Origin of the sequence: Tateyamaria armeniaca (assembly GCF_045797845.1) — a bacterium.
Taxonomy (GTDB): domain Bacteria; phylum Pseudomonadota; class Alphaproteobacteria; order Rhodobacterales; family Rhodobacteraceae; genus Tateyamaria; species Tateyamaria armeniaca.
The window spans coordinates 1,642,006-1,861,908 of sequence record NZ_JBHDIY010000002.1; the positions used below are offsets into that span (position 1 = coordinate 1,642,006).

Sequence of the window (219,903 nt, forward strand, 5' to 3'; positions counted from 1 at the left end):
TTGTTTGCCCTGCCTCTGATTTTCTCGATGATCCTATTCGGCAAGACCCTTACGGCTCAAACCGGCACGTGCGGGGATGCCGATACGCCGTGCAGCGTCGAAAGTGGCGACTATTACATGGCCATGCCGGACAGCGCGCCCAAGGGTCTGGTCATCCATCTGCATGGCGCAGGGGCCAGGGCCAGCGGATTGCTCAACTCCGGAATGGCGCGCGAGGCGTTGGCGCGCGGCTATGCCTTTGTCGCGCCCGAAGGCTACCACCCCAATTCGCGCTTTGTGCGCAACTGGTCGGTGCGCGCGAATGAGTCGTTCTTCGAGCGTGACGATGCGCTGTTCCTGCGCGAGGTACTGGCTGATGTACGGGCAAAGACCGGCGTGACTGACGAACCCGTTTTGCTGGCCGGGTTCTCGCGCGGGGGATCGATGGTATGGGACATTGCCTGCCATGATCCGGAATTTGCGACCGCCTATGCGCCGCTGGCCGGCGCGTTCTGGGACGATCTGCCCGAAGTTTGCGCCGCCCCGGTGATGCTGTTTCACACCCACGGCTGGAACGACCGGACGGTGCCTCTTGAGGGGCGGTCATTTCGTGATGGGCAGGTGGTGCAGGGCGATGTGTGGGCGTCACTCAAGGTTCTGCGCGAAACCAATGGCTGCGATGCGCGCCAGCCCGAACGCAACAGCTTTGAGGGTGATCTGTGGTTCCGGCACTGGACAGATTGCACCGCGGGCAAGATTGAGTTGATGCTGCACAAAGGCGGTCACGGTGCGCCGAAAGGCTGGGCAACCCGTATGCTGGACTGGTTCGAGGCGCAGACCGGCTAGGGGCTAAATCGTGACGTCGACCCCGGGCAACTCAAGCGTCTTGAGCAGTTCGCGCAATTCCTGACGGGCCGCCACGTTCGAGATGTTCAACTGCTTGACCCCGATTTCCTTGAGGTCGAGCAGAGTCAGCCCGCGCGGGAACAACTCGCGGAAGATCACCCGCTCGGAAAAGCCGGGTGCGATGCGAAATCCGACGCGTTTGGACAGCATCTTGATCGCGCGCTCCATCTTTTCCTTGTTGACCATGCGCTGCGCACCCATGCGGTTGCGCACAACGATCCAGTCGATGGGGCTGAGCCCCGCCTGCGCGCGCAACTGACGCGCATTCCAGACCATCTCGGAATAGACCGACGGGCCGAGGATCTTTTCGCCGGATGCATCGATCCGAGCCAGCAGGTCGAAGTCGACAAAACTGTCGTTGAGCGGTGTGATCAGCGTGTCGGCGAGGGAATGCGCGACCTGCGACAAGCGTGTGTGCGAGCCGGGGCAGTCGATCAGGATGAAATCACTGTCCGATTCAAGCGTCGCCACAGCAGCACTGAGCCGGTGATCATAGATGTTTTCGCCTGGTTTCAGAGCGGCGGCGTCGATTTCGGGCAGATCGTGGGCGTCCGGCGACGGCAGGTTCAATCCGGCCGAGGCAAGGAAGGCTTTGCGGTTTTCCACATAGCGACCAAAGGTGCGTTGGCGCAGGTCGAGGTCCAGCGCGCTGACCTTGTGCCCCATGCGGGACAGGGCCGTTGCGACATGCATGGACACGGTGGATTTGCCCGCTCCGCCCTTTTCGTTGCCGACGACGATGATATGCGCCATTTCTGCCCTCTTGCCCCAATCCGCTTGCCGGATTTTCGGACACTATATGTTGTGCTTTGGCCCTTGAAAAGCGGCGACCGACCTTTTCCTGCGTCAGCGTGGCGCGGCAGACTCAGTCGTCTCCTTGTTAGCGCTATCAGAAAAGATATGCTATGATCTGACACATCGTTTTTCGAGTCAGGAGAGCACAATGCCCCTCAACCCCGTCATGACCCGCGTCACTGAACGCGTGATCGAACGCAGCGCCCCCACACGCCGTCGCTATCTGGACCGCATGGCCAAGGCGAAATCGGATGGCCCGGCACGCGCGCATTTGTCCTGCAGCGGGCAGGCTCACGCCTTTGCCGCGGCCGGTGACGATCAAAGCCGCCTGGCCGAAGCGATCAGCGGCAATCTGGGCATCGTGACCGCCTACAACGACATGCTGTCCGCCCACCAGCCGTTCGAACGCTATCCCACCCTGATCCGCGATGCGGTGCGCGCGGCAGGCGGCACGGCGCAGGTCGCAGGCGGTGTGCCCGCAATGTGTGATGGTGTCACCCAAGGCGAAGCGGGGATGGAGTTGAGCCTGTTTTCCCGCGACGTGATCGCACTGGCCGCTGGTGTCGCGCTGAGCCACAACACCTTTGATGCCGCCGTATTCCTTGGGGTCTGTGACAAGATCGTTCCCGGTCTGATCATCGCGGCACAGTCCTTTGGCCATCTTCCGGCCGTTTTCCTGCCAGCGGGTCCGATGACCAGTGGCCTGCCAAATGATGAAAAGGCGAAGGTCCGCCAACGCTTTGCCGCAGGTGAGGCCACGCGCGAAGAGTTGCTGAAGGCGGAAATGGCCGCCTATCACGGCCCCGGCACCTGCACATTCTACGGCACAGCCAACACCAATCAGATGTTGATGGAGTTCATGGGCCTGCACCTGCCCGGGTCGTCTTTTGTCAATCCCAACACCGATCTGCGCGACGCGTTGACGGTCGAAGGGGCCAAACGTGCCTTGTCCCTGTCTGCCCTTGGCAATCACTATACGCCCGTTTGCGACGTGCTGGATGAAAAGGCATTTGTGAACGGGATCGTGGGTCTGAACGCGACGGGCGGGTCGACCAACCTGCTGATCCACCTGATCGCCATGGCGCGGGCCGGTGGGATCATTCTGGATTGGGAAGACTTTTGCGATCTGTCCGAAATCACTCCACTGATTGCGCGGGTCTATCCCAACGGCTTGGCGGACGTGAACCAGTTCCACGCAGCAGGCGGCCTCGGTTTCATGATCGGGCAGTTGCTGAACGCGGGCCTACTACACGATGACACTAAGACGGTCGCAGGCGACGGCCTTGAAAACTATACCCACGAGCCAAGGCTGGAGAGCGGCACGTTGACGTGGACGCCCGGGTCGGGTGAGAGCCTGAACACCGGCATTCTGCGCCCCGCAAGCGATCCGTTTCAGGAAACCGGCGGCCTCAGCCGTCTGGTCGGCACCTTGGGCACAGGGGTGATGAAGATTTCCGCTGTCGCGCCCGAACACCGCGTGGTCGAGGCACCGTGTCGCGTGTTCCACGATCAGGATGAGGTCAAGGCAGCCTTCAAAGCGGGTGAGTTCGAAGGTGATATGATCATCGTGGTGCGCTTTCAGGGGCCCAAGGCGAACGGGATGCCGGAACTGCACAGCCTGACGCCGCTGCTCGGGATCATGCAAGGGCGCGGTCAGAAGGTGGCGCTGGTCACCGACGGGCGCATGTCGGGCGCATCCGGCAAAGTCCCGTCGGCGATCCATGTCTGCCCCGAGGCGCTGGACGGCGGCCCCATCGGCCAGTTGCAGGATGGTGACATCGTGCGTGTGGATGCGGTGGCGGGCGTTTTGGAAGTTCTGACGGAGGGTGTCCTTGAGCGGCCCCACGCCACAGCGGACCTGTCTGACAATCAGTGGGGCGTCGGCCGGGACATGTTCACGGCCTTTCGCTCGAACGTCGGGTCTGCCAATACTGGCGCGACTGTATTCGGAGACTTTTGATCATGATGACTGCCAAAGCCGCTGCTGCCCGGGCGTGGGAAATCTGCAACCTGGCCCCGATTGTACCGGTCCTCGTGGTCGAGGATGTGGCGCATGCCCGTCCGCTGGCAGAGGCCCTGGTGGCGGGTGGTTTGCCCGCGCTCGAAGTGACGCTGCGCACGCCTGCCGCTTTGGACGTGATCGCGGCCATGGCCGAGGTCGAGGGCGGGGTTGTCGGGGCTGGCACATTGGTCACGCCGGACGACGTCTACGCGGCCAAGGCGGCGGGGGCGCAGTTTGGCGTGTCACCCGGCGCGACGGATGCGCTGATCGCGGCCTGCGAGGCGGAAAGCCTGCCGTTGCTGCCCGGTGCAGCGACGGCGTCCGAGGCGATGGCGCTCTTGGAGCGGGGCTATGACATGCTGAAATTTTTCCCGGCCGAGGCGTCGGGCGGGGCACCGGCCTTGAAGGCGATCGGAGCACCTTTGCCGCAGATTTCGTTCTGCCCGACAGGGGGGTGAGCATGGCGAATGCGGAGAGTTATCTGAGCCTGCCAAACGTGGTCTGTGCGGGGGGATCATGGGTGGCACCCAAGGACAAGGTTCTGGCCGGGGACTGGGCGGGAATCGAGGCCCTGGCGCGGGAGGCGGCGGGTCTGTCCCGCTGAAGTGTCCCACGCTGGGACGCGGGTACGGTTTATAGATATCAAGGGGTTACAGAGGCGGATTCAGGGTTTGTTAGGGATTGAGAGCCGGTTGGTTGGGTGAATACGCCGCAGGTCGAGCGCGTGCGCCTCGTGTTTGAATAGCAGATGTTCGAAAATAGAAATTCTTGCCACGCGCCCAATGACTGTGCGCAGAATGACCTAAAACAAGCAAAGAAGTGAGCGGGTTGTGCCCAAATGCGGCTCTGCTTGGGGGTGAAATCCAATCGGACCGCTTGATTAGTTCTGAGCTGACCCCAACCAATTCACGATGTCTTCGCGCGGCGCGCCGCAAAACTCGTCGGATGCGCGTGGATCAAATACATGTTTTTTCGGATCGAAGACAGTCGTGCTACGCGCCATTTTTCGTTTTATCCAAACCGCTGCAACACGGCTGTTTTCGTCCAGCTCAGCGACGTATGTGTCCACGACTTCCCCATCCCCATTTGTAACACCCACGTGACACTAGAATGCACAGAACGATTCTGAAAAGACGTATTTGGTTTGGCGGGCCGAAGAAGCTCCAACCCATTTGAATGTGATTGGGCATCGGCCAGGCTCGTTTTGTGCGCGACAGAGCCGAAAGTCTTTCGCTTCGTATCAAACACCAAATCAGGTCGCGATGGTCTTGCGGCGCAGTCGGGAGCCCGCTCAGCCTGGTAGTGACCGAGCGAGCCTCCTTTTTTTATGCGCTATTCGGCGCGGACCGGGAAAAACATCGTCTCTCCGGAATGGTCGTCAACACCGTCATTGTCAGTCGACACCCACATCGTGCCGTCTGCTGCGATGGCGAGCCCTTCGACCTTGTCCAAAACATAACCGCCGGTGGAGGTCAGGTAGGGCAGAAGGTCAACTACGACCTCCGGCTTAAGCACCGCCGGTGTCTCGTCCAGGGCGACCATACTGTCCATCGCAGACATCGGCACGCGGGTGATCATCTTGGTGACTGCACGGGCGTCGTGCTGATTGTCACGTTCGACAAAGTACATGAAGTCGCCGTGGGCCACGATCTCGGATAGGCCGACCCATCCCGTTGTCGGTTCGGTCTTTTTGTAGTGGATCACGGACCATTCCTTGGTTTCGAGATTGTAGCCAAGAACCTTGGAGTGGTTCGCCGGATCGTCGCGCCACTCGCGCTGTACGGCCATGTATAGCATGTCACCGACGCGCGTGATCCCTTCGAACCCGAAACGGCGTTCGACGGCCAGCAGCTCAGGCGGCAGTGCGATGTAGTCTTCCAGCGCGCCGTCCGCGCCAACGTGGTAGATGGCATGAGGGATCAGCCGATCCGAGCGGCCTTCGGACGCGATCCAGAAGCCGCCGTCACCGTCCAGCGCAATGCCTTCCATGTCGATCAGTTGGGCGGGTTGGCCTGTGCGGGTGATGCGGATGGCATCGACGATGCGCGCTGGGGTGTCCGACACGTCGATGTGGAAGATGGTTGGCTGCATGCCGTAGAAGCTGTCGGACACGGCGTAGATCGTCCCGTCGTCGGCCATGACCTGACCCGAGATTGCACCCCAACCCGTGAGTTCGTCCATGCCGGCGGATGTGAGATGCGGATAGCTTGCGGGCGCATCTTGGTATTCGAACAGCATTACATGCGCGCGGGCCCCTGCATCATCAACCTCGTTGGCTGAGACGAGCAAGTTGCGTTGGGGGATGGTTACATAGCCCTCTGGCCCGATCCCGGACGGCAAGAGCTGTTCCAGCACCGGATTGGCGAGGTCCGATACGTTGTAGACGCCCACGATTGAAGACCGCTCGGCCCCGACAAAGACATATGGCGTGCCGCCAAAGACATCGAAAGTCACGCTTTCCGGCTCGACCCCTTTGTTGCCAGAGCGTTCTTCGGGGTAGTGGCCGACCTGAATGATGGCGTGTTCGAGGTCGACGCCGCTTTCGTAGACGATGGTCCCGTCCTGGCTGAAAATGGTCCAGCCGCGCGAACCGCCGTCCATGTCGCCTTCGTTTGCGGTCGCAAAGTGCGTGTTGTCGATCCAAGTTACCGAGTCCGGTTCGCGCACGACGGTGATGGTCTGGTCAAAGATCAGCGCGCCTTCTTCTTTGGTATCGACCCCTTCGAGGGTCACCTCACCGGCGGAGAAATGGTTCAGAACGCTGCCATCCGCCGAAAGAACAATCATGTGGTTGTTTTCCTGCAGCGTCACGACGATCTCGTTTTCGTCGTTGATTGCGACGAATTCCGGTTCGGGATCTTCGGGCGCGACATCCGCCAGACCGGTAATGTCGGCGGAGATCATTGCGTCGCAGTCGAGGCTACCTTCGGCGGTGGGCACAATGGCCACGAAACCCGCGGGCATCTGGCCCACGCGGCCATCACCCAGATCTTCGTCGCGTTCGTTTTCGATGGCTACCGCAACAAAGCTGCCGTCAGGCGATACCGCAACGCTGTCGGGTTGGCCGCCAAGGTCGCAGGACGCAAGCACTGTTTGCGACGACACGTCGATGGCGTGCAAAACGCCCGAGACATTGATGTAGTCCTCTGACGTGTTCTCGCCGAGATAGGCAATGTTGCCCGACACCGAGACGCTGGTCGGCTCGCCTTCCAGCTCAATTGCACCCGCGGCGACGGGGTTGGCCGGGTCAGTAATGTCGATGAAGCCCACGACTTCGGCAGGACCGTCTGTGTAGACGAGCGTCATGCCATCCGCAGTGGCGGAAATAATCTCGGCCGAGCTTTCCTCGGCGTCTGACGCGTTCTGGGCGACCATGAACGAGGCGATGCGGTTGAAATTCATCTCTTGCGACATCGCAGGCGCAGCGATCAGGGCTGCGACGGATGTCAGAGTGGCGGCTCGAAAGATCATGTATGTCCCCCTTCAGGTCTTGAGCGATAGGCGGTCTGGAACCGCCCCGCATGTAGAAAACTGAAAGAGGTAACAGGGACATGACGGTCACTGCATTTCTTTGGAAATGCAGCACGCTTTGGACGCTACGAGACCTTGTGTCCCTGGCTCCAAACCCCGCGCAGCAAGGGCACTTCGGGAAGGAGTTTGACCCGCAGAACATCGCCGCGTTGGCCCACTTCAAGTGTGCCGCGGTCCGTGAGGCGCGCGGCTTGTGCCGGGTTGTGGGTCACGGTGGCGATGGCCCGTGGCAGATCGTCCCAAATGCGCGCAAGGCGGAACGCGGCCAACAGGAGGGCAGACGGCACGTAATCAGAGGACGCAATGTCCAGCAGATCGCGCTGTGCCAGCACTTCGGCTGCGACATTACCGGAATGTGAACCACCGCGGATCAGGTTTGGTGCACCCATCATCACCGCAATGCCCTGATCGCTACAGGCCTGTGCTGCCTCTGTCGTTGTGGGGAATTCGGCAAAGTTCACGCCGTGCGCGGCCGACGTTGTGACATGTTCTGCCGTCGTATCGTCGTGGCTGGCCAGAACAGCGCCGAGGCGTTTGGCCTCTTTCACCGCGCCCTGTTCGTGTTTCGCGCCAAACTGCTTTTGCAGACGCAGCAGGTTTTCAACGTGTTCTTCAAACTCTGCGTCATTCATCCCGCGTTTCTTCGCAACATAGTTCTTGAGGGAGGTCATATTGCGGAATTGGCGCTGGCCGGGAGTGTGATCCATCAGGCTGACGATACCCACGCGGTCCTGAGCACTGAATGCCGCCAGTTCTTCGAGCAGAGTTTCAGAGCAGATTTCGGCCCGCAGATGCAGAAAGTGGCTGATTTTGAAGTAGCCTTGAGCGCGTGCGGCAAGCAACTCATCTGCCAGTTTTCTTGCATATTCGGTGTACCTGCCCTTATCGCCGGCATGGATCGATCCCACGCGCATCGCGTCGAATACGGTTGTGATGCCCGCGCCGGCAAGCTCTGCGTCATGCGCGATCAAGGCGGGCAGATGCGGCCAGTCAACTTTAGGGCGCGGCTCAATGTGGCGCTCGACATTGTCGGTGTGCAACTCGACCAGACCAGGGATGACCAGATCCCCGTTGCAATCTTCGGCACCCGTCGGAATGCGATCACCTTCGATGATGTCAGTGATCACACCATTTTCGATGGTCACGGCGCCTGTCATTTCCGCGTCTGCTAAGACCAGGCGCGCATTTGCAAGGCAAAGATCGCTGCCGCGCATTTCTCCGGCAGTTTCCACGCTCGGTGCCAAAGGAGAGAAATTCATGACACGGTCTCGCTTTTTGTTGGGGATTGGCCTGTTGCAGCGACATCTGCCCGGCGCGGCACCCTGTCCGGGCGAAGAAGAGCAATCCCGCGCGCGACCGTTTCTGCAAGCGGTCCATCGTTTGGCAGGTGCCGAACGTCCAGCCCCGTAGGCAAGGCCTTGTCGGCCTGTGCCAGACGCTTTGCGATTTCGGCTTCGGTCTCTCTGTTGCGGGCCACAAGTCGTTTGGCGATTGTCTCGGGCGCAGCCGTGACGTTCAACACAATGAGGTTGGGAAAGATGGATTCCGCCGGACGCAGCATATTGCGGGAAAAGTTGATGAGACAGTCCTTGCCCTGGCCCAACTGATATTTGACCATTGTTGGGATGCCGTAGGACAGGCCGTGCGCGTGCCAGTGAATGGCAAAGGCGCCGTTTCGGACCAATTCTTCGAATTCGGCTTCTGAGACGGCATCGAAGTCCTCGCCGCCCGCATCTTTGTCACGGGTTATGACGCGGCGCACGAGGTGCGCATTGGGCAATGCTGCATGCAGCCCTTCCATCACACTGTCCTTGCCGACGCCCGAAGGGCCGACCACGGCGATGACCCGCCCGGTCATGCCGCCAACCCCGGTGTGAATTGGGTGACGTCCACTTCGCGATCACAGACGCGGGCACGGGCCGCTTCGTCGTGAAAGATGCCAATGATTGCGGCGCCACGCGCTTTTGCTTGTTCAATAAGTGACAGAACCACCTCTCTGTTCGCTGCATCAAGGCTGGCGGTGGGCTCATCCAGCAGCAACGCCGGATAGGGGTGGGCAAAGCCGCGTGCGATGTTCACACGCTGCTGTTCGCCGCCCGAGAAGGTGGTGGGCGAGAGGGACCAGAGCCGCTCAGGAATGTTGAGCAGGGTGAGCAATTCACGTGCCCGCGTTTGTGCGGCCTCTTCGCTGGCCCCGATATTGCGCAGCGGCTCCGCCACCACATCCAGCGTTGGCACCCGTGGCACGACGCGCAGAAACTGACTGACGTAGCCGAGCACATTGCGCCTGAGTGCGATGATGTCGCGTGGTTCGGCCTGCACAAGGTTCAGATCGCCCACGATGATGCGGCCGGTTTCGGCAAGGTAGTTGCCGTAGATCATGCGCATCAGTGTTGATTTTCCGGCACCGGAAACGCCGGTGAGGGCCACGCATTCGCCCGGCGCAACGGACAGTGTGACGCCTGACAGAACCTCGATCGCTGTGCCGCCCTGATTGTGCAGCGTGAAGGTCTTGGACACGTTCTGAATTTCAATCATCGGTCACACCTGCAAAACGGAACTGACAAGAAGCTGGCTATAGGCGTGCTGCGGATCGTCGAGGACCTGATCGGTCAGCCCAGCCTCAACCACGCGACCCGATTTCATGACCATCAACCGGTCCGCCAGCAGGCGCACAACTGCGAGGTCATGGGTCACGATGATCGCCGAAAGGCCCATGTCGCGTACAAGCCCCCGCAAAAGGTCAAGCAAGCGGGCCTGCACCGAGACATCAAGCCCCCCGGTGGGTTCGTCCATGAAGACAAGACGCGGCCCGGTCACCAGGTTGCGCGCGATTTGCAGTCGTTGCTGCATGCCGCCCGAAAAGGTCGTGGGCCGGTCATCGACGCGGGCTGCGTCGATCTCGACGCGCTCCAGCCAATCGGTCGCCTTGCCGCGGATGTCGCCGTAATGCCGCGCGCCCACGGCCATCAACCGCTCGCCCACATTGCCACCCGCGCTTACGCCCATGCGCAATCCGTCGCGCGCATGCTGGTGGACAAAGGCCCAGTCGGTGCGGCCCAACATGCGGCGCTCGGGCTCGGACATCTTCAGCGTGTCGCGCGGCCCGTCGGTGCGCGTGTCAAATACAACCGCACCGCTGTCTGGTGGCAGATGCCCCGCCATACAATTGAGCAAAGTCGACTTGCCCGATCCACTTTCACCAACGATCCCCATCACCTCGCCGGGATAGAGGTCAAAGGACACGTCGGCGCAACCGATATGCGGCCCGTAATGCTTGGTCACGCCCTGCACGGACAGAAGCGGTGTCATACAGTCTCCTCCGTTGCCGCGGTGAAGGGGTGCGCCGCGGTCATCGCGCCGGTAAAACCCGCTGCTTGCCTGCGTTCGCAAAAATCCGTGTCAGAGCAGACAAACATGCGGCCCCCGGCATCGTCGGTGATCACCTCATCAAGGTAAGAGTTTTCGGAACCGCACAGCGCGCAAGGATGATCCGCCTTGGAAGCCTCAAACGGGTGGTCGTCGAAGTCGAGGCTGACCACTTCCGTGTAGGGTGGCAGCGCATAGATCCGTTGTTCGCGGCCCGCGCCGAACAGCTGGATCGCGTCGCAGTCGCTGAGCTTGGGGTTGTCAAATTTCGGGATCGGGGACGGATCCATGACATAGCGCCCTTCGACCTTTACCGGATAAGCATAGGAGGTCGCGATATGGCCATGGCGGCTGATGTCTTCATAGAGCTTCACATGCATGAGCCCGTATTCTTCAAGCTCGTGCATCTTGCGCGTCTCGCTTTCGCGCGGCTCAAGAAAGCGGAGCGGTTCGGGGATCGGGACCTGATAGACGAGGATCTGGCCGTCGGCCAGCGGTTCCTCGGGAATGCGGTGGCGGGTCTGGATGACTGTCGCCTGCGCCGTGGCGGTGGTCGTCTCAACCCCGGCGGTGCGTTCAAAGAACGTGCGGATCGACACGGCGTTGGTGGTGTCATCAGCACCTTGGTCGATGACCTTGAAGCGGTCTTCGGGTGTCAGCACAGCGGCAGAAACCTGCACGCCGCCGGTGCCCCAACCGTAGGGCATCGGCATCTCGCGGCTGGCAAAGGGCACCTGGTAACCGGGGATGGCCAACCCCTTGAGGATGGCGCGGCGGATCATGCGCTTGGTCTGTTCGTCGAGATAAGCGAAGTTGTAGGCTTGATCGGTCACAGCAGCCCCCGTGCTTGGAGCGCGGGGCGCAATTCCTGCGCGCCAGTGAAATGAATGGCGTCCATGCCAGCGGCCTTGGCGCCGAGGCAGTTGTGCAGGCTGTCGTCGATAAACACGCAGCGTTCCGGCGCAATCTCGGCGCGGTCGCAGAGCAGGCGGTAGATTTCGATGCTGGGTTTGATCATCCCGACCTCGCCGGACACCACCGTTTCACCAAAGACCTCACCCAATTCGGGATGCGCTTTGACGCCTTCGGGCCAGGTTTCGGCAGACCAGTTGGTGATGGTGTGCAGCGGCACCTGCGCCGCGCGCAGTTCATACAGGATGTCCCATGTCCCTGCGATCTTGTTTGGGACCGTTTTGGTGTACTGCGCCACGTAGCGGTTCAGGTGGGCCGCGTCGCCTACATCGTCGAGCAAGGCGGCGGCATCTCCAAAGCGCGCGCCCGCGTCACAGGCGACGTTGATCTTATCGAAATTGATCCGGGACATGAATGCTTTGGCGCCGTCTTCGCCCAGATCATCGACCCATGCGAGGTGCGGCTGCCAGTCCACCAGGACGGCACCGATGTCGAAGACAACTGTGTCGACGGTCATTCCGCAGCCTCCTGCACGTCCGGCACGCCCGCCGCGCGGCGCAGTTTTCGGACCAGTTCCAGTTCGGACTGGAAATCGACGTAGTGGGGCAGTTTGATATGTTCGAGGAACCCAGTCGCCTGAATATTGTCGGCATGGTAGAGGACGAACTCGGCATCCTGCGCGGGGGCACCCACGTTGTCCTCACCCAATTCTTCCCACCGCAGCGCCCGGTCCACAAGCGCCATGGAGATCGCCTTGCGCTCGGTCTGGCCGAAGACGAGGCCATAGCCGCGGGTGAATTGGGGCGGTTCAGTTTTGGAGCCTTTGAACTGGTTGACCGTTTCGCATTCGGTCAGGGTGATTTCCCCGATCTCGACCGAAAAACCCAGTTCCGGGATGTCCATTTCAACGCTTACCGCGCCGATACGCAACTCACCCACAAAGGCGTGGTTGCGCGCGTAACCGCGTTGCGTGGAGTATGCGAGACCAAGCGTGAACCCTTCGTCGCTGCGCGTCAGCGCTTGCAAGCGAAGCGCACGGTCAGCGGGCATCTCCAGCGGTTCGCGGGTGAGATCGGGTGGGTCGTTATCGTCGCTCAACGCCTCTTCGATCAGCCCTTCGCGGTTTAGAAAGTCGGTGACATGGGGCACATCGCCAGATTCCGGCGCGCGCGACGGGGCGACCGGCACCTCACCGTCGGCGGCCAGTTTGAAGTCCAGCAGACGGTGCGTGTAGTCGAAGGTAGGGCCAAGGACCTGCCCAACGGGCAAGTCCTTGAACGTGGCCGAGATACGGCGGTCGCAGTGCATCGCACCGGTATCAACGGGCAAAGACGATCCGAAGCGCGGCAGCGTCGTGCGGTACGCGCGGATGAGGAAGATCGCCTCGATCAGATCGCCGCGCGCTTGTTTGATTGCCAAGGCAGCGAGATCAGGATCATAAAGCGACCCCTCGGCCATCACACGGTTCACGGCGAGGCTGAGCTGTTCGCGGATCTGTGCAACGCTGAGTTCCGCGATGTTGGTATCGCCCCGGCGCTCTTCGGCAAGCCAGGCATGAGCGTTTTCAATGGCGCGCTCACCGCCTTTCACAGCCACATACATCAGCGCACCTCGGTTGTTCGGGGCAAGGCTGCCATTTGGCGCTCGCACGTGAAAATGAAGTCGAGGCCGCGTGGGAACAGCTTTTGGTTGGCTTGGAAGGCTTTCGTTTCGGGCAACAGCAAAGTGGTCTGGTCTTTGATCCCAGGACCGGTGAGCGGTGCACCCGCATTTGCCAGTTCCGCGACCTCTACAATGAGCGTGGCCGAGCGGTCCGGGTATTGCGATGTGCCTGGAGGAAAGGAGGAGAGTGGCTGCAAAGCCTTCCAGGCGCCAACCGCGAACATGCAGTGGCTCGGATCGGTAAGCGGCGCGCCGGTGTGGAAGGCAAGCCACTGCCGCAAAGGTGCACAATTTGCGTCGCCCGCGAGGTGCACCGGCGTGTCCGTATCACAGAGGGTCAACAGCACTGCGGCTGCCGCCGGGGATAGCGGCGCTGGCGGCGTGGCACCGGAAATGTTGTGGATCGTACCCGGACGCGCCATCGCCTCCATCACAGCGCGGAAGGTATGTGCGGCGTCAATCGCAGGGTCGGCAAATCCACCGGAAAGGGTCTTTGCCTGCATCAGTCTTCTCCCCTCACCATGGTGAAGAAGTCCACCTTGGTGGCTGCAGCCTTTGCAGCGCGTACTTGCTTGGCGCTGGCGAGTTCGTCAGCGATGGGGGCCAGGATTGCGTCCCGAATGGACGCGGCCTGATCCGTTTGCATCAGCGCATCGACCAGTGCGGCGGCCTCTGCATCTGCTTTCCGACGCCCTTGGATATAGGCGTGGCCCACCTCTCCGCTGTCCAGCGTGAGCGCACAGCGCGTGATCGTCATCTCGCCGAGATTGAACGGCGCGCCCGTCCCACCAGCGCGACCACGGACCATCGTGCTGCCGATCTCGGGCTTACGCAGCCAACTGAAGGCAGGACGCGGGCCCAGAGCGTCAAGAAGCTCCGCCACCCGGCCTGCTGGCGCCTTGGCCAGCACGCCCATCCGCGCCTGTCGCGCGTCGTTTTCGTCCGTAACGTCTTTCATCTCGACAACTTTGGTAAATCCTATACAACTATACATATCTTATCAGATTGGTCGCATCACAACAGGGGAGATTTGTGAATTTTGCGTAACAGTTCAGGCAAAACACCGATTTGGAAGGCGATTGCCGACAGCCTGCGGAGCGATCTGGCCGAGGGGCGATATAGCCCGGGTGACAAGCTGCCGACGGAAAGCGCGCTGGCCGAACGGTTTGGCGTCAATCGCCATACGGTACGGCATGGACTGTCGGCGCTTGTCGACGAAGGTTTGATCCGGACGCGCCGTGGCGCAGGCGCGTTTGTGGCGGCGCTGCCCACTGACTATCCGATCGGTCGGCGCGTGCGGTTCCACGAAAACCTGATTGCCGCCGGGCGCAGACCAGAAAAAAGGATGCTGCATCTTGAAGAGCGCGCGGCGACGTTGGGTGAAGCGCAGGCGCTTGAGATAGAGGCTGGCGAGTTGGTCTGCGCATATCACGGGTTATCATTGGCCGATGGACAGCCTATCGCGGTTTTTGAGAGCATTTTTCCGGCAAACCGCCTGAAAGGCATTTCGGTGGCGCTCTTGGAAACGAGCAGTGTCACTGAAGCATTCAAAGCCGTCGGTATCTCTGACTACACGCGCGCATCAACACGTCTGACTGCGGTGCGTGCGACGGCGACGCAAGCCCTGCATCTTAACGTCAGCGAGGGCGATCCGCTGCTGCGTTCATCTGGTGTGAATGTTGCAGAACAGCCTGTCGAGTACGGGCGCACGTGGTTCGCCGGGGATCGTGTGACGCTGACCTTGGACACTTAGGCTTCGTATTTGTCGAGGAACGCTGCCGCCGTCAGGCTTCGGAAATCGTCCAAGGTTGCCCGGATATCCTCATGCGACCAATCCCACCATGCGAGCGCGATCAAGCGGTCCGCAATCTCTTTGGGCTGTCGCACGCGCAGCACCTTGGCCGGTGTGCCCGCCACGATTGTGTAAGGGGCGACGTCTTTGGTCACCACCGCGCCTGCGGCGACAACCGCGCCGTCACCTACAGTGACCTCTGGCTTGATCATCGCGCCAGCGCCGATCCACGTGTCATGGCCGATATGTGCGATACGCGCGCGGCGGTGGTCGAAGAAGGCCGCATCACGCTCGGCGTCGTACCAGTAGTCATAGGATCGATAGAGGAAGTGGTGGCATGACGCTGTATGCAGTGGATGATCCGTTGCCCCAATCCGACTAAAGGCGGCGATGTTTGCGAATTTGCCAATCTGCGCGTTGGCAATGTCCGCGTAGCGGTCGCAATAGGAATAGTCGCCCATAGATGAATGCGCGACACGGCTGCCTTTGCCAATTTCGACAAAGGCCCCGAACGTGCTGTCGGTGATCTCGCAGTTCGGATGGATGAAAGGCGCATCCGCTTTAAGCCGTGCCATTATTCTTTGTGCCCGATCAGCTTGCCGCGCAACCAGCCCGAGAACCAGTCCATGAACATCACCATCACGATGATCAGGGTGATGTAATAGGCAACTTCTTCCCAGTCTTTTTGCGTCTGGATCGCCTGCGTCAGCATCAGGCCAATGCCACCCCCGGTGATCGCCCCGATGATTGTGGCGGAGCGGGTGTTGGATTCGAGGAAATAGAGGATTTGCGCCAGCAAAACCGGCACGACCTGCGGGATGACGCCGAAGCGGTAGCGTTGGAGCGGCTTGGCGCCCGTGCTCTCGACACCTTCGATCTGCTTGCCATCCACGTTTTCGAGTGCCTCGGAGAAGATTTTGCCGAAGGTGCCGGTATCCGTGATCAGGATCGCAAGCGTGCCGGTGAGCGGACCGGGACCAAAGGCACGGGCCAGAACAACCGTCCAGATCAACGCATCGACCCCGCGGACAAAGTCAAAAACACGCCGTGTGCCCGCCCGGATCAGCATCAGCGGAGAAAAGCGTTTGGCGGCCAGAAAGGCCAGAGGCAAGGCGAGGATCGCAGCCCCCATGGTCCCGAGGAAGGCCATGAGGATCGTCTCGCCAATGGCCCGGGCCACGTCCTTGTGCCGCCACATGGCGTTGTTCCACCAGTCAGACACCGCGCCCGCGAGGTTGGACCGGTCTTGGTCGACACGGTCGCCAAACAGAAGTTCGCCAAAGCCAACGCCATGATAGGGGCTGTCGAGCGTGAACCAGAACAGTTCCCAGCCGGGGAAATAGTTGAAGACCTCTGTGCGCGCGCCGGTGAGTGTGATCCGCCCCTCAGGCGTTGTGATCGTCACCCGGCGGGAAGAGGCAGAGATCCAGTCTGGCAGGTCGTCTGGCAGGTTCGTTGTGACGGCGCGGCCTTCGGCCTGCGCCTCGATCAGCGGGACGTCCGGGATCTCGATTTCGGTCCGGTTCTCGGGCAGGTACCGCACGACATAACCGGGGCCGAGGTCGATGGTAATGATCTCGTCTCCGCTTACCCAATCGGGGCGTTGGCCGTCGGGGTATGCGCCTTTGCGCTCGCCCTCGACGGCATAGTCAATCTCGCCCGTTCGGTTGTCGCGCGTCACGTGGACCTTGTGCGACCAGATGTCCGACGCGAGGGTCACCGCATTGTCCCAATTGGCGCGCTGGCTCAGGCCGAGGATGTCGAACGCGAAAAAGATATAGACGAAGTAGACGGCGATGATCGCAGGGACGGAAAAGGCGAAGATGCGTTTCTTCTGAAACAGGCGGTCGGCTTCGGCCTTGGCGTCTGTCAGGTTCACGTCGGCAACTGTCATTGGGCCTGCCCTTCTGTAAGGCGGTTGCGGTAGCGGCTCGACACCTGATCGAAGAACACGATGGTCGAGAAGAGCAGGATGAAGATCGCCGCGGCCTCGTCAAAACGGCCTGGCCCCCAGGCCATGGCATTGCGCAACTCGTAGCCAATGCCCCCCGCGCCGACAAAGCCAAGGATGGCAGAGGCGCGAATGTTGATCTCGAACCGTAGCAGGGCGTAGCTGACATAGTTCGGCGCAACCTGCGGGATCACACCCAAAAGCATGCGTTGCAGCCAGGATGCGCCTGTGGAGGCGAGGCCTTCAACCGGTTTCAAATCGGCGTTTTCTGAGACTTCAGAGAACAGCTTGCCCAACGCGCCAGCAGTGTGGATTGCGATGGCGATCATGGCAGGTACGGGCCCGCCGCCGAGGACGAAGATCAGGACCAATGCGATGACGATCTCGGGCACAGCGCGCATGATGTCGGAGATGCGGCGGAAGAGCGGAATGAGGCGGGGCCATTTGGCAAGGCCGCGTGTGCTCAGCAATGACAATACAACGCCGCCGCAAGCCCCGATTATGGTCGAGACGGCGGCAATGTTGATGGTCTCGATCAGGGCCGGAAAGTACTTGGCAATCAGCGCAGGCAGATCAGCACGTTTTTCCCATGCTTCGGACAGCACGTCGCCGGGATAGGCGCCGATATTGGCGATACCGTCCCAGAAGCCACCCGCATTGCGACTGTCGGCGATGTCGAACCCAGCCACCATGAGGACAACGAAAATCAGGAGTGTGAGGCCGCTGTAGAGCCTGCGGCGCTGCACTTGCGCCATATATTCCGACTGTATCGTGTTCACGCTCTGCGGCGCAGAGCCAATGCTCACGTCTGCCATGTCCCACCCCCGAAAAAATACCGACAGCCCCGAGGGGCTGCCGGGCGCGTCATGAAAATGACTTAGCCGCCGATCTTGGCCTTACGGGCCTCGATGACAGAGATGTAAGTTTCGTGGGTGACTGGGCGCGCGCCCAGGTTTTCACCGGCAAAGACGTTGTAGGTGCACTCCTGGTCGGTCTCGTAGAGGTTGTCGACCAGTTCGGTCATCTTGGCTTTCACGTCAGCGGGGAGTGCCTTGCGCAGCACCACCGGACCTTCCGGGATAACTTCGGATTTCCAAATCTGGACCAGTTCGTTCATGTCCACGAGGCCTGCGTCCACGGCCTTGCGCAATGCGCCCGAATTGTAGCCGTCTTCCCAGTTGCCCTGACCGTCGGCCCAGGTCACGCCGCCGTCGATATCACCGTTGTTGACCGCGACGATGGTCTGCTCGTGGCCGCCGGTGAATTTGACTTCGCCGAAATATTCACCGGATTCCATGGTGATACCCTCTTTGTACTGGGGGATCTCGATCGATGGGATCAGGTAGCCGGACGTGGAGTTGGGATCACCAAAGCCAAACACCTTGCCTTCCATTTCGTCCAGCGAGGTGATGCCGCTGTCTTTGCGGGCAAAGCCGATGGAGTGGTAGCCGATGGAGCCATCGAGGTTAACTTTGACCAGAACAGGCTCAACCGCTTCGGGGTCTTGCAAGTAAGTCGCCGCATACGAAGACGCGCCCAGCCACGACATATCCAGTGAGCCGCCCAGAAGACCCTGAATTACGCCATTGTAGTCAGCGGGCGTGAAAATCTTTACCGGAACGCCAAGGGCTTCCTCAGCGTACTCCGCCAGACACTGGTAGGCGTTGACGCGGTCTTGTGCATTTTCGCCACCCAGCAAGCCAATGCGGAATTCAGTGATCTCTTCGGCGAAAGCGCCCGTGCTGAGCGCTGTTGTGGCGGCAAGCGCCAGTGCAATCGTTGTTTTCATGTGTCTCTCTCCATGACGTGTTTCCCCCGCGAACCTGCAGGAAAGGCAACTGGCTCAGACGTATTCCTTGGACCTGTCCAGCGTTTCGATTTCGGTGGATGTGGCGGCTTCGGAAAAGTCCGCGCCGGCCCCGTAGATGTCGCGTGCCGCCCCTGTGGTCAGTTGCTGCGGCGTGCCATCAAAAACGATGCGCCCATCGCGCATCCCGATCACGCGGTCGCAATACCGACGCGCGGTATCGAGGGTGTGCAGGTTGGCGATGACCATGCGCCCATCCTGTTCATGGATGTCGCGCAGCGATTGCATCACCACTTGGGCGTTCATCGGGTCGAGGCTGGCAATCGGCTCGTCCGCCAGAATGATTTTCGGGTCCTGCATCAGGGCACGCGCGATAGCGACACGTTGCTGTTGCCCACCCGACAGCGCCTCGGCGCGTTTGGGCGCTTGTTCCGCAATCCCCAGGCGATCCAGGATTTCGATGGCCTTGTGAATGTCGGCCTGTGGGTACAGGTTGAACATCGTGGCCAGTGTTGAGCGCCTGTTGAGCGTGCCGTGCAGAACGTTCGACACGACATCCATGCGCGGGACAAGATTGAACTGCTGAAAGATCATTGCGCAGCGGGATTGCCAGTTCCGCCGGGCCGCGCCTTTGAGCGCGGTGACATCTTCTCCATCGAAAGTCACGGTGCCTTCGGTGGCGTCACTCAGACGGTTGAGCATGCGCAAAAGCGTCGACTTGCCCGCACCTGACCGCCCGATGATGCCGATCATTGTCGGCTGTTCGACGAAAAAGGTCGCCGCGTCCACAGCCACGTTTTCCCCGAACCGTTTCGTCAGCTTGCTGATTTCGAGCATAGCACCCCCACGTGTTGAGGGCAGCGGTACGCGCCGAATTCAAAAGATTCATGATGGATTTGAATCGTTTTCTTGACGATCTCGTAAACGGAGTGTGACACCGCGGCAGTTTTGATCCGGTGTCCAGCTGGCATCAGAATTTTTGTGTCTGGCGCGTTGAATTTCATAAAACTGTTACATTTGGTGTGCGTGTCGCGTACCGTACAAACATGATTTTGCGTTCGGTTCTTCTCGCCTCTTTGCTTTCCAGCGTCGCCACTGTGTCTGGCGCAAGGATGTCGGATGTAAGCTGCGATGATCGCGGGCGTCTGACCGAAACCCTTACGCAGACGCTCAGAGCCGAGTTGAAAGGTACGGGTCTGCGCGATCCGGAAACGATGCTCGAAGTTTGGGTGACCCCTGCCAACGGTGATTGGGTGATCGTGCAGCATTACGCCAATGGCACGTCTTGCATTGTCGCCATGGGAGCGCACTGGGAAGGCGCGGTCCCCAATCCCGCCTAACCAACAAGCACTGTCCCGAATGGAAATGACCACCCCGAAGGATGGCCACAGCAGTTTCACTGGCTGGAAAGGTTACTCAAGCCCGAAGCAATTTGCGTAGTACGTGACCGTCGCAGGCCAATCCGAGAATATACCGGCGACCCCGACGTCCTGCGCCAGAACATGGATCAGGTCAAAGACCACACCGTCATTGTCGGTGACATCCGCGATGGATTGATAATACCAACCGCCACCACTGGCCAAGGGACCAGAGCGTTCGACCGTCCAGGTGATGATGTTCAGACCTGCTGCCTTGGCTTCTACAGCCAGCGTAGACGGAACAATCTGTTCGCCGTCCAGCGTCACCAGCATCCAGGTGGGCGGCGCAATGTAGTTGATGCCCATGCCAGCCAACTCTTCCATCGTGTTGGGCCATGTGGGCGGGTCCATGGGCGAATACCCATCGAGGTTGTACTCATCCATTAGGTAGACGGCTTGGTCGACAAACTCCGGCTCTGCCTCGATCCAATAAAGGACATCTTCGAGGTTGAACGATTGCAACCAAACGCGGCTTGGGTCGATCCCTGCGGCCTTGTACTCGTCCACCAGTTTTTGGGCATAGTCTTCCTGGCTGAAGCCGTTGAACGGCATGTCCACCGAAGGTGTCTTGAGTTCTGGCGTGAAATCGGCGCCGAGGCTGTCAAACAGGGCGATGGACTCGGCGTGCGTCATCAATTGCGTGCCATCGACGAACAGGTCCGTGCGCCACGGCGCCGTTCCACCCAGGTAGGCCTTAGCGGTCGTTGCGGACGCGTCCGAAGCATCCATTTTGGGGTCCAGCGTTTCAAACTCGGCCAGGGTCAAATCAGATGTGCGGCACTCTGCCGAGGCCTCGGCATCACCGGATGCAGGGCTGAAAGGCGTGGTGCATTTCTGGGCAAGGTCTGTCACGATGATATTGGTCGTGGTGTGCAGGTCGTTTTGGGCATGCCGACAGACCAGCTCAAGATCAGAGGTAAAGGTCACGTCGCATTCCAGAATGCCTGCACCCTGCTGAGCCGCGGCAATGTTGGATTCGACTGTGTGCTCGGGGTAGAGCAGCGGGCCCCCCCGGTGCCCGATGGAAAAATTTGATGGAATGGCCGTCTGTGCGGAGCATGCCAATAGCTGCTGTTTGAGCGGGCTGTCGTCCATCTTTGAGATGAGAAAATCCGGGCGAGCACCATATTCGATCCGTAAATCGCGGCTATGGCCGTCTGCAAAAGCAGGAGTAGCGACCAACATGCAAAGTGAAGCAATGGAATGTGGTTTCATGAGGAGGCATCCTTTCGAGTCGTCAAAGACACCCATCCTCCTGTGCTGTGACTGTTGCGCTACACAGCGGTGAAGTTCTTGTGACACGGATTATCAATCTCGTCCGTCTGGCTGGCGAGTACCGGGTCTGTGAGCGGCGTGATTCAGCATGCGGCAGGGCAAAGTTATTGCAAGCCAATACATAATTCTTTAATTCATGAATTATGGAAGTTAAGATTCCCACCCGCCTCTCCACACTGGGCCATCCACAACGGCTTGCCGTGTTTCGACTGCTCATGCGCCGCTATCCGGATCGTGTCCCTGCGACCGAATTGGCGCACGCGCTCGAACTAAAGCCCAACACACTCTCAATGTACGTGGGGGCCCTGATGCAGGCGGGCCTGGTCACGCAAAAGCGGGTGGGAACCTCGTTGCGTTATGCAATCCACATGGATGCCGTGCGCGAAACCTTCGACTATCTGCTGCGCGACTGCTGCCGCGGTCGCCCGGAAGTCTGTTCCCCCTTTTCTCTTTTGGCTTCGATGGAGACAGTCCAATGACTGATCGTAAGTACAACGTCCTTTTTATCTGCACCGGCAATTCCGCGCGGTCGATCTTTGCCGAGTCCATCCTGCGCAAAGAAGCGGGCGACAGGTTCGTCGCGCACTCCGCCGGAACCAAACCCCAATCCGAGTTGAACCCGTTCGCGCTCGACGTGCTGGAGCAGAACGGGCACGACACCTCCGTTCTGAACGCGAAAAACGTGTCGGCCTTTCAGGGCGAAGATGCGCCTGACTTCGATTTCGTATTCACGGTTTGCAACCAGGCAGCGAACGAGGAGTGCCCAGCATGGACGGGCCAACCGGTGAGCGCTCATTGGGGGATGCCGGACCCGGTAAAGGCCGAGGGCTCGACAGCGGAGAAGAATCTGGCTTTTCACCAGTCTTACGGCGCGCTGCTGAACCGGATCAAAGCCTTTACGGCCTTGCCAATCGAGTCTCTCGACCGGATCGCATTGCAAAAAGCCGTCGATGACATCGCGCAAACAAACGAAGGCGCTTCTGCGTGACGACCTATACCCCAAATGGCCTGAGCAGACAGGTAGACTTGTACTGAAGCTACTCTTGGAACACCGGTGTCGATCCGGCAAATTTTGTGGGCGTCATCACGACCAGAGGGCAAATTGGTGCGTGCCGCAACCGGTTGCGCATGAGCCTTTGCAGTCGTCCCCGCCACTTTGACTGTCGCTGCCCTGGCATCAGATTGCCCGCAGAATTGGCTGATCATCGTCTTGGTTCGCGACGAAAACGCGGCCCCCGAAAGGGGGACCGCGCCAAAACGGAAGACAGGACCTTTGTCAGTTTGTCTGGTCTTCCCACAGGGTATTGTCCCAATAGGGGAAGGGCCGTTCGGCACGCACCTCGAAGGTCATACGGTCTGTGAATTCGCGACCATCTGCCATCACGGCGGTCACCTCGACGATATGGGCGCCCACTGGCAGGTCGGCGGGCATCTCAAGCCGCCACAAGTGCGTTGAACTGTCAGCGATCATCCAGGTTTCGGCAGGTTGCGGGGTCGCGGGACCATAGCTGGACCCCTGCCAGACCTCGAAGCCTTGTGCACGATCCTCACCTTGTGTCGACTGCCAGCCAAACCGGCCGATCGTCATCTGACGTACGGCTGCAAACGGATCGGCCCATTCGGCCCCGGATCGGACATCTTCGCCATTGCCGGCCTGGGTGCGCGTCATTGGCAAATCTGGCCCGCCGTTGATGGAGGCGGAGACTTGCGTGTTACGGTCTCCGATCCACACATTCGCGGTCAGCCACACGGTGCTTTCCAGATCCTGTGGCGTAAAGAGCCGCAGATCCGCCAGATCGTTGACAGTCAGGGGCGGCGTTTCGGCTGCAGGGTCCTCCCGCTCATCGGCCCAGGCGAAGAGTTCGTCAAACCACGTGCGGAATTGCGGCGTGTTGAAACTCAGCGCGATCTGACGCTCCGGCGCGAGGTTCGCAGCGAAGAAGTTCACCTCGAAATCCGAGCCGTCAAAGTCGACGATCATGTAGCCCGGAGGTGTGCCGCCCCGCGCAAAGGCAAGCGGTGTGCCATCGAAATTCAGATCGCCCCAATACCAATTGCCCGACGGTGCACCGCCCACCACATGGTCGAAGGGCAAACGCGTGACACCGACCTGTTCTTCCCAGCCCTGAAACCACTCTCCGGCGGCCAGGTATTCCATCGTGTGGGTGTGGCCGGAAAAGCTGACCGCCGGGCGACCTGCCAGCAGCGCATGGATCTCGGCCAGGTTATCGGTCTGGTGACGACCCGTGTTGCTGTCGATGAACGAGACAAAGGGAATGTGATGCAACATCACGATCAGGCGGTCTTCGGGTATCTCGGCCAATGTGGCCTCAAGCCACTGCATCTGCCGTTCGACCACGCGGCCGTTATAGACCACGCGCTCCGGATCCGCACACGCGTCGCGACCGCCGGGGCCATTATCCTCTGGTCCGCACGGGTAGACCACGTTGTCCAGCGCGATGAAGGTCGCGCCGCCGATGTCGAAACTGTAGTAGGCGGGCCCGTACATCTCGCGCCAGCTGTCTGCAGAATGCTCGTCTGTTGTCGCATCGAAGTCAAAGTCGTGATTTCCGTGAACATAGTATTGCGGCAGGTCGATCACCGACCACAAGTCCATGAACCGAGGCAACAGCGACAGGTCGTCCCCCATCACGTCCCCCAACATGATCACACATTCGGCCGCGCTCAGGTCCTGATCCAGGATGCTGTCCAGCACACCGTCGCGCACATAGCCGATTTCGGTGTTCGAATAGGGTTGGGTGTCACCCATCATGACGCACGAAAACTCGTCGTCCACGCCGGTGCGAATCATCGGAAAGTTGATCGCGGCAGGCAGCGGGCCAGTGGGTGCCAGCCCGCCATACCGCAACGTCTCGGGGGTGCCTTCCGGGAGGTGGTGGTAGAAGAACTGCGGCACGCCGTCCTTATTGACCGGGACATCGTAGGCGGCCGGTTCGTGTACCATAACCGTCATGTTCTCATAGACGGGCAGTGTATAGGCACCGTCGGCATCGGTTGTGGTGACATCGCGCCCGTTCGACACGATCACGCCGGCCACACCCTGTTCGTCCGCTTGGCGCGCCCCGTCTAGGCTGAGGTCATGAAACACATGACCAGTTAAGGTTTCGGCTGCCGGATCGGCACCTGTGCGCACAATATCAATATTGGCGACGTAATCGGTCCGGGCCAGACCGGGCGCGGCCATCACCATCGAGACGGCCGCAAGCAATGCTCCGCGGCCCGTGAACTTCGCAGTCATGGGAATCTCCCTGGATTTACTTTGAGGTTGGCGCAGCCACTTGATCCGCGCCTACACATAGGGTGCCTGAGTCGGATGACGCATGTGTAACAGTCTCGGCAATCCTATGTGACAGCCCGAAGATACGCGAATGGCCGCCGAAATGCGGCAGGCTCGTTACTTGGGTGAACCGGTGTTGCTCACGCGCAGTTCTGAGCCTTTCGGCGATATCAAAAGCTGCAGAAGCGGGAGACAGTCAGCGTTTAATACGGCAGCTTTTCTTTACCCGCAAAGGTCTTAAGCATTGCGATGTGCCCGAGATAGCCTCGACACTTTCCCATTCAACGCGATCCAATTCGAAAGAGTGCCTCTCGTCTGGATCAATTTGCACAGGCTTGTTCGCAGACCGCGTGTTCGCTTTGGCGCGGATTTAGCGTTTGTGGTGAATGACTGCAAAGCGGACTGCGACTGCAGAATTTGGAACCGTGATCGAGTGACGGTTTTGGGCCGCCCTTAATATTGCGGATGGCGGCTTTCGACGCATATCGCCGCCTTGAGTGCGATGCAGCATCCGGTACTTTCGGCTCAATGCGGCCCATCACTGCAACATAACCCCTCAGTTCCCCAGATCGGAATCAAGCGAAGCGCCGATCCATCCACTGCCCGGCAGGCGATATTGCTGCTCTTGGTGCGACAGGCGGGCGGTGCGATTTCTTTGATCCATAAACCGCCCGGGAAGGGGCGTTGTGTCGCCATCCCGAGGACTGGCGAGGGAACGGCGCAGCGGTTTCGCCTCCCCCAAACAAAGTAGGCCGCCCCATAACGGAGCGGCCTTTTCCAGTTTCGCAGCGCAGGTGCTTACAGCGTTAGGCCTGCGTACTTGTTCTTGAACTTGGACACGCGCCCGCCGGTGTCCATCAGGCGCGAGGAGCCGCCCGTCCAGGCGGGGTGCACCGAGGGGTCAATGTCGAGCGACAGCTGGTCGCCTTCCTTGCCCCATGTCGATTTCATTTCCACGACCGTGCCGTCCGTCATCTTGACGTTGATCATGTGGTAGTCGGGATGCGTATCGGCCTTCATGCCTTGGCTCCTTCGGCTTTCGGTTTGTAGTTGGACACTTCTGCGATCCGGGCGGACTTGCCGCGACGCGAGCGCAGGTAGTAGAGCTTGGCCCGGCGCACGCGGCCCCGGCGCACCACTGTGATGCTGTCGATGTTGGTCGAATAGAGAGGGAACACACGCTCGACCCCTTCGCCGAAGGAAATCTTGCGCACGGTGAACGAGCCGGCGATGCCGTGGCCGTTGTTGCGCGCGATGCAGACGCCTTCGTAGTTCTGGACCCGGGTGCGGGTCCCTTCGGTCACTTTAAAGCCGACACGGATGGTGTCCCCGGCTTTGAAATCGGGGATGTCTTTCCCCAGGGCGGCAATTTGCTCCGCCTCGATCTGTGCGATCACGTCCATTGACGTATCTCCTAATTATACTCGTGGTTATTCCACGAAGGTTATGTGCGCCTCAGAGCTCTGCGTCTTCACCGGGTCCGCCGTGGCGCCCGCCAGAGGTCAGGTCATCGTTCCTTGTCTCATCTTCCCTTTGTGCTGTCTGAAACGCGCCGAAGAAGGCACCACAGCACAAAAGATCCGGTCGGGTAGACCCCCGAGTCGGAATGAGCGGTGTATAGGGGTGGTATGGGCAACGATCAAGTGGGTAAAGCAGTGCCCCGGCATCCCGGCGACGCGCTGTGTGATCAGGTCGGAATTGCCGACCGGCCCTGTGCGCGCATTTCCTCAAATCGTTGTGGCAGGGCGCGGCGCAGGATCGAAAGCGGGATTTGCGCTTCGGAGTTCAGGTGGTCTGTCAGATTGGGCGCAACGGGGGTTTCGCGTCGCAGGGCCGCCTGGACAGCAGGCCGTGGTGTCAGATGGGAAGGCGAGGCCTCTGCACTCTCTTGTGGGGCAAAGCGGGTAAACTTCTTGTCGGCATCAGGTGTGCTTGGCGTGCCTGCGCCGGTGTCCACAAAACGGGTGAACCGCTTTGGCTTTGACTTTGATATGTCCCGTGCCGGTGTCTGTCCGAACACTCCGAATAGCTTGCTCACGTGCTTGTCCCGATGTCTGTTTGCGACAACGGTGTTCAGGAAATCTGGCAAAACTTAGCCGATCAACCAAAAATGCTGTGAATTTGTGGGAAATGCGGGATTTATGGCTGATCTTTGCGTTTTTGCCACAAGTCTGGGCGCCGTTCCTGAGTAAGTTTCTCGGACATCTCTTGTCGCCAGGCCGCGATTTTTCCGTGATTGCCGGACATCAGCACTTCGGGAATGTCGCGGTCTTTCCACGTGGCGGGCTTGGTGTATTGGGGGTGTTCCAGCAGACCCGTGGCATGGCTTTCGTCGACAGCGCTTTGTGCGTTCCCTAGCACGCCGGGCAGAAGGCGCACGGTGGCGTCGAGCATCGCCTGCGCGGCAATCTCCCCCCGGTCATGACGAAATCCCCGAGGGACACTTCGCTTACGCCCCAGTGTTCCAGCACGCGCTCGTCCACGCCCTCGAACCGGCCACACAGCATCGTCACCCCGTCACAGCGCGCCAGATCGCGCGCCATCGCCTGATCAAAGGGCCGACCGCGCGGCGACATGTAAAGGATCGGCCAGCGCCCGCGTGCATGGGCCTGCGCCTCGGCCAGTGCAGCACTCACCACGTCTGCGCGCAGCACCATGCCCGCTCCGCCCCCGGCAGGTGTGTCATCGACATTGCGGTGCTTGCCGACGCCGTGTTGGCGCAGGTCGTGCGTGTGCAATTGCCACTTGCCGTCCTGCAGGGCCTTGCCAGTCAGCGACGCGCCAAGCACGCCGGGAAAGGTTTCGGGGAACAGCGTCACAATGCGGGCCTGCCAGACGCCGACCAGATCCGGGGCCTCGTCCATGAGGGAGGTCGGTGTCAGGGTGGGTCGGATCGCCTTGCGTCCGTGCGATTTCGTGGGTTTGCTCATCTGGCTTCCGCTTTGGCGAGGATCGCCGGTTTGGCGGCCTTGCGCGCCGTACGGTCCGGGTATGCGCGGTTTGCGGTCAGAAGTTCAAGCAGGAGATGTTGACGGCAAATTGTGCGCCCAGCCTAGAATAACCCTTCGGGCGGATCAGCGACGATACTACCGGCGGCAAGGTCAACTGTGGGCACAACTTCGAGTGTGAAGGGCACCAGCACTGTGGCGCTGCCGCCGGGCAATTGCACTTCGAGCAGGTCGCCCGCGCCGTGGTTCTGCACCGATTTGACCTGACCCAAGGTGGCGCCGCCAGTGTCGAACACCTGCAGGCCGGTCAGGTCGGAATAGTAGTATTCGTCATCCGGCAGGCTGGGCAGTTGATCGCGCCGCGCAAACAACTGCGTGCCCTTGAGCGCGTCCGCCTGTTCCTTGGTTGCCACCTCGGCGATGCGGGCCACAAAGCCGTTCTTCATCGGGCGGATCAGGGCGAGGGCAAAGCTGCGCGATCCGTCTTCGGTGCTGAGCGGGCTGTAGGTTTCGATGTCTTCTGGGTCGGCGCAAAAGGACTTCACACGCACTTCGCCATGCACCCCGTAAGAGCCGCTGATGGCCCCGACGCAGATCAGATCGTCACTCATTCCAGCACACTCCGTCGTGCATCTTGCCACCTGCACCCGCACAGGCATCCGCTGTCTGGCTGCGCTCGAACATCAGGCCTGCCACGAAGGCGATCATAAGCAGGACGGGCGTGCGGGTCAGGCTGAACATGGGCACCTTTCAGGGCGTAGCGGGGCCTAAGCATTTGCGCCACATGGGCCACCTTTGTCCAGAGCAGGCTTGCGCGAAGATCGGGGGTGGATAGAGTGGTGTGATCTGCATCACGGGATGCGGGATGGAGATTTTATGTCGGTTTGATCCGGGCACATGCCCTGTTGACCCATCCGTGGGTTTGCAATCCAAAAGCCAAGCAAGTCGTCCCCGGACGGCCCCTTTGGCCTGTGCCCGACATGCACCCCGAAATTCCTGAATTCAAACTGACATAAACGAGGATGGCCAATGCCAGACCAATACGAAACGCGCGCACCGCGCGACACTGATATCCCTTTTCTTGCTGCAATCGCAGATGCCACGCTGTTTCCGGGTGAGATGCTGGGCGACATGATCGCCCCGGCCCTTGCCGGAACGAGTGAGGATCTGTGGCGCGTGGTGGAGTGCGATGGAACTCCCGTCGGCTTTGCCATGGCCCAGCCCGAGGCGATGACCGAGCGTACGTGGAACCTGCGTGCGATTGCGGTTGATCCAGACTTGCATGGTGCCGGTGCGGGCACCGCATTGCTGCGCGCGATGGAGCAGGCCATGGAAGAGGCACGTCTGATCGTGATCGACACGACGCAACTGCCGGAGCAGGACAGGGCGCGTCGGTTCTATGTGGCGCGGGGGTATCGCCATGTTGCCACGATCCCTGCCTTTTTCGGCGCGGACGAGGACAAGGTGACCTTTGTCAAATCCATGACCTGAGTTGAAAAGCGCCAGCCCCGACATCTGTTGGGGCGGGCGCATTTGCCAAAGGTGACAAAGCGTCGTTGGTTTGGGCTGATTGATCGGTCGGCTGGACGGCGAAACGCCTCAATGCAAAAAGCCCGCCTCTGTGTTGCACAGGGCGGGCTTTTCACATGTGCTGTCGCGCGGATTACTCGGCGGCTGCTTCTTCTTCGGCGGGTGCCTCTGCGGGTGCTTCTTCTGCGGGTGCAGCTTCGGCTTCGGCAGCGGCGGCCACTTTGGCGGCTTTTTCTTCTGCGCGCTCTTTGGCTTTCTTGCCGGGCTCGCCTTTTTTCAGGTTGGCGCGCTCTTTCTTGGGCATCACGCCTGCAGCTTCGAGCATGCGGGCGATCCGGTCGGTGGGCTGTGCGCCCTCACCGAGCCAGTATTGCACGCGCTCGACGTCCATTTTCACGCGGTCTTCGCTGTCTTTGGCGAGCAGCGGGTTATATGTGCCCAGCTTTTCGATGTAGCGCCCGTCGCGGGGCATACGGCTGTCGGCGGCAACGATGCGATAGAAGGGGCGTTTCTTGGAGCCGCCGCGGGCGAGGCGAATTTTCATGGCCATGGTGTATTTCCTTTTGTTTTCAGTTTGGTGGTGGGCATATTGCCCACCCTACGATTGGTGTTGACGATGGTGCTGAATGACTTCAGCGATGATGAAGTTCAGGAACTTCTTGGCGAATTCGGGGTCGAGATCGGCCTCGTTTGCCAAAGCTTCGAGCCGTGCGATCTGGTCTGCCTCACGGGCAGGATCACTTGGCGGAAGGTCGTGTTCGGCCTTGAGTTTCCCCACGGCTTTGGTGTGTTTGAACCGCTCGCCCAGCGTATAGACGAGGATCGCATCGAGGCGGTCGATGCTGTTGCGGTGCTCGGCGAGCACCTGAGCGGCTTTGGATACAACGTCAGTCAAGCGCCCATCCTTTCGGTGTGAATTTCGGATCGGCGTAGTGCCCGATCTCCATCTCGATCCCGTGGCTGAGCTGGGTGTCGTTCAGTTGGGCCGCGGACGGGTGACGGTAGACGGCGTCCGAGCCGTCGATGCCGGGTGCGTCGGCGTCTTTTTTCGCGCCAAGCCGTTCAGCGAGGCGGATGCTGTCGAGGTTCTTGGGGTCGATGTAGCTGACTGCCCCGTCCCAGCCGTTTTTGTAATAGTGTTTGCGCACCGCGTGGGTCGCTTCGAGTGCGTAGCCCTTGCCGGATTTGTCGGGCCAGATGATCCACGCGATTTCGCGTTCCGGCCAGCCTGCGGGTTGCCATCCGCCGGCCATGCCCAGCGTTTCGTCGGTGTTCTTGTCGTGGATCATCCACATGCCAAAGCCGCGAATGTGCCAGTGTCCGATTTCGGCGGAGTAGAGCATCCACGCCTCGTAAGGGTTGAGCGGCCCGCCCATGAAGCGTGACCGATAGGAGGCGAAGGTCGCCTTGAAGTTCGGATAATCCTCGGCCCGTGGTCCGCGCAAGGACAGGCGTTTGGTTTCCAGTGTGGGGATGCGGGGTGTCGTCATGTCCACCCCTCCGCATGTGGCTGTTCGGCCCTGTGATGACGAAACACTGCGGTTTCATCTGCCGTTTCGCCGTCAGGGCGCTGCGCGTCTGGATCAAGCGTTGCGCCAAGCCGCGTCGCCAGCGTTTCGGAGCGCGCGTTGCCGGGCGTAATGTAGCTGACCAATGTGCTTGATTGAGTGCGGCGCCAATACCAGCGCAGGGCGGCGGTGGCTGCCTCAAGGGCATACCCTTTGCCTTCGGCTTCGCCCTTCAGCGACCAGCCCAATTCGGGTTCGGGGAAGTGATCGGGCTGCTGAATGGCGATTTCGCCAACCCATGCTCCATCCGAGTCGATCATCCAGCCGCCAAAGCCGCTGAGTTGCCACTGCGCCGTGGCGTTGCAGAAAAAGTCCCAGGCCACGCGTCGCGAAAACGGGCCGCCCATATGCGCGCTGCGTGGGTCGGCCAGCATGGCGGCATAGTCGTCAAAGTCATCGCGCAGAGGCGCGCGAAGGGTCAGACGCAATGTCCTCAGCGTGGGGATATCGAACGTCGTGGAGGTCATTTTTTCTTGCCGAACCCTGACAGACCGGGGGGCAGGGCCATGCCGCCGCCGCCCAGGCCGGGCATCTTGCCGCCAAGCTGTTTGGCTGCCGCTTCAAGCTGTTTTGGGTCCATGTCGGCAGGCATTCCGCCGGGCATTCCGCCCTTGCCACCCATCATGGCCTTCATCGCCTGTTTCATCATGCCGCCTTTGCCTTTGCCGAGCTTCTTCATCATGTCCGACATCTGGCGGTGCATCTTGAGCAGCTTGTTGAGGTCGGAGACTTCCATGCCCGACCCGCGCGCGATCCGTTTCTTGCGGCTGGCTTGCAGGATCTGGGGGGCGGCGCGTTCCTTTTTCGTCATCGACTGGATCATGGCGATCTGCTGTTTGAGGAGCTTGTCGTCGAAACCGGCATTCGCCACCTGTTTGGACAGTTTGCCCATGCCCGGCATCATGCCCATCATCCCTTCCATGCCGCCCATCTTGAGCATCTGTTCCAGCTGCATGCGCAGGTCGTTCATGTTGAACTGACCTTTGGCCATGCGCTTCATCATGCGCTCTGCCTGTTCGGCCTCGATGGTTTCCTGCGCCTTTTCGACGAGCGCCACGATGTCGCCCATGCCAAGGATGCGGCCTGCGATCCGCTCGGGTTCGAAGGTTTCGAGCGCGTCCATCTTTTCGCCAAGACCGACGAACTTGATCGGTTTGCCGGTGACGGCACGCATGGACAGGGCCGCACCGCCGCGCCCGTCGCCGTCCATCCGTGTCAGCACGACGCCCGAGATGCCGATGCGTTCGTCAAAGTTCTGGGCGGTGTGCACGGCGTCCTGACCGGTCAGACCATCGACCACCAGCAGGGTCTCGCGTGGATTGGCAACGTCGCGGACCTGTTCGACCTGCGTCATCAACTCTTCGTCGATGGACAGGCGCCCGGCAGTGTCGAGCATATAGACGTCATAGCCGCCCATGCTGGCCTGCGTCTTGGCCCGCTTGGCGATCTGGACGGGGTTTTCGCCCTTGACGATGGGCAGAGTGTCAACGCCGATCTGCGTGCCGAGGATGGCGAGTTGTTCCATCGCCGCCGGGCGGTTCACGTCGAGTGACGCCATCAGCACGCGCTTGCCGTCGCGGTCCTTGAGCCGTTTGGCGAGTTTGGCGGTGGTCGTGGTTTTACCACCCCCTGCAGGCCGACCATCAGGATCGGGGCGGGCGGGCTGTCGATGCGCAGGGCACCCGGTTCGCCCTCGCCCTTGAGCGTGTCGATCAGGGCGTCGTGCACGATCTTGACGACCTGCTGCCCCGGCGTGACGGATTTGGTGACGGCCTGACCGGTGGCCTTGTCCTGCACCGCCTTGACGAAATCGCGCGCCACGGGCAGCGAGACATCCGCTTCCAGAAGGGCCACACGGACTTCGCGCAGGGCGGTTTTGACGTCATCCTCGCTCAGCGCGCCCTGTTTCGTCAGCCGGTCAAAGACACCGGAGAGGCGTTCGGATAGATTTTCAAACATGGGCCATGCTCCTTGTGCGACCATTGACGTTAACCTGACAGGTAAGGTCAGGCGGCGATGTTCCCAAGGCGGCAAACGAAAATCACCCCCGTGGGCGCAACGCGCTGACGGAGGGCGATCCCGGGTTTATCCCAAGGGACCGGAAACTGTGATGCTTCCGGGTGTTGTGCGCGGATTAGGGAGCGCGCGGTGTGAGTCAAGGGCAGGGGCTGGCAGGGCCCGCTTGCGGGCTACGGCGCGTGGCGGCGGGCGCAGGCTGTGTGTTGCCCGCGCCCATCGGCGATGTCATTTGATCTTGAACGCTTTCTTGATCTTTTTGATCACTTCATTCGCTTTCATCTGAATTTTGTTCTTTTTGACATAGGCTTTGGCGCTTCTGGGCCCGTCCTTTTTCTTGTCGGCTTTGAGCATTGCGGCGACGTTGGCGAGGGCCTTTTTGTCCGAAACGCCCAGTTCATCCATCAGTTCGGGCTGTTTCTGTTTATGATACTGCTTGAAAAGCGCACCGACGTGGTGTGCCTTGAAGGCTGCGTCTTTTTCATAGAACAAATCCACGAACTCACCGTTCGTAAAATTTACAGTGTCTGCAATGGCGAACTTGTAGACGTTGTCCCATTCCTTGTTCTTCCAGTCCTTTGCCTTGCCCAGACGTTTGGCCGCGACCAGCGCTTCGGATCGGGCATTGACGTGCCATTTTGCGCTGTCACTGAAGAAGTCTTTGAATTGGGATTTCGGATCCTGCCTTTTGTTTGCAGCGTCCAAGAATTCATACGCGTTTTCACAGCCTTTTTTCTTCAGAAATGCACGAAACATGGGCCCCAGAGTTGCGTCTCCCAGAATCTCTTGGCAGTCGTCGGAATAGCTAATTCCATCTAATTTGAACATGTCGTCCTCGTGTGTCTGGTGTTTCAAATTGCGTTCTGAAGAGGAAACACGGGACTTCGGGATCTTATTCGAACGGGAACGAATTTTTATTCAGGCGCGGCGTCGAACCTGGCCTTGGTGGGGCGATCTGGTGATGCTGTATCGGCGTGCTACCGACAGGCACTGACGCGCTTATGCCGATAGGCGTCGGTAGCTGCGCAGCCAGTCGTTGATGGCATCTGCGGCGTGGCGGGGGCCGTTACCGGACACGTAAGCCTCGACCATTGGATAGGGCGGGGTGGTGTCGTGAAAGGTCAGTGTCGCGCGGGCGGTGTCGGAAAACTCTTCGACTTCGGCCCGGCGCACCACAGCAAGCGGATAGGTCGCCGCGCGATAGGACAGAAGGGTGCGCCGCTGCACCGTCAGCGTGCCTGCGGAGGCATCGAAAATCACCTGATCGCGCTTGATCGCCAGCGCGAAAATGCCGAGTGGTACGCCCGCACCTGCGGCCACAGTGATAAGCCCTGCAACCTCACCCTGCGCCATCAGGGCCAGACCTGCCGCCGCGCAAGCCACGATGCATACGATCAGCCCGCCCCCCAGCACCCAGGGCGCGTGGGCAAGGATCAGTTGCGAGGGCAGGTTGCGCAGCACGGTCATGTGCCAAGTCTAGGCGTCGATTGCGATGATCGTCCAGCCGGTGTGCTGTGTCTGCCTGGCCTTGGGGCTGCGAAAACCCCTCTGACTGGGATCAGAGGGGTGTTGAGTGGTGGTCTTTGAAAAGGATTTGGATCAAGCGGCCAGCTTGCCGATGGCATCCTGCGCGTTTGCGATCGCCTCGGCCCCGTTCGCCATCACGCGATCCGCGGCGATGATTTCGACGTCATTGATGCCGATGAAGCCCAGCACGTGTTTCATGTAGCCCGTTGCAAAATCGATGTCGCTGCCGACCGGTGTGCCGCCGGTCGCGACGGCCAGAATGGCGCGTTTGCCTTCCAGTAACCCTACGGGACCTGTTTCGCTGTACTTGAACGTCACCCCGGCCCGCGCGACGAGGTCGATCCACGCCTTCAGCGCTGTGGGGATGCCAAAGTTGTAGACAGGTACGCCGATGACGAGCGTGTCGGCGGCCTTGATCTCTTCGATCAGTTGGTCTGACAGGGCCAGCGTATCCGTCTGGGTCGTGTCGCGCTGATCGACCGGGGTGAAGTTGGCGTTCACCCAATCCTCGGTAATCTGCGGCAGGGCATGGGTCAGGTCGCGGCGGATCACGGGGCCGCCGAACCTGGAAACGATCCGGGCGGACAGGTCACGGGTGACCGAGCCTTGCAGGCGGGCGGAACTGTCGATGTGCAGAATGGTCATGGTCGGGTCCTTTCAAAGGAGTTGTGTGTCTGCCCTGATATTTGAGCCTTGCAAATTCGAACGCAATTGCTGAAACTCAACAGCATCTGTTTGCATTTGCACATGAGGGTGCGGCATGGACAACTGGGATGAAATCAAGACAGCCTATCAGGTGGCCCGTATGGGCACGGTCAGCGGAGCCGCCGAAGTGCTGGGCGTGCACCACGCCACGGTGATCCGCCATATCGACGCGCTTGAGGGCCGTTTGGGCGTCAAACTGTTTCAGCGCCACGCGCGCGGCTACACTCCGACCGAGGCTGGGGATGATCTGTTTCGCGTCGCGCAAGCCACAGACGATCAGTTCAGTCAGCTTGTGGGTCGCATCAAGGGGCGCGGCACCGAGGTGTCGGGCGAGTTGGTGGTGACGTCACTGATCGCGATGGCCCCGCGCCTTGCCCCGGTGCTGACCGCGTTCCAGCAGGAACATCCCGATGTCGTCGTGCGCTATCTGACCGGCGACCGCCTGTTCCGCCTTGAATATGGTGAGGCGCACGTGGCCATTCGCGCAGGCAATGCCCCTGATCAGCCGGACAATGTGGTGCAGCCCTTTGTGCGCCAGTCTGTGGGGCTATACGCGACCAAGGGGTATATCGAGGCGCACGGGCATCCCGGCCCGTTGAAGGATTGCAGCGGCCACCGCTTTGTCTGCCACGATGCGACCGACAATCGCGCACCGTTCAACAAATGGCTGCGCAGCCAGATCGACGAAAAGTGGATCACCTTCCGCTCGACCGATGTGCGGGCGCTGGAACAGGCGGTGCTGGCCGGGGCGGGGATCGGGTTTCTGCCTGTGATGGAAGCGCGCGAAAACCCGGACCTTGTCGAGATCATGGAGCCGAGCGAGGATTGGTCGGCCCCGCTATGGCTGGTCACCCATGTGGATCTGCACCGCACCAACAAGGTGCAGGCGTTCCTGACCTTCCTCAAGGATCGCTCCAAAGACTGGAAAGTGCTGTGAGATTGGTCGCCAGATGAGCCCTGCCTTGCGCGGCCATGCCGCGATGCTGTGTTTTTCGGCCCTTGTGGCGGGCTCGTTTTCGCTGGGGTCGATGTCGGCAAACCAGATCGAACCGACCGCACTGAACGCCGTGCGCTTTGTGATTGCGGCCTGTATCATCGGGGCGGCGGTGCTGGCGACCGGTGGCATGACCCGGGCGGCTTTGACCGCGCCCTGGCGCTATCTGGTGCTTGGCGGCCTGTTTGCGACCTATTTCGTGCTGATGTTCGAAGGGCTCAAGACCGCGCCGCCCGTCAGCGCGGCGGCTGTCTTTACCCTCACCCCCGTGTTGGCGGGCATCTTTGGGTGGCTGCTGCTGCGGCAGCGGACGACGCCGCGCATGGCGCTGGCCCTTGCCATTGGCGCTGTAGGCGCGTTGTGGGTGATCTTTCGCGCCGACGTCTCGGCCCTGCTGGCATTCGAGGTCGGGCGGGGCGAAGTCATCTATTTCATTGGCTGCGTCAGTCACGCCATCTACACGCCCATGGTGCGCAAGCTGAACCGGGGCGAGCCTGCGATCGTGTTCACGTTCGGCGTGCTGGTGGCGGGCGCGCTGTTGCTGGGCGTCTATGGCTGGTCTGACATGCGCGCGACGGATTGGACAGCCCTGCCTGCGATTGTCTGGATCACGATCATCTACGTTTCGGTCTTTGCCTCAGCCGCAACCTTTGTGCTGTTGCAGTTCGCCACGATGCGCCTGCCAAGCGCCAAGGTGATGGCCTATACCTATCTGACCCCCAGTTGGGTGATCGGGTGGGAAGTTGCGCTGGGCAACGACGTGCCCCGTGCCCTTGTTCTGGGCGGCATCGTTCTGACATTCATCGCGCTTGCCATGCTGTTGCGTGACGACGAAGTGGCGCGCACTGCCTAAAGAAATCCGGCCGCACCAAGCCTGTCGCGCAGGACCCCAAGGTCGAGCGGTGCGGGCGTGTTCATCGGCAAGGGTCGCAGCCGCGCGTCAATCAGGGTCGGTGTGACCCCGGCAAAGCCCTGCATTTGCCGTGACAGATGGTCGAGCATTTCGGGCCGGTTGCGTCGCAGAAAGATCGCGGCCTGTGCATCCCGGCGCATCGCGAACGGCACGAGGTGAAAGGCCGACCCGTCCGCCCCGACGATCTGGCGCGCGGCCCGCATCACCCCAAGCTGCACATCGAGGTGGTACTTTTCGGGGGTGAACACGAAATAGCCTGCCGCTTCCATCATCTCTTCGATTGCGTTTTCCTGATCGACCAGTTGGTCGGCGTGTTTGAGGCGGCGGCGCGACAGATAAAGCCGGTCAGCCCCGTCAACGGGCAAGTCTGCCAGACCATCACGGATATGGCTGTGGAATGCGGGTGTGCCTTGCAGCCACGGGCCGTGGCCAAAGCCTGCACTTGGCAGGATTAGCCGTTCGATGCGTGTGGGTTTGGTGACGATGTGCACGGGAAGATCGCCAGCGAACCGGTCCAGCGCGCGGCGCAAACGGGTGGGCAGGGGCGGCCCCATTTCCATCCCCCTGCGCGCGGGCAGGACAAGGCCGTCGGGTGACGCGTCCAACTGGCCAAGCGCCCACGTGCGCACAAGGCTATCGAGGATGAAGTGACCAAAGTGATCGTGGCTGAGGCCCGCATAAAGGTACGTCCCCGCCAGGTGTTCGCGCGGCGCGGCGTAGTCGGGCACACCGCTGAACCTGTCGCGCGACAGGCGGGCGCGCGAGGACGGCAGGAAGGTGGCATTGGCGTCAAACACCCCGTGAGCGACATCCGGGCTGGCGATATCGGTGATCACGGTGGCGTCTTGAACAACCTTGATGTCAGGGTCTGGCAGGGCGTCCGTGGCGGGGGGCACAATCAGGGCAGATCTCCGCCCGGCAATTCGGCAGCCAGAAACCGTTCGAACGCATCGAGGTTCACCGGTTCGAACTGGCCAAAGCCCTGCATCCACACGGATGCGGCCCGCATTGCATCAGGTTGCAGCTTGCACCACTTCACCCGCCCGCGTTTTTCCTGCGCGATCAGCCCTGCGCGGGTGAGGATGACGAGATGCTTGGAAATCGCCGCCAGCGACATCTCGAACGGTTCGGCCACGTCCGTCACCGCCATGTCATCCTCAAGCAGCATCGTCAGGATCGCCCGCCGCGTCGGATCGGCCAGCGCCGAGAAGGTGGTGTCGAGAGGATCGGACATGATCCCCTCTTAAGCGGTGAAGGGGGCGGTGAAAAGCGCTCAGAGATAGGGGTGGCGCGTGGATTGCGACGGCCAGCGGTGGCGCAGCCGTTCCTCTTCGCCGGGTGTCAGGCCGATATCGCGTGAAATATGCGGATCAAGCGGGGGCAGAGCCGTCCCTTTGATTGAGGGTTTGGGTTTCATCTGCTGCCAGATTTTGGCACAGATCGATTGTGCGCGCAAAAGCGCGTTGTGGCGTATAGATTGCATGATGACCTCAGTATGTATGAGTTATGGGATCAGTTTGCCCGAAGTCATACATTGCCACAAACAGAGTTCTTTGACATGAATTGTGCAGAAATTGCACAAGTGGAGCCGTTCAGATGTCGCGCAACCTGCCACCGCTTAATGCCCTGCGCGCGTTCGAGGCCGCCGGGCGACACGAAAGTTTCAGCCGTGCGGCGGATGAGTTGGGCGTGAGCCATTCCGCCGTCAGCCGCCATGTGCGCGGGTTGGAACAGCGCCTTGGTGTGCAACTATTCCGCGATGCGGCGCGCGGCGTGGCCCTGACGGCTGAGGGTGGACACTATTTGCAGCGCATCACGCCCGCGCTGGACGTGATTGGCGAGGCGACCGAGGGCTTGGCCGACACGCCCGCAGGTCGCGTGGTGCTGAACAGCGAACCCGTCTTTGCTGCCAAGATTTTCGTGCCGCTCATGGCCAAGTTTCAGCGCGATTTACCGGACATCGAATTGCGTCTCGTGGGCTCGAACGAGCTGGCGGATCTGGACCGCTATGAGGCCGACCTTGCGATCCGCTATGCCAAGACCGGCGAGCTGGAATACCCTTCGGACCTGATCAGCGATGCGCCGATCTATCCCTTTGCAGCCCCGGGGTATTTACCGGATGACGTCCTGCGCCCCGAACATCTGACACAGTTGCCGTTGCTGCGGGACAGGGGGCCGAACATCTGGATCGACTGGATCGCCTTGGCGGGATTTGACGTTGAACTGCCTGACAGTCCGTGGCGGATGCGCGCGGCCCTCGCGTTGGAGGCGGCGGTGCATGGTGCCGGTATCTATCTGGGTGCGTCGGACGGGACACATTTGGATGAAAGCGCCGGGCGCCTTGTGCGTGTGTCGTCGGTCGGGTTTCGGCAGGGGTCTTTTCACCTGCTGACCAGCGGACAGGCGGGGCGGCGCAAGGCGGTGCGGTCTGTGCGGACATGGCTGCTGGATCACACGCGCGCCCTGCGCGGTGCGGAAAATCAACCGAATGGTTGAATGACGCGTATAGGCGGAAATCGCTGTTTCGGTGCCTTGCGGCACGATGTCGCCGTCTTGGGCGCGCGGAAATAAATGCACTAAAACATATGCTTAGAATGAGCCGAGGGCGTTGCCTCCTTGCGTTGACTCACGCCCCCGCCCGACATATCCAACAGGCATCCAAAGGACGGGACAAAGGCACGTGACCGACCCCGATGACAAAGCCAAGATGGATGCGCTGAATGCGCGCCTCGCCGCTGTCAAAGAGGTTCACGCGCCTAAACCCCGCACGCCGGATCATCATTCGCAGGCGCAACTGGCCTGGCGCATGGTGATCGAGTTGGTGGCCGGTCTTGGGATCGGCTTTGGCATGGGTTACGGGCTGGATGCGCTGTTTGGCACCTCTCCGTGGTTCATGATCGTATTTATATTTCTGGGCTTTGCCGCCGGTGTCAAAACGATGATGCGCAGCGCGGAAGAAGTCCAAAGTAAGCAGGCCGCCGAATTGGCCGAAGAACAAGATGACCGCCCGCAAGGGTGAGATGAGACGGAGAGAGCCTGATGGCAGATGAAGCGAAAAGCGGCGGCGGGTTGGAATTCCACCCCATGGATCAGTTCATCGTCAAGCCGTGGTTTGGCGAAGTCGGTGATCCGGTGCACTGGTACACGATCACCAACGTGACCGTGTGGCTGGCGCTGGCTGTTCTGGCCATTCTGGGCCTGATGGTGCTCACCACGTCCAAACGCGCAGTTGTGCCGGGCAAGGGCCAGTCGATTGCAGAATTGATGTACGGCTTTGTCTACAAGATGGTCGAAGACGTCACGGGCAAGGACGGGATCAAGTATTTCCCCTACATCATGACGCTGTTCATGTTCATCCTCTGCGCCAACTTCCTTGGCCTCATCCCGATGTCCTTCACCACCACATCGCACATCGCGGTCACGGCGATCCTTGGTTTTGGCGTGTTTTTCGCCGTCACGATCCTTGGCTTTGTCAAGAATGGTGCGTCCTTCCTGGGCCTGTTCTGGGTGTCGAGCGCGCCGCTGCCGCTGCGCCCGGTGCTGGCAATCATCGAAATCATTTCCTACTTCGTGCGCCCCGTCAGCCACTCCATTCGTCTGGCAGGCAATATGATGGCCGGTCACGCCGTTCTGAAAGTGTTCGCAGGCTTTGCCCAGGTGGCGGCGATCGCCCCTGTCGCGATCATCGGCGTGATGGCGATCTACGGGCTCGAAGTCCTCGTGTCGGCCATTCAGGCCTACGTCTTTACCATCCTCACATGCGTCTATCTCAAGGACGCATTGCACCCGCATCACTAATGTATGGCGGGGCTGATCCCGCCGGACACATCTACTAACTTCCAATCGTAAGGAGAATTCTCATGGAAGGTGAACTCGCACACATCGGCGCAGGCCTCGCAGCAATCGGTTCCGGCGCAGCCGCTATCGGTGTTGGTCACGTGGCTGGCAACTTCCTCGCTGGCGCATTGCGCAACCCATCGGCAGCTGCCGGTCAGACAGCGACCCTGTTCATCGGCATCGCCTTTGCAGAAGCTCTGGGGATCTTCTCGTTCCTCGTCGCTCTGCTGTTGATGTTCGCCGTCTAAGTCACTCTGGCTGCATTCCTTACGGTCGGGCGGCGTGATACGCATATCACGCTGCCCAGACGTGAGGGTTCGCAACTCGGCCCTGCTGGCAGGGTCAACTCAGGGGAACGACCGATATGGCAACTGATACAAATGCAGCTGCAGAAGTTGCAGCAGGGGCGGCGCCCGGTATGCCGCAACTGGACGTAGGGACGTTCGGCAACCAGATTTTCTGGCTGCTGCTGACCCTCGTCGCGATCTATTTCGTGCTGTCGCGCGTGGCCCTGCCACGGATCGCGGCCATTCTGGCCGAGCGTCAGGGAACAATCACCAACGACATCGCCGCCGCCGAAGACCTCAAGTCCAAGGCCGAAGCTGCCGAAGCCGCCTATGAAAAGGCATTGGCGGATGCCCGTGCCGAAGCACAGCGGATCGCAGGCGAGACCAAGGCCAAGATCCAGGCCGATCTGGACGTGGCCATTTCGGAAGCGGACGCGAAGATCGCGGCCAAGTCTGCCGAAAGCGAAAAGGCCATTGCCGAAATTCGCGCAGGTGCGCTGGACGCTGTTGCCGAAGTTGCCAAGGACACGGCGGCCGAGATCGTCGCAACCATGGGCAGCAAGGCAGATGCCAAAACCATCGACGCGGCCGTGTCCGCGCGGATGAAGGGGTAAGGGTCATGGTCATGAAAACCATCACATCCGCACTGGCCCTTGGTCTGATCGCAAGCCCTGCACTGGCGGCGAAAGGCCCGTTTTTCAGCCTCGCCAACACGGACTTTATCGTTCTGATCGCCTTTATCCTGTTCATCGGGGTTCTGGTGTATTTCAAAGTGCCGGGCATGCTGTCCAAGATGCTGGATGACCGGTCGAGCGGGATTCAGTCCGAACTGGACGAGGCCCGCGCCCTGCGAGACGAAGCACAGACGCTGCTGGCCTCTTACGAGCGCAAGCACAAGGAAGTGCAGGATCAGGCGGACCGCATCGTCGCGCAAGCCAAGGCTGATGCCGAAGCCGCCGCTGATCAGGCCCGTTCCGATCTTGAACGCTCAATCGAACGTCGCATTGCCTCTGCTGAAGACCAGATTGCCTCGGCCCAGGCGGGCGCCATCAAGGAAGTGCGGGATCAGGCGATTGTCGTGGCTGTCGCTGCGGCCCGAGAGGTGATTGCCGAACAGATGACCGCAGCGGATGCCAACAAGCTGGTGGACGACGCCATCAGTCAGGTCGACGCCAAGCTGCACTAAGCATTCTTCGCCGAACACAGATCAGAAAGCCCCGGTCCATCAGCCGGGGCTTTTTGCTGTGATCGGACGGGGTGCCCATCCGAACCCTACCCACTGGTTTCGTGGTCCAGCCTTTGGCGCGCGATGTTCTCATTGCTTTCGGCTTTGCGCTGGTCCTGCAACGCCCGTTCCACATAGTCGAGATGCGCATGCACCGCGGCCCGCGCCGCCTTGGGGTCACGGCCCTGAAGCGCGTCGTTGATCGCGCGGTGCTGGTCCAGCAGGGCCTGCCGCGTCGTGCGCTGCTTGAACATCACCTGCCGGTTGTAAAACACCCCATCCCGCAAAAGCTGATACATGGAGCGCATCATGTGCAGCATGATCACGTTATGGCTCGCTTCGATGATGGCCATGTGGAATTGCGCATCAAGGCGCGCTTCTTCTTCGCTGTTGCGCTTGGGGTGGGCGGCTTCCATCTTTTCAAAGACGCGCTGGACGACCGCCAGATCGGTGTCAGAGGCGAGACGGGCGGCGCGCTCGGCGGCCAACCCCTCAAGGTCGCGGCGAAAGCTGAGATAGTCGAACACCGCCTCGTCGTGGCGGGCAAACAGCTCCGTCAGCGCGGGCGCAAAGGCAGAGCCAAGCACGTCGGCGACGTAAATCCCCGCACCGGGGCGCGCTGACAACAACCCGCTGTCTTGCAGCGCGCTGACCGCATCGCGCAAGGATGGACGCGACACATTCATGCGTTCGGCCAGTTCACGCTCGGGCGGCAGGCGCTCTCCCGGGCGCAGGATGCCCCGCAGGATCAGCTGTTCGATCTGCCGGATCACGGCAGAGGACAGTTTTTCAGGTTGCACGGGTCGAAACGGCATTTGGGTCCCTCGTCGAATTGGTAAAGTCATATGACCAATTCGTTTCGGGTGCAAATGCAACGGTGCGTGCGCAATCCATGCAGCCGTGGTTAAGCCTGCGTTAACCAAGTTGCGCCAAGGCTGGGGGATGCGATTGTTTTTTCTCTTGTGCCCGCTGGTTCTGCTGGCCGCCTGCAACACCGCAGGTCCGCATTTTCGCGGCCTGCCTGCAACCACGGTCACCCTGGACGGATCGACATTTGATGTGCGCGTGAACGGCAAACTGGCCGAGGCGATCCGCACCAATCCGGAATACGCCCCCCGGTTCGGCCCGATCCGCGCCCGCGCGGGCAAGGCGATGGAGATGGTCAGCGGCTGCCGGGTCAAAGAGGTGCGCGGCGATCAGGCACAGGCCACCGGCATCCTCGATTGCGGCAAGGGTGGCCCCGCGCCGGACCGTCTCAAGCGGCAGGGCGAGTATGATTGCCTGACCCTTGATTCCTATATCAGCCCTGCCACCAACGAACTGGTGCTTGATCTCGATTGCACCCTCATTTGAGCGGCAAAGCGCAATATCTTGTGGATAAGCCGCGCAATGGCGCTGATTGTGGGGAGATCGCGTTGACATACGGGGGCACGAACGGCCAATCTGTCCGCTCAAAGTGATGTAATCGAACAGGCCACGCGTGCGCTTTTCCAAACTCAGACTGACGGGGTTCAAATCCTTTGTCGATCCGACTGATCTGATCATTGCGGACGGTCTGACGGGCGTGGTTGGCCCCAATGGCTGCGGTAAATCCAACCTGCTCGAAGCGCTGCGCTGGGTGATGGGTGAAAACCGCCCCACCGCGATGCGTGGCGGCGGGATGGAAGACGTTATCTTTGCCGGGGCTGCGACGCGACCCGCGCGCAACTTTGCTGAAGTGTCCCTGCATATCGACAACTCTGACCGGCTGGCCCCGGCGGGGTTCAATGACGCGGATGCGCTGGACATTGTGCGCCGGATCACGCGGGATGTGGGCAGTGCCTACAAGGCGGCGGGCAAAGATGTGCGTGCGCGCGATGTTCAGATGCTGTTTGCCGATGCCTCGACGGGCGCGCATTCGCCGGCGCTTGTCCGGCAGGGCCAGATTGCCGAACTGATCAACGCTAAGCCCAAGAACCGCCGCCGCATTCTGGAAGAGGCGGCAGGGATTTCGGGCCTTTATCAGCGCCGTCACGAGGCGGAGTTGAAGCTGAAAGGTGCCGAACAGAACCTTGCCCGCGTCGATGATGTGATCGAGCAATTGGCCGCGCAGCTTGCCCAATTGGCCCGGCAGGCCCGGCAGGCCGCACGCTATCGCGAGATTGGGAACGAATTGCGCAAGGCCGAGGGTCAATTGCTGTACCGTCGCTGGCGCGAAGCTGACATTGCCCGCAGTGCGGCAGATGACGAATTGCGCGCCCGCACAACGGCGGCAGCGCAGGCCGAAGGGGCGGTGCGCGAGGCCGCCAAGGCGCGCCAGTTGGCCGAGGATGCCTTGCCGCCCTTGCGCGAGGAAGACGCGATTGCCGCCGCTGTTCTGCAGCGCCTTGCCGTGCAGCGCGACACCCTGAGCGATCAGGAGGCGCAGGCCGAACAGACCATCGAAACCCTGTCCCAGCGCATCGCCCAACTGACCCGCGATATCGAGCGGGAAGGCGGATTGAACCGCGATGCGGGCGACACGATCGCGCGCCTTGAGTGGGAGGCGAGCGAGATCGCCAAGGCAGGTGAGGGCCACGAGGAGTTGCTGGAAGCGGCGGCCAATGCGGCGCGTGAGGCGGGCCAGGTCCTGCAGGCCCGCGAATCCGATCAGGGCGAAAAGACCGAAGATGTCGCCCGACTGGCCGCACGTCACGGATCGGCACAACGCCTGCTGGAAGACAGCCGCAAGGTCGAGCAAAAATCCGAAACCGAAGCCGCCAGAGCCCGCGAGGCCGTGGCGACCAGTCAAGCAGCACTGGACAAAGCGGGCACGGATTTCGCCGCCGCGCAGGAGGCCGTCGCGCAAGCCGAAGCAACGGCAGCGCGCGCGGATGAAACCCTGATCGCCGCCGAAGAGGCGCGTGCCGAAACCCAGGCCCGTGAGGCGGATGCACGTGCCGAACGTTCCGAAGCCGAGGGCGAGATGAATGCACTGCGCGCCGAAGCGGGAGCCCTTGCCAAACTGGTGGAACGTGATACGGCGGAGGGTGGTCAAATACTGGACCGTCTTCAGGTGCAGCAGGGTTTTGAAAAGGCTCTGGGCGCTGCGATGGCCGATGATCTGCGCGCCCCCGAGGTCGATGCGGACGGCCCGTCCGGCTGGGCCGTTTTGCCAGCATATGACACTGTGCAGCCCTTGCCTGATGGTGTCACGCCCCTGACCCAGCACGTGTCCGTCCCGGACGTTCTGGGCCGTCGGATGAGCCAGATCGGCCTATGCGACGCAGATGATGCGGCCCGGTTGCAACCCTTGCTGAAGCCCGGACAGCGGCTGGTGTCACCCGAAGGCGATTTGTGGCGCTGGGACGGGTTCCGCGCCTGGGCCGAGGATGCGCCGAGCGCTGCGGCCTTGCGGTTGCAACAACTCAACCGGCTGGAAGAGCTCAAGCAATCGCTGGAACGTGCCACGGCCCTTGCCGAAGGCGCCCGGCAGGCGCACGAGGCGCTGACGCAGCGCCTTGCCGATCTGACCGAGGCTGACAAACAGGCCCGCCATGCGCGCCGCGAGGCGGACCGGATGGTGGCCGAAGCCGCCCGTGCCCTGAGCCGCGCTGAGGCGGATCGCAATCTGGCGCAGGGGCGTCTGGAATCCCTCGGCCTTGCCGTAACGCGCCACGAAGAAGACGCGATGGCGGCCCGTGCGCGGGTGAACGAGGCCGAGGCGGCGCTGGCCGATCTGCCCGATCTCGACTCCGCGCGCGCAGATGTCGAAGATCTGCGCATGACTGTCGAGGCGGCCCGCATCACCATGATGTCGCGCCGTTCGGCCCATGATGATCTGCGCCGCACCGGCGAGGCCCGGATCAAACGGTCGCAGGAAATCACCAAAGAGGTCAGCGGTTGGCGCCATCGGCTTGAAACGGCTGAAAAACGTACCGCCGAACTGGTAGAGCGCAAGACCGCATCCGAGGCCGAGTTGTCGACGGCGCAGGCGGCACCGGCAGAGCTGGCGGCGAAACGTGAGGCCCTCGGGCAAGAGATTGCACAGGCCGAAGCGCGCCGGGCTGAAGCGGCCAATGCGCTGTCCGAAGCCGAAGGCAAGTTGCGTGAAACCACCCATACCGAGCGGGACGCGGAGCGTCTGGCCTCGGAAGCCCGCGAGGCGCGTGCCCGGTCCGAAGCGCGCGCTGAGGCGGCGCGCGAAACCGTTGCATTGGCCGCAGAGCGCATTGCCGATGATCAGCAGATGACGCCGAACCAGTTGCTGACTGCGCTTGACGTGAACCCGGATCAGATGCCCGCCGCTGGTGCGCTTGAGGCGGATGTGAACCGGCTCAAACGTCAGCGCGATGCGCTGGGGGCCGTGAACCTGCGCGCCGAGGAGGACGCCAAGGAGGTGCAGGTCGAGCACGATACTCTGGTGTCGGAAAAGGCCGATCTGGAAGAGGCGATCAAGACCCTGCGCAGCGGCATTGCCAGCCTGAACCGCGAAGGGCGCGAACGGTTGCTGACCGCCTTTGAGCAGGTCAATTCCAACTTTTCGTTGTTGTTCACCCACCTGTTTGGCGGTGGAGAGGCGAATTTGGTCATGGTCGAAAGTGACGACCCGCTTGAGGCGGGTCTTGAGATCATGTGCCAGCCGCCGGGCAAGAAACTGAGCACGCTGAGCCTGCTGAGCGGGGGGGAACAGACGCTGACGGCCATGGCGCTGATCTTTGCCGTGTTCCTTGCCAACCCGGCGCCCATCTGCGTGCTCGACGAAGTCGACGCACCGCTGGACGACGCCAACGTGACCCGCTTTTGCGACCTGCTGGACGAAATGTGCCGCCGCACCGACACGCGGTTCCTGATCATCACCCACCACGCGGTAACGATGGCGCGCATGGATCGGTTGTTCGGGGTCACGATGGCCGAACAGGGGGTCAGCCAGCTTGTGTCCGTCGATCTGAAAAAGGCAGAGACACTGGTCGCCTGATCCGGTCACCATGACGTGACTGCGTGTGGGCCCTGCGACATGCTAGCGTCACGCGCATGCGTTTGATCCCTTTGCTTCTTTTCCTTGCCACACCTGTCGCCGCGCAGGATTGGGCGTTTCGAAGTTCTGATACGGTATTGGACCGCAGCGCTGTTCTGACACTGGTCGAAGGGCACACGCTGATCTTTTTCGATGACGGGCAGTCGAAGTTTTCAGCCGGTGGGGCCCATTCCTACACTTATGCGAACGGAGGCGGAACAGCCTTTGGCCGCTTTGACGTGGCCGAGGATGGACTTGTGTGCATCGCCTATCGCAACGGTTTTTCCCGCTGTGACCGTTATGTCGAAAATGCGGGGCGGTATGTCTTGCTGACCGAAAAGGGCGAGCGGTTCCCGATCCGGCCCTAAAGCCGGTTCAGCAACGCCCGTGTCGGCCACGCATCCGCTGTCAGCCCAAGCCGTTTCTGTTCTGCCTGAACTGCCGCGCGCGTGCCTGCGCCAAGGATACCGTCGATCTTGCCCACGTCATATCCGCGCGCCTGCAGCTTGCTTTGCAGCCGTTTCATGTCGTCAGGTCCCAACCCCGCATCCGGGTTGCCAGCGTCATAGACCGGTGCACCGGCCAGCCGAGTCGCGAAATAGGCCGCCGTCAACACGTAGGTGAAGGATTGGTTCCACTCGAAATAGACGTTGAAGTTGGGATAGGCGAGGAAGGCCGGCCCCTTGTGCCCCTGCGGCAGGATCAGCGAGGCAGGCAGGTTGGTGAGTGTGCCATCGCGCGCGCGTACCCCCAATGCCTGCCAGTCACCCACCGGCATCGTGGTGCCGATGCCGCTTAGCGACCAGTCCATCTGTGCGGGAACAGTCACCTCTTGCAACCACGGCTCGCCCGCACGCCAGCCCAGATGCTGCAACATCTTGCCGCCCGACATCAGCGCATCGGGGGCGGATGTTTTCAATTTGACGACTCCGTCACCGTCGCCATCCACACCGTTGATCAGGATGTCTTGCGGCAGCATCTGCACCATGCCGATCTCGCCTGCCCATGCGCCTGTCGTGCGGCGTGGATCGAATGCGCCGCGCGCGAACAGCTCCATCGCGGCAAAGACCTGTGGGCGGAACAGATCCGGTCTGCGGCAATCATGCGCCAATGTTGCCAGCGCGTTGGCTGTGTTGAAATCGCCCTGAAACGCGCCGTAATCCGTCTCGAACGCCCAGAAGGCCAGAATGACGTGGCGGTCCACTCCATAGCGCTGTTCGATCTGATCAAAGATGCTGTCATAGGTGCGCGCATTGGCACGGCCCGCATTGATCCGGTTTTGCGAGATCAGTCGCTGGGAAAAGTCGATGAAGGGGCGTTGGAATACGCCTTGGGCGCGGTCGGCTCGCAATACCTTTTGGTCTTGGCGGACGCTGGCCAGAAATGCGTTCGCCGTTTCGGCCGCGATGCCTTTGGCGACTGCCTCGCTTGCCAGCCCCGCTTTGAAGCTGGCAAAGGATCCGCCGCATTGCGACTGTGCCAAAGCGGGCAGGGCGATGATGATGGCGCACGCCCCCAGTGCTTGTTTCAAAATACCCAAACCAATCCTCCGATACCCACACACACGGCCACTGCCAGCCCCCATGCTTTCCACACGATTGCGATTGCCGCGTCAATGTCGTGCGGCGCAAGCAAATGTCGGCCCGCGTCGTTGACCCATGCAAGGTCGCGCAATTCACCGTGATAACTGCGCGGCCCGGCAAGTGCGATGTCGAGCGTGTAGGCCATGGCCGCCTCTGGCCACCCGGCATTGGGCGAGCGGTGCAGGCTGGCATCCAGTTGTATCTCTTTCCGGCGCTGTGTGCTGTGTCCGACACATGCGATCAGCAGGGCGGTAAGGCGTGCAGGTATCCAGTTCAGGACGTCATCCAGCCGCGCCGCTGCCCAGCCAAACTGGGCGTGTTTCGGGGTCAGGTAGCCGATCATGCTGTCTGCGGTGTTCACGGCCTTGTAGATCGCGATGCCGGGCAGACCAGCGATCAGAAACCAGAAGGCGGGTGCGATGACGCCGTCGCTGAAATTCTCTGACAGGCTTTCGATGGCAGAGCGTGACGTGGCCGAGGGGTCGGAGGCTGACACATCACGGCTGACGATCAGGGCAACGGCGCGGCGCCCTGCGTCGTCGGATTGGCGCAGGCCGGCAGCGACGGCGGCGACGTGATCAACCAGGGATCGTTGAGCGAGCAGGATCGCGGTGACGAGGATGCTCACCACCCAGCCAAGCTGTTGCACGATCCAGCCGAGCGCGCCTGCGGTGATGATCAGGACCAGAACCGCAAGCATGCCTTTGAGGCGCTGCGCGGCCCCGTTGTTTAGCGCCTTGTCGAGCGCTGCGACGGCCCGTCCCATCAGCACCGCAGGATGGGGCAGTCGCCCCCACAGCCAGCGCGGTTCGCCGAACTGCGCATCCAGCAGCAAGGCCAGCGCTAACAGGAACGCGTTGTTCACAGCGCCGCCTCAAGACGTGCCCAGTCATCGGGTGCGGGCAGCCCCAACCTGATCCAGTCAGAGGCGTAGGGGAAAATGCGGCTCCAGATATGATGCTGCGCGAGGTGGTCTTGCCAGCCTTTGGCGTTGTCGACGCGGTACAATCGAAACAGGGTTGTCCCACCAAGCAGGGAGGCCCCGTTCTGACACACGAGTGCATCAAGGCGGGCGGTGTCCGTTGCAAGCCGCGCGCGCGTGGTGTCCGCCCATGCAGGATCGCACAGCGCCCGCGTGCCAATCTCAAGCGCCACACCCGAGACGGGCCAAGGGCCAAGCATGTCCTTCAGCCGCCCGATCAGATCCGGGTCGCCAATGGCAAAGCCGAGACGCACACCCGCAAGCCCCCAGAACTTGCCAAAGCTCTTGAGGACAATCGTCCCGGGCTCGGATGCGTGAGGCATCAGGCTGCGCTCGGGCGAGACGTCGCAAAAACTCTCGTCGATGATCTTGAGCCGGGCGGTCAGGTCGTCGGATGTCCACATCCGCCCATCGGGGTTGTTCGGATGCACCAGAACCTGCGCATCTGCCGGCCCATCGGGCTGCACCTGCCAGTGGTTGTCCGAAAAGCTGGCGGCGTGTTCGTTATAGGTCGGGGTCGGAATGCAGACTGATCCGGCCTGCGCCAGGCGCGGAATTTGCGCGATCAGAGCGGATGCGCCAGGTGAGGCCAGAATATCGACCCCATCCGGCACATTCCAGAATTCGCGCGCTGCCTGGATCAAATCGTCGCTCATTCCGGTATCCGGCAGGGCCGTCCATGCATCATCGGAAAGGGACGGCACGGGGTAGGCCACGGGATTGATCCCGGTCGACAAATCCAGCCATTGGGCACGGCGCCCGCCATGTCTTTTGATGGCCGCGTCGAGGCCGCCGCCATGATCCCGTTTGTTGGCCAAATGCAAGGCTCCTGATCGAATACTGCCGAAATCGGCGGAATTGCGCCCGCAAAAAGCGGATTGCCGCACGAATGGCAAGCCAATGCGCTGGCGTTAAGCTATTAAGCCCGTCATTAACGAATTGTTAATAGAATACGCCACACTTACGCAGCATGGAGCCTTAAGTCTGCAGGCTCTGGAGAGGCCATGAAAGTTTTGATCGTAGAGAGTCGGCCTGAGCTGGGTATGCTTTGGACGCGACACCTGGAAAGGCAGGGTTATGCTGTGAAGCAGGCCCAGAGCCAGGATGATGCCGTGGCGTATCTGTCCACCGATCAGGCTGACATCATCGTTCTGGACCTTGTTCTGAAACAGGGCAGCGCACTGGCTGTTGCCGACTTTGCCAGCTACCGCCACCCGGATGCGCGCGTTATTTTCGTAACGGATACGACGTTCTTCTCAGATGGGTCGATCTTTAACCATGCCAGCAATGCCTGTGCTTTCCTGCCTGCTGGCACACCGCCCGAAGACCTCGCGGCGATGGTCGCGCATTACGGCGGTCACTGATCGCGCTCGTGCGGCTCCATGAAATCGATGTCTGGATTGATCGGCACGATCCGATGCGGATTGATGCTTTCGTGGCTGTAGTGATAGTGGCGCACGATGTGATCAAAGTTCACAGTTTCCGCCACGCCCGGCCACTGGAACAGTTCGCGCGTATAGGCCCAAAGGTTAGCGTAATCGACGATCCGTTTACGATTGCATTTGAAATGCAGGTGATAGACGGGATCGAACCGAACGAGGGTTGTGAACAGCCGCCAATCCGCCTCGGTCACACGCTCGCCCATCAGATACCTGCGATCTGACAGCCGCGCATCCAGCCAGTCCAATGTGTCAAACAGCGGGTGCACGGCAGCATCGTAAGCCGCTTGCGTCGTGGCAAAACCGCTTTTGTAGACGCCGTTGTTGAGAGTGTCGTAGATGCGGTCATTGACCGGCGCGATGGCATCCCGCAGGTCTTGCGGCCAGTAGTCATCGGTGTTGCCCGTGATGTCATTGAACGCCGAATTGAACATGCGGATGATTTCAGAGCTTTCGTTGCTGACAATCGTGTCCTGTTCTTTGTCCCACAGGATCGGCACCGTGACACGGCCGGTGAACTTCGGATCAGCGCGGGTGTAGATGTCGCGCGCAAATGGGGCGCCGAACAGATGATCGCCGGTTGCGCCATGATCATCCGTTTGAAACGTCCAGCCATCGGACAGCATGTCGGGATGCACCACAGACACCGCGATGTGATCCTTGAGCCCTTTCAGCGTGCGAAAGATCAGCGTGCGGTGCGCCCATGGGCACGCATAAGAGACATATAGATGATAGCGCCCGCTTTCTGCGGCAAACCCTGAAGCGCCAGAGGGTCCGGCACTGCCATCTGCTGTGATCCAGTTGCGGAACACGGCGTCTTTTCGTTTGAACGATCCGCCGGTGGATTTGGTGTCGTACCACTGGTCTTTCCAGACGCCATCAACCAACAATCCCATCGTCTCTCTCCGCTCTGCTTGTCCGTCTGGACATAGATCACGCGGTGCCCCCAAGCCACTCATTTACGCGCGCACATCACCTGCGCGCCTGCACAAACCGTGAGTCACGGGAATGTCACAGCCCGGATGCTTCCCGATTTCGCGTCTGAATTTACTGGACCGAAATCTTTTTTACCGCATCTTGCGATACGGAAATGCGAAGGAGCGATTGCGATGACAACCTTTGTCCCCAAAGAGGTGCAAGCCGGGCTGGACAGCGCGCGGATGCAATCGTTGAAATCGGGATCGCGTTTGCGCCTGTCTGCCGATGGAAAACTGCACCCGGTCCTGCGCATGTGGGACACCGGGTTTTCCGTGGACGGCACGGCTCCGCCAGTGCTGCGCGGGTTCGTCGACCTTTATGACGGTGCGATCCACCTGTTTCAGTGTCTGATCGTCGCCTCCGAAGAGGACGCAGGCGAGATGAAATTTGAATTCAAACGCATGACCGCGGTGTCCGACACTGCCCCGCTCGATTTTGAGCAGTTGGCGGATGCGCCTGTTGCGCTGATCGAAGCACAGACCTGATCGGGCGCTATTGCAGGTCGCCGAATGCAGCGGCCAGCCGTTCTACCGCCTCCTGAACTCGGGCGCGCGGTGTTGCGATGTTGAAGCGCAGCCAGTTGTCGCCGCCCTTGCCGAATGTCGGCCCGTGGTTGACGGCAATGCAGGCATCCTGCTCGACCCGCCTTGTGAACTCGCTCCGCTCCATGCCCGTATCTTCAAAGCTGACCCATGACAGATAGGTTGCCTCAAGCTCCATCGATTTGAGGCCGGGGATCGCATTCACCCCTTCATCAAACAGACGGCGGTTGCCATCCAGATAGGTGACCAGTTCATCTACCCATGCCGCCCCTTGCGGGGAATAGGCCGCTGTGGCCATGAACAGGCCAAACGAATTGGGTGACAGGCCAAGGGCCATCATCCGCGTGGCAAATTTTTCGCGCAGGTCAGGATCGGCGATGATCACATTGCCGGAGTGCGATCCGGCGATATTGAAGGTCTTGGTGGTGGCGGTCATCATCGCCAGCCGGTCCTCGATCCCGTCGATCGCCGTCATGGGGATATGGGTGTGGCCGGGCATCACCAGATCGTGGTGAATTTCGTCCGACACAAGGATCAACTCGTGCCGTTTGGCAAAGGCCGCGACCGCTTGCAGTTCGGCCCTGCTCCAGACACGGCCACCCGGATTGTGCGGTGAGCACAGGATCACCATCCGCTCAGACCCGTCCATCTGCGCGTCATAGGCGTTGAAATCCATCTCGTAACGCCCGTCGCTTTGCGTCATTTCGCATTCCACGACCCGCCGCCCGTTGGCTTTGATGACCTTGGCAAAGGCGTGATAGACGGGCGTGAACAGGACAACGCCGTCGCCGGGGTTGGTAAACGTATCCACACACAGCGCCGTGCCGTTCACCAGCCCATGGGTGGTAAAGATATGATCGGCCTCGACATGCCAGCCATGCCGGTTCTGCATCCACCACTGGACGGCGGCGGTGTATTTGCTGTCATCCCCGAAGTACCCGATGACACCGTGATCGACCTGCGCCTGGACCGCGTCGAGCACACATTGCGGCGGGCGGAAATCCATGTCCGCCACCCACATGGCCAGCCCCTTGTCCTGCGGCACGCCATAGATCTTCTCCATCATGTCCCATTTGACGCAATGGCTTCCGCGGCGGTCGATGATCTCGTCGAAACTCATGAGGCGGCTCCTGCAACTGGTAGCGCGCACGCTACCAAGGCCGCGCCCAAGCGCAAGGGGACATTGCGGGTCGGGATCAGTTGTCCTACATCGGGGACATGAAACGCCCGATCATCCTGCACCCTGACCCTCGCCTGAAAAAGACGTCCGAACCCGTGACGGATCTGTCGGACGATTTGCGCCGTCTTGCCGACGATATGCTTGAGACGATGTATGATGCGCCGGGCATCGGGCTAGCCGCGCCGCAGGTCGGTCTGCTGACCCGCCTGATCGTGCTGGATTGCGTCAAGGCCGAGGGTGAAAAACCCCGCCCACTGATCATGTTCAATCCCGAAATTGTGTCGTCTTCGGACGAAACCAATGTCTACGAGGAAGGGTGCCTGTCGATCCCCGAACAGTTCGCCGATGTCACCCGCCCCGCCGAGGTGCAGGTCCGCTGGATTGACGAAAACGGCAAGGAACATAGCGAAGGCATGGACGGGTTGTGGGCCACCTGCGTCCAGCACGAGATCGATCACCTCGATGGCAAGCTGTTCATTGATTATCTCAAGCCCCTCAAGCGGCAGATGATCACCCGCAAGATGGTCAAGTTCAAACGCGAAAAGGCCCGCGAAAAGGCATGACGCTGCGCCCGATCCTGACATGGCCCGACGACCGTCTGAGCGTCATGTGCACGCCGGTCGAGGCGATCACGGACGATATCCGCGTTCTGGCGGCTGATATGCTCGAAACCATGTATGCCGCCCCGGGGCGCGGGCTTGCCGCACCGCAAATCGGCGAAATGCTGCGTCTGTTCGTGATGGACGCGACATGGAAAGAGGGCAATGCCGACCCGATGATCTGCATCAATCCGGATATCATTTCCCGCAGCGACACCCTCAGCACCGCGGGCGAAGGATGTCTGTCCATCCCCGGTGTCGAAGCCGAAGTGAGCCGCCCGTCACAGGTGCGCATGGTCTGGACGGACCTTTCCGGGCGCGTGCACGAGGAAGACCTGACAGGTTTCGTCGCCTTGTGCGCCCAACACGAACTGGACCATCTGGATGGTATCGTGACGCTCGACCGGGTTGATGAAGCGCAGCGCGCCGATATCCTTTCCCGCTACGAGGCCGCCTGATGGCTGTGCGTCCCATCCTGCGCTGGCCGGACAAGCGGCTGCGCATGCCAGCGGGCACGGTCGAAAGCATCACGGACGACATCCGCGCCATCTGGGCCGATATGGTCGACACGATGGACGCCATGCCCGGTCAGGGCATTGGTCTGGGTGCGCCGCAGATTGGCGTCATGCTGCGGCTTGCCGTTGTCGATGTTACCCCGGACCGCTCGCGTCGCATCCTGTTGGCCAATCCCGAAGTCCTTTCGGCCAGCGAAGCGCGTGAGGCCGGAGTGGAGGCGAGCCCGTGCCTGCCCGGTGTGCATGCGGAAATCCAGCGCGCCAAGACGGTGGCCGTGCGGTTTCTGAATGATCAGGGCATCTGGGATCGTCGTGATTTCACCGGGCTTGAGGCGCGATCTGTCCAGCACCAGATCGATCATCTTGCGGGGCGGATGTATTTTGACAATCTGGGCCGGGTCAAACGCGATATGCTGCTGCGCCGCGCGCGCAAGGTAGGCTGAGATGCGCGTGATCTTCATGGGCACGCCAGACTTTTCGGTGCCCGCGCTTGAGGCGCTGCACGGCGCGGGCCACGACATTGCCTGCGTCTACACCCAACCGCCCCGGCCTGCCGGACGGGGCAAGAAGGATCGCCCAAGCCCGGTGCAGACGCGTGCCGAAGCGCTGGGATTGCCCGTGCGCCATCCGTCCTCCCTGCGCGATGCTGAGGCGCAGGCGCAGTTTGCCGCGCTGAACGCCGACATCGCCGTGGTCGTTGCCTATGGTCTGATCCTGCCGCAGCCGATCCTTGATGCGCCGAGCGATGGCTGTCTGAACATCCACGCCAGCCTGCTGCCCCGTTGGCGTGGTGCTGCGCCGATCCACCGGGCGATCATGGCCGGGGATACCGAGACTGGCGTGTGCATCATGCAGATGGAGGCGGGGCTGGACACCGGACCCGTCCTGCTGCGCGGTGCGACCCCGATTGGCCCAAGTGACACCACGGCCCTCCTGCATGACCGATTGGCAGATATGGGCGCAGACCTGATCGTAGAGGCGCTTGGGCAGTTGGAGACGCTGACCCCCGAGGTTCAGCCGGAAGAGGGCGTGACCTATGCCCAGAAGATCGACAAGTCGGAGGCGGCGATCGACTGGAGTCGTCCTGCCATCGAGGTGGATCGTCAGATACGCGGGTTGTCGCCTTTTCCGGGCGCATGGTTCGAGCAGGACGGCGCGCGGATCAAAGTGCTTGGATCGGTTCTGGCGGATGGCAGCGGCATGCCGGGTCATGTGTTGGATGACGTGCTGAGCGTGGCCTGCGGCACCGGTGCTGTGCGTCTCAGCCGCTTGCAACGGGCGGGCAAAGGCGCGCAGGATGCCGATGTCTTCCTGCGCGGTCATCCGATACCGCGCGGCACGCAACTGTAACAAAGGATCGCCCATGTTCCCCACCCTTATCGGCACAGTCGTCATTGCGGGCATCGTCGGCTATCTGGCGGAAAAGTCGGGGTTCACCCGCAATGGGATCCTGCAGTCGATCATCATCTGCGTGGGTGGCGCGTTCCTGTTTTACTTCGTCCGCCTGATGTTTGGCTTTGGGTTCAACAGCCCCGGCCTCAATGCCGTCGTATCGTCGGTGGGCGCCTTGATCATCGTGCCGACCCATTGGCGCAAACGCTAGCCCGGTCCGAGGGGAGGACCCTCGAACCGTTTCGCGTGTTGACCCCTAGAAAATCTTCTTCAGGATCAGCTTTTTCTTCAGATCGTGTTTAGAGATGTGCTTTTTCTTGATGCCGTGTGAGTGGTGGCGGTGCCCGTATTTTGGTGTGACATGGTGCGGTTTGTGATGCTTGAAGCTTTTGTGCTTCTTGATCTTCACCTTGAAATTGGCGTCGATCACCTGCGCGCTTTGTTCATCCGCACTCGCCCAATAGACCTTGGCGTTAACGGGCACAAAAGTTGACAGGGTGATGGCCGTGGCCATGGCTGCGATCAAAAGCGGGGTTTTCGTGGCTTTCAGGTGCATCTCTTCTCTCCTCTGCGGGTGGGTCGGTTCGTTCCGTGTTGAGACAGAGATAGCAGAAGCGGGCTGTAACAATAAGGGACTGTTCGGTCACAAATAGTCATGGAAATGGCAGGGCTGAGTGAGGATTTGAGATCTGTCCTGGAAATAGATGTTTAAAATCAGCGTTTTCAATTCACAAAACCTGTAACATTCCCGAAGTGAGGTAGGCCAGAAAACCCGCTATTTGGGTTTAAAAGGGGCCATACCTGCCCGCGCCAGCTCGTCCGCGCGCTCGTTCTCGGCGTGCCCTGCATGCCCTTTGACCCATTTCCAGGTCACATCATGGCGCGCCTGAGCCTCATCCAACCTTTGCCACAGATCGGCATTGGCCACCGGCTTTTTCGCAGCGTTCTTCCATCCGTTGCGCTTCCAGCCGTGAATCCAGCTGGTGATCCCGTTTTTGACGTAGTTGCTGTCGGTCACGACGGTGATGGTGCTGGCGCGTTCCAGTGCCTCAAGGGCGGCGATGGCGGCCATCAGTTCCATCTTGTTGTTGGTGGTCTGGGCCTCGCCGCCTTTCAATTCGCGCTCTTTGACGATCTTGCCGCCATCCATCGCGCGCAGTAGGACACCCCAGCCACCGGGACCGGGATTGCCCGAGCATGCGCCGTCGGTATAGGCAAAGAGCTCAGCCACTGGTGCGGGCCTGCAAAACGATGAACGGGGCGATTTCGCCCGAAAGCCCGGCCTCTTCCCCGGTGCGGGAATATTCGATGTCGAAACCGGTTTGCCCTAGCAATGCCGTCAGAGCCTCTTCCGTCATATAGGCATAGAGCCGTCCGATGCTGTCGCGTTTTTCACCGACGCCCAGCTTGGTTCCGAAATGCATCAGACCCCCGGGCTTGAGGGCGCGTGCAATGGCAGCGAACTGGTCCGGCCAGTCAGTCAGCGGCGTGTGCAGCATTGAAAAGTTGCACCAGATGCCGTCGTATGCGGCGACCTCTGTCAAATCGGCGTACACAGCCTTGCGTGCCGTCACACCGTCGCGGGCTGCGGCCATTGCCACCATTTCCGGCACCGGATCCCACGCGTGCGCCTCCATGCCCGCCGCAGCCATGGCCCCTGCGGCAAATCCCGGGCCACAGCCCAGATCAAGCGTGCGCGCGCCTTTAGGCATTCCCGCGATAAAGCGCAGCAGGCTTGGGCTTGCCTCTTCTCCAAGGGTCATCTTGGCGTATTCGTCAGCCTTGGCGGCATAGACGGACAGGGTTTCGCGGTCGCTCATGAGATCACCGTTATGGCCAGGCAGGCCACAACAATGGCCGTCAAAAGGGTCCGCAGGGCCATCCACCATGGCGGCGTCAAACCCCAGCGGGAAAAGGCGAAATCCAGCATCAGCACGCCCAGAAAGCCAAAGATCAGGTTCATGGCTGCTCCGGATGGCCCGCCGCCGGTCATGAAGAATGCCCAGAGGGCGGGCAGCACGGACAGGGTATAGCCCGTGGCCGCCTGCATACCGCTTGCCTTGGTGGCAAAGCCCCACAAGACGCCCGACATGAACGACAGGATGACCGAGCCGTAGAAAAGCTGCACATATGGCCCGATGAAACGCGGCCCCAGATAGGTGGCCCCAAGTGCGGCCAGATCGTCAACCATCACAGTGGCCGCCCCCCAGACAAAGGGGATGAGCCCGAGAAGGCCGAGGATCAGGGGCGCGCGTGGAATCTGTCTCATAGCTCTGCGATCAGGGTGGCAATGCGTCGGGCCCTCGTGTCCGCTCTTTTGGCCGAGGTGACAAGGTGCAAACGTCCCCGCTGGTTGCCGGGGCTCAGAGCGGCCCAATCCGAACTGCGCCCGGCCGCCCGCAAGGCAGCAGCGACATCGTCCGGCAGCTCGACCAGATCAGGATCGGCTGCACGGATGCGCGCGTCGAACGTCTCACCCGGTGCAAGACCGCTTTCCTTCAGAAACGCCTTGCCGGTGTACACGAAAACGCCTTCGATGACGGGGGCTTTGGTCAGGGCGAGGTTGACGGGGTGATCGCCAAACTCACCTTCGATCCGGCGGGTGTCGTCCGGCAGGGCGGCCATTATGTCATCGGGGATGCGCAGCACGGTATAGGTGTTCTTGCCCCATTCCATGGGTTCGATGCGGCCCTCGAATGTTAACCAATCCTCGCTCATGCACGCTCCAGCGCGAGGCGACCTGCGAGGGCGGCAAAGATGGCAGCAAAGCTGCGCGAAAGCCAACGCATGACCGTTTCTGACCCGAGAATCCATTGGCGCGCGGCGGCGGCAAAGCTTCCGTAAAGCACAAAGACCACGAATGTCATGACCATGAACACAAGGCCCAACAGCGCCATTTCCGCCGTGGCCGTCGCCGGCGTGCCAGAAAGGAAGGGCGGTAGCAGGGCGAGGAAGAAGATCGACAGCTTGGGGTTCAGGATGTTGATCAGGGCGCCCCGGCGCGCGATGCGCCATCCGGATTCTGCCTTGGTCTCGGACGAAATGGCCAATGCCCCGCCCTGACGCAGACTGCCCCACGCGAGGTAGAGCAGATAAGCGACGCCCGCGAACTTCACGATGTTGAACAGCAAGGCCGAGGTGTGCAGGATCGCCGCCAGTCCCAGCGTTGCAGCGGCGAGATGCGGGACAATCCCGAACGTGCATCCCAGTGCCGCCCACCATGCCGCGCGCCGTCCCTGCCCAAGACCCAAAGCGAGGGTATAGATGACGCCCGTTCCGGGCGCGATGACAACGACAAACGCTGTCAGCAGAAATTGCAACGAAATCATGGGCTCGCCCTCTGAATGATAATGGCGCGACACTACGCCCCTTGCGCGGTGTGTAAAGGATCGAGTGGTCAGGCAGGTTCGCGCAGCACGCGGGGCACCTTGAATTCCACGTTTTCGACGGCTGTTTCGACCACTTCAACGGTCATGTCATAGCGCGCGCCAAAGGCGTCGATGACCTCGTTGATCAGCACTTCGGGGCCGAAGCCCCGGCGGTTATGCCGACCGACGTGATCCCGTCGAGGCTGCGCCAGTCGATATCGGTGGCGCGCTGAACAAGTTGTGAATACTTGCATCCCGCCCGCGCGCCCACCTCGACCAGTCGTTTGGAATTCGACGAATTGGGCGCTCCGACCACCAGCATCGCGTCGCATTTCGGGGCCATGGCCTTGACCGCCTCTTGCCGGTTGGTGGTGGCGTAACAGATGTCTTCCTTGTGCGGCCCGACGATGTTGGGAAAGCGCGCCTGCAAGGCGGCGACGATGTCGGCGGTGTCGTCCACGGACAACGTGGTCTGCGTGACAAAGGCAAGGCGGGCCGGATCGCGCACAGTGACTGTTGCCACGTCTTCGACCGTTTCAACCAGCAACACATCGCCTTCGGGCAGTTGGCCCATGGTGCCGACGGTTTCGGGGTGGCCTGCATGGCCAATCATGATCATCTGCAGGCCTGCATCTGCGTGGCGCTGCGCCTCGATGTGAACTTTGGACACAAGCGGGCAGGTCGCATCGACAAAGACCATCTCGCGCGCCTGTGCGGCTTGGGGGACGGATTTGGGCACGCCGTGGGCGGAAAAGATGACGGGTCGGTCGTCGGGGCAGTCCGAGAGTTCCTCGACGAATACCGCCCCCTTGTCACGCAGACCGTCGACCACGAATTTGTTGTGCACGATCTCGTGGCGGACATAGACAGGTGCGCCCCATTTCTCGATGGCCATCTCGACGATCTTGATTGCACGATCCACGCCCGCGCAAAATCCGCGTGGGGCCGCGAGGTACAGGGTCAGGGGGGATTTGGCATATGCGTCTCTCCGGGCGTTCGTACCCCCAGAGGTAAGGTGTTCGGCGGGCCGGGTCCAGCCCGCCGAAATGGCGTAAACAGCCTTGGCTCAGCCTTGCGCTTGCAGCCGTTCGCTTTGCTCGGGTGCGATTTCGCGCGGTGGGCGACCGATCACTTCCTTCAACTCGTCGAGTTCGATGAAGTTGTCGGCCTGACGGCGCAGATCATCGGAAATCATCGGTGGCTGGCTGCGGATGGTCGACACCACAGACACACGAACGCCCTGACGTTGCAGGCTTTCGATCAGTGGACGGAAATCCCCGTCTCCCGAGAACAGGACAATGTGATCAACACGAGGCGCCAATTCCATCGCGTCCACCGCCAGTTCGATGTCCATATTTCCTTTGACCTTACGACGGCCCATGGAGTCGGTGTATTCCTTGGCCGGTTTCGTCACCATGGTGAAGCCGTTGTAATTCAGCCAGTCCACCAGCGGGCGGATCGGTGAGTACTCGTCATTCTCCAGCAAAGCGGTATAGTAAAAGGCTCTGAGCAACTTGCCGCGGCGCATGAATTCCTGGCGCAACAACTTGTAGTCTATGTCGAACCCAAGCGCTTTGGCTGCGGCGTAAAGATCTCGAACCATCGATGAACAGCGCAAGCCGTTCGTCTTTGTAAAACATAAAACATCCTTCCGAAAATTCGGGTCACCGCCTGCTATTTCCGTGAGTGTTGTGGGTGAGAATGTAAAATCTCGTACAGGCGATTAACCGAAAATAGGTGATTTTGAACATGTCGCAAGGCACTACTCAGCGTAAAACGGGCGAAAACCTGCCGCAAAACCGGTCACTTTCGCTTGTTGCCCTAGGGTCAAACGTTCAATCTGACGTGAGGTCACCCGCCGAAACCCTCAAATTGGCCGTGTCCGAGATGGAAACAATGGGTGCGGTGATCTGCGCACAAAGCCGTCTTTTTGCCACGCCCGCGATCCCGATCGGCAACGGTCCGGACTTTGTGAACGGCGTCGTTGCGATTGAATCCGGCTGGTCGGCGCGCGAAGTCATCGCGAACCTGCACGACATCGAAGCCCGGCTGGGCCGCCGCCGCGCCGAGCGGTGGGGCGCGCGGATCATCGATCTGGATTTGCTGGCGATGGACGATCTGATCCTGCCCGATGTCGCCACTTTGCGCCGCTGGATGGACCTGCCGTTTGATCAGCAACAGCAAAAGGCGCCCGGCCAGCTGATCCTGCCGCATCCGCGGATGCACCAGCGCGGGTTCGTGCTGATCCCGCTGGCCGACGTGGCGCCGGACTGGAAACACCCCATCATCCGACAGACCGTCATCCAGATGCGCGATGCCCTTCCAGAGACGGAACGTAACAGCATCAAGCCACTGGAATAGCGGCTTGTCATTTTGCTGAATCGCGCCTACATACGCAGCTTGTCGTTCATTATTGCTGATCTGGAGCAACCCCATGGCCCGCGTGACCGTTGAAGACTGCGTTGACAAGGTACCAAACCGTTTCGAGCTGGTGATGCTTGCCGCCCATCGCGCGCGCGAGATATCCGCCGGTGCGCCGATCACTGTGGACCGTGACAATGACAAGAACCCGGTTGTGTCGCTGCGCGAGATCGCCGACGAGACGCAAAGCGCGGACGAGCTGCGTGAGCGCCTGATCGAGTCCAACCAGACCCAGATCGAAGTGGACGAGGCCGAAGAAGACGCCATGGCGCTTCTCATGGGCACCGAAGCGGACAAGCCTGACGAAGACAGCATGTCCGAAGAGATGCTTCTGCGTCAGCTGATGGCAGCGCAAGGCCAGGGTTAACCCTTAGAATTCAGGTTTTGGGCCGCATGATCTCCGACGACGATCTGATCGCACTGGTCCGAAACTACAATCCAAAAACGAACGAAGCGCTGATCCGCGCAGCCTACAAGTTTGGCGGCGAGATGCACGAGGGCCAAAAGCGCCACTCGGGTGAACCCTATTTCACCCATCCCGTCGCCGTGGCCGCGATCCTGACGGAACAGCAACTGGATGATGCGACCATCATCACGGCCCTGTTGCACGACACGATCGAAGACACCAAGGCCAGCTACAAAATGGTGTCCGACACCTTTGGTGAAGAGATTGCCAAACTGGTGGACGGTGTCACCAAGCTGACCAATCTGCAACTGAGCAGTGTCGAGACCAAGCAGGCCGAAAACTTTCGCAAGCTGTTCATGGCCATGTCCAAAGACATGCGCGTCATCCTCGTCAAACTCAGCGACCGTCTGCACAACATGCGCACCATCCGATCGATGCGCCCTGAAAAGCAGTTGCAAAAGGCGCGCGAGACGATGGACATCTTTGCCCTGCTTGCGGGCCGCATGGGGATGCAGTGGATGCGCGAAGAGCTTGAGGATCTGGCCTTCAAGGTGCTCAACCCCGAAGCCCGGTCGTCGATCATCCGCCGCTTTATCACCATGCAGCGCGAAACCGGCGATGTGATCCAGCGCATCACGGGCGATATGCGCCGCGAGATGGAAAAGGCGGGCATCGAAGCCGAAGTGTTTGGCCGAGCCAAGAAACCCTATTCGATCTGGCGCAAGATGCAGGAAAAGGACCAGTCGTTTTCCCGCCTGTCCGACATTTACGGTTTCCGCGTCATCACCGAGGCCGAAGAAGACTGCTATCGCACCCTTGGTGCCATCCATCAGCGCTGGCGTGCGGTGCCGGGTCGCTTCAAGGACTATATCAGCCAGCCCAAGACCAACGGATATCGCTCTATCCACACCACGGTGTCGGGGCGCGACGGCAAGCGGGTCGAGGTGCAGATCCGCACTGGCCAGATGCACGACGTGGCCGAAACAGGTGTGGCCGCACACTGGTCCTATCGCGACGGGGTACGGGGCAAGAACCCCTTTGCCGTTGATCCGGCCAAGTGGATCGCGCAACTGACCGAACAGTTTGACGGCGAGGACGATCACGAGGATTTCCTCGAAGCCGTGAAACTTGAGATGTATTCCGACCAGGTGTTCTGCTTTACCCCCAAGGGTGAGGTGGTGAAATTGCCGCGCGGCGCGACGCCCATCGATTTCGCCTATGCGATCCACACCCGCATCGGCAACGCCTGTGTCGGGGCCAAGGTTGACAACATGCGCGTGCCGCTCTGGACCCGGATCAAGAACGGGCAGTCGGTGGACATCATCACGGCCGAGGGGCAGACGCCGCAGACGACATGGCTGGAAATCGCAACCACCGGCAAGGCCAAGACGGCAATCCGGCGCAGCTTGCGCGAAGCGGATCGCGAACGGTTCATCACGCTGGGTCGTGAACTGGCCCGCTCCGCCTTTGCACATGTGCGCAAAAAGGCGACGGACAAGGCGCTTGAAGCGGCGGCCAAACAATTGCGCCTTGGCAGTGCGGACGAAGTGCTGGCCCGTCTTGGATCGGCTGAACTGACGGGCCGCGAAGTTGTGCAGGCGATCTATCCCGATCTTCAAGCCAAACCGGGCAAGGTTGTCGATGCGCGCCGCGCGGTCATCGGCCTGTTGCCGGGCCAGAAATTCGAGCGCGCCAAATGTTGCGAACCGTTGCCGGGAGAGCGCATCGTCGGCATCACCTTTCGTGGTCAGGGCGTGGTTGTGCACGCCATCGATTGTGCCCGGCTGGTCGATTACGAGAACCAACCGGACCGCTGGCTGGATCTGCACTGGCACGATGGCAGCCACGCGGCAGTCTACGGCGCGACCCTGGATGTGACCATCGGCAATGACGCAGGCGTGTTGGGACGAATTTGCACATTGATTGGCGAGACGCAGGCCAATATCTCGGACTTGGAATTTATGGATCGCAAACCTGACTTTTACCGTTTGCTGATCTATGTCGAGTTGCGAGACGCACAGCATCTTCACACATTGGTGGGGGCGCTTGCGGCGGAAAGTGATGTAGCGGCGATTGAGCGTCATCGTCAGCCTGTGCCTGTCGAGGCGCATGCGGCGTCTTCGGCTCAGACCGCTTAGGGAAGGCGAGACATTGGTGTTCAAGCGCCGCGACCCCAAGCCGATCCTTCGGTCGATGCTGGAGCTTGTCTGGCCGCGTGGCGGTTGGGCGCGTGCGTTTCAGTACGTCAATCACCGGGTGCGCCGCCTGCCGGACACGCCGGAAAAGATCGCGCGGGGCATCTGGGCTGGCGTGTTCACTGCTTTTACTCCGTTTTATGGCGTGCACTTCGTGATCGCCGCAGCAATTGCAACGGCAATGCGTGGCAATATCCTTGCCAGTCTCATGGCCACATTCTTTGGCAATCCGCTGACCTATGTGCCCATCGGTCTGGTCGCCCTGCAAACCGGGCACTGGTTGCTGGGCACTGAAATGTCGGAAGGCACTGAACGATCCTTCAGCGGCAAGTTCGTGGATGCCGGTGGCGATCTTTGGCAGAACCTCAAGCATGTGATCATGGGCGAGCCGCGCGACTGGGCCGGGTTGGCGACGTTTTATGACGAGATTTTCTTTCCCTATCTGGTCGGTGGCATCATTCCTGGCGTCATCGCAGCCACGGTTTGTTACTATCTGTCGGTCCCGGTGATCCGCGCCTATCAGCACCGCCGCAAGGGCGCGATCAAGGCCAAGTTCGAGAGTCTGAAGGCCAAGGCGGCGGCCAAAGCCATCGAGCGCAAGAAAAAGGCGGATTAGGCACCCGCCCGATTGGTACAATAAATCGGGTCTGTCAGCATTTTCAGCGCGCCCCTGCCGCATTAGAATGGCAGCACGCGATATGAGAGGAATCTGCCATGACCCGTCCTGTTGGCCCTTTGCGCCTTGGTGTGAACATCGACCACGTGGCCACTGTCCGCAATGCGCGGGGCGGTGACACGCCAGACCCTTTGCGTGCGGCGCGCATCGCTGAAATCGCTGGTGCGGACGGGATCACCGCGCATTTGCGCGAAGACCGCCGCCATATTTCAGATGCAGACATCGAGGGGCTGATGAAGGTTCTGAACGTGCCCCTGAACTTTGAAATGGCCGCCACGGACGAGATGCAGGCCATTGCCCTGCGCCACAAACCCCATGCTGTCTGCATCGTACCCGAAAAACGCGAGGAACGCACAACCGAGGGCGGCCTTGAGGTCGCACGCGAGGAAAACCGCCTTGCCCATTTTATCGCACCCTTGCGGGACGCCGGGTGTCGCGTGTCGATCTTTATCGCGGCGGATGAGCGCCAGATCGAGGCGGCGCACCGGATCGGGGCGCAAGTGATCGAGTTGCATTCCGGCGCCTATTGCGACGCCCATCACGAAGGCCGGTTTGAGGATCGAGACCGCGAACTGGAAGCAATGCGCCAGATGAGCACCTTTGCCCACGACCTTGGCCTTGAGGTCCATGTGGGCCACGGCCTGACCTATGAAACCGTAAAACCTGTCGCCACCTTTCCCGAGGTGATGGAGTTGAACATCGGGCACTTCCTGATTGGCGAGGCGATCTTTCGCGGGTTGGACCCGGCCATTCGCGAGATGCGCCGCCTGATGGATGAAGCACGAGAGGCAACCGCAGCATGAGGACACTTGCCGCTCTTCTACTCATTCTGATCTGGACCACACCGCTGCGCGCGCAGGACGGTTGGCCCAACCTCGATCTGCTCTTGGGTTCGACGCTGGCCCCCGGACAACAGCTGGCCCGCTCATTCTGGTTGCCGGATTCAAGCGATCCCGCACAGGCGCAGCAGGCCATCGGTGTCGTCTATCCCATCATTCAGGGCGCTGCGGGCAACACGGGCATCGTTGTCGGCCATTTTGTCCGGGTGGACGGCGGGGCGTGGGGCTTTGCCGGGCAGGTGCCGGAGCTGTTTGGTCACGATCCGCGGGATGCGGCCTTTGTGCCCGGGGCGGTGCAACTGACCACCACAATGCTTGGCCCGAATGAACCGCGCTGTTGTCCGACGATGCCGGTGCGCTGGCAGATCGATCTGACGACCAAACAGGCCCAGCGTCTGAATTGAAGGAGGCTCTGCCGATGATCCAACCCGCGAAAGCAGCCCGATGATACGGCATTGCGTGATGCTGCGCCTTGCCCGCAAGGCCGACCGGACCAAGCTGGATCGCGTCATGCTGGCGCTTGGTAAACTTGTCGACCGGCTGGACGGGTGCAGCAACTTTTGTGCAGGCCCAAATCGCGATTTCGAGGACAAGTCGCCCGATATCGCCTACGGCTTCACGCTTGATGCCCACGACGCCAAGGCGCTTGCAGCCTATGCCGTCCATCCCGAGCATCAGGCACTGGGCGCAAAACTGGTCGATTTATGCGAGGGCGGGTCGGCTGGCATCATCGTCTATGATATCGAGGTCGGTCCGTGATCCTTGGCATCGGCACGGATCTTGCCAACATCGAGCGGATCGAACGCACCCTTGAGCGGTTTGGCGACAGGTTTCGCAATCGGGTCTTTACCGACATCGAACAGGCCAAGGCGGAACGGCGGGCCGACACCCCCGGCACCTATGCCAAACGCTGGGCCGCGAAAGAGGCGTGTTCCAAGGCGCTGGGCACGGGATTGCGCATGGGGATCGCGTGGAAGGACATGGCCGTCACCAATCTGAGGACCGGGCAGCCTGTGATGCATGTCACTGGCTGGGCTGCGGAACGTCTGGCCGACATGACACCCGAAGGCTACGAGGCGATTATTCACGTCACCCTCACCGATGATCACCCCTGGGCGCAGGCATTTGTTCTGATCGAAGCACGCCCGACAGGGTCTGACGCGGCGTAGCTGCACCTTCGCACCAACGCCCATTGCCTTGACAGCGATAGCGCGCACCCGCATGTACCCTTGAAAACATGATCGAGCAGGAGCGCCAAATGGCCGCCAAGGAAAAAAGAAGGTGGTGTGGTCGATACGATCAAGACCATCGTTTACGCGCTGCTGATTGCCGGGGTGTTTCGCACCCTGTTTTTCCAACCGTTCTGGATTCCGTCCGGGTCGATGAAGGAAACGCTGCTGATCGGCGATTTCCTGTTCGTGAACAAGATGGCCTATGGCTATTCCTATGCATCCTGCCCGTCGATCCCGTTTCTGGGCATTGATGCGAAATCCATCTGCGGGTTTCTGGATGGTGACAATACGCGCGTTCTGGCAGGTGAGCCTGAGCGGGGCGATGTCGTTGTCTTTCGCCATCCCATTTCCGGGTCTGACTTCATCAAACGTCTGGTCGGGCTGCCCGGCGACACCGTGCAGGTCAAGGACGGTGTCGTGATCCTGAACGGCGAACCGCTGCCGCAGGAACCCGCCGGCACTTTCACCGAAGTCTTTGAGCGGCAAGGCCCGCAGGGTCTGACGCCGCGCTGTGAAAGCGGCGCTGTCGGGCAGGGGGCCAATTGCACCAAATCCCGCTTTGTCGAAACCTTTCCCGATGGGTCCTCACACGTGGTGCTGAACGTGACCGTACAGGGGTCTGACAACACGTCCGTCTTCCGGGTGCCGGAGGGCGAGTATTTCTTTATGGGCGACAATCGCGACAATTCATCCGACAGCCGCCTTGCGCAACTGGCGGGTGGAGTCGGGTTTGTGCCGTATGAAAATCTCATCGGGCGCGCGGATCGCATCATGTTCTCGTCCGCGGGCCGGTCGATGCTGTTCTTCTGGACGTGGCGCGGGGATCGGTTCTTTAAGGGGATCGAGTGAAGCTGGGCGCGGATCTGCAGGCCTTTGAGGCGCGCATCGGGCATCATTTTGCCAAGCCCGATCTGCTGATCGAGGCGGTGACCCACGCCTCAATGTCCTCGCCCACGCGCAGCGACAATCAACGGATGGAATTTCTGGGCGACAGGGTGTTGGGGCTGGTGATGGCCGAGGCGCTGCTGGCCGCTGATACAGGGGCCGCCGAAGGCACGCTTGCCCCACGCTTCAATGCTTTGGTGCGCAAGGAAACCTGCGCGGATGTCGCGCGCGAAATCGGCCTGGGGGATGTGTTGCGGCTGGGCCGGTCCGAGATGATGTCGGGCGGGCGGCGCAAGCAGGCCCTGCTTGGGGATGCCGCCGAAGCGGTCATTGCCGCCGTCTATCTTGATGCCGGTTTCGAAGTGGCCCGCGCGTTGATCGTGCGCCTATGGGGGGATCGGATCACCCGGGTCGAGGACGATGCGCGTGACGCCAAGACCGCCTTGCAGGAATGGGCCCAGGCGCGTGGTCTGACACCGCCAAAATACGTCGAAACGGCACGGTCCGGTCCGGATCATGCCCCCGTCTTTACGATTTCTGCACAGCTTGATGGTGGTGAAACCGCGCATGCCACCGCCGGATCAAAACGCGAGGCCCAGCAAGCGGCCGCCAAGGCCCTTCTGGCCCAATTGGAGCAAGATACATGAGCACCCGCGCCGGTTTCGTCGCCCTGATCGGAGAGCCCAATGCGGGCAAGTCTACCCTGCTCAATCGCATGGTCGGGGCCAAGGTCAGCATTGTAACCCATAAGGTACAGACCACGCGCGCCCGCATTCGTGGTGTGGCGATGGAGGGTGACAGCCAGATCGTTTTTGTCGACACGCCCGGCCTGTTCCAACCGCGCCGCCGTCTGGACCGCGCCATGGTTGCCGCCGCCTGGGGTGGTGCCGCAGATGCGGATGTTGTTGTGTTGATGATCGAGGCGCATCGCGGCCTCAGCGAAGGGGTCGGTCGCATCCTTGAGGGTCTTGCCGATATCGGCAAGGGGCGCACGGTCGCGCTGGCGATCAACAAGATCGACCGTGTGGAGGCTCCGGTTCTGCTGGGCCTCGCCGACAAGCTGAATGCCGAGTACGACTTTGCCGAGACGTTCATGATTTCCGCCGAAAAGGGACATGGCGTGGATACGTTGCGCCAATGGCTTGCGGGGCAAGTGCCGGAGGGACCGTGGCTGTACCCCGAGGATCAGATTGCCGATCTGCCGATGCGCATGATCGCTGCTGAGATGACCCGCGAAAAGCTGACTCTGCGCCTGCATCAGGAACTGCCTTACCAACTGACGGTCGAGACGGAGAGTTGGGAAGAGCGCAAGGATGGTTCGGCCCGTGTAGATCAGATCATCTACGTCAGCCGCGATGGCCACAAGGGCATCGTGCTGGGCAACAAGGGCGAGACGATCAAGTCTGTGAGCCAGTCTGCGCGTGCCGAGTTGACCGAGTTTCTGGGCCGCAAGGTGCATCTGTTCCTGCAGGTCAAAGTGCGCGAGAAATGGCAGGAAGAGGCCGAGCGCTATTCCGAAATGGGGCTGAACTTCAAAGATGGAAATGCCTGAAACATCTGCCATCCGGCCGTCCGGGCGGGATTTTTTTAAATCAGAGAAGCCATGGCGCGTCTGACGTCGAGGTTTTGGGTGGATGCGTATCTGGCGCGGTTGCGGTTTGCCGATATCCCCGCCTTTGTCGTGGCCCATGGTGATGACACCGGCGGGGCCGTTCTGGTGAAGTTGAACACGCTTGATGGGCAGGCGACCCTGTTCCAGCGGTCATTCGATCTGATGACGGATACGCGCGTCTGGGCTGAACTGGCGAGCGGGCCAGAGCGGGACGTTGATGATGCAGTGACCCGCCAACGCGGGTTTGACCCGGATGTTTGGGTGATCGAAGTCGAGGATCGGCAGGGGCGTCATCTGCTGGATCAGGACGGGTTGGCCTGACATGGAGTGGCGCGGCACAGCAATTCTGCTGAGTGTGCGCCGACACGGCGAAAGCAGCGCAATCATCGACGTGTTCAGCGAGGAAAGAGGGCGTCACGCCGGTGTTGTCCGTGGCGGCACCAGCCGCAAGATCGCCCCCATTCTGCAACCGGGTGCCCAGTTGGACGTGGCGTGGCGCGCACGGCTCGAAGACCATATCGGTGCTTTCACGGTTGAGCCTATGCGCAGCCGTGCTGCCCTTGTCATGGGGGATCGCCTTGCGCTGGCGGGCTTGAATGCTGTCACCGGATTGCTGAGCTTCTGTCTGCCCGAACGCGAAGCACATGGGCCCCTTTATCGCCGTACAGAGCAGCTGCTTGACCTGTTGGGGCAGAACGAGGTCTGGCCGCTTGCCTACCTGCGTTGGGAGGTCGCGTTGCTGGAGGAGATGGGTTTTGGCCTTGATCTGAGCACATGTGCGGTGACGGGCGGGACCGAAGATCTGATCTATGTCTCGCCCAAGAGCGGGCGGGCCGTGTCGCGTGCGGGGGCAGGGGTGTGGGCAGACCGGCTGTTGCCGCTTCCGGATGTGCTGCGCGGGCGGGGGGATGCGCCGGACGTGGAGGTGGCGCAGGCGCTTGAGACAACCGGTTACTTTCTGGCCAACCACCTTGCGCCGGATCTGGGCAACCGCCCAGTCCCGGATGCGCGGGCGCGGTTCGTGGATGCCTTTACTCGGACGCTGTGAACACCATCTCGCCACCCGCGTCATTGGCCATGACCATACCATCGTCGCCCAGGACAACGCGCGTCATGGCGCCGACGGTTTGAAAGAACGCATCTTCGGCTTCAAGATCGGGGCAGGCGACTTTTGTCGCGGCAATCGGGCCGGTTTCGAACCATGGGTAGGGCAGGGTGTTGGTGAAGGTGAATCTGTTGCACGGGGCTTGTCCCGAGACCTGTCCGTCTTCACCGAAAACAAGGGTCGCTCGTGCTGCAAAAGGGGCGCCGTTTTGTGAAACAAGTGTCCATGTGACACCGGACGCGCCGTAGGCTGCCACCGTTTCGTCCGACTGGCAGGCTGGGATCAGCCCAAGCAGGGCAAGCCCAAGCAACCGCATCACTTGAGCGCCATCACCAGATCAACCAGCGCGGCAAACGCAACCAGCGCATCACCGTCATCGTTTTTCATCTGCTTGAGGCCCACAAGCGCGCCATAGGCCGCCTTGGCAAAGTCCTCATTGTCGACCCCGATGCCCTTCATCAATCCAACCAGCCGCTTCAGACGGGCCGCATCCACCGATGCAATTGTCTTGGCCACGGATTTTTCGGACTGCGCCCACGCGCGCAATGCCGGACCGGCCTTGTCGCCCTGAACGGTCTGACCAAATCGAATCATCTTGTCTGTGTCTGACCCTTCCATGGCCGCATCCTCGGCCAGTTGGGTCATGGCGCGATCCTTCCATTCCGCCAGCAACGCGGCTTGAAATGCGGGCACATCCTTGAAGTGCCAATAGAACGATCCTTTGGAGGTTTTCAGGTGTCGTGACAGCGGTTCTGCGCGCAATGCCAGCGGCCCAGTGGCCGTCAGTTGAGCGAGACCGGCTTCGATCCATGCAGCGGGGGAGAGAGGTGCTTTTGCCATAACCCCGCGATACGTCCAAGTATGCTGCGGTGCAACACAAAGCAGCACAACCAGAAGTTTTGAGCGCTTTGCCGCACATTGGCGACGCTTGATCGCCTATCAGGTGGGCGGGTTATGTCACGGCCCGCAGGTCGCTTGGCACGCGCGTCCGGAGGGAGGCGTATGTTCGAAAGCTAGTGCTGATCCTCTTTGGTGATGCCGTGCCGCTACAGCGCAAGTTCCGACCAGACGGCCAGCCCCACAACGAGCAACATCGAACCGGCCATCGCGAAATTGATCAGCTTTTGCCGCTCGGGCGCGAGGTCAAGCGCCTTGAGGCGCACCCCGAACCAGACCCAGATCACGTGGATGGGCACCCAGATGGCATTTACGATCAGCAGCTTCCAGATCGCCTCGGCCACCAGTGCGTCGGGCATGATGGCAAAGCCCGAAAACAGGGCTGTGTTTACCGCGTAGGCCTTGGGGTTGATGGGTTGCAGCAGGATTCCTGCAAGAACGCCCGGTTCGTTTTTTGCAGGTGAAAAGGCCAGTTTCGACCCGGCCAGCGCGATGCGCATCGCGAGATAAAACAGATACGCGGTCGAGAGCACAAACAGGATCGTGCGCACCACCGGATTGGCCAGCACAAGTGCGGCAAGCCCCGAGACCACGGCCAGAATGACGAGATTGTTGCCGATGAACAGGCCCAGCACATAGCGCAGGCCCGACCGCAGACCATAGGCCGCACCAACCCCGGCCGCAGACAGAACTCCGGGCCCGGGTGTGATGATTAGGAAAAAGACAGCGGCAGCAAAGGTCAGCATCCGCGCACTTTGGACGTTTTGGCGCGCGCGTCAATCAGGGGGAGTGCGAAGGAGCTACCGCAGTTCTTTGGATCGAAGTGGCGAGGCCCTTAGCCCAACAACCGCCGAGCAATCACCTGCGCCTGAATCTCGGCCGCGCCTTCAAAGATGTTGAGGATGCGCGCATCGCACAGCACTCGGCTGATCTTGTATTCCAGAGCAAACCCGTTGCCGCCATGGATTTGCAGCCCGTTGTCCGCCGCCGCCCACGCCACGCGTGCGCCAAGCAACTTGGCCATGCCCGCTTCGACATCACAGCGTCGGCCCTCATCCTTTTCGAAGGCCGAGAAGTAGGTCAACTGGCGTGCGACCATAATTTCCACGGCCATCATCGCCAGCTTGTTAGCCACACGCGGGAACGCAATCAGGGATTTGCCAAATTGCTTGCGATCAATCGCGTATTGCATCGAGATATCGAGGGCGGATTGTGCCACACCGATAGCGCGGGCAGCCGTCTGAATACGGGCGGATTCAAACGTCTCCATCAGCTGTTTGAAACCCTTGCCCTCTTCCCCGCCCAGCAGGTTCTCGCCCTTGATCGCAAAACCGTCAAAGGCCAGTTCGTATTCCTTCATGCCGCGATAGCCGAGCACCTCGATCTCTCCGCCGGACATGCCATCGGTTGGAAACGGATTTGCGTCATCGCCCGGCGTCTTTTCAGCCAGGAACATCGAAAGGCCCTTGTAGTCGGTCGTGTCGGGATCGGTGCGCGCCAGCAACGTCATCACATGGGTGCGGGCCGCATGGGTGATCCATGTCTTGTTGCCGGTGACGGTGTAATCGCCATTTTCCGTTTTCTGGGCGCGAGTGCGCAGCGCGCCAAGGTCAGAGCCGGTATTGGGCTCCGTGAACACAGCCGTCGGCAGCGTTTCGGCGCTGGCAAGGCGTGGCAGCCACTTGGCTTTCTGTTCGTCGGTGCCGCCCGCAATGATCAACTCTGCCGCGATTTCGCTGCGCGTGCCAAGAGAGCCGACGCCGATGTAGCCGCGCGACAACTCTTCGCTCACCACGCACATCGACGCTTTGGACAGGCCAAAGCCGCCGAACTCTTCGGGAATTGTCAGGCCGAACACGCCCATTTCGGCAAGTTCCTCGATCACCTCCATGGGGATCAGTTCGTCGTTGAGGTGCCAGTCATGGGCAAAGGGTTCGACTTTCTCGACCGCGTAGCGGCGGAACTGTTCGCGGATCATTTCCAGTTCTTCATCCAGTCCGCTGGCCCCGACTGTGATTTCGGCGCTGCGTTCCTGCATCAACTCGACAAGGCGGATCTGTGCGGCTTGGGTGTTCCCGTGCTGGGTCAATGTCATGACAGCCGGGTCCATCATCCCGCGCATGTCATCCTGGCTGAGCCCCATGTCCTGAAGGCGCAGAACTTCGCCCTGATTCATCGGGATGCCGCCATAGACCTGCCAGAGGTATTCGCCGAACGCGATCTGGAGGATCAGGGCCTCGACCTCAGTAAATCTGGACTGTTCGTTGAGGTCGCTGGCCCATTTGTGCATCTGGCGCAGCGATTGGGCATATGTGGCCAGCCAGGCAAGGCCGTGCGCTGCAGTCTGATTCTGCTCGACAAGGGCGGCGGACACGCGGCCATCCACGCTCAGCTCCGCGCGCAGGCGGGTCCGGGCAAGTTCGGTGATTGCCTCGACGGGTGCAATTGCAGCGCCGGTCAACGCCAGCAGATCATCCAGCAAAACGGGGGCTGCGGTGCCCATATCCTGTCCATCATGTGCCATGGCTTTGCTCCTCATTTCGGCTTGGCGCTCTGGTATCTACTTTGCAGGTGCAGCGCAACAAACATTCATCTGGGTGCGTCTATTTGTTCTATTCTTTCGCGCAGTTCTTTTGCAGAGCCGCGCAGACAGGCGTAAGAGGGCGTAATGGATATGTTTTTCAGCCTTCTTTCACCGCAGCTGTGGTTGATTGCCCTCAGTATCGCGGTGCTGGGGGGAATGGTCAAAGGTGTGGTGGGATTTGCCATGCCGATGGTGGTCATTTCCGGGCTGTCGACGTTCATGGAACCCGAACTTGCGCTGGCCGGATTGATCCTGCCGACGCTGGTGGCCAACGGAACGCAGGCGTTGCGGCAGGGAATCGGGCCTGCATGGGCATCTGCGCAGCGTTTCTGGGTCTACCTGGTCGTCGGGGGCGTGGTGCTGGTTGCAAGTGCGCAACTGGTGCGTGTTTTACCGATCAGTGTCATGCTGGGAATGATCGGCATCCCGGTCACCCTGTTCGCTGTGATGCAACTGATCGGATGGCGATTGTCGCTGGCGCGTCAACGCAAGGATGTTGAGGCCGGGATCGGTGCGTTTGCCGGGTTCCTGGGCGGCATCTCGGGCATTTGGGGGCCGCCCACCGTGCTGTATCTGACGGCGCTGGACACAGAAAAGACCGAACAAATGCGCGCGCAGGGGGTCATCTACGGCCTGGGGGCTGTCGCGCTTGTGGGCGCGCATATCGGGTCGGGGGTGCTGCGGGCAGAAACACTTCCGCTCAGCCTTGCGCTGATCGCGCCGGCCCTTCTGGGCCAATGGCTGGGCGGGAAAGTGTTGGACCGGATCGATCAGGCGGTTTTCAAGAAAGCCACACTGCTTGTGCTGCTGATCGTGGGGATGAACCTTATCCGGCGGTCATTGGTCGGTTAGGACGCGCGGCGCGCCACGGTCAGGCCAGACACATCTTCGATGAATGTCACGATGCGTGTCTTGATTTTTTCGTCTTCGATGGCGGCAAGCGCGTTCACGATATCAAGGCTGTTGTCGCGTTCGGCGGCTGCGTCCGGATCGGCAATGCCTTCAAAGAAGTAAGAGGTCGGCACGTCCAGAATACGCGACAGCTCAAACAGACGGCTTGCTGCAATACGGTTTGAACCGATTTCGTATTTCTGAATTTGCTGGAAAGACAGGTCGAGACGCTTGGCAACATCTGTCTGCGACATACGGCGCAGAGTTCTGATTTGTTTCAGGCGTTTTCCAACGTGGACATCGACAGGATGGGACATGAACTGGTTACCTCTGGTTGTTTCAACCAAAGTGATCGGCGATCTGTTAATTCCATTCAATTGACTAGATTTGTACATATACTACACGTCAATGTTGCATTATTGTATGATTTGTTTAACCGTAACGTATTATCAATCACCCATAGATCGCGTTTTATGACTGAATCGAAAGACAATTTCTCGACGCTGAACCAGCCGCTGCTGTTCGAGATGATTCGTTCATTCACCACGTTGGCGGAAACATTGAACCTGTCTCACGCGGTTGCTGAATTGAACAGTACGCGCCAGACCGTTCGGCGGCATATTGCCCAGCTTGAGGCGGCAAAGGGCGAAGCGCTGTTCAGACTGGAAAGCCGACAATACCACCTTACTGAGGCTGGACGCCTTGCCTTGCCCGAAGCGTTGGACCTGTTGGCCCGTGGACGATCCTGGCTTTTGGGTCAGATCAGTCACCGCAATGGCCTTGAACATGTCTATGCAGAACTGCCCGAAGGTCGGTCATTCTGGATGCAGCAGCGCCCGATGAGCGACTTGTGGTCGTTGGAGCGCCCCTTGCTGAAAGAGGCGTTTCGCGCCTGGGCGCTCTCGGATGGGCAGCTTGAGGGGAAAATTCTGCGCGATGTCAGGCCGTTTTTCATGGTTTATCGTGATTCGCCAAACGGTTGGATTTGTATCGAGATCGGCGATCAGTCGTCGTATGTGACATGGTCAGGCTGGGTCGCTGCCCGCTCCAGCATTGGCCGAAACATGAATGTTCTGCCGGGCGGAGACGACTTTGCGCATCTGATGATCTCTCCGTTCGAAGACGCTGCAACCCACCAGAACACCAGACTGGACCACATTTACACCCAGCTCAAACGCGAACCGGATGGGCCGTATCTGCCTATTTACTACCAGCGTTTACTGCTTCCGGGGCGCTTTCCTGATGGCACATTCGCCCTGATATCGGTTGTCGATCGCCACCATGATGTTGAAATCATTGGAATGGATCCCGACACCGCGCCACGGATGCCGCAGGACGTTATCATGAAAGAAGTCTCAATTATCCCAAAATTCGACTACAAATAGAAATTCTGATTTATAGTTATCTCTGTAGGTTGCCACGGAGATTAACCATGACGTTCCAATACAATTCTAAGGCCCACTTTCTGTATGCGGCCAGTCACAACGAGCTGCAGAGCATGGGCGTGACCATAACCAGTGGTTCCGATTTTGAAGAATACCGCGATTTGCTGGCGTCGGCGCGGCCGGATCATGCCCTTGGCGCACCGTTTGAACCAACGAAGTTCGAGCTGACCGAGCAGAATGCGTTGTGGATGATCGGACGCAACGAAACGGGCGACATCGTACACACTCAGGCGATGAAGACACTGCCCACACTGCACCTCAGCCTCGCGGATTATCTAAGCCGCAACCTGCGCGAATTTGAACCATCGGGCATGGACATCGATTATGGCCGGACCGTCTATCGTGCCGGGCCGGGTGCCACGCGGATGAAGGGCACAATCGTGTATCATGGTGAATTCTGGGTTGGCGGATCGCCGCGCCGGGGTGCGCTGCTGTCTCCGGTTTTGGGCAAACACGCGTTTTTGACGGCGCTGGATCACTGGCGTCCGGACTATACCTTTGGTTTTATCGCCAAGAGCCTTGCGTACAAAGGGTTCTCTGCGCGGTTCGGGTTCATGCACAACGAACCCAATGCCATCAAGTACGTCCTTGAGGGAACGGGCGATACGTTCGAAGGCACCATGGGATACATGTCAAGCGAGGACCTGCACTACGCGCTCGACCTGCCCTGTCCAGAACACATCGCCACTGCCGCGTAACGACACGATCGGTGGCTATCCGATAGCCGCCGCTTTCACGTCATCGTCGATGTGGGGCAGGTACTGTTCAAAGTTGCTCGAGAACATGTCGACCAGCTTTGTGGCCTGCCGATCGTAGGCCGCACCATTGTCCCAGGTCCGTCTGGGATCGAGCAGAATATCTGCAACGCCCGGCACGGACACCGGCACATCGAACCCAAAGTTGGGATCCTTGCGGAATTCTCCGGCCGCAAGGGTGCCGTCAAGAGCCGCGGTGAGAAGGGCGCGCGTGGCTCGGATCGGCATCCGGCTGCCCGTGCCATAGGCGCCGCCCGTCCATCCGGTGTTTACCAACCAGCAGGACGCGCCGTGTTTGGCAATCTTGTCCTGCAGCAGTTTGCCATACTCTTCGGGACGGCGCGGCATGAAAGGCGCGCCAAAGCAGGTCGAGAATGTCGGCTGAGGTTCCGTCACACCCCGTTCCGTGCCCGCCACCTTGGCCGTAAAGCCTGACAAAAAGTGATACATCGCCTGCGCTGGGGACAGACGCGCAATCGGCGGCAGCACCCCAAAGGCGTCGCAGGTCAGCATGATGATGTTCTTGGGATGACCCCCAAGCGCAGATGCAGACGCGTTCGAGATATAGTGCAGCGGGTAGGCGCAGCGCATGTTCGCCGTCAGGCTGTCGTCGTCGAAATCAAGCTCTTTGGTGTCCGGATCAAAGACCATGTTTTCGATCACCGTGCCGAATTTCTCGGTCGTTGCGTAAATCTCGGGCTCGGCCTCGCGGCTCAGGTTGATGGTCTTGGCATAGCACCCGCCTTCGAAGTTGAAGGTGCCGCGATCAGACCAGCCATGTTCGTCATCCCCGATCAATGTGCGGCCCGGATCCGCGGACAGGGTCGTCTTGCCCGTGCCTGACAGCCCAAAGAATACGGCGGTGTCGACCGGGTTGCCGTGGGCATGGTTGGCCGAGCAGTGCATCGGCATCACGCCGCGCTCGGGCAGCAGATAATTCAGTAGTGTGAACACGGACTTCTTGTTTTCACCCGCATATTCAGTGCCACCGATAAGGATCAGCTTGCGGTCAAAGTTCATCGCGATCACGGTTTCCGAACGACAGTCGTGCCGCGCGGGGTCGGCCTGAAACGAAGGGCAGTTGATGACTGTGAAATCCGCGACGAAGTCCGCGATGTCTTCGGCGTCCGGGCGGCGCAGCAGGTGCCGGATGAACAGGCCGTGCCACGCCATCTCCGTGACCATCCGCACATTGATCGCGTAAGACGGGTCCGCCCCGCCAACAAGGTCCTGTACGAAATAGTCGCGCCCGGCCATGTGGGCCTGCATGTCCTCATACAGCGCATCAAACCCCTCGGGCGACATGGAGGCGTTGTTCTCCCACCATATGTTGTCCGCGACGCTGGGTGTGTTGACCACATGTTTGTCTTTGGGAGAGCGGCCCGTAAACTTGCCGGTGGTCACCAGAAATGTGCCGCCTTTGCCCAATGTGCCTTCGCCCCGTGCAAGCGCACATTCGATCAGCGCGGGTTCGATCAGATTGTAATAGACATTGCCCAGCCCGGTCAGTCCTTGATCGTCGAGGCGGAAGTTCGGGTTAACCCGTCCAAATGTCATGTGATTGCTCCTGATGCCGCACTGTGGCGTTTCTGGTCAGAGGGTGGCCAAGGGCCCTGCACAACGACGTTGCACGCTTTGTTGGGTCATAACATGCGGATTCCAAAGGTGAACAGCCAAGCTGAACGCGTTAGCGCCATCATGCGGCAAGGTTGCGCAAACAATCCTCCGTTCACCGCGGCCATCAGCGGGAATGTGCGGCAATTTAGCCATTCCTAACCATTTTCTGGCGACAGTGAGGGGGCATTCGGCATGTGATCTCGCACTTATTGATTGATTCGAAGGCCAAAACCGGAACAATGGCGGAAAACATATAAAAAACGAGCAGCACAAGGAAACGGGCAATGTCAAAGATTGCATTGGTGGACGACGACAGGAACATCCTGACGTCTGTGTCCATGACGCTTGAAGCCGAAGGGTTTGAAGTAGAGACTTATAATGACGGGCAGGCCGCACTGGATGCCTTCAACAAGCGCCTGCCGGATATGGCGGTGCTGGACATCAAGATGCCGCGCATGGATGGCATGGATCTGTTGCAGCGTCTGCGCCAGAAAACCACCATGCCCGTGATCTTTCTGACCTCCAAGGATGATGAGATCGACGAGGTTCTGGGCCTTCGCATGGGTGCGGATGACTATGTGAAAAAGCCGTTTTCACAGCGTCTTTTGGTGGAACGCATCCGCGCGCTTCTGCGCCGTCAGGATGCGGTGGCAGGTGATATCGTCGGCGACACCGAAGAAACCAAAGTCATGGAGCGGGGTGATTTACGGATGGATCCGCTGCGTCACGCAGTGGCCTGGAAAGGCAAGGACGTCTCGTTGACAGTGACGGAATTCCTTCTGTTGCAGGCGCTCGCGCAGCGCCCTGGTTTCGTCAAGTCACGCGATCAGTTGATGGATGTGGCCTATGACGATCAGGTCTATGTGGATGACCGCACGATCGACAGCCACATCAAGCGTTTGCGCAAGAAGATGCGCAGTGCGGACGATGATTTTTCCGCGATTGAGACGCTCTATGGCATTGGCTATCGTTACAACGAAGAATAAAAGCCGCCAAAACTGGCACTGGCCGAGGGGACATTCGTGCGAGACATGAGAACCCCACCATCGCATGACGGGGACGTCGTGCTTGGGGAAGACTGGGTTGCGCCTGATACCGCAACCTCGTCCGAACTCCGCGACGATCGCGCGCGGCGCAGCATCATATCGCTGCGCGGCTCGCCTTTGGCGCGCAAGATCATCACGTTCAACCTGATTGCTCTGAACGTCCTTGTTGCTGGCATTCTGTATCTGAACTCGACCCGTGACAGCCTTGCTGTGCAGCGCATTTCGGCCCTGGTGGCGCAGGCGGAACTGGTCGCTGACGTGGTCGAAGCGCAATTACCTGCAGGCGCGCCAGTGAATCTGGCGACCGGCGATGGCGTAGATGTGGATGCCACGCTGGCGGCGCTCGATCTGCGCCGTGGCCACGAGGTGTTCGTTTTCGACACGGCAAATATGTTGATTGCCAAGAACCAGGGTACGCTGGCCCCGCTTCAGCCAGAGAGCGCTTCGGGCGAAGACCTCGCGCTGCTGACAGACGGTCTGAGCTGGCTGTGGAACGCAATATCCGGGCCTTTCGCATCCGAACCAACCGCCCCTCCGGCGATAGAAGAACAATTGCGACCGCTTGTTGCGCGTTCCATCAGCGGCGAAACCCAGGTGAGCGAAGCACTGGACGGCGCAGGTGGCGCATTGTTCAGCGTGGTCACCCCGATTGAGCAGGGTGGATCGGCGGTCGGTGTGGTTGCGTTGACCAGCGCGTCAGGCGAAATTGACGCGATGGTGCGCAGCGAGCGTGAACGCGTGCTGCAGATGTTCGTCATTGCAACACTTGTGTCCATCGGTCTCAGCCTCGTTCTGGCCTCGACCATCGCCAATCCGCTGTCGGACCTTGCCACGGCAGCCGAACTTGGCCGCGACAAGAACGCCCGCAAGGTCAATCCGGGGCGCATTCGCATTCCTGACCTCACGGCGCGTCCGGATGAAATCGGGCGCCTGTCCGGCGCACTGCGCGGCATGATCGCCGCCCTTTACAACCGGATTGATGGCAACGAACAATTCGCCGCTGATGTTGCCCACGAAATCAAGAACCCGCTCGCCTCTCTGCGCTCGGCCGTCGGGACGTTGCGGATGGTCAAGCGCGATGATCAGCGCGAAAAACTGCTGGACGTGATCGACCATGATGTGCGCAGGCTGGACCGCCTCGTCAGTGATATTTCCAACGCCTCGCGTCTGGACAGCGAACTGGTCAAGGAAGAGGAAGAGCCGTTCAACCTCTTGCATATGCTCGGCAATCTTTCCGACTATCTGGGCGAGGATGCGCGCAGCAAGGGCATCGAATTCATCTCTGACCTGCCCGCGAACCCGATAGAAGTGCAGGGTCTGGAGGCCCGGCTGGCACAGGTGTTTGTCAATCTGATCACCAACGCCATTTCGTTCTGCGAAGACGGCGATGCGATCCGCATCTGGGCACGCAAGCGCGAAAACCGGGTGCTGGTGGTCGTCGAAGACACAGGCCCCGGTATCCCGGACCAGGCGCTTACAAAGATCTTCAAACGGTTCTACTCGCAGCGCCCGGACGAGCACTTTGGCAACAACTCCGGCCTTGGCCTTGCGATCTCAAAGCAGATTGTCGAAGCGCATGGCGGTGTCATCTGGGCTGAAAACATCCGGCCCACGGATGCCGATATCACGTCCGAACCACTCGGCGCGCGCTTTGTCGTGGGTTTGCCGGTCTGATCGGCGATGGCCGAGCAAACGCGCCTTCATGCCACGTCCGTCGCCTTTGAAGGCAAGGGTGTACTGATCACCGGAGCCTCTGGACGTGGGAAATCCTCATTGGCGCTGCAATTAATGGCGCTGGGATGCACCTTGGTTTCGGATGACCAAACCGAACTCATCCGCAAAGACAACGCAATATGGGCCGCGGCACCTGCACCGATCAGGGGTTGATCGAAGCGCGCGGCGTAGGTCTGTTGCACGCCGACACAATCGAAGCCGCGATTGAAGTCGTTATTGACCTGGATCAGACCGAGCGCGACCGTCTGCCGCAGCCACATGTGGTGACGCTCCTTGGTTTAACCCTACCTTGCCTGCACAACGCTGGTACGGAGGCTTGGCCCGCCGCGATATTGCAATACCTCAAGCGGGGGCGATCAGAGCCACAATGACAACAGCCACCCCAGATGTGCGACGATTGGTGCTGGTCACCGGACCAGCGGGTGCCGGGCGGGCAAGTGCGATCCGCGCCTTGGAAGATCTGGGATACGAGGCAATCGACAACATGCCGCTGCGGCTGATCCCCGCGCTTCTTGAAAACCCGATCCCGGACAAACCTGTCGCCCTCGGAATTGATCCACGAAACCGGGATTTTTCGGTGGCATCGGTGATGGATACGCTTGGTCGCATCTCGGCCGTGCAAGGATTGGTGCCGGAACTTTTGTACCTTGATTGTCGCACCGATGTGCTGCTGAACCGGTTTTCCGAAACCCGCCGTCGCCATCCACTGGCCGAAGCGGACCGTGTCGAGGCGGGCATTCAGCGCGAGCTTGAACTGCTTGCCCCGCTGAAATCCTGCGCTGATATTCTGATCGACACCTCCGATCTGAATGTTCACCAGCTGCGTGCGGAGGTTGAGCATTGGTTTTCAAAGGGCGATCACAGTCAATTGGCCGTGTCAGTCCAAAGCTTCAGCTACAAACGCGGTTTGCCGCGCGCGGTCGATATGGTGTTTGACTGCCGGTTCCTGAGAAACCCGTTTTGGGAGCCGTCCTTGCGCGCCAGCACCGGGCAGGACACTGCGGTGCGTGACTATATCCGCACTGACCCACGCGCGAAGGAATTCGAAACAAAGCTTGCCGATATGATGTTCTGGCTGTTGCCCGCCTATCTGGCCGAAGGGAAATCGCACCTTTCTGTCGCGCTGGGATGCACGGGGGGACAACATCGTTCCGTCGCAATGGCCGAAACCTTGGGCGCGGCCCTTGCAGACGCGGGCTGGCAGGTGTCTATTCGCCACCGCGAACTGGATCGCCACAAACGAAAAGAGGCTTAAAGCTTGATCGGTATCGTGATCGTGGCCCACGGAGGGCTTGCAGGCGAATATCTACGTGCGATCGAACATGTCGTTGGCCGTCAGCCCGGCATGCGCGCTATTGCGATTGAGCCTGATCACAACCGTGCAGACAAGGAACTGGAAATCTGCGAGGCCGCAGATGCAGTCGACTCTGGCGGCGGTGTTGTGGTGGTGACCGACCTGTTCGGCGGATCCCCTTCCAACCTGAGCCTGCTGGCCTGTCGCCCCCAGAACCGTCGCATCCTTTACGGCGCGAACTTGCCCATGCTCATCAAACTCGCCAAAAGCCGCCAACTGGACGTGACGGATGCCGTGCGTTTGGCGTTGGATGCTGGCAAAAAGTACATAGACAGTCAGAATATAAGTGCAGACACATAATCCATGACGCAAACGAAGCTGGAAATCATTAATATCAAGGGCCTGCACGCGCGCGCCTCTGCCAAACTGGTCGAGGTTGTCGAGGCATTTGACGCACGCGCCACCGTCAGCAAAGATGGCATGTCTGCATCAGGCGACAGCATTATGGGGCTTTTGATGTTGGCAGCGCCGATCGGAAGTTTTATTGACATTGAGACCTCCGGTCCCGATGCGGACGCATTGGCGGAGGCCCTTACCGCCCTGGTGGCGGATAAGTTCGGGGAGGAGGCCTGAGCCGGTCCGTCGAGATTGGCAGGTCATGAGAGGTGGCAAACCTTGGTCGATAGCACGCAAAGTATGGGAAAAGCGGTAGAACCGGAGACGGTCAGCTTTGCCAAATATGACAGGCGCAGTCTGTCATACGCGTCCACCTTCGAAGACCCGTGGAAGGCTGCCTTTATCCGCGTGATGGAGGCGTTCACCGGAAAGCTGACCATTCTGCGCCTGATCCGCAAATTCGAGCGTCAGGGCGCGCCGTCAGGTCAGGCGTTTTGGCGCGCTGCACTGGACGTAATGGGGATCGAACTGACCACGCCCCGCGAACAGCTTGATCGCATTCCGAAAGATGGGCCGGTGATCGTCGTGGCCAACCACCCGCATGGGATGGTCGATGGTATGATGTTCGCCGATCTGATCGGGCGCGTGCGCCCCGATTATCGCATCCTCACCCGCTCTTTGCTGACAGCCATTGATGAGGTGGCCGGCAGCTACATGATCCCGGTGCCGTTTCCCCATGACAAGGATGCCCAGCGCAAAGGCGTCGAAATGCGCGCCAAGGCCATGGCGCACTTGAAAGAAGGTGGTGTTGTGGCCCTGTTCCCCTCGGGCGGTGTTGCCGCATCTGAAACGTGGTGGGGGGATGCGGTCGAGGGCGAGTGGGCGGTCTTTACCGCACAGCTTATCCGTCGTTCCGGTGCCACGGTCGTGCCGATGAAGTTTTTGGGCCAGAACAGCCGCGCTTACCAGATTGCCAATCAGGTGTCGCCGATGCTGCGTCAGGGCCTTTTGCTGCACGAAATCGTACACTCTTGCAATAAACCCCAAGGTCCAATTGTCGGACACCCGCTTCCACAGGAAGACGTCGAAAAGTGGAAAGACGATCCGCGCGGTTTCATGGCCTGGTTGCGTGAACATACATTGGCGCTTGAAAACTAATCCCTTGGGTATGTTGCGACGATCGGCACATGGGGTTGTCACCGCACAAGGTGCCTAACGCGTAGGTACGGGCGTGTCCCCACGATAGTCATAGAAACCGCGCTGGGTTTTGCGCCCCAGCCATCCAGCCTCGACATATTTGGTCAGCAAGGGGCAGGGGCGGTACTTGGTATCCGCCAACCCGTCGTGCAACACGTTCATGATCGCAAGACAGGTGTCCAGCCCGATGAAATCGGCCAGTTCAAGCGGGCCCATGGGATGGTTCGCGCCCAGCTTCAGGGATGAATCGATGGACGAGACTGATCCGACCCCTTCATAGAGCGTGTAGACCGCCTCGTTGATCATCGGCATCAGAATCCGGTTCACGATGAAGGCGGGAAAATCCTCGGCCGTGGCGGCAGTTTTGCCCAGTTTGTCGACCACGGCCTTGCAGGCATCAAAGGTTTCGCCGTCCGTTGCAATGCCCCGGATGAGTTCCACCAACTGCATGACCGGCACCGGGTTCATGAAATGAAAGCCCATGAATTTTTCGGGCCGGTCCGTCCGGCTGGCCAGCCGCGTGATGGAAATGGAGGACGTGTTCGACGTCAGGATCGTGTTGGATTTCAGATGTGGCAGCAGGTCTTCGAAAATGGCTTGCTTGACTGTCTCGCGCTCTGTCGCCGCCTCGATCACCAGATCGCTCTGGCCAAGTTCGGGCAGCGCACCGGTTGTCTTGATTCGCGCCATCGCGGCGGCCTTTTCGTCCGCCGTAATCTTTTCGCGGCTGACCTGGCGTTCAAGATTGCGGTCAATCGTGTCTATGGCCGACTTAAGGGTTTCTTCAGAAACATCATTCAGCAGCACGTTATAGCCTGCCAGCGACATCACATGCGCAATACCGTTGCCCATTTGACCTGCGCCCACGATTCCAACGGTTTTGATGTCCATGATCGCCCCTCTGCTCGACGCCGCACCATAGGGGCAGCCAGCGGGCGGGGGCAAGGGCAGGCGTCAGCGAAGACCAAAGGTTACCATTGCCCCAAAATCGTCATGTTCCGTTAGGGAATTGGCAAGCCCGACATGCGAATGTGCTGATGGGAACATATTGAGAGTGGGTTTCATGAGTTACGAAGCGTTGAGTCCGGGGGGACTCGATTACTTGCCGTGCAGGTACGGCAATTCCAGAGTGTTATTCAGGGGCCCCCGCAGGTCGCTGAACAACCCGTTCATCGCATTCTTTGGCGGTACAACAACCTATGGCAAGTTCATCCAGACGCCGTTTCCGGATGTACTGGAGGAAGAGCTGGGGGTCACCTGCGTCAACTTTGGCAGCGTGAATGGCGGCGTCGATGTCTTTGCCACGGATCCGTTCCTGCGTGAGGTGACGAGCAAAGCGGCGGCGACGGTGATCCAGATCACCAGCCCGCGCAACATGTCGAACCGGTTCTACCGCGTGCATCCGCGCCGAAACGACCGTTTCGTCGACGCATCTGCCTTGTTGCGCGCGATCTATCGCGACGTGGACTTTGCCGAATTCAATTTCACCAACCACATGCTGCAAAGGTTGATGACTGTATCGCCCGAACGGTTTGAACCGGTTGCCGACGAATTGCGCACAGCATGGGTTGCACGCATGCGTCTTGTCCTCAGCCAGATACCGGGCAAATCGGTGCTGCTTTGGGCAAGTGACAAGGCGCCTGAAGAGGCCGAGAATGACGTGGACGCCGAACTGGCCTTTGTCAGCCGCGCGATGCTGGAGGAAGTCATTCCGATGGCCACCCAATATGTCGAGGTTGTCGCCTCGGATGAGGCGAAGGCGGCGGGCACCGATGGTATGGTTTTGTCCGAGATGGACGTGCCTGCGGCCTCCAAGATGCTTGGCCCGATCATGCACAATGAAATTGCCGCCGGGCTTGCGCCGGTTCTGAAACAAATGGCCTGAGAAACGAAAAGGTCCGCCGATGGAAAGCGACGGACCTTTCACATCTCGTATGGCGCCGCTTACAGCTTTTCGATCATTTCGGGCACAGCCGTGAACAGGTCAGCCACCAGACCGTAATCCGCAACCTGGAAAATCGGCGCTTCCTCGTCCTTGTTGATCGCGACAATGACCTTGCTGTCTTTCATGCCGGCAAGGTGTTGGATCGCGCCGGAAATCCCGACCGCGACGTACAGATCGGGGGCAACCACCTTGCCAGTTTGACCGACTTGCCAGTCGTTTGGTGCATAGCCGGAATCGACGGCAGCGCGCGATGCGCCGACGGCGGCACCGAGCTTGTCCGCCAGTTTCTCGATCAGGGCAAAGTCGTCTTCGGAACCGACACCGCGCCCGCCAGACACAACCACACCGGCCGATGTCAGTTCGGGGCGGTCGCTGGCCGCGACCTTGTCTTCGACCCAGGACGACAGCCCGGGATCGCCCGCAGCGCCGATATTTTCCACTGACGCTGACCCACCGGTTTCGGCGGCATCAAACGTCGATGTGCGGAACGTGATGACTTTCTTGCCGTCACCCGATTGCACAGTCTGGATTGCGTTGCCCGCATAGATGGGCCGCTCGAACGTGTTGGCGTCGATCACAGCCGTTGCGTCCGAAATCACCATCGCGTCCAGCAGTGCAGCCACGCGGGGCATCACGTTCTTGGCGTCTGTCGTCGCCGGGGCCACGATGTGTTCGTAATCACCGGCAAGCGACACGATCAGGTCGGCCACGGGTTCTGCGAGGCGTTTGCCGTAAAGTGCATCTTCGGCGCACAGCACTTTGGACACGCCGGTGATGGTCGCGGCTTCGGCGGCGGCGGATGCACAGGTTGCCCCGGCCGCCAGAACCACAACGTCACCCAAAGCGGATGCGGCGGTCACAGCCTTGGCTGTTGCGTCCATCGCCAGTTCGCCGTCGTTGATTTCTGCAAGTAGAAGGACTGCCATTACACTGCTCCCGCTTCTTTGAGTTTCGCCACGAGTTCGTCCACAGACCCCACCTTGATCCCTGCGGCACGCGCCTCGGGCTCGGTCGTTTTCACGATTGTGAGGCGCGGGGCGGCATCAACGCCGTAATCCGCGGCTGTCTTTTCATCCAGCGGCTTTTTCTTGGCCTTCATGATGTTGGGCAGCGACGCATAGCGCGGCTCGTTCAGGCGCAGATCGACGGTGATCACGGTTGGCATCGTGACTTCGATGGTCTGCAAACCGCCGTCCACTTCGCGTGTGACCTTGGCCTTGTCGCCTGCGATCTCGACGTCCGAGGCAAAGGTTGCCTGGCTCCAACCCATCAACGCGGCCAGCATCTGGCCGGTGGCATTCATGTCGTTGTCGATCGCCTGCTTGCCGCACAGCACGAGGCCGGGCTGCTCTTCGTCGATCACCCCTTTGAGGATCTTGGCCACTGTCAGCGGTTCGATATCCGTGTGCACATCGTCCGCTGCGATCACGAGGATCGCGCGGTCCGCACCCATCGCCAGCGCCGTGCGCAGGGTTTCCTGCGCCTGTTTGACGCCGACAGAGACTGCGATGATCTCTTCGGCCTGACCCGCTTCTTTCAGTCGGATCGCCTGTTCGACCGCAATCTCGTCGAACGGGTTCATCGACATTTTCACATTGGCGAGATCCACACCCGATCCGTCCGCTTTCACGCGCACTTTCACGTTGTAGTCGATCACGCGTTTGACGGGCACAAGCACCTTCATGAGCGTTCCTCTCTTCAAATTACGACTCGTCTTTCACAGAACGAGTTGGTTCGTCCCGGTCGGTTTACCTAAACCGCAGTCACGGAAACAGGTCAAAATCGTCGCGTCACGGCAAATAGACGCCGCGTTCTGTCCCCACTGCGCGCGAATAGGAAACATGTTACGATGATCCGGAGGAGAAGAGAGATGGAACAGGTTACAGGTTTTGGTGGCTTTTTCTTTCGGTCTGAACAACCGGAGGTCCTTGCGCAGTGGTATCGCGACGCTTTGGGCATTGATCTGGTGCCCAAGACGGCGGATCAAAATCCCTGGATGGCAGAAGGTGGCGCGACGGTGTTTGCCCCATTTTCGGCGGACACCACCTATTTCAGCGCGGACAAGGTGTTCATGCTGAATTTCAGGGTGCGTGATCTGGCAGCGATGGTTGCGCAGCTTGAGGCGGCGGGTATCGAGGTCAATCTGCTCGACGAAATGCCTGGGATTGGCAAGTTCGCGCATTTGTCCGATCCCGAAGGGACGCCAATTGAGTTGTGGGAACCGGCGACGGGTGAGTGAGGTCAGAAGAGGGTTTTGAGTGTAGGTTATACGCGCTTTGACGCGCCGCGTTAGATTGCAGACCCCGGGGCTTTGCCCTTCCGGGTGCCAAACCCTTCCCCGGAGGGTTTGCCGCTAATCGCGGTTCGCACCCGGAACCCACAAAACATCATCCTTGCCGCCGTTGTTCGCGATGCGCGCGGCAACAAAGAACCAGTCGCTCAACCGGTTTAGGTACTTCACCGCAGCCGGGTTCACCGCCTCCATCGTTGCCAGCTCCACACTCAGCCGTTCGGCGCGGCGTGCGACCGTGCGGCAGACATGCAGATGAGCCGACAGCGCCGATCCACCGGGCAGAATAAAGCTGCGCAAAGGTTCAAGAACATCGTTCATGGCGTCGATTTCTGCCTCAAGCCGCGTCACCTGCGCATCCGCCATGCGCAAGGGCGGATATTCTGCCTCTGCGTCTTTCTCCATATCCGGGCGGCACAGATCAGCGCCAAGATCGAACAGATCATTCTGAATCCGGCTCAGGGCAGTGTCGACATCGCCCGTTGCCTCAAGCCGGGCCACGCCGACAAAACAGTTCAATTCGTCCGACGTGCCATAGGCGGTGACCCGCATCGCGTGCTTTGCCACGCGCGCGCCGTTGCCAAGTGCCGTTTCCCCGGCGTCCCCGGTCTTGGTGTAGATTTTGTTCAGAACGACCATGTCTCACTCTCCCCCGCTCTGGCGAAAAAACACGTATGCCACGATCAGCAGCACTGCTACGAACTGTGCCGCGATGCGGTACTGCATCAGCTTGTTCGAGTTTTTCTGCGCCCAGCCGGACCCTTTGGCAAATCCGCCAAGCCCCAGCATCAGGACGACGACCACCGCAAGGCAGGCGAGTATGATCAGAATGAGAAAGGGGTCCTGCGACATGTCCCGTCCGTCCTTTTTATTTCCTTCAAGCGTCCACTTAGCGGGCTGGTCTGAAAAAGCGAAGATGTTGCACGCTCAAATGCGTGACAAGACCCAATCGAGCAGCCGTGTCGGCAGTGTCCGGCGCAGCATTGCCATGGCGTATGTCGGTGTGGTGACGAAATACCGTGGGCGGGGACGCGGGGATTCCACTGCATGGCGCAGCTTTTTCACCACTGCGTCGGCAGGCAGTTCAAACATGTCCGGCCCGCGATCTTCATAGAGACGCTTGCGCAGACCGGTGCGGTATTGTTCGGCGCGCGGCGAGGCCTCCCAATCGATCCAGCGTTCAAAATGCGGGATCGAGTTGGCGCGGATTTTGCTGGTAACTGGACCCGGCTCGATCAGGATGACGTGAATCGGCGTGTCGCGCATTTCGATCCGCAACGTGTCTGTCAGCCCCTCAAGCGCGAATTTAGTGCTGTTATAAGCCCCCCGCCACCGTAGAGTCACAAAGCCAAGCACCGACGAACACTGTACAATCCGCCCGTGCCCTTGCGCACGCATCACCGGAATGACGGCGCGCGTTAGCTCGTGCCAACCAAAGAAATTGGCCTCGAATATGGCGCGCAGCGCATCTGTGGGAACATCTTCGACGGCGCCGGGTGTGCCAAAAGCGCCGTTGTTGAAAAGGGCGTCGAGCGTGCCGCCTGTCGCGTTAAGCACTTCGGCAAGCCCCGATGCGATGCTTGCGGTATCAGAATAGTCGATGCGCGGGCTCTCGAACCCCTCGCTGCGCAACCGTTCGCAATCCGCAGTCTTTCTGCACGCCGCAAACACGCGCCAGCCTGCGTTGCGCAGACCAATCGCTGACGCATACCCGATGCCCGAGGAACAGCCCGTGATGAGAATGGATTTTTGTGTCATGCGGGCCTTTGCAAATATCAGCTCGCAGTCTTTGGCCCGAAGTGCCGCGCGTTACAATGGCGCGCAGACACTTAGCCGTCGCTGAGCAGGAATTCTGCCATCCACCCCACAGGGCCACCGCCGACCGGGCGCAATTGAACCCAGCCATCGCCCGGGTTTTGCAGGATTTCGACCTTGTCACCGCGCACCATGCGATTGACCACGCCGTAGTTGGTTCCGGGGCCACCGCGCACGTTGACACTGCTGCCTGACACGGACCGAACGTCAAAATCACCCGACGCCGCCGCAACAGCAACCTGCTGAACATCATCGTCATTCTTGCCAAAATCGACAGGCGTGATGACCGACCGGTCCACGATCAGGCTTGGTAGAATGATAACTGGCTCTTCTTCGCTCACCGCGGTTTCGGCGGTCTCCACCTCGGGCGTCACCTTGGCACGTTGCGTGCGCAGGTTGGTCGGGCGCAGCACGTCGTTGACCGAAGTGAGGCTGAGCGACACGCGAGTGACATCTTCGGGGACGGGCCGAGGCGTTTGGGCGATTTGGGTCGGTTGAGCTTCATTGGCTTCTGCCGCAGGTACAACTTCGATGCGCGATTGACGCAACTGCTCCGCGTCGAAATCAGACCCTCCGCTCATCTCGTAAAAGACGAAGGCAAGAAAGGCAAAACTGATCAATATGAAACGCATCATCGTCTGCGATCCCCCAAAACATACTTTTATGCCGTCCCAGCAGCTCACCGACGACATGGTGGTTGCATAACAGGCACGCCGATTCTCAGCACTGGTAAAAAGCCGAAGAGTTTCCCCATTGGCGGCTGTTGTTGTGTCAGCGCAACTCCGCAGCCCCGGATCTGTTCCCGATTTTTTCTAAAAGGCGGGGTGACTGCTTGTCGGATTATCCAGCGCCCGCTACACAGCATTTATGTCAGATCAGGCCGACGCCCCCAACATGGACCTATCCGAACCGCTGCGCCGTGCACTGGGCGAACGGTATCTGACCTATGCGCTGTCCACGATTATGCACCGCGCGTTGCCGGATGCGCGTGATGGGCTGAAACCTGTTCACCGGCGTATCATTTACGCCATGCACCGTCTCAGGTTGAATGCGACAGGCAAATTCCTGAAATCTGCAAAGATCAGCGGCGACACGATGGGGGATTTCCACCCCCACGGTGATGCGGCCATCTATGACGCGATGGCGCGCCTCGCGCAGGATTTCAACGTCCGCTACCCGCTGGTCGACGGGCAGGGGAACTTTGGCAACATTGACGGCGATAACCCCGCCGCCTCGCGGTATACCGAGGCGCGCATGACCATCGTGGCCGAGGCGATGCTGGACGGACTGGACGAAAACGCCGTCGATTTTCGCGACAACTACGATGGCCGACTCGAAGAACCCTCTGTCCTGCCCGCGCAGTTTCCGAACCTGTTGGCGAACGGTTCAAGCGGCATTGCTGTGGGAATGGCCACGAACATTCCACCGCACAATATTGCGGAACTGTGTGATGCCTGCCTGCATCTGATCAAGACACCGGATGCGCGCGACGACACCCTTTTGAACTATGTGCCCGGGCCCGATTTTCCGACTGGCGGGATCATCGTTGAGCCCGCTGATCAGATCGCGCTGGCCTACCGCACCGGCAAGGGTGGGTTCCGCCTGCGCTGCCGCTACGAGGTCGAGGATCTCGGGCGCGGTCAGTGGCAGATCGTGGTCACCGAAATCCCCTATCAGGTCCAGAAATCCAAGCTGATCGAAAAGCTGGCGGAACTGATCCAGACCAAGAAAATCCCAATTCTGGGCGATGTGCGCGACGAGTCCGCTGATGACATCCGCCTGATCCTAGAGCCCCGCTCCAAGAACGTGGACCCGGATGTCCTGATGGGGATGCTCTATCGCAATTCGGACCTCGAAGTGCGCTTTTCGCTGAACCTGAACGTGCTGATCGACGGGGTCACCCCCAAGGTCTGCTCGATGAAGGAAGTGCTGCGCGCCTTCCTCGATTTCCGCCGCGAGGTTCTGATCCGGCGCAGCCAGCATCGGATGGAAAAGATCGACCACCGCCTTGAGGTGCTCGAAGGGCTGATCGTCGCCTTTCTGAACCTTGATCGCGTGATCGACATCATCCGTTATGACGACGACCCCAAGGCCGCACTGATGCGTGAGGATTGGAGCAAGGATCACCCGCGCGCGATGAACGAGGCTGACTATGTTGGCCCCGGACCGGGTGAGGGCGAGTTGAGCGATGTGCAGGCCGAGGCGATCCTGAACATGCGCCTGCGGTCCCTGCGCCGTCTTGAAGAGGTCGAGTTGCTGCGCGAACAATCCGCGCTCATGGAAGAACGCGCCGGTCTTGAGGACTTGCTGGAAAGCGAAGATGTGCAATGGGACGCCATTTCCGCGCAGCTCAAGGCCACCAAGAAACAGTTCGGCAAGGATTGGGACGGGGGCGCACGCCGCACCACCTTTGCCGAAGCAGGGACAGTCGAGGATGTGCCCCTTGAGGCGATGATCGACCGCGAACCAATCACCGTGGTGTGCAGCCAGATGGGCTGGATCCGCGCGATGACTGGCCATATCGATCTGACCCGCGAATTGAAGTTCAAGGATGGCGACGGGCCGCGTTTCATCTTCCATGCTGAAACGACGGATCGGTTGGTCGTCGTGGGGTCAAACGGGCGGTTTTACACGCTGTCAGCCTCAAACCTGCCCGGCGGGCGCGGTATGGGTGAACCGCTGCGCCTGATGGTGGACTTACCGAACGAGGCGCAAATCCACGCCATCATGATCCACGTTCCAGGGCGCAAGTTGCTGGTCGCATCATCTGCCGGGGATGGGTTCATCGTGCCTGAAGACGAGGTGATCGCGCAGACCCGTAGCGGCAAACAAGTGCTGAATGTGCGCGGCGACAACGGCGTTGCCGTCTGCAAACCGGTCAGTGGTGACAGCGTGGCCGTGGTCGGCGAGAACCGCAAAGTGCTGGTGTTCGGTCTTGATGAACTGCCCGAAATGGCACGTGGCAAAGGGGTCCGCTTGCAAAAGTACAAGGATGGCGGGCTGAGCGATGCGACGACCTTTACCCGCGCTGAAGGCCTGAGTTGGAATGATCCCGCTGGCCGGACACGCACTGAAACAGAACTGACGGAATGGCATGGCAAACGCGCCAGCACGGGCCGCATGGCGCCGCGCGGCTTCCCACGCGACAACAAATTTAATTGATACCCCGCATCAGGCCCATGGGCCTTGATCGGCAGAACCTGAAACAGGACACGAGGCAGAGTTTTATGAGTACCCAAATTCAAGGCCACTATTTCGGCACACGCGGACCGTTGTTCCGGCTATATTTTCTGACCGCTTTTCTGACACTCATAACGCTGGGTATCTACCGGTTCTGGGCCAAGACGCGGATCCGCAAATATATCTGGTCAGCGACGACCGGGGACAATGACAGCTTTGAATATACCGGAACCGGGCTGGAAAAATTCCTTGGGTTTCTTGTCGCCATCGTGATTTTAGCAATCTATCTGGGCATCGTGCAGATGGTCCTGTTTTTCTTTGGCCTCAACCTGTTTGTGGATCCGGAAACCGAAATGCAGGCATTGGCACAGATCGGTGCCATCTACATCACTTTGCTGGCGGTCCTGCCATTGATGCTGTTCGCGCAGTACCGCGCGCGGCGTTACAAGATGGCGCGCTCGCGCTGGCGCGGCATCCGTTTCGGGATGGAGAACGGAGCATGGGGTTATGCTGCGCGCGCGCTGGGCTACTACCTGCTGAACGCGATAACGCTTGGTCTGTTGAACCCACTGGCAACATTCAAGCTTGAGAAGTACATGGCCGACCGCAGTTGGTACGGTGACGCGCAGTTTGAACAGACCGGGCGCTGGCAAGACCTGTATGCCGGGATGAAACACGTGTTCATCGGCCTTGCCATTATGATCGTCGGTGGGCTTCTGGGGTTTGCGTCGGGGTCTCCGGCCCTTGGCGGGATCGGGATTTTTGTGGGCTATATCTGGCTGTTGATCGGGCTGATCTACTACCGCGTTTACGCCTTCAACTATCTGACGCGCCACAAGGTTCTTGACGGTCAGGTCACCTTTGAGGCCAAGCTTGAGACGGGGACAATTTTGACGATCATCGTCGTGGGCACGATCATCCTTACTGTTCTGCTGGCCATTATTTTCGGCGTTATCGGGGCGATTTTCGCCTCCAGCATGGACGTGTTCGTCGGCGGTGGGCTGTCACAACCCGGATCGGCACCAACCGGAATTGCCCTGGCGATCAATGCGATCCTTTACGTGGGGGCCATCCTTGTGGCGGGTGGGCTGAGCATGGTGCTGATCACGCAGCCGATCATCGAACACGCCGTCAACAACGTGATTGTGCACAACGCCGATCACCTGAACGCCATTCAGCAACGCGCCGCTGACGCCGGTGCAGATGCCGAAGGCTTTGCCGACGCGCTCGATGTGGGCGGGGCGATCTGATGCAGGCAACGGGTCGTTTCTTTGACGGCGAAAGCGGGCAACGTCTGGACGTTGATCTGGCCGTCGATACGGCCGCCGATACACTGAAGCTGACCCATCCTGACCTGCCGATGGGGTCGCAATACTGGCCGCTGGAGGCGATCCGGGCGCTTGCCGATCATGCACGCACTGATCAGTTGGTGTTGACGCTGCGCGCCGATGCCTCGCTTGACAGTGCGCTGATCCGAACGGCCCGGTTGACGTTGGATGATCCGGACATGATCAGCATCCTGACCCGGTTGTGCCCCGACTTGCGCCGCCGGGACGTCGCGCGCGGCACGGGGCGCAAGGTGGCGATCTATGCCGGTTCAGCGGTCGCGGCGGTGGTCCTGATGGTCTTTGTCATCCTGCCCGCCATGGCCAACACCCTCGCGACCCTCATCCCCATCGAACGCGAAGTCGCCTATGGCAAGACGGTGGTGAGACAGATGGAGCGGTTTCTGGGCGGCAAAGTCGCAGGCGGTCTGGCCTGCACCGACCCTGCCGGGCGCGCAGCGCTGGACAAGATGACCGACCGTCTGACCGAGGCGGGTGATCTGCAATATGACCTCAACATCGCCGTGTTCGATCACAAGATGGTCAATGCCTTTGCAGCTCCCGGCGGACAGATCGTGATCATGCGTGGCCTGATCGACCGCGCGGATAGCCCCGATCAGGTGGCCGCCGTTCTTGCCCATGAAATCGGCCATGTGGAGGCACGCGATACGACCCGCAATGCCCTGCGCGCTGCTGGTTCTGCCGGTTTGCTGGCCCTTGTCCTGGGCGATTTTGCAGGTGGTTCAGCCGTGGTCGTGGTCGCCGAATACACCCTCAATGCCTCATACACGCGTGAGGCCGAGGCGGCGGCGGATATCTTTGCGCTCAACATGCTCGAAGCGTCCGGCACTGATGCCGAGGCGCTTGCCACATTCTTTGACAGCCTTGAAGGCATTCAGCGGACCATGCCCGATTTGCCAGTTTACCTGTCCAGCCACCCTGAGACCACAGACCGCGCAGATGCGGCACGCGCCTTTGCCGAAACGCAAGGACGCACAAGCCCGATCCTGAACGATGCCGACTGGGCCGCACTCAGGAATATCTGCAAGGACGACGACACCGAAAGTGACAGCTAGGCGGGTTCCGCCGTCAGCCATACACCGCCATTTGGGCGGAGTGTCAGGATCATCACCGGCTCTGGATCACGTCCCGGAACCGGGCGTACTTTGAACCGGCTGAGCATCGTGGCGAGAATGATCACCGCCTCTTGCAGCGCAAACGATGCTCCGATGCAGATGCGCGGCCCATCCCCGAAAGGCAGATAGACATAGCGGTCAATCGATTTGCGATCCGCAAAGCGGCTGGGGCGGAACGCGTCAGGCTCATCCCAGAAGAGTTTTGAGCGGTGCAGCGCGTAGATCGGCAACATGACGGTGTCGCCTTTGCGAATGTCGCGACCGCACAACACATCGTCGGCCATCGCGGTGCGCGACACGAGCCCGGCAGGCGGGTAAAGGCGCAGCGCCTCGTCAATGATCTGGCGGATCAGGGGCAGGCGTTCAACATCTTCGCCAGTTGCCGCCCGGTTGCCAAGAACAGCCTGCGCCTCGGCGCGGGCCGCGTCCTGCACATCCTGATCAAAAGCCACAAGGTACATCGACCACGCCAGTGTCAGCGCCGTCGTTTCATGCCCTGCAACGATAAAGGTCAGCAGGTTGTCACGCATCTCGGAGGTGTTCATCTTGCGTCCCGACTTGGGGTCCTCACCGTCCATAAGCAGGTCAAGCAGATCGGGCACACCGTCGGGTCCACGGGCAGCGCGCGCCTCGATGGCGCGGTCGGCGACGGATTTCATGTCGCGCATCGCCTGACCGGACAGGATGCGCCCGGGGCGGGGCACCCAGTCGGGCGCGCCCAGCACGTCAAACAGCGAAATCTTGCCAGCTTCCGAGATGTAGTCGTCAATAGCGTGATGCACCGCGTCACGGTCAAACGCGTCGCCGCCTGAAAAGGTGACGTCCGCAATCACGTCAAAGGTCGTTGTCACCATCTCATCCAGAAAATTGACGGCGCGCGGACCGGCGTCGGCCACCCGTTTTGTTGCTCGTTCAGCGGCGGCAGTCATGATCGGGGCAAGGTTCATCATGTTGCGATGCGTGAAAACGGGGGACGCCGTACGCCGTTGCCAGCGCCAATGCGCCCCTTCGGCGATGAACAGCGACTCTCCGATCGCAGGTCTCAGCAGGTTCTTGGTCACCAACGACTTTGGGTAATCATCAAGGCGATCCAGCAACATCTGGCGGATCGCGTCCGGGTCCATGACCATATGCCAGCGTTTGCCGGTTCTGCCCGATACGATGCGTTGCGACGTCGCAATTTCTGGGATGATCTGCAAAATGTTCGTGCGCGCCACAGACAGGCTTTTCCAGATGCCCCAGACCTCGTTCACAAGAGGCACACGCACAGGCAGGCGCTCAAGCTCGGTGGTATCTGGCATCCGGATCTCCTTGGCCTCAGGGTAACATATATGGTGGCGCGCGCCGCGCGCAATTGCGTCCCCCCGCCACCTACGGTATCGAAATGGCACAGTAGGGTCGGGAGAAGACAGTGATGGTGCGAGCAGGTCTTGGTGTTTTGATGATGGTTGTGATGGTGGCATGCAGCCCTGCCGCCGACCTGGATGAGGCACCGGTGCCGTTGGGCGATTTCCGCCTTGAACACAACATCGTCGTCGCCTCAAAGGCGCAGCGCGGCCCGCTGAGCCGCCCGGCGAGTGAAGAGCAATTGCAAGCCGCCGTGCGTGGTGCGCTGGCCGAACGGTTCGGTCGCTATCAGGGCACCAGCCGCTATCACTTTGGCGTATCGGTCGAAGGTTACGTTCTGGCGCAACCCGGCGTGCCGCTGGTGCTGGCCCCAAAATCGGCGCTGATCCTGAATGTCACGGTCTATGATGATGCTGCGGGCAAGAAACTGAATGAAAAGCCCGAACAGATTACCGTGCTGGAAACTTTCGGCACTGCCCCGATCATCGGCACCGGATACACCATGAGTGCCGAGGAACAACTCGCCGAACTGAGCCAGAATGCCGCCAAGGCGGTCGAACGCTATCTGGTGCGCCAGCAAGAGGCCGAAGGCTGGTTCACGCCGGACATCACCACCGAGTTGCCCCAGTCGGACCTTCCCGCCATAAATTAAGCCGACCCCAAAAGGAGAATATGATGCGCGCTGCCCGAGACCGAACACTCCTGAATGCAGCACGCATCGGCCTTGGCCGGCGTTGGCGATTTGCATTGGCCGCCGTGGCCACACTTGGCCTTGCTGCCTGCGAAGTGCCCTCGATCCGCACTGCTGGGGATGTGGCGGCGCTGAATGTCCAATCCGTCAACGTCGATACATCGGGCATGTCTGTCGCTGTCGAAGGACGCGCCTTTTCCGTGTCCAGAGAACGGCTTGACGATGATTTGACTGCGGCGATATCCGCTGCACTGGCCGCGCAAAGCGATCCGGACGGGCGTGTTGTTACCGTCGATGTCACGATGGAACAGGTGCGCCTTGCCCCGCCCATTGAGCGGGTTGCGGCGGGCACCAGCACGGCGACCGGTGTGATCTCGGTCACCGAAGTGGGCACTGGTGCTGTGGTCGTCCCCCCCACCCGACTGACTGGAAACAGCGAAAATATCCGCGCCGCCTGGGTTATCGGGCTGGCCACGACACGGACGGTCGACATCGATTACCGTGGCACTGTGAACGGATTTGCCAACACCACGCGCATCGCGTTGTTCGGTGAGCCGGACGTGCAGCAATAGCAGGCATTCTTTTCCTGACCGGATGATCTGTACTCCTGCGCAGCGCGCTTGATTTTCCTGCCGTAGCGCAATACATGCGCCGCGATGGAAATCGGGCACACTGCCCCAAACAGACTACAGAAGGGCGTCTTGAGAGATGGCAAAGGCAAAGTTTGAACGTAACAAACCGCACGTTAACATCGGCACGATTGGTCACGTTGACCACGGCAAGACGACGCTGACGGCGGCGATCACGAAGTATTTCGGCGATTTTCAGGCATATGACCAGATTGATGGCGCGCCCGAAGAGAAAGCCCGTGGCATCACCATCTCGACCGCGCACGTGGAATACGAGACCGAGAACCGCCACTACGCCCATGTCGACTGCCCCGGCCACGCCGACTACGTCAAGAACATGATCACCGGTGCCGCCCAGATGGACGGCGCGATTCTGGTTGTGAACGCGGCTGACGGTCCTATGCCACAGACTCGTGAACATATCCTTCTCGGCCGTCAGGTCGGCATCCCGACCATGGTTGTCTACATGAACAAGGTCGACCAGGTCGATGACGAAGAGCTGCTCGAGCTGGTCGAGATGGAAATTCGTGAATTGTTAAGCTCCTACGAGTATCCCGGCGACGACATCCCTGTCATCCCCGGCTCGGCTCTGGCCGCGATGGAAGGGCGTGACGAAGAGATCGGCGAACAGTCGATCCGCAAGCTGATGGCGGCCGTGGACGAGTTCATCCCGACGCCCGAGCGCGCTGTGGACCAGCCGTTCCTGATGCCGGTCGAGGACGTGTTCTCGATCTCTGGCCGCGGGACAGTTGTGACTGGCCGTGTCGAGCGTGGCGTGATCAACGTCGGCGACGAGATCGAAATCGTGGGCATCCGCGACACCAAGAAGACGACCTGCACGGGCGTGGAAATGTTCCGCAAGCTGCTGGATCGTGGTGAAGCGGGCGACAACATCGGCGCCCTGCTGCGCGGTGTTGAGCGTGAAGGCGTTGAGCGCGGCCAGGTGCTGTGCAAGCCCGGTTCCGTGAAGCCCCACACCAAGTTCGAGGCCGAGGCCTACATCCTGACTAAGGAAGAGGGTGGCCGTCACACGCCGTTCTTCGCCAACTACCGCCCGCAGTTCTACTTCCGCACGACGGACGTGACCGGCACGGTTCAGCTGGCTGAAGGCACGGAAATGGTGATGCCGGGCGACAACGTGTCCTTCGGCGTCGAGCTGATCGCCCCGATCGCGATGGAACAGGGCCTGCGCTTTGCCATCCGCGAAGGCGGCCGCACCGTCGGCGCCGGCGTGGTGTCCAAGATCACGGATTGAGGTGCGGTGCGGGGCACGGGCCCTGCGCATCCGCGAAGCAAACAAAGGCCGCTCTCAATGAGCGGCCTTTTTCCATTTGCGGGTGTCAGACTTCTGCCGCCTCAGGCAGCGGCTTTGTTCACACTACCCGTCGCAATCGCAGTCATGGTGCGATCCCCGTCATATGTGTCGTCCAGCAGCTTTTGCAGCTTGGCACCATCTTCATCCAGCCCAAGCCGGTTGGCAAACGCGACGAGGCAGCCGTATCCGGCAAGCGCGTAATGCACCATGCGCTGGTACTGCGTAATGATCATCGCATCGCGCGCGTCATCATCGCCAAAGTCGGCGTCGATGCCATGTGCATGCGCTTCTTTCACAAGACCTTCCATGCCTTTGCAATGCTCGCCTTGCGGGTCGATTTCGTGGATGGCGCAGAGAGATTTCAACTCATCCAGACCTTCGGAAATACCTTTTGCGCCTGCGATCAACGCTTCGGACAGGTCCTTGTTTTTGGCCGCACGTCCCAGCGCGGTTGTCGCCTCCATGGACTGGCTGCAGGCACTGTGCAGGTCTTGAAGTTGGTCGTGATATACATCGTGCAGGTTATTGAGTGTCATTTCCTCATCCTTTCGCTGTGTTGCGTTGCCTCTACAACCCGCAATACCGCCGCAGGTTCCCTGTGCAGTCACACATCGCTTCGGAAATCCAAGCTGTGTAGAGGCGCGAATGAGGTCTTGATCTTGATCATGCCATCGCATATTCCCCGCGCACCGCAGGGGTATAGCTCAGCTGGTAGAGCGACGGTCTCCAAAACCGTAGGTCTCGGGTTCGAACCCTGATGCCCCTGCCATTTTCCAGATGTCCAAGGCCACAGCAAAAATGCTGCACTGCACGAATCGCAGTCAGGCATGGCGCAGGGCGCGTGCCCATGTGTTGCCACGCATGTGCCTTGGTTCTGTGGAATACGTGGACAGTATTTGACACATTGATCTGATTGTCGCGGTCGTCGCTACAGTGCCAGTATTTTGCCACAATTCTGACACGTCGCGCGCACGTTCGGGTCCCATATTTGCCTCATACGCGCACCTGCGCAGATGTTTGCGGACACATGGCCAGACGGCCCAGGTCGCCCTGTTTTTGAAGAGTTAAGGACGCTGCTGATGATGTACGAACCCATTCCCGGTCAGCCGCAATATGCGACCGAAGAAGAAACCATGTCGGTGATCCGGTCGGTACTGATCGAGGCCGAAGCGCCCAAACCGTCTCGCAAGGCGATCCGCGCGGCCCGGGCAGACGCGGCGCCACGTGCCTCGGATCAATTGACCGATGCGCCTGTGACCGAGAACCCGAACGACTTTAAAGCTTTTGTGGAACGTACTCTTGAAGGCAATCCACGCCGCCGGGCGGATGACCTGCCTGATCTGCAAGAAATTGCAGAAGAGGTCGAGGAACAACCGCGCACACCGCGGCGGGGCATTGCCTTAAAGGCAGTTTTCAAACCTGTTGCGCGGATCATGCGTACGGTCCGGGATTTTCGCCCCAACACGCGTCACCTTGCGTTGGCCACGCTCGCGCTGCTGATCGTGCTGCGTCCGCACTGGTTTGTGGTTGCCGGCCTTATGATTGCGGCCAGCACGATAGGCGCGTTCCTGATCCTTGGATCGGATCGCATCTGGCGGGGTGTGTTATCCTATCTTGCGCGGGTCGATGCCCGCGACCCCGAACGCGCCGCAAGGCTGCGCACCCGGCTTGACACGTTCGCCTGCCGCTGGGATGGCATTCTTGATTTCTTCCCGGACGGCATGGTCGACGGATTGTACATGCCGGACTTTCAGGACATGCAAAACGGTGATGCCGCCCATACCAGTGCGATGGTGGAACGGCTGACACGGATGGCGCACGACGCCTGATCACATGCCGACCAGATCAGAACAAGGCGGGGTGCATCGGCAATCCCGCCTTGAATTCATATCTGGTGGCCGTTACATGCCTTTCATCCGCATCCAGGAACACGAGATCACGCATGGCCACCACCAACCCGCTTCAGTTCATTCAGCAAGTCCGTTCGGAAGTGTCCAAGGTCGTTTGGCCGACCCGGCGCGAAGTGCTGCTGACCACCGTAATGGTGTTTATCCTTGCGGCGCTGACGGCTGTGTTCTTTGCCATCGTCGATATCCTGATCCGCGGTGGGCTTGAAATGGTGCTGACCTACTTCGGCTGACACGCGGTTTGTGCCTCGGGCACTTGCACTTTGAAAATGTGCAGAGTATCCCGCAATCCTGACCAATTCTGAGGCGCGCGGCGATTCGAAGCCCCGCGCCGATTTTCATTCAGGTCGGCACGTGATCAGATCACGTGACTCAAGAAACGACACTTCGGGCAAGGGACCAAGAGCACATGGCAAAACGGTGGTATTCGGTCAGCGTTCTTTCGAACTTTGAAAAGAAGATCGCCGAGACGATCCGGACTTCGGTTGCAGAACACAACCTTGAGGACGAGATCGACGAAGTGCTGGTTCCGACCGAGGAAGTCATCGAGGTGCGTCGCGGCAAGAAGGTCACAACCGAGCGTCGCTTTATGCCCGGATACGTGCTGGTGCACATGGAAATGTCCGACCAGGGCTATCACCTGATCAACTCGATCAACCGCGTCACCGGATTTCTGGGCCCGCAGGGACGCCCGATGCCGATGCGCGATGCCGAGGTGAACCAGATCCTGAACCGCGTTCAGGAAGGCGAAGACAGCCCACGCACACTCATCCATTTTGAGATCGGCGAGAAGGTCAAAGTCAACGACGGTCCGTTCGAGGATTTCGACGGCATGGTCGAGGAAGTGGACGAAGACAATCAGCGCCTCAAGGTCACCGTGTCCATCTTTGGCCGCGAAACACCTGTCGAGCTGGAATTCACGCAGGTCAACAAACAGACCTGATCAAACGCGAAAAACTTCGAGCAGAGCACGGTCGGAACCAATATCGGTTCCGGCCTTTTTTGTTTTTTCAGCCGAGAGAATCGCCCGTCGTCATCTTTCGGGGCCACTCGATCCGATTCTCGTAAAACGTGCATAAACCAGCGGGAAGGGGAGAAACTGGCCCGCCCGGCACCGGATTCAATGCCCCGCACGTCAATATGTCGGGGATAACTCCGCGAACGCTGTTGACGGCCATAGCGGATTTACGCCTACTTATTGAGCATCACACATCATGTAGACGTCGTGAGCGAGTGGTGCAGCGCATCTTGGGGGATAAAATGAAGTTTTCGAGCATTAGGGATAGCCTTCCTTGGCTTGTACCTGCCGCAGCCATCGTGTTTGCCGGGTCGGGCTATCTGAAAAGCGTGTCCGACATTCCGGTGTCTGCGCAGCCTGACCGCGATACCGTGTCTGCTCCGGCACCGGAGGAGCAGATTGAGCAGTTGCAAGCCGCATTGAATGCAGCGTTGCAGAGCGATGGCGAAGAAGAGATTGTCGCCCGCCAGGACACTGGGGCGGACGCGCTTGTTGATCTGCCAAAGCCCGAAGCAAGGGCAAAGTCCGACGTGGCGGTTGTTGAACCAGCGCCGGAACCTGTCGCGCCCACGCCTGTCGATGATCGTGTCGCGGCCCTGACGATCCCGCATTCCGCAGCAAAGCTGTTTGAGTCCGGTGAGGCGGCCGCCGAAGATGCCGCGCGCTGCATGGACGATCTGCGCAACCTCACGTCCCAGGCGGTTGTCTATTTCCCAAGCGGCGGTGTGACGGCAGATGACGGCGGTGTCGAACAAGGTCGTCTGATCGGTCTCGTGGCGCAATCCTGTGACGGTGTGCGGATCAAGGTCGAAGGGCACTCTGATGCATCCGGTGATCCTGTCTCGAACCAGCGGTTGAGCGAACGCCGCGCCGAACAGGTCATTCAGCGCATTGCAGCCTCGGGCATTGATACCAGCATGTTCTTTGCCGAAGGGGCAGGCGATCGTGAGCCCTCTGGCGTCATTGGCCCCCAACCGCGCGCCTATTACGACCGCCGCGTCGAATTCTCGGTGGTGGATGGCGTGACACAGGTCGCCGTGCGCACGCCCGGTGTTGAAAAACCCTGGGCGAACGCAAGCTGCGTCACGGAACTTGAGCGCATCACATCCGCCACGTCGCTGTTTTATGCGCCCCGTTCCGTTTCGCTGCCGTCACAAGACCTCGAAACGGCGTTTGAGCTTGCCTCGCTCGCGATGGAATGCCCACATGCGCGCCTGCGCGTGGTTGGTCACCACTCGGCGGATGTGCAGGATCGTGAGGATGTGCGGACCGGGCTGTTGCGGGCCAAGGCGCTCATGGCGATGCTCGTGGGGCGCGGAGTTTCCCCGAACCAGATCATCATCGCAGCCCACTCGCGCCCGCTCGATGATGCGGGCCTTCCGGGCAGCCGCGTCAACTTTGATGTTCTTCTGGAAGAGAAGTGATCGCGCAGCACCCATAGGGCCGGACGTTCCCCCATTTTCGGCTTGATAATGAACCAGAGGCGCTGTATCCGGCGCCTCTGTCACGTTTGGTGACATCCCATGTGGGAGGCGAGGGCAACGCGTTGCCTAGACCGGACCACATCAACCATATCCCGGCGTCGCGACGTGCGGGAGTTGAAAAGGAGATTGGCACATGGCCAAGAAACTCGTCGGGACGATGAAGCTGCAAGTCAAAGCAGGTCAGGCAAACCCGTCCCCACCCGTCGGCCCTGCACTGGGTCAACGCGGCATCAACATCATGGAATTCTGCAAGGCGTTCAACGCCAAGACCGCAGATATGGAGCCCGGTGCGCCGTGCCCGACCGTGATCACATATTATCAGGACAAATCCTTCTCGATGGATATCAAGACGCCGCCAGCGTCTTACTACCTCAAGAAGGCCGCCAAGGTGAAATCCGGCGCCAAGACGCCATCGCGTGAAACCATCGGCACGGTGACCGCCGCGCAGGTGCGTGAAATCGCCGAAGCGAAAATGGCCGATCTGAACGCCAACGACATCGATGGCGCAATGCAGATCATCCTGGGCTCTGCCCGCTCCATGGGCATCGAGGTGAAGTAAGATGGCAAAATACGGAAAACGCACAACCGCCGCCCGCGAAGCATTTGCAGGCAAATCCGATGTCACCGTCGAAGAGGCCGTGGCCCTGGTCAAAGGCAACGCCAAGGCTAAATTCGACGAAACCATCGAAATCTCGATGAACCTCGGTGTCGACCCCCGCCACGCAGACCAGATGGTCCGCGGTGTGGTCGGTCTGCCCAACGGCACAGGCAAAGACGTGCGCGTCGCTGTCTTTGCCCGTGGCCCCAAGGCTGAAGAGGCTGAAAAGGCCGGTGCCGATATCGTCGGTGCAGAGGACCTGATGGAGACCATTCAGAGCGGCAAGATCGAATTCGACCGCTGCATCGCCACACCCGACATGATGCCCATCGTGGGCCGTCTGGGTAAGGTGCTGGGCCCACGCAACCTGATGCCGAACCCCAAGGTCGGAACCGTGACCATGGATGTCGAGACTGCGGTCAAGGCGGCCAAAGGCGGCGAAGTGCAGTTCAAGGTGGAAAAAGCCGGCGTGATCCACGCAGGTATCGGCAAAGCATCCTTTGACGAAGCCAAGCTGATCGAAAACGTGCGCGCCTTTGTCGGTGCGGTCGCCAAGGCCAAGCCATCGGGTTCGAAAGGGACGTACATGAAGAAAGTCTCGCTCAGCTCGACAATGGGCCCCGGTGTCAGCGTCAACGTGGACAGCGCCGTCGCTGAGTAAGCGAACCCTCTCTATGCAAAACGAAAACCGGGCTGCTTACGCAGTCCGGTTTTTTTGTGCGCCGTGCCCGAATTTTTACCCGATCATTCAATTTGATGTAGTGTCGATCAACGCAAGCGACCGGGGGGACAATCGCGATGGCACAAGCCAAGCCATGGGAAAAATTCTTTTCAGATGAGGCCAAGCGATTTGATGCGACTGGATTGTCGGCGCAGACAATTCCGCAGATGCTGGATGAGGCTGTCGCCAAATATGCAGACCAGCCCGCGCTGACGACCATCCTGCCGACAGGCGCGGATACGACCGTCACCTATTCCGAGATGAAAGAGCTCGCCACGGATTTTGCGATCTATTTGCGCGAGGAACTGCACCTGGGCACCGGCGATACGGTGGCCATCATGTCGCCGAACTGCATCGGGTTTTGCGTGGCCTCCCTTGGCATCGCGCTGGCAGGATGTACCGGCACCAACGTCAACCCGCTCTATACGCCCAGCGAGCTTGAACATCAGCTGAACGACAGCAAGGCCAAGGCGATCGTGATCATTGATCTGTTCGGCGACAAGCTGGATCAGGTGGTCGCCAACACTGGCGTGAAACATGTCATCACTCTGTCCATCGTGGATTTCTTTCCCACCCTCAAAAAGATGGTGCTTGGCTTTGTGCTCAAGCGGGTGCGCAAGGTTGTGCCAAGGATGAACACCCAGAACACGAGGCTTTCGGAGGCGTTGGCCCTCGGGCGCAAACATGCAGGCAGTGCTCATGTCGCCGCCTATACCAAGGGGACGACGGGCAAGTCCGTGGCTCTGTACCAGTACACCAGCGGCACGACAGGCCGCAGCAAGGGCGCGTCGCTGACCCATCACGCCATTCTGACCAACGCCGAACAGGGATGCTTGATGACGACCTCGATCGTGCGTGAAGGCGAAGAGGTCGCGCTGGTGGCTTTGCCGCTCTATCACATCACCGCTTTCACGCTGCTGTTTATCTCCGGCATCAAGGTCGGCGGGCACGCGATCCTCGCACCCAGCCCGCGCCCGCCCGGCAACCTCAAGGCGGCATTTGAAAAGTATCAGATCACTTGGTTCACCGGCATCAACACACTGTTCGCGGGGCTGATGGCCGAGCCGTGGTTTGACCGGAAACTCTTCCAGCACATCCGCTTCTGCGGGTCGGGCGGGGCGGCGCAACAGACTGGCGTGGCGCAGAAATGGCACGAGGCGACCGGCGTCGAGATCCTGCAGGGCTATGGCATGACCGAAGTGTCCGGCATCCTCACCTTCAATCCGCCGGGCCACAACCAGCTTGGTAAGGTCGGTGTTCCGGTGCCGGGGGCCGAGGTGCGGATCGTGGATGATGCGGGGCAGGACGTGGCGCACGGAGAGCCGGGCGAGGTGATCGCGCGCACGCCGTCGCTGATGCAGGCCTATCTCGACAACCCGGACGCGACCGAGGAGGTGATGCGGGACGGGTGGTACTATTCGGGCGATATCGGGGTGATGGACGCGGATGGGTTCATCGAGATTGTGGACCGCAAGAAGGACATGATCCTGGTGTCGGGCTTCAATGTGGCGCCGAACGAGATCGAGGACGTGATCTCGACCCTGCCGGGGGTCGTGCAGGTGGGTGTCGTGGGGATCAAGGATGAAAAGACGGGGGAGGCTCCGGTGGCTTTCGTGGTCCGCTCGGATGACAGCCTGACGGAGGAGGCGGTGGTGGCGGCCTGCCGGGAGGCGCTGACCAACTACAAGATTCCGCGGCAGGTGAGGTTCGTGGAGGACGTCCCGGTGACCCTCTCGGGCAAGGTGCTGCGGCGGCAGTTGAGAGAGGATCACTTTGGGTGAGGGATTTGGTGTCCCACGCTGGGACAGTTTTGCGGTCTAGGAAAATCAAGGGGTTACAGAGGCGGTTTTACCCTTTGGTAAGGTTTGGGCCCCGGAGATGGGGGACGCGGAGGTCGGTGCCCCTTGGGTGTGTTTTGGGTGAAATGTGTGATGGGCAGATTGCCCATCCCACGGGGTAAGGCGGATGTTGTTGGGCCGGGGGACGGGTGACGGTTGCATAGGAGCGCCACGGGCTCGAGCGTAAATGGCAACGTGCATTCGGTTTGAATTTGATCATTAAAGTAGTTTGATATTGCAACCCGAAGCGGGCATAAGCGTCAAGCACTTGGGGCGGATTGCGTACATTAGCAGCGCCTGAAAATTGACTGTACTTGCTAAACCGAGTGTACAGTTCACAGGAACTAGCCAATCATGAGCTGTCTAACTTGCCGCAAACGGGTGACACTACTATGCTTAGAGTGCTGATCCCCAAGGTTGATCTTGCCAATCGATATTACTCGAGGCGACAATCCCCTCCAAACAAACAAAGTATTATTGGGTTTACGCGATGGATGACGATATCCAACAACGAGGGATGGATTTGCTCGCAGAGCGTGCGGCAAATTTGTTAGATTTTATTTCAAAAACTGCGCCTGGTTTCCTTGTTGAGACAGCAAAGAATGGAAGTCTAGTCCTTAACAAGGGCTTGCCCGACTATCTTGAAGCAAGCTACAATAAATGTGAGACTATACGAACGCTTCTTAAGCGCGACAGCCCGACCCTACTAGACGATGTGTATCAAGAGCAAAGGTTTCAATCCGATGGCAAAATACGGTCGGAGAAAGAAGTTTGTACATCCATAGGGTCTAGATTAGAAAGGACGATAATTTCTGGAGGCGCCGGCAGCGGAAAATCAGTCTTCCTTAAGAAGCTCTTTCGACGATCAATTGAGGATGGCCATACCTATTATCCAATTTTTTTCGAATTTCGATCGATTCCAATCGGATCCAAGAAGAGCTTACTCGACTATGTTTATCAGTCTGTTGCTCAGTACGCACCGACGTTCACAAAAAAGCAGTTCAACTTTGGCTTGCGGCGTGGCCTGTTTTTTCTAATGCTTGATGCGTTCGATGAAGCTCCAATAGATATCCGCGAGGAATTAGTTTTTGAAATTGACAGGATTTCTAAGAAATACCCGAAGTGTCCATTGCTAATAACTAGTAGGCCAAGCGATGAATTTCGCTCATGGGAGGGCTTTCATGTTGCCCACATGCAGCCTTTCTCCCTGCCACAGTGTAGATCGTTCATAGGAAAGGTCGATTATCCCACCGAGAAAAAGGATGAGTTTCTGGAATTCGTAACTGATGAGAAATTTGAAAAACATGGTGCGTTTCTATCAAATCCACTTCTCGCTTCAATGATGCTTCTCACATTTGAAGAATATGGGGATATCCCAGAAAGAAAGCACATATTCTATGAAAAATGCTTTCAAGTATTGCTCCGTGAACACGATGCTTCGAAGGGTCGGTTTAGGAGAAGTTATAGTAGTGGATTGAGTCATGAAGAACTTGAGAACGTCTTCACCTATTTCTGTGTATTTTCTTACCTTGAGAATAGGTTCAACTTCGAGCACTCTGATGTTGCGGCTGTAGTCGAATCTGCAATTGCGGCCAGTGGCGTATCTGCAACAATCCCTGCAGTTATTGAAGACTTTGTTGACGCGATTTCTATTTTGCAGAGAGATGGCAACCACTATGAGTTTACGCATAGGTCGTTCCAAGAATATTTCTATGCTCGGTTCGCTGTAAAGGATCGTGACCTATCCTTGATAGATAAAGTAGACGAAATTAGAGAAACAGGCAGTTCTGATGGAGCGATAAGAATGATTGCCGATATGGATAAGACTTACTTTGAAAGAAATTTTCTTCTACCCCTAGCTAGCAAACTGCTCAAAGATCTCAATGGAGTTGACCACGGCACCTCACCGGACAGATTGATTGGTAAATTCTGGGCTAGTGTTGGAATTCGTTTAAGTAAAAATGATGAGGAACAAAAAGACCAAGCTCGTGGTATGGAAACCACCATATACTACTCCACTATGTACGACGAGGAAGAGTATCCAAAAGAAAGCTTAATTTGATCTTGCTTAAATCAATGTTCGAATACGATCTTGAAGTCGAACGTATTGAACATGGTGTTGATCTGTCGGACGATGAAAAGCTGTCTATTTTTGACTTGAAGGAGTTACCTTCAGACCGACGTGATCGGGAGATCAAGGTTAACCATCAAAATCGGAGAAAGTTGGTTGCATTGAAGTGTGGGCGCTACGCATTAAACCTAAATAACCGTTTACAGATGCTACAAAAGCGCCTCGAACACGACATTTCGGCAAAGACCTCAAAGCTATCTGAAATGATTAAATCGAAGCCGCGTTGATCCGTCTCCAAAGTCCAAAGTCGGGCAGTGGATTGCCCGGCGCCTTCGGCTTGAGTCCGGGCTGGTGGCGCGTTGTTCGTCCGGTGGTTGCCTTGGCAAGGGGTGTATGTAGTGCATTGCTTGTGGGTGCGCAGTATGTACCACCCCCTTCACAAAACCCGCCAAACCCTCTAACCCGCTCCCAAGGTCGCTCCCGTTGATTCGGGCGCGTCCTACTTTCGTCCGAGACGGTGGGTGAGGCGTACCTCATAAATCCTGCCCGAGGCGGGAACAGACCTGTTTCTCCAGAAGCTCGCCGTTTTGAGCCTCTGGCGGTCTTGGACCCCCTGACTTTCGAGGACCAAACCGCCGGAGTGATCCGGTGCTACTAGAGCCGGGGACCCCGCAAAGGGCCCCCACAAATGGAGTGAAACTGTGGATAGAGCCCAGAAAGAGAAAGTGGTCGAGGAACTCGGCCAGATCTTTGAAAGCTCTGGCGTCGTTGTGGTTGCCCACTACGCCGGCCTGACAGTTGCCGAAATGCAAGACCTGCGTGCCCGTGCACGCGACAACGGGTCGAGCGTTCGTGTCGCCAAAAACAGGCTCGCCAAAATCGCCCTTGAGGACAAGCCGTGCGCAAGCATCGCTGATTTCCTGACGGGCATGACCGTTCTGACCTTTTCCGAAGACCCGGTGGCCGCGGCCAAGGTGTCCGAGGACTTTGCCAAGGAAAACGACAAGTTCGTGATCCTCGGCGGGGCCATGGGTGAGAACGCGTTGGACCGGGCCGGTGTGACGGCTGTGTCCAAGATGCCATCGCGCGAGGAGCTTATCAGCACCATCGCCGGCATGCTTGGCGCACCTGCATCCAATATCGCCGGGTCCATTGGCGCACCTGCAAGCAACATTGCGTCCATCTTGTCCACGATCGAGGACAAGGCGGCAGCGTAAGCAAACGTCTGAGCGGCGTGTGGAAATTGCACACGTTGGAACACACATATCGAAACGGAAAGAGCTGATAAAATGGCTGATCTGAAAAAACTGGCAGAAGAGATCGTTGGTCTGACCCTGCTGGAAGCACAAGAACTGAAGACAATCCTCAAAGACGAGTACGGCATCGAGCCTGCAGCCGGTGGCGCAGTCATGATGGCGGGCCCTGCAGATGCCGGTGGCGCTGCTGAGGAAGAGAAGACAGAATTCGACGTCGTTCTGAAGAACGCAGGCGCGTCGAAAATCAACGTCATCAAAGAAGTCCGCGGCATCACAGGCCTGGGCCTGAAAGAAGCCAAGGATCTGGTCGAAGCCGGTGGCAAGATCAAAGAAGGCGTCGACAAGGCCGAAGCCGAAGAAGTCAAAGCCAAGCTGGAAGCAGCTGGCGCAGAGGTCGAACTGGCCTAAGCATTTGTGGGCAGATTGCCCACCTCACGTTTGAAGGGCGCTCCGGTCATCGGGGCGCCCTTTTTCGTTCAGCTGGTGTGTTTGCGTCGTCGCAGTGCCCCCAGCCCGCCGAGCCCTGCCAGCAGCAGCCATCCTGCGGCCGGAAGTGGAACGGGCGCAGGCGTCGTGCCTGACAGGAAGGCCGGATCGCCGGTTGTTACCGTCAGCGTGGGGTCTGCGGTAAAGGACAGGAACGCGGTGTTGAAGAAGTCAGCCGATGATGCGCCGGAGTTGCCGAACCCGCGCTCTCTGACTGCGGTGCTTGCGTCCATCGACAGGTTGAACAGGTAGGTTTTGCTTTCGGTGATGTTGACGGTGAATTCCAGAAGCTCGTCGATCACCGCGCTGGTGTTGAAGGTTGCGTTTTGCGAGAACCGGTCCGAGCCCAGCGTCGTGAATCCGCTGGAATTGTCGACCAGCCGCATGAACGCGTTGACCGCCGAGCCCTCGCCGCCGAAGTTCCGTGTTGACGCGTGCGACAGCAGCCCTTCGAGCCCGAGGCGGAAGGTGATGTTGCCGGTGCCCGTGATCGTGAAGTCTTCGGCGAGGGAGATGGACATGCTGCTGGTGGCCCGCGACAGCACCTGAGAGGCGGGGGCCGTGATGTCTGCGGTTGCGCCAAACTTGATGGATCCGGCGGCCTGATCAACGGTGAAGCCGGAGGTCGCGTTGCCCGCGCCGGGGCCAAAGCTGTCCTTGACGTTTGCCTCGACCGAGGCGGATTCATTGCCGGTCAGGGGGATAAAGGTGCTTTGCATCTTTTCGTCGACATCCGTGTTCGGAGATCCCCCGACGCTCACCGACGAGTTGAGAGTGTAGAGGATGGTGGCCGCCGAAGCGGGCCCTGTCAGCGCCCCGCCGCACAGGAGCGCACCGCAGAGAAGAAGTTTGGAAATAGGTTTGGTCATCAAAATTTACCCGGTTAGATTGGTGTATCGGGTGTGAATCCTAACCGGCGGTATGAACGCCGTCTTTAGGGCAAATGCCCTAGGGACTTTGCCCTAAACTCATTTATATGAGGGGGTTAGGATGGACGTAACGCGGATCATAGACTTGCAGCGCGCGCTATTGCAGCCCGATGGGTTGTGGGAGGATGCCGCTGCCTGTGACACGCTTGAAACCTTGCTGCGCACCGACAAGCTGTATGAAGTTGGGCCGGACGGACAGGGCAGTGCCATCGCGGTGGCGAGCCGGTCGATGTCATCGAGCCTTGCGACGGGTATTGCAGACACGTTTCACGGTTATGACGCAGACGGGTTTTCCACCTTTGTCGATCCCTATGCGTCGTTCCTGCACCGGGTGCTGCGCAGTGCAGGGGCAGGGGCCTTTCACGACGCACCGCTGTTTGATCCTGAACAGCGCGAGGCCACCGTGGTTCATGCGCAGGCGTTGAACCCCAACCAGATCAACCGGCAAATGGCGGCCTCGACCCCGTTGTCGGTGGGAGAGGGGATGCTGATCGCCGGCTATACCTACGGCGAAGTGCCGGATGAGGCCTCGTCCGAGTTCAACTGGTTGAAGTTGCTGGAACCTGCGTTCAGTGCCGGGCGCAAGTTGCGCGCCGAATTGCAGCGCTATGAAGCGGAATGGGCCTTGTCGCTGGATGCCATGCCTGTCGCGCTGATCGTGTTTGACGCCGCGGGCAAGCTGTTGCACCGCAATGCCCGGTTTGAAGGAATGGCCGCGACGCATCCTGGTCTGGAAGCCTGTCAGAATGCGGCCGCGCGGCTTGCCCTGGATGTGCTGCGGGTCAGGCGCCGCGCGCGTTACATGGCGGATGCCCCGTTGAACGTCACCTCGAACCTGTCGCTGCCCTGCGGAGAGGTCACATTGTCTGCGGCCCAAGCCCCGTGGCCACATGGCGATCCGATCTGCCTGATCTCTATCGACGTGAAACCGCTGGTCCGGACCTTTGGACTGACGCCGCGCGAGGGGGAGGTCGCCGCCCGCATGGCGGACGGGTTGCAGGACAAACAGATCGCCCGTGATCTTGGGATCAGCCTGCACACGGTGCGCCGACATGTGGAACGTGTTCTGTCCAAAACCGGGTGCCAGAACCGCACCGAAGCAGCCCTGAAGCTAAAATCATTGCCATAGGGAATAACTGCGTCTTAAAGTAGGCGCACAACCTGTTGCCGCGCCCTGCGCCGCGATGAGAGATGTTTTGCGCATTTTCTCCGGTCGCCCTGTTGTGCTTTCGTTAAGCAACGCCTATGTCGGAGCTTCCGCTGGGAGCGTTGATTCGCGCCCGGCTTTTTGCGTCTTTAGATATGGCAGGAGCAGGTACACCACATCATTCCTCAAAATCTTTCGCAAAGAGCCGCCGCACCAAACCTCCGACGGCTCTTTAGGAAAGATTGAGATCGGGCGCGCGCCATGGGCAGGTGCGCAGGTATAGATCTTCTTTTCGGTCTTTGAGAGTTCGCACCGGACCGCCCTCCCGGACCGCGAACGCCACAAAGATGGAGTGCGAAAACCGCATGGCAAATACGTTCCTTGGCCAAAAACGACTTCGTAAATATTATGGCAAAATCCGTGAAGTTCTGGAGATGCCGAACCTCATTGAGGTGCAGAAATCATCCTATGACCTGTTCCTGAATTCCGGCGATGCTGAGACCCCCACGGATGGCGATGGCATCCAGGGTGTGTTCCAGTCGGTTTTCCCGATCAAGGATTTCAACGAGACCTCGGTTCTGGAATACGTCAAGTACGAGCTGGAAAAGCCCAAATACGACGTCGAGGAATGTCAGCAACGCGACATGACCTACTCAGCGCCCCTGAAGGTGACGCTGCGCCTGATCGTGTTTGATGTGGACGAAGATACCGGTGCCAAGTCCGTCAAGGACATCAAGGAACAGGACGTGTTCATGGGCGACATGCCCCTGATGACCCCCAACGGGACGTTCATCGTGAATGGCACCGAGCGTGTGATCGTGTCCCAAATGCACCGCTCGCCCGGTGTCTTCTTTGATCACGACAAGGGCAAAACGCACAGCTCGGGCAAGCTGTTGTTCGCTTGCCGTATTATTCCCTATCGCGGCAGCTGGCTGGATTTCGAATTCGACGCCAAGGACATCGTGTTTGCGCGCATCGACCGTCGCCGCAAGTTGCCTGTGACCACGCTGCTTTATGCCCTTGGTCTCGACCAGGAAGCGATCATGGACGCGTATTACGAGACCGTGACCTTCAAGCTGAAGAAAAACAAAGGCTGGGTTACCCCGTTCTTCCCCGATCGCGTGCGCGGCACCCGCCCCACATATGATCTGGTCGACGCAAAAACCGGTGAAGTCATTGCCGAAGCGGGCAAGAAGGTCACCCCCCGCGCCGTCAAGAAGCTGATCGACGATGGTAAGGTCAACGACCTGCTGGTCCCGTTCGAGCATATCGTTGGCAAGTTCGTGGCCAAGGATATAATCAACGAAGAAAACGGCGCGATCTATGTCGAGGCCGGTGATGAGCTGACCCTTGAGTACGACAAGGACGGCACGCTGATTGGTGGTACCGCCAAGGATCTGATCGATGCGGGCATCACGGAAATCCCCGTGCTGGACATCGATAACGTCAATGTCGGCCCCTACATGCGCAACACCATGGCCAACGACAAGAACATGAACCGCGAGACCGCGCTCATGGACATCTATCGCGTCATGCGTCCGGGCGAGCCGCCCACCGTTGATGCGGCGTCGGCCCTGTTCGACACGCTGTTCTTTGACAGCGAGCGCTATGACCTGTCCGCCGTTGGTCGTGTGAAGATGAACATGCGTCTGGCGCTGGACGCCGAAGACACCCAGCGCACCCTGCGCCGCGAAGACATCGTCGCTTGCATCAAGGCGCTGGTCGAGCTGCGCGACGGCAAGGGCGACATCGACGACATCGACCACCTCGGCAACCGCCGTGTCCGTTCGGTTGGTGAGCTGATGGAGAACCAGTACCGCGTGGGCCTGCTCCGCATGGAGCGTGCGATCAAAGAGCGGATGTCTTCCGTTGAGATCGACACCGTGATGCCGCAGGATCTGATCAACGCCAAGCCTGCTGCTGCTGCGGTGCGCGAGTTCTTTGGCTCGTCCCAGCTGTCGCAGTTCATGGACCAGACCAACCCGCTGTCCGAAGTGACGCACAAGCGTCGCCTGTCGGCCCTTGGGCCTGGCGGTCTGACCCGTGAACGTGCCGGTTTTGAGGTCCGCGACGTGCACCCGACCCACTATGGCCGGATGTGCCCGATTGAGACGCCTGAAGGGCCGAACATCGGTCTGATCAACAGCCTCGCCACCTTTGCGCGTGTGAACAAGTACGGCTTTATCGAAACGCCCTACCGCGTCGTGAACGAGGGTCAGGTGACGGATGAAGTCCACTACATGTCCGCCACCGAGGAAATGCGTCACACCGTGGCGCAGGCGAACGCGACGCTGGACGAGGGCGGCAAGTTCATCAACGAGATGGTCAACACCCGGAAATCCGGGGACTACACCCTGTCTCCTGTCGACTCTGTGGACCTGATCGACGTCAGCCCGAAACAGTTGGTCTCGGTAGCTGCGTCCTTGATCCCGTTCCTTGAAAATGACGACGCCAACCGTGCTCTGATGGGTTCGAACATGCAACGTCAGGCGGTTCCGCTTCTGCAAGCCGAGGCTCCGCTGGTCGGCACCGGCATCGAAGAAGTTGTGGCGCGCGATTCAGGTGCGGCCATCATGGCCAAACGTGCTGGCATCATCGACCAGGTGGACGCCACCCGGATCGTGATCCGCGCCACGCATGACCTTGAGCTGGGCGATGCAGGCGTGGACATCTACCGCATGCGCAAGTTCCAGCGTTCGAACCAGAACACCTGCATCAACCAGCGCCCGCTGGTGAAGGTGGGTGACACGGTTCAGAAGGGCGAAGTGATTGCCGACGGGCCAAGCACCGACATGGGTGAACTGGCGCTGGGCAAGAACGTGGTTGTCGCGTTCATGCCATGGAATGGCTACAACTACGAAGACTCGATCCTGATCTCCGAGCGTGTGTCGCGTGATGACGTATTTACCTCGATCCACATCGAGGAATTCGAAGTCGCCGCCCGTGACACCAAGCTGGGGCCGGAAGAGATCACCCGCGATATCCCGAACGTCGGTGAGGAAGCCCTGCGCAACCTCGACGAGGCGGGCATCGTTTATATCGGTGCGGACGTGGAACCGGGCGATATTCTGGTGGGCAAGATCACCCCCAAGGGCGAAAGCCCGATGACGCCGGAAGAAAAGCTCTTGCGCGCCATCTTTGGTGAGAAAGCCTCGGACGTGCGCGATACATCGCTGCGTGTGAAACCCGGTGACTTTGGGACTGTCGTTGAGGTGCGCGTCTTTAACCGCCACGGAGTAGAAAAAGACGAACGTGCGCTGCAGATCGAGCGTGAAGAAGTCGAACGTCTGGCCCGCGACCGGGACGACGAGCTGACCATTCTGGACCGCAACATCTATGCCCGTCTGGGCGACATGCTGCTGGGCAAGGAAATCGCCAAGGGGCCGAAAGGCGTCAAGGCAGGCAGCAATGTCGATGCTGATCTGCTCGAAGCGTTCCCGCGTTCGGCCTGGTGGCAGATTGCCCTCAAGGATGAGCAATCGGCACAGGTGGTCGAGGCCCTGAACGAGCAATATGAGGCGCAGAAACGTGCCCTCGATGCCCGTTTCGAGGACAAGGTCGAAAAGGTCCGCCGTGGTGACGATCTGCCCCCCGGCGTGATGAAAATGGTCAAAGTGTTCGTGGCGGTGAAGCGCAAGCTGCAACCGGGCGACAAGATGGCCGGTCGTCACGGCAACAAGGGTGTGATTTCGAAAGTGGTGCCGATGGAGGACATGCCGTTCCTCGCCGATGGCACACCGGTCGATTTCTGTCTGAACCCGCTGGGCGTGCCGTCGCGCATGAACGTCGGTCAGATCCTTGAAACCCACATGGGTTGGGCCGCACGTGGTCTGGGTGTGAACATCGACGAGGCGTTGCAGGAATACAAACGCTCCGGCGATCTGACCCCTGTGCGCGAGGCGATGACCCTGGCCTATGGCGAGGATGTCTACGAAGAAGGCATCAGCGGCATGGACGAGGACACGCTGGTTGAGGCCGCTGGCAACGTCACACGCGGCGTTCCCATCGCCACGCCCGTCTTTGACGGTGCGAAAGAGGCGGATGTGAACAACGCGCTGGAACGTGCGGGCTTCTCAACCTCGGGTCAGTCGGTGCTGTTTGACGGCCGTACGGGTGAGCAGTTCAGCCGCCCTGTGACCGTGGGCATCAAGTACCTGCTGAAGCTGCACCACCTTGTGGACGACAAAATCCACGCCCGTTCGACTGGACCGTACTCGCTTGTTACGCAGCAGCCGCTGGGTGGTAAGGCACAGTTCGGTGGTCAGCGCTTTGGTGAGATGGAAGTCTGGGCTCTTGAAGCCTACGGCGCCGCCTACACCTTGCAGGAGATGCTGACGGTGAAGTCGGACGACGTGGCGGGCCGGACCAAGGTCTATGAGAGCATCGTCAAGGGCGAGGACAATTTCGAGGCTGGTGTTCCAGAATCGTTCAACGTTCTCGTCAAGGAGGTCCGCGGTCTGGGCCTCAACATGGAACTCCTGGATGCAGAGGAAGACGAATAACGGGACCCGCGTAAGGCGCATTTAAATGCGCCTTACCTCCCCGTCGCACCCTTTGCTCCCCTTTCAAGGATTTGAAAATGAACCAGGAACTGACAAACAACCCGTTCAACCCGCTGACGCCGCCTAAGGTGTTTGACGAGATCAAGGTATCGCTGGCCTCGCCAGAGCGTATCCTGAGCTGGTCTTTCGGTGAGATCAAGAAGCCCGAGACCATCAACTACCGCACGTTCAAGCCCGAGCGTGACGGCCTGTTCTGCGCGCGTATCTTTGGCCCGATCAAGGATTACGAATGCCTGTGCGGCAAATACAAGCGCATGAAATATCGCGGCGTTGTCTGCGAGAAATGCGGTGTGGAAGTCACCTTGCAAAAGGTCCGCCGCGAGCGGATGGGCCACATCGAATTGGCCGCGCCCGTCGCGCACATCTGGTTCCTGAAATCGCTGCCGTCCCGCATCGGTCTGATGCTGGACATGACGCTGCGCGATCTGGAACGTGTGCTGTACTTTGAAAACTATGTGGTGACCGAGCCGGGTCTGACCGATCTGTCCTATGGCCAGATGCTGTCTGAGGAAGAGTACATGGACGCCCAGGACGCGTTCGGTATGGACGCCTTCACCGCCAATATCGGTGCCGAAGCGATCCGCGAGATGCTGTCCCAGATCGATCTTGAGGCCGAAGCCGAAACCCTGCGCGCTGATTTGAAAGAGGCGACAGGCGAGCTGAAGCCCAAGAAGATCATCAAGCGTCTGAAAGTCGTTGAGTCCTTCCTTGAGTCCGGCAACCGCCCCGAATGGATGGTTCTGACCGTGATCCCAGTGATCCCGCCGGAACTGCGCCCACTGGTGCCACTGGATGGGGGCCGTTTCGCGACGTCTGACCTCAACGACCTTTATCGTCGTGTGATCAACCGGAACAACCGTCTCAAGCGACTGATCGAGCTGCGCGCACCTGACATCATCGTCCGTAACGAAAAGCGGATGTTGCAGGAATCCGTGGATGCTCTGTTCGACAACGGCCGTCGTGGTCGCGTGATCACCGGCGCCAACAAGCGTCCGCTGAAATCGCTCAGCGACATGTTGAAGGGTAAGCAAGGTCGCTTCCGTCAGAACCTTTTGGGAAAACGCGTCGACTTTTCGGGTCGTTCGGTAATCGTGACCGGGCCGGAGCTGAAGCTGCACCAATGTGGTCTGCCGAAGAAGATGGCGCTGGAGCTGTTCAAGCCGTTCATTTACAGCCGCTTGGAGGCCAAGGGCCTGTCGAGCACCGTCAAGCAAGCCAAGAAGCTGGTGGAAAAAGAGCGTCCCGAAGTATGGGACATTCTGGATGAGGTCATCCGCGAACACCCCGTCATGCTGAACCGTGCGCCGACGCTGCACCGTCTTGGCATTCAGGCGTTCGAACCTGTTCTGATCGAAGGTAAGGCGATCCAGCTTCACCCGCTGGTCTGTTCGGCCTTCAACGCCGACTTTGACGGTGACCAGATGGCTGTGCACGTGCCGCTGAGCCTTGAGGCCCAGTTGGAAGCGCGCGTGCTGATGATGTCCACGAACAACGTGCTGTCGCCTGCCAACGGCGCGCCGATCATCGTGCCGTCGCAGGACATGATCCTCGGTCTCTACTACGTGACGCTGGAACGTGAAGGCCTGAAAGGTCAGGACATGGTGTTCGGGTCGATCGAAGAGGTCGAGCACGCGCTGGACGCGGGCATCGTGCACCTGCACACCAAGATCAAAGCCCGTCTGCCGCAGATCAACGCCGAAGGCCTTGAGGTCATGGAACGCTTTGACACGACCCCCGGTCGTGTGCTGCTGGGCGCGCTTTTGCCGCTCAACAACAAGGCGCCGTTCGAACTGGTCAACCGCCTGCTGCGCAAGAAAGAAGTGCAACAGGTCATCGACACGGTTTACCGTTATTGCGGGCAGAAAGAGTCCGTCATCTTCTGTGACCAGATCATGACCATGGGCTTCAAGCACGCCTTCAAGGCCGGTATCTCGTTCGGCAAGGACGACATGCTGATCCCCGAAACCAAGTGGCCCATCGTGGATGAAACCCGCGAACAGGTGAAGGATTTCGAACAGCAGTACATGGACGGCCTGATCACCCAAGGTGAGAAGTACAACAAGGTGGTCGATGCCTGGTCGAAGTGTAACGACAAGGTCACCGACGCCATGATGGGCTCCATTTCGGCAGCACAGAAGGATGAAGACGGGTCCGAACGTGAACCAAACTCGGTTTACATGATGGCCCACTCCGGTGCGCGTGGTTCGGTCACCCAGATGAAACAGCTGGGCGGAATGCGTGGCCTGATGGCCAAGCCGAACGGCGATATCATCGAGACGCCGATCATCTCGAACTTCAAGGAAGGTCTGACCGTTCTTGAATACTTCAACTCGACCCACGGCGCCCGTAAGGGTCTGTCTGACACCGCCCTGAAAACGGCGAACTCGGGCTATCTGACCCGTCGTCTGGTGGACGTCGCACAGGACTGCATCGTGCGAGATCGCGACTGTGGAACCGACAACGCCATCACAGCCGAAGCCGCTGTGAACGACGGCGAAGTCGTCTCGCCCTTGTCCGAGCGTGTTCTGGGTCGGGTCACGGCCGAGGATGTCCTCAAGCCCGGTACCGAAGAGGTTCTGATCGCCAATGGCACGCTGATCGACGAACGCATGGCGGATTCGGTTGACGAATTCGCAGTGCAGTCGATGCGCATCCGTTCGCCACTGACCTGCGAGTCCGAAGAAGGCGTGTGCGCGACCTGCTATGGTCGTGACCTTGCACGCGGCACCATGGTCAACACTGGCGAGGCTGTCGGCATCATTGCCGCACAGTCCATCGGTGAACCCGGGACACAGCTGACGATGCGGACCTTCCACATCGGTGGCGTCGCCCAGGGTGGTCAGCAGTCGTTCCTTGAAGCGAGCCAGGAGGGCAAGATCGTCTTCGAGAACGCGCAGACGCTCGACAATGCAAACGGTCAGACCCTGGTCATGGGCCGTAACATGAAGCTGATCATTCAGGACGAAAACGGCGAGGAACGTGCCAGCCACAAGCTTGGGTATGGCACCACCCTGTTCGTGTCCGAAGGTCAGAAGGTCAAGCGTGGCGACAAGCTGTTCGAATGGGATCCCTACACCCTGCCGATCATCGCGGAGAAAGCGGGTACGGCGAAATTCGTTGACCTTGTCAGCGGGATCGCTGTGCGGGACGAGACGGACGATGCGACAGGCATGACCCAGAAGATCGTGATCGACTGGCGCTCTGCCGCCCGTGGCAACGAGCTGAAGCCGGAAATCATTCTGGTCGATGCAGATGGTGAACCGGTCCGCAACGATGCGGGCAACCCGGTGACCTATCCGATGTCCGTCGACGCGGTTCTGTCCATCGAAGAAGGTCAGGATGTCGTTGCAGGTGACGTTGTTGCGCGTATCCCGCGTGAAGGCGCCAAGACCAAGGACATCACCGGTGGTCTGCCCCGTGTGGCCGAACTGTTCGAAGCCCGTCGTCCCAAAGATCACGCGATCATCGCCGAAATCGATGGTTACGTGCGCTTTGGCAAGGACTACAAGAACAAGCGCCGCATCGCGATCGAACCCAGCGACGAGTCCATGGACAAGGTCGAGTACATGGTGCCCAAGGGCAAGCACATCCCTGTGGCCGAAGGCGACTTTGTCCAGAAGGGTGACTATATCATGGACGGCAACCCGGCCCCCCACGACATCCTGTCGATCATGGGTGTAGAGGCGCTGGCGGATTACATGATTGACGAAGTGCAGGACGTGTACCGTTTGCAAGGTGTGAAGATCAACGACAAGCACATCGAAGTCATCGTGCGCCAGATGCTCCAGAAGTGGGAGATCAGCGACTCCGGCGACACCACGCTGCTGAAAGGCGAGCACGTGGACAAGCAGGAGTTCGATGCCGCCAATGCCAAGGCCGTGTCCAAAGGGGGCCGTCCGAGCCAGGGCGAACCGATCCTGCTGGGCATCACCAAGGCGTCGTTGCAGACACGTTCGTTCATCTCGGCGGCGTCCTTCCAGGAAACCACCCGTGTTCTTACCGAAGCCTCTGTGCAGGGTAAGAAGGACAAGCTGGTCGGTCTCAAGGAGAACGTCATCGTGGGCCGTCTGATCCCGGCGGGCACCGGTGGGGCGACGCAGGCGGTGCGCAAGATCGCCACGGATCGCGACAATGTTGTGATCGAGGCACGCCGCGAAGAGGCCGAGGCCGCCGCCGCACTGGCAGCACCGACAGCCGACGATGTGGTTGGGGGCGATGTGTTCAACACCGTCATCGACACCTCCGAGGAAAGCCGCGACTAGATCGCAGCGCCTGAAGACTTTGGAAAACCCCGCCCGTCGAGGCGGGGTTTTTCGTTTCTGCTGGCCTGCGTTTTTGCCATGTCTGATCGCGCTCGCAATGGTGTCGTGGCCTCTGGCCAACCTCTGCACCAGCCGCTAGCGTGCCGCGAACTTGAATGGCGGTTTGCCCATGTCCCCCAACACCCTTGGCGCAGTTTTGATGATGGCCTCGATGGCGGCGTTCACGCTGAACGACACGCTGATCAAGCTGACGCAGGGTGCGATGCCGCTGGCCCAGTTGCTGTTCCTGCGCGGCGTGTTGTCCACGGTGCTGATCTATGCGCTGGCCCGCTATCTTGGCAGCCTGCGGTTTGAGGTCGCGCGGCGCGACTGGTGGCTGATCGGACTGCGTGCCGCGACCGAAGTTGGCGCGGCCTATTTCTTTGTGACCGCCCTGCTCAACATGCCGTTGGCCAATGTGACGGCCATTTTGCAGGCGTTGCCGCTGACCGTTGCCGTGGCAGCAGCGCTCGTGTTTCGCGAACCGCTGGGGTGGCGGCGGATGTCGGCGATCCTGATCGGGTTCATGGGCATGTTGCTGATCGTGCGCCCGGGCGGAGACGGTTTCAGCCTGTGGTCGGCCTATGCGCTGATGGCGGTGGTGTGCGTGACGGTGCGGGATCTTGCGACCCGCCGCCTGTCTGCGGATGTGCCGTCGATGACAGTGACGCTGGTGTCATCGCTTGTCGTCACGCTCAGCTTTGGCGCAGCCTCGATTGTGACCGAGTGGGTGCCGGTCACATGGCTCTTGGCGGCGCTGATTGCGGGCGCGTCCGTGTTCATCATGGGTGCCTATTTCTTTTCCATCCGGGCCATGCGGGTGGGGGATATCGGGTTTATTGCGCCGTTTCGCTACACCGGCCTTGTCTGGGCGCTGGTGCTGGGCTGGCTCGTGTTCGGGGATTGGCCAAGCAACCTGACCTTGCTGGGCGCGCTGATTGTCGTGGCGACAGGGCTGTTCACGCTTTATCGCGAGCGCAAGGTGTCACAGCGCTGAAAAGGCACGCCGCACGGTGTCGGCGTCGATGGCGAACCGCTCGCGCAATAGCGCTTCGCCCGCTGCGTCCATCCGCGTCAGTTTGTGCGACTTGGCCGATGGTCCCTGGCGGGAGTCATTGTAGTCGTTGTGCCCGCGCAGCATCATGATGCTGTCCGTTACCGTAACCGTCGTCATCTTTTCGGCCAGCTTGTGATGGGCGAAATTCATGATGGTCTGGCGCGATCCGGGTGCCACCATCATGGCAAGGGCTGCGGTTTGGTAGGGCGCAGCTGTTTCGACAGCAGCGATCCCGTCCGCGCCGGGGCGCACGATGAAGCCGCGGTTGAAATCGATGGCCAGCAGGTTGTCCCGTGCGGCCAGATCCGACACATCCCCCGCCACCTGCCGCAACCGCGCGACGAAATCGACGGCCACGGCGTCATCGTCGTCCATGCGGAACTGCAGGCAGGGCGCGTCGCTGTCCACTCGGACCGAATTGATGATCTGTTTCATGATGGGCCGGTGCTGTGCAGGCGGATGTGACTGGATCACCGCCTGCGGCATATCGGCCAGCAGGGTTTCAAGGCGCGCGCGGTAGTGATCCGGCAGGCTGTCGCCAATCACCACGACAAGGGTGAAATCCGGGTCTGTCTGCGCGCGCAGCGCGGGCAGGGTGATGGTCTCGAATGTGGCAAATCTTTCCTCCATCCGGGCCGGGGCATAGAGATAGGCAAGCTTTTCCTCGAAGTCCTCAAAATCGACCTGAAAGCCCCCCACAGCAGGGTAGGAAAAGCGACAAAGACCGATAACCTGCATGCTCATTCACGACTGCCCTTGCGCTAATCGACGGCGCGTCGCTGCCGTTCAACCGCCACCTTATCGTAGCTGCGTCCCATGCGCACTTCGTCAAAATACACCACCTGTGTCGGCATCGGCCCCCGGTGGTTGCTGACGAAAGAGCGGTAGATGCCGTATTTGAAGTAGTAGGCCTTAGGCGCGTAGTTCTGGTTGAAGTTATGCGCGGCCACCCGGGCACCATTCTTGAAAACCTCGATGGTGCCCGGCGCCGACCTGGTATTCACCCGCACGACAAAATCTGTCCACTTTCCACGCAACTCGCGGATACTGGCAAGGTTGTAGTCCTTGATGTCGTTCCGGACGTTGTCAAAGGGGCCTGACAGGACATGGACCCGCAAAAAGTAGCGGTCCCCCAACATCTCCATCTGGAACACGCCCGGTTCGGACGGGAACCCGCCCGCCATCCCGGTGGGCCCGCCCTTCATCTTGACCTGGCCTACGGTGGTGCGCACCCGTGCACTGGTCTTGAAATCTGCGGGCAGATAGATCGAAAACGCCATCCACTGATCGGTTCCGTGACGCCAGTCCTTCTTGACATAAAGTTCCCAGCGTTCTCGGTCGTTGTCGCAGTCACTCCAGCCGTCATCCCATCCACAATCGCCCGCCCTGACCTCGAAACGCTGGGCCCGTTTCCCAAGGCGCGTAAGGTCCTTGACCTTAACGAATCCATGCTGCGTCGTGTTTTGTTTCATGCTGCGCTCGACCGGCAGGCGCTGGGCCTCGGCCAGGGTTGGCAGAACAAAGGCACAGAGCGTCGCACACATGGCCAGACTGGTGATCAGGCGTTTCATTTCAAATCCTTTTTTCGAAATAGGTGCTGGACTTAGGTGTACGCGTGGCATCCATTGCCTGTCCAGCGTAAGCAGAAAAAGACGTCAATTCAGACCAACCTGCGTCATGTCCGCATTCCCAAGGCTGGACCTGTTGACACGCTCAGAGACTCCCCTATACGCCCGCTATCTCGGACCGGGTGCATGCCCGAAACCGAAATCATAACCGAAGTGGACACGATCCGGCCCCTGCATTGGCCCGATCCTCTGGAAACCCACCGCGTCGCCCCTCACGGGAGCGATTGCGGTTTTTGCGCTTTTGTGGACGCACAGGGGCGATTGAATTGAAACCGCGGGGCCGCCCCGCACGACATATGTTGATGAGACGGGGAACATACCTGCAATGCCAACGATCCAACAGCTGATCCGCAAGCCGCGCCAGCCCAAAGTCAAACGCTCAAAGTCCCTTCACCTTGAGGGGAACCCGCAGAAACGCGGTGTGTGTACGCGCGTTTATACAACGACACCGAAAAAGCCGAACTCGGCCATGCGGAAAGTCGCCAAGGTGCGCCTGACCAACGGTTTTGAGGTCATCAGCTACATTCCCGGTGAAAGCCACAACCTGCAAGAGCACTCGGTTGTTCTGATCCGTGGCGGCCGTGTCAAGGACCTTCCCGGTGTGCGTTATCACATCCTGCGCGGCGTTCTGGATACCCAAGGCGTCAAAGATCGTAAGCAACGCCGTTCGAAATACGGCGCCAAGCGCCCCAAATAAGGAGAGCAGCAGATGTCACGTCGTCACGCCGCCGAAAAACGCGAAGTTCTGCCCGACGCCAAATATGGCGATAAGGTACTGACCAAGTTCATGAACAACCTGATGGTCGATGGTAAGAAATCGACTGCCGAACGCATCGTCTATTCCGCGTTCGACCGGGTTGAATCCAAGATCAAGCGCGCGCCCGTGGAAGTGTTCCACGAAGCGCTCGACAATATCCAACCTTCCGTCGAAGTGCGTTCGCGCCGCGTCGGTGGTGCCACCTATCAGGTGCCCGTCGAAGTCCGCCCCGAGCGTCGTCAGGCGCTGGCCATTCGCTGGTTGATCATCGCTGCACGCAAGCGCAACGAGAACACGATGGAAGAGCGCCTTGCAGGCGAGCTGATGGACGCAGTTCAGTCCCGCGGCACCGCTGTGAAAAAGCGCGAAGACACACATAAGATGGCCGACGCCAACAAAGCGTTCAGCCACTACCGTTGGTAAACCAGATACCCTGAGGACCATACCCCATGGCACGCGACTATCCGCTTCAACGCTACCGCAACTTTGGCATCATGGCACACATCGATGCCGGCAAGACCACATGTTCGGAACGCATCCTGTTCTACACAGGCAAATCCCACAACATTGGTGAGGTGCACGATGGTGCGGCTACAATGGACTGGATGGAGCAGGAACAAGAGCGTGGGATCACCATCACCTCTGCTGCGACCACCACATTCTGGCAGCGTCAGGAAGAGCCGACAGCCGATGCCACATCCGACACCAAGTACCGGATGAACATCATCGACACGCCCGGCCACGTGGATTTCACCATCGAAGTCGAGCGTTCGCTGGCCGTTCTTGACGGCGCGGTTGCCGTTCTGGACGCCAACGCCGGTGTCGAGCCGCAGACCGAAACCGTCTGGCGTCAGGCCGACCGTTACAAGGTGCCGCGCATCGTGTTCGTCAACAAGATGGACAAGATCGGTGCCGACTTCTTCAACTGTGTGAAGATGATCAAGGACCGCACAGGGGCCGTCCCTGCGCCAATCCAGATTCCAATCGGTGCCGAAACCGAGCTGGAAGGCATGATCGATCTGGTCACCATGAAAGAATGGGTCTGGGCCGGTGAAGATCTGGGTGCCTCCTGGGAACAGCGCGACATCCGCGACAGCCTGAAGGCGCAAGCCGATGAATGGCGCGCGCACCTGATCGAGACTGCCGTCGAAATGGACGATGACGCGATGGAAGCGTATCTGATGGAAGGTGAAGAGCCTGACGTCGACACGCTGCGCAAGCTGATCCGCAAGGGCACGCTGGCCATCAAGTTCATCCCCGTTCTGTGTGGCTCTGCCTTCAAGAACAAAGGTGTGCAGCCGCTGCTGAACGCCGTGATCGACTATCTGCCCAGCCCGCTGGACGTGGTCGATTACATGGGCTTCAAACCCGGTGACGAAACAGAAACCCGTGACATCGCCCGCCGTGCGGACGACGACATGGCGTTCTCGGGCCTTGCGTTCAAAATCATGAACGACCCCTTCGTCGGATCGCTGACCTTTACCCGCATCTATTCGGGTGTGTTGAACAAGGGCGACACGCTTTTGAACTCGACCAAAGGCAAGAAAGAGCGCGTCGGTCGGATGATGATGATGCACTCCAATAACCGCGAGGAAATCACCGAAGCGTTTGCGGGCGACATCATCGCGCTGGCCGGTCTGAAAGACACAACCACAGGCGACACATTGTCGGCTGTGAACGATCCGGTCGTGCTTGAAACGATGAACTTCCCCGATCCGGTTATCGAGATCGCGGTCGAGCCCAAAACCAAGGCCGACCAAGAGAAGATGTCCCAAGGTCTGGCCCGTCTCGCCGCTGAAGATCCGTCTTTCCGTGTGGAAACGGATCTGGAATCCGGTCAGACCATCATGAAGGGCATGGGCGAACTTCACCTCGACATTCTGGTCGACCGCCTGAAGCGCGAGTTCAAGGTCGAAGCGAACATCGGTGCGCCACAAGTGGCCTATCGCGAGACCATCGGTCACGAGGTCGAGCATACCTATACCCACAAGAAACAGTCGGGTGGTTCGGGTCAATTTGCCGAGGTGAAACTGATCATCTCGCCGACAGAGCCGGGCGAAGGCTATTCCTTTGAATCCCGCATCGTCGGTGGTGCCGTTCCCAAGGAATACATCCCCGGTGTGGAAAAAGGCATCAAGTCCGTGATGGACAGCGGCCCGCTGGCTGGCTTCCCCGTCATCGACTTCAAGGTGGCCCTGATCGACGGTAAATTCCACGATGTGGACTCCAGCGTTCTGGCCTTTGAAATCGCGGCCCGCATGGGTATGCGCGAAGGCATGAAGAAGGCCGGCGCCAAGATGCTGGAACCGATCATGAAGGTCGAGGTTGTGACGCCCGAAGAGTATACCGGTGGTATCATCGGCGACCTCACATCGCGTCGCGGTCAGGTGCAGGGTCAGGACACACGCGGCAACGCGATTGCCATCGACGCCTTTGTGCCGCTTGCCAACATGTTCGGCTACATCAACACGTTGCGGTCGATGTCCTCGGGTCGTGCGAACTTCACCATGCAGTTCGACCACTACGAAGCCGTGCCGCAGAACATCAGCGACGAGATCCAGGCAAAATTCGCCTAAGAAAGTAGTGATTGGTAAGATGTTTAATCGTCGACACATGATGCTTGGGGCCGTACTGGTCTTGGCCGGTTGCGCAGGTGAGACCACACCTGTGCAGACCGGACCGAACCCGTACACGGTCAGCAGCGTATCGGTTCAACTGGCGGAAAACGCGACCATCAAGGGTCGTGTGACGGATGAGGCGCTGCGCGACTCCATCATAGCCTCGGTCGAGCAGACATCGACTGCCCTTGCACGTGACGTACAGGGCGGGCCAACCAAAGCCCGCGCTGTCGTGGTCGTCACGGACATGCGTCTGCGAGATGCGGGCGCGCGCACCTTCGGGGGCGTGAATGGCATCGTCGGTCAAATGACGATTGTCGGGACCAACGGTAAGCCACTGAAAGACCCCGTATGGGTCAACTTCTCGGGTCAGGCCAAGAACTCGCAAATCGCCGTCAATGCGCTGCCGCTTGGAATGCTGATCAACGCGGCACGCAACAGCGCTGACCAAGAGTCGGGTGAAGACGTCAAATCTCTTATTGCAGGCTTTTCTAGCCTGATAGCAACGAAACTGTAGAACGCTCACCCTCTGAATGAGGGCATGGAGTTTAGAAGGAGGCCATCATGGCAAAGGCAAAGTTTGAACGTAACAAACCGCACGTTAACATCGGCACGATTGGTCACGTTGACCACGGCAAGACGACGCTGACGGCGGCGATCACGAAGTATTTCGGCGATTTTCAGGCATATGACCAGATTGATGGCGCGCCCGAAGAGAAAGCCCGTGGCATCACCATCTCGACCGCGCACGTGGAATACGAGACCGAGAACCGCCACTACGCCCATGTCGACTGCCCCGGCCACGCCGACTACGTCAAGAACATGATCACCGGTGCCGCCCAGATGGACGGCGCGATTCTGGTTGTGAACGCGGCTGACGGTCCTATGCCACAGACTCGTGAACATATCCTTCTCGGCCGTCAGGTCGGCATCCCGACCATGGTTGTCTACATGAACAAGGTCGACCAGGTCGATGACGAAGAGCTGCTCGAGCTGGTCGAGATGGAAATTCGTGAATTGTTAAGCTCCTACGAGTATCCCGGCGACGACATCCCTGTCATCCCCGGCTCGGCTCTGGCCGCGATGGAAGGGCGTGACGAAGAGATCGGCGAACAGTCGATCCGCAAGCTGATGGCGGCCGTGGACGAGTTCATCCCGACGCCCGAGCGCGCTGTGGACCAGCCGTTCCTGATGCCGGTCGAGGACGTGTTCTCGATCTCTGGCCGCGGGACAGTTGTGACTGGCCGTGTCGAGCGTGGCGTGATCAACGTCGGCGACGAGATCGAAATCGTGGGCATCCGCGACACCAAGAAGACGACCTGCACGGGCGTGGAAATGTTCCGCAAGCTGCTGGATCGTGGTGAAGCGGGCGACAACATCGGCGCCCTGCTGCGCGGTGTTGAGCGTGAAGGCGTTGAGCGCGGCCAGGTGCTGTGCAAGCCCGGTTCCGTGAAGCCCCACACCAAGTTCGAGGCCGAGGCCTACATCCTGACTAAGGAAGAGGGTGGCCGTCACACGCCGTTCTTCGCCAACTACCGCCCGCAGTTCTACTTCCGCACGACGGACGTGACCGGCACGGTTCAGCTGGCTGAAGGCACGGAAATGGTGATGCCGGGCGACAACGTGTCCTTCGGCGTCGAGCTGATCGCCCCGATCGCGATGGAACAGGGCCTGCGCTTTGCCATCCGCGAAGGCGGCCGCACCGTCGGCGCCGGCGTGGTGTCAAAGATCACGGATTGAGCTGCGCGGTAGGGCGGGGTTTCACCCAGCCTGACCGACACGTCGCGGCGGGGTGAAACCCCGCCCTACGGCTAGAAAAAAGACGCGATGAGGGGTGTCGATGCGCGATGCTCCTCCTCTCCGTTAAAAGACCCGAATAAGGGAACCTGAGACATGGCCATTCAAAGCCAAAACATTCGCATTCGGCTGAAGGCGTTTGATTATCGTGTGCTGGACGCGTCCACACAGGAAATCGTCAACACCGCCAAACGCACCGGTGCATCCGTGCGCGGACCGATCCCGCTGCCGAACAAGATCGAAAAATTCACCGTTCTGCGTGGTCCCCACGTGGACAAGAAATCCCGTGACCAGTTCGAGATCCGCACGCACAAGCGTCTGCTCGACATCGTTGATCCGACCCCCCAGACCGTGGACGCGCTGATGAAGCTCGACCTCGCCGCTGGCGTGGACGTCGAGATCAAACTGCAATCGTGAAGGAGGGTATGACCATGCGCTCTGGAATTCTCGCAAAGAAGGTCGGCATGACCCGGCTGTTCATGGAAGACGGCAAACAGGTTCCTGTGACCGTGCTTCAACTGGACGGTCTGCAGGTTGTCGGCCAACGGACATCGGACAAGGATGGCTACACCGCTGTCACACTTGGCGCAGGTTCGCCAAAGGTAAAGCGCGTGAGCAAAGCCATGCGCGGCCACTTCGCCGCTCAAAAGGTTGAGCCCAAGCGCAAGCTGGTCGAGTTCCGCGTCTCTGAATCCAACATGATCAACGTGGGCGAAGAAATCATCGCCGACCATTACTTTGAAGGTCAGTTTGTCGACGTGACAGGCACCTCGATCGGTAAGGGTTTTGCCGGTGCCATGAAACGCCACAACTTTGGCGGTCTGCGGGCCAGCCACGGTGTGTCGATCTCGCACCGTTCGCACGGTTCAACCGGTCAGTGTCAGGATCCCGGCAAAGTCTTCAAAGGCAAGAAGATGGCCGGTCACATGGGGGCCGCACGCGTCACTACGCAGAACCTGCAGGTTGTGCGCACTGACAGCGATCGTGGTCTGATCATGATCAAGGGCGCGGTGCCCGGAAGCAAAGGTGGCTGGGTCACGGTCAAGGATGCGGTGAAAAAGCCGTTCCCTGACAATGCGATCCTGCCCGCCGCGCTGAAATCTGCCGCCGCCGAAGCCGCCAAAGCCGCTGAAGAAGCCGCCGCCGCCGCCGCCGCCGAAGTAGAAGCCGCAGCAGCCGCCGCCGCCGCAGAAGAGCAAGCCGCCATGGAAGCCGCCGAAGCCGAAGAGGCCAAGACGGACACAGTGGCCGAAGCGCAAGCTGCTGAAGAAGCCAAGAAAGAAGGTGACGCATGAAACTCGATGTCATCAAACTCGACGGCGGCAAGGCCGGTTCGGTCGACCTGGACGAGGCCCTGTTCGGCCTCGAACCACGCGCCGACATCCTGCACCGCGTCGTCCGCTGGCAGCGCAACAACGCGCAGGCTGGCACGCACAAGGTCAAGACACGGTCCGAAGTCAAATACTCGACCAAGAAGATCTATCGCCAGAAAGGCACCGGCGGCGCACGCCACGGTGCGCGCTCTGCTCCGATCTTCCGCGGTGGTGGTATCTACAAAGGTCCGGTGGTTCGTTCGCATGGCCACGACCTGACCAAGAAGTTCCGCAAACTGGGTCTGCGCCACGCGCTGTCCGCCAAAATGGCGGCCGGTGAGCTGGTGGTGATCGAGGACGCGACAACATCCGGAAAAACCGCCGCACTGGCCAAACAGGTCAAGGACCTGGGCTGGAAACGCGCGCTGGTCATCGACGGGGCGTCGGTCAACGAAGACTTCCTCGCCGCGTCCCGCAACATCGAAGGGCTGGATATCCTGCCGTCGATGGGCGCAAACGTATACGATATCCTGAAACGTGACACTCTGGTGATCACGAAGGCGGGGATCGAAGCACTGGAGGCTCGACTGAAATGAGTGCCAAGGCAGAACATTACGACGTGATCCGCAAGCCGATCATCACCGAGAAAGCGACCATGGCGTCCGAGAACGGCGCGATTGTTTTCGAGGTGGCGATGGACAGCAACAAACCGATGATCAAAGAGGCCGTTGAGGCGCTGTTTGGTGTGAAGGTGAAGGCTGTGAACACGACTATCACGAAGGGCAAAGTGAAGCGCTTCCGTGGGGCGCTCGGTAAGCGTAAGGACGTCAAGAAGGCGTATGTGACGCTTGAAGAAGGCAACACGATCGACGTGACAACCGGTCTTTGATCGGGTGGCGGGGGTGACCCCGCCCGATTGGAAAATTTGAAAACCCCGGCTGCGAGAGCGGTCGGGGTTTTTTGCTGTCCCACGCTGGGACAGGATGTGCGGTACGTAAAATCAAGGGGTTACAGAGGCGGGTTAGCGGTTTGTTAGGGTTTTACCCCCGCCTCAGAGAGGGATGTCGTCGTATTTACGGCTGAACGGAGACGTGCCTTTGCCGGTGACCATGTCAACCGCGGCGGTCATCGAGGTCACCATCCGCGTGGCGTGCTCGGTGTAACTTTTAATCGCATCGCGGCAGTGGTCGGTCTGCAGGGCCATCAGATCGGCGGGCGATGTACAGGCCATCATGGCGCGTTGTGCGGCGAAATCCTGCTGCACGCGGTCCATGGCGAAGCGGGCGCATTCGGTCGTGATCTCCATCCACGCCTGTGCGGCAGCCGGATTGAAGGCGACCAGGGGGGCGGTGGTGGGTGTGACGGCGGGTTTGGGTGTTTTGGGTTTGGGCATGGGGTGTCCTTTGCTGGTTGAGGGCCAGTGTAGAGTGTTTTGGGGCAGGGCGCATCGATCTGGATCGTGTCACGGGTGTGTTGCGCTTGAAGTTGGCGACAGGATCGACGTGGCAACAGGTCTTTGATCGGGTGGCGGGGTGAACCCCGCCCTACGGAGAGATAGAGAAGCCCGGCTGCGTGAGTGGGTGGGGTTTTTTGCTGTCCCATGCTGGGGCATGGTGTGTGCGGACAATCAAGTGGCTACAGGGGCGGATTAGGGGTTTGTTCAAGTTTGGGAATAACTGTGTTAGCGTAAGTCGAACTTATGAAGATACTACTCGCTGCTGACTCCTGATTAATGGTCCCGAATTCTCGACGACATTCTCAACACGGTAGTTTTTGAACTGGCTAACTTTACTTAGTAGCCATGGGTGCCGGTACGTTGCGAAAACTAGATTTTCTGCGGACTGTATGATGAGATTGTTTATCAAGTCGACTCTGCGGTCTCCGACATCAATGAAGCGATAAGGAAACTCATGTCGGTCTTTTGATGAAGTATTTGTGTGGAAAATGAGTCCAATGCTTGGTGAAAGCGGAAGAAACCTTTGAGCGAAAATATTCTGATGGTGCCCTAGTATTATGGATGGGAAATCGCTCGTCAAAAATCTCATTCTACCTTTGCATCGGAGGATAGTGACGTCGCTCGAAGCTAGCGAGTTTTGAATTTGCAATAGCTGAGTTGTCGCCATCGCTTGAGGCATTCTAAGATTGATATCAAACTTGACCTTACCCTCTTGCGCTAATTCAGAAAAAGTTTTTCCGTCCCAGTCAGGAAGACTTGGTATGCTTATGGGTTCCAATTCTCCAGATGTTTCTAGCGACCGTGCTGTCTGTTCGAGCAATGTGCGGATCATTGGTTCAAACATTCTGAGCGCAGTTGGAGTATAGGTTTGTAAGTAGGCAAGGAATCCAGCAAATACCCAGCGGCTTTGCCAATCGAGCTCTCCAGCAATAATTCTGGAAAGGCATGGTTCGTAGGCGGGCTCTATGTCTCGAAGGAACTTTTCAATGATCCGATTGTCTGTAAGAAAAGCATTGGTACTCCCATCTTCGACTCTGCACACATCTTGAGGCCTCGGCGTAAACTGCGCCAAATCTGTCTTTCGGACTGCGTTGAGAAGCTTCGGGTTAGTTGTTCGCAAGAACTGCTTGAGGTGAACCTGTGAAACGAAGTGATCCAGTGCCAAACCAGTGTTCCAGACTTTTTGCTATACTTAAGTATAAATGGGTGGTCCCGTGTTTGTAATTAAACTTTTTGATACAAAACATGAGCGTGGCCCTTCCCCGCCCGGAATCAAGCGCGACGCGCGCCGGGCGAGCGCCTGACCGTCCCGGCGGTCTGGCGCTTTTTCATCCGCGCGCTGCCCGCTGATCATTCGGGATGTGTTTGGCAGCCATAAAGTGTGCCGTTCGAGCGTTTTGGCGCCAGACCACGGTCAGGCGCGCGCGGCTAGGGGTGGTGAGGGATGTGAGCGTTGGATGGTGGGCAGAATGCCCACCCTACGGTCGGGTGCCGTGCGTGCGGGTGCAGGCGACCACCGGGCCAGCGACGCGTCCGGCGTGGGTTTGTGCATGTTTTATTGGTTCGGCCCAAGCAGATTGCCTATCCGACGGGTTGACCCTGACTGAGCCCTGACTTAAACGCACCCATCGGCAGCGCCCCGGATTCGTCCGGGGCTTTGTCTTTGGCCGTAAGGCGGACGTGTCGTCCGCCCCACGCCGCACCATCTCGGGCACCTACGGGGGCCTATAACCAGAGCGGTCCACGGGCCGCAGACAGCAAAACGGAAGACAGCAATCATGGCACTCAAGTCGTATAAGCCGACGACGCCGGGCCAGCGTGGGCTGGTACTGATCGACCGTTCGGAGCTTTGGAAAGGCCGCCCGGTCAAATCCCTTACACAGGGTTTGACCAAGTCTGGCGGACGGAACAACACCGGACGGATCACGATGCGCCGCACAGGCGGGGGCGCGAAACGCCTCTATCGGATCGTCGATTTCAAGCGGAATAAAATGGATGTTTCGGCCACGGTCGAACGCATCGAATATGACCCCAACCGGACTGCGTTCATCGCGCTGGTGCGCTACGAGGACGGCGAACAGGCCTATATCCTCGCGCCCCAACGTCTGGCCATCGGGGACAAGGTGATCGCATCGGCCAAGGCCGACATCAAGCCCGGCAACGCAATGCCCTTCCAGGGCATGCCCATCGGCACGATCATCCACAACATCGAACTGAAGCCCGGCAAGGGTGGTCAGATCGCGCGTGCCGCAGGCACCTATGCCCAGTTCGTGGGTCGCGATGGTGGCTATGCCCAGATCCGCCTGTCTTCGGGCGAACTGCGTCTGGTCCGTCAGGAATGCATGGCCACTGTTGGTGCCGTGTCCAACCCCGACAACTCCAACCAGAACTACGGTAAAGCGGGCCGCATGCGTCACAAGGGCATCCGCCCCAGTGTCCGTGGTGTCGTGATGAACCCCATCGACCACCCCCATGGTGGTGGTGAGGGCCGCACATCGGGTGGTCGCCACCCTGTGTCCCCATGGGGCAAGCCCACCAAAGGTGCGCGTACCCGCAACAAGAACAAAGCGTCGCAAAAGCTGATCGTCCGCTCGCGTCACGCCAAGAAGAAAGGACGCTGATAGATGTCTCGTTCTGTTTGGAAAGGCCCTTTTGTCGACTCTTATGTGTTGAAAAAGGCCGAAGCGGCCCGTGAATCGGGTCGTAATGAAGTCATCAAGATTTGGTCGCGCCGCTCGACGATCCTGCCCCAGTTCGTGGGTCTGACGTTTGGCGTCTACAATGGCCACAAGCATATTCCCGTGAACGTGTCCGAAGAGATGATCGGTCAGAAGTTCGGTGAATATTCGCCCACGCGCACCTATTACGGTCACGCGGCAGACAAGAAGGCGAAACGCAAATGAGCAAGGATAAGAACCCTCGCCGCGTGGCGGACAATGAGGCGATGGCGAAGACACGCATGTTGCGCACGTCTCCGCAAAAGCTGAACCTGGTTGCCCAGATGATCCGCGGCAAGAAGGTGGACAAGGCCCTCACGGACCTGACCTTTTCCAAAAAGCGCATCGCGCAGGACGTCAAGAAGTGCCTGCAGTCGGCCATCGCCAACGCTGAAAACAACCATAACCTGGATGTCGACGAACTGATCGTCGCCGAAGCCTGGGTTGGCAAAAACCTGACCATGAAACGTGGCCGCCCCCGGGCGCGCGGTCGTTTCGGCAAGATCATGAAGCCGTTCGCGGAAATCACGATCAAAGTGCGTCAGGTAGAGGAGCAAGCCTAATGGGAAATAAAGTCAATCCGATTGGCATGCGCCTGCAGGTGAACCGTACATGGGACAGCCGCTGGTATGCCGACACCAAGGATTACGGGAACCTTCTGCTGGAAGACCTGAAAATCCGCGATTTCATCAAGGAAGAGTGCAAGCAGGCCGGTGTGGCCCGTGTGATCATCGAGCGTCCTCACAAGAAGTGCCGCGTCACGATCCACACAGCCCGCCCCGGTGTCATCATCGGCAAGAAAGGTGCGGACATCGAAGGTCTGCGCAAGAAGCTGGCGAACCTGACGGATTCCGAACTGCACCTCAACATCGTTGAGGTCCGCAAGCCGGAGCTGGATGCGGCCCTTGTGGGCGAAAGCATCGCGCAGCAGCTTGAGCGCCGGGTGTCTTTCCGCCGCGCCATGAAACGTGCCGTGCAAAACGCCATGCGTATGGGTGCCCTTGGCATCCGCGTGAACGTCGCGGGCCGCCTTGGCGGTGCCGAGATCGCGCGCACCGAATGGTACCGTGAGGGCCGCGTGCCTCTCCATACCCTGCGTGCCGATATCGATTACGCCCATGTCGAAGCGACCACGGCCTATGGTATCATCGGGATCAAGACCTGGATCTTCAAAGGTGAGATCATGGAACATGACCCGCAGGCGCGTGACCGCAAGGCACAAGAACTCCAAGACGGCCCAGCACCTCGCGGTGCCGGCGGTCGTCGCTGATAGGAGGGCATAAGGATGCTTCAACCAAAGCGCACCAAGTTCCGTAAGCAGTTCAAGGGCTCGATCAAGGGTCTCGCCAAAGGCGGGTCCGATCTGAACTTTGGCACTTACGGCCTCAAAGCAATCGAACCCGAGCGGATCACCGCCCGTCAGATCGAAGCCGCCCGTCGGGCGATGACGCGTCACATGAAACGTCAGGGCCGCGTCTGGATCCGTATCTTTCCGGATGTGCCGATTTCGGCCAAGCCGATTGAGGTCCGGATGGGTAAAGGTAAAGGCTCGGTCGACCGTTGGGCGGCCAAGGTCAAACCCGGTCGCGTGATGTTCGAGATCGACGGCGTGAATGACGATGTCGCGCGTGAAGCGCTGCGTCTTGCAGCGATGAAGCTGCCGATCAAGACACGGGTGGTTGTTCGCGAGGACTGGTGAGTCTTCTCTGAGTGCGCGGCAGAGTATTTGCGCCAGCAAATGCTCGAGAGCGGTACCCGGTGGAGATTGAACGCTGTCTTTGACAAGGACTGGTGAGTGGTGGGGTGAAACCCCACCCTACGGTGAGAAATGAGAGCCCCCGGTGTGAGAGCGTCGGGGGCTTTCTTTTGCTAGTTGTCCACAGGAAGCCCACGTTTCCCCAGAATTGCCTGTGGATAATCGGATACCCTATTGCTGGAAAACCGTCGCCTCTGGTATAGCGGAGCTAGGAGCGTCATTCATCATTCTATAGCGAGGAATGTGCATGGAGTTCTGGACCACCCCTAGAAATGCTGAATTGAAGCTGTTTGGAATGTCAGGCAAAGGCCTCGGGGCTGTTTTGCTCGGGGTCATTGTGCTCTTTGGCCTCTACCTCAGCGGAACCGGCGATTTTTTGGTGTCGCTTGTTGACGTAATGTCCGCAGACGAGCGGCGCGACTAAGCTATCTCCCCAGCTGGGCGCCCAGCCCGGCCAGCGCCCGACCGACCTCCCCCGGAGGGCGGGCGCTATGTCGATACCTGCGCTGAACGGTTACGCTGTGCTTGACGGCCATGGAACGCTCAGATCAACGGCCCTCCAGGTCGGTCGGGCGCTGGCCTATTTCTTACTTCTGAATATGCACCAAGCGCGGAATCAAGGCCGTAGGCCGCCGCGCCATCGACAGGCCGCCCCCCGGCATGTCGATATGTCTGGCACTTGCGCCCCGCTCAAATCCAAGATGTGCTTGGCTGCGATAAAGCGCCTTAGCGGTATAGTTGGATCGACATACCGCGGCCTGCCGATGGCGCGGCTTAGCGTTCCACGGGAGACGCGTCTCCTTAACAGTAGCTATTGCCCCACACTTCGCTAGGCTGGACTTGCACCCCGGAGAGCGAGGCTACCCCATGAAACACGTCCCCAAACCCACCACTGACGAAGATCTGATCCAGGAGTTCCTCAACAAGGGCGGCGAGGTCAAGAAGGGCAAGACCAAGCCGATGCCGGATGGGTTGGGCCTGTCCAACAATCAATGGGGCAACACCCTGACCAAAGAGGAAAAGGCGGCCAAGAAGGCTGCCGAGGCCGCAGCCGAGACGAACAAAAAGGCGAAGAAGGTCGAGAAATAGCGCGTCCGACAGCGCTCAGAACTGCTCGACATAGACGCCGATGGCGGCTTCCAACTCGCGCTCTTCATAGCCGAAATGGCTTTGGATAGCGCGGTGCAGGGCAGCAAAGACGGCGCGGGTTTCGGCGAACCCTTCGGCATCGGGGGAGCGGGTCAGACGCGCCGAACAGGCCGCCAGCCGATCCAGCAATTCATGCACCACCTTATGCTCCTCCCGCAGCCGTGCGATGAGGGCGGAAAAGGGCGTGGCCTTGCCCTCGATCTCGGGGAACATGTGATGTTCTTCAATATTGTGGTGCATCGTCAGCATCTGGCAGCCTTGTCCGCACAGGTTGCCAAAGGCGGCAAAGTTCTGTGCCATGTCACTGGCCAGCACGATCTGCGCGAGATGGGCGGGGGGCGCGTCCCCGGCCTCGATCCGGTCGATCACAGCCGCCAGCCGCGCCATGTCCTGCAGGTAGTGGGCATGGATTGCGGCGAGTTGCCGACCCTTGGCCCGCTGTGCGTCGGTCGCATTGGGCAGAGCAGGGGCGTGGGGGCGCGTGCCCGCCTCGACCGACAAGTCCTCAAGCGGGACTGCGCGCAGGTCGCTATTCCCAGCCATAGTTGAACGACACCGACAGGCGGTCGTCCTCGCTCATGTTCATGGGCACTTCGTGGCGCAGCCAGCTTTCCCACAGCAGCACATCGCCGACGGATGGGCGGGCATAGTGGAAGGTCTGGAGATCTGCGGGCGCGTCTTTGAGCCGGGGCGGGGCGGCCATCATCATGGCCAGCCGCGGGTCTTCGAGTTTGAGCGCACTGGTGCCTTCGGGCAGGGCCACATAGGTGGTGCCGGAAATCACCGAATGGGGATGGATGTGGCCGGTGTGAATGCCGCCCTCGGGCAGGATGTTGATCCAGATGCTGTCGAGTTTCAGCGCCTTGTCGCCAAGGTCAAAGGCGAGGTCGCGCGCGAAGGCCGCGACATGGGCGTCGAGCGCCTTGACCACATCGCCGAAGATCGGGAACCGCCGGGGCAAGTCGGCGAGCGAGGCATAAGAGGTGTAGCCCGGAAACCCCTGTTCCTCGCACCATGCCTGCCCGGCCTCGTCATCCTCGGCGATGGCATAGCAGGAGGCCTCAAGCTCGTCCGGGTCGACCTTTGGGTCATGGGCGGAGAGCGGGGCGTGATAGAGGCGGGTGGCGAAGAGGGAGGTGATTTGGGACATGAAGGTTCAATATCGCGGAACGCGATATTGAACCAGTGCGCGTCAGTGTATTTGCGCCAGCAAATGCACGAGAGTGGCACCCGGTTGTGGAAAGGCGCTGATGCGGAACCTGGCGCGGCGCCAGTACGGGTACTTTGCGCCTCGTCGCCATGGCCGTGGGTTGCAGGGGTTGAATTGTGCGTGAGGGGTGGTCCGGGCATACATATAGTGTGGGTAGTCGGGGCGCCCGACGCGGTCCGCCACCGCCCGGATTTCTTTAGGAATATGGGGTTGCCATACCCGTGCACCCCCTATACGGCGCACTTCACCACCCACTCCACGGGAATCAGGGTGACGCATATGCTGCGGCCCTCTCGTGATGTTGAAAGGATATGGCGCATGAACGCCCAAGAACTTCGGGACAAGACCCCCGACCAGCTTCGCGATGACCTCGCAAACCTGAAAAAAGAAGCCTTCAACCTGCGTTTCCAGCAGGCCACAGGTTCGATCGAGAACCCGGCGCGTCTGCGTTCGGTCCGTCGTGACGCCGCGCGCGTCAAGACGATCCTCAATGAAAAAGCCAAGTCGGCAGCGGAATAAGGAGCCTTTAGATGCCCAAGCGTATTTTGACCGGCACCGTGACATCCGATGCCAACGCCCAGACAGTGACCGTTTCCGTGGAACGCCGTTTCACGCACCCGGTTCTGAAGAAAACCATTCGTAAGTCCAAGAAGTACCGGGCGCACGATGAAAAGAATGCCTTCAAGGTTGGTGACTCCGTTCGCATCATCGAATGCGCGCCAAAATCGAAGACAAAACGCTGGGAGGTGCTGGAGGCCTAAACGCCCCCGGCATTTGCCACATTAATCGAAACCCTGGGGATCAGGCACGCATCGCCCCCCAAAGGTCGGGAGAAACCAAATGATCCAGATGCAAACCAACCTGGATGTTGCTGACAACTCCGGCGCTCGCCGAGTTCAGTGCATCAAGGTCCTGGGTGGTTCCAAGCGTAAATACGCATCCGTCGGCGACGTCATCGTCGTGTCGGTCAAGGAAGCCATCCCACGCGGCCGCGTAAAGAAAGGTGACGTCCGCAAGGCCGTCGTCGTGCGCACAGCCAAGGAAGTTCGTCGTGACGATGGCACCGCCATCCGTTTTGACCGCAACGCCGCCGTCATCCTGAACAACGCAAACGAGCCCGTGGGTACACGGATCTTTGGCCCCGTTGTTCGCGAGTTGCGCGCCAAGAACTTCATGAAGATTATCTCGCTTGCTCCGGAGGTGCTCTGATGGCTGCGAAACTGAAAAAAGGCGACAAGGTCGTCATGCTGGCCGGCAAGGACAAGGGCAAAGAGGGCACGATTTCCTCGATTGACCCCAAGTCGAATAAAGCCGTGATCGATGGCATCAACATCGCCATCCGCGCCACACGCCAGACCCAGGAAAGCCAGGGCGGCCGCATCCCCAAAGCGATGCCCGTTGACCTGTCCAACTGCGCGCTGATCGACTCCAACGGCAAACCCACCCGCGTGGGCTTCAAGATGGACGGCGACAAGAAAGTGCGCTTTGCCAAGACAACAGGGGACGTGATCTGATGCTTGACACTGCAAACTACACCCCCCGCCTCAAGGCTGTGTTCAAGGACACGATCAAGGCCGCGATGAAAGAAGAGTTCGGTTACAAGAACGACATGCAGATCCCGCGTCTGGACAAGATTGTCCTGAACATTGGCTGCGGTGCCGAAGCTGTTCGTGACAGTAAGAAAGCCAAATCGGCACAGGAAGATCTGACGGCCATCGCCGGTCAGAAGGCCCTGACCACCACGGCCAAGAAATCCATCGCCGGTTTCCGCGTTCGCGAAGACATGCCGCTGGGTGCCAAGGTGACGCTGCGCGGCGACCGGATGTACGAATTCCTCGACCGTCTGATCACCATTGCGATGCCTCGCGTCCGTGACTTCCGCGGCGTGTCCGGCAAGTCCTTTGACGGCCGTGGCAACTATGCCATGGGTCTCAAAGAGCACATCGTTTTCCCCGAGATCGACTTCGACAAGGTCGATGAGACCTGGGGGATGGACATCGTGATCGCGACCACAGCCCAAACCGATGCCGAAGCAAAAGCCTTGCTGAAGCATTTCAACATGCCCTTCAACTCGTAAGCGCAGGAGAGACTAGATATGGCTAAAAAATCCATGATCGCGCGCGAAGTGAAGCGCGAAAAGCTGGTGAAGAAGTACGCCGCCAAGCGTGCTGAGCTCAAAGCAATCATCAGTGACGAAACCAAACCGATGGAAGATCGTTTCCGCGCGTCCCTGAAGCTGGCCAAACTGCCACGCAACAGCTCCGCCACACGTCTTCACAATCGTTGCCAACTGACCGGTCGTCCGCATGCGTATTATCGCAAGCTGAAAATCAGCCGGATCGCGCTGCGGGAACTCGGCTCTGCCGGGCAAATCCCCGGCATGGTCAAGTCAAGCTGGTAAGGGAGAGAGAGTTATGACCGATCCTATCGCAGATATGCTCACCCGCATCCGCAACAGCCAGATGCGCGGCAAATCCGTGGTCTCGACCCCTGCGTCGAAACTGCGTGTCCGCGTTCTCGAAGTGCTGGCGGACGAAGGTTACATCCGTGGTTTCGAAGAAATCAAAGGTGAAGATGGCCACCCCGCCATCGAGATCAGCCTGAAATACTACGAAGGCGAACCTGTTATTCGCGAATTGAAGCGGGTCTCCAAACCCGGTCGTCGCGTTTATATGGGCGTCAATGACATCCCGTCGGTCCGTCAGGGCCTGGGTGTGTCGATTGTCTCCACCTCCAAAGGTGTGATGTCGGATGCAAATGCACGCAGCCAGAATGTTGGCGGCGAAGTGCTCTGCACGATCTTCTAAGGAGAAGCAGATGTCTCGTATTGGTAAAAAACCGGTCGATCTGCCATCGGGTGTCACCGCATCCGTCTCTGGTCAGCAGATCGAAGTCAAAGGCCCCAAGGGCACCCGTTCGTTCAAGGCGACGGATGATGTGACCCTCGCGGTTGAAGGCGACACCGTCACCATCACGCCCCGTGGCAAATCCAAGCGCGCGCGCCAGCAGTGGGGCATGAGCCGCACCATGGTCGCGAACCTGGTCACGGGCGTCACAGACGGGTTCAAGAAAGAGCTGGAAATCCAGGGTGTTGGTTATCGTGCCAGCATGCAGGGCAACACTCTGAAACTGAACCTCGGCCTGTCGCACGATGTCGATTACACGCCCCTGAAGGTGTGACAGTCACGGCCCCCAAGCAGACGGAAATCATCGTCGAGGGCACGGACGAACAGTTGGTCGGTCAGGTTGCCGCCAACATCCGCGAGTGGCGCAAGCCCGAGCCCTACAAGGGCAAAGGCATCCGCTATAAAGGCGAATTCATCTTCCGTAAGGAAGGCAAGAAGAAGTAAGGACCAGGAACATGGCAAACACAAAACGACAGCTGTTCCTCAAGCGCCGTATGCGCGTCCGGAACAAACTTCGCCGCGTCAACGCAGGGCGTCCGCGCCTGAGCGTGCACCGCTCGTCCAAGAACATCAGCGTTCAGCTGATCGACGATGTGAATGGCGTGACATTGGCCGCGGCCTCGACCTTGGAAAAGGATCTGGGCGTTGTGGGCAAGAACAACGTCGAAGCCGCCGCCAAGGTCGGCACCGCAATCGCCGAACGTGCGAAAAAGGCCGGTGTGACCGAAGCCTATTTCGACCGTGGCGGTTTCCTCTTTCACGGCAAGGTCAAGGCAGTTGCCGACGCCGCCCGTGAAGGTGGTTTGAAAATCTAAGACTTGCGAGGGGCGGTGACGCCCCTCCGATGATCCGGGGGCATGTCGCCCACCAGGATTGACCCAAACCGGCGAAAGCCACCTATGAAAGGCAAGTTCTCATGGCAGAACGTGACAACAACCGCCGCGGCAACCGTCGCGACCGGGATGAAAACCCAGAATTTTCCGACCGCCTGGTCGCGATCAACCGTGTGTCCAAGACCGTTAAGGGTGGTAAGCGCTTTGGCTTTGCCGCGCTTGTCGTCGTAGGCGATCAGAAGGGCCGCGTTGGTTTCGGCAAAGGCAAGGCGAAAGAGGTCCCCGAGGCCATTCGCAAAGCCACCGAGCAGGCCAAGCGCCAGATGATCCGCGTGCAACTGCGCGAAGGCCGCACATTGCACCACGACATGGAAGGTCGCCACGGCGCCGGTAAAGTCGTGATGCGCACCGCCCCTGAAGGTACCGGGATCATCGCCGGTGGTCCAATGCGTGCCGTGTTCGAAATGCTGGGTGTGAAGGACGTTGTATCCAAATCCATCGGCAGCCAGAACCCCTACAACATGATCCGCGCAACCATGGACGGCCTCAAGAAAGAGCAGTCGCCCCGTGGTGTGGCCCAGCGTCGCGGCAAGAAAGTCGCCGACATCCTGCCCAAGCGCGATGAAGCCCCCGCTGCTGAAGCGGCAACCGAGGAGGCCTGAGACCCATGGCTAAGACAATCGTTGTCAAACAGATCGGCTCCCCCATCCGTCGCCCCGCAAAACAGCGCGCGACCCTGATTGGCCTGGGACTGAACAAGATGCATAAAACCCGCGAGCTGGAAGACACACCTTCCGTGCGCGGCATGGTGAATTCGATCAGCCACATGGTCGAGATCATCGAAGAAAAAGGTTAAAACCAGATGCGGGTCTAACCGCACCACGTGTTTGAATCTGAAACCGCCGTACGATCGCTCGCACGGCGGTTTTTTCATGTCCGACAGGATTTATTCAGCGGGAAACATCTGCGGTGCATGTGGCATGGCGGGGGCCTGTTGCACGGCCCTGCCCAACATGATGGCCAGAACGATGACGCCGTTTAGAACGAACAGATAAATCGGATAGGCCAGCAACACCCAGTCCGTGCCCCCGACCGACAGGATCGCAAACCACGCCGCGATGCAGGACATGAACCACATGGTCAGCGTCTCGGACCCCGGATCGCGGTACGCCTTGAGCGCGGTCACGCAGCCCCCCATCAGCGAAATCGAAATGGTGATTGCCAGTGCATACACAGCGGTGTCCGTCAGTGCCCACAACACCAGCCCCACACCAGAGGCGGCCAGAACGTAGAGATCAAGCTTGCTGAAGAACACGCCCCGCCCCCAGCGCACCGACAGCGCCAGAACGGTCACCGTGCCCACCACCTGCATGGTCGCGAACCACAGCGACTGCATCGCGCCCTCATAGACCTGCGAGGCCAGTGCAATGCTGCCCAGCACCGACCAGATCAGCCACGAGGCGCGTTGCGGGCGCGTATGGCCCGTCCACATATCGCGCAGGTAGGGGAGGAAGGCACAGATGCTCAGCAGGGCCGAAACGACCCCGAATAGGCGCAAAACATCTGTGCCCTGAAAATGAATTTCAAGCAAATCGGTACTCCGAAAAAAGTGCCCGGGAGAGGCGATGGTTCAAAACGGGTGTCGGCAATCTGATCCGACATGCGGTGTTCTATGGTCAAAACGTAACCGCGCAATGACGGGATGCGCGAGTCCGGTATTCCATACCTTTCGCTCAGGCAGGGCGCGCATATTTCCTTTGCAGCCCAACGTGTTGCGCCATAGCCTGTATGGTATGAGAGAGCTGATCTACTACTATTCCGCCCATTCCGCCTTTGCCTATCTTGGATCGGCGCGGGTGATGGAGATTTGCGCGCGCCTTGGCCTGACCCTTGTGCACCGCCCCATCCCACTGTCCCCGGTGGTCGAGGCGCAGGGCAGCCTGCCGTTTCGTGCCCGCACGCAAGCGCATGTGGACTACTTCTTTGGCCGCGAGATCGAACGCTGGGCCGAATGGCGCGATGTGCCCGTGGTGTCGTTCCGCCCGACCTTTCACGATGCGGATTATACGTTGGCCAGCGGCATGATCATGGCGTTGGGGGATCGCGGGGCGCAGGTGAACGCGATGGCGCATGCGGTGTTGCAGGCGCATTGGCGCGATGATGCGGACCTGTCGGATGCGGCGACGCTTGCCGCGCTGGCCGAAGGGTTGGGCCATGACGCCGACTTACTGATGGCGCGGGCGGGGTCCGAAGAGGTTGCAACCCGCTATGCGCAAAACGCACGCGATGCCTTGGCCGCACAGGTGATGGGATCACCGACCTATCTGCTGGAGGGAGAGGCGTTTTACGGTCAGGACCGGCTGGAGATGCTGGAGCGGGCTGTGGACAGGCCGTTTGCACCAAGCCGATGGGTTAATCCGGCGGTAGGGTGAAGGTGGGGCGAAGCGCGCCCGACGGATTGTGCTTTGCCACGTACCCGGACCGCTGTCCTGAAGCGAGTGATTAAAGCGAATGCGAGATAGAAAAGTACAGCATCTGGAGGCCAGAATTGAGGCGGCGTATCAGAAAACCGAAAATAGGCTGGGCTGGCGGTTTCTATATAGTCCCGCCTGTGTGTTAAGCGGGGCCAAAGTTGCATTTGTCGGGTTGAACCCTGGTGGGTCCGAAGCTCCGGACGATCACGCTGAATTCGCAATGGCAAATGGTAGCGCGTACCGAGGCGAGTCATGGACCAACCAGCCAGAAGGGCGCAGCCGGCTCCAATTACAGGTCTTGCGCCTTTTTGAGCAACTGCGCGTTCAACCCGAAGACGTGCTGGCGGGTAACCTGGTGCCCTTTCGGTCGCCCACGTGGTCAGAGTTACGGGACAAGAGGTTCTCTATGCAATTCGGACGAGAGCTTTGGTCGGACGTTTTGGAACGTACTTCACCGTCGCTGATCGTCTGTATGGGGCGGCAGGCTACAACCGAGTTGTCTGGCGTAGTGAGAGCAGAAAACGAGGTATCGATGCCTGTTGGATGGGGAAACGTGAAAGCGTCCAGAGCGGACTACCCGTCAGGCACGATTGTAGGACTGCCACATCTGTCACGATTTTCGATTTTCGGACGTCGGGAGAGTGAAAGTGCCATAAAGGCTCTTTTTGATCTTTGATGTGAGGCGGCATGTACGTCCAATCTGACCCTTGATCCACCCGCACACCCCGTCTATACGCCCCCGGTGGAGCCGCGTGCCCCATGAGAATCAAAACCAAGAAACGCCGTGTTCACCCATTCCGCTTCGGGGGTGCTTCCGGCTTAGGAGAAGCGACATGAAACTCAATGAACTGCGCGACAATCCCGGCGCAACGAAACCCCGCAAACGCGTGGGCCGTGGCCCCGGTTCCGGCACCGGTAAGATGGCTGGCCGTGGTATCAAGGGTCAGAAATCCCGTTCGGGTGTGGCCATCAACGGCTATGAAGGCGGTCAAATGCCTTTGTACCAACGTCTGCCCAAGCGCGGCTTTAACAAGCCCAACCGCAAGGCATTCGCCGTCATCAATCTGGGCCTGATCCAGAAATTCATCGATGCAGGCAAGCTGGATGCGAAATCCGCCATCACTGAAGACGTGCTGATCGCGTCCGGTCTGGTCCGTCGCAAGCTGGACGGCATCCGCGTTCTGGCCAAGGGCGAGATCACAAGCAAAGTTGATCTGCAGGTGACCGGCGCGTCCAAATCCGCTGTTGAGGCAGTGGAAAAGGCAGGCGGAAGCCTTGCCATCGCGGCCGCCGCTGCCGAGTAAGCCTGAAACACGCCTTGTGAGCCGCGCCTGAGCGGCTTACATAAGGCGTCAAGTTTTCAACAGCACCGCGCGCTGGAATACAGTCCTTTGAAGGGCTATCGTGCGCGGTGTTTCGTTCAAAGGACATCGCCGCATGGTATCTGCCGTCGAGAACATGGCCGCCAACACGAGCTGGAGCGCTCTGGGCAAGGCCACTGACCTGCGCAATCGCATCCTGTTCACCCTTGGCCTGCTGATCGTCTACCGCCTTGGCACCTTTATCCCGGTGCCCGGCATTGATGGCGCGGCCCTGCGCGAATTCATGGAGCAGGCGGGCCAGGGCATCGGCGGTATGGTGTCGATGTTCACAGGCGGCGCGCTGGGTCGGATGGGCATCTTTGCCCTTGGGATCATGCCCTACATCTCGGCCTCGATCATCGTGCAGCTTCTGACCTCGATGGTCCCTCAGCTTGAGCAACTCAAGAAAGAGGGCGAGCAGGGCCGCAAGAAGATCAACCAATACACCCGCTATGGCACCGTGGCGCTGGCCACGTTGCAGGCTTATGGCCTTGCCGTATCGCTGGAATCCGGCGATCTGGTCACCGATCCGGGTCTTTATTTCCGCGTGTCCTGCCTGATTACCCTTGTCGGCGGCACCATGTTCCTGATGTGGCTGGGTGAGCAGATCACTGCGCGCGGCATCGGCAACGGCATTTCGCTGATCATCTTTGTTGGCATCATTGCCGAAGTGCCTGCGGCTATTGCGCAGTTCTTTGCCTCTGGCCGCTCCGGTGCGATCAGCCCTGCGGTGATCATCGGCGTGCTGGTGATGGTGGTTGTGACCATCATGTTCGTGGTGTTCATGGAACGCGCCCTGCGCAAGATCCACATCCAGTATCCCCGCCGTCAGGTGGGCATGAAGGTCTATGATGGCGGGTCTTCCAACCTGCCGGTCAAGGTGAACCCAGCGGGCGTTATCCCTGCGATCTTTGCCTCGTCCCTGCTGCTGCTGCCGATCACGATCAGCACATTCTCGGGCAACTCGACCAATCCGATCATGAGCTGGCTTTTGGCCAACTTCGGCCCCGGGCAGCCGCTCTATCTGGCGTTCTTCGTGATCATGATCGTGTTCTTTGCCTATTTCTACACGTTCAACGTCAGCTTCAAACCTGACGATGTGGCCGACAACCTCAAGAACCAGAACGGCTTTGTCCCTGGTATCCGTCCGGGCAAGAAGACGTCCGAGTACCTGGAATACGTGGTCAATCGCGTGCTTGTCCTTGGCTCTGGCTATCTGGCGCTGGTCTGTCTGCTGCCGGAAATCCTGCGGGGCCAGTTCGCCATTCCGTTTTACTTTGGCGGTACATCCGTGCTGATTGTTGTTTCGGTCACCATGGACACGATCCAACAAGTGCAAAGCCACTTGCTTGCGCATCAGTATGAAGGTCTGATCGAGAAATCGCAGCTGCGCGGAAAAGGCTCAAAGGGCCGCCGCAAACGGAGCCCTGTGCGCCGCTAAGGCCACACAGGGAGGGGGACAAGAATGAACATTATCCTGCTGGGCCCGCCAGGTGCGGGCAAGGGAACCCAAGCGCGCATTCTCACCGACGAACGCGGGATGGTTCAACTCTCCACCGGTGACATGCTGCGCGCGGCCAAGGATTCAGGCTCCGAGATGGGCAAGATCGTGGCCGACGTGATGGCCCGCGGTGCACTGGTCACGGACGAGATCGTGATTGGCCTGATCCGCGAACAGCTTGAGACGGTCAAGGCGGCCGGTTTCATCTTTGACGGCTTTCCCCGCACGCTGGCACAGGCCGATGCCCTTGCCGCACTGCTGGAAGAAAAGGGCGAGACGCTTGATGCCGTGATCGAAATGGAAGTCGATGACGAAGCGCTGGTCGCCCGCATCGTCGCCCGCTCGACCTGCGGCATGTGCGGTGAGGTCTATAACGACAACACCAAGCCCATCCCTGCGGACGGCAAGTGCACCAACTGCGGCGCCGAAAACCAGTTCAAGCGCCGCGCGGATGACAATGAAGAGTCGCTGCGCACGCGCCTGATGGAATACTACAAAAAGACCTCTCCGCTGATTGGCTATTACTATGCCAAGGGGCAGTTGGCGAAGGTTGATGGGCTGGGCGAGATTGACGGCGTTAAGGCTGCAATTGCGGGCGTGTTGGAAAGCTGAACTTTCCAAATTTAGCACTTATTGAAGGGAGTAGTTTTATGACTACGGTTGCAACTCGGGTAAGAAGAATTTCTGATCTTGAGGGTTTTGACATCGTTGTAACGCGTGATGGCCATGCTGTTGATGTATCTGAAAATGGTTTGATGCCAGATTATCCTTATCGAAAGGCTTGTAGAGCAACTCATAGCGTGTCTGATTGGAAACAGTCGCGCTTTGAGCGAAACTATCCTGGTCTGTCATGCAATGTGTTGAAAGAAGACGGCACAGTCGCGAATGGGAACACTAGGCTTTCAAACGTCAGACAGAGCTACGAAGAAGATTGAGATTGGGCGGGGTTGACGCCCTCTTAATCAAGGCCTATCTCACGCCATCTCTAACGAGAATCAAAGACGGGAACGCGTCCCGTCGGATCACCTGATCAGCTGCAGGCCCGGGGGCAAAATCCTTGGGCCTTATGTTGTGAAAAAAGGGCCCGGAATTACGGGCTCGCAACGAAAAGGAATACGCCAAGTGGCACGTATTGCAGGGGTCAACATCCCCACAGCCAAACGGGTTCCGATTGCTCTGACCTACATCACAGGCATCGGCAACTCCTCCGCAAAACAGATCTGCGAGGCCGTCGGCATCGACGCCAGCCGCCGCGTGAACGAACTCAGCGACGCCGAAGTTCTGAAAATCCGCGAGCACATCGACGAAAACTACACCGTCGAAGGCGATTTGCGTCGTGACACGCAGATGAACATCAAGCGCCTGATGGACTTGGGCTGCTACCGTGGCCTGCGTCACCGTCGTAACCTGCCCGTTCGCGGTCAGCGCACCCACACCAACGCTCGCACCCGCAAAGGCCCCGCAAAGGCCATTGCCGGTAAGAAGAAATAAGGGAGGGCTGCATCAATGGCACGTGATACACGGCGCGTTAAGCGCAAGGTCTCCAAAAATATCGCAGCGGGCGTGGCCCATGTGAATTCGTCGTTCAACAACACCAAGATCCTCATCTCTGACGTGCAGGGCAATGCGATCGCATGGTCGTCTGCGGGCACAATGGGCTTCAAGGGGTCGCGCAAATCCACACCTTACGCCGCGCAGATGGCGGCAGAAGATGCGGGTAAGAAAGCGCAGGAACACGGTGTGAAGACGCTGGAAGTCGAAGTACAGGGCCCCGGTTCGGGTCGTGAATCGGCACTGCGCGCGCTGGCTGCTGTTGGCTTTAACATCACGTCGATCCGTGACGTGACGCCAATCGCCCACAACGGCTGCCGCCCCCAAGCGTCGCCGCGTCTAAGCGACATATGAATTTCTACCGGGGCCGCGTGATGACGTGCGGCCCCAATCCGCTTTTTTGAAACCTCGGGCGCTTGTTTTTTAGGACATGGAGAACGAGCAGGAATGGAGGGACGCATGATCCACAAGAATTGGGCTGAACTGATCAAGCCGCAACAACTGGAAGTGAAGCCGGGCAATGAACCCGCGCGTCAGGCAACTGTTGTCGCCGAACCGCTGGAACGCGGTTTTGGTCTGACACTGGGCAACGCGGTGCGCCGCGTGCTGATGTCGTCGCTGCAGGGCGCGGCCATCACATCCGTACAGATCGACAACGTGCTGCACGAATTCTCGTCCATTGCCGGTGTGCGTGAAGACGTGACTGACGTGATCCTGAACCTCAAGCAAGTCAGCCTGCGCATGGAAGTCGAAGGCCCCAAGCGCCTGTCGATTTCAGCCAAAGGCCCCGGGGTTGTCACCGCGGGTGACATTTCGGAGTCCGCGGGCATCGAGATCCTGAACCGCGATCTGGTCATCTGCCACCTTGATGATGGTGCGGACGTGTTCATGGAACTGACTGTGAACACCGGCAAAGGCTATGTCTCGGCAGACAAGAACAAACCCGAAGACGCGCCCATCGGCCTGATCCCGATTGATGCGATCTATTCGCCTGTCAAAAAGGTCTCTTATGATGTTCAGCCCACCCGTGAGGGCCAGGTACTGGATTATGACAAGTTGACGATGAAGGTCGAAACCGATGGTTCGATCACGCCGGATGATGCCGTGGCCTTTGCCGCGCGCATCCTGCAGGATCAGTTGGGCATCTTCGTGAACTTTGACGAACCTGAATCCGCCAACCGTCAGGACGACGACGATGGTCTCGAGTTCAACCCGCTTCTGCTCAAGAAAGTGGACGAGCTGGAACTGTCCGTGCGTTCGGCGAACTGCCTCAAGAACGACAACATCGTTTATATCGGCGATCTCATCCAGAAGACCGAAGCAGAAATGCTGCGCACGCCAAACTTTGGCCGCAAGTCGCTGAACGAGATCAAGGAAGTGCTGTCGGGCATGGGTCTGCACCTTGGCATGGATGTCGAGGACTGGCCGCCGGACAACATCGAAGATCTGGCCAAGAAGTTCGAAGACAACTTTTAAGCCCACAGTGGGGCGGGGTTAACCCCGCCTTACATCACGACTGGGTGGTGACACCCCAAGGAGAGCCTGAGACACGCATCGAAGGCCGGACAAAGCAAAACAGCCCGTAGAGGGCACCAAATTGGAGACTAGAAAATGCGTCACGCACGTGGTTACCGCCGCCTGAACCGGACACATGAACACCGCAAGGCGTTGTTCAGCAACATGGCAGGCTCGCTCATCGAACATGAGCAGATCAAGACGACTTTGCCCAAGGCCAAGGAATTGCGCCCGATCATCGAAAAGCTGGTCACGCTGGCCAAGCGCGGTGATCTGCACGCCCGCCGTCAGGCCGCATCCAAGCTGAAAGAAGAGCAATACGTTGCCAAACTCTTTGACGTGCTTGGCCCGCGCTATGCCGAACGTCAGGGCGGCTATGTGCGCGTCCTCAAGGCGGGCTTCCGTTACGGTGACATGGCGCCCATGGCGATCATCGAATTCATAGATCGCGACCGCGACGCCAAAGGTGCCGCCGACAAGGCCCGCGTCGCTGCAGAAGACGCCGCAGAAGAATAAGATCGGCTGACACGCTGATCCGGTCAAACCCCTGCCGCGGCGGGGGTTTTTCTTTTTGTGCCCACACGCCTGCCCGCCACGGTCCCTTGCAATCCTGCGCCGTCATTTGCATATTTTTGAAACAATGAAGTATCTCATCGTCCTCCTGTTTTGCGTCCTTCCGCTGCTGGCCGGTGCGCAAAGCCGACTGCCCGACAGCCGCGCCGAGATCTCCCTGAGCTTTGCGCCGCTTGTGCAGGACACCGCCCCTGCGGTGGTCAACATCTACGCCCGTGTGATCACCCAGACACGCCAGCGCACGCCGTTCATGAATGATCCGTTTTTTGAGCGGTTCTTTGAAGGCTTCGGGCAACCACAGCCGCGTGTGCAGAACTCGCTCGGCTCCGGTGTGATCCTGTCGAGCGACGGCATTGTCGTGTCCAACTATCACGTGGTCGGGCAGGCGACGGATATCCGCATCGTGCTGAACGACCGGCGCGAATACAGCGCCCGTGTGCTGCTTGGGGATGCGGAGAGCGATCTGGCCATCCTGCAGATCGACGACGTTCAGGACCTGCCATTCCTGCCCCTGCGCGACAGTGACACCGTAGAAGTGGGCGAACTGGTGCTGGCCATCGGCAATCCGTTTGGTGTTGGCCAGACCGTGTCCTCGGGCATCGTGTCGGGCCTTGCCCGTTCCGGTGGGGCGAATGGCGGCGGACTTGGGTATTTCGTGCAGACCGACGCGCCCATCAACCCCGGCAATTCGGGCGGCGCCCTTGTCGGCATGGACGGGCAGTTGATCGGCGTGAACACCCGCATCCTGTCCCGCTCGGGTGGGTCCAACGGCATCGGCTTTGCCATTCCGTCTGACCTGATCGCCGCGTTCATGCGACAGGCCGAGGCGGGCAATGACCGTTTCGTGCGACCTTGGGCGGGGGCCACGGGGCAGGTGGTGGATGCCGATCTTGCGCAGATGCTTGAACTGGATCGCCCCGGTGGCATCATCATCGCGGGCATGCATCCCGCCAGCCCACTTGCCGCCGCGGGTTTCGAGGTTGGCGATGTCGTTCTGGCCGTCGATAGTGCCGAGGTGCACAGCCCCGGAGAGATGCTGTTTCGCATGGGGCTGGCGAGCGAGGCAAACACCGTTGTGATGACGCGGCTGCGGGATGGCGACATCGACGATCTGACAGTCAGGATGATCCCGCCGCCCGAAGATCCGCCGCGCGGCGAAATCACGCTATCCGAAGATGCCAGCCTGCCGGGTCTGAAAGTGGCACGCGTGAACCCCGCCGTCATCTCTGAAATGCGCCTGCCGCTGGAGGCCACAGGCGTGGTAGTGAGCGAACTTGGCACGCTGGGCGCGCGCGTTGGACTGCGGGTTGGTGACATCCTGCAGGTGGTCGATGGTCGCGAGATCGTGGAGCCACAGGATGCCGCCGATATGCTGGAACGTGCCCGGCGCGGCACTCGCGTGCAAGCGTTGCGCCGTGGTGGCCGCGTCATGTTGCGCTTTTAGATGGCCGACCTTTTCGCCACTGAACCACCCACCGACAATGGACACCGCCCGCTTGCAGACCGTCTGCGCCCGCAAGCGCTGAGCGAGGTCATCGGGCAGCGCCAGGTGCTGGGCCCGGATGCGCCGCTGAGCGTGATGCTTGAGGCCGGTGCGCTGGGATCGCTGGTGTTCTGGGGGCCGCCGGGCGTTGGTAAGACGACCATCGCGCGTCTTCTGGCGCACGAGACGGACCTGCATTTCGTGCAGATCAGCGCCATCTTTACCGGTGTGCCCGATTTGAAAAAGGTGTTCGAGGCCGCGCGCATTCGCCGTCAGAACGGGCAGGGCACCTTGCTCTTCGTCGATGAAATCCACCGTTTCAACAAGGCCCAGCAGGACGGGTTTTTGCCGCATATGGAGGACGGGACGATCCTGCTGGTCGGGGCGACAACCGAAAACCCGAGCTTTGAATTGAACGCCGCCGTGCTCAGCCGCGCGCAAGTGCTGGTGCTGGAACGGCTGGACCTCAAGGACCTTGAGCTGATGGCACAGCGCGCCGAACAGGAGCTGGGGCTGGCCTTGCCGCTGGATGGCCCCGCGCGCGAGGCGCTGCTTGAGATGGCCGATGGGGACGGGCGGGCGCTGCTGAACCTGATCGAGCAGATCGCGGCGTGGAAGATCGACGGCAAGCTGGACAAGACCGCGCTGGCCACGCGGCTGATGCGGCGCGCGGCACAATACGACAAGTCTGGCGATGCCCACTACAACCTGATTTCCGCCTTGCACAAATCGGTGCGGGGGTCTGACCCTGATGCCTCGCTTTACTGGTTCGCGCGGATGCTGGAAGGGGGGAAGACCCCCGTTACCTCGCGCGGCGCATCACCCGGATGGCGGTCGAGGACATTGGTTTGGCCGATCCGCAGGCGCAGGCGATCTGCCTGCAAAGCTGGGAAACCTACGAACGGCTTGGGTCGCCCGAGGGGGAACTGGCGCTGGCGCAGGCCCTTGTCTACCTCGCCCTCGCGCCCAAATCGAACGCCGCTTACGTCGCCTATAAGGGCGCGCGCAAAGCCGCCAAGCAAACCGGATCGCACCCGCCGCCAAAACACATCCTGAACGCGCCAACTGCGCTGATGAAAGATCAGGGGTACGGCAGCGGTTATGCCTATGACCACGATGCCGAAGACGGGTTTTCAGGGGCGAATTACTTTCCCGATGGCATGGCGCGCAGCGATCTCTACCAACCGGTCGAGCGCGGGTTCGAGCGGGATCTGAAGAAACGCCTCGACTATTTTGCCAAGCTGCGGGCCAAGCGGAACGGCTGACCGGCACGACCTTGACTCTGGCGCGTGAAGCGGTGACAGACCGCGCATGTTTACAACCCTTTCTCTTGTGGCCCTTGGCGGGGCGATTGGCGCGTCTTTGCGCTGGCTGACGGGCGTGGCGATGCTGCGCGCGCTTGGGCCAACCGAATTCCCGCTGGCCATCATCACCGTCAACGTGGTCGGGTCGTTCCTGATGGGCGTGTTTGTTGTGGCGGCCGCACAAAAGGGGCTGACGCATCTGTCGCCCTTCGTGATGACCGGGCTGCTGGGTGGTTTCACCACGTTTTCAGCCTTCAGCCTTGAGACCATCAACCTGATCGAGCGCGGGGATATGGGGCAGGCCGGTCTCTACATCGCTGTGTCGGTCGGCCTGTCGGTCGGTGCGCTGGCCTTGGGCCTGATCCTTGCGCGGGGGCTGTTTGCATGAGCGGCGTTCAGACCATCACCGTGGGTGAGGACGAGGGCGACCAACGCCTTGATCGCTTCCTCAAGCGCCGCTTTCCACAATTGTCGCAAGGCATGGTGGAAAAGATGTGCCGCAAGGGCGAATGCCGTGTCGATGGGGGTCGGGTCAAATCCAACACCCGCGTGGAAGAGGGGCAAAGCGTGCGCGTACCGCCCATCCCCGACAGCAAGGCACCGCCGGTCGTGCGCACGGGTGTGTCCGAGGCCGATACCAAGCTGATCCAGTCCTGCGTCATTTATCGTGACGATCATGTGATCGCGATCAACAAACCTGCGGGCCTGCCGACCCAAGGGGGGTCGGGTCAGACGCGGCATGTGGATGGCATGGCCGAGGCGCTGATGTTCGGCTTTGAAGACAAGCCGCGCCTTGTTCATCGGCTGGATAAGGACACATCGGGTGTGCTGTTGCTGGCGCGCACGCGGCTGGCGGCCAAGGCGCTGACGGCAGCGATGCGGCATCGCGAAACGCGCAAGATCTACTGGGCGCTCGTGGCGGGTGTGCCGACACCCTATCTGGGCGAGATCAAATACGGACTGGTCAAGGCCGGTGGTCGTGGCAAGGGCGGCGAGGGCGAAAAGATGATCGCCGTCCACCCGCGCGACGTCGAAAGCACGCCCGGCGCCAAACGGGCCAGTACCCTTTATGCGACGCTGTACCGTGTCGCATCGCGTGCGGCATGGGTTGCGATGGAACCGATCACGGGCCGCACCCACCAGTTGCGCGCGCATATGGCCGAGATTGGCCATCCGATCATCGGGGACGGCAAATATGGCGGGTCGGGGCAGGAAAACCTTGGCGATGGCTGGGGGGCGCAACTGGGCGGAATCATCTCGAAAAAGCTGCACCTGCATGCGCGCATGATGCGGTTTGAGCACCCCCACACCCGCAAGCCGGTCACGATCACTGCCCCGATGCCCGATCATATGGCGGCCAGCTGGGACACCTTTGGCTGGACCGAGGATCTGGCAGCAGAAGACCCGTTCGAGGACATCTGATGCGGCTCGTGATCTTTGATGTGGATGGCACACTGGTGGACAGTCAGGGCGACATCGTGGCCAGCATGACGGCGGCGTTTGAGGATTCACAGCTGCCTTTACCACCGCGTGCAAAAATCCTGAGCATTGTCGGCCTGTCGCTGGATGTGGCCATGGCCGAACTGGCACCCAAAGGCGATACTGGCCGGATGGTGCGCACCTACAAGGCTGCTTATGCCCACCTGCGCGCCACCAAGGGCGCGGCGTCATCACCTTTGTATCCCGGCGCGCGTGAGACGCTGGATCACTATGCGGGCCGGTCGGATGTATTGCTGGGCGTGGCAACGGGCAAATCCAAGCGGGGTCTCGACAGTCTGATCGAGGCGCACGGGCTTGAGGGCATGTTCGTCACGCGGCAAGTCGCAGACTTTCACCCCTCCAAACCGCACCCCTCCATGATCGAGGCGGCGCTGGAGGAGGCCGGTGTTGCGCCAAGCAATGCGGTTATGATTGGTGACACGCGTTTTGATATGGAAATGGCGGTCAATGCGGGCATTGCCGCCGTGGGCGTGACATGGGGCTATCACCCGGCAGCAGAGCTTGGCGCGGCGCACTGCGTCGTTGACGACTTTGCCGCCCTGACGGGCGCAGTGGATACGCTTTGGGGGCGTGCACATGAGTGAGTGGAAGCAAAAACGGTTCTGGACAAGTGTCGCAAGCAAGGAAGGGGTCGATGGCTGGACCATCGAACTGGATGGGCGTCCGGTCAAGACACCGGCCAAGGCGGCACTTTTGTTGCCTACATCGGTGATGGCAGACGCAGTCGCACGTGAATGGGACGCGCAGGACGGTGTGATTGATCCGCTGTCGATGCCGTTTACCCGGTCGGCCAATGCAGCGATCGACAAGGTTGCAGGCCAGCACAGCGAAGTGGCGGACATGCTGGCGGCGTATGGGGACGCAGATCTGTTATGCTACCGCGCGGACGCGCCCGACGAACTGGTGCAGCGGCAAAGCGAGACGTGGGATCCCTACCTTGATTGGGCGGCCGACACGTTGGGCGCGCGGCTGCATCCAAGAACCGGGGTGATCCACGAATCACAGGACGGGGAGGCGCTGCAACGGCTGTCGGAACAGGTACACGCCCTTGATGCATTCGCGTTGGCGGCCTTTCACGATCTTGTCAGCTTGTCGGGATCGCTGGTCCTGGGTTTCGCCGCCGCTCAAGACCTGAACCCCGTGCCCAGCATTTGGGCAGCCAGCCGCGTCGACGAAACGTGGCAGGAAGAGCAGTGGGGCGCGGATGAAGAAGCCCAAAGCGTTGCAGAAATCAAAAAAACCTCTTTTTTCCACGCAAAATCATTCTTTGACGCGTCGCGGAGCGCCTAGGTTACCGTTTGCGATAACGCTCCATTCCTCTGCTCAGGAATTCATCAAATCGCATCGCATTTGGTGATGCTACCCTTGACGTTTTGGCATGAATCCGACCAAACTGCGGCCCACTAGGTGGGGATGAACCCCTCTGGGATCGCGTCCGGCGTGCGCGAACACTCTGTCACGTCGGACGAACCGCCAAAACATGGCGGAAAATCAGGAAGAGGTAAGTAATGAAAAAATCCGTATTCTTGGGCGCGCTCACCGTCGCCGGCGTTGCTGCTGGTGTCGCTGCTGCTGGCACGCTCGATGACGTGAAGGCACGTGGTACTCTGAACTGCGGCGTAACAACTGGTCTGGTCGGCTTTGCGGCGCCAGATGCAAACGGCGAATGGAACGGCTTTGACGTCGCTGTCTGCCGTGCGGTTGCCGCAGCGGTTCTGGGTGACGCAACTGCCGTCGAATTTGTTCCGACAACAGGCAAGACACGCTTTACAGCGCTTGCGTCGGGCGAAATCGACATGCTGGCGCGTAACACCACTTGGACGTTCAGCCGTGACGTGGACCTCAAGTTCACTTTCGTCGGCGTGAACTACTATGACGGCCAAGGCTTCATGGTTCCAAAAGAGCTGGGCGTGTCCTCGGCCAAGGAACTGGACGGCGCAACTGTCTGCATCCAGACCGGTACAACAACCGAGCTGAACCTCGCGGACTTCTTCCGCGCCAACAGCATCAGCTATGAGCCCGTGCCAATCGAAACCAACGCTGAAGCACAGCAGCAGTACCTTGCCGGTGCCTGCGACGTGTACACCACAGATGCCTCGGGTCTGGCCGCAACACGCGCCACATTCGAAGCCCCCGGTGATCACGTGCTTCTGCCCGAAATCATCTCCAAAGAGCCACTTGGCCCCCTTGTCCGTCACGGTGACGACGAATGGGCAGACGTGGTACGCTGGACGCTGAACGCACTGATCACAGCCGAAGAGCTGGGCGTGACCTCGGCGAACCTCGGTGATATGGCAGCGGCAGCTGGCGGCAACCCGGAAATCAACCGTCTGCTGGGCACAGAAGACACTTTGGGTGAAATGCTGGGTCTGGACGCCGACTGGGCGGCCAATGCGATTGCAGCCTCCGGCAACTACGGCGAAATCTTTGAAGGCAACATCGGTGAATCCACTCCGATCGGTCTGGCCCGCGGCCTGAACGCTCAGTGGACTGACGGCGGCCTGATCTACTCGCCTCCGTTCCGCTAAACACACTAGCCAAGGGGCGCAGGGTCAAACCTGCGCCCCTTGCGCATCAGGGCAATAGATCGCTGAAAACAGCGGCAGCAGACGCCTTATTCCTAGCCAGACTTTAACAGCCCGGTCCCGCGCCATAAGCGCGAAAAAACCAAAGACCGGCACACGGGGACCATCCAAATGACGACGATCACTGACCCTCCTCAGGGCGCTTTCCGTCTGTCGATGTTGATCAACGACACACGGTATCGATCCTATACATTCCAGTTTATAGCGTTGATCGCGCTGATCACGGCCTTTGCCTATCTTGGGTCCAACCTGATAAGCAACCTTGCTGCCGCGGGTCTGAACATCTCGTACAAATTCCTTGGCTCCTCTGCCGGATATGACATCAACCAGACGCTGGTTGAGTATACCAGCCAGTCCACCAATGCCCGGGCGGCCCTTGTCGGCATCCTGAACACATTGCTTGTGGCCTTTCTGGCCTGTGTCACGGCGACGATCCTGGGTGTCATCGCGGGGGTCCTGCGCCTGTCCAACAACTGGTTGGTCAGCAAGCTGATGTCCTTTTACGTCGAAATCTTTCGCAATATCCCGGTGCTGATCTGGATCATCATCATCTTCACGATCATGATCGCCGTCCTGCCCGGTCCGCGTGCCTTTCGCGGTGACGAGCCCGAGGCCAGCATGTTCCTAAACTCCATCGCATTCACCAATCGCGGCGTCTACATTCCGGCGCCGGTCTGGGGTGCCGGATCGATGGTGGTGGTGGCCACGTTCATCCTGTCGGTGATCGGTGTCTTTGCCTATCGCCGCTATGCGACCAAACTGCTTTACGACACAGGCAAGCTGCTGCCGATGGGCTGGCCGAGCGTGGCCATCCTATTCGTGCCGACGCTGCTGATCTATTTCGTCATGGGGATGCCCATTGGTCTGGAATATCCAGAACTCAAGGGCTTCAACTTTGCCGGCGGGATCAAGGTCGGTGGACCGCTGATCGCGCTGTGGTTTGCGCTGTCCATCTATACCGGCGCTTTCATTGCTGAAAACGTGCGTGCGGGCATTCAGGCCATTTCCAAGGGCCAGACCGAAGCCGCAGGGGCGCTGGGTTTGCGGTCGGGTCGGATCATGAACCTTGTGGTTCTGCCGCAGGCGCTGCGGGTCATCATCCCGCCGCTGATCTCGCAATACCTCAACATCACCAAGAACTCGTCGCTGGCGATTGCGGTCGGCTATGCCGACATCACGGCGACGCTGGGCGGGATCACCCTGAACCAGACGGGGCGCGCCATCGAATGCGTTTTGCTGCTGATGCTGTTCTATCTGACGATCTCGCTCGCCATTTCGGCGATCATGAACGTCTACAACAATTCCGTTAAGCTGAAGGAGCGCTGAGCCATGTCGGACACACATGCACATTCCGTCGCCTTCGTGCGCACCGAACCGGTTCCGCCCGCGCCGCCCCCTTCACAACGTCGGGGCCGGTCAAATGGGCAAAGGACAACCTGTTCTCGACCCCGGCCTACAGCCTGCTGACTGTGGTTGCGCTGTATTTCATCTACCTGATCCTCTCCAGCACATTGCCTTGGATTTTCAACGGGGTCTGGACGACGTCCAGCCTTGCTGAATGCCGCGAGGTGCTGAACGGTGTGTCGGGCGGGTGCTTTGCCGTTCTGACAGAACGGTGGAACCAGTTGTTGTTCGGTTTCACCTACCCAAGCGAGCTTTACTGGCGGCCCTCTCTTGCCTTCGTACTTTTGTTCGCAGCGGCGGCACCTGTGCTGTTTTACAAGCTGCCGCGTCAGTTGCTGATCATCACGGGGCTGTTTCCGTTCGTGGCCTATTACCTGATCTGGGGTGGCACCATCATGACCCCGATCGTGGCCCTTCTGGGCTTTATCGTGGGCTACTTTGTCTACGCGCGGTTCGTGACCAACAGCTTTGCCGCTGGCTTTTTCGGCGGGATCGTTGCGGCCATTCTGGTCTGGTATATCGGTGGATCATTCATCCCGGACGGCGCGGCCGAAAATGCGTGGATGACACCTGTTGCCAGCCGCGATTTGGGTGGCTTCATGCTCAACATGATGCTGGGGGTCACCTGCGTGTCGCTGTCGCTGCCGCTGGGGATCGCGCTGGCGCTTGGCCGTCAGTCGAATATGCCGCTGATCAAATGGATTTGCGTTGTCTTCATCGAGTTCATTCGCGGCGTTCCGCTGATCACGCTGCTGTTCGTGGCCTCTGTCATGCTGGCGTATTTCTTCCCGCCTGAATCGTCGACAGACCTGTTCCTGCGGGTTGTGATCATGATCACGATGTTCTCGGCGGCCTATATCGCCGAGGTGATCCGGGGGCTTGCCGCCCTGCCACGTGGGCAATACGAGGCGGCGGATCTCGCTGGGGCTGGATTATGCGCAGGCCATGCGTCTGATCATTTTGCCCCAAGCGCTCAAGATCTCGATCCCCGGTATCGTCAACATCGCTGTGGGCCTGTTCAAGGACACCACGCTGGTGTCGGTGATTTCGATGTTCGACATCCTTGGCATGATCCGGGGCCCCATCCTCGCTTCGACCGAATGGAACGGGGTCTATTGGGAACTGCTGGGCTTTGCCGCGCTTCTCTTCTTTGTCGTGTGTTACGGCATCTCACAATACTCGCAGTGGCTCGAACGCCAGCTCGCGACCGATCACCGCTGATAAGGAGTGGCTGACATGAACACACAAGTTGCACAGAACATCTCGACCGAAGTCGCGATTTCCATCGAGAACATGAACAAGTGGTACGGCACCTTCCACGTGCTGCGCGACATCGACCTGACGGTGTATCAGGGCGAGCGGATCGTGATTGCGGGCCCTTCCGGGTCCGGCAAATCCACGCTGATCCGCTGCATCAACGCGCTTGAGGAACACCAGCAGGGCAGCATCACCGTGGACGGCACGCTGCTGTCCTCGGACCTCAAGAACATCGACAAGATCCGCTCAGAGGTTGGCATGTGCTTTCAGCACTTCAACCTGTTCCCGCATCTATCGATCCTTGAAAACTGCACGTTGGCCCCGATCTGGGTGCGCAAGACACCCAAGAAGGAAGCCGAGGAGATCGCGATGCATTTCCTTGAAAAGGTGAAGATCCCCGATCAGGCCGACAAGTATCCCGGCCAGTTGTCCGGTGGTCAGCAGCAGCGTGTGGCCATTGCGCGGTCGTTGTGCATGCGTCCGCGCATTATGCTGTTTGACGAACCCACCTCGGCCCTCGATCCCGAGATGATCAAGGAGGTGCTCGACACCATGGTCGAGCTGGCCGAAGAAGGCATGACCATGCTGTGCGTCACGCACGAGATGGGCTTTGCCCGTCAGGTGGCCAACCGCGTGATCTTTATGGACGAAGGTCAGATTGTTGAGCAGAACGAGCCTGAAGAGTTCTTCAACAACCCGAAATCCCCGCGCACGCAGTTGTTCCTGAGCCAGATCCTGGGCCACTAAGGGCGGTGGGGTGAAACCCCACCCTACATCATCACTTCGCGTGGTATCGCGAAATCAATCGGCTGGCCTTCGCGCCAGCCGATGTCGTTCCAGCCCTGCACATCAAAGGTGATCACCGCCGTCGCCCCGGTCGGATAGTCGGCAAAGCGGGGATGAGGCGGGGGCGATCGACCAGACGATCGGCGAAATCGGCAATGCCGGGGTTGTGGCCCAGCATCAGCACGCAAGGCGCTGTCTGGTTGCGCAGCACGTCCATCATCACTTCGGGGCCTGCATGGTACAGCGTGCGTGTGTAGGACACAGGCACGTCAAGCCCGAGACCCGTAAAGGTCTGACCTGTGCGCGTGCTGCTTGAACTGACCGCCACATCCGGCACGTGGCCGCGTGCACGCAGCCAGTTGCCCATCGCCGCAGCCGAAGCGCGCCCCCGGTCATTCAACGGGCGATCATGGTCGGCAAGGTTCGGGTTGTCCCATGCCGATTTGGCGTGGCGCATCAGGATCAGTGTCAGGGTCATCCGACAAAGGCTTTCATGTGAAACGCGCTTTGGGCCGGTGGCCGGGCAAAGCGCTGGCTGACAGGGCAGGCGCGACGCACGAGGCACCCCCCACTCATGCAATCCGCCCCCGCGGGCGTATCCAGATATGCCTTACAGGCGGGCACATCATAGGGAGCTGCAGCGCTGAGCGCACCCACGGGGCAGGCCGAGACGCAGGGGCGGTCCGGACAATCCTCGCATGGGCTTTGCTGTGTTTCGACAAGTTGCAAAGGCCCGGCCAGAGTCAGCGCGCCCCGGATCGAGATCATCAATCCGGCAGTGTCGTGAATCATCATGCCGGTCGGGCTTTGCCAGAACCGCCCCGTCGCCAGCGCCCATGCGATGAACGGGGCGTAAGGTGGGCCATCTGACGGAAACGTGGCCTTTGCACCGATCTGATCAGCCAATGCGCCGATGATACGTTTTGACCACCGGTCAACAGGGTCCTTGGCGCGATCATTGTATTCCGCGCTGTCCCTGAACACATCCCACCACCCGGCATCCGTGCCGATCAGAACCCTCGTTTCGTCATGTCCCATGACCATCAACCCATGGGGCGCCACTGCGTCGGCGATCTGTTGCAGGTTCATTTCCTCGCAAACGGCAGGCTGAGGGACCAGCCCAGACGGGCAGGGCGGTCATCCTGCCATTCCAGACCGACGGTCATCTCGTCATGGCCCCCACGCGGCTGGGCGATGTAGGTCCCGAACAGCTGATCCCAGATGGACAGGGCAAAGCCGTAGTTGCTGTCATGCTCATCCCGATGCACCGAATGGTGCACGCGGTGCATGTCCGGGGTCACCAGCACCCGGCGCAGGATCGCATCAAGCCAGAGCGGCAGGCGGATGTTGGCATGGTTGAACATGGCCGTGCCGTTCAGCATGATTTCAAACAGGATCACGGCGATGGCGGCGGGACCAAGCAGATAGACCACCCCGATCTTGAGGATCATCGAAAAGGCGATTTCGACCGGGTGAAAGCGGATAGCGGTGGTCACATCCATGTCCACATCGGCGTGATGTACGCGGTGCAGACGCCACAGCAGCGGCACTTTGTGGGTAATGAGGTGCTGCGCCCAGATCACGAAATCAAGGATCAGGATGGCCGCAATGACCTCGATCCAGCCGGGCAGCATCAGCGCATTGAACAACCCCCAGCCCTGGGCCTGCGCATCGACCGCCGCCCCTACCGCCAGCAGCGGCAGCGCGATGGCCATGAGGCGCAGCATGACCGTGTTCGCGATGGTGATCCCCCAATTCGTCACCCAGCGTTGGCTGCGCTTTTGGCTGCGCGCGCGGCGCGGGGCCAGCGTTTCGGCGGCGGCCAGCACGCTGAACAGACCCAGAAAGATGATCAGGCGTATCGTTGCTTCGTGTTCCATGAAGCGAATGTATCCCGTGTGGAGGCAGGCGCAATGTGGCCGATAGACACGTTTGCTTTACCGTGGACGAATGATTGATCCGGCACCGTGGTTGGTAAAAAGTTCGAGCAAACAGGCATTTGGCGCACGCCCGTCGAGTATGACAACAGCGCGGACACCGCTGGCAATGGCATCAAGCGCGGTTTCCGTCTTGGGGATCATGCCACCTGCGATCACGCCTTCTTCGGTCAGGGCGCGTATCTGGTCGGCAGTAATGTCTGTCACGACCTCTCCGGCAGCATTCTTGACGCCGGGCACATCTGTCAGCAGCAACAAACGATCCGCCTTGAGCGCGCCCGCGATGGCACCGGCGGCCGTGTCGCCGTTGATGTTGAACGTCTCGCCGTCGCGGCCTGCGCCCAGGGGCGCGATCACGGGGATCATGGATTTCTCAAAAAGAGTGCGCAGGATCGACGGGTCCATTTGCGACGGCGTGCCGACCAGCCCAAGGTCCGGGTCGGTCTGATCGCAGATCATCAGGTTCGCATCCTTGCCCGACAACCCCACGGCGCGCCCACCTGCGCGGTTGATTGCCTGCACGATGCGCTTGTTCACGACACCCGACAGCACCATTTCAACCACGTTCATAGTGGCCGCGTCCGTCACACGCTTGCCATTCAGGAACTGTGACTGGATGTCGAGCCGCGCCAGCATGTCGTTGATCATGGGGCCGCCGCCATGCACAACGACCGGGTTCACCCCGACCTGACGCATTAGGACCACATCGCTGGCAAAGCTTTCCATGGCCTCATCGCTGCCCATGGCGTGCCCGCCCAGCTTGATAACAACCGTCGCCCCGGAATAGCGCTGCAGATATGGCAGCGCTTGGCTGAGGGTGCGTGCTGTGGCGATCCAATCACGATTCATGTCTTGCGTTTTCATCTTTGGGTCACGAGTTGCGGGTCACGCTTTTCTTGCCCGACCTTGCCGCGGGGGCCAACATTTTTTCCGCCCGGCCGCGCGCGCTTGTCACTCAAGCGTGGCGATAATGGCGCGCAACGTGGGGATTCCGTCGCCCTTTTCGCTTGAGGTCAGCACGATCTCGGGGAAGGCGGCGGGGTGTCGGGACAGGGCGGTGCGGGTCTGATCGAGCACGCGCTCGCGGTCGGCAGCCTTGACCTTGTCGGCCTTGGTCAGAACGCATTGAAAGGTGACGGCCGCACTGTCGAGCAGCGACATGATTTCCTCATCCACCTTTTTGACACCATGACGGGCATCGACCAGCACAAAGGCGCGGCGCAGGGTTTGGCGCCCTGACAAATACTGTTTCAGCAGTTTTTGCCATTGTTCGACGACGGGCAGAGGCGCATTGGCATAGCCATAACCGGGCAAGTCGACCAGATAATGGCTATCGGCTGCGGTGAAATAGTTGATCTCTTGCGTGCGCCCGGGCGTGTTCGAGGCGCGTGCCAACCCCTTGCGCCCGGTCAGTGCGTTGATCAGCGTGGATTTGCCCACGTTGGAACGCCCGGCAAAGCACACTTCGAGCCGGTCCGCCGGGGGCAGGCCGGACATCGCGACGACGCCCTTGACGAACTCCGTCTCGCCCGCAAACAACAACCGCCCGCGTTCTTCGGTCTGCGGGTCCGGGGTTTCGGCGATGGGGAAGGGCAGTTGCGTCACAGCGGCTCCACCTTGTCGCCGGTGCGAATGGTACCGCCTTCGATAACCTCGGCCCGCACGGAAAAGTCCTGGTGGCCGAAAGCGTCCAGCGCCTTGAGTGTGTCGGCATCCCGGCGGCCCGTGTGAGGGTTTGCAGTTGTGGCAAGGCAGCGGTCGGTCCGCTCGCGCGGGCGCAGGATGGCATCGCCGATGCGAACATCGCGGCCCATCCAGTCAAATTCGACCCAGGGCACATCACTGTCAAACCAGATGTTTCCGCGCCAACGATGGATCGACAGCGCGGTGTCCAGTTGGGTTTCGACCGCGCGATGCGACGCCATGTTGCACAAGGTAACAGAGGCAAAATCGCTGTCCGTATAACCGCGCCCGTCAAGGCGCATCACGTGACTGGGCAGTGCCCGGTTCTGCGGCACCAGGGGGTCCGTCCACGCGATCAGCGCATCAGGATCTGTGTCGGGATTGACGGTCAGATCAGGCCGGTCTGGATGGGATAGCGTGACGGTGCCGTGCGCTTCATCGAGCTGCGCGGTTACTGCCATCAGCGCAGGCGCCTTGGACACGCGGCTGAAGTGATGACAACTGGCCCACACCCCCGGTTCCGCCTTGGCCGCGTCGTGGGCAATGGCCCAGAGGCGATCAAATGGCATCGACTCGCCTGCCACCAGCGTCACCGCGGGCAGTTCCTCGCGGCCATGGCTCTTGATCGGATGTCGCCAGATTGAGGCGACGCGCATGCTCACTTGCCGCCCTTTTTCGTGGGCGCCTTGGTGCTGTTGGCGGCGTCGGTCTTGGCGCTTTTCTTGAAGCTGCCTTTGATGTTGCCAAGCAAGTCCGGCTTGTAACCCTGCGAGCGCATGATCAGGTATTGCTGGGTGAAGGTGATGGTGTTGTTGGCGATCCAGTACACGACCAGCCCGCTGGCAAAACCGCCAAGCATGAACATGAACACCCACGGCATCCACGCAAAGATCATCTGCTGCGTCGGATCGGTGGGGGCCGGGTTCAGCTTTTGTTGCAGCCACATCGAGATGCCCAGAAGGATCGGCAGAATACCGATAAAGATCAGTGCCATGATCGACGTCGGTTCGGGCGCTTCCAGCGGCAACAGACCGAACAGGTTCAGGATCGAGGTCGGGTCAGGGGCGCTGAGATCCTGAAACGGCCCAAACCAGGGGGCGTGGCGCAATTCGATCGTGACAAAGATCACCTTGTAGAGCGAAAAGAAGATCGGAATCTGGAGCAGGATCGGCAGACAGCCCGCCGCCGGGTTCACCTTTTCCTTCTTGTAAAGTTCCATCATGCCTTGCTGGAGCTTTTGCTTGTCGTCGCCCGCGGATTCTTTCAGCTTCTCCATCTGCGGCTGAAGCTCTTTCATCTTGGCCATCGAGACGTAGGATTTGTAGGCCAGCGGGAACAGGATCGCCTTGATGATCAGCGTCAGGCCGATGATCGACCAGCCCATGTTGCCGATCAGAATGTTCAATTCGTGCAGCAGCCAGAAGATCGGTTTTGTCAGGAAAAAGAACCATCCCCAGTCGATGCTGTCGATGAAACCCTCGACGCCGGCATTCTGGTATTCGCGTATCGCTTCCCATTCCTTGGCGCCCGCAAACAGTTGGGTTGTGACGCTTGCCGTTGCGCCGGGCGCAATGTCCTGCGTGGGCAGGCGGGTCACGGCGCGAAACACATCCGAGCGCGGCGCGTAGGTCAGGGCCTGTTCAAAGCTGGGCACGCCTGTCGGGATCAGGATGGATTGCCAGAAGTGGTCTGTGAACCCGATCCAGCCCTCGGTCACATCCGTGGTCACGATCGCGGGGCGGCCCCAGTTCGGATCAACCTCTGCGTCCGGAATGTCGTCCCAGTTCGTTTCTGCCAGTTCGCCGTTGGCCATGGCCACGGCACCTTCGTGCAGGATGAAGAAATTGCGGATGTCGCTTGGAATGCCGTGGCGCGTAATCATGCCGTAAGGCGCGGCGCGCACAGCAGTGGCCGAGGTGTTCGTGACCGACTGCGTCACAGTGAACATATAGTCTTCGTCGACAGCGATTTCGCGCTGGAACACCTGGCCGACGCCATTGTCCCACTCCAGTGTGACCGGGCTTGTTGGCGTCAGGGTGTCGCCTGCGACCAGCTCCCAGATTGTGTTGGGATCGGGCACGGCGCTGGGTTCAAGACCACTTCCCGGGGCCCAGCCGTGCAGCGCATAATATGCACCAGCCGTGCCAACCGGCGACAGCATCGTGACGATGTCGGCACCGGGTTCAAGGCTTTCGCGGTAGTCCTTGAGGCGCAGATCGTCCAGACGTCCGCCAGCTAGCGAGATCGAGCCGCTGATCCGGGCGGTTTCGATCGGCACGCGCGGTGCGTCCGTGGTGGGATCCGCCTCGCTTGCGGTTTGTGCGGCTGGGGCCGCTTCACCGCTGATGGGTGCTGCGGGCACTGCTGCATCGCCTGCGTCAGCGGTGGAGGCCGCGGGCGATGTCGCATCGACGGGCACCTGTGGCTCCGGTGGCGGGAACAGCACAAACCAGACAAGGATCACAATGAAACTGAGCGCTGTTGCAAGAATAAGGTTCTTGTTCTGATCGTCCATCGGGGACTGCCACCTGCTGTCTGAAACGTTGGTCGGGTTCAACAGAGTGCGGACCCAAAGGTCAAGCGGATTCTGCCCCGTTTTGCCAGTGTCTCAGTGGCGCAGGGCGTTGTTTTGATGCTCGTGCTGGGCCTGACCAATGCGAATGCGGGGCCCGGCATAGTGCAGAGCGTGCAAGGGGCGATTACACGCGGACCTCAGCAGGTCGTTTTGGCATTGTGGTCAGTTGGAGCGGCGTATTGGGATGGCCGGGGCGTCCTGCACCTTGGCATCATGCGCGCGGATCCAGTCCAGCGTTTTTTCAAACGGCATGGGGCGTGCGATCCCAAAGCCCTGCACATAGTCACAACCCAACTGGGCCAAAAGTGCATGCTCGCCCACGGTTTCCACACCCTCGGCCAAGGTTTCGATGCCAAGGCGTTCGGCCATTGTGAGCACAGCGCTGATCATCCGCTGTTGTTCAGGATCGCGGTCAGCCTTCATGACAAACGTGCGGTCAATCTTGATACGACCGACCCCAAACCGACGGATCGCCGAAAGTGAGGCGTGACCGGTGCCAAAATCATCAAGGTCGATGCGACATCCAAGTTCAGTCAATGCATTGATATTGCGCGTTATTGTATCATCCAGCGTATCCGTCACCACGGTTTCGAGAATTTCGACGGCCAACCTGTCCGGGGTCAGATCAAACCGGTCCAGTTCCCAACTGATCTTGTCGACAAGGCGCGGATTGTTCAGCTCGGAACCGCTGAAATTCACACCGACCTGTGGCACGCTGACACCGGCGGCATCCCATGCCTTGAGGGCAGTGAACGTGTGGTACAGCATCACTTCGGCCAACCGTTCCAGCAAGCCGGCCTCTTCAATCGCGGGCAGAAATTCGGCAGGAGAGATCGCACCGCGTTCCGTGTGAATCCAGCGCGCCAGGGCTTCGAACCCGGTCACCTTGCCGGTGTCGGTGGAAATCTGTGGCTGAAACCACGGCTGAATCTGTCCCTGTTCCAGTGCCACAACCACTTCGTCACGCAGTGAGGCGCGGTTTTTCAGGCGGGAATGCAGTTCTGTCGAATAGGCGCGCACCGAGGTCGGGCCGCGTTGCTGCGCCTCGTTCAATGCCGCAACAGCGCCATTGATCCAGTCCTGCCCGGTGATGCCGGGGGCGCGCGCCAGCAGGCAGAAACCCACGCTGGCCGACAAATAGACGGTCGTTCCGTCAATCGCGATTGGATCCTCGATGGCCTGTTGGATGCGTCCACTCATCTGTATGCAGCTTTCCAGATCGAGGTGTTTGACAGGCTCCAGACATATGGCAAACCGGCTGTCCCCGATCCTGCTGATGGCGTCCGTGTCGCGTGCGACCGATTGGATGCGCTGCCCGACAGCCTTGAGCACGCGATCAACGCCAGCGGGTTCAAAACGGGATTCCAGAGTCGCGTATTCATCCAGTTCAACGGCGAAAACAGCGCTTGCGCGATCGGTTTCAGCCGTGTCTTCGCGCACCGCCTGCACCCTGTGCCGCAAGTCGTCAGGTGCCAGCAAACCATTGGTCGGCTTTCGTGCGACGCGCCGTCGAACGAGGTTTTCAAGCCCCCGAAAATCATCCAGACAAAGGGAATGAACAGGGCGATGGCGACAAGCATGGCCTCGCCCCCGATCCAGAATCCACCCAGGCACAGGGCGGGGACAAAGGCCAGCATTTGCGGACCGGACAGCGCCATCAATACTCTATCTCGAAACTCGGACACGGAGTTCGGTCGGCGAATGCGCATATTCGGTCCTCTTGCATGAAACGTGCCGGTTTAGCGGCCTGCCCCTGCACAGTTAGAAGACCTTGGTAAGCCTGACTTTAACGCAAGACGGGAATATCCGTCGAATTTTCCTCAATTGCGTCTGAGCGCAGGGAAAGCCCTGCAAAATCAAACAGCTTTGGATCCAGTAGATGCGAGGGCCGGGCATTCATCAATGCGCGAAACATGACCTGACGGCGGCCCGGGCTGTTGGCCTCCCAGCCATCGAGGATCTGTTTGACCTGCTGGCGTTGCAACCCATCCTGACTGCCGCACAGATCGCAGGGAATGATGGGATAGTTCATGGCGCGTGCAAAGCGGTCGCAATCGGCCTCGGCCACGTGCGCCAAGGGGCGGTAAAGGAACAAATCACCTTCTTTGTTGACCAGTTTCGGCGGCATGGTGGCCAGTCGTCCGCCATGAAACAGGTTCATGAAAAATGTCTCTAGAATGTCGTCGCGGTGATGGCCAAGCACCACGGCGGAACAGCCCTCTTCCCGGGCGATCCGGTAGAGGTTCCCGCGCCGCAAGCGGGAACACAGCGCGCAAAAGGTGCGCCCCTCGGGCACTTTATCGATGACGATGGAATAGGTGTCCTGATACTCGATCCGGTGGGGCACGCCCCGGGCTCTCAGAAATTCGGGCAATACGGTGGCCGGAAATCCGGGCTGACCCTGATCAAGGTTGCACGCCAGAATATCGACAGGCAACAGACCGCGCCATTGCAGCTCGTAAAGCACGGCCAGCAGCGTGTAACTGTCTTTGCCCCCCGACAGACAGACCAGCCATTTGGCACGGGGCCCGTCCGCATCGACCATCCCGTAATGCTCAATCGCTTCGCGGGTGTTGCGCACGATCCGCTTGCGCAGCTTCTTGAATTCTGTGGTCGACGGCGCGCCCGCGAAAAGCGGGTGAATGTCGTCGCTGTCATCTAGCATGGTGCGCCTCTTGGGTCGGGGTCACTCGCTCTATACCACGCCTTGTGTGAACCAAAAGGGGCGCGTGCGCGTAACCCTGAGAAGTCATTGGGGGATGCCATGATATTGCGGATCGTTCTTGTGCTGGGCCTTGGCCTGATGGCCGCGTGCACGGGCAAGCCTGCATTGCAGGACGAAAAACTGTCCGAACGGCAGCTGAACCTCGAAGAGTTCTTTGACGGGCAGGTTCTGGCCTATGGGCAGTTTCAGGACGTGTTCGGCACAGTCCGCCGCCGGTTCGATGTCGAAATCAACGGCACGTGGGATGGACAGACGCTGACCCTCGTTGAGGATTTCGTTTACGAGGATGGCAGCACCGAACAGCGTGTGTGGACCCTGCTGAAAACCGGGGAAGACACTTGGCGCGGCACGGCCCCCGGCGTGATCGGTGAGGCCGCGGGCGAAGAGCAGGGCGACACCTTTAACTGGAAATACGAGATCGACCTTCCGGTGCCCGACGGAACGCTGCGCGTCACCTTTGACGACTGGATGTGGTTGCTGAGCGAGGATCGCCTGCTTAACCGCGCCTACATGAAGCGGGCAGGGATCGACATCGGCGATGTGATCATCACCTTTGAAAAGCAGTGATTACGGATCGTCCCGCTCCGGCACCGGGTCATAGCCTGTCCCGCCCCACGGGTGACACCGCCCGATGCGTCGCAGGGTCATCCATGCGCCCTTGATCCCGCCGTGTTTGTGCAAGGCATCCAGCGCATAGGCGCTGCACGTGGGTTGATAGCGGCAGTTGAACCCGACCCACGGGGAAAAGACGAGGCGATAGGTGCGCACGGGCAGGGAGAGGACATAGGCAAGGGGACTCATTTCGCGCGCCTTAACGCATCGCGTAGATCGTCCAGCATCAGATCGAAGGGGCGCGTCGCTGTCACATCAGCGCGTCCAATCAGCACGTAATCGGTTCCTTTGGTCCCGTGATGCGGCAAGACAAGACGCGCAATCTCGCGCAAGCGCCGTTTGGCGCGGTTGCGGGCAACGGCATTGCCCACTTTTTCGAACAGGTAAAGCCGACGCGGATGGCCTCGCCCTCAGTACGGGCGCGGTATTGCAGCACGAAGGCGGGGGTCACGATCCGTTTGGCGCGCGCCGCACGCAGGAAATCGCTGCGCGCCGTCAGGGTCTCCAAACGCAAATGACCCGCCTCAGGCGTGCCCTGTCCAACGGTGTCGTTGGGCAAAGGGGCCTCTGGCGGGATCATTTTGAAACCTGTGGTGGCGCGGCTTTAGGCGCTGAGCGACTTCCGGCCGCGGGCGCGGCGGGCGTTCAGGATTTTGCGGCCAGCTTTGGTTGCCATGCGCGCACGGAAACCGTGACGCCGTTTGCGCACGAGGTTCGAAGGTTGAAAGGTGCGTTTCATCGCTTTGGCTCCGGATCTATTGGCCTATGCCCCGCGGATTCGGGGTCAGGCAGTATTCGAAGCCCGTCCTCTAAAGGGCAGGCCGCGGCAAGTCAAACCCTTGGCGTGCAAAAATGCGCGTGCCTTGCAACATTTCGACGCCATGTCGCGTTCTTTGTTTCACTTGCCCGGAAATAGGCCCGGATTCGGGCACTTCCGTTCAACCGAGCGTGATGCGCCTGTTTTCAGGGGTGTGGAACGCACAGTTTGACGTCACAACAGCCCCAACATGCGGGGCCGAGCGATGAGCGACGACAAAAAGGAAAACGAAATGTCCGACACAAGTCAGCCCAACAGCAGCGGTTTGATGCGCAAACTGCCCCTGATCATCATTGTGGCCGTAGCTGCCATCGGTGCGTTCACGCTCAAGGATTACCTGAATTTCCAGACACTTGCGGACAACCGTGAGGCACTTTTGTCATTCCGGGACAGCAATTACCTTTTGACGGCGATTGTGTTTATGGCCGCCTATGCCGCCATCGTGGGCTTTTCACTGCCGGGTGCTGCGGTGATGACGCTGACGGGAGGGTTCCTGTTCGCGACGTTTCCGGGCGCGCTGTTCAACGTGACAGGGGCCACCATCGGGGCCATTGCCATCTTTCTTGCCGCACGCTGGGGCCTTGGTGAACGGCTGGCCGCCAAAATGGACACAAGCGACGGGCTGATCAAAAAGATCAAGGAAGGGATCGATGAAAACCAGTGGTCGATGCTGTTCCTGATCCGCCTTGTGCCTGCCGTTCCGTTCTTTGTCGCCAACCTTGTGCCGGCACTTGTCGGTGTCCCGCTTGGCCGATACGCGATGTCGACCTTTATCGGGATCATTCCGGGGGCAGTTGTCTACACGTCGGTCGGTGCGGGCCTTGGCGAAGTGTTTGACCGGGGTGAGACGCCAAACCTTGGCATTATATTCGAGCCGGCAATCTTGCTTCCCATCCTTGGCCTGTGCGCGCTCGCCGCCTTGCCCATCGTTCTCAAGGCCGTGCGCGGCAAAAAAGGTCTGTAATACCGATGAAACGTATCAAGACGGATATTCTGGTCATCGGGGCCGGGTCGGGTGGTTTGTCCGTGGCCGCCGGGGCCAGCCAGATGGGGGCCGACGTGGTCCTGCTGGAAGGGCACAAGATGGGGGGCGATTGCCTCAACTACGGCTGTGTTCCGTCCAAGGCGCTGATTGCCAGCGGCAAGGCGGCCCATGGTCAAAACCACAGTGAGGTTTATGGGGTCGCGAACGTCACACCTAAGATCGACTATGGCGCCGCCAAGGATCACGTGCACGGCGTCATCGCGCAGATTGAACCGGTGGATTCCCAAGAACGGTTCGAGGGGTTCGGGGTCAACGTGATCCGCGAATTTGGGCATTTCATATCCGAAACCGAAGTGCAGGCGGGCGATACGGTGATCACCGCGCGCCGTATCGTGATTGCAACCGGGTCCAGCCCATTGGTGCCACCCATCGACGGCATCGACACGGTGCCCTACATCACAAATGAAACCCTGTGGGAGTTGCGTGAACGCCCCGAACACCTGCTGATCATCGGCGGTGGGCCCATCGGGATGGAGATGGCGCAGGCCCATATACGCCTCGGGTCCCGGGTGACAGTGATCGAAGGGGCCAAGGCGCTGGGCAAGGATGACCCGGAGATGGCCGATATCGTACTTGAAACCCTGCGCGCGGAAGGCATCGACATTGCCGAAGATGCGAAGGCGACCAAGATTGAAGGTGCGGACGGGTCTATCACCGTTCACACCGAGGATGGGCGCACATTCACCGGATCGCATCTGCTGGTGGCTGTCGGGCGCAAAAGCAATACGGAAAGCCTGAAACTGGACGCCGCCGGGATCGAGCGGACCAAAACGGGGATCAAGGTGGATGCGTCCCTGCGCACCTCGAACAGGCGTGTCTATGCCATTGGTGATGTCGCAGGTGGGCTGCAATTCACCCACGTGGCTGGCTATCATGCAGGCGTTATCATCCGCTCGATGTTGTTCGGGCTGCCGTCCAAGGCCAAGACCAGTCATATCCCATGGGCCACCTACACGGACCCGGAACTGGCGCAGGTCGGGATGACCGAGGCTCAGGCGAAAAAGGAGCACGGCGACAAGCTGGAGGTCGTGCGGTTTCACTATGAACACAACGACCGGGCCATCGCCGAACGCAAGACCAAAGGCCTGATCAAGGTCATGGTGGTCAAGGGACGGCCCGTCGGGGCCTCCATCGCGGGGCATCAGGCGGGCGATTTGATCAACCTCTGGGCGCTGGTGCTGGCCAACAAGATGAAGATGAGCCAGGTCGCGGCGATGGTCGCACCATACCCTACCATAGGTGAGGTCAACAAACGCGCTGCCGGTGCCTATTTCAGCCCCCGCCTGTTCGAAAGTGATCTGGTCAAACGTGTTGTTGGGCTTGTGCAGCGCTTCATTCCCTGAACAGATTACATCATGTTGAATTCCCTCTCTGGCCGCTTCCTGATCCTGACGACGATCTTTGTGATGCTGGCCGAAATCCTGATTTTCGTGCCGTCGATTGCGCGGTTCCGCGAGGATTATCTGCAGAACCGGCTGGAGCGGGCACAGATCGCGTCACTGGCGCTGCTTGCAGACGACATGATCGACAGTGAGCTTGAAAGGGAATTGCTGGAAAACGCGGGGGTTTTCAACGTCGTGCTGCGCCGCGATGAAGTGCGCCAGTTGATGCTGGCCACGCCCATGCCACGCCCCATCGACGCAACCTATGACCTGCGCGAAGGCACGGCCATGGTGCTGATCCGCGATGCCATGATGCGGCTGACAGAGCCTGAAAACCAGGTGATCCGCGTGATCGGTGCCCCGGTGCGCGAGGCGGGTCTGCTGATCGAGATCACCATGGAAACCGCGCCGATGCGGATGGCGATGATCGATTACGGCATTCGCATCCTGATCCTGTCGGCAGTGATCTCCGTGGTCACCGCCTTCCTTTTGTTCATCGCGGTGCGGGCCATCATCGTGAAACCCATCCGCGGGGTCGTCGGACATATGCAACGCTACGCCGCTGCGCCCGAGGACGCGCGCCGTATCATCACGCCCAATGCAGGCGTCACCGAATTGCGCGAAGCCGAAGAGGCCTTGCGCGCCATGCAGACCGAACTGATCGCCGCGTTGCGCCAAAAGGATCGCCTTGCGCAACTTGGATCGGCTGTCTCCAAGATCAGCCACGATTTGCGCAACATCCTGACCTCGGCCCAGCTGTTCACCGACCGCATCGAGTCCTCCGAGGACCCTCTTGTGCGGCGCATGGCGCCTAAGCTGGTGGGGTCGATCACACGGGCCGTGCACTTGTGTGAAAGCACGCTCGCCTTTGGCAAGGCCGAAGAACCAAGCCCCACGCTGACCATGCTGACGCTCGACGACATCGTGGCGGACGTATTGGACAGCGAACGGCTGGCCGTTGGCGAAAACGATCTGTCACTGAGCGAGAACATCCCGCCCTTATTCACCTTGCGCGCGGACCCGGAGCAGTTGTTCCGGGTGGTATCGAACCTTGTGCGCAACGCCCGCCAGGCGATTGTGGCCAGCGGCAAACCAGGCGAAATCAGCGTCTCGGCCTATGAGGACGAAGACAACTGGTGGATCGAGATTGCGGATACCGGCCCCGGCCTGCCCAAACGGGCGCAAGAGCATCTGTTCACTCCGTTTCAGGGCGGGGTGAGCAAGGGCGGCACGGGCCTTGGCCTTGCCATCGCATCCGAGTTGATCCGCGCGCATGGCGGTGCATTGGAACTGGACCGCACTGGCCCTGCGGGCACTGTGTTTTCCATTCGTTTGCCAAAGGGCGACGGGATTTGACGGCGCGCCCGATTTGGCCAAAGAAGACCCTTGCAAAGCCTCGCCCGCGCGACTAAACCGCCCAAACGTGGACCGATAGCTCAGCTGGATAGAGTACCTGACTACGAATCAGGGGGTCGGGGGTTCGAATCCTCCTCGGTCCGCCAAAACCCACACTTAAAGACTTCGATTGGGCCGCATAGAGCGTTCTTTTTTTGTATTTCAGCTTGCTGATGTTGCCACTGGGTTTTCGTGAGCTCTTTCTGATGACATGCGATTCTACTCCTTGGGTGGTACTTAATGTGCCATTTGCACGGCCTTATCCGGAAAGTTGACAAAGAAGCTTGTTGAGAATCTCGGGCCAGGTCGACACGGGGATGGGAACGGGTTGTACTTAGTTTTCGATCCGTCCTGGGCGCGGCGGTGGATCGTGCGGGTGGTTGTGAAGGGGCAGAAAAACCGCAAGGGCGTGCGACTTCGGACGGATTTCGGGCTGGGGGGTGCAGATATCGTGCCTTTGCGGCAGGCGCGGGAGTGCGCGTTGGCCTAACGGCGCATCGCCAAGTAGGGGCTCAGTCCGCGATTCAACGCGAACAATGAAGTGCCGACGTTCGAGGACGTGGCATGGCAGATGCATATTGAGCGGTCGCCGACATGGAGGAATGCCAAACACGGCCTACAATGGCTCAACACCTTGCGCGACTATCCGTTCCCAACGATCGGTCGCATGCCCATCGACAGCATCGGCCAGCCGGAAGTCATGATGTGCCTCAGTCCGGTCTGGACCGAGAAGCATGAGACCGCCAAGTGTCTGTCACAGCGGATCAAGACCGTACTCGATGTGGCACGATCCAAAGATCTGCGATCGGGCGAGAACCCCGTCACGGCGATCAAGGAGGCGGAGGCGCTGCGCAAGGTCAAGGCGCGGCCGGTCCATTACAAGGCGATGCGTAGGAGAGACGTGTCGGCGTTCTATTCAGCCCTGAGTATGAAGACTGTCATGGCTGCGAAGACGCTGATGTTCACGTGCCTGACCGGTGCACGTACCTGCGAGGTGCTTGGCATGCGCTGGGCAGAGATCGATTGGGAGGCGGGCGTCTGAACCTGTCCACCCGATCGCATGAAGTCGGGTGAAGTGGACAGGCTACCGCTGATCGAAGCGATGATCGGCATCCTGGAGCCTCTGCGCGCCCTGGAGTCTGTATTTATCCTCGAAGGACAGAAACGCCACCAGCCGCTGTCGAACATGTCGATGCTGATGCTCCTGCGTCGCATGAAGATTGAGGGTGTCACAGTGCATGGTTTCCGCTCAACTTTTCGCGACTGGGCAGCCGAAGAGGCCGGTGCGTCCCGCGAAGTGGCTGAGATGTCGCTCGCCCACAAGGTCGGCTCTGATGTCGAGCGGGCCTATGCACGATCGGATTTGTTGGACCGCAAGCGTGCCTCGGAGAGGGCGTGGTCGGGATTTGTGACAAGCGCTGGGCGAGGAGGGGGCGGTTAATATGGGGCGGTTAATATTTGCTCTAGAAGGCTACACTCCGCTCTCAAGTCTTTGCGGTAAGGCCGCTCAATTCTTCACTTTCGCCTACTCAAGCTTTTTGGGAATGCTACAGTGGACCAGGTCATTTTGGGGAGCGGAATCAATGAATTGGTACTGCATCACTGCGTTGGCAGCAGTTGCTAGCGTGATTTCGGCTACGTGGAGTGGCGCGCAAGAGCAGCCGATCCGTCCCGCAAAGGTGGCCGAGGTCACGGCAACAGATGCAACGATTTCAAGGCGCTACCCAGCTTCGGTGCTGCCCTCACGCGAGATCGAATTGTCATTCAAAGTGTCTGGACAGGTGATTGACCTGCCGGTTCGCGCCGCAAGCAACGTCGCGGCCGGGGATATCATCGCACAGATCGACAAACGCGACTACGAAAACCAGCTTTCTGCATTGCAAAGCCAACGGGATCAGGCCGTCGCGCAACTTGAGGCCTTGAAGGCCGGTGCGCGTGTAGAGGAGATTGTGGCGCTCGAAGCCGCTGTTGAATCTGCGCAGGCGCAGGTCGACCAGACGCGCGAGGCATTGGACCGTGCAGAAGAGCTTTTGGATCGCGGCGTGTCGACCCGCGCGCAAGTCGAAAGTGCGCAGGCGAATTTCCGTGTCGCCGAAGCCAATTTGCGCGCGCAGCAAGAGCAGTTGCGCATTGGTCAGGTGGGGGGCGCCCCGAGGATGTTGCGGCCTCGGAGGCCGCAATTCGTGGCATTGATGCACAGATCAAAGTGGCGCGGGACGCCTTGTCGGACACCACCCTGATCGCGCCGTTTGACGGGATTGTCGCGCGTCGCGATATAGAGAATTTTTCGAACGTGCAGGCGGGACAAAGCATTGTTCTTTTGCAAGGTTTGGATGTCGTCCACCTGGCCTTCGATATTCCCGGCCCGGATGTGATCGAGCTGACCCGCAACGGTCCGGGTCAGATTTCGAATACCGTCTTTTTCGACGCACTTCCCGGTCAGGAATTTCCAGCAGAATCTGTCGAGTTTTCCGTTCAGGCCAACAGCGCCACTCAAACCTATCGCGGGCGCGTCGCAGTTGATGTGCCCGAAGGGGCCGTGATTTTGCCGGGCATGGTCGCCAATGTGGTCGCCTCAACCGAAGGTGCAGGGGTGCAGGTGCTTGCGCCGCTCTCGGCCATCGCGGCCACGCCCGACGGCAAACCCTTTGTCTGGTTGGTCGATGCCGCGGGATTGGTGTCCGAGCAAGCGGTCGCGTTGGGAGCGGCCAGCGGAGCGGATGTCATCATTTCGAGCGGCTTGTCGGCAGGCGATATGGTCGTTTCAGCAGGCGTCAGTGAGATACTGGACGGCATGACCATCCGCCCCATCCGCCAAGTCGGGAACTGAGTCCATGGATCTTGCCCGGTTCGCGCTGGAAAAGCGCCTGATCTCTTATGTTGCGACTTTGCTTATCCTCTACGCCGGGTATTTCGCCTACACGGTTCTGCCCCGCTTTGAGGACCCGGAATTCGTCATCCGCCAAGCGCAGGTCTTTACCCCCTATCCGGGCGCTTCTGCCGAGGAAGTAGCCGAAGAAGTCACTGAAGTCGTTGAAAACGCATTGCAACAGCTTCAAGGCGTGGACGAAGTGCGCTCGGTCTCCTCGCCGGGCCTCAGCACTGTGACGGTCGAATTCACCATCGCTTCGACGCCGGATTACCCGGAATTGAACCAGAAATTTTCTCAGATGCGCTCCAAGATACTGGATGCGCAGTCTGAACTGCCGCCCAATGCGCTGGCCAGCCAAGTCTATGACGATTTTGGCGATGTCTACGCTCAATACTATGCGGTTGTGGGTGAAGGATTCACGATTTCAGACCTGTATGAATACGCCAAGGATCTGCAGCGCGAACTGGTCACCGTCGATGGCGTGTCCAAGGTCGTTCTGAACGGGGTGCAGGAAGAGGTCATTTATGTCGAATACTCACCCGCCCGGCTGACCGAACTGGGCCTTGCGCCGTCACAAATCCAGCAGCTTCTGGAAGGGCAAAACCTAGTCACCCCAGCAGGATCGATACAAGCAGGCGCTGCGCGTTTGCTGGTACGCCCCGAAAGTGCAGTTGGTTCGACCGAGGCCATCGAGGCGCTGTTGATCACTGATCCGCAGACGGGTACGTCCTATCGGTTGCGCGACATTGCGGAGGTTTATCGAGGGCTGAAAGAACCCGCATCGTCGTTGCTGTACCGAAATGGTCAACAAGCCATCGGGATTGGTGTGTCCAACATGCTGGGTGGTAATGTCGTCAACATGGCGCAAGCGGTGAACGAACGTATCGCCGAGCTTGAAAGCGACCGACCCATCGGCATCCACATCCTGCCGATTTCGGATCAAGGAGAGACCGTCAAAGCGTCCGTCGACAACTTTGTCGTCAACGTGGCTGTGGCCCTTGCGATTGTTGTCGGCACGTTGCTGGTGTTCATGGGGCTACGCTCTGGCGTGCTGATGGGGGGCATCCTGCTGGTCACCGTCGCGGGCACGCTTTTTGGCATGTACCTTTATGGCCTCGACATGCAGCGCATTTCCCTCGGGGCGCTGATCATTGCGCTGGGTATGCTGGTCGACAATGCCATCGTCGTGGTTGAAGGGACACTTGTGCGGGTCCAGCGCGGGGAAGATGCCGCAAAGGCATCGCGCGCCGTGGTGAAACAGACGATGTGGCCGCTTCTGGGTGGGACTATCGTTGGCATTCTTGCGTTTTCACCGGTCGGCTTTTCCCCAGACAATACTGGCGAGTATGCAGGCAGCCTGTTCTGGACCATTGCCATTGCGCTTCTGTTTTCTTGGCTCGTCGCGATCTGGTTGACGCCATACTATTGCTCCGTGCTGCTCAAGTCGGGCACCGGAGACGCGGAGGAAAAGGAAAACGCAATCCTCAGCGGCTATCGCCGTCTGCTCGCCCTTGCCATTCGCGTGCGCTGGATCACAGTTGGTCTTGTGGTAGCCCTGTTCGCTTCGGCCATTGCGATGTTCAGCGCCGTGCCTGCCGGGTTTTTCCCGTCCTCCACGCGCGCACAGTTCGTGATCGACTACTTCCTGCCGCAAGGCACGGACATCACCAGCACCGAAAGTGATATTCTGGAGATCGCTGAATTTGCACGAGGCCTGGATGGGGTCACAGGCACCAACACCGCCATCGGCGGCGGACACTTGCGTTTCATGCTGATCTACGAATCCGAGAACAGCAACGCGGCTTACGGGCAGATCCTTGTAGATGTCGAAGATTTTGCAGTCATTGATGAATTGCGCCCCATGTTGCAGACCCACATCGATGAAACATACCCCGAGGCAAACGCCAAGGTCTGGAAGTTTGTGCTTGGCCCCGGGGGCGGTTCGAAAGTCGAAGCGCGGTTCTTTGGTCCGGACGCTGTGGTGTTGAGAGACCTGTCCGCGCAGGCCAAGGCGATCATGTCAGGGGCAGGGGCCGTCGCGGTCAAGGACGACTGGCGCGAGCAGATACCTGTGGTGCGTCCCGTGATCGACATCGACAATGCGCGCAGGATAGGACTGACCCAAGGCGAGATTTCCAATGCAATCTACAGCCATCTGACGGGGACGACTTTGGGCGTGTACCGTGAAGGGGATGAGTTGCGCAATGTAGTCATGCGCCCGGTCGAGTCGGCGCGCAATGACATCGCCGAGATGCGCAACATTCAGGTCTTTAGCGCGGCGACTGGCGGATACATCCCCATCAGTCAGGTGGTGGACAGGTTCGACATTGTGTTTGAGGCCGGAAACCTGCGGCGCATCGACCGCCAATTGGCCATCACCGCGCAATCCGACAACGCACCCGGCGTTCTGTCCGGTGATCTCTTTGACGCAGTGAAAGGGCCAATCGACGCCATCGCATTGCCACCGGGGTACAGCCTGGAATGGAAAGGCGAATTCGGGAACAGCGCCGAGGCCAATGCAGGCCTTGCCGCAACGATGCCCATCGGGTTCGGGGCCATGTTCTTTGTGGTTCTGTTCCTCTTCAACGCGTGGCGGCAAACCATCATCATCTGGCTGGTCGTACCCCTTGCGCTGATCGGCGTGATTTACGGGCTTGCGGGTACTCAGACGCCGCTGGAATTCATGGCCATTCTGGGGGTGTTGTCGCTGACTGGCATGCTCATCAAGAATGCAATCGTCCTGATCGACGAGACGGACAGCCAGATAGGGGATGGCAAGGCGCGCATGTCCGCTGTGGTCGATGCCGCTGTCAGTCGCGTGCGACCAGTCTCTCTGGGCGTGTTGACCACGGTCCTTGGCGTCGTACCGCTGCTTTGGGATCCGTTCTTCAAATCTCTCGCTGTTGTCATCATCTGCGGGCTCAGCTTTGCGACGATCCTGACGCTGATCATCGTGCCGACGCTCTATTCGATCTTCTTCGGGGTGAAGCAAATTGAAGTTGATGCGTCTGCCTGACCTCACCTGAGGTGCTTTTTGCTGCAATAGCAAAATGTTTAAGTCGGCTATCAGAGGAGGTTCGGCAAATTGGGGCTTTGTCCGAGTAGCCAACCTCCTCCGCATTTTGGTTCATTTGCTCGCAATGAATGTCTCCTCTGACGGGCCGCACCGCAGCATGACTTTCCGTGGATGAAGGTCCGGATTGGACCGTCCTTAACGGAACGAACTTCCCTTGCCCAGCAGATGCCGCGATTGCTCCGATGGCGGCTCCAAGCCCTTATTGACCAACGCTGCGTTCTGCACGAATGGCGGTTCAGGGCGTGGAATTGGCGATCATGTGGAAGATCGCCATGTCAATTTCCGACAAGTTTGGTTCATCAACGAAAGGACCAAATCATGAAAACAAGAATCTGCACATTTCACACTGCACTGCTTGCGACTGTACTTATCGGATCAAACGTTGCAGCGAATGAAACTATGGATGCTGCCCAACTTAGTGCGCTGATTACCGGCAATACGCTTTATGTCGACATTCCTGTCGGGGCACCGGGTGCGCCTGAGGGCGGGACAGCGCCAATCTATTACGGCGAAAGCGGTTCCGCCGCAGCGCAGCTTCCTGCTGGATCGAAACTTGTCGGAACATGGAGACTCGAAGAAGACCGCTACTGTATCGACTGGGACAATGGCCCCCAGAACAGTTGCTCGCAGCTTGTAAGAGGGGCAGATGGCTTTGTCGTCATGGATGTTGCGCTGCGTGAACCGCGCGGACTGATCACACGGATTGCAATCGGCAATGCAGAAGATCTGTAGGAGGGACGAGCTATGAAATTGATCACCGTCGAAGCGGACTTCGCCCCTGACATCCTTGATTATGCAATTACTTTGTTTGTCAGACAGGCAGACAACGTTCGGGCAATGTCGGGCTGTGCGCATTACGCGCTCTATCGCAAACCTTCGGATGATGGCATCGCGATCCTGCAGCACTGGGAGACGATGGCGCAGTTCGAGGCTTACCGTGCGAGCGAAATCTTTGCGAACCTTGGCGTGGGTCTGCGCCCCCTGATGACAAAGCCGCCGGTGACCATGGTGGCCGAAGTCGATACCGTCTGAGGTATGATGGCAGACCGTCCGAGGGCATATTGTTTCTTCCAAGATATTGAGCCGCGTCCCCCTTTGGACGCGGTCTTTGACCGTGACTATCTGCTCTATGCCGCCAGCGGAGCCTTGCGGGTCGCTGTCGCAAGAGACGGTTGGCTGCTACCACCCTCGTTCGCTGCTTGGGTGCCTGCAAATACGCCAATTTCCGTTGATATAGATAATCCCGTGACAACCTGTTCCGTACTGACCTCGCCCAGATTTTGCGTAAGCCTGCCTGATACGCCAACAGTATTTCAGATGTCTCCAATGGCGCGGCAGATGATCCAATACTGCAAAGATTGGGGGCCGGACGCCCCGCAGCCGCCTGAGGCAGAGCCGTTTTTTCTGACGCTGCTCAATGTTTGCGCTGGTCTCGTGAGGAAATCGCTCGATGTTAAACGACCCACTGCAACGGACCCGGTATTGCGGCGTGCCATAGACCTGACCGACGTGCGCCTTGCCGGGACGATCACGGCCGGTGAGGTTGCGCATGGGGTTGGTCTGTCAGAACGCAGTATGCAGCGGCGTTTTCGTGAAGATGTCGGCATGACCTGGTCGGAAACGCTCACGAGATTGCGTATGATCCGTTCCATCCAGCTTTTGGCCCATGATGATTTGTCGATCATTCAAATTGCGGGAGAGTCAGGTTTTAGCTCGCTCAGCGCATTCAACCGCGCGTTCCGCTCTTTCGCTGGAAGCACACCGTCCGAGTTCCGCAAAGTGCTAAAGGAATAGTGCAATAAGCAGCCGTTCGTGTTTTGCCCGCGAGAGTCCGGTTTGTCCCGCCATGCTATGTCTGAACACTACGCAGCTAAAGTCCGGATTGATCACTTACCTATCAGGTTTCTGCAGCACAGCGAATGGCGGGTTCCGCGATCAAGTTGCTATCGTCATGTTGAAATTCGCGGTCTTTCCAAAATAGCGATCGCTGAAACATTTAAACCAAGAACGCCTTGCATGTCTTTCTGGTCAGCTTGCACTCTAGGAAGACACCATCATGCAATGGAGCTGATCCATATCAGCGATCCGCTGTTCGGTCGTGGTTGGTGCGATACCCGTGTAAAATCCAAGCCAAGCAACATAAGCGATGCGTGCTCTCGCCTTGGCATCGCTATTTGGCGCTCCGGCTTCGCGGGCAAGGTCAGCCATGTAAGCGATGCGCCTGTCATCCACACGCCGGACGATCTCGCGTGCATTTTCGTCGCCTCCCGCCCACTCGCGGACCCCCATCTCAAGGCGACCATCTTCCGTTGCGCAGGTCCACAGAAGACGTCGCAAGCGGTCTGAAGCCGTTCCGCCACCTCGTTCGTTCTCCTCAATCACACGTTCCGTTTCTCCTTCGACCCACCGATCAAGAAGCGCACGCAGAAGGGCGGCCCGGTTTTCGAAGTGCCAGTAGAAACTCCCGCGTGTGATCCCAAGCTTCTTGGCGAGCGGATCGATACGCACGGCCGAAACTCCGCCTTCTTCAAACATTTCATAGGCAGCGCGGACCCAAGCATTTGGATCAAGGCGAGATGAATTGGGTGCTTCCATACAGTATGTATTGACATTAAAGGAGCGATCGTCAACAACCTCGCCCATACACACTGTATGGAGAAGGCCTATGGACACTGACACGCCAGCCGAAGCCGCACTAGGTCGCACGTCGAAAGAGGAGGCCAACGTCGCGACCGTCCTGAAAATGTTCAATGACGGTTGGGGAACAAACGCCGGTTGGGAAAACGTGTGGCGCGCTTACGTCGCACCAAATGTGCGAACCTACTTTCATTCTCATCCCCCCATGGAAGGGCTGGATGCCGCGATGGCGTTCAATGCCGAGCTGTTCGCAGGTTTCCCGAGCCTGCGGATGACGGTCGAGGCGACGATTGCTGAGGAGGATACGGTGATCGTGCGCGGTCGCCTCAATGGCGCGCAAGACGGCCCTTTTCTCGGCGCTCCGGCCTCGGGTGCAGCCGTCGACGTGCCAGACGTCACGCTGTTCCGCCTGGAGGACGGCAAGATCGTCGAGAGCCGGTACTTTACCGACCTATTGGCAGTGATGACCGCTATTGGAGCGGTTGAAACTAGGAATTAAAGCAGCGGTTACTTCACATGATCGATCGACTCCGAATGCCTCGCTCAAGGAACCGGATCACCGCAAGAAGTGAAGCAAAGATCGGGAAAGTCCCGCAAATCACATCTCCTTTGTGCAGACTATTGTGCGACGCCGCCTTAAGTTCGTCTCGAGCCTAGATGCAAGGTGCTGCCCATCATCAGAACCACCAAGAAGCGCCACGAGCGGACGCAGTGACCCCACCGATCGCGCTTTGCAACTTTGATCTCCAAACAAAAAGAACGTTTCTGCGCAGTCCAAAAAGGAACCTCACGATCCTTGCAAGTTGAACAGTCACCAAGAGATGTTGCTCAAGCGGTTAGATACATGCGTCCACATGCAGTGCTCTGTGGACCGGGAGCAAGCGCTCGAAGCTCAAAAGCCGACAGCAAGAAGGCACTGAATTCCGAGATACAATGACCCGAGGGAGCCGCAAGTAAAGCCCAGGATACGAATGAACGGGATGCCCGTGTAGTACAGAAGCACAAAAGCGGCGCGTCCGAAGACTATGACTGCTGCCGCAAACGCTGGACCCTGACCTGTGACGCCTAGAAGTGCCGCGGCAGCCAAAACCGGAACGATGTAACCGGCAGACTCGACCTGGTTTTGGTAAGCGCGCTGAATGCGTAGGCCTAGAGCACCTCGTTCTACCATAGGGCGGTTGGAGGAGAAGCCGTAGCCGAAGCCTTGGGTAATATAGGCATAGGCAATCTCAATTAATAGCGCGGTCATGGTGACAAGCGCGAAGCCGATCAGGGCAATTTCAAAGCTCATGTTTTTGTCTTTCTTCTGTATTCAGGCGGTTAAGCCATTGGTGTCAGCGCGATGAGGGTAGATGCTGTCTGATCGGTTGCGGCGTGTCGTACTTCGATCAGTGGCTGATAGTCCGGATCGGAATACCAGGCGTCCAACGCCGCCTGCGACCCGAAGCGCAAAACCGCCATGACGTTGGCCTTGAGTTCTCCCTCAAGGGCATCCAGCTGAGGAGTGGCGACAATGGTTTCGACACCGTGCCGGTCGTTGATCGCTTTCAAAGGCGCGACATAGCCAGCCTGAAAGCCGGCCATGTCTTCGACGCGAAGGGATGCGACAAGAAAGACGGGGGTTTGCGTGCTCATTTTTTCGCTCCTCAGCTCGGCAACCGGTCGATCCAATCGCGCAGGGCGCGACCGATGGCTTCAGGGTGATCTTCTTGGACGAAGTGAACGCCGGGGCCGAGGAACACATCTTCCAGATTTGACGCGTTGGCCTTCACGTATTCAACGACCGGTGGCGGCATTAGCGCACCGGGTGCGACGTGCAGCATCAATTTGGGCATGTCGGTCGAGTACAGCCAGTCACCATTGGCAATGATCACTTCCGCGGTGTCCGCAGGCTCGCCAGCGATGGGTATCTGTCGCGGCCAGACCAAAGTGGGTTTGCGGCTTTCAGGCGTTGGGAATGGTGCGCGGTAGTTGTCCAGTACCTCTTGCGAAAGCGGTGTCGCGACGGCCATCTTGCCCAAGACTTCTTCAACAAAGAAGTTACCCTGCAAAACCGCTTCTTCACCTGCTGGTGAGCGCAACATCCCAAAGAGTTGCGCACTTGGCTCCCCCATCGCCTCAAGGCTGGGTGCGGGAAGCGCGGGTGGGATCCCCGCCTCCATGAAAGCCACCGCTTTCACGTTGCTTTCGTTCAGACGCGCGTATCGCATCCCCAGGACCGAGCCCCAGTCATGGATGACCAGAGTGATGTCTTGCAACCCGAGGCCTTCAATGAAACCGTCCAGATATTCTGCGTGGTCTGCGAACGTGTAGTCGATATCAGGCTTGCCGCTGTCGCCCATGCCAATGAGATCGGGTGCAATTGCGCGATGTGTGTCGCTCACGAATGGAATGATGTTGCGCCACAAGTAGGACGATGTCGGATTTCCATGAAGGAATAGAACAACCGGGCCATTTCCTTCATCGACATAGGCCATCTGTGAGCCGTTTACTTCGACGAACTTCTTTTCGAATGGCATGTCTGCAGAAGGCGTAAACTCTTTGGCGAGCGCGGGAACTGCGGAAGTGAAAGCAACTGCTGCAACGGTCCCTTGCAAAACGGAACGTCTGGATACCTTTAGGGTCATACGTCGTTTCCTTGTGAGGTGTGAGTGGTGGATTGATCGGCCTTGTTCGCCAAAAATTTGCAGAGCTCACGCACAAGCGCGTCGGACTCGTCGTCTTGCAGGTAGTGACGCGCCGTTTTGAACTCGGTGACTTCGGCTTGTGGCAAACGCTTCTTCCATGCGGCCAAAGCTCCGATTGGGATCAGCGGATCTTTCAGCCCCCAGAAGATATGTGCAGGGCCGTCAAACTGTTCGACATAGGGGCCTGTCTCTTCGAGCAGGATCTTGGCTGCCGGATGCGCGGTGTTGGTCGGGATCATGCGCGGAAATGCGATGACACCGGCGCGCTCCGAACTATTGCGGAAAATGTCGCGATAAGCCCGCTTCGTGGCACCCTTGCGTTCGGTCGCTGTGGCCATGGTCATGACCTGCCGCTCAAAGAAGCCCAAGCGGCGCACCATGAAATCGCCGAGACCTTTGGACCGCATCATGAGGAGCGGCGGGGGCAACTTGAGTTTTTCCGGGTTCATCCCGTCGACCGGTGGGTAGAACCCAAATGTGTTCATCACCACAAGCGCCTTGATCTCGGCCCGGATGACGAGCCGCGACGCCAAGGCCAATGGGGCCGCCCCAGTCCTGCATCACAAGCGTGATGTCGGTCAGATCAAGGTGCAGGACCAGCGCCTCAAGATGATCGATATGGGCCTTCAGCGTATAGGCGGCTTCGTCATCGGGTTTTTCCGACAGACCGAAGCCGATGTGATCCGGCACAACGATACGACGCTCCGCTGAGAGCCCCTTAACCAGTGCGCGATAGAGAAACGACCATGTCGGATTGCCATGCACCGCAAGCACTGTGGAGCGCTCATTCTCCGCACCCTCATCAAGGTAGTGCATCCGACCCATTGGCGTCTGAATATAGTGGGACGCGAATGGATACTCGCTCTCGAGTCTTAGCTCCTTAATGCGCGGATGCACGTCTTTGGATGTGTCGAGCATGGGAGTTTCCAAACCAAAACTGCTACGTTGGTTCGGAATTTATCAGCGCAATTTCGCAACATCACGGAGTATGTTTGCAGATAATTGGTGCGTTTTCGCGACAGACCTACGCCTCGCCGATAAGACGCTTCCGATGTTTGCGTAAAACCGCCTCCGCAAAGCCCATGAAGGCCTGGACACGCGCCGTCTGGCGCAGATCGTTATGCGTAAGCAACCAGATGTCACGGCTTTTGACAGGAGCTCTCTTGCCTGCGCGCTTTAGGTCCAGGTCTGCATCGCCAAACAAGCATGGCAGGATCGCAAGACCTAAGCCTTCCCGTGCCGCTGCGTGTTGCGCCGGGATTGTCGGGAAGACGCCCCAAACGGGGTTGTCCGGAAACTCGGATGTCCGCACCCATTCCGGCGCACCTTGCGTCGCCTGTCCCCAACCCAGCCAACGATATGATTTTGGGTCACGAGACAGATAGTCGGGCGTGGCATATGCCGCCTCTGTATATGCGAACAGGCGTTTGCCCACCAAAGCGTCCGGCGGATTGTTATCCAGCCTAACCGCGAAATCCGCCTCTCGGCGGGCGACGTCCCGGATCGACAAAGATGGATCGAACCGCAATTCAATCGACGGGTGTTGCGCAATGAAATTCGGCAGCTCTGGCATGAAGAGAGCATTGAGCAACGGCTCGGGCATCGTGACAGTCAAGGGACCGGTCAGTTCATCATCAAGGCCAGAAATGCTCCGCTCTGCGTCAATCAATGCTTCGCCAAAAGTCTGCGCGACCCCAAAAAGTTTTTCTCCGGCAGAGGTCAGAAGCAACCCGTCGGGCGTTCGGTTGAACAGGCTGGTACCGAGGCTTTCTTCCAGTGAATCGATCCTTCGACCAACCGTCGTGTGATGGACACCAAGCGCTTCCCCCGCGCCACGAACCGTCTTGTGCTGAACGACGGCGCACAACGTTTTGATATCTTCCCAGTCCAAACCGACCTCGCATTTTTGCACCATGGAAATGCCAATACGCTACGTGATCTCGCGAAAAGGCACCAGTAGTCTTGCGGGAACACTCCCCTCCATAAGGACAAGCTATGTCACTCACCGCACAATTTGACACGTTTGGAGGGCCCGAGAAAATCAGGCTCGTCGATGTGCCCGTTCAGTCGCCTGCGGCCGATGAAGTGCAAATCCGCATGCGCGCGGCAGGCCAAAATCGGGCAGAGTTATTTTATGTCGCTGGTCACTATCTCGTCGAGCCACCAATCCCAAATGCACCCCTGGGTGCCGAAGGCGCTGGAGAGATCATCAGCGTTGGTTCTGGTGTAACAAAGTTCGCTGAGGGCGACAGAGTTTGCGTTCTGCTAATGTTCGATTGGGACAAATATGGCACCCTCGCCGAAGTCATAAACGTGCCAGCTTATGCTTTGGAACGGATCCCGGAAGGTATCAGTTTCGAGGATGCTGCAGCGTTCTGGATGGCTTATGCAACAGCTTATGGGATGATCGTTCAAGCGGGCGAGATGCCCACCGACGCAGCGGGCAGAACAGCCGTCATTACTGGAGGGAGTTCCAGCGTCGGAACCGCCGCCTTCCAGATACTCAAGCAGACCAGTGCCAAAAGTGTCACGACCACGAGAATGCAGAAAAAGGTTGCCGACCTCAAGCAGGTCGGCGCGGATCATGTAATTGTCACCGACGATGAGGACATTTGTGCACGCCTGAACGAGATCACGAATGGCAAGGGTGTGGACCTTGTTTGCTACTCCGTGATCGGAGACATGATCGCGCCCGCCGCCGAAGCTTTGGTCAAAAAGGGTAAAATGGTCCTTATGGGGTTTCAGTCAGGTAAGATACCGGGGCTTACGTTCTATCCAATTCTGACAAAACGCATCACAATTCGGGGCTTCCATTTGGTTTGGCACCTTCTGGATCACGCAGACCGCCGCCGAAGGGCAGTGGACTTCCTGATGCCACTCTTGGCCAGTGGAGAGCTTAAGCCCGTCATCGACCGTGTCTTCCCGCTCTCAGGTATCTCGGATGCCTACACGTACATGACAAAATACAGCCACATAGGAAAGATCGTCGTGAGTATCCGACCAAGTTCAACGTAGCCGCTCCATAGTCTGATTTTCTGTGCGCTCCTTAAGTTATTCCCCTTCGAAGTTTCTCTCACCCATCATGCTCTATGTCCTTGCCAAGAGCGCACCCACGACATTGTTTCGTCTGCGGCAAATGACCGGTCCGCGGTATTGCCGTTGTAGCAATCCGTTTTGTGGAAAAGCGCAGTAACTGGATGTTCGAACGGTGCTTGCCCGCTTTTTGGTCCTGTCTTGACACCATATCCCAAACAGGTGCGTCCAAAAGAGACGGAAGAGATGCATAGAGATCCTAATGTTGTCGTGTGATGGTACTTGCCAACCACCTCTGCAATCTCAGCCGCCCCGCGTTGCCAACGACATGGGGCACGTCCTCGTCGAATGCAGTGACCGCTCGCCCGTGAGAGGACAGCGCGTTTCGGGTGGTAGCAATTTCACCTTTGGAGATCAGCGGGTCGCGTGCGCCATGAGCGACAAGCACCCGGAGCGGCGTCCGGCCGCTGCAAAGCAAGCGCGAGTGCGAGTGTTCCGCCTTGGGAGTAACCGGAAATGTGAATGTTTTCTGCGGACACTCCGACCTCAGTCGCATACGTGGCAGAAGTCGGGCGAGTTCGTTGACCGCCCGTTCGACTACAACCGGTGCGATATTGATGCCGCTCACACCTGAATGTATCGGAAACCAGGCGTAGCCGCCCTCCGCCAAGATCAGGGGCGCGCGCAGTGCGACGTAGATATGCGGGACCGCAGTGTCGACCGGCAGCAGCGTCGCGATTTGGGTCTCGTGCGCACCATATCCATGCAGGCCAACGATCAGCGCGGGGTCTGGTCCTGCCACGCGCGAGACCACGCGGATGATCGCATCGGGAGCGCCAGGGATTACAACCGTCTCCGCACGGCTTGCGGCGCCCGGAAGCGCCGCAAGAAGGCCCGTCAAAGCGAGCGTCAGGATTCGCATATTAAGAGCGGCTGGCGAGTTCGCGCGGGTGCGGCTCGCCTGTGTGCGCGAAGTGGATGAATTCGTCGATGCTGATGGTCATCAACTGGCGAAAGCTGCCCTTGGTCATGCCGACGGCCATGCCGGGCGTCCCGTCGGCGATGCGCATCGTGATCGTAGAGGTTACGAGAGTCGTGCCATCGCCCAGATCCTCGAAGTCCCACTGGCTGTGTCCGTTCGAGGCGAAGGGTGGCAGACCAGCGAGCACCTCATAGGCAAAGCGGCCCGCTTCGCGGTCCACCTCGACCACACGCTCCTCCACTTCCGAGCCGAAGCCCGGAATGAAGCACTTACGCCCAACACCGAGCAGGCCGTCATTGGAGGTATCGGTTTTGCCGAAGAGCGTCGCCTCGGAAATCACGCTGGACCACTGCGCCACATCGCCAAAGCCATCAACCATCACGGACCAGAGGTCGTCGACGCCGGTATTGGTCACGCGCATCGTGCGAATGGTGATCGTGTCGGTACCGAAGACCTCCTGCGCGACCGTGCCGCCATGGGCCCCGACCAGCGCGTCGGTGATCGTCGTACCGCCGCCTTCGGTCGCGGGTGCGATCTCGGCGAGGTCGGGGTGATTGTAGAAGACCGAAAGGCTCACGACCGACCCTTCGCCATCTTCTGCATCCGGCATGACGTGAAGTGCCCCGAGATGATCCTCCAGACCCAGCGGATTGCCGTCGCTAATGGCCCATGCGAACACGTTCGGCGCGTCGAAGGCCACGATATTTTCCGTCAGGGACCCTTGGCCGCCCGCGAATGTGAAGGTGCGGGCATCGTCTTGGCCGTCAACGCTCTCCAAGCTGTCGAACCAACCGACCCAGTTCTCGTTGTTCGAGATCGTTGCGAAGATTGCCTCGGGATCGGCATCGACATGGACGCTTCGCGTGACTTGAAGCGGTGCAGTCGTGGCTGCATTCACATCAAGCGAGCCGATGGTGCGGGGTGGCATGTCCTGTGCGCCCGCGCCCTGCGTCAGGGCGAGCGAAACCAATGCGGCCGAAGCCACAGTATAAAGATGTTTCATGGTTTTTCCTTTGTGTTAGGGTGTTAGGCGGCGGCAGTGCGCGCCGCGATGGCCTTCTTGCTGCTGTCGGCTTTCAGTTTGCGGGGATGCGGCTTGCCGGTCTCTGCATAGTGCTTCAGCTCTTCAGTTGCCTCGCGCAGGACTTTGCCGAACTGCAGGCGCATCATCGGGCTCATCAACACGTTGAACGGGAACGCGATGTCGGCGTTCAACTCCATTTCGACTTCGCTCACGCCGCCTTTTGGCCGAACGGTCCACGCATTCCGCAGACCCTTCATAAAGCCTGGCATCTTGTCGCCCGTCGCGGAATACTCGACATGGCGGCGCTCTTCGTCATAGGCCTCGATGGTCTCGCTGAACGGGCCAAGCGATGTTTCGCATGTCCGCCCCGCGGCAGGTGCGCCCGCGACCTTGGGCGTTCCGGGTCGCGCGCCCGAGACATAGACGCTGGAGGCCCAGTCGCCCGCGCGGACATAGTTTGGCCCGAGAATTTCCCACACCGCGTCGGGCGGCGCGTTGACAGTGAGTATTTTTCTGATTTTCATGGTCGTTGCTCCTTTCGGGAAAACGGCGGCCGAGGCACGTCGCCATGTCGGGTTCAACCCACGACGTTGCCGCCCATCGCGTAACCACCCTCGGCGGTCTCCTCGATGTGGACGTTAATATATTGCTTGATGTCGCCCTTGCCGGCATCGCCAGCGACGGTGTTGAGCCCGTCGGTCAAATTGGCGACGATCTGGGCTTTCTCGTCCTTCGACCAGGCGGCTTTCGGGACGGTGACACGGATGGTTGGCATGATTTTCTCCTTTGATGCGCGATGCGTCTGGTTTTTTTGCATCGTGCGATGTATATTGCAGATCAGATAGTGTATTGCAATACGTGATGTAAAATAATGGCCAGACCGCGAAATTTCGACGAAGATGAAGCCCTGCAAAGGATGGTGCAGGTTTTCTGGCGACACGGATATGACGGGACCACCACACGTATGCTGGAGGACGCGACCGGCATTGGCGTGAGGGGCATCGCCAATGTTTTCGGCGACAAGGAGGACATTTTCCTGCGCGTTCTTGCGACTTACACCGAAATGGCGCGAGGCGTGATTGCGCAGGTCTTCGATCCGCCCCGGCTGCAGGCGGCGCAGATGATGTTCCAGAGTCTTGCGCAGGCGACGGAGAACGACGAGGACGTGACGAATTGTGGCTGCCTGATGGTCAACACTGTCTTCGAGCTCGGCCGCGCAAGTCCGAAGATTCGTGAGGCTGTCGAAGCCTATCGCACAATGTGGTTTGACGCCTTCCGGGCAGCCACAGATGCGGACGGTGTCAGCGATCCGAATGGGAAGGCTGAGTTTCTCCTCGGCCTGCTATGGGGCGCCCTCAGCCAGATTCGCCTGATGGGATCGACCACGGCCGCCGCGCCGATGGCGCAGGTGGCGATGGAGACCATCGAGGGCTGGAAGAGGTAGCCGCTCTTTGGTCGCAGGGCGCATTGAGCGAACCTTTGCTTGAAGAAATCGGATAGCAGCTTCATCCCACGCAGCGTTCATCCATCATAGCCTAGATTTTGCTCATGTAGCGAATGTCCGAAATGACGGGCCGCACCGCAGCGACGGCCATGCTTGGCGAACGGCAGCTAAAGGCCGAAAGCAACAGTTGCCCAAGTTCCCCAGAATTCAATAGTTTCAGATGTCTCAAACCGAATCGGCAACTGTGTGTTGCTCTGCAGAACTGAAGTGCGTTCCTTGATTTGGTTAGACGCCATGACATCGACGACTTGCATCTGGACAAAACAACAATCGTGAACTTTGATGTCGAGCTCCATTTCGAGCAATCCTAGGTCAGGTTGGTTTTAGGCTAGCTCAAGTCGCACACGGATAAACCACGCGTGTTTTGGCTTGAGTGGGCGCTTCTGCACGGCAATGTGGCCTTGGTTCGATGCAGGGCGAAGCGGGCGAATGGCAGGCAAGTTTGGTTTCTGCTGTGCTCGTCGATCTTCGTCAGCTTTCGGTAAAAGACAAAACCCACAATTGCCGGCCTGCAATCGCTTAAAAAACGCACTGTTTGTTTGAAATTTAACCACTGCACGGCGGATCACATGCATTTCAAGGGAAGATCATAGGCTTCGCTTCCGGTTCAGGCGGGTTTCCTGAACGATTTCTGACACCGAGTCATCCATTTTTGCGGAGAAGAGTTCATGAAGCTGCCACTTACCCTCGCCATTGCCGCCACCTTGCCCGCCGCTGTGGCGGCTCAGGATCTGACACCTGTCACCTTCGGCACCAACTGGCTTGCTCAGGCCGAGCACGGCGGGTTCTACCAATCCGTTGCGGACGGCACCTACGCCGAATGCGGCCTTGACGTCACAATCATTTCAGGTGGGCCGCAGGTCAACAACCGCGCGCTGATGCTGGCGGATCGGATCCAGTTCCACATGGGCGGCGACATGTTGCAGGCCTTCAACGCTGTCAAGGAAGACGTCCCTGTTGTGGCCGTCGCGGCGATTTTCCAGAAACATCCGCAGGTGATCGTGGCCCATCCCGACGTGACCAGTTGGGAGGGGCTGAAGGACAAGACGCTGCTGATCGGCGACAACGGCTTTACAAGCTATTACCAATGGATGATCGCCGCCCATGGCTTTACCGTAGAGCAGCGCCAACCCTACACGTTCAATCCCGCGCCGTTCCTGGCCGACACCTCGCTGGCCATGCAGGGCTATCTGTCGTCCGAACCCTACCTGGTGGAAAAGGAAGGCGGGTTCAAACCCAATGTCTTTCTGATCGCTGATGCAGGCTATTCCTCGTATGCGACCACGATCGAAACGATGGCCTCGACCATCGAGAACAGCCCCGAAGTCGTGGAATGCTTTGTCGATGGGTCGCTGACCGGATGGTACAATTTCCTCTATGGCGACCCGACCGAGGCTGACAAACTGATCCTTGGGGCCAATGCCGATATGACACAGGACAAGATCGATTTCGCCCGCAATATGATGAAAGAACAGGGCATCGTCGACAGCGGCGGAGCGCTCGAGAATGGGATCGGCGCAATGTCGGACGAGGTGATCGGCGACTTCTTCCAGAAGATGGTCGATGCAGGCGTGATCGAGGCCGATGTCGATTGGAAAGCGTCCTACACGCTGGACTTCACCAACAAGAAGGTTGGCATGGACGTCAAGGGATAAGGCCAGATCCATGAACACCGAGCGAGAGGAAATCCTGCGCCTTGCCAAAGTCGACAAGGTGTTCGGCGGCGATGTGCAGGCCCTCCGGAACATGTCTCTGACGGTCCGCAAAGGGGATTTCATCTCGCTCCTGGGGCCCTCGGGATGCGGCAAGTCGACCGCCCTGCGATTGATCGCGGGGCTTTCGGTCCCCACATCCGGGCTCATCGACTGGGCGCAACCGCGCGGCAAGGGCGATCTGGGCGTGGTGTTTCAGGAACCCACGCTGATGCCTTGGGCCACGGTGACACAAAACGTCTACATGCCCTTCCGGCTTGAGGGGAAAACCCTGTCGAGCGTGAAGGACGATATCCTTTCCGTCCTCAAGCTGGTGGGGCTGGAGAAGTTTCAGAATGCCTACCCCCGAGAGCTTTCTGGCGGGATGAAGATGCGCGTATCGATTGCGCGGGCCATGGTGACCAACCCCAAACTGATCCTGATGGACGAACCCTTTGCCGCATTGGACGAAATCACCCGCTTCAAGCTGAACAATGATCTGTTGGAGATGAAGGAACGTATCGGTTGCACCGTCATCTTCGTCACTCATTCGGTGTTTGAAAGCGTGTTCCTGTCAGACCGCATCATGGTCATGGCCGCGCGCCCGGGCCGGGTGATCGAAGAGGTCACAGTGGATGCGCCTTACCCCCGCGACGAGGAGTTCCGCACCTCGGCGGATTATGTGGCGCATTGCCGTGCCGCGTCGCGCGCGCTGGAGCAGGCGATGGAGGCTGCTGCATGACGTCCGAAGTCAACGTCCCGGTGGTGGACAGCGAAGAAACCCGACGCCTGCGCAAGGTCCGAATCGAACGCACCGCCAAATGGACATTGCCCCTCGCGGTCATGATCCTGTCCATCGGGCTGTGGGACCGGATTGTCGTCTGGAACGAGATCCCGCATTTCATCCTGCCGTCTCCGTCGCGAGTCTGGGCCAGCCTGGTGAACGACTGGCCGATCCTGTGGGAGGCCGCATTACTGACGGGGCGTATCACCTTGCTGGCACTGATCGTCGCTGTGGTCGGCGGCGCAGGGTTGGCCATCCTGTTCAATCAGTCAAAACTGGTGGAATTGTCCTTCTACCCCTACGCGGTCATCCTTCAGGTCACGCCGGTGGTGGCCATCGCGCCGCTCATTTTCATCTATGTCGAAAGCAAGACGGTGGGCATGCTGCTCTGCGCATGGATCGTTGCCTTCTTTCCGGTGCTGAGTTCGACCACGCTTGGGCTCAATTCGGTGGATCACAATCTGCGCGACCTGTTCCGAATTTATGGTGCGTCGCGATGGCAGCGGCTTTACATGCTGCAACTGCCTTCGGCTCTGCCCTACTTCCTGGGCGGTCTCAAGATCGCTGGGGGCTTGTCCCTGATCGGCGCAGTGGTCGCCGAACTGGTCGCGGGCACGGGCGGTGTTGGCGCCGGTCTGGCATTCCGCATTCAAGAGGCCGGGTATCGCCTTAATATCGCGCGCATGTTTGCCGCCCTGTCGCTGGTTGCCACCATGGGGGTCTTTATCTTTGCCGCGTTGTCGCTGCTGTCGCATGCCCTGTTGCACAAGTGGCATGAAAGTGCGCTGAAGCGGGAAATCTGATGTCTTTTCTGACGCTGCCCAATGGTCCTTGCACTCTGACCAACTTGAAGACCTATGCAGGCGGTTCATGGACAGGCCGTGACATAGCCCTGCAAGGCGGGGGCGCGGCCATTGACATGAAAGGCGTCCTTGCCGCGCCCGCTTTCGTAGACATGCACACCCATCTCGACAAGGGCCATATCTGGCCGCGCGCGGCGAACCCGGATGGGTCGTTCATGGGGGCCTTGACCACCGTGCGGGCGGATCACGCCAACTGGAGCGCCGAGGATCTGCGCGCCCGGATGAGCTTTTCACTGAAATGCGCCTATGCGCATGGCACACGGGCGATCCGCACCCATCTCGATTCCATCCCGCCGCAACCAGACATCAGCTGGCCCCTGTTCGACGAGCTGCGCGCGAAGTGGGCCGGGCGCATCGACCTGCAAGCCGTTTGCTTGATCGGATGCGACCAGTTCTCGGAGGAGGGCGACTTCGCCCATACCGCCGATCTTGTGACCCGATATGGTGGCGTGTTGGGCATGGTGACCTACCCCGTGCCTGATCTGAAGGACCGGCTTCTGGGCTTTTTCCGCATGGCGACAGCACGCGGTCTGGCGGCGGACTTTCACGTCGACGAAACGATGGACGCCACATCCGAGACGCTACGCCTGATCGCGCAGACCGTGATCGAAACCGGGTTCGACGCTCCGGTGACGGTCGGCCATTGCTGCTCGCTGTCCACTCAGAATGAAACCCGCGCATTGGACACGCTGGATCTGGTGGCAAAAGCCGGGATGAACGTGGTGTCCCTGCCCATGTGCAACCTTTACCTTCAGGATCGCGGCACGGGCACACCGCGCCGGCGCGGGGTCACCTTGGTGCATGAAATGCGCGACCGGGGCATTCCGGTGGCCTTTGCCTCTGACAACACGCGCGATCCGTTCTATGCCTATGGCGACCTCGATATGTTGGAGGTCACGCGGCAGGCCACGCGCATCGCGCATCTGGACCACAGCCGCACCGACTGGCTGGACAGTTTCGCCCACGTGCCTGCGCGGATCTGCGGCTTTGCACAGGCGACGGCCGATGACCTCGTGATCTTCCGCGCCCGCGAGATGACAGAGCTTTTGTCCCGCCCGCATGGCGACCGGATCGTCCTGCGCGGCGGCCGCCAGATCGACACCACGCTGCCTGATTATTCCGAACTTGATCACCTATGGGAGACGACATGAACATCGATGCCGCCAAGCAAGCCCTGTCGCATCTTGAGATCGAAAAGTCCGCCGCGGCCATCAAGGCCAAGTCGCGGGACTTTTCTGGTACTCACCTGTTTTGAAAGCCCGGCTTGACCACGTGATCGCTGATTTCGTGGTCTCTCCAAAGACCGAAGCCGAAGTGATCGAGATCCTGAAAGTCTGCTATGAGCACAACGTGCCGGTGACGACGCGGGGCGCGGGTACAGGCAACTACGGACAGGCCATGCCGCTGGCGGGCGGCTGCGTCATGCATATGGATAAGATGGCCGCGGTCAAACAGATCGCGCCGGGTCGCGTGGTGGTCGAACCGGGATGCCTGCTCAAGGATCTGGATGCCGCGACCAAGGCGGATTCAGGTCAGGAAATCCGCATGTTCAGCTCGACATGGGCCACTGCCACAATCGGTGGCTTCATCGCTGGGGGGTCTGGCGGCGTCGGGTCCTGCACCTGGGGCAGCTTGCGCGATCTGGGCAACATCATCCGTCTGCGCGTTGTCACGATGGAGGCCGAGCCGCGTGTGTTGGAATTCCGTGGCGAAGAGCTGGCCCGCGTCAGCCACGCCTATGGCACCAACGGGATCATCACCGAGATCGAGATTCCGCTCGCTCCAGCCTATGACTGGGTCGATTTGTTCCTCACCACAGAGGATTTCATGGACGCCGCCCGCTTTGCCGAAGAACTGGGGAACGAGGACGGTATCCTGATCAAGCTTGCCACCGTCTTCGAGGCCCCCATAGCCAAAGACTACTTTCAGCGCGTTGCCCCGCATGTGGACAGCGGTGACAATCTGATCGGACTGATGGTCGCGCCGCAGTCGATGGAGGGGTTTTTGACCTTCCTTGACCGCCGCCCTGAGGCCAAGCTGATCTACCGCAGCGATGCGTCCGACTGGGATCGCACGCCCGGCCTGGTCTTTGAATATGGCTGGAACCACACGACACTGCGCGCGCTCAAGTTCGATCCATCGATCACCTATCTGCAAGTGCGCTACGGTTTTCCCCAGCACCTTGAATTGATTGAAAAGATGCGCACCTCTCTTTCGCCTGAGGTCTTGCAGCATCTGGAGGTGCTCAGGGAAAACGGCAAGGTGATGTTCGCCGGTCTGAGCCTTGTGAAATTCACCACCGAAGAACGGCTGGACGAGATCGTGAAAATGCACGAGGACGCAGGTGCGATGATCTTCAACCCGCATCGCTACACGCTCGAAGAAGGCGGACGGCAATCCGTCGATGACCAGCAACTTGCGTTCAAGCGCGAGGCCGATCCCAAGGGGCTGCTTAATCCGGGTAAAATGATTGCCTGGGACGATCCCGATTGGAAATACGCCGAGATGTACGCCTACCCCAAGATGCAAGCCGCCGAATGACCCGTGCCCTCGTTCTTGCAGCACATCCCGTGCCCGACAGCTACAATCAGGCACTGCACGCCAAAACGGTCGAGACGTTGCAGGCGCGTGGCTGGGACGTGGATGATTGCGATCTCTACGCCGAAGGCTTTGACCCGGTGCTGAGCGAGGCCGAGCGGCGCGGCTATCACGACGCGCCGGACAACATCGAACCAGTCAAAGCCTATGTCGAACGGGTGCGCGCGGCGGACGTACTGGTCATGGTCTTTCCGGTCTGGAATTTCGGCTATCCGGCGATCCTCAAAGGGTTTCTCGACCGGGTGTTTCTGCCAGGCGTATCTTTTCGGCTCGAGACGGGCAGGGTCGTGCCCAACCTGACGCGCATCCGGCGGCTTGCGGCGGTGACCACCTATGGCGGTACCCGTCTGCGCGCCATGTTGTGTGGCGACCCGCCCCGCAAATGTGTCACCCGGGCGGTCTGGCACGTGTGCCGTCCCCGGACCACCAAATACCTTGCCCTTTACGACATGAACCGGGCCACGGATGCGACCCGCCGCCAGTTCCTGACCCATGTCGGAGACCAACTGAGGACATTCTGATGCGCGCGCTCATCATCTTCTGCCACCCTAAGCAGGACAGTTTCAACTCCGCCGTCTTGAACGCGGTCACCGCGCATCTGGACGCCGTGCAGGCGGAGTATCGTCTGCGCGATCTTTACCGGTCGAATTTCATGCCTGTGCTGACGGAACATGAGCTCGACTGTTATCTCGATGAAAGCTGCAATGCCGCCCCCGTGGCGCAGGATGTGGCGGATGTGCAATGGGCTGATGCGCTGATCTTTATTTTTCCGACCTGGTGGTACGGGCTGCCTGCGATGCTCAAGGGCTGGCTGGACCGGGTGCTGCTGCCCGGCGTTGCCTTCATCATGCCAAAGGGCGAAGGTGACAACATCCGCCCCGGCCTGACGCACATCAAACGGATCGGCGTGTTCACCACCTGCGGCGCGTCATGGTGGCTCACGCAGGCCATCGGCGCACCGGGCAAGCGGATGCTCACGCGCGGCGTGCGGTCGATTTGCGCCAAAGGGTGCAGAACCGTCTACGCGGCGCATCACCTGATGGACAGCTCGACCGATGCAAGCCGCGCGCGCCACCTTCAAAAGGTCGCCCGTAAAATGGAGCGACTGACCGCATGATCCCCATTCTGGACTGGACCCGCTTTGACACCAACCGGGACGGATTTGTCGCCGATCTGGGCGCCGCCGTCACCGGGACGGGGTTTTTCCTTTTGCAAAACAGTCTCATCCCGACAGATCTGCGATCCCGGGTGTTCGCCCAGGCCGACCGCTTTTTTGGATTATCCGAAGCTGACAAGCAGGCGCTGTCGATCCTGAATAACCCCCATTTTCGCGGCTGGGCCAAGCCGGGGGACGAGTCACTGGATGAAACCGCACCCGAGGTCGATACGAAACAGACCTTCAATATCGGGCTCGAGATGGCGCCGGATCATCCGGACGTGGTGGCTGGCATTCCGTTTCGCGGGGTTAATGTCTGGCCCGCACTGGATGGCTTTCGCGACACGATGTTGGCCTATTATGATGCTGCATTTGCGCAGGGTTTGGCCCTGCACCGGGCTTTTGCGTTGGAACTGGGTCTTCCCGAGGCTCACTTTGAACCGCTGTTCCAGACTTCGCTATCAGCCTTGCGTCTGCTCCACTATCCGCCCGGGACAGGGGCCAGCGGGGAAATCGGCGCGGGCGCGCATACCGACTACGGCGCGATCACGCTTTTGATGACGGATGGCGAGCCGGGCTTACAGGTCAAACCGCGCGGCGGCGACTGGACGGACGTGCCGCATGTGCCGGGGACTGACGTCGTGAACATCGGTGACTGCCTGATGCGCTGGACCAACGACCGATACGTATCGACCCCGCACCGCGTGCTGCCCCCGAAACGCCAGCGCCGCTCGGTCGCGTTTTTCTTCGAGGCGAACCCGGACACGATCATTGAGGCCCTGCCCGGAACAGGAGGACCCAAATATCCCCCGATCCGCGCCGCAGATTACTTGCAGTCGCGTCTCGACGCTACCTATGCCCCGAAGGAGGTTCCATGACCTGCCGCAACTGGGCCGACCTGCGCGCGCCCGACTTCCCGGCGCTTGACCCGGACCGGACCATCGCCGTGCTGCCGACGGCGGCCATCGAACAGCATGGCCCGCATCTGCCCGTGGGCACCGACACGCTGATCGCCGAAGGGATGCTTGCCGCGGTGCGCGCCGCGTGTCCCGATGATCTGGATCTGGTGATACTGCCCGTGCAAACGGTCGGCAAATCCAATGAACATCTCTGGGCGGCGGGCACTGTCACGCTCAGCGCCGAAACAGCTTTGCGTGCCTGGACCGAGATCGGCTTGTCCGTGGCGCGCGCTGGACTGCGCAAGCTCGTGATCGTGAACAGCCACGGCGGAAATCTCGATCTAGTGTCGATCCTGTCGCGTGAACTGCGGGTGCAGGCCGGCATGCTGGCGGTCAAGACGCAATGGATGAGCTTTGGCGCGCCCGTAGGCATGTTCAGCGCACAAGAGGCACAATTCGGCATCCATGGCGGCGACCGCGAAACCTCCCTGATGCTGGCATTCCGCCCGGAAACGGTGGACATGACCAAGGCGCAGGATTTCCGGTCCACAGCTGAGGATGCTGCCATTCCCCCGATTGGTCCCACGTCTTATGGCTGGATCGCGTCGGATCTGTCCCCTTTCGGCGTCGTCGGAGAGGCCCACCTTGGCGCGGCGGACAAGGGGAAGCTGCTGGCGAAGCACCAGGCGCAAGGTTTCCTCGCGCTGGCCCAAGACATGGTGAACACGCCTTTGCCCACTGGCTAGGCTCTGATCCGCAGCCTCAATCAGCGACTGCGGTGCCGCGGCGACGACGCGCCAATTGGCCTTTCGTCGGTTTCTTGGCCTCCGCGAAAAGAGCTGTGTGATCAGAGAAGAGTGATTGCAAGAAAAGTTAAGAGCCGGAAGGCGACACAACTAATGACGGCACGTCGTGTCAGTGTCTCTGCCTGTTACATTTGGCGGCGAATGGCAGCAACGTGGGCTGCGACTGCAACACCGATACTGACTGGCGCATGTCGGCTTTGGGCTGTTTCTATCTTTCGGCTCCTATTGCACGACAGCACATGTCCCTCCCGCGCCCTCGACAATTGACAGCATGCGCCGCTGTTCATCGCCGCTTAACACCATGAACCTTTGGGCATCGAACACACGCCAAGCCTCTGCCGCAAACTGGTTAAGTTCCGCCGGCGGCCGATCCAGTGCTGCCTGTACCTGCGCCTGCAATTGGCGACAGACCTGCGCCAGCGTCCGTTTCCTCTGTCCTGTCACTGCAGCCAGCCAAAGCTTGCCACTAAGTTCATTTTCGCAACCGTCAGGATGGGCTAGCGCAATGCCTTGGGCAGCCTCCAGACTCGCCCCGCTGGAATAGACAGAACCAAGGCCAAGCCGGCGATAGGGCAATGTGGGGTTCAGATTTTCAAACACACCAGCCGGATTATTGCCATGTAGCCAGACATGTACCATCGCAAGCCTGCGATTGCCGTCCTGGGCAAAATTTCGCGAAACCCAGCGCGACCCAAGACCCGCGACTAGGGGGCGCTTTTCACCCAGAGCAGCAAGGATCTGGTCCAGATTATGGACATGCCAAACATCCGCAGGACCGCTAAAGCCTTCCGGCATCGGGTCGTTGGGCCCGATGCGCACAACGTATGACACCGCAATCAGCTCCATACGTCCGCCGAGATCCGCATAGATCAGGTTGGAGGGCCTGCGCAGATCCAACGCATCGCCGATAACGTAATCCACGCCGTCACGCCGGGTCCAATGTTCACCCATGAGTGGGACATGGGAGGTCGTGCGCCGCCAACCTTTGGCCTGTGCCTGACGGATATCGCGGTAAGGGGCGACCGCGTCTTCGATCGCGGCAACCTCGCTGCGCACTGCCTGTTGCCAGCTTTCAGCCTGCAGGGGCTGCACCATCAATCCAACTGCCAGCGCAATTTGGCAGAACACCCTCATCTCAAACGCTGCCATGTGCGTGTGCCAGTACCGGTGCGGCCTGAGCTGGATGACCAGTTCCAGCGCCTCTCACCGCTGTTGCGATTGAACTGCGATGATCCTTCGCTCTGGATCGTGCGACCTTGCGGTCCGACGTAGGTTGACCTGCTGCGGCAGGTCCTGTTGCTGCACGCGCCGGCGCCATCGTTCGTCCAGACCCCGCCATCGGCGGTGCGACCGGTGACAGACCTTGTCCAGCTATTGGTGTCCGGGTTCCATGTGCGCACAACGTCACGGGCATAGCCTGTGCCGTTGCTGCGACTCACTTCTGTCTGTGTCGTGCGTGTCGTGCCGTCGCGCATGACAGATGTGGTTGCATTTGATGTGACGCCATTTGGTCCTGTGGTTGTCCGTTGGGATTGCCATTCAGCCTGTGCAAGGCTTGCCGTGGCCAATAGCAAAGCAGTTGATACCAAAAAGGTCTTCATCTTGTGTCTCCTGATAAAAGGGTCCGATGAAACCTGTTTGCCATGCGCATGTTGCTCCAGAATGTCCGGCAGATTGCGCTTTGTGACGTTTTGTTAATGGGGCTGCGGACAGGCTGGTTTGGTACGGTTGATCCGCGCTAGGCTAAGCAAATGAACACTGCGCTACGCATCATCATGGTCGAGGATGACCCCGAAATCGGGCCGCTGACCCAAGACCGGCTGAGCCAGGAAGGGTTTGACGTGGCCCTGACTCCGGATTCGTCCGGGTTGGACAGATTAATGGCGCATCAGAAACCTGATCTGATCATCCTTGACCTAATGTTGCCCGGTGAAGATGGCCTTTCCATTTGCCGCCGGTTGCGCGCAATAACGAATGTGCCGATCCTCATGCTAACCGCTCGGACGGATGAGATCGATCGCGTTGTCGGACTGGAACTTGGGGCCGATGACTACCTTGGCAAACCCTTCGCGATGCGTGAATTGATAGCGCGTTTGCGGGCCATCTTGCGCCGCAGTCAACCAAATTCGCCACATGAAGGCGCGTCACTGCATTTTGCGGATTTCGACGTGAATCTCGACCGGATGGAGGTAAAAAAGGGCGCAACAGACATCGGCCTGACTTCTGGCGAATTTGCCCTGCTGCGCGCCTTTGCGGAAAATCCTGGGCGCGTGCTGTCGCGCGATCAATTAATGGACCTTAGTCAGGGGCGGCTGGCCGATAGCTTTGACCGTACTGTCGATGTGCAGATCAGTCGCCTGCGCACGAAACTGGGGGAAAATCCGCGCGACCCAAGGATCATCAAAACCGTCCGCAACGCCGGCTATATTTTCACGGCAGAGGTGCGGCGGTGAAACGCTTGGGCTTTGGCGCCTTTGCGCGGGTGATCGCGATCATTGCTCTGCTTCTGCTGGTGACGCAGCTGTTTCTTGTCTGGCGCTATGTCACCGACAGGGGTGAGGGGTCAGCTCCGGGCTATCGCTTTCCGCTTCCCGAACGGGTCATCGCGATGGCGGATTTGGTTGAGGCTACGGACGATCCGACCGACGTGCTGATCGCTCTGAACGGCCCCAATCTGCGGGTCGCGGTGACACCGCTTGATATTGACGATCTGGGACCCGTCGATCATCGGTTGGCAGCAGTCGACAGGATATTTGTGGACTATGAACGCCAGCTGAACGGACGCCCCGTCGCCGTCTTTGTCGCAATTCCCGAGACGCTCGCAGACTCAGATATTCGATGGGGGGACCGGTCGATCTGGACGCGCTTCCCTCTGCGCATCGCCGTCGGCCTTCAGAACGGCGATGCTTTGATCGTCGAGACCCGCGATGATTTGCTGACTCAGGTGTATTCTGTCCCCATCGGATGGTGGTCGGGTATCTTTGCTTCTGTTGCAGCGCTTATCGTCTTGTTCGCGCTTCACGTCGAAACGCGGCCTTTGGTCCGGCTGGCCAAAGCGACCGAGACCTTCGGCAAACACGGCAAGCCGCAAATCGTCCCGCCGGGCGGATCGCGCGAGGCACAGGCCCTGATTGCCAGCTTCAATGCGATGCAGATCAAGCTTGATGACCTATTGACCAGACGCGGGGTCATGCTTGGCGCGCTGGGCCATGACCTGCGCACCCATCTCACACGCTTGCAACTGAAGATCGAAGCGTTGCCGATGCCTGAGACTGCCGATATCCTGCGCAATGTCGTACAGATGGAGCGTGTGTTGGAGAACTGTCTGGACCTTGCCCGCAACGCTACCTCAGCGCACCTCGAAACGATTGAGCTGAACGCCTATGTCGGTGACGTGCTAGCGGACTACGATGGCAAGAGCATCACGTACCATCCGATCGAAGACGTATTCGTACCGGCCGACCCACCCGCGCTTGAGCGGATATTGGTCAATTTGGTCGACAACGCATTAAAGTTCGGCACCCGTGCGGATGTAGAGATCAGAGCAGACCCGCCGAGCGTGACGATTACCGACAACGGACCCGGCCTGAAAGCTGCCGATCTGGAACGGGTGTTTGAGCCCTTCGAAGTCGCGGATATGGCCCGGACCCAAGGTCAAAGCGGCAGTGGCTTGGGCCTGACAATCGCGCGCATGCTGGCAGAGGCACAAGGGGCACATCTGGACCTTGCAAACAATGGTGGCGGGGGTGTTACAGCAAAGCTTGAATATGCTGACCCTCAAAATTCCGCTTTGAGGACTTTATGGTGCGGCGACTTGCACAAGGATCAACGTCGGCTTTGAGCCGAATGCTCCTAGGACTGAATGATTGCACAGTCTGTCAATCGCAGCGGAGCGCATCATTTTGGAAAAAATGTCGGGTGATGCGTGTGCCGGTGCACGAAAATCGCGTGCGACGAACCGCCGCCGAGGGTATTTTTCTTCAGGAGAGCGCTATCTCTCTCAAGCATGACAAAAGGCTCTATCCGTTTTACGCGACTGAATAACTGTGTGTTAATTGGCATTTGTTGCGCGCTTGCTTGTGCAACGACTGCCAGCGCGCACGTGAACTGGTTTGTCGAGCGCGGCGCAGAGCCGCTTGCGAATTACGGATTGACCGAGCCTATTTTCATCCTCTGGGCGGGCATCGCGGCCGTCTTGGTTGGCGTCTCGATTTGGCTCGATGGCAAGCTGCCGGATTTGGAGGTGGCGGGCACGAAAACACGCCACGACTTCATGGAAATTCTGCGCGTGTTCACCGGTATGAGTTTTCTTCTGACCGCCTACGAGGGTGCTTTGGTCGCTCCTCACAAGGAGGTGGCAGGATCATTTGGCACGGCCTTGTTGTTCCTTCAGGCTGGCATCGGGATCATGCTGATCGCAAACCGTTGGATCCTCTGGGCTGGCGGTCTGATCCTTGTCTTGCACACCGGCGTGGCCGTCAACTTTGGCATCATGGCCGCTCTTGAATATGCGATCTTCATCGGCATTGCCTTCTTCCTGATTTTTAATGCCATCAAGGATCCAAAACTGAGTGCGCGATTCAAACCGTATTCCGTTGATGTTTTGCGTATCTGGACTGGCATCTCGCTTGTAGCCCTTGCGGTTGGCGAAAAACTCGCTCCCTCCGCGCTTGGTCAGGTTTTTGTCGCTCAGTATCAGTGGAATTTCATGCAGGTGCTCGGCATCGGCTTCTTTGATGACCGGATGTTTGTCCTAGCGGCAGGCATGGTCGAGGCTGCCATTGGTATGGTCTTGATTCTCGGGACGACGGTCAGACTGGCCGTCCTCACCCTTTCGGTGATGATGGCATTGTCCAACATCGTCTTCATTCTTCAGGGGAATAATGAAGCGGCGCTGATCGAATTCATCGGCCATATGCCCATCATCGGTGTCGCTCTCGTCTTATTGCTGCTGGGATATGGTCAGCGGCTGAAAGTGACGCAAATGCCGCCGCCGCATCAGGAACGCAACGCCAGCCCGGGTGTTTTCAGTGAGTAGCAACGCCCGACGCCATGTTTCAAGTTCACCAGACAAGGAGACCGCCAAAGTGACCGAAAGAATAGACGCCTCTCAAACCGACCTGTCGAGGCTGGATCGCCCTAGCGCCTCTGTCCCGAGCGTAGACCACCCATGGGAGGACACCCGTGACCGGGAAGCACGAGACAGCCTTGCGCGCAGAGATTTGTCGCAGCATCGCGTCTACCACAGCCTGTACGAGGACATGCTCAATTGACGGCACCAATCCTCATCATGGGCGCGACCTCGGGCATCGGGGCTGCCGCAATGGCGGAGGCGACCTCGCGGGAACTGCCGGTTCGCGCTTTTGCGCGTGGTGCCGATGATCTGGCAGCCAGTGATCTCGTTGAACCCTTTCGCGGAGATGCCCTTGACCGAGACAGCGTCGCCTCGGCCTTGGATGGGGTTCGAGCGGTCATTTATGCGCTTGGCATCAAGGAACGCCTCGCGATGCTGTGGGAAGAAGAGACGTTGTTCTCGCAAAGCACCCGTCTTCTTATTCCCGAGATGCAAAAAGCTGGGGTATCGCGGCTTGTCGCAGTGACGGGGTTTGGCGCAGGCCGGTCAAAATCCGCGATGAGCAGCCTTGAACAGCTTGGCCACCGTGCCGTTTTGGGAAGGCCTTACAAGGACAAGGACCGCCAGGAAGAACTGATCATGGAAAGTACCCTCGATTGGACAATCGCGCGCCCCGTCATCCTGACGAAAGGCGCACGGTCTGATCCACGGATCCTGCGCGAGCCAGAGACATGGCGCAATGGATTGATTTCGCGCGCTTCGGTTGCGGTTTATCTCATCGAAGCTATCGAAAAAGACCTCGACTTTCAGTCAGACGTCGTACTTGCGCGGTGATCCATGATTGTTGACTCCGACACCAGCAATGATGTTCGCGACGGTCTTGTGCGCGATTACCTGCACCTGACCCGTGAGGTCATGCCCCATATGTCAGCGCTGCCAGAGACAGACTGGCCGGTGGTCAACGACCACTGTTTCCAGCGGATCGTCCTCGACACAATCAGCGGCGGTGTCTGGTACGACCACATCCCGCGTCCGGCCTACAAACACCTCACCATGCTGCAAGCGGAAGAAGCCGTCGCGCTCTGCCGCGCCATTACCGCAGGTACCGCGGACCTATACGCGCTCAATCTTCAGTCTCTGAAGTGGCGGGGAAAGGCACGCTGATGGCAACGGAAATGCACAGTGAACGCATTCTCGCACTCATCCGCGGTGTTCTTGATCCTGCGCCGGGGAGAGGTCGCATTGCGCTTGCCCTCATTTTCGGCGCGACCGTGCATCTGGTCTTTGCAGCCGGCGCTCTGGCCATGATCGTTGCGATGTACTTTGGAATGAGCAAAAGCTTCGGGAAGGTCGCATGGCCTTATGCAGCCCTCGTGAACGGCCTGCTGATCCTTCAATTCCCTATCGCTCATTCATTGTTGCTGACAGGGCGCGGCATGCAGGTTTTGTCCCGCCTTGTTCCTGGCCCGCATGGCGGCACATTGGGTACAACGACTTATGCGATCATCGCATCTCTGCAGCTCTTTGTCCTTTTCACTTTCTGGACACCAAGCGGGATCATCTGGTGGCAGGCCGAGGGCTGGGTTCTCTTCTTGATCACATCCCTATATGGTCTCTCTTGGTTTCTTCTGATCAAAGCAAGCTGGGATGCCGGAGCTGAAGTGCAGGCGGGCGCGCTCGGCTGGATGTCCTTGATGAAGAACACCAAGCTGCGTTTTCCCGATATGCCGACAACAGGATTGTTCCGGATTATCCGCCAGCCGATATACGTTGCCTTTGCTCTTACCCTGTGGACAGTGCCCGTCTGGACGCCGGATCAGCTTGCCTTGGCCATTGCCTTCACCGCGTATTGCCTGCTCGCGCCGAAACTCAAGGAACGCCGGTTTGAGAAACGGTACGGAGACCGTTTCCGTGACTATAAAAAAGACGTTCCCTACGCCGTGCCCGCCCTCACAAGGACCGCATCCAATGGCAAAACCTGAACGCAATGACCTGGGAATCTACGACGACGTGGCGGCGAATTGGTGGTCGGACGAAATCCGTTGGGTGCGTACGCTGAAAAACCTGGTGCCCGGGCGGTTGAAATGGTTTGACCGGCACATCGACTGGCAAGAAAAGACCGTGCTCGACCTCGGCTGCGCCGGAGGGTTCATGGCTGAAGCGCTGGCTGAAAAAGGCGCCGAAGTGACTGGCATTGACCCGGCAGCTCAGGCGATAGAAGCCGCCCGCGCTCATGCTGCGGAGACCGGGTTGGACATCCGGTATGATGTGGGTGTCGGAGAGGCGCTCCCCTACGAGGATGCAGCCTTTGATGCGGTCGTTTGCGTTGACGTTCTGGAACATGTCAGCGACCTCGCGAAGGTTATTTCTGAAATCGACCGCGTCCTCAAACCGAATGGCACATTCCTTTATGACACGATCAATCGCAACTCCCTGGCCCGCTTCGCAACCATTACCGTGGCTGAAGATCTCTTGAAGCTGCTTCCCAAAGGCACCCATGATCCAGCCTTGTTCATCCGCCCAGGTGAGCTGGAGGATATCATGAAAAAAGTTGGGCTGTCTGTTGGACCGACCTGCGGGCTTGGCCCTAGGTGGATCAACCGAAAAGGGGACTTTGTATTTGGCCCGCTTCCGTCACGCGCAATCATTTACATGGGCGTGGCCTTAAAGCCGGAGTGAAGGTTAGCTTCTACAAGGCTGAAATCCCCAGCATTCATTCTCATAGTGACAACCTAGCTGCGCAGCGAATGCCAAGATTCGATTTGCAGTAAAACAAATGGTGTATTAGGTTGAATCTCGGCCATCCGCTCCATTGCCTATGGATGACCAAGGCTCCGTTGCGGCGCCGACACAAACGACCGCTACGAGCCCAAGGGCAGGCCTTTTAACGGTTCCGTTTCCGAGGCAACTTCATTCCGAAAAGTGCGAGTTCGACCAAGCCCAGATATTGCACCTTCAGCGCATGGCAGCTTTGCGGGTTCAAGTGCGGCAAATAGGGGGTCAGCCGAACGACTGGAATGGGCCGTCCTTGATGCGCTCCGGTATCGGACTCGATAAGATGCTGCGAGCACTCCTATGGCAGCTTGGAGCCCAACTTGACCGATGCTGCGCGTTGCACAAAGGTCTGCTATCCAGCATCCGAGGGTATCGTGTGAGACAAATTAACGATGATGAAATTCATCCAACTCAACGCTGATTGGAATGCGGAACCGAATGCGCCTGATCTCCAAGTCGAGCAGGACGACACTTCACTCGTCGCTCGCTTTGAGCCCAACCGGTTCATTTTTCCTGAATTCGACCGCATCTCGTTTATCCTGGTTAGATTTGAAAATTGCGAAAGATATCGCATAACAAGCGTAAACGACCACGGCTGGTACGGTGGACAGTGTCGTTTCAGTGGCCTCGCACCGGCTTGGGGCGAGTTCTACGAAATTTTGGGCGATACGTGGGATGATCTAGACGCAACACCTTGGATCGAATTGAACGGCTTGGGTGCCAGGCACTTCCATTTCTACTTCAGAGACGAGGCGCTTGAGGTCAAAGCATTCGATTGGTCGATGCAAACCAAAAGCTGACATTTGTTGGAGTTGAAGCGGTGTCAGTTTCGTCCGCGCTTTTGCCGTTGGCTACCGATTCGACGCCTGCCCGCCGGATATGCGACTGCGCCTTTTTCTGCCGTGGCTGAGGTCGGCGCAGGTGCCCTTAATGACAACAACCAGGCTGGATCAATGGGGCGGGACAGTTCGACATTTGCCAACATGAAAACCTGCGCGCAAAGGTGCCAAAACGCAAAATTTTTCCCGTTTTGCGTCGGGCTGTATCCCCTTCTTTTTCTCCAAACAGAACAGGCTTCAAGCGTCGCGATTCCGCCGAAAATCCCGCGTGGCGAGAAGTATCTATACAAGTCGAAATCAGTTTTGTTACCCTTATAGCGAGTACGGTTTGTTTCGCCGACTTAGCTTTCGGCACGTTTTTTATTCATTTATTGACAGATGAGGTGGCGCGCCATGCCAACCGTAAGTTACCCCGGCGTATACGTCCGCGAAATACCTTCAGGTGTGCAAGCAATCAGCGGAGTTGCGACATCCATTGCAACATTTGTTGGGATGGCCAAGGCCGGACCACTCAACATGCCGACGACAGTCTTGGGCATTCAAGACTACGAACGCATCTTTTCAGATGACACAAGCCAAGGCGAGTTGACCGAACAGGTGCGCCAATTCTTCCTGAATGGTGGCGAACAGGCGATCATCTGCCGCGTGGCCGACGGGGCTTTGCCCTCGTCCGTTGGATTGACGGCGGCCGGTGGCGCGACTGTTCTGACCTTGCAGTCTCGCGATGCGGGGTTGCTGGCGAACAGATTGCGCGCGCGGGTCAGTTACAACACAGCATCCCCCGAACGCAGTTTTGAGCTGGAGATCTTCGTCGAGGAATTCGACGCAAGCGGTCAGCCAGAGGTTACCGCCACTGAAACGTTTTCGAACCTCAGCATGTCGCCCAATGCGCCACGCTATGTGCGTACCATACTGGACCAGCAATCGCTGTTGGTCACAGCGACCATTGACGATGCCACCACGGCCGCCGAAGAGGCCGCAGCGCTGGCCGCAGCGACAATCAACGGGTTCTCGGCAAGTTCGGAGATTTTTGCAGACACCGCGGCCGCCGAAGCCGCACTTTTGGCGGCAGTGCAGGCCACGCAGGCCGGAAACACCGGAACCGCCGGTCGGTTCCAGGTGCGGATTGAAGGAGAGAACGCATCGCCGACGGTGACGGTTTCCGTTGACGTGGCCGACACCAGCCTCGCGACTCTCGCAACCACGATCAACACCGCGCTTGCGCCGCACACGCCGGTGACCGTGGCGGTGCCTGATCCAACCGATGAACCCCTGATCATTCAGGCAAACGCGGCCCAGCACGATGTGGTGATCCAGCCTGCCGCGCAATTCGACATCTCCGCCGCATTGGGGCTGGGCGTTGCCCAGGGCGGCATCGAAGTGGGCGCGTGGTCCCAATCCCGGCCTGTTCCGTCCGGGCTTGTATCGGTACTTGACGATGGCTCGGGGGACTTGGCGGCCATCCTGTCCCTGGGCGGTGCAGATCGCACAACACTCACGGATCTTGGCGTGGATGGAACGGCGGCGGTGAATCCTTTCACAATCGCAACTGCCGATATCGTCTATCCCGGTGCCGGTACAACCTTTGCCGAAGGCACGCAAAGTGCGACGACATCATTCCGCAATATCGCTGAAAACCTTCAGGCTGTGGCCATCGCGCTGAGTGCCGACAGCGAGGACTGGCGGGCAGAAGTGCACGGTGTGCGCCTGGCGCTCATCCCTGAGTTCGGCTCGGCCAACAGCGGCGGTGGCGCAACTTTTGTTTCGGCGAACCCAGATCTGTCTCTTCCCGGAGAGGTTTTCGGTGGTGTCACCAGCACCATTGCAGCCTCTGCTTTGGGCGGCGGAAACGATGGCAACGTCGCGCAGCTCGAAGACTACATGGACGCGTTTCAACAGATCGAGGAACGGGTCGAAATCTACAACATGATGATCATCCCCAAAAGTGCCGGGGACACGAGCATACCCAGCATTCGGGCCGGTGTCTGGGGGCCTGCGAGCGCGTTCTGTCGCGACCAGCTTGCCGTGCTTCTGGTCGATGTAGAACCTGCGCAACAAACCCCACAAGGCGTTCTGGACAGTTTGCAGGGACTGCGCACCGGCGTAGCCACGGACCATGCCGCGGCGTTCTGGCCAAGGGTGTCGATCACGTCGAACGGAGTGACAAAGCCGATTGATCCAACCGGTTCACTGGCGGGTGTGATGGCCCGCATCGATGGTTCGCGCGGAGTTTGGAAGGCCTCTGCCGGAGTCGAGGCAAACGTCTTTGGCGTGCGCGGCGTCGATGTACCCTTGTCGGACCCGCAAAACGGCCTGCTCAACCCCGAGGCGATAAATTGCGTCCGTTCGTTCCCCAATGGAGTTTTGGTCTGGGGCGCGCGCACCATGGCCGGGTTTGATGCCTCAACCGAAACGGACTACCGGTATTTGCCGGTGCGGCGGATCGCGCTCTTTATCGAGGCGAGCCTGCGCAATGGTCTGCAGTTCGCGGTGTTCGAGCCGAATGACGCACCACTCTGGAGCCAGATCCGCCTTGCCGCCGGGTCGTTCATGAACGGCCTTTTCCGACAGGGCGCATTCGCTGGCAGCACGGCGACAGATGCGTTTTTCGTCAAGTGTGACGCAGAGACGACCACACCAACCGATCAGGCTCTGGGCATCGTCAACGTCGCGGTGGGTTTCGCGCCGTTGCGCCCGGCAGAGTTCGTTGTCGTGACCTTGCAGCAGCGCACGGCGCAGGCTCAGGTCTGAGCGGATAGGAGTTTTTCATGGCACAATTTACCCGCAACAACCGCATTGATCCTTACAAGAATTTCAAGTTCCGCGTCTATTTCGCAGGCATACCGGATCCAATCGCAGGGATGAGCAAGGTCGGCGCGCTGAAGCGGACAACCGAGACTGTCAGCCACCGCGATGGGGGCGATAATTCGACGCCGCGGCATTCGCCCGGGACATCCAAGTTCGAACCGATCACCTTTGAGCGTGGCGTTACCCACGATCCCGCCTTCGAGGAATGGGCCAATCTGGTTTACAGCACCAACGGTGACGCAGCCATCTCGCTCGCCAATTTTCGGCGAGATCTGAGGGTTGATTTGCTCAACGAGCAGGGTGTTGTTGCCAAATCATATTTGATTTTTCGGTGCTGGGTTTCCGAATACACCGCCTTGCCTGAATTGGACGCAAACGCAAACGCCACGGCGATCGAAATGGCCACGGTCCAGAACGAGGGCTGGGTCCGCGATCTTGACGTGCGCGAGGTCGCCGAAACGTAACAAGGGGGGCGGCCCGGCGGCATTTTCTGCTTTGGGTCACGCTGAATATGATAACGGCAGCGCTATCTGATGTGGCAGTGCGACGGGGTGGCCCGGTTCGGACCATGACGTTGCGCGAAGTCACCGCAACTCAAGAGCTTGAGGTGACTGATACTCAAGCCCTGCTGTCGCAGCTGTGTATGGGCGGGCCAGTGCCGCAAGATGCCCTGAACCTGTCCGAACAGGACATGGCGATGGCCGCGCTTTACACGGCCATGTACGGCGAAACGATTGAATGCCACGTGCCCTGCAGCGCCTGTGACCGGAAATTTGAAACCCAGTTCGAGCTGTCCGACTGGATTGCAAGCCTGCGCAGCGGTCCGGACATCACCCGCACCGGCCCAAACACATTCCTCTACAGCGATTTTTCGTTCCGCGTGCCCATGTCGGGCGATTTGGACGCGCTTGGGGATGTGCCGCCCAAGGCGCGCGCCAAGCAACTGGCGCAGGCCTGCGTGCTGGAGGGCACTCCGGATCAGCAGGAACTGGAAGCGGCGCTGATGCGCGCAGGGCCGATGCTTGACGATGACATTGAGGCGCATTGCCCGCATTGCGACGCGCACCAAACCTTTCCGCTGCGCCTCGATGCCTATTTCTGGGCGGCTTTGCGGCGCGAGCGTCCCATCATCATTCGTGAAATCCACCAAATAGCGATGGCTTACAACTGGCCGCGCAGCGAGATTATGTCTCTGCCCCGTTCGCTGCGACGCGAACATGTCCGACTGATCCTGTCCGACCACCGTCCACGCGGGGTGTCGTCATGGCGATGAACTATTTCGCCCGGGTGGCCAGCCGCGCAAACAGCGCCGGACCGACACAGACCAGCGTGGCCGCCCGTCCGGCCAAGGCCATCGACTCTCCGCTTGTGGACGTCGATCAACGTCTGAACCTTGATCCCGGGGAAGACTTCGCAGCCGTTCCGCCCACGGCGCAAGCGCCCGCATCGCCGGATGCTCCTTCTGTGTCCGACACACAAGAGGCCGGAGAGATCGGCGCCATGCCCGAGGCACCACTCAACACAGAAGTGCCAGAGGAAACACTCGCGCCGAACACTTTGGCGCCAGACCCTCAAAGCGAACCATTAGACGATCCACCGGTGTCCGATCCCCCCGATCTCTCACCTGATGACGACGTGCAATTCGTGGAACATCGCGCACCACCGTCTGTCGTCGCGAACGAAAATACAGCGGAAATATTCGACACACCGAATGCCGAGCCGCCTGCACCGCGCCCACCAACGAAAGAACATGAAAAGGACCGCAGACCTGACGGTCCCCAATCGACGCCACTTGCACGCATGATGAAAGCTGTGGCCGCGGCAGAACGCTGGGTGACCGAAGATCCCGCCCAATCCGAGACCGTTGAGCGTCGGGAAATTGAGCGCGAAGCAGTCGCCCCGCGCGATCAAAATGACACCATCGAGGTTACGCCGATCCTGCCTGAAACAATGTCGGACCGTCCGCAGCAGCCAGTGCCGCGAGGTCCGACGGTCGAGATTGGCCAGATCGAGATTGAGGTTGTCCCCCGCCAGCACCTGCACAACCCCGCCCGGCACCGTCACGCCCCGCCGCGCCCCCGGCACCGAAACCGGCGGTGCCCTTCGGTTGGAGGCAAAGATAGATGAGCCTGACCGATCTCTCTCGTGTGACCCTGACCCTGACGGAATTGCTGCGTCAGGTCGTTGCGCGGGACACGTCGGTCGCCACCATCGAGTTCACGGCTGCGCCGCCGGATGACACATCCGGGTCCATGCCGAACATCATCAGCGTGCACCTTTTTCATACGATGGAAGACCCGCACGGCAAGAACTACCTTCCGCCCGGCGGACAAGGGGGCGCGGTGCCTGTGCAGCAGACCCCGCTTGCCTTGTGCCTTTATTATGTCGTTACGGCGACCAGCAGTGTGACCGAAGGCGGTCCGTCAAACCGCGCAGCCATCGAGCAGCGTCTTCTTGGTTTTGTCGCGCGGGCATTCCACGACTATCCGATCATCACCGACAGCACCGTCGTTCCGAATGTCCCGCCTGCACCGGTCAACCAGCCCCTGTTGGAAACGGTTGGTCTGCAAGGCTCTGACAATGTCATCAAGATCGTTCTGCGCCCGGTTTCCGTCGATGACACGATCAACTTTTGGAGTGCCGAGCAAGACAGGATCGCCCGCATTTCGCTCTATTACGAAGTGCGCGTGATACTGTTTGCAACGCCGCGTGTGGAACGTGCAGCGCCACCTGTGCTGTCGGTTGCGGAATTTGTGTCGGTCAGCGACCGGGTTGCGATCCTGCGCACGCGTGCACTGACTGGATTTGCGCTGCCGACAGGGCATCCCTTGGCCGATCCGACGCAGCCCTTCCGTTTCTTCGAGGCAAGCCCGGCGCGGCCTGCGCTCTTTCCTGCAGGGGCGGCCCCGCCCTCTGTTCCGCCACAGAACAATCGGATCACATTTGAAGGCGCTGGGTTTCAGGGCGACCGGGTTTCGCTGTCACTGGAAGGGCCGATGGGTGTTGGCAACGCTGACCCGGAAACACGCCGGGCGCGCATCTCCATCAGCCAAAGCGTTAATCCCGAATGGGAGATTACTGCCGACGGGGTGCGGATTTCGATTGGTCTGCGCACCACAGTCACGGATGAGGACGGGCAGACCCTGACGCTTTATCCCGGACTATACACCGCGCGCATCATCGTCGGTGCCCAAATGGCCAACCAGTCGCCAGTTCGGTTTCTTGAAACAAGTTCTGCAGATTGCCCGTTCCCGGTGGCACCGCAGATCGTCACGGTGGACGCTTTGGCCGGACCGGCGGCAGCGCGACCTTTCCGGATCACGCTGCATGGCAGCTACCTGCGGGACGCGCTGGACGTGGTGTTGACGGTGTCGGGGCAGCGCATGATCCGCGATGCGGACCTGACTGTTGCGGGCCATTTCGACTTTTCCAACGCGACCCCGGACCGGATTGACCTGACCGTGGATACAACTGCCTTCGCATCTCCGCTGGCCATCCAACTTGTCATCAACGGGGCCGAAGCCGCGCCTGCATGGGGAGAATTCTGATGAACGTCGCCCCGCGAACCGATCTGTCCTCTGCCAAGGATGACTTGTCCGTCGAAGAGGCCATCCTGCGCCTCGTGCGCACCCTGTGCCGTCGTCGCATTCTATGGCTGGACAAGTTGGCGCAGCAGGCCGTGTCTGAACCGGACCTGGGCAACGCGCATGCCCGCGCCTTGGCGGATATGGATGCGCCGGGTCGCGAGGCGGAATTTCTGGACGCCCATGCCGAAGCAAGCGCCCTGTGGCAGGAGGCTGGCACGCTCCATGCACATATCTTCGAAGGTGAGAACCGCCTGAGGCATTTGGCGGACGTGTTCGGCCTGTCCATCGAAGAACGGCAACTCGTCCTTCTGTGCCTTTCGACGGCGATTGATCCCTCGATGCATCTGGTATTCCAAAGCATCTCGGGCGTGTCCGGCGGGCCGGTGAGCGAAGACATGGCCGCGCGGCTTTTCGGACACGGGCGCAACGCGATGTGGGGTCCCGGCAGTCCGTTAAGCCGGTGGCATATCATCGAGGAAACAGGCGGTGTCCTGCGATTGGACCCCTATGTGCAAAGCTATCTGCGTG

At 59.5% G+C, this 219,903-nt stretch carries 243 protein-coding genes, 2 tRNA genes and 13 pseudogenes (2 of these 258 cut by a window edge); 160 read left to right on the forward strand and 98 right to left on the reverse strand.

The genetic code is table 11. The features are described from left to right. On the forward strand, positions 1-825 hold the 3' portion of the coding sequence (locus tag ACERZ8_RS08235; RefSeq protein WP_407591752.1) for an alpha/beta hydrolase family esterase. Its footprint begins 6 nt before the window's first position; 825 of the gene's 831 nt are visible here — the last part of the coding sequence; the start codon falls outside the window, past its left edge; its stop codon occupies positions 823-825. 3 nt (positions 826-828) lie between these two features. Here the strand turns inward: ACERZ8_RS08235 and ACERZ8_RS08240 are convergent, their stop codons facing one another. Continuing rightward, a complete protein-coding gene (locus tag ACERZ8_RS08240) occupies positions 829-1,638 on the reverse strand; it encodes a division plane positioning ATPase MipZ (RefSeq protein WP_407591753.1) in 810 nt (269 codons plus the stop codon). Between the two features lie 190 nt (positions 1,639-1,828). Between ACERZ8_RS08240 and edd the strand changes: the two genes are divergently transcribed. Both edd and eda read left to right on the forward strand, forming a co-directional pair. Further along, a complete protein-coding gene (gene edd / locus ACERZ8_RS08245; RefSeq protein ID WP_407591754.1) occupies positions 1,829-3,640 on the forward strand; it encodes a phosphogluconate dehydratase in 1,812 nt (603 codons plus the stop codon). 5 nt (positions 3,641-3,645) lie between these two features. Next, positions 3,646-4,286 (forward strand): annotated as a pseudogene (gene eda / locus ACERZ8_RS08250) (bifunctional 4-hydroxy-2-oxoglutarate aldolase/2-dehydro-3-deoxy-phosphogluconate aldolase). 276 nt (positions 4,287-4,562) lie between these two features. Here eda and ACERZ8_RS08255 read toward each other — a convergent pair. The 11 genes from ACERZ8_RS08255 to phnG form a co-directional block, all read right to left on the reverse strand. After that, complete coding sequence (locus tag ACERZ8_RS08255) at positions 4,563-4,751, reverse strand: hypothetical protein (RefSeq protein WP_407591755.1); 189 nt, start codon at positions 4,749-4,751, stop codon at positions 4,563-4,565. A gap of 263 nt (positions 4,752-5,014) precedes the next feature. Further along, positions 5,015-7,153, reverse strand: a complete 2,139-nt coding sequence (locus tag ACERZ8_RS08260) for an esterase-like activity of phytase family protein (protein ID WP_407591756.1) — start codon at positions 7,151-7,153, stop codon at positions 5,015-5,017. Positions 7,154-7,278: 125 nt separating this feature from the next. After that, a complete protein-coding gene (locus tag ACERZ8_RS08265) occupies positions 7,279-8,427 on the reverse strand; it encodes an alpha-D-ribose 1-methylphosphonate 5-triphosphate diphosphatase (protein ID WP_407594220.1) in 1,149 nt (382 codons plus the stop codon). A 41-nt stretch (positions 8,428-8,468) separates the two neighbouring features. Next, positions 8,469-9,071, reverse strand: coding sequence for a phosphonate metabolism protein/1,5-bisphosphokinase (PRPP-forming) PhnN (phnN, locus tag ACERZ8_RS08270; protein WP_407591757.1), 603 nt, complete (start codon positions 9,069-9,071; stop codon positions 8,469-8,471). Continuing rightward, complete coding sequence (phnL, locus tag ACERZ8_RS08275) at positions 9,068-9,751, reverse strand: phosphonate C-P lyase system protein PhnL (RefSeq protein WP_407591758.1); 684 nt, start codon at positions 9,749-9,751, stop codon at positions 9,068-9,070. Before phnL ends, phnN begins: the two co-directional genes overlap by 4 nt. 3 nt (positions 9,752-9,754) lie before the next feature. Continuing rightward, positions 9,755-10,525, reverse strand: coding sequence for a phosphonate C-P lyase system protein PhnK (gene phnK, locus ACERZ8_RS08280; RefSeq protein WP_407591759.1), 771 nt, complete (start codon positions 10,523-10,525; stop codon positions 9,755-9,757). Further along, the gene (locus ACERZ8_RS08285; protein ID WP_407591760.1) at positions 10,522-11,415 is read right to left on the reverse strand and encodes an alpha-D-ribose 1-methylphosphonate 5-phosphate C-P-lyase PhnJ; all 894 of its coding nucleotides are present in this window, start codon (positions 11,413-11,415) and stop codon (positions 10,522-10,524) included. Before ACERZ8_RS08285 ends, phnK begins: the two co-directional genes overlap by 4 nt. After that, positions 11,412-12,011: an HAD-IA family hydrolase gene (locus ACERZ8_RS08290; RefSeq protein ID WP_407591761.1), complete on the reverse strand. Its 600-nt coding sequence runs from the start codon at positions 12,009-12,011 to the stop codon at positions 11,412-11,414. Before ACERZ8_RS08290 ends, ACERZ8_RS08285 begins: the two co-directional genes overlap by 4 nt. Then, entirely contained in the window at positions 12,008-13,096 is a 1,089-nt protein-coding gene (locus ACERZ8_RS08295; RefSeq protein ID WP_407591762.1) for a carbon-phosphorus lyase complex subunit PhnI, read from the reverse strand. Before ACERZ8_RS08295 ends, ACERZ8_RS08290 begins: the two co-directional genes overlap by 4 nt. Next, a complete protein-coding gene (gene phnH / locus ACERZ8_RS08300; protein WP_407591763.1) occupies positions 13,096-13,659 on the reverse strand; it encodes a phosphonate C-P lyase system protein PhnH in 564 nt (187 codons plus the stop codon). Before phnH ends, ACERZ8_RS08295 begins: the two co-directional genes overlap by 1 nt. Further along, the gene (gene phnG, locus ACERZ8_RS08305; protein ID WP_407591764.1) at positions 13,659-14,114 is read right to left on the reverse strand and encodes a phosphonate C-P lyase system protein PhnG; all 456 of its coding nucleotides are present in this window, start codon (positions 14,112-14,114) and stop codon (positions 13,659-13,661) included. Before phnG ends, phnH begins: the two co-directional genes overlap by 1 nt. Before the next feature lie 81 nt (positions 14,115-14,195). On the opposite strand from phnG, the gene phnF reads away from it, so the two are divergent. Further along, positions 14,196-14,909, forward strand: a complete 714-nt coding sequence (gene phnF, locus ACERZ8_RS08310) for a phosphonate metabolism transcriptional regulator PhnF (protein WP_407591765.1) — start codon at positions 14,196-14,198, stop codon at positions 14,907-14,909. On the opposite strand, the gene ACERZ8_RS08315 is transcribed toward phnF, so the two are convergent. From ACERZ8_RS08315 to phnC, 5 genes are all read right to left on the reverse strand, one after another. Then, on the reverse strand, positions 14,906-15,523 hold the full coding sequence (locus tag ACERZ8_RS08315; protein WP_407591766.1) for a DapH/DapD/GlmU-related protein: 618 nt from the start codon (positions 15,521-15,523) through the stop codon (positions 14,906-14,908). The genes phnF and ACERZ8_RS08315 overlap by 4 nt on opposite strands. After that, a complete protein-coding gene (gene phnE, locus ACERZ8_RS08320; protein WP_407591767.1) occupies positions 15,523-16,842 on the reverse strand; it encodes a phosphonate ABC transporter, permease protein PhnE in 1,320 nt (439 codons plus the stop codon). Before phnE (ACERZ8_RS08320) ends, ACERZ8_RS08315 begins: the two co-directional genes overlap by 1 nt. After that, a complete protein-coding gene (gene phnE / locus ACERZ8_RS08325; protein WP_407591768.1) occupies positions 16,839-17,714 on the reverse strand; it encodes a phosphonate ABC transporter, permease protein PhnE in 876 nt (291 codons plus the stop codon). The genes phnE (ACERZ8_RS08320) and phnE (ACERZ8_RS08325) overlap by 4 nt, the downstream gene beginning before the upstream one ends. Positions 17,715-17,776: 62 nt before the next feature. After that, a complete protein-coding gene (gene phnD, locus ACERZ8_RS08330; RefSeq protein WP_407591769.1) occupies positions 17,777-18,688 on the reverse strand; it encodes a phosphonate ABC transporter substrate-binding protein in 912 nt (303 codons plus the stop codon). Positions 18,689-18,742: 54 nt separating this feature from the next. Then, a complete protein-coding gene (gene phnC, locus ACERZ8_RS08335) occupies positions 18,743-19,543 on the reverse strand; it encodes a phosphonate ABC transporter ATP-binding protein (RefSeq protein ID WP_407591770.1) in 801 nt (266 codons plus the stop codon). Positions 19,544-19,818: 275 nt separating this feature from the next. On the opposite strand from phnC, the gene ACERZ8_RS08340 reads away from it, so the two are divergent. Continuing rightward, positions 19,819-20,046 (forward strand): hypothetical protein, encoded by a 228-nt coding sequence (locus ACERZ8_RS08340; protein ID WP_407591771.1) that lies wholly within the window; start codon positions 19,819-19,821, stop codon positions 20,044-20,046. A 72-nt stretch (positions 20,047-20,118) separates the two neighbouring features. Here the strand turns inward: ACERZ8_RS08340 and ACERZ8_RS08345 are convergent, their stop codons facing one another. After that, a complete protein-coding gene (locus ACERZ8_RS08345) occupies positions 20,119-21,309 on the reverse strand; it encodes a glycerophosphodiester phosphodiesterase family protein (protein WP_407591772.1) in 1,191 nt (396 codons plus the stop codon). A gap of 233 nt (positions 21,310-21,542) precedes the next feature. On the opposite strand from ACERZ8_RS08345, the pseudogene ACERZ8_RS08350 reads away from it, so the two are divergent. Continuing rightward, a pseudogene (locus ACERZ8_RS08350) lies at positions 21,543-22,387 on the forward strand (arsenate reductase/protein-tyrosine-phosphatase family protein). A gap of 288 nt (positions 22,388-22,675) precedes the next feature. On the opposite strand, the gene ACERZ8_RS08355 reads toward ACERZ8_RS08350, so the two are convergent. The 7 genes and pseudogenes from ACERZ8_RS08355 to ACERZ8_RS08385 form a co-directional block, all read right to left on the reverse strand. Further along, entirely contained in the window at positions 22,676-24,658 is a 1,983-nt protein-coding gene (locus ACERZ8_RS08355; protein WP_407591773.1) for a calcineurin-like phosphoesterase C-terminal domain-containing protein, read from the reverse strand. A gap of 837 nt (positions 24,659-25,495) precedes the next feature. Then, positions 25,496-25,717, reverse strand: coding sequence for a 50S ribosomal protein L31 (gene rpmE / locus ACERZ8_RS08360; RefSeq protein ID WP_299722767.1), 222 nt, complete (start codon positions 25,715-25,717; stop codon positions 25,496-25,498). Continuing rightward, positions 25,714-26,100, reverse strand: coding sequence for a 50S ribosomal protein L19 (rplS, locus tag ACERZ8_RS08365; protein WP_299722770.1), 387 nt, complete (start codon positions 26,098-26,100; stop codon positions 25,714-25,716). Before rplS ends, rpmE begins: the two co-directional genes overlap by 4 nt. Positions 26,101-26,384: 284 nt before the next feature. Next, a complete protein-coding gene (locus tag ACERZ8_RS08370) occupies positions 26,385-26,735 on the reverse strand; it encodes a hypothetical protein (protein WP_407591774.1) in 351 nt (116 codons plus the stop codon). 101 nt (positions 26,736-26,836) lie between these two features. Then, positions 26,837-27,627: pseudogene (gene trmD / locus ACERZ8_RS08375) on the reverse strand (tRNA (guanosine(37)-N1)-methyltransferase TrmD). Positions 27,628-27,749: 122 nt separating this feature from the next. Beyond that, a complete protein-coding gene (rimM, locus tag ACERZ8_RS08380) occupies positions 27,750-28,256 on the reverse strand; it encodes a ribosome maturation factor RimM (protein WP_407591775.1) in 507 nt (168 codons plus the stop codon). Then, the gene (locus ACERZ8_RS08385) at positions 28,249-28,386 is read right to left on the reverse strand and encodes a hypothetical protein (RefSeq protein WP_407591776.1); all 138 of its coding nucleotides are present in this window, start codon (positions 28,384-28,386) and stop codon (positions 28,249-28,251) included. Before ACERZ8_RS08385 ends, rimM begins: the two co-directional genes overlap by 8 nt. 480 nt (positions 28,387-28,866) lie before the next feature. Here ACERZ8_RS08385 and ACERZ8_RS08390 point away from each other — a divergent pair. Next, positions 28,867-29,136 (forward strand): annotated as a pseudogene (locus tag ACERZ8_RS08390) (GNAT family N-acetyltransferase); the annotation flags it as partial. Between the two features lie 172 nt (positions 29,137-29,308). Here the strand turns inward: ACERZ8_RS08390 and rpsP are convergent. The 8 genes and pseudogenes from rpsP to ACERZ8_RS08430 all read right to left on the reverse strand — a co-directional run bounded on the left by rpsP (position 29,309) and on the right by ACERZ8_RS08430 (position 34,931). Further along, positions 29,309-29,725, reverse strand: a complete 417-nt coding sequence (gene rpsP / locus ACERZ8_RS08395) for a 30S ribosomal protein S16 (protein WP_407591777.1) — start codon at positions 29,723-29,725, stop codon at positions 29,309-29,311. 48 nt (positions 29,726-29,773) lie between these two features. Next, on the reverse strand, positions 29,774-30,070 hold the full coding sequence (locus tag ACERZ8_RS08400; RefSeq protein WP_407591778.1) for a chorismate mutase: 297 nt from the start codon (positions 30,068-30,070) through the stop codon (positions 29,774-29,776). After that, positions 30,063-30,665, reverse strand: coding sequence for a GNAT family N-acetyltransferase (locus ACERZ8_RS08405; RefSeq protein WP_407591779.1), 603 nt, complete (start codon positions 30,663-30,665; stop codon positions 30,063-30,065). Before ACERZ8_RS08405 ends, ACERZ8_RS08400 begins: the two co-directional genes overlap by 8 nt. After that, entirely contained in the window at positions 30,662-31,210 is a 549-nt protein-coding gene (locus tag ACERZ8_RS08410) for a GNAT family N-acetyltransferase (protein ID WP_407591780.1), read from the reverse strand. The genes ACERZ8_RS08405 and ACERZ8_RS08410 overlap by 4 nt, the downstream gene beginning before the upstream one ends. Further along, a pseudogene (gene ffh / locus ACERZ8_RS08415) lies at positions 31,207-32,702 on the reverse strand (signal recognition particle protein). Before ffh ends, ACERZ8_RS08410 begins: the two are co-directional and overlap by 4 nt. Before the next feature lie 285 nt (positions 32,703-32,987). Next, entirely contained in the window at positions 32,988-33,464 is a 477-nt protein-coding gene (locus ACERZ8_RS08420) for a hypothetical protein (RefSeq protein ID WP_407591781.1), read from the reverse strand. Positions 33,465-33,758: 294 nt separating this feature from the next. After that, complete coding sequence (locus tag ACERZ8_RS08425; RefSeq protein WP_407591782.1) at positions 33,759-34,226, reverse strand: hypothetical protein; 468 nt, start codon at positions 34,224-34,226, stop codon at positions 33,759-33,761. A gap of 132 nt (positions 34,227-34,358) precedes the next feature. Beyond that, positions 34,359-34,931: an FMN-dependent NADH-azoreductase gene (locus ACERZ8_RS08430; RefSeq protein WP_407591783.1), complete on the reverse strand. Its 573-nt coding sequence runs from the start codon at positions 34,929-34,931 to the stop codon at positions 34,359-34,361. A gap of 115 nt (positions 34,932-35,046) precedes the next feature. On the opposite strand from ACERZ8_RS08430, the gene ACERZ8_RS08435 reads away from it, so the two are divergent. Continuing rightward, complete coding sequence (locus tag ACERZ8_RS08435) at positions 35,047-35,928, forward strand: LysR family transcriptional regulator (RefSeq protein ID WP_407591784.1); 882 nt, start codon at positions 35,047-35,049, stop codon at positions 35,926-35,928. A gap of 13 nt (positions 35,929-35,941) precedes the next feature. Next, complete coding sequence (locus tag ACERZ8_RS08440) at positions 35,942-36,838, forward strand: DMT family transporter (protein ID WP_407591785.1); 897 nt, start codon at positions 35,942-35,944, stop codon at positions 36,836-36,838. On the opposite strand, the gene ACERZ8_RS08445 is transcribed toward ACERZ8_RS08440, so the two are convergent. The 3 genes from ACERZ8_RS08445 to ACERZ8_RS08455 are packed head-to-tail and all read right to left on the reverse strand — an operon-like array spanning position 36,835 to position 38,381. Further along, a complete protein-coding gene (locus ACERZ8_RS08445; protein WP_407591786.1) occupies positions 36,835-37,794 on the reverse strand; it encodes a glycosyltransferase family 61 protein in 960 nt (319 codons plus the stop codon). The genes ACERZ8_RS08440 and ACERZ8_RS08445 overlap by 4 nt on opposite strands. 2 nt (positions 37,795-37,796) lie before the next feature. After that, positions 37,797-38,132 (reverse strand): ArsR/SmtB family transcription factor, encoded by a 336-nt coding sequence (locus ACERZ8_RS08450; protein WP_407591787.1) that lies wholly within the window; start codon positions 38,130-38,132, stop codon positions 37,797-37,799. Between the two features lie 39 nt (positions 38,133-38,171). Beyond that, on the reverse strand, positions 38,172-38,381 hold the full coding sequence (locus ACERZ8_RS08455) for a hypothetical protein (protein ID WP_407591788.1): 210 nt from the start codon (positions 38,379-38,381) through the stop codon (positions 38,172-38,174). A gap of 113 nt (positions 38,382-38,494) precedes the next feature. On the opposite strand from ACERZ8_RS08455, the gene ACERZ8_RS08460 reads away from it, so the two are divergent. From ACERZ8_RS08460 to ACERZ8_RS08485, 6 genes are all read left to right on the forward strand, one after another. After that, positions 38,495-39,394 carry a LysR family transcriptional regulator gene (locus ACERZ8_RS08460; protein ID WP_407591789.1) on the forward strand — a complete coding sequence of 300 codons (900 nt, stop codon included), beginning with the start codon at positions 38,495-38,497 and terminating at the stop codon, positions 39,392-39,394. Between the two features lie 184 nt (positions 39,395-39,578). Continuing rightward, positions 39,579-39,917: an AtpZ/AtpI family protein gene (locus ACERZ8_RS08465; protein ID WP_407591790.1), complete on the forward strand. Its 339-nt coding sequence runs from the start codon at positions 39,579-39,581 to the stop codon at positions 39,915-39,917. A 20-nt stretch (positions 39,918-39,937) separates the two neighbouring features. Then, entirely contained in the window at positions 39,938-40,696 is a 759-nt protein-coding gene (locus tag ACERZ8_RS08470; protein WP_299722845.1) for a F0F1 ATP synthase subunit A, read from the forward strand. A gap of 62 nt (positions 40,697-40,758) precedes the next feature. Next, positions 40,759-40,983: a F0F1 ATP synthase subunit C gene (locus ACERZ8_RS08475; RefSeq protein WP_015496525.1), complete on the forward strand. Its 225-nt coding sequence runs from the start codon at positions 40,759-40,761 to the stop codon at positions 40,981-40,983. A 116-nt stretch (positions 40,984-41,099) separates the two neighbouring features. Continuing rightward, the gene (locus ACERZ8_RS08480) at positions 41,100-41,636 is read left to right on the forward strand and encodes a F0F1 ATP synthase subunit B' (protein ID WP_407591791.1); all 537 of its coding nucleotides are present in this window, start codon (positions 41,100-41,102) and stop codon (positions 41,634-41,636) included. Positions 41,637-41,647: 11 nt separating this feature from the next. Next, complete coding sequence (locus ACERZ8_RS08485; protein WP_407591792.1) at positions 41,648-42,208, forward strand: F0F1 ATP synthase subunit B; 561 nt, start codon at positions 41,648-41,650, stop codon at positions 42,206-42,208. Positions 42,209-42,294: 86 nt separating this feature from the next. On the opposite strand, the gene ACERZ8_RS08490 is transcribed toward ACERZ8_RS08485, so the two are convergent. Continuing rightward, the gene (locus ACERZ8_RS08490) at positions 42,295-43,062 is read right to left on the reverse strand and encodes a FadR/GntR family transcriptional regulator (RefSeq protein ID WP_407591793.1); all 768 of its coding nucleotides are present in this window, start codon (positions 43,060-43,062) and stop codon (positions 42,295-42,297) included. Between the two features lie 127 nt (positions 43,063-43,189). On the opposite strand from ACERZ8_RS08490, the gene ACERZ8_RS08495 reads away from it, so the two are divergent. The 3 genes from ACERZ8_RS08495 to ACERZ8_RS08505 all read left to right on the forward strand — a co-directional run bounded on the left by ACERZ8_RS08495 (position 43,190) and on the right by ACERZ8_RS08505 (position 47,590). Continuing rightward, positions 43,190-43,600 carry a hypothetical protein gene (locus ACERZ8_RS08495; protein WP_407591794.1) on the forward strand — a complete coding sequence of 137 codons (411 nt, stop codon included), beginning with the start codon at positions 43,190-43,192 and terminating at the stop codon, positions 43,598-43,600. Between the two features lie 127 nt (positions 43,601-43,727). Further along, the gene (smc, locus tag ACERZ8_RS08500; RefSeq protein WP_407591795.1) at positions 43,728-47,183 is read left to right on the forward strand and encodes a chromosome segregation protein SMC; all 3,456 of its coding nucleotides are present in this window, start codon (positions 43,728-43,730) and stop codon (positions 47,181-47,183) included. A 56-nt stretch (positions 47,184-47,239) separates the two neighbouring features. Continuing rightward, positions 47,240-47,590 (forward strand): hypothetical protein, encoded by a 351-nt coding sequence (locus tag ACERZ8_RS08505; RefSeq protein WP_407591796.1) that lies wholly within the window; start codon positions 47,240-47,242, stop codon positions 47,588-47,590. On the opposite strand, the gene ACERZ8_RS08510 is transcribed toward ACERZ8_RS08505, so the two are convergent. The 3 genes from ACERZ8_RS08510 to ACERZ8_RS08520 are packed head-to-tail and all read right to left on the reverse strand — an operon-like array spanning position 47,587 to position 50,605. After that, the gene (locus ACERZ8_RS08510; RefSeq protein ID WP_407591797.1) at positions 47,587-48,762 is read right to left on the reverse strand and encodes a lytic murein transglycosylase; all 1,176 of its coding nucleotides are present in this window, start codon (positions 48,760-48,762) and stop codon (positions 47,587-47,589) included. The genes ACERZ8_RS08505 and ACERZ8_RS08510 overlap by 4 nt on opposite strands. Beyond that, positions 48,750-49,670: an adenosylcobinamide-phosphate synthase CbiB gene (gene cbiB / locus ACERZ8_RS08515; RefSeq protein WP_407591798.1), complete on the reverse strand. Its 921-nt coding sequence runs from the start codon at positions 49,668-49,670 to the stop codon at positions 48,750-48,752. Before cbiB ends, ACERZ8_RS08510 begins: the two co-directional genes overlap by 13 nt. Then, positions 49,667-50,605 (reverse strand): threonine-phosphate decarboxylase, encoded by a 939-nt coding sequence (locus ACERZ8_RS08520; RefSeq protein ID WP_407591799.1) that lies wholly within the window; start codon positions 50,603-50,605, stop codon positions 49,667-49,669. Before ACERZ8_RS08520 ends, cbiB begins: the two co-directional genes overlap by 4 nt. A gap of 186 nt (positions 50,606-50,791) precedes the next feature. On the opposite strand from ACERZ8_RS08520, the gene ACERZ8_RS08525 reads away from it, so the two are divergent. After that, entirely contained in the window at positions 50,792-51,151 is a 360-nt protein-coding gene (locus ACERZ8_RS08525) for a response regulator transcription factor (protein WP_407591800.1), read from the forward strand. Here ACERZ8_RS08525 and ACERZ8_RS08530 read toward each other — a convergent pair. Next, positions 51,145-52,122, reverse strand: a complete 978-nt coding sequence (locus ACERZ8_RS08530; protein WP_407591801.1) for a glutathione S-transferase family protein — start codon at positions 52,120-52,122, stop codon at positions 51,145-51,147. The two genes, ACERZ8_RS08525 and ACERZ8_RS08530, sit on opposite strands and share 7 nt — an antisense overlap. A gap of 213 nt (positions 52,123-52,335) precedes the next feature. Between ACERZ8_RS08530 and ACERZ8_RS08535 the strand changes: the two genes are divergently transcribed. Then, on the forward strand, positions 52,336-52,689 hold the full coding sequence (locus ACERZ8_RS08535) for a hypothetical protein (RefSeq protein WP_407591802.1): 354 nt from the start codon (positions 52,336-52,338) through the stop codon (positions 52,687-52,689). Between the two features lie 7 nt (positions 52,690-52,696). On the opposite strand, the gene ACERZ8_RS08540 is transcribed toward ACERZ8_RS08535, so the two are convergent. Beyond that, positions 52,697-53,866 carry a MalY/PatB family protein gene (locus ACERZ8_RS08540; protein WP_407591803.1) on the reverse strand — a complete coding sequence of 390 codons (1,170 nt, stop codon included), beginning with the start codon at positions 53,864-53,866 and terminating at the stop codon, positions 52,697-52,699. 98 nt (positions 53,867-53,964) lie between these two features. Here ACERZ8_RS08540 and def (ACERZ8_RS08545) point away from each other — a divergent pair, with 98 nt between their 5' ends. Genes def (ACERZ8_RS08545) through ACERZ8_RS08565 form a run of 5 tightly spaced genes read left to right on the forward strand, consistent with a single transcriptional unit; the run spans position 53,965 to position 56,643 of the window. Next, a complete protein-coding gene (gene def, locus ACERZ8_RS08545) occupies positions 53,965-54,489 on the forward strand; it encodes a peptide deformylase (protein ID WP_407591804.1) in 525 nt (174 codons plus the stop codon). Next, positions 54,486-54,983 carry a peptide deformylase gene (gene def, locus ACERZ8_RS08550; RefSeq protein WP_407591805.1) on the forward strand — a complete coding sequence of 166 codons (498 nt, stop codon included), beginning with the start codon at positions 54,486-54,488 and terminating at the stop codon, positions 54,981-54,983. Before def (ACERZ8_RS08545) ends, def (ACERZ8_RS08550) begins: the two co-directional genes overlap by 4 nt. Then, the gene (gene def / locus ACERZ8_RS08555; protein ID WP_407591806.1) at positions 54,983-55,483 is read left to right on the forward strand and encodes a peptide deformylase; all 501 of its coding nucleotides are present in this window, start codon (positions 54,983-54,985) and stop codon (positions 55,481-55,483) included. Before def (ACERZ8_RS08550) ends, def (ACERZ8_RS08555) begins: the two co-directional genes overlap by 1 nt. A 1-nt stretch (position 55,484) precedes the next feature. Further along, positions 55,485-56,390 (forward strand): methionyl-tRNA formyltransferase, encoded by a 906-nt coding sequence (gene fmt, locus ACERZ8_RS08560; RefSeq protein WP_407591807.1) that lies wholly within the window; start codon positions 55,485-55,487, stop codon positions 56,388-56,390. A gap of 13 nt (positions 56,391-56,403) precedes the next feature. Continuing rightward, positions 56,404-56,643: a hypothetical protein gene (locus ACERZ8_RS08565; protein WP_407591808.1), complete on the forward strand. Its 240-nt coding sequence runs from the start codon at positions 56,404-56,406 to the stop codon at positions 56,641-56,643. 45 nt (positions 56,644-56,688) lie between these two features. On the opposite strand, the gene ACERZ8_RS08570 is transcribed toward ACERZ8_RS08565, so the two are convergent. The 8 genes and pseudogenes from ACERZ8_RS08570 to ACERZ8_RS08605 all read right to left on the reverse strand — a co-directional run bounded on the left by ACERZ8_RS08570 (position 56,689) and on the right by ACERZ8_RS08605 (position 61,440). After that, positions 56,689-56,988, reverse strand: coding sequence for a hypothetical protein (locus tag ACERZ8_RS08570; protein WP_407591809.1), 300 nt, complete (start codon positions 56,986-56,988; stop codon positions 56,689-56,691). 219 nt (positions 56,989-57,207) lie between these two features. Next, positions 57,208-57,663, reverse strand: coding sequence for a ribonuclease HI (gene rnhA, locus ACERZ8_RS08575; RefSeq protein ID WP_407591810.1), 456 nt, complete (start codon positions 57,661-57,663; stop codon positions 57,208-57,210). Continuing rightward, positions 57,656-58,252, reverse strand: a complete 597-nt coding sequence (locus ACERZ8_RS08580) for a class I SAM-dependent methyltransferase (protein WP_407591811.1) — start codon at positions 58,250-58,252, stop codon at positions 57,656-57,658. Before ACERZ8_RS08580 ends, rnhA begins: the two co-directional genes overlap by 8 nt. After that, positions 58,249-58,701, reverse strand: coding sequence for a DUF3429 domain-containing protein (locus ACERZ8_RS08585; RefSeq protein ID WP_407591812.1), 453 nt, complete (start codon positions 58,699-58,701; stop codon positions 58,249-58,251). Before ACERZ8_RS08585 ends, ACERZ8_RS08580 begins: the two co-directional genes overlap by 4 nt. Next, positions 58,698-59,150 carry a YdeI/OmpD-associated family protein gene (locus tag ACERZ8_RS08590; protein ID WP_407591813.1) on the reverse strand — a complete coding sequence of 151 codons (453 nt, stop codon included), beginning with the start codon at positions 59,148-59,150 and terminating at the stop codon, positions 58,698-58,700. Before ACERZ8_RS08590 ends, ACERZ8_RS08585 begins: the two co-directional genes overlap by 4 nt. After that, the gene (locus ACERZ8_RS08595; protein ID WP_407591814.1) at positions 59,147-59,761 is read right to left on the reverse strand and encodes a LysE family translocator; all 615 of its coding nucleotides are present in this window, start codon (positions 59,759-59,761) and stop codon (positions 59,147-59,149) included. The genes ACERZ8_RS08590 and ACERZ8_RS08595 overlap by 4 nt, the downstream gene beginning before the upstream one ends. Before the next feature lie 68 nt (positions 59,762-59,829). Next, a pseudogene (gene ispH / locus ACERZ8_RS08600) lies at positions 59,830-60,764 on the reverse strand (4-hydroxy-3-methylbut-2-enyl diphosphate reductase). A gap of 102 nt (positions 60,765-60,866) precedes the next feature. Then, positions 60,867-61,440, reverse strand: a pseudogene (locus tag ACERZ8_RS08605) (LabA-like NYN domain-containing protein). A gap of 109 nt (positions 61,441-61,549) precedes the next feature. Here ACERZ8_RS08605 and folK point away from each other — a divergent pair. From folK to recO, 13 genes are all read left to right on the forward strand, one after another. Beyond that, entirely contained in the window at positions 61,550-62,161 is a 612-nt protein-coding gene (gene folK / locus ACERZ8_RS08610) for a 2-amino-4-hydroxy-6-hydroxymethyldihydropteridine diphosphokinase (RefSeq protein WP_407591815.1), read from the forward strand. Between the two features lie 73 nt (positions 62,162-62,234). After that, on the forward strand, positions 62,235-62,588 hold the full coding sequence (rpoZ, locus tag ACERZ8_RS08615; protein ID WP_407591816.1) for a DNA-directed RNA polymerase subunit omega: 354 nt from the start codon (positions 62,235-62,237) through the stop codon (positions 62,586-62,588). 26 nt (positions 62,589-62,614) lie between these two features. Beyond that, positions 62,615-64,765 carry a RelA/SpoT family protein gene (locus ACERZ8_RS08620; RefSeq protein ID WP_407591817.1) on the forward strand — a complete coding sequence of 717 codons (2,151 nt, stop codon included), beginning with the start codon at positions 62,615-62,617 and terminating at the stop codon, positions 64,763-64,765. 13 nt (positions 64,766-64,778) lie between these two features. Further along, entirely contained in the window at positions 64,779-65,438 is a 660-nt protein-coding gene (locus ACERZ8_RS08625; protein WP_407594221.1) for a DUF2062 domain-containing protein, read from the forward strand. Between the two features lie 98 nt (positions 65,439-65,536). Next, positions 65,537-66,301, forward strand: a complete 765-nt coding sequence (locus ACERZ8_RS08630; protein ID WP_407591818.1) for a pyridoxine 5'-phosphate synthase — start codon at positions 65,537-65,539, stop codon at positions 66,299-66,301. Continuing rightward, positions 66,298-66,741 carry a hypothetical protein gene (locus ACERZ8_RS08635; protein ID WP_407591819.1) on the forward strand — a complete coding sequence of 148 codons (444 nt, stop codon included), beginning with the start codon at positions 66,298-66,300 and terminating at the stop codon, positions 66,739-66,741. Before ACERZ8_RS08630 ends, ACERZ8_RS08635 begins: the two co-directional genes overlap by 4 nt. A gap of 40 nt (positions 66,742-66,781) precedes the next feature. Beyond that, positions 66,782-67,096 carry a Dabb family protein gene (locus ACERZ8_RS08640; protein ID WP_407591820.1) on the forward strand — a complete coding sequence of 105 codons (315 nt, stop codon included), beginning with the start codon at positions 66,782-66,784 and terminating at the stop codon, positions 67,094-67,096. After that, on the forward strand, positions 67,093-67,506 hold the full coding sequence (acpS, locus tag ACERZ8_RS08645) for a holo-ACP synthase (RefSeq protein WP_407591821.1): 414 nt from the start codon (positions 67,093-67,095) through the stop codon (positions 67,504-67,506). Before ACERZ8_RS08640 ends, acpS begins: the two co-directional genes overlap by 4 nt. Positions 67,507-67,623: 117 nt before the next feature. Continuing rightward, positions 67,624-68,418 (forward strand): signal peptidase I, encoded by a 795-nt coding sequence (lepB, locus tag ACERZ8_RS08650; protein ID WP_407591822.1) that lies wholly within the window; start codon positions 67,624-67,626, stop codon positions 68,416-68,418. Then, entirely contained in the window at positions 68,415-69,101 is a 687-nt protein-coding gene (rnc, locus tag ACERZ8_RS08655) for a ribonuclease III (protein WP_407591823.1), read from the forward strand. The genes lepB and rnc overlap by 4 nt, the downstream gene beginning before the upstream one ends. Further along, entirely contained in the window at positions 69,098-70,006 is a 909-nt protein-coding gene (gene era, locus ACERZ8_RS08660; RefSeq protein ID WP_407591824.1) for a GTPase Era, read from the forward strand. The genes rnc and era overlap by 4 nt, the downstream gene beginning before the upstream one ends. 51 nt (positions 70,007-70,057) lie before the next feature. After that, a complete protein-coding gene (locus tag ACERZ8_RS08665; RefSeq protein ID WP_407591825.1) occupies positions 70,058-70,387 on the forward strand; it encodes a DUF1491 family protein in 330 nt (109 codons plus the stop codon). A 1-nt stretch (position 70,388) separates the two neighbouring features. Next, complete coding sequence (gene recO, locus ACERZ8_RS08670) at positions 70,389-71,114, forward strand: DNA repair protein RecO (protein WP_407591826.1); 726 nt, start codon at positions 70,389-70,391, stop codon at positions 71,112-71,114. On the opposite strand, the gene ACERZ8_RS08675 is transcribed toward recO, so the two are convergent. The 4 genes from ACERZ8_RS08675 to ACERZ8_RS08690 form a co-directional block, all read right to left on the reverse strand. Then, entirely contained in the window at positions 71,098-71,487 is a 390-nt protein-coding gene (locus tag ACERZ8_RS08675) for an META domain-containing protein (protein ID WP_407591827.1), read from the reverse strand. The genes recO and ACERZ8_RS08675 overlap by 17 nt on opposite strands. After that, positions 71,487-72,011, reverse strand: a complete 525-nt coding sequence (locus ACERZ8_RS08680; protein ID WP_407591828.1) for a TetR/AcrR family transcriptional regulator — start codon at positions 72,009-72,011, stop codon at positions 71,487-71,489. The genes ACERZ8_RS08675 and ACERZ8_RS08680 overlap by 1 nt, the downstream gene beginning before the upstream one ends. Before the next feature lie 206 nt (positions 72,012-72,217). Next, complete coding sequence (locus ACERZ8_RS08685; protein ID WP_407591829.1) at positions 72,218-72,814, reverse strand: LysE family translocator; 597 nt, start codon at positions 72,812-72,814, stop codon at positions 72,218-72,220. A gap of 89 nt (positions 72,815-72,903) precedes the next feature. Then, positions 72,904-74,592: an acyl-CoA dehydrogenase family protein gene (locus ACERZ8_RS08690; protein WP_407591830.1), complete on the reverse strand. Its 1,689-nt coding sequence runs from the start codon at positions 74,590-74,592 to the stop codon at positions 72,904-72,906. 144 nt (positions 74,593-74,736) lie between these two features. Between ACERZ8_RS08690 and ACERZ8_RS08695 the strand changes: the two genes are divergently transcribed. Further along, positions 74,737-75,504 (forward strand): TSUP family transporter, encoded by a 768-nt coding sequence (locus ACERZ8_RS08695; protein WP_407591831.1) that lies wholly within the window; start codon positions 74,737-74,739, stop codon positions 75,502-75,504. On the opposite strand, the gene ACERZ8_RS08700 is transcribed toward ACERZ8_RS08695, so the two are convergent. Then, positions 75,501-75,860 carry a helix-turn-helix domain-containing protein gene (locus tag ACERZ8_RS08700; protein ID WP_407591832.1) on the reverse strand — a complete coding sequence of 120 codons (360 nt, stop codon included), beginning with the start codon at positions 75,858-75,860 and terminating at the stop codon, positions 75,501-75,503. The genes ACERZ8_RS08695 and ACERZ8_RS08700 overlap by 4 nt on opposite strands. Between ACERZ8_RS08700 and ACERZ8_RS08705 the strand changes: the two genes are divergently transcribed. Both ACERZ8_RS08705 and ACERZ8_RS08710 read left to right on the forward strand, forming a co-directional pair. Further along, the gene (locus tag ACERZ8_RS08705) at positions 75,837-76,928 is read left to right on the forward strand and encodes a helix-turn-helix domain-containing protein (RefSeq protein WP_407591833.1); all 1,092 of its coding nucleotides are present in this window, start codon (positions 75,837-75,839) and stop codon (positions 76,926-76,928) included. The two genes, ACERZ8_RS08700 and ACERZ8_RS08705, sit on opposite strands and share 24 nt — an antisense overlap. A gap of 47 nt (positions 76,929-76,975) precedes the next feature. Next, positions 76,976-77,686: a hypothetical protein gene (locus ACERZ8_RS08710; protein WP_407591834.1), complete on the forward strand. Its 711-nt coding sequence runs from the start codon at positions 76,976-76,978 to the stop codon at positions 77,684-77,686. A 15-nt stretch (positions 77,687-77,701) separates the two neighbouring features. Here the strand turns inward: ACERZ8_RS08710 and ACERZ8_RS08715 are convergent, their stop codons facing one another. Next, positions 77,702-79,300, reverse strand: coding sequence for a phosphoenolpyruvate carboxykinase (locus ACERZ8_RS08715; protein ID WP_407591835.1), 1,599 nt, complete (start codon positions 79,298-79,300; stop codon positions 77,702-77,704). Positions 79,301-79,644: 344 nt separating this feature from the next. Between ACERZ8_RS08715 and ACERZ8_RS08720 the strand changes: the two genes are divergently transcribed. The 8 genes from ACERZ8_RS08720 to ACERZ8_RS08755 all read left to right on the forward strand — a co-directional run bounded on the left by ACERZ8_RS08720 (position 79,645) and on the right by ACERZ8_RS08755 (position 84,988). After that, complete coding sequence (locus ACERZ8_RS08720; RefSeq protein ID WP_407591836.1) at positions 79,645-80,346, forward strand: response regulator transcription factor; 702 nt, start codon at positions 79,645-79,647, stop codon at positions 80,344-80,346. A 45-nt stretch (positions 80,347-80,391) separates the two neighbouring features. Then, entirely contained in the window at positions 80,392-82,080 is a 1,689-nt protein-coding gene (locus tag ACERZ8_RS08725; RefSeq protein WP_407591837.1) for a sensor N-terminal transmembrane domain-containing protein, read from the forward strand. 6 nt (positions 82,081-82,086) lie between these two features. Continuing rightward, positions 82,087-82,293: an HPr kinase/phosphorylase gene (locus tag ACERZ8_RS08730; RefSeq protein WP_407591838.1), complete on the forward strand. Its 207-nt coding sequence runs from the start codon at positions 82,087-82,089 to the stop codon at positions 82,291-82,293. Beyond that, positions 82,260-82,511, forward strand: a complete 252-nt coding sequence (locus ACERZ8_RS08735) for a hypothetical protein (protein WP_407591839.1) — start codon at positions 82,260-82,262, stop codon at positions 82,509-82,511. Before ACERZ8_RS08730 ends, ACERZ8_RS08735 begins: the two co-directional genes overlap by 34 nt. Then, the gene (gene rapZ, locus ACERZ8_RS08740) at positions 82,508-83,395 is read left to right on the forward strand and encodes an RNase adapter RapZ (protein ID WP_407591840.1); all 888 of its coding nucleotides are present in this window, start codon (positions 82,508-82,510) and stop codon (positions 83,393-83,395) included. Before ACERZ8_RS08735 ends, rapZ begins: the two co-directional genes overlap by 4 nt. A 3-nt stretch (positions 83,396-83,398) precedes the next feature. After that, positions 83,399-83,794: a PTS sugar transporter subunit IIA gene (locus ACERZ8_RS08745; RefSeq protein WP_407591841.1), complete on the forward strand. Its 396-nt coding sequence runs from the start codon at positions 83,399-83,401 to the stop codon at positions 83,792-83,794. Positions 83,795-83,797: 3 nt separating this feature from the next. Beyond that, positions 83,798-84,067: an HPr family phosphocarrier protein gene (locus ACERZ8_RS08750; protein ID WP_407591842.1), complete on the forward strand. Its 270-nt coding sequence runs from the start codon at positions 83,798-83,800 to the stop codon at positions 84,065-84,067. Between the two features lie 63 nt (positions 84,068-84,130). Next, positions 84,131-84,988, forward strand: coding sequence for a lysophospholipid acyltransferase family protein (locus ACERZ8_RS08755; RefSeq protein WP_407591843.1), 858 nt, complete (start codon positions 84,131-84,133; stop codon positions 84,986-84,988). A gap of 54 nt (positions 84,989-85,042) precedes the next feature. Here ACERZ8_RS08755 and ACERZ8_RS08760 read toward each other — a convergent pair whose 3' ends face one another. Next, on the reverse strand, positions 85,043-85,918 hold the full coding sequence (locus ACERZ8_RS08760) for a 3-hydroxybutyryl-CoA dehydrogenase (RefSeq protein WP_407591844.1): 876 nt from the start codon (positions 85,916-85,918) through the stop codon (positions 85,043-85,045). A gap of 172 nt (positions 85,919-86,090) precedes the next feature. Between ACERZ8_RS08760 and ACERZ8_RS08765 the strand changes: the two genes are divergently transcribed. After that, a complete protein-coding gene (locus tag ACERZ8_RS08765) occupies positions 86,091-86,912 on the forward strand; it encodes a DUF6473 family protein (RefSeq protein ID WP_407591845.1) in 822 nt (273 codons plus the stop codon). Positions 86,913-86,971: 59 nt separating this feature from the next. Here the strand turns inward: ACERZ8_RS08765 and ACERZ8_RS08770 are convergent, their stop codons facing one another. Together ACERZ8_RS08770 and ACERZ8_RS08775 are read right to left on the reverse strand one after the other, a co-directional pair. Next, positions 86,972-87,898 carry an electron transfer flavoprotein subunit alpha/FixB family protein gene (locus tag ACERZ8_RS08770; protein ID WP_407591846.1) on the reverse strand — a complete coding sequence of 309 codons (927 nt, stop codon included), beginning with the start codon at positions 87,896-87,898 and terminating at the stop codon, positions 86,972-86,974. After that, complete coding sequence (locus ACERZ8_RS08775; protein ID WP_407591847.1) at positions 87,898-88,656, reverse strand: electron transfer flavoprotein subunit beta/FixA family protein; 759 nt, start codon at positions 88,654-88,656, stop codon at positions 87,898-87,900. Before ACERZ8_RS08775 ends, ACERZ8_RS08770 begins: the two co-directional genes overlap by 1 nt. Positions 88,657-88,842: 186 nt before the next feature. Here ACERZ8_RS08775 and ACERZ8_RS08780 point away from each other — a divergent pair, with 186 nt between their 5' ends. Further along, positions 88,843-89,211, forward strand: coding sequence for a VOC family protein (locus ACERZ8_RS08780; protein WP_407591848.1), 369 nt, complete (start codon positions 88,843-88,845; stop codon positions 89,209-89,211). 114 nt (positions 89,212-89,325) lie between these two features. Here the strand turns inward: ACERZ8_RS08780 and ACERZ8_RS08785 are convergent, their stop codons facing one another. The 4 genes from ACERZ8_RS08785 to ACERZ8_RS08800 form a co-directional block, all read right to left on the reverse strand. After that, a complete protein-coding gene (locus tag ACERZ8_RS08785) occupies positions 89,326-89,901 on the reverse strand; it encodes a cob(I)yrinic acid a,c-diamide adenosyltransferase (RefSeq protein WP_407591849.1) in 576 nt (191 codons plus the stop codon). 3 nt (positions 89,902-89,904) lie between these two features. Beyond that, positions 89,905-90,114 (reverse strand): twin transmembrane helix small protein, encoded by a 210-nt coding sequence (locus tag ACERZ8_RS08790; RefSeq protein ID WP_407591850.1) that lies wholly within the window; start codon positions 90,112-90,114, stop codon positions 89,905-89,907. A 75-nt stretch (positions 90,115-90,189) separates the two neighbouring features. Further along, the gene (locus ACERZ8_RS08795) at positions 90,190-91,020 is read right to left on the reverse strand and encodes an SDR family NAD(P)-dependent oxidoreductase (RefSeq protein WP_407591851.1); all 831 of its coding nucleotides are present in this window, start codon (positions 91,018-91,020) and stop codon (positions 90,190-90,192) included. A gap of 71 nt (positions 91,021-91,091) precedes the next feature. Continuing rightward, a complete protein-coding gene (locus tag ACERZ8_RS08800; RefSeq protein ID WP_407591852.1) occupies positions 91,092-91,712 on the reverse strand; it encodes an SH3 domain-containing protein in 621 nt (206 codons plus the stop codon). 232 nt (positions 91,713-91,944) lie between these two features. On the opposite strand from ACERZ8_RS08800, the gene ACERZ8_RS08805 reads away from it, so the two are divergent. The 3 genes from ACERZ8_RS08805 (at position 91,945) to ACERZ8_RS08815 (ending at position 96,658) form a co-directional block, all read left to right on the forward strand. Beyond that, positions 91,945-94,239 (forward strand): DNA topoisomerase IV subunit A, encoded by a 2,295-nt coding sequence (locus ACERZ8_RS08805; protein WP_407591853.1) that lies wholly within the window; start codon positions 91,945-91,947, stop codon positions 94,237-94,239. A gap of 65 nt (positions 94,240-94,304) precedes the next feature. Further along, complete coding sequence (locus tag ACERZ8_RS08810) at positions 94,305-95,507, forward strand: YjgN family protein (protein ID WP_407591854.1); 1,203 nt, start codon at positions 94,305-94,307, stop codon at positions 95,505-95,507. Beyond that, entirely contained in the window at positions 95,507-96,658 is a 1,152-nt protein-coding gene (locus tag ACERZ8_RS08815; RefSeq protein ID WP_407591855.1) for a M48 family metallopeptidase, read from the forward strand. Before ACERZ8_RS08810 ends, ACERZ8_RS08815 begins: the two co-directional genes overlap by 1 nt. Here the strand turns inward: ACERZ8_RS08815 and ACERZ8_RS08820 are convergent. After that, positions 96,655-98,019, reverse strand: coding sequence for a cytochrome P450 (locus ACERZ8_RS08820; RefSeq protein ID WP_407591856.1), 1,365 nt, complete (start codon positions 98,017-98,019; stop codon positions 96,655-96,657). The two genes, ACERZ8_RS08815 and ACERZ8_RS08820, sit on opposite strands and share 4 nt — an antisense overlap. A gap of 113 nt (positions 98,020-98,132) precedes the next feature. Between ACERZ8_RS08820 and ACERZ8_RS08825 the strand changes: the two genes are divergently transcribed. From ACERZ8_RS08825 to tuf (ACERZ8_RS08835), 3 genes are all read left to right on the forward strand, one after another. Further along, positions 98,133-98,717, forward strand: coding sequence for a hypothetical protein (locus tag ACERZ8_RS08825; RefSeq protein ID WP_407591857.1), 585 nt, complete (start codon positions 98,133-98,135; stop codon positions 98,715-98,717). Positions 98,718-98,740: 23 nt separating this feature from the next. Beyond that, complete coding sequence (locus tag ACERZ8_RS08830; RefSeq protein ID WP_407591858.1) at positions 98,741-99,328, forward strand: hypothetical protein; 588 nt, start codon at positions 98,741-98,743, stop codon at positions 99,326-99,328. 136 nt (positions 99,329-99,464) lie between these two features. Beyond that, the gene (tuf, locus tag ACERZ8_RS08835) at positions 99,465-100,640 is read left to right on the forward strand and encodes an elongation factor Tu (protein WP_407591859.1); all 1,176 of its coding nucleotides are present in this window, start codon (positions 99,465-99,467) and stop codon (positions 100,638-100,640) included. Between the two features lie 101 nt (positions 100,641-100,741). Here tuf (ACERZ8_RS08835) and ACERZ8_RS08840 read toward each other — a convergent pair whose 3' ends face one another. Beyond that, on the reverse strand, positions 100,742-101,236 hold the full coding sequence (locus tag ACERZ8_RS08840) for a DUF892 family protein (RefSeq protein ID WP_407591860.1): 495 nt from the start codon (positions 101,234-101,236) through the stop codon (positions 100,742-100,744). A 157-nt stretch (positions 101,237-101,393) separates the two neighbouring features. Between ACERZ8_RS08840 and ACERZ8_RS08845 the strand changes: the two genes are divergently transcribed. From ACERZ8_RS08845 to rplL, 12 genes are all read left to right on the forward strand, one after another. Beyond that, a tRNA-Trp gene (locus ACERZ8_RS08845) sits at positions 101,394-101,469 on the forward strand. A 310-nt stretch (positions 101,470-101,779) separates the two neighbouring features. After that, a complete protein-coding gene (locus tag ACERZ8_RS08850) occupies positions 101,780-102,529 on the forward strand; it encodes a hypothetical protein (RefSeq protein WP_407591861.1) in 750 nt (249 codons plus the stop codon). Between the two features lie 113 nt (positions 102,530-102,642). After that, positions 102,643-102,840: a preprotein translocase subunit SecE gene (secE, locus tag ACERZ8_RS08855; RefSeq protein WP_299723062.1), complete on the forward strand. Its 198-nt coding sequence runs from the start codon at positions 102,643-102,645 to the stop codon at positions 102,838-102,840. A 176-nt stretch (positions 102,841-103,016) separates the two neighbouring features. Further along, positions 103,017-103,550 carry a transcription termination/antitermination protein NusG gene (gene nusG / locus ACERZ8_RS08860; RefSeq protein WP_299723065.1) on the forward strand — a complete coding sequence of 178 codons (534 nt, stop codon included), beginning with the start codon at positions 103,017-103,019 and terminating at the stop codon, positions 103,548-103,550. Positions 103,551-103,867: 317 nt separating this feature from the next. Continuing rightward, positions 103,868-105,049 carry an OmpA family protein gene (locus tag ACERZ8_RS08865; RefSeq protein ID WP_407591862.1) on the forward strand — a complete coding sequence of 394 codons (1,182 nt, stop codon included), beginning with the start codon at positions 103,868-103,870 and terminating at the stop codon, positions 105,047-105,049. Between the two features lie 193 nt (positions 105,050-105,242). Beyond that, positions 105,243-105,668: a 50S ribosomal protein L11 gene (rplK, locus tag ACERZ8_RS08870; protein WP_407591863.1), complete on the forward strand. Its 426-nt coding sequence runs from the start codon at positions 105,243-105,245 to the stop codon at positions 105,666-105,668. A gap of 1 nt (position 105,669) precedes the next feature. Beyond that, a complete protein-coding gene (gene rplA, locus ACERZ8_RS08875; RefSeq protein WP_407591864.1) occupies positions 105,670-106,368 on the forward strand; it encodes a 50S ribosomal protein L1 in 699 nt (232 codons plus the stop codon). 137 nt (positions 106,369-106,505) lie between these two features. Then, positions 106,506-108,209, forward strand: a complete 1,704-nt coding sequence (locus ACERZ8_RS08880) for an AMP-binding protein (RefSeq protein ID WP_407591865.1) — start codon at positions 106,506-106,508, stop codon at positions 108,207-108,209. A 547-nt stretch (positions 108,210-108,756) separates the two neighbouring features. Beyond that, positions 108,757-110,328 carry an NACHT domain-containing protein gene (locus tag ACERZ8_RS08885; protein WP_407591866.1) on the forward strand — a complete coding sequence of 524 codons (1,572 nt, stop codon included), beginning with the start codon at positions 108,757-108,759 and terminating at the stop codon, positions 110,326-110,328. Between the two features lie 14 nt (positions 110,329-110,342). Next, positions 110,343-110,624 (forward strand): hypothetical protein, encoded by a 282-nt coding sequence (locus ACERZ8_RS08890; protein ID WP_407591867.1) that lies wholly within the window; start codon positions 110,343-110,345, stop codon positions 110,622-110,624. A 414-nt stretch (positions 110,625-111,038) separates the two neighbouring features. Then, positions 111,039-111,554: a 50S ribosomal protein L10 gene (gene rplJ, locus ACERZ8_RS08895; protein WP_299723084.1), complete on the forward strand. Its 516-nt coding sequence runs from the start codon at positions 111,039-111,041 to the stop codon at positions 111,552-111,554. 72 nt (positions 111,555-111,626) lie between these two features. Then, entirely contained in the window at positions 111,627-112,001 is a 375-nt protein-coding gene (rplL, locus tag ACERZ8_RS08900) for a 50S ribosomal protein L7/L12 (RefSeq protein ID WP_299723087.1), read from the forward strand. Between the two features lie 68 nt (positions 112,002-112,069). Here the strand turns inward: rplL and ACERZ8_RS08905 are convergent, their stop codons facing one another. Further along, complete coding sequence (locus tag ACERZ8_RS08905; RefSeq protein ID WP_407591868.1) at positions 112,070-112,948, reverse strand: VPLPA-CTERM sorting domain-containing protein; 879 nt, start codon at positions 112,946-112,948, stop codon at positions 112,070-112,072. 121 nt (positions 112,949-113,069) lie between these two features. Here ACERZ8_RS08905 and ACERZ8_RS08910 point away from each other — a divergent pair, with 121 nt between their 5' ends. From ACERZ8_RS08910 to ACERZ8_RS08925, 4 genes are all read left to right on the forward strand, one after another. Next, on the forward strand, positions 113,070-114,137 hold the full coding sequence (locus ACERZ8_RS08910; protein ID WP_407591869.1) for a helix-turn-helix transcriptional regulator: 1,068 nt from the start codon (positions 113,070-113,072) through the stop codon (positions 114,135-114,137). A gap of 383 nt (positions 114,138-114,520) precedes the next feature. Further along, positions 114,521-118,657: a DNA-directed RNA polymerase subunit beta gene (gene rpoB, locus ACERZ8_RS08915; protein ID WP_407591870.1), complete on the forward strand. Its 4,137-nt coding sequence runs from the start codon at positions 114,521-114,523 to the stop codon at positions 118,655-118,657. Between the two features lie 77 nt (positions 118,658-118,734). Then, positions 118,735-122,979, forward strand: a complete 4,245-nt coding sequence (gene rpoC / locus ACERZ8_RS08920) for a DNA-directed RNA polymerase subunit beta' (RefSeq protein ID WP_407591871.1) — start codon at positions 118,735-118,737, stop codon at positions 122,977-122,979. Between the two features lie 169 nt (positions 122,980-123,148). Then, positions 123,149-124,015, forward strand: a complete 867-nt coding sequence (locus ACERZ8_RS08925; RefSeq protein WP_407591872.1) for a DMT family transporter — start codon at positions 123,149-123,151, stop codon at positions 124,013-124,015. Here the strand turns inward: ACERZ8_RS08925 and ACERZ8_RS08930 are convergent. Together ACERZ8_RS08930 and ACERZ8_RS08935 are read right to left on the reverse strand one after the other, a co-directional pair. Further along, positions 124,004-124,813 carry a putative rhamnosyl transferase gene (locus ACERZ8_RS08930; RefSeq protein WP_407594223.1) on the reverse strand — a complete coding sequence of 270 codons (810 nt, stop codon included), beginning with the start codon at positions 124,811-124,813 and terminating at the stop codon, positions 124,004-124,006. The two genes, ACERZ8_RS08925 and ACERZ8_RS08930, sit on opposite strands and share 12 nt — an antisense overlap. Positions 124,814-124,836: 23 nt before the next feature. Further along, the gene (locus ACERZ8_RS08935; protein ID WP_407591873.1) at positions 124,837-125,646 is read right to left on the reverse strand and encodes a heparin lyase I family protein; all 810 of its coding nucleotides are present in this window, start codon (positions 125,644-125,646) and stop codon (positions 124,837-124,839) included. 382 nt (positions 125,647-126,028) lie between these two features. Between ACERZ8_RS08935 and rpsL the strand changes: the two genes are divergently transcribed. The 9 genes from rpsL (at position 126,029) to ACERZ8_RS08980 (ending at position 133,077) form a co-directional block, all read left to right on the forward strand. After that, positions 126,029-126,400 (forward strand): 30S ribosomal protein S12, encoded by a 372-nt coding sequence (gene rpsL, locus ACERZ8_RS08940; RefSeq protein WP_024809820.1) that lies wholly within the window; start codon positions 126,029-126,031, stop codon positions 126,398-126,400. 12 nt (positions 126,401-126,412) lie between these two features. Then, positions 126,413-126,883, forward strand: coding sequence for a 30S ribosomal protein S7 (rpsG, locus tag ACERZ8_RS08945; protein WP_407591874.1), 471 nt, complete (start codon positions 126,413-126,415; stop codon positions 126,881-126,883). A 26-nt stretch (positions 126,884-126,909) separates the two neighbouring features. After that, a complete protein-coding gene (gene fusA, locus ACERZ8_RS08950; RefSeq protein ID WP_407591875.1) occupies positions 126,910-129,036 on the forward strand; it encodes an elongation factor G in 2,127 nt (708 codons plus the stop codon). 19 nt (positions 129,037-129,055) lie between these two features. Next, a complete protein-coding gene (locus ACERZ8_RS08955) occupies positions 129,056-129,595 on the forward strand; it encodes a hypothetical protein (protein ID WP_407591876.1) in 540 nt (179 codons plus the stop codon). A gap of 47 nt (positions 129,596-129,642) precedes the next feature. Next, complete coding sequence (tuf, locus tag ACERZ8_RS08960; RefSeq protein ID WP_407591859.1) at positions 129,643-130,818, forward strand: elongation factor Tu; 1,176 nt, start codon at positions 129,643-129,645, stop codon at positions 130,816-130,818. Between the two features lie 159 nt (positions 130,819-130,977). Next, a complete protein-coding gene (rpsJ, locus tag ACERZ8_RS08965; RefSeq protein WP_108838874.1) occupies positions 130,978-131,292 on the forward strand; it encodes a 30S ribosomal protein S10 in 315 nt (104 codons plus the stop codon). 14 nt (positions 131,293-131,306) lie between these two features. After that, positions 131,307-132,170, forward strand: a complete 864-nt coding sequence (rplC, locus tag ACERZ8_RS08970; RefSeq protein WP_407591877.1) for a 50S ribosomal protein L3 — start codon at positions 131,307-131,309, stop codon at positions 132,168-132,170. After that, on the forward strand, positions 132,167-132,784 hold the full coding sequence (gene rplD, locus ACERZ8_RS08975) for a 50S ribosomal protein L4 (RefSeq protein WP_407591878.1): 618 nt from the start codon (positions 132,167-132,169) through the stop codon (positions 132,782-132,784). The genes rplC and rplD overlap by 4 nt, the downstream gene beginning before the upstream one ends. Further along, positions 132,781-133,077, forward strand: a complete 297-nt coding sequence (locus tag ACERZ8_RS08980; protein WP_299723121.1) for a 50S ribosomal protein L23 — start codon at positions 132,781-132,783, stop codon at positions 133,075-133,077. The genes rplD and ACERZ8_RS08980 overlap by 4 nt, the downstream gene beginning before the upstream one ends. 162 nt (positions 133,078-133,239) lie before the next feature. Here the strand turns inward: ACERZ8_RS08980 and ACERZ8_RS08985 are convergent, their stop codons facing one another. Further along, positions 133,240-133,581, reverse strand: a complete 342-nt coding sequence (locus ACERZ8_RS08985) for a phasin family protein (protein WP_407591879.1) — start codon at positions 133,579-133,581, stop codon at positions 133,240-133,242. Positions 133,582-133,885: 304 nt separating this feature from the next. Continuing rightward, positions 133,886-134,809, reverse strand: coding sequence for a DUF4238 domain-containing protein (locus ACERZ8_RS08990; RefSeq protein WP_407591880.1), 924 nt, complete (start codon positions 134,807-134,809; stop codon positions 133,886-133,888). 613 nt (positions 134,810-135,422) lie between these two features. Here ACERZ8_RS08990 and rplB point away from each other — a divergent pair. The 7 genes from rplB to ACERZ8_RS09025 all read left to right on the forward strand — a co-directional run bounded on the left by rplB (position 135,423) and on the right by ACERZ8_RS09025 (position 139,206). After that, positions 135,423-136,265: a 50S ribosomal protein L2 gene (rplB, locus tag ACERZ8_RS08995; RefSeq protein ID WP_407591881.1), complete on the forward strand. Its 843-nt coding sequence runs from the start codon at positions 135,423-135,425 to the stop codon at positions 136,263-136,265. A 3-nt stretch (positions 136,266-136,268) separates the two neighbouring features. Then, positions 136,269-136,547 (forward strand): 30S ribosomal protein S19, encoded by a 279-nt coding sequence (rpsS, locus tag ACERZ8_RS09000; protein ID WP_108838857.1) that lies wholly within the window; start codon positions 136,269-136,271, stop codon positions 136,545-136,547. After that, positions 136,544-136,924 (forward strand): 50S ribosomal protein L22, encoded by a 381-nt coding sequence (gene rplV, locus ACERZ8_RS09005; protein WP_299210808.1) that lies wholly within the window; start codon positions 136,544-136,546, stop codon positions 136,922-136,924. Before rpsS ends, rplV begins: the two co-directional genes overlap by 4 nt. Beyond that, positions 136,924-137,631: a 30S ribosomal protein S3 gene (gene rpsC / locus ACERZ8_RS09010; RefSeq protein ID WP_299723139.1), complete on the forward strand. Its 708-nt coding sequence runs from the start codon at positions 136,924-136,926 to the stop codon at positions 137,629-137,631. The genes rplV and rpsC overlap by 1 nt, the downstream gene beginning before the upstream one ends. A 15-nt stretch (positions 137,632-137,646) precedes the next feature. Beyond that, a complete protein-coding gene (rplP, locus tag ACERZ8_RS09015; RefSeq protein WP_407591882.1) occupies positions 137,647-138,060 on the forward strand; it encodes a 50S ribosomal protein L16 in 414 nt (137 codons plus the stop codon). A gap of 304 nt (positions 138,061-138,364) precedes the next feature. Beyond that, positions 138,365-138,541 (forward strand): hypothetical protein, encoded by a 177-nt coding sequence (locus ACERZ8_RS09020; RefSeq protein WP_407591883.1) that lies wholly within the window; start codon positions 138,365-138,367, stop codon positions 138,539-138,541. Between the two features lie 443 nt (positions 138,542-138,984). Then, on the forward strand, positions 138,985-139,206 hold the full coding sequence (locus tag ACERZ8_RS09025; protein WP_407591884.1) for a hypothetical protein: 222 nt from the start codon (positions 138,985-138,987) through the stop codon (positions 139,204-139,206). Between the two features lie 15 nt (positions 139,207-139,221). Here the strand turns inward: ACERZ8_RS09025 and ACERZ8_RS09030 are convergent, their stop codons facing one another. Continuing rightward, entirely contained in the window at positions 139,222-139,809 is a 588-nt protein-coding gene (locus ACERZ8_RS09030) for a hemerythrin domain-containing protein (RefSeq protein WP_407591885.1), read from the reverse strand. Beyond that, positions 139,796-140,416, reverse strand: coding sequence for a TIGR02466 family protein (locus ACERZ8_RS09035; RefSeq protein ID WP_407591886.1), 621 nt, complete (start codon positions 140,414-140,416; stop codon positions 139,796-139,798). The genes ACERZ8_RS09030 and ACERZ8_RS09035 overlap by 14 nt, the downstream gene beginning before the upstream one ends. Before the next feature lie 378 nt (positions 140,417-140,794). Here ACERZ8_RS09035 and rpmC point away from each other — a divergent pair, with 378 nt between their 5' ends. The 11 genes and pseudogenes from rpmC to rpmD all read left to right on the forward strand — a co-directional run bounded on the left by rpmC (position 140,795) and on the right by rpmD (position 145,071). Then, positions 140,795-140,995 carry a 50S ribosomal protein L29 gene (rpmC, locus tag ACERZ8_RS09040; protein WP_299723165.1) on the forward strand — a complete coding sequence of 67 codons (201 nt, stop codon included), beginning with the start codon at positions 140,795-140,797 and terminating at the stop codon, positions 140,993-140,995. Between the two features lie 11 nt (positions 140,996-141,006). Continuing rightward, positions 141,007-141,237, forward strand: a complete 231-nt coding sequence (rpsQ, locus tag ACERZ8_RS09045) for a 30S ribosomal protein S17 (RefSeq protein WP_024088546.1) — start codon at positions 141,007-141,009, stop codon at positions 141,235-141,237. 79 nt (positions 141,238-141,316) lie between these two features. Next, positions 141,317-141,685 (forward strand): 50S ribosomal protein L14, encoded by a 369-nt coding sequence (gene rplN / locus ACERZ8_RS09050; protein ID WP_108838846.1) that lies wholly within the window; start codon positions 141,317-141,319, stop codon positions 141,683-141,685. After that, on the forward strand, positions 141,685-141,990 hold the full coding sequence (rplX, locus tag ACERZ8_RS09055; protein ID WP_407591887.1) for a 50S ribosomal protein L24: 306 nt from the start codon (positions 141,685-141,687) through the stop codon (positions 141,988-141,990). Before rplN ends, rplX begins: the two co-directional genes overlap by 1 nt. Beyond that, entirely contained in the window at positions 141,990-142,553 is a 564-nt protein-coding gene (gene rplE / locus ACERZ8_RS09060) for a 50S ribosomal protein L5 (RefSeq protein WP_407591888.1), read from the forward strand. Before rplX ends, rplE begins: the two co-directional genes overlap by 1 nt. Before the next feature lie 18 nt (positions 142,554-142,571). After that, positions 142,572-142,877, forward strand: a complete 306-nt coding sequence (gene rpsN, locus ACERZ8_RS09065; RefSeq protein ID WP_299723181.1) for a 30S ribosomal protein S14 — start codon at positions 142,572-142,574, stop codon at positions 142,875-142,877. A gap of 13 nt (positions 142,878-142,890) precedes the next feature. Then, the gene (gene rpsH / locus ACERZ8_RS09070) at positions 142,891-143,283 is read left to right on the forward strand and encodes a 30S ribosomal protein S8 (RefSeq protein WP_299723184.1); all 393 of its coding nucleotides are present in this window, start codon (positions 142,891-142,893) and stop codon (positions 143,281-143,283) included. A 10-nt stretch (positions 143,284-143,293) separates the two neighbouring features. After that, positions 143,294-143,826 (forward strand): annotated as a pseudogene (rplF, locus tag ACERZ8_RS09075) (50S ribosomal protein L6). An 11-nt stretch (positions 143,827-143,837) separates the two neighbouring features. Then, positions 143,838-144,197 carry a 50S ribosomal protein L18 gene (gene rplR / locus ACERZ8_RS09080; RefSeq protein ID WP_407591889.1) on the forward strand — a complete coding sequence of 120 codons (360 nt, stop codon included), beginning with the start codon at positions 143,838-143,840 and terminating at the stop codon, positions 144,195-144,197. Between the two features lie 101 nt (positions 144,198-144,298). Beyond that, entirely contained in the window at positions 144,299-144,877 is a 579-nt protein-coding gene (gene rpsE, locus ACERZ8_RS09085; RefSeq protein WP_407591890.1) for a 30S ribosomal protein S5, read from the forward strand. A 5-nt stretch (positions 144,878-144,882) separates the two neighbouring features. Beyond that, positions 144,883-145,071 (forward strand): 50S ribosomal protein L30, encoded by a 189-nt coding sequence (gene rpmD, locus ACERZ8_RS09090; RefSeq protein ID WP_013963199.1) that lies wholly within the window; start codon positions 144,883-144,885, stop codon positions 145,069-145,071. A gap of 90 nt (positions 145,072-145,161) precedes the next feature. Here rpmD and ACERZ8_RS09095 read toward each other — a convergent pair whose 3' ends face one another. Continuing rightward, a complete protein-coding gene (locus ACERZ8_RS09095) occupies positions 145,162-145,806 on the reverse strand; it encodes a hypothetical protein (RefSeq protein ID WP_407591891.1) in 645 nt (214 codons plus the stop codon). A gap of 202 nt (positions 145,807-146,008) precedes the next feature. On the opposite strand from ACERZ8_RS09095, the gene ACERZ8_RS09100 reads away from it, so the two are divergent. The 20 genes and pseudogenes from ACERZ8_RS09100 to ACERZ8_RS09195 all read left to right on the forward strand — a co-directional run bounded on the left by ACERZ8_RS09100 (position 146,009) and on the right by ACERZ8_RS09195 (position 163,470). Beyond that, entirely contained in the window at positions 146,009-146,647 is a 639-nt protein-coding gene (locus ACERZ8_RS09100; RefSeq protein WP_407591892.1) for a 2-hydroxychromene-2-carboxylate isomerase, read from the forward strand. Positions 146,648-146,726: 79 nt separating this feature from the next. Then, on the forward strand, positions 146,727-147,365 hold the full coding sequence (locus ACERZ8_RS09105; RefSeq protein ID WP_407591893.1) for a uracil-DNA glycosylase family protein: 639 nt from the start codon (positions 146,727-146,729) through the stop codon (positions 147,363-147,365). A gap of 157 nt (positions 147,366-147,522) precedes the next feature. Further along, positions 147,523-147,993, forward strand: coding sequence for a 50S ribosomal protein L15 (gene rplO, locus ACERZ8_RS09110; RefSeq protein ID WP_407591894.1), 471 nt, complete (start codon positions 147,523-147,525; stop codon positions 147,991-147,993). 133 nt (positions 147,994-148,126) lie between these two features. After that, entirely contained in the window at positions 148,127-149,491 is a 1,365-nt protein-coding gene (gene secY / locus ACERZ8_RS09115) for a preprotein translocase subunit SecY (protein ID WP_407591895.1), read from the forward strand. Positions 149,492-149,515: 24 nt separating this feature from the next. Next, complete coding sequence (locus ACERZ8_RS09120; RefSeq protein ID WP_407591896.1) at positions 149,516-150,163, forward strand: adenylate kinase; 648 nt, start codon at positions 149,516-149,518, stop codon at positions 150,161-150,163. Positions 150,164-150,201: 38 nt separating this feature from the next. Beyond that, positions 150,202-150,486: a hypothetical protein gene (locus ACERZ8_RS09125; RefSeq protein ID WP_407591897.1), complete on the forward strand. Its 285-nt coding sequence runs from the start codon at positions 150,202-150,204 to the stop codon at positions 150,484-150,486. 187 nt (positions 150,487-150,673) lie between these two features. After that, complete coding sequence (rpsM, locus tag ACERZ8_RS09130) at positions 150,674-151,042, forward strand: 30S ribosomal protein S13 (RefSeq protein ID WP_407591898.1); 369 nt, start codon at positions 150,674-150,676, stop codon at positions 151,040-151,042. Positions 151,043-151,057: 15 nt separating this feature from the next. Continuing rightward, positions 151,058-151,456: a 30S ribosomal protein S11 gene (rpsK, locus tag ACERZ8_RS09135; RefSeq protein WP_407591899.1), complete on the forward strand. Its 399-nt coding sequence runs from the start codon at positions 151,058-151,060 to the stop codon at positions 151,454-151,456. A gap of 105 nt (positions 151,457-151,561) precedes the next feature. Continuing rightward, positions 151,562-152,578, forward strand: a complete 1,017-nt coding sequence (locus tag ACERZ8_RS09140; RefSeq protein WP_299723221.1) for a DNA-directed RNA polymerase subunit alpha — start codon at positions 151,562-151,564, stop codon at positions 152,576-152,578. Between the two features lie 135 nt (positions 152,579-152,713). Continuing rightward, entirely contained in the window at positions 152,714-153,133 is a 420-nt protein-coding gene (gene rplQ, locus ACERZ8_RS09145) for a 50S ribosomal protein L17 (protein ID WP_407591900.1), read from the forward strand. 124 nt (positions 153,134-153,257) lie between these two features. Continuing rightward, positions 153,258-154,634, forward strand: a complete 1,377-nt coding sequence (locus ACERZ8_RS09150; RefSeq protein WP_407591901.1) for a trypsin-like peptidase domain-containing protein — start codon at positions 153,258-153,260, stop codon at positions 154,632-154,634. Then, positions 154,635-155,938: pseudogene (locus ACERZ8_RS09155) on the forward strand (replication-associated recombination protein A). Positions 155,939-155,984: 46 nt separating this feature from the next. Beyond that, positions 155,985-156,365, forward strand: coding sequence for a fluoride efflux transporter CrcB (crcB, locus tag ACERZ8_RS09160; RefSeq protein WP_407591902.1), 381 nt, complete (start codon positions 155,985-155,987; stop codon positions 156,363-156,365). Continuing rightward, positions 156,362-157,399, forward strand: a complete 1,038-nt coding sequence (locus ACERZ8_RS09165) for an RluA family pseudouridine synthase (RefSeq protein WP_407591903.1) — start codon at positions 156,362-156,364, stop codon at positions 157,397-157,399. Before crcB ends, ACERZ8_RS09165 begins: the two co-directional genes overlap by 4 nt. Continuing rightward, positions 157,399-158,061 (forward strand): HAD-IA family hydrolase, encoded by a 663-nt coding sequence (locus tag ACERZ8_RS09170; RefSeq protein WP_407591904.1) that lies wholly within the window; start codon positions 157,399-157,401, stop codon positions 158,059-158,061. The genes ACERZ8_RS09165 and ACERZ8_RS09170 overlap by 1 nt, the downstream gene beginning before the upstream one ends. Then, complete coding sequence (locus ACERZ8_RS09175; RefSeq protein ID WP_407591905.1) at positions 158,054-158,767, forward strand: ATP12 family chaperone protein; 714 nt, start codon at positions 158,054-158,056, stop codon at positions 158,765-158,767. Before ACERZ8_RS09170 ends, ACERZ8_RS09175 begins: the two co-directional genes overlap by 8 nt. A 218-nt stretch (positions 158,768-158,985) precedes the next feature. Next, complete coding sequence (locus ACERZ8_RS09180; protein WP_407591906.1) at positions 158,986-160,005, forward strand: amino acid ABC transporter substrate-binding protein; 1,020 nt, start codon at positions 158,986-158,988, stop codon at positions 160,003-160,005. A 168-nt stretch (positions 160,006-160,173) separates the two neighbouring features. Then, positions 160,174-161,388 carry an amino acid ABC transporter permease gene (locus tag ACERZ8_RS09185; RefSeq protein ID WP_407591907.1) on the forward strand — a complete coding sequence of 405 codons (1,215 nt, stop codon included), beginning with the start codon at positions 160,174-160,176 and terminating at the stop codon, positions 161,386-161,388. Positions 161,389-161,391: 3 nt separating this feature from the next. Continuing rightward, positions 161,392-162,687 (forward strand): annotated as a pseudogene (locus tag ACERZ8_RS09190) (amino acid ABC transporter permease). Between the two features lie 15 nt (positions 162,688-162,702). Beyond that, positions 162,703-163,470 carry an amino acid ABC transporter ATP-binding protein gene (locus tag ACERZ8_RS09195; protein WP_407591908.1) on the forward strand — a complete coding sequence of 256 codons (768 nt, stop codon included), beginning with the start codon at positions 162,703-162,705 and terminating at the stop codon, positions 163,468-163,470. 23 nt (positions 163,471-163,493) lie between these two features. On the opposite strand, the pseudogene ACERZ8_RS09200 reads toward ACERZ8_RS09195, so the two are convergent. The 9 genes and pseudogenes from ACERZ8_RS09200 to ttcA form a co-directional block, all read right to left on the reverse strand. Further along, a pseudogene (locus ACERZ8_RS09200) lies at positions 163,494-163,987 on the reverse strand (SixA phosphatase family protein). Continuing rightward, on the reverse strand, positions 163,984-164,598 hold the full coding sequence (locus tag ACERZ8_RS09205) for a ferredoxin (protein ID WP_407591909.1): 615 nt from the start codon (positions 164,596-164,598) through the stop codon (positions 163,984-163,986). Before ACERZ8_RS09205 ends, ACERZ8_RS09200 begins: the two are co-directional and overlap by 4 nt. Beyond that, the gene (locus ACERZ8_RS09210; RefSeq protein ID WP_407591910.1) at positions 164,595-165,389 is read right to left on the reverse strand and encodes a sterol desaturase family protein; all 795 of its coding nucleotides are present in this window, start codon (positions 165,387-165,389) and stop codon (positions 164,595-164,597) included. Before ACERZ8_RS09210 ends, ACERZ8_RS09205 begins: the two co-directional genes overlap by 4 nt. 57 nt (positions 165,390-165,446) lie before the next feature. Next, positions 165,447-166,310: an acetylglutamate kinase gene (gene argB, locus ACERZ8_RS09215; RefSeq protein ID WP_407591911.1), complete on the reverse strand. Its 864-nt coding sequence runs from the start codon at positions 166,308-166,310 to the stop codon at positions 165,447-165,449. An 87-nt stretch (positions 166,311-166,397) separates the two neighbouring features. Then, the gene (gene yihA / locus ACERZ8_RS09220; RefSeq protein ID WP_407591912.1) at positions 166,398-167,051 is read right to left on the reverse strand and encodes a ribosome biogenesis GTP-binding protein YihA/YsxC; all 654 of its coding nucleotides are present in this window, start codon (positions 167,049-167,051) and stop codon (positions 166,398-166,400) included. Then, positions 167,048-167,791, reverse strand: a complete 744-nt coding sequence (locus ACERZ8_RS09225) for an MOSC domain-containing protein (protein WP_407591913.1) — start codon at positions 167,789-167,791, stop codon at positions 167,048-167,050. The genes yihA and ACERZ8_RS09225 overlap by 4 nt, the downstream gene beginning before the upstream one ends. Continuing rightward, a complete protein-coding gene (gene yidC, locus ACERZ8_RS09230) occupies positions 167,788-169,644 on the reverse strand; it encodes a membrane protein insertase YidC (RefSeq protein WP_407591914.1) in 1,857 nt (618 codons plus the stop codon). The genes ACERZ8_RS09225 and yidC overlap by 4 nt, the downstream gene beginning before the upstream one ends. Before the next feature lie 222 nt (positions 169,645-169,866). After that, positions 169,867-171,362: pseudogene (locus ACERZ8_RS09235) on the reverse strand (EAL domain-containing protein). Positions 171,363-171,490: 128 nt separating this feature from the next. Beyond that, positions 171,491-172,369, reverse strand: coding sequence for a tRNA 2-thiocytidine(32) synthetase TtcA (gene ttcA, locus ACERZ8_RS09240; RefSeq protein ID WP_407591915.1), 879 nt, complete (start codon positions 172,367-172,369; stop codon positions 171,491-171,493). A gap of 99 nt (positions 172,370-172,468) precedes the next feature. On the opposite strand from ttcA, the gene ACERZ8_RS09245 reads away from it, so the two are divergent. After that, positions 172,469-172,996, forward strand: coding sequence for a DUF3833 domain-containing protein (locus ACERZ8_RS09245; protein WP_407591916.1), 528 nt, complete (start codon positions 172,469-172,471; stop codon positions 172,994-172,996). Here ACERZ8_RS09245 and yidD read toward each other — a convergent pair whose 3' ends face one another. The 3 genes and pseudogenes from yidD to rpmH all read right to left on the reverse strand — a co-directional run bounded on the left by yidD (position 172,997) and on the right by rpmH (position 173,780). After that, positions 172,997-173,230 (reverse strand): membrane protein insertion efficiency factor YidD, encoded by a 234-nt coding sequence (gene yidD, locus ACERZ8_RS09250; RefSeq protein WP_407591917.1) that lies wholly within the window; start codon positions 173,228-173,230, stop codon positions 172,997-172,999. Continuing rightward, a pseudogene (gene rnpA, locus ACERZ8_RS09255) lies at positions 173,227-173,621 on the reverse strand (ribonuclease P protein component). The gene yidD and the pseudogene rnpA overlap by 4 nt, the downstream one beginning before the upstream one ends. Positions 173,622-173,645: 24 nt before the next feature. Continuing rightward, positions 173,646-173,780 (reverse strand): 50S ribosomal protein L34, encoded by a 135-nt coding sequence (gene rpmH, locus ACERZ8_RS09260; RefSeq protein WP_012177012.1) that lies wholly within the window; start codon positions 173,778-173,780, stop codon positions 173,646-173,648. 310 nt (positions 173,781-174,090) lie between these two features. Between rpmH and ACERZ8_RS09265 the strand changes: the two genes are divergently transcribed. The 13 genes from ACERZ8_RS09265 (at position 174,091) to ACERZ8_RS09325 (ending at position 185,422) form a co-directional block, all read left to right on the forward strand. Next, a complete protein-coding gene (locus ACERZ8_RS09265) occupies positions 174,091-174,822 on the forward strand; it encodes a TVP38/TMEM64 family protein (RefSeq protein WP_407594225.1) in 732 nt (243 codons plus the stop codon). A gap of 5 nt (positions 174,823-174,827) precedes the next feature. Continuing rightward, the gene (locus ACERZ8_RS09270; protein WP_407591918.1) at positions 174,828-176,246 is read left to right on the forward strand and encodes a dihydrolipoyl dehydrogenase family protein; all 1,419 of its coding nucleotides are present in this window, start codon (positions 174,828-174,830) and stop codon (positions 176,244-176,246) included. 12 nt (positions 176,247-176,258) lie between these two features. Further along, positions 176,259-177,641 (forward strand): sensor histidine kinase, encoded by a 1,383-nt coding sequence (locus tag ACERZ8_RS09275; protein ID WP_407591919.1) that lies wholly within the window; start codon positions 176,259-176,261, stop codon positions 177,639-177,641. Between the two features lie 69 nt (positions 177,642-177,710). Next, positions 177,711-177,787, forward strand: a tRNA-Arg gene (locus ACERZ8_RS09280). Between the two features lie 164 nt (positions 177,788-177,951). After that, positions 177,952-178,170 (forward strand): integrase arm-type DNA-binding domain-containing protein, encoded by a 219-nt coding sequence (locus tag ACERZ8_RS09285; protein ID WP_407591920.1) that lies wholly within the window; start codon positions 177,952-177,954, stop codon positions 178,168-178,170. 69 nt (positions 178,171-178,239) lie between these two features. Next, positions 178,240-178,722, forward strand: a complete 483-nt coding sequence (locus tag ACERZ8_RS09290; RefSeq protein ID WP_407591921.1) for a tyrosine-type recombinase/integrase — start codon at positions 178,240-178,242, stop codon at positions 178,720-178,722. Positions 178,723-178,740: 18 nt separating this feature from the next. After that, positions 178,741-179,121, forward strand: coding sequence for a tyrosine-type recombinase/integrase (locus ACERZ8_RS09295; protein ID WP_407591922.1), 381 nt, complete (start codon positions 178,741-178,743; stop codon positions 179,119-179,121). Positions 179,122-179,263: 142 nt separating this feature from the next. Next, a complete protein-coding gene (locus tag ACERZ8_RS09300) occupies positions 179,264-179,920 on the forward strand; it encodes an HlyD family secretion protein (RefSeq protein ID WP_407591923.1) in 657 nt (218 codons plus the stop codon). Then, the gene (locus ACERZ8_RS09305) at positions 179,887-180,510 is read left to right on the forward strand and encodes an efflux RND transporter periplasmic adaptor subunit (protein ID WP_407591924.1); all 624 of its coding nucleotides are present in this window, start codon (positions 179,887-179,889) and stop codon (positions 180,508-180,510) included. The genes ACERZ8_RS09300 and ACERZ8_RS09305 overlap by 34 nt, the downstream gene beginning before the upstream one ends. A gap of 4 nt (positions 180,511-180,514) precedes the next feature. Next, on the forward strand, positions 180,515-183,568 hold the full coding sequence (locus tag ACERZ8_RS09310; RefSeq protein ID WP_407591925.1) for an efflux RND transporter permease subunit: 3,054 nt from the start codon (positions 180,515-180,517) through the stop codon (positions 183,566-183,568). A gap of 459 nt (positions 183,569-184,027) precedes the next feature. After that, the gene (locus ACERZ8_RS09315) at positions 184,028-184,360 is read left to right on the forward strand and encodes a hypothetical protein (RefSeq protein ID WP_407591926.1); all 333 of its coding nucleotides are present in this window, start codon (positions 184,028-184,030) and stop codon (positions 184,358-184,360) included. Positions 184,361-184,372: 12 nt separating this feature from the next. Further along, a complete protein-coding gene (locus ACERZ8_RS09320; RefSeq protein ID WP_407591927.1) occupies positions 184,373-184,660 on the forward strand; it encodes a putative quinol monooxygenase in 288 nt (95 codons plus the stop codon). Positions 184,661-184,663: 3 nt separating this feature from the next. Further along, positions 184,664-185,422, forward strand: coding sequence for an AraC family transcriptional regulator (locus tag ACERZ8_RS09325; RefSeq protein WP_407591928.1), 759 nt, complete (start codon positions 184,664-184,666; stop codon positions 185,420-185,422). A 246-nt stretch (positions 185,423-185,668) separates the two neighbouring features. Here ACERZ8_RS09325 and ACERZ8_RS09330 read toward each other — a convergent pair whose 3' ends face one another. Further along, positions 185,669-186,271, reverse strand: a complete 603-nt coding sequence (locus tag ACERZ8_RS09330; RefSeq protein ID WP_407591929.1) for a TetR/AcrR family transcriptional regulator — start codon at positions 186,269-186,271, stop codon at positions 185,669-185,671. Positions 186,272-186,293: 22 nt separating this feature from the next. On the opposite strand from ACERZ8_RS09330, the gene ACERZ8_RS09335 reads away from it, so the two are divergent. Continuing rightward, positions 186,294-186,764 carry an ester cyclase gene (locus ACERZ8_RS09335; protein ID WP_407591930.1) on the forward strand — a complete coding sequence of 157 codons (471 nt, stop codon included), beginning with the start codon at positions 186,294-186,296 and terminating at the stop codon, positions 186,762-186,764. Positions 186,765-187,157: 393 nt separating this feature from the next. On the opposite strand, the gene ACERZ8_RS09340 is transcribed toward ACERZ8_RS09335, so the two are convergent. From ACERZ8_RS09340 to ACERZ8_RS09365, 6 genes are all read right to left on the reverse strand, one after another. Then, positions 187,158-187,556 (reverse strand): MAPEG family protein, encoded by a 399-nt coding sequence (locus ACERZ8_RS09340; RefSeq protein ID WP_407591931.1) that lies wholly within the window; start codon positions 187,554-187,556, stop codon positions 187,158-187,160. A gap of 29 nt (positions 187,557-187,585) precedes the next feature. Beyond that, positions 187,586-187,900: a DUF1330 domain-containing protein gene (locus tag ACERZ8_RS09345; protein WP_407591932.1), complete on the reverse strand. Its 315-nt coding sequence runs from the start codon at positions 187,898-187,900 to the stop codon at positions 187,586-187,588. A gap of 11 nt (positions 187,901-187,911) precedes the next feature. Further along, on the reverse strand, positions 187,912-188,892 hold the full coding sequence (locus ACERZ8_RS09350; RefSeq protein WP_407591933.1) for a haloalkane dehalogenase: 981 nt from the start codon (positions 188,890-188,892) through the stop codon (positions 187,912-187,914). Next, entirely contained in the window at positions 188,889-189,401 is a 513-nt protein-coding gene (locus tag ACERZ8_RS09355; protein WP_407594226.1) for an alpha/beta fold hydrolase, read from the reverse strand. The genes ACERZ8_RS09350 and ACERZ8_RS09355 overlap by 4 nt, the downstream gene beginning before the upstream one ends. Next, the gene (locus ACERZ8_RS09360) at positions 189,307-189,870 is read right to left on the reverse strand and encodes an alpha/beta fold hydrolase (RefSeq protein WP_407591934.1); all 564 of its coding nucleotides are present in this window, start codon (positions 189,868-189,870) and stop codon (positions 189,307-189,309) included. The genes ACERZ8_RS09355 and ACERZ8_RS09360 overlap by 95 nt, the downstream gene beginning before the upstream one ends. A gap of 106 nt (positions 189,871-189,976) precedes the next feature. Then, positions 189,977-190,843 carry a LysR family transcriptional regulator gene (locus ACERZ8_RS09365; protein WP_407591935.1) on the reverse strand — a complete coding sequence of 289 codons (867 nt, stop codon included), beginning with the start codon at positions 190,841-190,843 and terminating at the stop codon, positions 189,977-189,979. Between the two features lie 104 nt (positions 190,844-190,947). On the opposite strand from ACERZ8_RS09365, the gene ACERZ8_RS09370 reads away from it, so the two are divergent. Next, the gene (locus tag ACERZ8_RS09370; RefSeq protein WP_407591936.1) at positions 190,948-191,967 is read left to right on the forward strand and encodes a zinc-dependent alcohol dehydrogenase family protein; all 1,020 of its coding nucleotides are present in this window, start codon (positions 190,948-190,950) and stop codon (positions 191,965-191,967) included. Between the two features lie 277 nt (positions 191,968-192,244). Here the strand turns inward: ACERZ8_RS09370 and ACERZ8_RS09375 are convergent, their stop codons facing one another. Genes ACERZ8_RS09375 through ACERZ8_RS09390 form a run of 4 tightly spaced genes read right to left on the reverse strand, consistent with a single transcriptional unit; the run spans position 192,245 to position 194,766 of the window. After that, complete coding sequence (locus ACERZ8_RS09375) at positions 192,245-192,907, reverse strand: alpha/beta hydrolase (protein WP_407591937.1); 663 nt, start codon at positions 192,905-192,907, stop codon at positions 192,245-192,247. 1 nt (position 192,908) lies between these two features. After that, positions 192,909-193,970 carry an SRPBCC family protein gene (locus ACERZ8_RS09380; protein ID WP_407591938.1) on the reverse strand — a complete coding sequence of 354 codons (1,062 nt, stop codon included), beginning with the start codon at positions 193,968-193,970 and terminating at the stop codon, positions 192,909-192,911. A 23-nt stretch (positions 193,971-193,993) separates the two neighbouring features. Continuing rightward, on the reverse strand, positions 193,994-194,515 hold the full coding sequence (locus tag ACERZ8_RS09385) for an SRPBCC family protein (protein WP_407591939.1): 522 nt from the start codon (positions 194,513-194,515) through the stop codon (positions 193,994-193,996). 53 nt (positions 194,516-194,568) lie between these two features. Further along, on the reverse strand, positions 194,569-194,766 hold the full coding sequence (locus ACERZ8_RS09390; protein WP_407591940.1) for a tautomerase family protein: 198 nt from the start codon (positions 194,764-194,766) through the stop codon (positions 194,569-194,571). 96 nt (positions 194,767-194,862) lie between these two features. Here ACERZ8_RS09390 and ACERZ8_RS09395 point away from each other — a divergent pair, with 96 nt between their 5' ends. Next, positions 194,863-195,435: a TetR/AcrR family transcriptional regulator gene (locus ACERZ8_RS09395; protein WP_407591941.1), complete on the forward strand. Its 573-nt coding sequence runs from the start codon at positions 194,863-194,865 to the stop codon at positions 195,433-195,435. A 167-nt stretch (positions 195,436-195,602) separates the two neighbouring features. Here the strand turns inward: ACERZ8_RS09395 and ACERZ8_RS09400 are convergent, their stop codons facing one another. Beyond that, a complete protein-coding gene (locus tag ACERZ8_RS09400) occupies positions 195,603-195,791 on the reverse strand; it encodes a hypothetical protein (RefSeq protein WP_407591942.1) in 189 nt (62 codons plus the stop codon). A 372-nt stretch (positions 195,792-196,163) separates the two neighbouring features. Here ACERZ8_RS09400 and ACERZ8_RS09405 point away from each other — a divergent pair, with 372 nt between their 5' ends. The 9 genes from ACERZ8_RS09405 to ACERZ8_RS09445 all read left to right on the forward strand — a co-directional run bounded on the left by ACERZ8_RS09405 (position 196,164) and on the right by ACERZ8_RS09445 (position 204,232). Continuing rightward, positions 196,164-197,150, forward strand: a complete 987-nt coding sequence (locus ACERZ8_RS09405; protein ID WP_407591943.1) for an ABC transporter substrate-binding protein — start codon at positions 196,164-196,166, stop codon at positions 197,148-197,150. Between the two features lie 10 nt (positions 197,151-197,160). Continuing rightward, positions 197,161-197,928, forward strand: coding sequence for an ABC transporter ATP-binding protein (locus tag ACERZ8_RS09410; RefSeq protein WP_407591944.1), 768 nt, complete (start codon positions 197,161-197,163; stop codon positions 197,926-197,928). Then, the gene (locus tag ACERZ8_RS09415; RefSeq protein WP_407591945.1) at positions 197,925-198,773 is read left to right on the forward strand and encodes an ABC transporter permease; all 849 of its coding nucleotides are present in this window, start codon (positions 197,925-197,927) and stop codon (positions 198,771-198,773) included. The genes ACERZ8_RS09410 and ACERZ8_RS09415 overlap by 4 nt, the downstream gene beginning before the upstream one ends. Positions 198,774-198,817: 44 nt before the next feature. Beyond that, positions 198,818-199,984 (forward strand): cytosine deaminase, encoded by a 1,167-nt coding sequence (locus ACERZ8_RS09420; RefSeq protein WP_407591946.1) that lies wholly within the window; start codon positions 198,818-198,820, stop codon positions 199,982-199,984. A gap of 121 nt (positions 199,985-200,105) precedes the next feature. Next, the gene (locus ACERZ8_RS09425) at positions 200,106-201,374 is read left to right on the forward strand and encodes an FAD-binding oxidoreductase (protein ID WP_407591947.1); all 1,269 of its coding nucleotides are present in this window, start codon (positions 200,106-200,108) and stop codon (positions 201,372-201,374) included. Continuing rightward, a complete protein-coding gene (locus ACERZ8_RS09430) occupies positions 201,371-201,952 on the forward strand; it encodes an NAD(P)H-dependent oxidoreductase (protein ID WP_407591948.1) in 582 nt (193 codons plus the stop codon). The genes ACERZ8_RS09425 and ACERZ8_RS09430 overlap by 4 nt, the downstream gene beginning before the upstream one ends. After that, positions 201,952-202,548: an NAD(P)H-dependent oxidoreductase gene (locus ACERZ8_RS09435; protein ID WP_407591949.1), complete on the forward strand. Its 597-nt coding sequence runs from the start codon at positions 201,952-201,954 to the stop codon at positions 202,546-202,548. Before ACERZ8_RS09430 ends, ACERZ8_RS09435 begins: the two co-directional genes overlap by 1 nt. Beyond that, positions 202,545-203,465 (forward strand): isopenicillin N synthase family dioxygenase, encoded by a 921-nt coding sequence (locus ACERZ8_RS09440; RefSeq protein ID WP_407591950.1) that lies wholly within the window; start codon positions 202,545-202,547, stop codon positions 203,463-203,465. The genes ACERZ8_RS09435 and ACERZ8_RS09440 overlap by 4 nt, the downstream gene beginning before the upstream one ends. Continuing rightward, complete coding sequence (locus tag ACERZ8_RS09445; RefSeq protein WP_407591951.1) at positions 203,462-204,232, forward strand: creatininase family protein; 771 nt, start codon at positions 203,462-203,464, stop codon at positions 204,230-204,232. Before ACERZ8_RS09440 ends, ACERZ8_RS09445 begins: the two co-directional genes overlap by 4 nt. Before the next feature lie 282 nt (positions 204,233-204,514). Here the strand turns inward: ACERZ8_RS09445 and ACERZ8_RS09450 are convergent, their stop codons facing one another. Further along, on the reverse strand, positions 204,515-205,387 hold the full coding sequence (locus tag ACERZ8_RS09450) for a hypothetical protein (protein ID WP_407591952.1): 873 nt from the start codon (positions 205,385-205,387) through the stop codon (positions 204,515-204,517). 656 nt (positions 205,388-206,043) lie between these two features. Here ACERZ8_RS09450 and ACERZ8_RS09455 point away from each other — a divergent pair. The 14 genes from ACERZ8_RS09455 to ACERZ8_RS09520 all read left to right on the forward strand — a co-directional run. Then, entirely contained in the window at positions 206,044-206,745 is a 702-nt protein-coding gene (locus tag ACERZ8_RS09455) for a response regulator (RefSeq protein WP_407591953.1), read from the forward strand. Then, complete coding sequence (locus ACERZ8_RS09460) at positions 206,742-208,133, forward strand: sensor histidine kinase (RefSeq protein ID WP_407591954.1); 1,392 nt, start codon at positions 206,742-206,744, stop codon at positions 208,131-208,133. The genes ACERZ8_RS09455 and ACERZ8_RS09460 overlap by 4 nt, the downstream gene beginning before the upstream one ends. A 261-nt stretch (positions 208,134-208,394) precedes the next feature. Beyond that, complete coding sequence (locus ACERZ8_RS09465) at positions 208,395-209,330, forward strand: hypothetical protein (RefSeq protein WP_407591955.1); 936 nt, start codon at positions 208,395-208,397, stop codon at positions 209,328-209,330. A 231-nt stretch (positions 209,331-209,561) separates the two neighbouring features. Further along, positions 209,562-210,200, forward strand: coding sequence for an NAD(P)-dependent oxidoreductase (locus ACERZ8_RS09470; protein ID WP_407591956.1), 639 nt, complete (start codon positions 209,562-209,564; stop codon positions 210,198-210,200). Positions 210,201-210,203: 3 nt separating this feature from the next. Then, on the forward strand, positions 210,204-210,530 hold the full coding sequence (locus tag ACERZ8_RS09475; protein ID WP_407591957.1) for a hypothetical protein: 327 nt from the start codon (positions 210,204-210,206) through the stop codon (positions 210,528-210,530). Further along, positions 210,530-211,348, forward strand: coding sequence for a methyltransferase family protein (locus tag ACERZ8_RS09480; protein ID WP_407591958.1), 819 nt, complete (start codon positions 210,530-210,532; stop codon positions 211,346-211,348). Before ACERZ8_RS09475 ends, ACERZ8_RS09480 begins: the two co-directional genes overlap by 1 nt. Further along, entirely contained in the window at positions 211,335-212,045 is a 711-nt protein-coding gene (gene ubiG, locus ACERZ8_RS09485; RefSeq protein WP_407591959.1) for a bifunctional 2-polyprenyl-6-hydroxyphenol methylase/3-demethylubiquinol 3-O-methyltransferase UbiG, read from the forward strand. The genes ACERZ8_RS09480 and ubiG overlap by 14 nt, the downstream gene beginning before the upstream one ends. A gap of 488 nt (positions 212,046-212,533) precedes the next feature. Beyond that, positions 212,534-212,941, forward strand: coding sequence for a hypothetical protein (locus ACERZ8_RS09490; protein ID WP_407591960.1), 408 nt, complete (start codon positions 212,534-212,536; stop codon positions 212,939-212,941). 531 nt (positions 212,942-213,472) lie between these two features. After that, positions 213,473-215,731, forward strand: coding sequence for a phage tail sheath C-terminal domain-containing protein (locus tag ACERZ8_RS09495; protein WP_407591961.1), 2,259 nt, complete (start codon positions 213,473-213,475; stop codon positions 215,729-215,731). Between the two features lie 17 nt (positions 215,732-215,748). Further along, entirely contained in the window at positions 215,749-216,252 is a 504-nt protein-coding gene (locus ACERZ8_RS09500; RefSeq protein WP_407591962.1) for a phage tail protein, read from the forward strand. A gap of 104 nt (positions 216,253-216,356) precedes the next feature. Continuing rightward, positions 216,357-217,061 carry a hypothetical protein gene (locus tag ACERZ8_RS09505; RefSeq protein WP_407591963.1) on the forward strand — a complete coding sequence of 235 codons (705 nt, stop codon included), beginning with the start codon at positions 216,357-216,359 and terminating at the stop codon, positions 217,059-217,061. Continuing rightward, the gene (locus tag ACERZ8_RS09510; protein WP_407591964.1) at positions 217,052-217,915 is read left to right on the forward strand and encodes a hypothetical protein; all 864 of its coding nucleotides are present in this window, start codon (positions 217,052-217,054) and stop codon (positions 217,913-217,915) included. The genes ACERZ8_RS09505 and ACERZ8_RS09510 overlap by 10 nt, the downstream gene beginning before the upstream one ends. Then, on the forward strand, positions 217,912-219,336 hold the full coding sequence (locus ACERZ8_RS09515) for a DUF4255 domain-containing protein (protein ID WP_407591965.1): 1,425 nt from the start codon (positions 217,912-217,914) through the stop codon (positions 219,334-219,336). Before ACERZ8_RS09510 ends, ACERZ8_RS09515 begins: the two co-directional genes overlap by 4 nt. Continuing rightward, positions 219,336-219,903 carry the 5' portion of an ATP-binding protein gene (locus ACERZ8_RS09520; RefSeq protein ID WP_407591966.1) on the forward strand. The gene runs 1,376 nt beyond the window's last position, so 568 of the gene's 1,944 nt are visible here — the first part of the coding sequence; the start codon lies at positions 219,336-219,338; its stop codon lies off the right edge, out of view. The genes ACERZ8_RS09515 and ACERZ8_RS09520 overlap by 1 nt, the downstream gene beginning before the upstream one ends.

Coding starts and splice junctions, on each gene's coding strand:
- ACERZ8_RS08240 (WP_407591753.1), bottom strand. CDS start 1,638: ATGGCGCATATCATCGTCGTCGGCAACGAAAAGGGCGGAGCGGGCAAA.
- edd (WP_407591754.1), top strand. CDS start 1,829: ATGCCCCTCAACCCCGTCATGACCCGCGTCACTGAACGCGTGATCGAA.
- ACERZ8_RS08260 (WP_407591756.1), bottom strand. CDS start 7,153: ATGATCTTTCGAGCCGCCACTCTGACATCCGTCGCAGCCCTGATCGCT.
- ACERZ8_RS08265 (WP_407594220.1), bottom strand. CDS start 8,427: ATGCGCGGCAGCGATCTTTGCCTTGCAAATGCGCGCCTGGTCTTAGCA.
- phnN (WP_407591757.1), bottom strand. CDS start 9,071: ATGACCGGGCGGGTCATCGCCGTGGTCGGCCCTTCGGGCGTCGGCAAG.
- phnL (WP_407591758.1), bottom strand. CDS start 9,751: ATGATTGAAATTCAGAACGTGTCCAAGACCTTCACGCTGCACAATCAG.
- phnK (WP_407591759.1), bottom strand. CDS start 10,525: ATGACACCGCTTCTGTCCGTGCAGGGCGTGACCAAGCATTACGGGCCG.
- ACERZ8_RS08290 (WP_407591761.1), bottom strand. CDS start 12,011: ATGACCGTCGACACAGTTGTCTTCGACATCGGTGCCGTCCTGGTGGAC.
- ACERZ8_RS08295 (WP_407591762.1), bottom strand. CDS start 13,096: ATGTATGTGGCTGTGAAAGGCGGTGAGCGCGCCATTGAAAACGCTCAT.
- phnH (WP_407591763.1), bottom strand. CDS start 13,659: ATGCAGGCAAAGACCCTTTCCGGTGGATTTGCCGACCCTGCGATTGAC.
- phnG (WP_407591764.1), bottom strand. CDS start 14,114: ATGAAAGACGTTACGGACGAAAACGACGCGCGACAGGCGCGGATGGGC.
- ACERZ8_RS08315 (WP_407591766.1), bottom strand. CDS start 15,523: ATGGCACGGCTTAAAGCGGATGCGCCTTTCATCCATCCGAACTGCGAG.
- phnE (WP_407591767.1), bottom strand. CDS start 16,842: ATGACAGTTGCCGACGTGAACCTGACAGACGCCAAGGCCGAAGCCGAC.
- phnE (WP_407591768.1), bottom strand. CDS start 17,714: ATGGCAGACGTGAGCATTGGCTCTGCGCCGCAGAGCGTGAACACGATA.
- phnD (WP_407591769.1), bottom strand. CDS start 18,688: ATGAAAACAACGATTGCACTGGCGCTTGCCGCCACAACAGCGCTCAGC.
- phnC (WP_407591770.1), bottom strand. CDS start 19,543: ATGCTCGAAATCAGCAAGCTGACGAAACGGTTCGGGGAAAACGTGGCT.
- ACERZ8_RS08340 (WP_407591771.1), top strand. CDS start 19,819: ATGTCGGATGTAAGCTGCGATGATCGCGGGCGTCTGACCGAAACCCTT.
- ACERZ8_RS08345 (WP_407591772.1), bottom strand. CDS start 21,309: ATGTTGGTCGCTACTCCTGCTTTTGCAGACGGCCATAGCCGCGATTTA.
- ACERZ8_RS08355 (WP_407591773.1), bottom strand. CDS start 24,658: ATGACTGCGAAGTTCACGGGCCGCGGAGCATTGCTTGCGGCCGTCTCG.
- rpmE (WP_299722767.1), bottom strand. CDS start 25,717: ATGAAGGCCGATACGCATCCCGACTACCACATGATCAACGTCAAGATG.
- rplS (WP_299722770.1), bottom strand. CDS start 26,100: ATGGACGTGATCGCACAGATCGAGGCGGAGCAAATTGCCGCCCTGGGG.
- rimM (WP_407591775.1), bottom strand. CDS start 28,256: ATGAGTGACGATCTGATCTGCGTCGGGGCCATCAGCGGCTCTTACGGG.
- ACERZ8_RS08385 (WP_407591776.1), bottom strand. CDS start 28,386: ATGTTCAGCCTGACCCGCACGCCCGTCCTGCTTATGATCGCCTTCGTG.
- rpsP (WP_407591777.1), bottom strand. CDS start 29,725: ATGGCCATGAAAATTCGCCTCGCCCGCGGCGGCTCCAAGAAACGCCCC.
- ACERZ8_RS08405 (WP_407591779.1), bottom strand. CDS start 30,665: ATGACGACACCCCGCATCCCCACACTGGAAACCAAACGCCTGTCCTTG.
- ACERZ8_RS08410 (WP_407591780.1), bottom strand. CDS start 31,210: ATGACCTCCACGACGTTCGATATCCCCACGCTGAGGACATTGCGTCTG.
- ACERZ8_RS08425 (WP_407591782.1), bottom strand. CDS start 34,226: ATGACCGTGCTGCGCAACCTGCCCTCGCAACTGATCCTTGCCCACGCG.
- ACERZ8_RS08430 (WP_407591783.1), bottom strand. CDS start 34,931: ATGACCATTCTGCACATCGACAGTTCCGCCCGCCTGCAAGGCTCGGTC.
- ACERZ8_RS08435 (WP_407591784.1), top strand. CDS start 35,047: ATGGACAACTGGGATGAAATCAAGACAGCCTATCAGGTGGCCCGTATG.
- ACERZ8_RS08440 (WP_407591785.1), top strand. CDS start 35,942: ATGAGCCCTGCCTTGCGCGGCCATGCCGCGATGCTGTGTTTTTCGGCC.
- ACERZ8_RS08450 (WP_407591787.1), bottom strand. CDS start 38,132: ATGTCCGATCCTCTCGACACCACCTTCTCGGCGCTGGCCGATCCGACG.
- ACERZ8_RS08455 (WP_407591788.1), bottom strand. CDS start 38,381: ATGCAATCTATACGCCACAACGCGCTTTTGCGCGCACAATCGATCTGT.
- ACERZ8_RS08460 (WP_407591789.1), top strand. CDS start 38,495: ATGTCGCGCAACCTGCCACCGCTTAATGCCCTGCGCGCGTTCGAGGCC.
- ACERZ8_RS08470 (WP_299722845.1), top strand. CDS start 39,938: ATGGCAGATGAAGCGAAAAGCGGCGGCGGGTTGGAATTCCACCCCATG.
- ACERZ8_RS08475 (WP_015496525.1), top strand. CDS start 40,759: ATGGAAGGTGAACTCGCACACATCGGCGCAGGCCTCGCAGCAATCGGT.
- ACERZ8_RS08480 (WP_407591791.1), top strand. CDS start 41,100: ATGGCAACTGATACAAATGCAGCTGCAGAAGTTGCAGCAGGGGCGGCG.
- ACERZ8_RS08485 (WP_407591792.1), top strand. CDS start 41,648: ATGAAAACCATCACATCCGCACTGGCCCTTGGTCTGATCGCAAGCCCT.
- ACERZ8_RS08490 (WP_407591793.1), bottom strand. CDS start 43,062: ATGCCGTTTCGACCCGTGCAACCTGAAAAACTGTCCTCTGCCGTGATC.
- ACERZ8_RS08495 (WP_407591794.1), top strand. CDS start 43,190: ATGCGATTGTTTTTTCTCTTGTGCCCGCTGGTTCTGCTGGCCGCCTGC.
- ACERZ8_RS08505 (WP_407591796.1), top strand. CDS start 47,240: ATGCGTTTGATCCCTTTGCTTCTTTTCCTTGCCACACCTGTCGCCGCG.
- ACERZ8_RS08525 (WP_407591800.1), top strand. CDS start 50,792: ATGAAAGTTTTGATCGTAGAGAGTCGGCCTGAGCTGGGTATGCTTTGG.
- ACERZ8_RS08530 (WP_407591801.1), bottom strand. CDS start 52,122: ATGGGATTGTTGGTTGATGGCGTCTGGAAAGACCAGTGGTACGACACC.
- ACERZ8_RS08535 (WP_407591802.1), top strand. CDS start 52,336: ATGACAACCTTTGTCCCCAAAGAGGTGCAAGCCGGGCTGGACAGCGCG.
- ACERZ8_RS08540 (WP_407591803.1), bottom strand. CDS start 53,866: ATGAGTTTCGACGAGATCATCGACCGCCGCGGAAGCCATTGCGTCAAA.
- def (WP_407591804.1), top strand. CDS start 53,965: ATGAAACGCCCGATCATCCTGCACCCTGACCCTCGCCTGAAAAAGACG.
- def (WP_407591805.1), top strand. CDS start 54,486: ATGACGCTGCGCCCGATCCTGACATGGCCCGACGACCGTCTGAGCGTC.
- def (WP_407591806.1), top strand. CDS start 54,983: ATGGCTGTGCGTCCCATCCTGCGCTGGCCGGACAAGCGGCTGCGCATG.
- fmt (WP_407591807.1), top strand. CDS start 55,485: ATGCGCGTGATCTTCATGGGCACGCCAGACTTTTCGGTGCCCGCGCTT.
- ACERZ8_RS08565 (WP_407591808.1), top strand. CDS start 56,404: ATGTTCCCCACCCTTATCGGCACAGTCGTCATTGCGGGCATCGTCGGC.
- ACERZ8_RS08570 (WP_407591809.1), bottom strand. CDS start 56,988: ATGCACCTGAAAGCCACGAAAACCCCGCTTTTGATCGCAGCCATGGCC.
- ACERZ8_RS08580 (WP_407591811.1), bottom strand. CDS start 58,252: ATGAGCGACCGCGAAACCCTGTCCGTCTATGCCGCCAAGGCTGACGAA.
- ACERZ8_RS08585 (WP_407591812.1), bottom strand. CDS start 58,701: ATGAGACAGATTCCACGCGCGCCCCTGATCCTCGGCCTTCTCGGGCTC.
- ACERZ8_RS08590 (WP_407591813.1), bottom strand. CDS start 59,150: ATGAGCGAGGATTGGTTAACATTCGAGGGCCGCATCGAACCCATGGAA.
- ACERZ8_RS08595 (WP_407591814.1), bottom strand. CDS start 59,761: ATGATTTCGTTGCAATTTCTGCTGACAGCGTTTGTCGTTGTCATCGCG.
- folK (WP_407591815.1), top strand. CDS start 61,550: ATGTCGCAAGGCACTACTCAGCGTAAAACGGGCGAAAACCTGCCGCAA.
- rpoZ (WP_407591816.1), top strand. CDS start 62,235: ATGGCCCGCGTGACCGTTGAAGACTGCGTTGACAAGGTACCAAACCGT.
- ACERZ8_RS08620 (WP_407591817.1), top strand. CDS start 62,615: ATGATCTCCGACGACGATCTGATCGCACTGGTCCGAAACTACAATCCA.
- ACERZ8_RS08630 (WP_407591818.1), top strand. CDS start 65,537: ATGACCCGTCCTGTTGGCCCTTTGCGCCTTGGTGTGAACATCGACCAC.
- ACERZ8_RS08635 (WP_407591819.1), top strand. CDS start 66,298: ATGAGGACACTTGCCGCTCTTCTACTCATTCTGATCTGGACCACACCG.
- ACERZ8_RS08640 (WP_407591820.1), top strand. CDS start 66,782: ATGATACGGCATTGCGTGATGCTGCGCCTTGCCCGCAAGGCCGACCGG.
- era (WP_407591824.1), top strand. CDS start 69,098: ATGAGCACCCGCGCCGGTTTCGTCGCCCTGATCGGAGAGCCCAATGCG.
- ACERZ8_RS08665 (WP_407591825.1), top strand. CDS start 70,058: ATGGCGCGTCTGACGTCGAGGTTTTGGGTGGATGCGTATCTGGCGCGG.
- recO (WP_407591826.1), top strand. CDS start 70,389: ATGGAGTGGCGCGGCACAGCAATTCTGCTGAGTGTGCGCCGACACGGC.
- ACERZ8_RS08675 (WP_407591827.1), bottom strand. CDS start 71,487: ATGCGGTTGCTTGGGCTTGCCCTGCTTGGGCTGATCCCAGCCTGCCAG.
- ACERZ8_RS08680 (WP_407591828.1), bottom strand. CDS start 72,011: ATGGCAAAAGCACCTCTCTCCCCCGCTGCATGGATCGAAGCCGGTCTC.
- ACERZ8_RS08685 (WP_407591829.1), bottom strand. CDS start 72,814: ATGCTGACCTTTGCTGCCGCTGTCTTTTTCCTAATCATCACACCCGGG.
- ACERZ8_RS08690 (WP_407591830.1), bottom strand. CDS start 74,592: ATGGCACATGATGGACAGGATATGGGCACCGCAGCCCCCGTTTTGCTG.
- ACERZ8_RS08695 (WP_407591831.1), top strand. CDS start 74,737: ATGGATATGTTTTTCAGCCTTCTTTCACCGCAGCTGTGGTTGATTGCC.
- ACERZ8_RS08700 (WP_407591832.1), bottom strand. CDS start 75,860: ATGTCCCATCCTGTCGATGTCCACGTTGGAAAACGCCTGAAACAAATC.
- ACERZ8_RS08710 (WP_407591834.1), top strand. CDS start 76,976: ATGACGTTCCAATACAATTCTAAGGCCCACTTTCTGTATGCGGCCAGT.
- ACERZ8_RS08715 (WP_407591835.1), bottom strand. CDS start 79,300: ATGACATTTGGACGGGTTAACCCGAACTTCCGCCTCGACGATCAAGGA.
- ACERZ8_RS08720 (WP_407591836.1), top strand. CDS start 79,645: ATGTCAAAGATTGCATTGGTGGACGACGACAGGAACATCCTGACGTCT.
- ACERZ8_RS08725 (WP_407591837.1), top strand. CDS start 80,392: ATGAGAACCCCACCATCGCATGACGGGGACGTCGTGCTTGGGGAAGAC.
- ACERZ8_RS08730 (WP_407591838.1), top strand. CDS start 82,087: ATGGCCGAGCAAACGCGCCTTCATGCCACGTCCGTCGCCTTTGAAGGC.
- ACERZ8_RS08735 (WP_407591839.1), top strand. CDS start 82,260: ATGGGCCGCGGCACCTGCACCGATCAGGGGTTGATCGAAGCGCGCGGC.
- rapZ (WP_407591840.1), top strand. CDS start 82,508: ATGACAACAGCCACCCCAGATGTGCGACGATTGGTGCTGGTCACCGGA.
- ACERZ8_RS08750 (WP_407591842.1), top strand. CDS start 83,798: ATGACGCAAACGAAGCTGGAAATCATTAATATCAAGGGCCTGCACGCG.
- ACERZ8_RS08755 (WP_407591843.1), top strand. CDS start 84,131: ATGGGAAAAGCGGTAGAACCGGAGACGGTCAGCTTTGCCAAATATGAC.
- ACERZ8_RS08760 (WP_407591844.1), bottom strand. CDS start 85,918: ATGGACATCAAAACCGTTGGAATCGTGGGCGCAGGTCAAATGGGCAAC.
- ACERZ8_RS08765 (WP_407591845.1), top strand. CDS start 86,091: ATGAGTTACGAAGCGTTGAGTCCGGGGGGACTCGATTACTTGCCGTGC.
- ACERZ8_RS08770 (WP_407591846.1), bottom strand. CDS start 87,898: ATGGCAGTCCTTCTACTTGCAGAAATCAACGACGGCGAACTGGCGATG.
- ACERZ8_RS08775 (WP_407591847.1), bottom strand. CDS start 88,656: ATGAAGGTGCTTGTGCCCGTCAAACGCGTGATCGACTACAACGTGAAA.
- ACERZ8_RS08780 (WP_407591848.1), top strand. CDS start 88,843: ATGGAACAGGTTACAGGTTTTGGTGGCTTTTTCTTTCGGTCTGAACAA.
- ACERZ8_RS08785 (WP_407591849.1), bottom strand. CDS start 89,901: ATGGTCGTTCTGAACAAAATCTACACCAAGACCGGGGACGCCGGGGAA.
- ACERZ8_RS08790 (WP_407591850.1), bottom strand. CDS start 90,114: ATGTCGCAGGACCCCTTTCTCATTCTGATCATACTCGCCTGCCTTGCG.
- ACERZ8_RS08795 (WP_407591851.1), bottom strand. CDS start 91,020: ATGACACAAAAATCCATTCTCATCACGGGCTGTTCCTCGGGCATCGGG.
- ACERZ8_RS08800 (WP_407591852.1), bottom strand. CDS start 91,712: ATGATGCGTTTCATATTGATCAGTTTTGCCTTTCTTGCCTTCGTCTTT.
- ACERZ8_RS08805 (WP_407591853.1), top strand. CDS start 91,945: ATGTCAGATCAGGCCGACGCCCCCAACATGGACCTATCCGAACCGCTG.
- ACERZ8_RS08810 (WP_407591854.1), top strand. CDS start 94,305: ATGAGTACCCAAATTCAAGGCCACTATTTCGGCACACGCGGACCGTTG.
- ACERZ8_RS08815 (WP_407591855.1), top strand. CDS start 95,507: ATGCAGGCAACGGGTCGTTTCTTTGACGGCGAAAGCGGGCAACGTCTG.
- ACERZ8_RS08820 (WP_407591856.1), bottom strand. CDS start 98,019: ATGCCAGATACCACCGAGCTTGAGCGCCTGCCTGTGCGTGTGCCTCTT.
- ACERZ8_RS08825 (WP_407591857.1), top strand. CDS start 98,133: ATGGTGCGAGCAGGTCTTGGTGTTTTGATGATGGTTGTGATGGTGGCA.
- ACERZ8_RS08830 (WP_407591858.1), top strand. CDS start 98,741: ATGCGCGCTGCCCGAGACCGAACACTCCTGAATGCAGCACGCATCGGC.
- tuf (WP_407591859.1), top strand. CDS start 99,465: ATGGCAAAGGCAAAGTTTGAACGTAACAAACCGCACGTTAACATCGGC.
- ACERZ8_RS08840 (WP_407591860.1), bottom strand. CDS start 101,236: ATGACACTCAATAACCTGCACGATGTATATCACGACCAACTTCAAGAC.
- ACERZ8_RS08850 (WP_407591861.1), top strand. CDS start 101,780: ATGATGTACGAACCCATTCCCGGTCAGCCGCAATATGCGACCGAAGAA.
- secE (WP_299723062.1), top strand. CDS start 102,643: ATGGCCACCACCAACCCGCTTCAGTTCATTCAGCAAGTCCGTTCGGAA.
- nusG (WP_299723065.1), top strand. CDS start 103,017: ATGGCAAAACGGTGGTATTCGGTCAGCGTTCTTTCGAACTTTGAAAAG.
- ACERZ8_RS08865 (WP_407591862.1), top strand. CDS start 103,868: ATGAAGTTTTCGAGCATTAGGGATAGCCTTCCTTGGCTTGTACCTGCC.
- rplK (WP_407591863.1), top strand. CDS start 105,243: ATGGCCAAGAAACTCGTCGGGACGATGAAGCTGCAAGTCAAAGCAGGT.
- rplA (WP_407591864.1), top strand. CDS start 105,670: ATGGCAAAATACGGAAAACGCACAACCGCCGCCCGCGAAGCATTTGCA.
- ACERZ8_RS08880 (WP_407591865.1), top strand. CDS start 106,506: ATGGCACAAGCCAAGCCATGGGAAAAATTCTTTTCAGATGAGGCCAAG.
- ACERZ8_RS08885 (WP_407591866.1), top strand. CDS start 108,757: ATGGATGACGATATCCAACAACGAGGGATGGATTTGCTCGCAGAGCGT.
- ACERZ8_RS08890 (WP_407591867.1), top strand. CDS start 110,343: ATGTTCGAATACGATCTTGAAGTCGAACGTATTGAACATGGTGTTGAT.
- rplL (WP_299723087.1), top strand. CDS start 111,627: ATGGCTGATCTGAAAAAACTGGCAGAAGAGATCGTTGGTCTGACCCTG.
- ACERZ8_RS08905 (WP_407591868.1), bottom strand. CDS start 112,948: ATGACCAAACCTATTTCCAAACTTCTTCTCTGCGGTGCGCTCCTGTGC.
- ACERZ8_RS08910 (WP_407591869.1), top strand. CDS start 113,070: ATGGACGTAACGCGGATCATAGACTTGCAGCGCGCGCTATTGCAGCCC.
- rpoB (WP_407591870.1), top strand. CDS start 114,521: ATGGCAAATACGTTCCTTGGCCAAAAACGACTTCGTAAATATTATGGC.
- rpoC (WP_407591871.1), top strand. CDS start 118,735: ATGAACCAGGAACTGACAAACAACCCGTTCAACCCGCTGACGCCGCCT.
- ACERZ8_RS08925 (WP_407591872.1), top strand. CDS start 123,149: ATGTCCCCCAACACCCTTGGCGCAGTTTTGATGATGGCCTCGATGGCG.
- ACERZ8_RS08930 (WP_407594223.1), bottom strand. CDS start 124,813: ATGCAGGTTATCGGTCTTTGTCGCTTTTCCTACCCTGCTGTGGGGGGC.
- ACERZ8_RS08935 (WP_407591873.1), bottom strand. CDS start 125,646: ATGAAACGCCTGATCACCAGTCTGGCCATGTGTGCGACGCTCTGTGCC.
- rpsL (WP_024809820.1), top strand. CDS start 126,029: ATGCCAACGATCCAACAGCTGATCCGCAAGCCGCGCCAGCCCAAAGTC.
- rpsG (WP_407591874.1), top strand. CDS start 126,413: ATGTCACGTCGTCACGCCGCCGAAAAACGCGAAGTTCTGCCCGACGCC.
- fusA (WP_407591875.1), top strand. CDS start 126,910: ATGGCACGCGACTATCCGCTTCAACGCTACCGCAACTTTGGCATCATG.
- ACERZ8_RS08955 (WP_407591876.1), top strand. CDS start 129,056: ATGTTTAATCGTCGACACATGATGCTTGGGGCCGTACTGGTCTTGGCC.
- tuf (WP_407591859.1), top strand. CDS start 129,643: ATGGCAAAGGCAAAGTTTGAACGTAACAAACCGCACGTTAACATCGGC.
- rplC (WP_407591877.1), top strand. CDS start 131,307: ATGCGCTCTGGAATTCTCGCAAAGAAGGTCGGCATGACCCGGCTGTTC.
- rplD (WP_407591878.1), top strand. CDS start 132,167: ATGAAACTCGATGTCATCAAACTCGACGGCGGCAAGGCCGGTTCGGTC.
- ACERZ8_RS08980 (WP_299723121.1), top strand. CDS start 132,781: ATGAGTGCCAAGGCAGAACATTACGACGTGATCCGCAAGCCGATCATC.
- ACERZ8_RS08985 (WP_407591879.1), bottom strand. CDS start 133,581: ATGCCCAAACCCAAAACACCCAAACCCGCCGTCACACCCACCACCGCC.
- rplB (WP_407591881.1), top strand. CDS start 135,423: ATGGCACTCAAGTCGTATAAGCCGACGACGCCGGGCCAGCGTGGGCTG.
- rpsS (WP_108838857.1), top strand. CDS start 136,269: ATGTCTCGTTCTGTTTGGAAAGGCCCTTTTGTCGACTCTTATGTGTTG.
- rplV (WP_299210808.1), top strand. CDS start 136,544: ATGAGCAAGGATAAGAACCCTCGCCGCGTGGCGGACAATGAGGCGATG.
- rpsC (WP_299723139.1), top strand. CDS start 136,924: ATGGGAAATAAAGTCAATCCGATTGGCATGCGCCTGCAGGTGAACCGT.
- rplP (WP_407591882.1), top strand. CDS start 137,647: ATGCTTCAACCAAAGCGCACCAAGTTCCGTAAGCAGTTCAAGGGCTCG.
- ACERZ8_RS09020 (WP_407591883.1), top strand. CDS start 138,365: ATGGAGTTCTGGACCACCCCTAGAAATGCTGAATTGAAGCTGTTTGGA.
- ACERZ8_RS09025 (WP_407591884.1), top strand. CDS start 138,985: ATGAAACACGTCCCCAAACCCACCACTGACGAAGATCTGATCCAGGAG.
- ACERZ8_RS09030 (WP_407591885.1), bottom strand. CDS start 139,809: ATGGCTGGGAATAGCGACCTGCGCGCAGTCCCGCTTGAGGACTTGTCG.
- ACERZ8_RS09035 (WP_407591886.1), bottom strand. CDS start 140,416: ATGTCCCAAATCACCTCCCTCTTCGCCACCCGCCTCTATCACGCCCCG.
- rpmC (WP_299723165.1), top strand. CDS start 140,795: ATGAACGCCCAAGAACTTCGGGACAAGACCCCCGACCAGCTTCGCGAT.
- rpsQ (WP_024088546.1), top strand. CDS start 141,007: ATGCCCAAGCGTATTTTGACCGGCACCGTGACATCCGATGCCAACGCC.
- rplN (WP_108838846.1), top strand. CDS start 141,317: ATGATCCAGATGCAAACCAACCTGGATGTTGCTGACAACTCCGGCGCT.
- rplX (WP_407591887.1), top strand. CDS start 141,685: ATGGCTGCGAAACTGAAAAAAGGCGACAAGGTCGTCATGCTGGCCGGC.
- rplE (WP_407591888.1), top strand. CDS start 141,990: ATGCTTGACACTGCAAACTACACCCCCCGCCTCAAGGCTGTGTTCAAG.
- rpsN (WP_299723181.1), top strand. CDS start 142,572: ATGGCTAAAAAATCCATGATCGCGCGCGAAGTGAAGCGCGAAAAGCTG.
- rpsH (WP_299723184.1), top strand. CDS start 142,891: ATGACCGATCCTATCGCAGATATGCTCACCCGCATCCGCAACAGCCAG.
- rplR (WP_407591889.1), top strand. CDS start 143,838: ATGGCAAACACAAAACGACAGCTGTTCCTCAAGCGCCGTATGCGCGTC.
- rpsE (WP_407591890.1), top strand. CDS start 144,299: ATGGCAGAACGTGACAACAACCGCCGCGGCAACCGTCGCGACCGGGAT.
- rpmD (WP_013963199.1), top strand. CDS start 144,883: ATGGCTAAGACAATCGTTGTCAAACAGATCGGCTCCCCCATCCGTCGC.
- ACERZ8_RS09100 (WP_407591892.1), top strand. CDS start 146,009: ATGAGAGAGCTGATCTACTACTATTCCGCCCATTCCGCCTTTGCCTAT.
- ACERZ8_RS09105 (WP_407591893.1), top strand. CDS start 146,727: ATGCGAGATAGAAAAGTACAGCATCTGGAGGCCAGAATTGAGGCGGCG.
- rplO (WP_407591894.1), top strand. CDS start 147,523: ATGAAACTCAATGAACTGCGCGACAATCCCGGCGCAACGAAACCCCGC.
- secY (WP_407591895.1), top strand. CDS start 148,127: ATGGTATCTGCCGTCGAGAACATGGCCGCCAACACGAGCTGGAGCGCT.
- ACERZ8_RS09120 (WP_407591896.1), top strand. CDS start 149,516: ATGAACATTATCCTGCTGGGCCCGCCAGGTGCGGGCAAGGGAACCCAA.
- ACERZ8_RS09125 (WP_407591897.1), top strand. CDS start 150,202: ATGACTACGGTTGCAACTCGGGTAAGAAGAATTTCTGATCTTGAGGGT.
- rpsK (WP_407591899.1), top strand. CDS start 151,058: ATGGCACGTGATACACGGCGCGTTAAGCGCAAGGTCTCCAAAAATATC.
- ACERZ8_RS09140 (WP_299723221.1), top strand. CDS start 151,562: ATGATCCACAAGAATTGGGCTGAACTGATCAAGCCGCAACAACTGGAA.
- rplQ (WP_407591900.1), top strand. CDS start 152,714: ATGCGTCACGCACGTGGTTACCGCCGCCTGAACCGGACACATGAACAC.
- ACERZ8_RS09150 (WP_407591901.1), top strand. CDS start 153,258: ATGAAGTATCTCATCGTCCTCCTGTTTTGCGTCCTTCCGCTGCTGGCC.
- crcB (WP_407591902.1), top strand. CDS start 155,985: ATGTTTACAACCCTTTCTCTTGTGGCCCTTGGCGGGGCGATTGGCGCG.
- ACERZ8_RS09165 (WP_407591903.1), top strand. CDS start 156,362: ATGAGCGGCGTTCAGACCATCACCGTGGGTGAGGACGAGGGCGACCAA.
- ACERZ8_RS09170 (WP_407591904.1), top strand. CDS start 157,399: ATGCGGCTCGTGATCTTTGATGTGGATGGCACACTGGTGGACAGTCAG.
- ACERZ8_RS09175 (WP_407591905.1), top strand. CDS start 158,054: ATGAGTGAGTGGAAGCAAAAACGGTTCTGGACAAGTGTCGCAAGCAAG.
- ACERZ8_RS09180 (WP_407591906.1), top strand. CDS start 158,986: ATGAAAAAATCCGTATTCTTGGGCGCGCTCACCGTCGCCGGCGTTGCT.
- ACERZ8_RS09185 (WP_407591907.1), top strand. CDS start 160,174: ATGACGACGATCACTGACCCTCCTCAGGGCGCTTTCCGTCTGTCGATG.
- ACERZ8_RS09195 (WP_407591908.1), top strand. CDS start 162,703: ATGAACACACAAGTTGCACAGAACATCTCGACCGAAGTCGCGATTTCC.
- ACERZ8_RS09205 (WP_407591909.1), bottom strand. CDS start 164,598: ATGAACCTGCAACAGATCGCCGACGCAGTGGCGCCCCATGGGTTGATG.
- ACERZ8_RS09210 (WP_407591910.1), bottom strand. CDS start 165,389: ATGGAACACGAAGCAACGATACGCCTGATCATCTTTCTGGGTCTGTTC.
- argB (WP_407591911.1), bottom strand. CDS start 166,310: ATGAAAACGCAAGACATGAATCGTGATTGGATCGCCACAGCACGCACC.
- yidC (WP_407591914.1), bottom strand. CDS start 169,644: ATGGACGATCAGAACAAGAACCTTATTCTTGCAACAGCGCTCAGTTTC.
- ttcA (WP_407591915.1), bottom strand. CDS start 172,369: ATGCTAGATGACAGCGACGACATTCACCCGCTTTTCGCGGGCGCGCCG.
- ACERZ8_RS09245 (WP_407591916.1), top strand. CDS start 172,469: ATGATATTGCGGATCGTTCTTGTGCTGGGCCTTGGCCTGATGGCCGCG.
- yidD (WP_407591917.1), bottom strand. CDS start 173,230: ATGAGTCCCCTTGCCTATGTCCTCTCCCTGCCCGTGCGCACCTATCGC.
- rpmH (WP_012177012.1), bottom strand. CDS start 173,780: ATGAAACGCACCTTTCAACCTTCGAACCTCGTGCGCAAACGGCGTCAC.
- ACERZ8_RS09265 (WP_407594225.1), top strand. CDS start 174,091: ATGTCCGACACAAGTCAGCCCAACAGCAGCGGTTTGATGCGCAAACTG.
- ACERZ8_RS09270 (WP_407591918.1), top strand. CDS start 174,828: ATGAAACGTATCAAGACGGATATTCTGGTCATCGGGGCCGGGTCGGGT.
- ACERZ8_RS09275 (WP_407591919.1), top strand. CDS start 176,259: ATGTTGAATTCCCTCTCTGGCCGCTTCCTGATCCTGACGACGATCTTT.
- ACERZ8_RS09295 (WP_407591922.1), top strand. CDS start 178,741: ATGAAGTCGGGTGAAGTGGACAGGCTACCGCTGATCGAAGCGATGATC.
- ACERZ8_RS09300 (WP_407591923.1), top strand. CDS start 179,264: ATGAATTGGTACTGCATCACTGCGTTGGCAGCAGTTGCTAGCGTGATT.
- ACERZ8_RS09310 (WP_407591925.1), top strand. CDS start 180,515: ATGGATCTTGCCCGGTTCGCGCTGGAAAAGCGCCTGATCTCTTATGTT.
- ACERZ8_RS09315 (WP_407591926.1), top strand. CDS start 184,028: ATGGATGCTGCCCAACTTAGTGCGCTGATTACCGGCAATACGCTTTAT.
- ACERZ8_RS09320 (WP_407591927.1), top strand. CDS start 184,373: ATGAAATTGATCACCGTCGAAGCGGACTTCGCCCCTGACATCCTTGAT.
- ACERZ8_RS09325 (WP_407591928.1), top strand. CDS start 184,664: ATGATGGCAGACCGTCCGAGGGCATATTGTTTCTTCCAAGATATTGAG.
- ACERZ8_RS09330 (WP_407591929.1), bottom strand. CDS start 186,271: ATGGGCGAGGTTGTTGACGATCGCTCCTTTAATGTCAATACATACTGT.
- ACERZ8_RS09335 (WP_407591930.1), top strand. CDS start 186,294: ATGGACACTGACACGCCAGCCGAAGCCGCACTAGGTCGCACGTCGAAA.
- ACERZ8_RS09340 (WP_407591931.1), bottom strand. CDS start 187,556: ATGAGCTTTGAAATTGCCCTGATCGGCTTCGCGCTTGTCACCATGACC.
- ACERZ8_RS09345 (WP_407591932.1), bottom strand. CDS start 187,900: ATGAGCACGCAAACCCCCGTCTTTCTTGTCGCATCCCTTCGCGTCGAA.
- ACERZ8_RS09350 (WP_407591933.1), bottom strand. CDS start 188,892: ATGACCCTAAAGGTATCCAGACGTTCCGTTTTGCAAGGGACCGTTGCA.
- ACERZ8_RS09355 (WP_407594226.1), bottom strand. CDS start 189,401: ATGAACCCGGAAAAACTCAAGTTGCCCCCGCCGCTCCTCATGATGCGG.
- ACERZ8_RS09360 (WP_407591934.1), bottom strand. CDS start 189,870: ATGCTCGACACATCCAAAGACGTGCATCCGCGCATTAAGGAGCTAAGA.
- ACERZ8_RS09370 (WP_407591936.1), top strand. CDS start 190,948: ATGTCACTCACCGCACAATTTGACACGTTTGGAGGGCCCGAGAAAATC.
- ACERZ8_RS09375 (WP_407591937.1), bottom strand. CDS start 192,907: ATGCGAATCCTGACGCTCGCTTTGACGGGCCTTCTTGCGGCGCTTCCG.
- ACERZ8_RS09380 (WP_407591938.1), bottom strand. CDS start 193,970: ATGAAACATCTTTATACTGTGGCTTCGGCCGCATTGGTTTCGCTCGCC.
- ACERZ8_RS09385 (WP_407591939.1), bottom strand. CDS start 194,515: ATGAAAATCAGAAAAATACTCACTGTCAACGCGCCGCCCGACGCGGTG.
- ACERZ8_RS09390 (WP_407591940.1), bottom strand. CDS start 194,766: ATGCCAACCATCCGTGTCACCGTCCCGAAAGCCGCCTGGTCGAAGGAC.
- ACERZ8_RS09395 (WP_407591941.1), top strand. CDS start 194,863: ATGGCCAGACCGCGAAATTTCGACGAAGATGAAGCCCTGCAAAGGATG.
- ACERZ8_RS09400 (WP_407591942.1), bottom strand. CDS start 195,791: ATGGAGCTCGACATCAAAGTTCACGATTGTTGTTTTGTCCAGATGCAA.
- ACERZ8_RS09405 (WP_407591943.1), top strand. CDS start 196,164: ATGAAGCTGCCACTTACCCTCGCCATTGCCGCCACCTTGCCCGCCGCT.
- ACERZ8_RS09410 (WP_407591944.1), top strand. CDS start 197,161: ATGAACACCGAGCGAGAGGAAATCCTGCGCCTTGCCAAAGTCGACAAG.
- ACERZ8_RS09415 (WP_407591945.1), top strand. CDS start 197,925: ATGACGTCCGAAGTCAACGTCCCGGTGGTGGACAGCGAAGAAACCCGA.
- ACERZ8_RS09430 (WP_407591948.1), top strand. CDS start 201,371: ATGACCCGTGCCCTCGTTCTTGCAGCACATCCCGTGCCCGACAGCTAC.
- ACERZ8_RS09435 (WP_407591949.1), top strand. CDS start 201,952: ATGCGCGCGCTCATCATCTTCTGCCACCCTAAGCAGGACAGTTTCAAC.
- ACERZ8_RS09440 (WP_407591950.1), top strand. CDS start 202,545: ATGATCCCCATTCTGGACTGGACCCGCTTTGACACCAACCGGGACGGA.
- ACERZ8_RS09445 (WP_407591951.1), top strand. CDS start 203,462: ATGACCTGCCGCAACTGGGCCGACCTGCGCGCGCCCGACTTCCCGGCG.
- ACERZ8_RS09450 (WP_407591952.1), bottom strand. CDS start 205,387: ATGGTGCAGCCCCTGCAGGCTGAAAGCTGGCAACAGGCAGTGCGCAGC.
- ACERZ8_RS09455 (WP_407591953.1), top strand. CDS start 206,044: ATGAACACTGCGCTACGCATCATCATGGTCGAGGATGACCCCGAAATC.
- ACERZ8_RS09475 (WP_407591957.1), top strand. CDS start 210,204: ATGATTGTTGACTCCGACACCAGCAATGATGTTCGCGACGGTCTTGTG.
- ACERZ8_RS09480 (WP_407591958.1), top strand. CDS start 210,530: ATGGCAACGGAAATGCACAGTGAACGCATTCTCGCACTCATCCGCGGT.
- ubiG (WP_407591959.1), top strand. CDS start 211,335: ATGGCAAAACCTGAACGCAATGACCTGGGAATCTACGACGACGTGGCG.
- ACERZ8_RS09490 (WP_407591960.1), top strand. CDS start 212,534: ATGATGAAATTCATCCAACTCAACGCTGATTGGAATGCGGAACCGAAT.
- ACERZ8_RS09495 (WP_407591961.1), top strand. CDS start 213,473: ATGGCCAAGGCCGGACCACTCAACATGCCGACGACAGTCTTGGGCATT.
- ACERZ8_RS09500 (WP_407591962.1), top strand. CDS start 215,749: ATGGCACAATTTACCCGCAACAACCGCATTGATCCTTACAAGAATTTC.
- ACERZ8_RS09505 (WP_407591963.1), top strand. CDS start 216,357: ATGACGTTGCGCGAAGTCACCGCAACTCAAGAGCTTGAGGTGACTGAT.
- ACERZ8_RS09510 (WP_407591964.1), top strand. CDS start 217,052: ATGGCGATGAACTATTTCGCCCGGGTGGCCAGCCGCGCAAACAGCGCC.
- ACERZ8_RS09515 (WP_407591965.1), top strand. CDS start 217,912: ATGAGCCTGACCGATCTCTCTCGTGTGACCCTGACCCTGACGGAATTG.